Raw genomic sequence first — 203,644 nt, 5'->3', positions numbered from 1 at the left:
CGGTTCGGTGCTGGAAACGGCTGCACAGGCGATGCTGAACGATGTCAGCACTGAGCAGCTGCGTGAGCAGTTTGTGAAACCCACTGTGATGCCAGGCGTCGATGTGATGCCCGCTTCGATCGATGATGGTTTTGTCGCCAGCGACTGGGATGCACTGGTTGCTGAGAATCTACCCGGCATCGCACCATCGGAAGTCCTGCGTCGCAACGTCATTGATCGTCTGGCTGAAGATTACGATTTTATCTTTATCGACACCGGCCCGCATCTTGATGCCTTTATGCTCAATGCCATTGCCGCTAGTGACTTACTGCTTACGCCGACACCGCCAGCACAGGTTGATTTTCACTCAACGATGAAATATCTGACGCGACTGCCGGAAATGCTTGAGCGCATTGAGAACGAGGGGATAGAGCCAAGATTGAAAGCAAATATTGGCTTTATGTCGAAGATGACCACCAAACATGACCACATTACGTCTCATAGCTATGCACGTGAGGTGTTCACAAAATCGATGCTGGATGCGGTATTACCCCGTTTAGATGGTTTTGAGCGCTGCGGTGAGTCATTTGACACGGTGATCAGCGCAAATCCGACTTCGTATCCAGGCAGTGCCGATGCACTCAGAAAGGCGAAACAGGAAGCCGAGAATTTTTCACGCGCTGTATTTGACCGCATTGAATATATCAGGAGTACCAAGTGACCGAACCCAAATCACTCAAAAGAATTGGCCGCACCATGGGCCAATCCCAGATGTCGAGCTTTATCAACAGCGGCAATCAGTCACGCGTGTTCACTCTGAAGTCTGGTAACACAGCGACATTCAGCCGCCAGCTCATTCCCAGCGGTGAAGTGGAAAGCAAAACCTTCGTTGACGCGCAGGTGAATGGGCGAGACCAGTCAGCGCTCACTGAAGAATCAGTAAAAGACATTACGCGCACCATTGAGTTGCAACAGTTCTTCCCGGCAATTGGCCGCCTGGTGGATGGCCGCATTGAAATTATGGATGGTTCTCGTCGTCGTGCCGCTTGTCTTTTTGCCGGAACGGGCCTCGAAGTTCTGGTGACCGAGGATGACATTGATATCAGTGATGCCCGCCAGCTGGCTGCGGATATTCAGACAGCAAAAGAGCACAATCTGCGTGAACTGGGTCAACGTTTCCTGATGATGGAAGCGCAGGGCATGAACAAGACCGAGATTGCGAAAGCAGAAGGGATCTCAAACGCCAAAGTGACGCGTGCATTTCAGGCTGCGTGGGTTCCTGCTGAATTTATCGAGTTAATACCGGTCGTTTCCGACCTCAGCATTCCGGACTACAAATTGCTGCTGGATGTGGCAGAAGAAGCGAAAGCAGAGGGTGTGGCGGTTAAAGAGGTTGTGGCTCAGGTCAAAGAGCGAATGGATGACGATCAGGCGCTGAACAAACTGGCTTCCGATGATCAGAAAACCCGGATCCTGTCGTTTTTCACCACTGCTAAAAAGCAGCTGGTTAAGCCGGTGAAAAACAAGAGTGTCACCACTGAGAAGTTTGGCCATTTCTCAGATCGTACCGCTTACGCTAAGCGCAAAACTAACGCAGAAAAGCGCCATGTACAGTATGAATTCCACCGTTTGCCTGCCAATACGCTGGAAGAGATCGATATTGCTATTAAGGCGATCCTTTCTAAGTCTTGAACCGGCTCCTTCATACAACGCAAATCCAAAAGGACGTGATTTTCACGTCCTTTTTTACTGTTCCCACTTTTCAGTAAGCCACGTTCGTTTGAATCTGTGCTTCTAAGCGCTTCAGCAGCGTTCTAATCCATTTAAGTTCAATTATCGTATCTGGTAAGCCTAATCCTCTCAACGCGCCAAAAGACCCTGTACAGGCTGAATTTACGAACGTCTGATTGATGATCGTGTTTATACCAAAAGCTGGGCTCATCCAGGCCAACAAGTTATACATGTAGATCTTTTCTCGGGATCGACATTCAGAATTGAACGAAATCACCGTATTCCGGTTGAAACTTGCTTAACAGTCTCATTTAACGCTGATTTTTATCCCCTTTATCCACAGGGTAGATCCAATTATTCGATCATAATGAGATCCCATTGAGATCAAAGAAGATCCCGGATCGCTGCAGGCCTTGATATGACTGGTCTGAAAGGGCCTTAATAACCGCTATAAGGAGTAAACTAACCGCTGTGGAGAGGAAAATAACCGATGAAATGAGTGAAATAACCGATGAAGAGAGTGACTGATAACCGCTGTAGTGAGCAGGCAAGGATGCAAGCTGTGTGTAACTGATCCCGCTGTGCATAACTTTGATTTCCAGTGACGCGATTGACTGAATTTCAGCGGCCGTTATCCCGGAAAGGTTATCCCCATTATTCACTGACCCGATCCAAGAACAGATCCTCATAAGATCATAGAAGTTCCTAATAGATCCCCACTACGGTTAAAGCCTTGTGCCACAAGTCCTGAGGAGATATCGGTAACCGCTATAAAGAGTAAACTAACCGCTATGGAGAGTAAATTATCCTCTATAGAGAGTAGTCTAACCGATGAAGTGAGTGCTAGTATCCGCTATAGAGAGTAAACGCGCGATGTCCCTGTGTATAAACCGGATCCTCGAAAATGTCGGAAAATGAGCTAAAAAACAACAAGATAGTTGAAGCCTTTTCAGAAACAGATAAACGAACTGGCGAACTGGTTGTACTTACCCCCAACAGAGATAACACTGTTCAACCGGTTGCTTTAATGCGATTGGGCCTGTTCGTTCCTACGTTAAAATCGACCAATAACCGTAAAAACGACACGACAGCCGTAACTGATGTCACGAACGAACTTAAGTTACTGTCGCTCGTTAAATCAGAAGGTTATGAAAGGATCAGGATCATTGGCCAGCGACTCGATATGGACAATGATTTCAAGACGTGGGTCGGGATCATTCACGCGTTTGCGAAGTATAACGTGACGAATGACAAGGTGGTTTTACCCTTCGTCGAGTTCGTCAAACTGTGTGGCATTCCTTCCTCCCGATCTTCAGCCAAGCTGAGGGAGCGACTGGAAGCTTCGCTGATCCGCATTGCATCCAATACCATCCAGTTCGGTACTGCTGACAAAGATGAACTCTATGTCACGCATCTGGTGCAATCCGCAAAATACAGTGTCAAAAAGGATACGGTGGAGCTTCAGGCCGATCCAAAGCTGTTCGAGCTGTATCAGTTTGATCGCAAGGTATTGCTGCAACTGCGCGCCATAAACGCACTGGCTCGTAAGGAGTCCGCTCAGGCGCTTTATACCTTCATCGAAAGCCTTCCTCCTAATCCGGCGCCCATCTCCATGGCGCGCCTGCGACAACGTCTGAATCTGACTTCTCGTCCCATCACGCAGAATGCGACTGTGCGCAGGGCGATGGAGCAGCTCAAAGACATTGGTTACCTTGATTACACTGAACTAAAACGCGGTAGCTCTGTGGTATTCCACATTCATTATCGTCGGCCAAAGCTCAAACCTGCAGAGTTGCCACTCAAGCTGCCGGATATTCTCGAAGATGAGCTGGAGCTGGATGATCCTATCGAGACCAATGATGTTGCTGCAGCCAGCGAACCGCAGGGTGAAATGGTGATGTTGTCAAAAGCGGAGCTGAAGATCCTTGAGGAAATCCGCAAAGGTAAAGTGAAGTAGTCTTTTAAACTAGCCCTCCGTTTGATAACCGCTATAGAGAGTAAGTGCTCTCTATAGCGGTTATTTGCTGCTGCAGTCCACGTCGTTCACCTCCCACATTCACTGCTATCAAGACATTTGTGACCCAGTAACCACTATAGAGAGTAGGCTTGTACTCTCTACAGTGGTTATCTGGAAGTCGCTCACAATTTGCACCATTACCAGCCCAAAACCCGCAATGTGACAGCTTTCAATGTGATAGAAGAGGGGACTGCTTGTGGTGAGTCGTCATGGAATGATCCAGGCTCGTCCCCAGATTTAACAACCACTATAGAGAGTAGGTATGTGCTCTCTATAGTGGTTATTCGACGGAAGTGACGTTATCACTTCTATCTTATTGAGTTATTTGATGATTATTGAGGGATATTTGTTCAGATAACAGTGTGATTTATGTTCAATATCGCCTAAATTACAATGATTATTGCTTTATTATCATTAGCTTACTCACTTTTACTGCCGAAAACTGCTTTTCTTTCTCTGTATATCCACTATAGAGAGGAGTTACTCACTACAGTGGATAGCGCTGCTGGTGGCATTGATGAGCGGCTTAGCCTGAGATCCTGCTAACAGGAACGCTATTGCGGGATTTTCGCATCCTGCAATAACCGCTATAGAGAGTGACTTTGCTCTCTATAGCGGTTATTTGGTTTCGTTTAATTATCTTAAGGCTATGATTTATAATATTTAATTTTGATGTTTGATTTTATGGCTAACCGCTATAGAGAGTAAACTTTTAAGCAATGCACATATCGGAAGAACTTGAAGATCCCATATCGATCGCAAGATCGTTGATTTGCAGGGCAGAGGATCAAACATCCACTATAGAGAGTAGAAACAACCACTATAGAGAGTAACTACTCACTATAGTGGTTATGTTTAACCTACCCCCCTGGTGATTACTAACCTCGCAAGGCTTGCCAATACTGGTGTTAGTGATTACTAACCTAAAGGTGATGGGCGCGAGTGCACAGGAACGGATAATTGTCATCATTGCAGCGCGTCAGGGTATGAAGGAGTGGTTTACTCTCTATAGTGGTTGTTCCACAGGATCGACTTGCTCCACGCGATCCTGATCAGGTGTAGATCCCCTTCATTTCACGTTTGCTCTTGCTCATCATGACTGGCTGGCAATAGGTAGACTCAGTGAGCGCTTTGGCCTGCGTTCAATATGAGGGGGAGTATCTGCTGGCCGGTGAGCGGCGCTAACGGCAGCGAAGCATTATCGGAGGGATGTAGCCAGGCGATCTCTTCAATCTCAGCCGCTGGCATTATCGTTAAAGTGGGTACAAGAACAGTGAATATTTCAGCGATAAGCGTGTGGCCAGGCTCATTAGCGGCTGTGTCAGTGAACTGACCGACATATTGCGTATCCTGCTCGGTGACATTGATTTGCAGTTCCTCTTTGAGTTCACGAATCAATGCAGCCACAGGCCGTTCAGTCGACTCAATTTTCCCTCCGGGCTGCATGAAATAGCGGGTACCGCGCTTGCGAACCAAAAGTACTCGCCCCTCCGCATTGATCATGATTGCCGCCGCAATGCGGATAACCTTGTCTGCGTTCATCTTCATTCTCCAGTCTTTGTCACTGCACCTTCGTACCGGGTTGGTGGAAGGGAGGGGGGAGTATAGCTCAATTGAGAATGGTTATTAGTTACATGTTTGATAAATCTTTTCGCATTTCCTCGTTATGCGCTTCGAAGTAGATGTGAGCGATTAGTGTAAATGAATTTCATTCTCAACTATCATTGTTTGCAACCCGCGTGACCCATTCCAACTGCAACAAGGGAGGCAGTCAGTGTTATTGGCAATCAGGTACGTTTTTGCATCCAGCCCGCTTCGTATTACTGCACTCATCGCCATCGTCCTTCTTCAGGGCCTGATACCGGCGCTTAATGTCTTCATGACAGGAAAGATAATTAACACACTTCATACGCCTCAAATCAGTGATCATGCACTGATGTTCAGTGTTGCTATCTGGTGTCTGTCTTTGCTGGGTATTCAACTGATGACCCCGCTGGTGAATCTCATTCAGGGTGATGTGACGGAAATTTCGACCAACCATTTCAGCGGCAATATCATGCGGAGAATGAATGAATCTTTCACGCTGAGCCTGTTCGATAACAAGGAGCGTTACGAGCAGCTGGAATTTTTGAAGAAAGAAGCAGCCTATCGACCTCTTAATTTCATCATTTGCATTATTTACGCCTTCAGAGCCGCCGTAATGGCTGGAAGCTTGCTACTGGTGCTAATAGCGTATTCAGGGATTGGGGCGGCCATTTGCGCCTTGTCCGTATTACCGATGATTATCATTAATATCCATATCCAGAAAAATACGTACACGAGTTATTCAAAAACTCTAAGGACGCAATTGCAATGCGTTACGTCTATGGTGTCAGTATGGATAAAAGCTTTTTACAGGAAATTCGGCTTTATGGGCTGGGTAGTTATCTGCTAAAAAAATTCTCAGGGTCAGCATTTAATACCTATCAACGTATGCACCAGCAACGCGTCAGGGCGCTGATAACGCCCATTCCCGCCATGCTGCTTAGCCTGGTGATGCTGTTTGCCGGGGTGTATCTTTTCCTGAGCAATCTGCGCAGCAGTGATATCGCGGTGGGCGCGTTAGTGATGGTGTTTCAGTCCATTGTGATGATGAAATCGCATCTGGATGAAATTGCGAATTACGGTGCCAATCTGACATCAATGGGCAGCTTTTTTCATAGTTACCACTCCTTTATGACCGAGGAGATTGAGCCCGTTACCAACGGCCAAAAATTACTCCCCGATAACACGCCGTTCTCACTCAGTATTAAGCATCTTAGCTTTGGTTATGAAGGCCGGAGCAAGAAGGCCTTAGACGGCATTGATCTTGAGATTAGGGCAGGTGAGAAAGTGGCGATTCTGGGGGATAACGGAAGTGGTAAAACCACGCTGATTAAAATGCTGCTGCGGATGTATGCCTATGAACAGGGTGATATCAGCGTATCCGGTGTTCCACTACAAAGTCTGGAGATTGACGGTTACCGCCAGCAGGTGGCAACTGTGTTTCAGGACTACGGCAAGTATGAATTTACCGTCGGTGAGAATATCGCACTGAGTCAGTATGACACAGTAGCGCACTCCACTCAGGTTGACGATTTACTCAGTAAAGTCGCGTTTCCTCATCCGCAGCAGACCCGACTGGGTAAACAGTTTGGCGGTGATGAACTTTCAATCGGGCAGTGGCAAAGGCTGGCGATCGCGCGTGCGTTATACCGTAAAGCCAATCTGTTCATCTTTGATGAGTTTTCATCCTCGCTCGATCCAGAAACTGAACATCGCCTGTTTAATGAAATCCTTTCACTCGACACGACGGTTATCGCCGTGACTCACCGTCTGGGAAATATCAAAGAGTTCGACAGAATCGTGGTCATGGCGGAGGGAAAAGTGATCGAAAACGGAAGTTTTGCTCTGTTGATGGGTAAACAGGGCAAGTTTTATAATATGTGGCACGCTCAGTTTAAATCGGTCATTGCTGAATCGGCGTAATGCATTCGTTGGGAACTGCCCTTAGAGAGAGGCAGTTCATGCTGTTAATCCGCTGCGTCATTAAAATGCTTTCTTCAGCAGGTTGAATAATAAAGGCGCGCTGGATTAAATATTTAAAAACTGTCATCGATTGAATCTGGCCTGCTAAGCCGGTCAGATTCATGATGGTTCCTTTTTAAGAAACTTAATTATGGCATTCTAAAAATATTCACTGAAATACAAATCTTATTCAAACGCTTTTACCCAATTCCCTTCGTCATCCTTACTGATATCTATTTGCAATCATTTCTGAACGTTATCAACATTGAGCAGCAGGAAATATCCTGGAGTTCAGCCGTTTTGGCGGGTTGTGTCAGCTAAGCTTTCGCATTTCTCTTTATCTGCTTAACTGAATGCTGGAAAAAAATAATGGGGATGAAGGATGAAGCAAAAAAACGCGCGCGAGCAAGCAGGGCTCCTTTATCACTCCCTTATCAGAAGCATCACGTTTGCAGGCATTGTGCTGATCGCTGCGGTATTAGGCATCAGCATATGGACACTGCGGCAGGACTGGAATGACACTGTCAGGCAGAGTGAGGAAACGGCGACGAACCTGGCGCTGTCGCAGGCGCGGCAGGCAGAAGATACCTTCTTGCAAACTGAGCTCGCGATGCGTGAAATGCAGCGTGACGTTGAATCGCAGCTGGTGACCGGTATCAAAAGCCGCACTCTGAGCCAGACCATGCGGGAGCTTCAGGGGCGATTGCCGCAGCTGCACGGTCTTTTCTATTACGACGCCCAGGGCAAGTGGATAGCCACCTCTGCATCGCAGATACCGGCAGACATCAATAACTCCGATCGCGAATACTTTAGGTTTCAACGCGACAATCCGCGCAACAGCATTCATCTTGGTCCGGTGATCCGTAGCCGAAGCACCGGTGATCTGGTGATCCCCGTCTCACTTCGCATCAGCGATGCGCTGCGCGGGTTTCAGGGCGTTTTGCTGGCTACGGTGAAAGTTGACTATTTCCGGCACTTTTACGCTTATTACGAGATGGGGCCTAAGGACGTACTGGTGTTAATGCTGGCTGACAGTTCCGTGTTATACGTACGGCCGATGCCTGATAGTTTTATCGGCAAAGACCTCTCTTCCAGCCATCTGTTTCAGCAGATGCTGCAGGTCACAAATCGTGGAAGCGGGCAGTGGACCTCGGCTCTTGATGGCAAACCGCGTATCTTTGGTTTTGCACGATCGGATCGTTACCCGCTGGTGGTTGCAGCAGGGTATGACACGCATAGCCTATTCATTAAATGGATGAAAGGACGCGTACAGGATGTGTTGCTGAGTCTTGCACTGTTATCCGCCATCGTTGCCATGGGCGTATTCGTGCTGCGTCAGGCCAGACATAGCCTGCATTATCAGCTTTAACTGACCAATCTTCGTGATGAGCTGAGCGCAGCCAACCATGCGCTGAACAGACTGGCGCATGCGGATGCGTTAACGGGGCTGGCGAACAGACGTGCATTTGATCGCTACCTTGAGGAGTGCATCCTGGCCGCTGACACGCACAACGAGCCGGTTTCGCTGGTGATGATCGATATCGATTATTTCAAACGCTATAACGACACTTACGGCCATGTGGCCGGGGACGAATGCCTGAGGCGTGTGGCGCAGGCGATAAACGCCATCTCTCTGCGCGGTACCGATTTGGTGGCCCGATATGGAGGAGAAGAGTTCGCCATCGTACTACCCGGTGCTGATATTGAACATGCAATGTCGGTGGCTGCTGCTGCTGTGCAAGCTGTACGTGAGCAGGGCATCATCCATGATTCATCTCTGTTAGCTTCCCAACGGGTGACGCTGAGCGCGGGATGTGCATCGCTGAACACTGAGAGAGAAAATCGCTCGGCTCAGTTGTTGATCAGGCAGGCCGATATGGCGCTCTATTCCGCTAAGCAGGCGGGCAGAAATCAGGTGAAGAGCGATGAGTCATATCTGAACACTCACAGCTGAAAGAGCAAATGCAGCCAGGTTTTAGTGGGGCAACCTGGCTCAAATTCATCGATGGCATCTTACGCGCCAAATCCGCCATCAATCGTGTGCATAGCGCCTGTCACGAATGAAGCTTCCGGACCGGCAATCCAGGCAACCATTCCGGCCACTTCTTCAGGCTTACCGTGACGCTGAATGGCCATGAAACTGTGCATCAGCTCCTTCATCGGGCCGTCTGCCGGATTCATATCGGTGTCGACGGGACCCGGCTGGACGACATTCACCGTAATACCACGTGGTCCAAAGTCACGGGCCAGACCGCGCGCTAATCCCTGCAGGGCCGATTTGCTGACGGCATAGGCTGCGCCGCCTGGCATTGGCATCCGGTCTCCGTTGACGGAACCAATGACGATAATGCGACCGCCTTCTGGCATCTGACGGGCGGCTTCCACCGCAGCGTGATAAGGTGCGTGAATGTTGATGCGGAATAAGTGATCTATGGCATCGCTTTCCAGCTCTAACGCATCACCAAAAATTGCCACGCCCGCATTCACCACCAGCACATCCAGAGGCCCGGAATCGCGTACCAGTTTAGTCACGGCATCGCGATCGGCGCTATCCGCCTGAACCGCTTTACTGCCCGTGTCTTCCGCCAGTTTTTCTGCCACTTCGCGCGAGCCGGCGTAACTGAACACCACCGCAGCACCCTCGGAGGCAAAACGCCGCACGATGGCCGCACCAATGCCCGACTACCGCCCAACACCAGTACCGATTTGTTTGTAAATACCGCCATTAGTGTGTCCTCAATTGTATTGTAGTGGTCATTACAATATTATTGAGTCAGTCAGGTTGTCAAAGGATTATGTAGTGATGACTACAAAAACTAGCCGTACGCCAGGCCGCCCACGCAAGTTCGATGCGGAACAGGCGGTATGCATTGCACAGAATTTGTTTCACTCGTGTGGGTACGACAGGGTGAGTGTGGGGGATTTGACCAAAGCCTTTGGCATCAATCCGCCCAGCTTTTATGCCGCCTTCGGCAGTAAACTCGGGCTTTATCGGCTGGTGCTTGATCGATATGCCCAAAATGGCGCTATCAGTTTCAAAGCGCTTTTGCGTCACGATCGCCCGGTGGCGGAGTGTCTCTCTGCGGTACTGGATGAAGCTGCAAGTCGCTATTCTGCTGATCCAGAAGCCACCGGGTGTCTGGTTCTTGAGGGTATTCATTGCGACGATCTCTCTGCGCGTGAGGTTGCCTGCGGTTTTCATACGGCGGCCGAGAAGATGTTTCATGCCTATATTGCCGAGCGCTATCCAGAACAGGCCGTGCGAATAACCGATTTTATGGTGACGATCATGTCGGGCTTGTCGGCTCGATCACGACAGGGCGCGAGCGCCGAGCGATTGCGGGAGACAGCGCGCCTGGCGGGTCAGATGCTGGTGCAATTACTTCCGGTTTGAGGCGGTCACTGCTGTTGTTGCTGACGCAGTTAAGAAATTAATTTCCATTTCTGCGTTCAAAGACGACTGGCGTAATAGCAGCAAAGCCCGTCCTCCAGGAACCGTGGTTTCTGGTAGAGATAACTAAGGGCTTATGTCTCAAAAGGGATGATAAAACGAAGGCGGCTGGCCGGTTACGCGGCGGAACATAGTCGCAAAAGACGAACCATTGTCATAACCCAGCGATAAAGCGACCTCATTCACCGACTTGCCCTTAATGAGCAAGGATAGCGCGCTGACCACACAGGCTCGCTGACGCCAGGCGGAGAAAGTCATACCGGTTTGCTGCAAGAAATGGCGGCGAAAGGTGCTGGCACTCATAAACATCATTTTTGCCCAGCGATCTGCAGGATCGTGGATGGAGGGGGCAAGCAGGAATGCCTGGCACAGCGCCAGCAATGCGGGTTGTCGTGGCAGGGGGATATCGAATTCTCGCGCAGGCATCGCTCCCAGCTCGAGTAATAGCAAGTTGATCAGCGCGCATTCACGTTCACTGCCATAAAGCAGCGGCAAGTCCACTGCGTCCAGCAACAGCTGACGTAACAGGGGCGATACGCTGATAACCTCGCAGCGAATGCGGTCACTTATCCGTGCTGCGCACGCAGGTGTGATGTACAGGCTTCGCGTCGTTACGCCGACAAATTTCACCGCATGAAGGGTTTCCGGCGGGATCCACACCGCATGCTGTGGCGGCACGACCCATTCTCCGTCCTGAGTTGATACATGCATCTGACCCGTTGCGCCATAAAGCAATTGGGCCCGGCGGTGCTGGTGGGGGGCCAGTACAAACCCCTGCGCATAGTCATTCCCCATCGCGACCACATCACGTTCTATCCATTCGACATCGTCAATGCTTGTGTTGCGCACGTTCACTCCTTATGACCGATTGGCAAGGGTAATTGAGCGTTGCTCAAATGGGAAGTGGGTCAGGTGAGCGTTAGGCTATGGCTTTATTTATAAGTGGGACGTCCCTTGAACGATATTCTCTTGATTGTGCTGGCTGGTTTTACCACTGGCGTGACTACGGTGCTGTTTGGTTTTGGTGGTGGTTTTGTCGTCGTGCCATTTGTCTATCAGTTGTTGCGTGGGCAGCCTGAAATGGCAGGCAATGCGATGCATATTGCCGTCGCCACCTCGACGGCGGTGATGATATTTAACGCAGGGTGGGTGAGCTATCGAAACTGGCGAGCGGGTGCTATCACAGTACAAGCCTGTTTTCCCCTCATTTGGTTTATCGCTATAGGTGCGGTGGTCGGATCATGGCTGGCAGGACTGTTAAGCGAAGAGTGGGTTCGTTCACTGTTTACCCTTTATATGCTGATCACGATTGCTGATTGCCTGCTACGTAAAGGTTTCTTCAGTGGTAGCACGTCACGCCGGCTATCGAGGGCTACAGTGACAGGCGGCGGCATACTTATCGGTTCAATTGCTGCGATGTTGGGTGTGGGTGGAAGTGTCATGACGGTACCGTTATTGCGACGGCATGGCTATCCGATGCGGGAATGCATCAGCGTTGCCAATCCGCTTTCGCTGCCGGTAGCCCTGTGTGGCGCCATCACTTATGCCATCGGCGGCTGGCAAATAATTCCGGCAAGTGGTTTCCTCGGATTTATTAGTCTCAAAATTGTTATGTTGCTGGTGGTCACAGGGTTCATCGGCATTTTGGTTGCACAAAGATACATTCCCGCCGTGCCGGATGTCTGGTATGCGCGAATTTATGTGCTGTTATTGAGTGTTGTGCTTGTGGCAATGGTGCTTTAACGGGATTCATTTTTGCAATGAAATGAAGTTCGCCACTGTCCATATTACTAATGGCGAGGTTGAATACCTTAACGTTCACGAAGGAGTCAGTCATGTCTGAGCAAAACAAATACGCGGAAGGAAAAGCCATTTGCAATGAGATCGGCGGCGCAGTGCTGGAAGTTCTGGGCAGAAAAGGCGAGTTCGCCGTTCAGTCGCTGATTGATGTCTTGCAGGAAGCGCAAAACGATGGTCATCACTACGATGCCGAGCGTGAGCAGGGCATGGAAATGGCGATAAGAATTCTGCAGAAGTTTGCTTAGCGACTCGCGTGACAACCGCATTCCATCGCATCGCCTGTGCTAAATTAGCGCTTCAACTTCTTGTATTAAGTTCAACATGCTGACCGGTTTGAATCACATCACCCTTGCTGTAAGCAATGTCTCTGCGAGTTTCACCTTTTATGTTGAGACGCTGGGATTCACTCCCCGCGCACAATGGAAGAATGGCGCTTATCTCTCGATAGGTGAGCTTTGGCTGTGCCTCTCACTGGATGCCGTTTCCATCGGTAAAGATTACACGCACTATGCCTTCAGCATTGAAGATGAAGTGTTTGAAGCTTTTGCCGAAAGGCTGAAAGCTTCAGGCGTAAAAGAATGGAAGGTTAACAAAAGTGAGGGCAAATCACTCTATTTCCTCGATCCGGACGGCCACAAGCTGGAACTTCATGCCGGTGATCTGGAAAGCAGATTACGCGCCTGTATGGCACAACCGTATGAGGACATGACGTTTTATTAGTCACTTGCCCATCCCTGACATTAAGGTTGATGAAGGCCTTTGGCCAACGTTCTGAGTCTCTCTATATCCGTCTCAATCGGTATAGCGGCACTGGCAAAGGCAATGGCTCGCTCCGCGTGGCGCCTGGCGTCAGACCCATACCTGGCAGCATTAAATTGTGCCAATGCGATAAACGCTTTCTGCAGGCGAATTTGTACTTCAATCATGCCTGCACCGTCACGTGCAATAGCGGCAAACGCGTCATCGAACATATCCTGAATGGACGGTTTTTGCAGAAAGAGACGAGGAAAGCGGGTATCGCCAATGTCAGGTTGCACGCGCAAGCAAAAGAGCCTGACCAGTCTGCCAATAATATCAATGGCAGTCCCGGGATCGTTGACTGCCGGAGAGAGTGCTCGTGACGCAATCTCAGACAAAACGCACAACCCGAAGCGCGGGTCCTGATCAAAAGAACGCTGCTGATCAACTGTGAACGCATCTTTTACCGTTTCAGCAGCAAGACTTTTTGATGTCTTAAGCCAGGCCAGGGGAGTCGAGCAATGTATGAAGGCGCCTGGTTGAACCGCAACATACAGGTAGATCCCTTGAGCTTCAGCAAAATCAGACAACATACTGAAATCAATATGTTGCAGATAACCCACTGCTTCAGCATAAACCGGTATCAATGAGTCCGGCAGTTCATCGGAGACATGCCAGGGAGAGCAGCCCATATAAGGGTCTTGTAACCGACTAACCAGCGCAGCCTGAGTGACCTCTTCGACACGTTGGGAAGTCTCAGCCATACGACCAAACTGCGCCAGATGCTGGATCCATCGCAACAACGTAATCACAATCATCACAATTACAACCAGCGTGACAAAGAACAGGATGACACGTCCTTGAGATCCGTAAGCCCCCATACTCAGTGCAACAATGCCCACCAGACTATAAAGAAAAGACCCGATGAACGTTGCCAGCACATTCTGCGTGGTCCGATCCTCTACAAGTAAACGCGTGGCGCGCGGCGTGACACTGCTGCTCGCCGTGTTATAGGCTGACACCATAATATTGAGTGAGAAGGTGGTGACCGCAAGCATGCTGGAAGCCAGAATACCCAGGATTTTATCCACGGCATCCGTGCCGATTAACCCGGTAATTCCTGAAGGAATAAAGGGTTTAATCACGATGGCGAGTAGGGCTGTCATCACCGCCAGAACAGCAAAGAGGGAACTTCTGAACCACAGTTTCCGCGTAAGCTGGCTCAGGATCCATTGTGTTTTTGTCATCGTGCTTTCCTTGTTATTGCAGGGTTCATCCACATAAATTCTTCATGGGTTTGTCAGTGTGCTCATCACTGACAGCAATGGCGTTAACGCCTGATAATGGCAAGAATATATTGCCTCTGGATAAACCCTGAATGGCGCATAAATTCTGCGCCAGGTTTAACCCAAATTTCTCATCAGCTACAATAGATCCTGAGGACTCAGCGTAAGCCCGATTCTCAGGAGGTAAAACAATGGACAATTCAGACAAAATTTTAGGCGAGGCTGCTTATCAGATTCTTGTCCGCCGTGAAAAAATCAGTGTTATTCAATTAAATCAGGAACTGCATCGCATGGCCGACGAGGCGAATACGCCAGAGCGTAAACAAGCCGTTTTGGCTGCGATTGACTGGTTGAACGATTATCGGCAACCCTCGTCAGAAGATAAGCGCAGCAGCTCACCGTTACGGCGTCTGAGTGAAAGCTATGACAGCATCACATTATTGCCAGTTGAAAATATTAAAAAGTAGCCAGAGTACTTAACTCAAATATTAAGATCCGCTCAAAATACTTGTCGTTACAGATGATTAAGATTTTTCTGTTTGGCGAATTTCCTCTTAGCCCATAGCACTTTTTGCAAAAAAATGGGCACCTGACTTTAACTATATTTCTGTACAGATTTTGCAATAACTGTACAACTTTATCAGGCCATTTGCCTGACCCAACATGAGAGGGTTAACACATGCGTCAGAATGGATACACTCCGAACTCTTCAGAAGCTATTGCACAATATTTTAATAAAGCCTCTTTGCCTTCTCAGCAAGAAACATTGGGTCAGATCGTGGTAGAAATCCTGCGAGAGGGCAAGAATCTGAACCGTAAATCACTCTGCACCAAGTTACTTCGTCGTCTGGAAATTTCCTCCAACGCTGAAGAGGAACACCACTATCATCAGCTTATCGGACTGCTTTTCGATCGGGATGAGTGATTCAGTATTCAGGCCTAAGTTGTACAACATTACCGTTCTGAATTTGCATGGTATGAGAATGATACCTGGCTCCGTGACAGAAATTGCAATTTGCAGTCTGTTTACAGCAGAATTGCCATGCAGATGCCGTTATCAGAGAAGTATATGAATAGAAGTGAACATCAGCAGTTAGTCGATGAAATTCTCGGTGAAGCCACACTGATTCTGCTCCAGCGAGCGGGGCCTGTTTCTTTCCGTGCACTCATCGAACAACTTCAGGTTATGGAAGACCAGTCAGATGATGCTGACAGGCGGCAATTGATCGCTCAGACCATTGTCGAGGTGAGAAAGAACATTGCCGAGGGAGAGCGGGCCAAACAACAACGAGCTGAGGGAATCAACTCAGTCCAGCACTTGTATACGGACTCGCATCACTCAGGTAATAACAGAAAGCACTGATTTTCACGTTGATTCTAATCGTGTTTAATCCATGACAACTCAAAGCTCGGAATCAAATCATGCATATTTCAGAAGACATTTTTTCTGCGCTTGCCGATCAGGAACTGGCTGAACGTTTCCGCAATGCGGGCCCGGGTTTGAAAGATGAGGCGACAGTTTTAGGTGTCATCATCCGTAATGTGCTGGCATCTGAAGGACAGATAACGAACAAAGCCATTATCATCAGTTTAATTCGAGCACTTGAATCCGCTCAGGATGATTCGGAAGCCCACATCTTGCGCCAGACCCTTGAAATTGTGGTGGGTGTCACTCCGGATGATTGATGCCTGATTTTTATAGCGAGCATGAATCAGTGCATCGTTTTAGAAAGTAAGCGGATAAGCGTTTCGTATTTCTCCTTTAAAACTGAATCCGCTTCATTATCTTTGAGTTTTTGCAGGGCTTGTGAAATCTCGTGCGCCTCTAAAGCTAAACCTTCCCGAATAAACGCTGACACAGTGCTCCCTAACAGCGCCAATATCTCGTGTGTGATCTGGCCATCATGCTTCACCGTAACTCCACGTTCTGTATAAAAATACAGTGTGGCATATCTGAACCCCTACCGATACCCTTAAATAATTGCGTTTCCAGCATTTCTTGTTTTCAAATTGAAATTTGACACCACACGCTATTGTAAATAAAGAGTTTACTGGTTATTTCCGCTGCGCTTATAAAGTTTATTCTCAACGACTCTCATTCATGCATTTCTGGCAAAAATCGTCACTCTCTTAAAGATTATTGGATGCCATCATTTGACCCATCTAAACCTCCTTCCACTATGAACTCACCTTTTACCCGTTGCTTCATTACTCTGTTTTCAACAAACAGATCGGGTGAAGTGTAATAAATTTTATTTGTACGATGAATAATAATGATTATCATTTACAGGGTTAGGGCTTAAAATTGCACGCATCATTAGCAAAGCCAGTTTTACCCCTACAAAGAATGTGATGAATTCACATCCCATTTGATCGTTGGAGTAGTTATGAATGGAGATAAAAGCGCGCATCAGTGCGTAGCGAACTCACAGACGGACAGCCATTTTTCGCCCGCTACTGCTGCCTCATCAAAATATGAAGATTGGCAACGGGCAGGGCATCAGGCTGCGCATCGATTACCGATGCCTGAAATGATTGCTTCACTGGCTGCTTTCCAGACGGAGAGCGAGTCAATGGCGCCGTTAATGATCTGGCAATTCCTGCATGAACTGTCTTTTATCTCCGCTGAAGGTTGGCTGATTGCGGATGCGCGCCAGCGAGCAGGGATTGCCAACTGTTTTCAGTTTATGCTGAAAAAATGGCACGGCATTCTGGAGGAAGCAGGGATTGTGGAGCCGCGCGATCAGCGCTGGTTTGCTGGCGATTGTGCCCCGAGTCTGCCTTCCATCGAACAGCGTATAGACGATGCAAAAATTCGTCTGCGCCGTTGTCTCGATTGGCACGTTGAGGGAGAGGCTTTCCTCAACACATTATTCGCAGACCAGCACTCACTGTGCGAGGTGATGCGCTATCCACAGTTGGCATCCAGCCAATTATCACCGCACGAGAGCTGCCCCATTTATCCAGCGATGCATCAAAAGAGCATGCTGGCGGATTACCTCGGCCAGATTACCGCCTCACTGCTACACACGGCAATGCAGGGGAGTGATTGTCCTAAGGTGCTGGAAATTAACGCAAACACTGACCATGGTGACCTTCAATCATTGCGGGACTGGCCAGGTTGTCCATCGTCACAACTCGATGCCGTACTGGCAACCAACGTGTTGCACACAACTCAAGGCCTCGATGCCATGCTCCAGGGCATCTGGCATGCATTAAAACCTGAAGGTGTACTGATTGTGGTGGAACCCACACAAGATTCCTCGCTGAGGTGGATAACTGCCGCTGCGGTGCTGCAGCAGGCAACAGCAGGGCATAATTTGCAGTTCACGTTATCTCTTTCGCGCGAAGCCTGGCTGCAGACATTTGTGCACCACGGCTTTTGTCTGATGGGTGATTGGCCTCAGCCGGGTACGTCACTTTCGTTTGCTGGTCATCAAGTGTTTATAGTGCAGAAGCCGGTTGAATGAGTGGTGAGTATGTTCGTGCTGCAATCAACCACACTCCTGCCGCGCATTGAGTCACATATCGCCCTTTATAAGTTTATAAGGTTATCTGAGCGAGATATAGGCGCAAAAGCGCATCCCCACCAGGTACCCAGAAAATTTCTGTAAGAATAGGCATGATTGAAATATCGACGTGGCTAAATAGGTGGCGAGGAGCGCGATGTGAGCGCATGCACAAAACAACGCCAGTCACGTCATAATCGGGTATTGAATCAATCTGCCCGCATCGCCATCAGTGTGAGGGTTTTAATAACATCAGTCTCGAATCGGATCAGGAATTTAACCTGATTTTAAGGCGAGCTAAACCTGAGTAAGGCAGAACAATTTCAAGGCGGCGCACTCATTATTGTGCGTTATTAAAGTCAGGGACGGGCGATTTGATCATGACTATGACAATAGTTGATAGTTAACCCCGTCATTATCTTAATAAGGGGATTCCACGAAAGCGGGAGAGAGCGAAGATATCAATCAGTATTTAAGTTCTGGTGGGCGGAACACCCACCAAAAATGTTCGATAACTCAAATTAAACGGGGAAAGCCCGATTAGATAAGAAAATCATCGAGAGATTTGCCGGCATCAACAGCAGCTTTAATCACAGCTGGCGTGCGGCCCTGACCGGTCCAGTGCTTCTCAACGCCTTCTTCCGTATATTTATATTTAGCCGGACGTGGAGCACGTTTAGCGCGAGTCTTACCGGTTGGCGTTAAGGCGCCCAGCAGTTCGTTCGGGTCAATGCCGTCCTGCAGCAGCAGTTCACGATATTTAGCCAGTTTCTCTTCTTTTTCACGCACGGCGGCTTCGCTGGCGTTGTTTTCTTCACGGCGCTCAGACACAACAACAGTGAATTTTTCCAGCATTTCTTCCAGATCGGCAAGCTGCACTTCACGTGCCTGCGCGCGAAGCGTACGGATATTGTTTAACGCTTTAAGTGAATCACTCATGAACTTCTCCTGAATATTTTGTCGCTGAACGAAATAAATTAAGTGGTGCAGTAGATAACAAATTAGGGAAGAGTATATCGATGTTACTCTCTTGGCAGAAGTACAACACATCAGATATCAAGAATAAAGCCCGCAAAGTGTCAATTTTTAGATATTTCTCAAAAATTCGGGGTGTGCCAGGCGTTGAGAAGTCGATAATTGCGCTCTTAACTCTATTTTAACCATCAGTGATTTTAGCGTTTGGTTATATTTTTAAGTATGTGGACTTAGAAAAACTTATGTTACCCGGTCACAACGCTCGTCAGGTCTCACTCTCTAAGAGAAAAAACGTTAATGGTGACTTAATTCATGGCCAGACATAGCAATTCATCTTCAAGGTGATTTCACCATTCGTCACTGCTAATCAGCAAAACTTTATGCAAGGTAGCCATAACGTATAGTGGTTCAATTCTGCGGAGTAAGGGATGTGGCGTGAAATGAGTTGAGACGTTGCCCCAGTTCTGCAATCAAATCAGTTTCACTTAAGAGATTAAGGGACATTTTAAAAGCCCTGAATGTCATTAATGATGATTAGTCGCTCATTATAGAGTTTTTATAGTGTGTGAGGGCATTTAAGACCTCTGAGCGCCAACTTTAGTCGTGCGAGTGATTTTTCGGGCGGCGGCTAACGCTCATACAGGCTAATCATTAGGCGGCTCAATCTTTATATGGTCTACATGCCCCCACTCATCAGCCATCAATCCTCTCTTTCCTCATAAGTAAAAATTTGTGATCAACCACGATGATTTCTATTTTGTAATCGATTACTTTTGTTTTCTCGCACTTTGTAATCGATTACTTTTTGGGGGTTGGAAATGGTTGCTGCAACACAAGGCACCGCGCAAGACCAGGCAATACAGCGCATGCTGGTCCCACGGCTGTCACTGATGATGTTTCTTCAGTTCTTTATCTGGGGCAGTTGGTCGGTCACGCTGGGATTGGTGATGACGCAGCACAACATGTCCTTGCTGATTGGCGATGCTTTCTCGGCGGGCCCGATTGCTTCCATTCTTTCGCCGTTTGTTCTCGGCATGCTGGTGGACAGATTTTTCCCCTCGCAAAAAGTGCTGGCGGTGATGCATCTGACCGGTGCAGTGATTCTGTGGTTTGTGCCTCAGGCGATGATCGCCGAGAACGGCGCGCTGCTGATCGGCTTACTGTTTGGCTACACGCTGTGCTACATGCCCACGCTGGCACTGACCAATAATATTGCCTTCCACAGTCTCGCCAGCAGCGAGAAGAGTTTCCCGGTAGTGCGCGTGTTCGGCACCATTGGCTGGATTGTCGCTGGCCTGTTCATCGGGTTCACGGGGATCGCCTCCAGCGTCAGCGTCTTCACGGTGGCGGCGATTTGTTCCGTGGTGCTGGCGATCTACAGCCTGACGCTGCCGCATACGCCTGCACCCGCTAAAGGCCTGCCATTCAGACCGCGCGATCTGTTCTGTGCTGATGCGTTTGCCCTGCTGAAAATCCGTCACTTCTTCATTTTTTCGCTCTGCGCCACGCTGATTTCCATTCCACTGGGAACCTACTACGCCTACACCGCTTCCTGGCTGGCCGACGCCGGTGTTGAAAACGTCAGCTCACTGATGTCCTTCGGCCAGATGTCTGAAATCTTCTTCATGCTGGTGATTCCGCTGCTGTTTCGCCGACTGGGCGTGAAATACATGCTGCTGGTCGGTATGTGCGCCTGGTTTGTGCGTTATGCCCTGTTTGCCATGGGCATGGGCGAGGAGGGACGCGCGCTGATTTGGCTGGGGATTCTGCTGCACGGCGTCTGTTACGACTTCTTCTTTGTCGTCGGCTTCATCTACACCGATCGCATTGCGGGAGACAAAGTCAAAGGACAAGCGCAGAGCATGATTGTGATGTTCACCTACGGCATTGGCATGCTGTTGGGATCGCAGATTTCAGGTGCGCTGTATAACCATCTGGTCGCGGGTCAGGTATCGGCTGCCAGTTGGGGCATGTTCTGGTGGATTCCGGCGATCGCGGCTGCCGTGATTGCCCTGTTGTTTATGTTCACATTTAAGTATCGCGATTGAGTTTTTGTTGTTACTGGAGGTGGTTTTTTGAAAACGTTAAAAGGTCCGGGCATTTTCCTTTCACAGTTTATCGGCGCTGATGCCCCGTTCAATTCACTGGACGGACTGGCGAAATGGGCATCCGCTTTGGGATTTCAGGCATTGCAGATCCCGTGCAATCACCCGGCGATATTTGATCTGCAACGCGCAGCCACCAGCCAGACTTACTGCGATGAAGTGCTGGGATTGCTGAAGCAGTATGGCCTCAGCATCAGCGAGTTATCGACGCATCTGGAAGGGCAGTTGATTGCCGTGCATCCTGCGCATGACGCTGCCTTTGATAATTTTGCACCGGCACACCTGCGCGGCAAGCGGGAAGCGCGCACGGCCTGGGCGATCGAGCAGGTTAAACATGCCGCTGCCGCCTCCAGCAAGCTGGGGCTGAATGCCCATGCCACTTTCTCTGGCTCGCTCGCCTGGCCCTATGTTTACCCGTGGCCGCCACACAACCCGCAGTTGCTGGATGAGGCCTTTAAGGAACTCGCCCGTCGCTGGCAGCCAGTGCTGGATGTGTATGATCAGCATGGCGTGGATGTGTGTTACGAATTACACCCAGGCGAGGACCTGCACGATGGCGCCACCTTTGAGCGTTTCCTTGAACAGGTGAACCACCATCCTCGTTGCAATATCTTGTTTGATCCCAGCCATCTGCATCTTCAGCACATTGATTACCTGCAGTTCATCGATATCTATCATTCGCGTATCAAAGCCTTCCACGTCAAAGATGCGGAGTATCAGCGCAATGGCCGCAGCGGGGTGTATGGCGGCTATCAAAACTGGATCGATCGCGCCGGGCGTTTCCGTTCGCCAGGCGACGGGCAGATTGATTTCAAAAGCATCTTTAGCAAACTGGCGCAGTACGATTTCAACGGCTGGGCGGTACTGGAGTGGGAATGCTGCCTAAAAGATGCGGAAACCGGTGCACGGGAAGGGGCTGAATTCATTCAACGTCACATCATTCCGGTCGCCAGCCGCGCCTTCGATGATTTTGCCGCGCAGGATGACAGCGGCAGTATCCGTGCGCAGCTTGGACTCAGGGAGGAACCTAAATGATTAATGTCGGGATTATCGGCAGCGGATTTATCGGCCCCGCGCACATTGAGGCTCTAAGGCGCCTTGGCAATATTAATGTTGTGGCACTGTGCGACTCCACGCTGGAGAAAGCACAAGCACAGGCGGCGCAATTGCACGTGCCGCACGCCTATGGTGACATTGTCACCTTTTTACAGCATCCAGAGCTGCATGCTGTGCACAATTGCACGCCCAATCACCTCCATGCCGCTATCAATAAGCAGGTTTTACTCGCCGGCAAACATCTGTTCTCGGAAAAACCACTTTGCATGATGATGGACGAAGCGCGTGAATTAGTGGCACTGGCAGAACAGGCAGGCGTGGTCAACGGGGTCAGCTTCGTGTACCGACAGTTTGCCATGGTCCAGCAAGCCGCGAGCATGGTGCGCAGCGGCGAAACGGGCCGCACCTTTGCCGTTCAGGGCAGCTACTTACAAGACTGGATGCTGGAAGAGACGGATTACAACTGGCGTGTGGAGGCCGACAAGGGCGGTGCATCGCGTGCAGTAGCGGATATCGGTTCTCACTGGTGCGACACCGTCCAGTTTGTCACTGGCCGCAAGATAGTGGCGGTGATGGCTGAGCTCGCCATCGTCTGGCCAACCCGAAAAGCCAATCTAACCGGGCAGGTCACCTTCAGTGCGCAGACGCAGCAGGCCCAGTATCAGGATTGTCCGGTGAATACGGAAGATCTGGGCTTTGTGCTGCTGCGTTTCGATGATGGCAGTAAAGGCTGTTTGAGCGTGTCACAAGTGGCGGCGGGGCGAAAAAATCGCCTTTATCTGGAGGTGAGTGGCAGTCAAGCCTCGCTGGCGTGGGATCAGGAAGTGCCACAACAGTTGTGGGTCGGTCATCGTCATCAGGCCAATCAAACCCTGACGGACGATGCAACATTAATGAACCGCGATGTTGCCGCCCGTGCCCGTTTTCCCGGCGGGCACATCGAAGGCTGGCCAGATGCATTTCGCGCCATGATGCAGCAGTTTTATCAGGCCGTTGAGAAGGGTGAAATGCCGGCGCAAGATGAACGACACTTTGCCGACTTCAGCGACGGCGCGCAGGTGATGGCCATCGTTGAGGCGATTGTAAAAAGCCACCGCGATCAACGCTGGGTCGACGTTCGCATTTGACACACAGGCGCGTTCCGGCGCGCCTGATCTTCCGCATTAGCCACCCTGCCTAACTTATTGTCATGCGTCGATTTATGGTAGCCTGCAATTCAGAAACTGACGCAGGAAGTTGAGTCATCATGTCCATTCAGAAAATCGCGAAGCTGGCCGGTGTTTCCGTGGCCACGGTGTCACGCGTGCTTAATAATAGTGACACCGTAAAGGATAAAAACCGGGATAAGGTGCTGGAAGCCATTAAAGCCAGCAACTACCAGCCAAATCTGTTAGCCCGTCAGCTGCGCACGGCGCGGAGCTCCATGGTGCTGGTGCTGGTTTCTGATATCTCCAACCCGTTTTGCGCTGAAATTGTGAAAGGTATCGAAGAGCAGGCCGAGCAGAATGGTTATCGCATTCTGTTGTGTAACTCCGGATCGGACATCAATCGCTCCCGCTCAAGCCTGCAGCTGCTGGCAGGCAAAATGGTGGATGGGGTGATCACCATGGATGCTTTCACCACGCTGACTGAACTGACACAGCTGATCGGCAACATGCCTTGGGTGCAGTGTGCCGAATACGCCGATGCCGGCGATATCTCCTGTGTGGGCATCGATGATGTCCATGCTTCGCGCCAGCTGGTGGCGCATCTGGTGGCCAGCGGACGTAAACGCATTGCCCTGATCAATCATGATTTGAGCTATAAGTACGCCCAACTGCGTCAGCAGGGCTATCAGCAGGAACTGGAACAGCGCGGTCTGTCCTGGCAGGCGGTGAGCTACGCCAGTGATCTAAGCTACAACGCTGGCAAGCGTGCGATGGAAGCGTTACTCAACGCCGACACGCAACCGGACGCGGTATTTGCCGTATCGGACACGCTGGCGGCCGGGGCGATGGCCGCCATCCAGGCCGCTGGACATCAGGTTCCGCAGGATATCGCCGTTGCAGGCTTTGACGGGTCGGAACTGGCTGAAATGATCTCTCCGCCTTTGACCACCATCGCGCAGCCATCGCGCGATATTGGCCGTACTGCGTTCAGCCTGCTGCTGCAGAAGATAGACGATCCGCAATCGCCAACTGAGCGCGTCATGATGGACTGGCGCCTGATCGTGCGCGCCAGTGCCTGATCGCTTAATGCGGCAGTTTTTCCAGCGCCGCACGCAGATTCTGATGTGAAGTGGTGATGATGCTCCAGGCATCCTTCGGCTTGTCGTGCTCGATGATAAACCACTTCACGCCACTGGCTTTGGCGGCAGGCAGAATGGTTTTCCAGTCCAGCAAGCCTTCGCCCAGCGGCGCAAAATTCATCTCATCGTCGCGGATACCAATCGACGCATTATCCTTGGCGTGAATCGCATAGATCCGTCCCGGATACTCTTTCAAAAGGCGCGCCGGATCCTGACCGCCGCGTGAAACCCACGCCGCGTCCATCTCCAGTTTCAGATTTTCTGCCCGTGAGTGATTGAAGATGATCTCAAGCGCGGTCACGCCATCGTACTTTTTCATCTCGAAATTATGATTGTGGTAAGCGAGCTGCATGCCGTCTTTACGCAGTTTCGCGCCGAGTTTATCCACGCGTTGTGCATAGTCTATCCATGCTTTGGTGCTGTCCGGGCGATCTTCCGGTTTGATCCACGGAACCACGATGGTGTGATTACCCACCGCTTTATTGAACGCCACGGTCTGTGCGTAGTCGCTCTCCAGTGCCGTTAATTGCACGTGGGATGAGGTTACGGTCAGGTGATTTTTATCCAGCAAGGATTTCAGTTCTTTGGCTGCCAGGCCGTGCGTGCCTACCAGTTCAACGTGCTCAAAACCCGCTTTATGAGCCATGGCGAACTGTTCAGCCGGAGTGCCGACATTACGTAAGGTGTACATTTGCAGCCCAATTTCATCTTCAACGACCGCTGCTGACGCCTGCGAGGGCACAGCACTCAACATGGATAATATCCCGGCCAACACCATCAATTTTTTCATCTTAATTCAGCTCCTTATCATATGTAATCGATTACAAATTAACTTAAAGTAATCGATTACAAAATTATGCGTGCCGATTTTGTGATCTGTGTTCAGATTATGGGGGATTCGTTTTATCAGTTAGAGGCAGAGGGAATTGCAAGGTGGGGGGTTGTTTTAGTAAGTATCAGCAATTAACTCTTCGCGAACTTTATGTGGAATACAAAAACAACGTCCGGCAAGGTCCATTTTTGCCATCTCATTTTAATTAACGTACCCGCGCAACGGGAATGTCAGACCAGCGTGTTGTCCACGCAGGACTGAGCATTTCCCGTTTCATTTTCCATTCGGTATTAATGCCCTGGCCCGCAAACCATACATTTCCCATTCCGGACTGGTTGATATCATCCAGTACCTTCATCAGCTGTGCGCTGTTGGCCCGCGGCTGGTTATCTTCAAACAGATTGAGCTGGCTTATACCGTTTGGAGTGAAGTTATCAAGCATGATACCTGCTTTCATGTACCTTCGACCCTCAAGCCAGATACGGTCAAGTGATCGCATCGCAGATTCAATAATGTCACGCGTGTCCTGTGTTGGCAGCGTCAGTTTCTCACCGGCGCTGTTCCCGTAAAAAACCTCACCGTTTGCGTGTGGCGACGTCCGGATAAATACGCCGATGTTGCGACAGTACTGACGTTCCCCGCGCAGTTTTTCCGCTGCGCGCGCAGCGTACTGACACAGCGCCTGCTGCATAGCGACTTTTGAGGTAATTCGCTCGCCGAAGCTGCGGCTACAGACAATCTGCTGTTTTGCCGGTGGCAGCTCTTCGAGCGGAATACATGATTCACCGTTCAGCTCGCGTACGGTGCGCTCCAGCACCACGGAAAAGTTATCTCGAATGAATTTCGGACGCGCCCGTGATAGCTGCAGAGCAGTTTCGATGCCCATAAGGTTGAGTCGTTTACCGATACGCCGTCCCACGCCCCATATTTCCTCAACGGGCTGGTTAGCCAGCAGGGTTTCAGTACGTTTCGGATTACCTGGCGTAAGCGCCAGTACGCCGCGAAACTGCTTCCACTCCTTGCCCGCCCACTGGGCCGATTTTGCCAGTGTTTTGGTCGGCCCCATGCCGATACCGACGGTGAGACCCGTTGTGGTAAACACATGCGCACGCAGGCGACGGCCAAAAGTTTCGAAGTCCTCACAGCCGTCAATACCGGTGAGATCCAGAAACATCTCATCAATGCTGTACTGCTCGACGCGTGGCGTTATCTCCTCAAGCGCGGTAATTACTCTCTGGCTGAGGCTGTGATTTATGTGGAATACAAAAACAACGTCCGGCAAGGTCCATTTTTGCCATCTCATTTTAATTAACGTACCCGCGCAACGGGAATGTCAGACCAGCGTGTTGTCCACGCAGGACTGAGCATTTCCCGTTTCATTTTCCATTCAGTATTTATCCCCTGTCCGGCAAACCAGATATTGCCCAGCCCTGACTGATTAATGCCATCAAGTACCTTCATCAGTTGCGCACTGTTTGCCCTTGGTTTGTTCTCTTCGAAGAGACTGAGTTGTGTAATACCGTTCGGCGTAAAATCATCCAGAGCAATACCCGCTTTCATATAGCGCCGGTTGTCCAGCCAGATACGATCAAGTGAACGCATAGCGACTTCGATAATGTCGCGTGTATCCTGAGTGGGAAGGGCAAGTTTTTCGCCAGCATTGTTCCCGTAGAACACTTCATTAACGGCGTGTGGTGACGTCCGGATAAAAATCCCGACGTGACGGCAAAACTGACGCTCTCCCCTTAATTTTTCAGCTGCGCGCGTTGCGTACTGGCACAGTGCCTGCTGCATGCTTTCCTTAGAGGTAATGCGTTCCCCAAAAGAGCGTGAACAGACAATCTGCTGTTTGGCCGGAGGAAGCTCTTCAAGAGGTATGCATGATTCGCCATTAAGCTCACGTACCGTCCGTTCCAGTACAACGGAAAAGTTATCCCGGATGAACTTCGGACTGGCCTGTGAGAGCTGAAGTGCGGTAGTGATGCCCATCTGGTTCAGGCGCTTACCTATGCGTCGCCCCACGCCCCAGATTTCCTCAACTGGCTGGTTTTCAAGAAGAGTTGCCGTTCTCCTCGGATTGCCTTTTGTCAGCGCCAGCACGCCACGAAATTGCTTCCACTCCTTGCTTGCCCACTGCGCAGATTTTGCCAGCGTCTTGGTTGGCCCCATGCCCACACCTACGGTAAGGCCCGTAGTGCTGAGCACGTGTGTTCTGAGGCGCCGACCAAAATGTTCAAAGTCTTCACAGCCGTCTATGCCCGTCAGGTCCAGGAACATTTCGTCAATGCTGTACTGCTCTACGCGAGGTGTCATCTCTTCCAGAGCAGTCATGACTCGCTGGCTGAGGTTATGGTAAAGCCCGTAGTTCGAGCTGAAAATAAAGACCTTTTCTGGAAAACCTTCCGTTTTTATCTGAAACCAGGGTGCTCCCATTTTTATGCCCAGCGCTTTCGCGCCGGCACTGCGGGCAATGACACAGCCGTCATTATTGCTGAGCACGACAACGGGTTTGCCACGTATATCCGGCCTGAACAGCGCTTCGCAGCTGGCATAAAATGAGTTGACGTCCGCAAGTCCAAACATAGGCATAGCTACTTCCTGCGCGCACGCGTGCTGTTAAAGAACCAGGTGACAACACCAAGCAACTGAAGCTCTTCCGGGTATATCACGGAGTAGGCGGGATTCATGGGCAGCAATGCAAGTCGCGGTTGCAGCTGCAAACGCTTAACGGTGAACTCACCGTTGACTTCAGCAATGACAATATCGCCGTGCGAGGCTTCTTCGGCGCGGTCAACCACCATGACATCACCGTCACAAAGACCCAGCTCCTGCATGCTGCTTCCGCTTGCGCGAACAAAGAACGTAGAAGCGCGGCGTTTTATGCAGAGCTCGTTCAGATCTAACTCTTTCTCCACATAATCCTGGGCAGGGGAGGGGAATCCAGCAGCGCATGGATCTGCGTAAAGCGGCACTCTTAGCGGCGGCGTAAATACGGGAGGCCAGAGTAGCGTCAGACCCTGCGTGTAACTAACGGCCTTCATTTTTTAAATCCCGGGCACTTGGCAATAATTGATTTAGTAAAAAAGATGAAATGCGCATGAAAACCCCCAAACTAATACTGTTCATGCATACAGTATTAATGAGCTTCGAAGCGCTGACAAGTGGGGAGATGTGACTTATTCGAATAAAAAGGGTGCTGCTCAGTACGATCAATCCCTTAGAAGACAATTTTACAAAAGGATTCTCGTGTACCTATGGGCAGCTTTGAGCGAGGAGCTGACGTCAAAACTATGGGATAGGAATGTTATGCCGCATTAGACATAACATCTATTGTCCAACTGGCATGAAAAAGCCCGTTTTGCGGGCTTCAGTCGTAGATTTCGCGTCGATGGCTTACATAGGGGGCAGCATGGGAAAGAGAAATCATCTTACGTTAAGCATTTGCGCTTAAGAGGTGATTTCGTTCCATTGAGCAGAAACCCATGACTGTAAGGGATGTACGGAACTATCTTTCGAATAACAGAGGGCGGAGCAGCGGTAGTTCAGGTGGTTATCTATACCATACTGGTAAAAAAAAGCCTTGGCATAGGATATTTTTCCTTTTCCAAGCGGCCCCCACCTTGATGCCCGAATGGGCATGTGCTTTGCTTATTATCGCTATGACGAAAAGGTAAAGAATTGTATTTCCCTCTAACTCACACTGCCATAGGACGGTGTTGCGAGCCATAACTCAACCAATAAACTGATTGGAGAAATCCTATGAGTACCGATACCCTCTCCCCGAAAAAAAACGAATCCGCACCTCCCATTTACCTCCATCTGGAAGATGAAAATGGACAGTGTGCATGTGGAGATGATGAGGGCGCTGAGTTGAAGCAAGCGAACTTCGAGACAAAGATCGAAGATAACAAACTCCGAATCAACTTGTCCCAATATGGAGCAATGCCAGTGATAGGCCCAGCAGATGAGATAGCCGCTGTGCGCGTGCACGTTCGCGGCAAAGCGGTGTCAGTGTTTGCTATCTACGAAGACCCACAGAAAACCGCAACTATGGGCTGTTGTTCTGGCTCTGGATGCAGTTGCTATGCACGCGGTTGCTATTGCTAGCAAGTAGGGCCCATCAGGTGTCCGGATTTACCATAACACCCCTTCCGGCACCTTTCCCCGGCTCAAATCCCGAAAAATGCCCTTGATGATTTCGGCGCATTTGCATAGCTATGCAGTGAAAACTCTTCTCCAAAGATTAATGCATACAGATGTTGAAAACGTCCGCTCCTGGCACGAAACTGCCAATGCATGGGCGAAAAAGCTGTAGTAAGCGATCAGCGGACATTTTCCTTATTGAGGACATAACAACTCAATCACACTTGTTGACTGGAATTTTATTTCTACTATTCTGGAAATATAGATAAATGGGGATTGCTATGGACCTGAACACTGCAGCCAGCGCCTTAAAGGAACTCGGCCATCCTACGCGGCTGGCCGTTTACAAAACGCTGGTTAAGGCCGGACATGGTGGGTTGCCGGTCGGAGATTTACAGAAGCATCTGGATATCCCTGCATCCACGCTGAGCCATCATCTTTCCGCGCTGATGTCTGTCGGGCTTATCCGCCAGGATCGCCAGGGGCGTACGCTGTTTTGCCTGCCACAGTATGAGCGGCTGGAGCAGCTGCTGGCCTTTCTCGTCGAAGAGTGCTGCAGCGGAGAAGGGGGATGCGGCTTCAGCCTGCCCACACAGTTAACGGAGAAAACACAATGAACCTGACGGACATGACGCTACCCAATATCGATGCTGACCTGTTTGATGCACCGGTGACGACCGCAAAGCTGGCGGCGACAGAGCTCACTCATGCGCCGCGCATACTGATGCTGTACGGTTCTATACGTGAACGTTCGTTTAGTCGTTTTGCCACGGAAGAAGCGGCTCGACTGCTGACGGCGATGGGAGCCGATATCAGAATTTTTAATCCATCCGGCTTGCCTCTTCCCGATGACGCGCCTGAAACGCACCCTAAGGTTGCCGAGCTGCGCGAGCTGGTGCTGTGGTCAGAAGGCATGGTGTGGTGTTCACCGGAGCGTCACGGCGCGATGACCGGCGTGATGAAAGCGCAGATTGACTGGATACCGCTGGCAACCGGCGCGGTGCGCCCGTCACAGGGTAAAACGCTGGCGGTGATGCAGGTCAGCGGCGGCTCTCAGTCGTTTAACGCGGTGAATCAGATGCGTATTCTGGGGCGCTGGATGCGCATGATCACCATCCCTAATCAGTCTTCCGTGGCCAAAGCCTGGGCGGAATTCGATGAAGCGGGTCGGATGAAGCCGTCGGCCTATTACGAGCGCATCGTGGACGTGATGGAAGAACTGATGAAGTTCACCGTGTTGACGCGTGGACGAAGCGACTACCTGACCGACCGCTACAGCGAGAGAAAGGAGAGCGCGGAGCAGCTCTCAGACAGGGTTAACCAGCGCAGCATCTGATAAAACCGGCGAAACGCCGGTTTTTCTTTTCATCCTTTCTGATTACTGGCTGACGCGTTTACCGTCCGCACCAATCACCACTTCGCCATCTTCTTTAGTAAATGGGCCCTGTTGCGGGTCAGGCAGAATGTCCAGCACGACTTCTGAAGGGCGGCAAAGCTTTGTTCCCAGCGGCGTTACCACTATCGGGCGATTAATCAGGATCGGGTGAGCCAGCATGGCATCCAGTAGCTGTTCATCTGAGAAGCTGTCGCTGGCGAGGCCCAGCTGTTCATACGGGTCAGTATTTTTACGCAGCAGCGCCCGTACACCGGTACCCATCGCTTCAATCAGCGCTTCAAGCGTTTCACGCGTCGGCGGGGTTTCAAGGTAATGGATCACTACGGGTTCTGCGCCGCTGTTGCGGATCAGCGCCAGCGTATTACGCGAGGTGCCGCAGGCGGGATTGTGATAAATGGTGATGTCAGACATGGTAAAGCCTCGTGTAAGGGGACTGCATGCGCCGCCCCGGATTATCGTCAAATCGACAGACGCAGCGCGAGCGCGGCGAGCGTTACGGTCAGCACCGGCAGCGTCATAACGATGCCGACCCGGAAGTAGTAACCCCAGCTGATACGGATGTTTTTCTGTGACAGCACGTGCAGCCACAGGAGTGTGGCCGGGCTGCCAATTGGCGTGATTTTTGGCCCAAGATCGCAGCCGATAATGTTGGCGTAAATCATGGCCTCACGCACGATACCCTGTGCCGAACTGGCATCAATGGAAAGCGCGCCAATCAGCACCGTGGGCATGTTGTTCATGACGGATGAGAGGAGGGCGGTGAGATACCCGGTTCCCATCGCCGCCCCCCAGACGCCCGAAGCGGAGAAATCGTTGAGCAGCGTGGTCAGATACTCCGTCAGACCTGCATTACGCAGCCCGTAGACCACCAGGTACATGCCCAGTGAAAACACCACTATCTGCCAGGGCGCATTGCGCAGTACCTTGCGGGTATCAATCACGTGGCCGCGCCGCGCGACCAGCCAGAGGATCAGTGCGCCGACAGCCGCGACCAGGCTCACCGGCACGCCAAGCGGTTCCAGCGCAAAGAATCCAGCCAGCAGCAAAATGAGCACCACCCATCCGGTGCGAAACGTGCTGATATCACGTATGGCGTCGCGTGGCGCTTTGAGCTTCGCCTCGTCATACTTTGCCGGGATTTCCTTTCGGAAAAACAAGTGCAGCATAATGAGCGTCGCCAGCACCGAAGCAATATTGACCGGCACCATAACCGACGCGTAATCACTGAATCCCAGATGGAAAAAGTCCGCCGAAACGATATTGACCAGGTTAGACACGATAAGCGGCAGGCTGGACGTATCTGCGATAAAACCCGCCGCCATGACGAACGCCAGGGTCGCACCCCGGCTGAATCCGAGCGCCAGCAGCATGGCAATCACGATCGGCGTCAGTATCAGCGCTGCGCCATCATTCGCAAACAGCGCTGCCATCCGACCTGTAGTGAATGGTGGAATAAAGCAGATACCGGACTACAGGCCCGCGTAGTCGATCAGGCTGACCCAGGATTGTGGACCCGTCTTTCAGCTGCCATGACAATGATTGGAGGCAATACGGATGACTACAGGGAAGCCATTATTCGCCGTCTTGTCAGCCCGGAGAGCCTGACGGTTTCACAGGGCGGACACGTTTATGCCGGCTACGGTGGTAATGCCGATTTTACGCTTGATAACTCCGTTTCCCGCGTGGCGGCGATAGGTGGAACCGCATTAGGCAGTCTGGCTGCGTTCCCGGCGTTTGATGCCATGCGTCAGGCGCTGCCAATGGTCCAGGCCGTGCTGCTCATGGCAATTGTCGTGATTCTGCCGCTTATTCTGGCGTTCTCTGCCTACGAGATTAAAACGGTCATAACGCTCACATTCGTGCTCTTTGCGCTGAACTTCCTGACGTTTTGGTGGGAGTTGGCCCGCTGGCTCGACAGTTGGCTGCTGACCGCGCTTTACAGCTCAGATACACACAGCAGCTTTAATATGGCCGGCTTCCAGAACAGTTCGGATGACCTAATCATGAACTTCGTGATGGCCACGATGTTTCTGGTGCTACCTGCGGTCTGGATGGGGGCGCTATCATGGGCAGGTATCAGGATTGGAGGAACTTTAGATTCGGCGTTTAAAACTGGCACAAATGATGTACAGAAAGCGGGCGGGGATGCCGTTAATACTGCTAAAAGTGCAGTGAAATTATGATCTCAGACTAGAGGGATAATTTCCCTCTAGTCCTCTTCATCATCAAAATTATCAACTCTCGATGACGTGGCGCCAGGCCTTGAAGAACCAGTATAAATACCCGAACCTTCATTTCCACTTCGCCACTCAGTTCCATAAGACACATTTTCACGGCAATAGTCTTCGTCATTATTCAAAGAAATATTGCATATCATGTATGCAAAAGCAGAGACAAGCAGCAACATGGTTCCGATGATAAGACCGCAAGCAATGGCGACAGTAATAAGAGTGAGGCAGGCAATGGGAACGGGCAAACGGCCTGCGAAACTTGGTAAACCCCGTCTCGCTGCCCAGCTTATGCATCCGGCATGAGTCTTCCGGGCCAGCTGAGTGAAACGCTGCCATAGAGTGGCCGCTTTAACACCGCGATTAAAAGCTGTATTTTTCATCGCATCTCCCGAGCGCTATTCACATAAGCTAAATTTACTAAAGGCGTTTCTACCTTAGCACAGCATATGCTGAGTTTTCACTGCACTGGTTTAAGTGAAGGAGGATAGTAATCGACTTTAACCTCAGCGGTAGCAGCACTCACCTGAGAGCAGTAAACTTTTATTAGTTACAACAAACATTAATCTGTTGTTTTCCACAACTCCGAGCCGACCTCATCCAAAGAGCCCATCCGGACAACAAGTCTGCGCCCGGTCCTGAACAAACTCACCTACATCAGCGCTCCAAAACGCGCCCGTTTCCCCGCACCAGCCCCGATTTACCTCTGAAAAAGCCGCCGCCGCCCGACCCGAAGGGTCGGAACTGCAGTGGCTGTTAGAATGGATGCTGTAACTACTGGATTCTTCGTTGCTGTGAGTGGTGCCGCGGGTTGTTTCTTCCGTCTCCGACCGTCTGGCTTCAGTGCGCCTGAATGGCCGCTGCTTAAACGGCGGCCATTCAGGAAGATGTCCATATCATTAACCAGCCAGCTGGTTATTGAAGTGAGATGCTTTATATACCAATGGGTCTGCAGGCGGTTTCAACTTTAAAGTGGTCGATTAGCATGGCAAAAGGGGCAAATGGTGGCTGAGCATTCTTACATTGACTACAGGGAGTGTGGCAGCACCGTATGACAGTTACTGGAACTGCTTGTTAAGCAATACAATCTTCCAGTTTTGAATTTCTGTACAACCAGCCGCCGTGAAATAAACTCTGTCGGGGAAAAAAAACAGCACTTATCCTAATGATTAAAAAGCCTTAGCACTTTTTGCAAAAAAAATATATCTGTACCAAAACACAATCCTTGTACAACTTTAAGGTAATTGTATAACTTTACGCTCAGTCAGAGCCGATAATTTTAACCATCTGAGAGGATTCCCATGCGTCAGAACGTTAATACACACCCGGATACTGCCAGCGACATTGCTCATTTTCATAACATTTCAGCCCACGCCAATCAGCAGGAGACTATGGGGCAGGTAGTCGTTGAAATTCTTCAGGCCGGTAAAAGCCTCAACCGTAAAGCAATTCGCTCAGTTTCACTGAAACGCCTTGAAAGTGCGGCAAACTTGCATGAAGAGCGACACTATCAGTCTCTGATCGCCATGTTGTTCTGAAACTGAGCACAACTGTTATACCAGATAACACCTGTGCGTAAGACCAGACACCCGCCGTGGTGTCTTATTTTTTTGCCCGGTATGGGTCAGTACCGTAGAGGCGGAAATGAGCAACTACGAAATCATCAAACTTAAAGATATTGTCCTTGGTGAGGCGAGTGTTGAGCTGCTTTGCGCAGGAAGCAGAGTCAGCGCACATTCGCTAAAAGTGCACCTGGAAAAGATGATGGCTGATGAAACGGTTCCGGCAAGGACATCAGCCCTAAAGCTGGCTATCAAAGAAATAGCGCCCGGGATTTCGCCAGATGAAACGATTAATGAGTCCCTGCTCGCAGGCTTCATTTCGGACGCTGCCGGTAATAAAGATTAACTGGCTGCAGAGAAGAGCTTTGCACGTCAGAGGGACTTAAGAGAGTACAGCTATAAACCGTTACCTCGTTTAACTCATTAACTTCCGAAAGGAATATGGAATTAAAATGCAGCAGTTAAGCCACATCCAGACCACTGAAGCAGCGATTATTCACCACTTCCGCGAGGCGGGAGATGACTTGTCTGCCGAAACTAAGGTGCTGGATGCAGCTATCAGGACCATCGTGATTGGAGGCAGGAAGGTGACGACCAAAACCCTTATCCTCTGCCTCGTAGCTGAAATTGAGAATGAAACTGACGTTGTTAATCTGGACGTGCTACGTAACACGCTGGAAATTGTACTGGGCCGCACGCCAGAAAGTGAAAGGGCTTAGCATTACCGTTGGGAGTTAAGATAAAGAACTTTTTCCGATTCGCAGCGACAGCCCCAGCGATTCTCTACAACGAACACTTGGAGGTCGCGCCTCATTTTGGGCTGTTCAAATGTCGAAAATTATCTCAGTGCATCTGGCGGGCAAGCATTTGGATTGCGGCCCGGCAGGCATGACGCACATCCTGACCAGCTTCCGTTTCGCTCATCGCATGAAGTGCCGTGGTAATTTCGTGAAGAGTGAGGTATTCACCCGGCTTTAGAAGGCGTGCTACAACCGTCCCGATGACGGCGTAGATATCTTCGGCGGCGTCGTCATTATTCACATGACCTCCGTCCGTATGTGGATAGACATACAGTCTATCAGATTCACGTTCTTACAGAAACCGGAGCGTTAAGCCACAAGGGTGCATCAGTGCAATTTTGGACGCCATGCTTCACTCTGCAGAGTGCCTGGCTTCGTTTCTTTCTGCCCTGTTTTTGACTGCATCTCCTGTCTGACTTCATCAATGGCGCGCTGCATTGCCCGTATCCGGACCTCGCTGGTTTCATTGTTCATCGCTGACTGCAATTTCTGCAGCAGGGCGTTCCAGGATATAGCAGCCCGGGTTTCGAGCAAATCTGTTACGGCTTCGCCGATGAGGATCTCGGTCATAGCATCGTCAGGCGTATTTTTCATAAACTTTCCGGCAGGTGAATCTTCATAGCATTTTATCACAGGTCAAACCTCCCATGACACCAGCGGATTTCGCGTTTAAGGTCGCTCAGCACCAGCAAAAGGTCAGTTCTTATAATCGGATTTATTCAGCACGTGCCGGTATGCGTAATCGGGCCAGGTAAGTCAGAACCAGCTTAATTTTGAGAATTATCAGACTTTCCAGCGGTTTTACTGCTTACTTTGACACCCGGAAGTGCATCAGTATCCAGCCGGTTAAGAGGAATGTCATGGCGGCCGCTGTAACGTGCAGCCCATACCATGGCGCCTTTCCCGTCTTTAACGTATTTCGAGCCCAGTGGCTCTGTAATGGCCCAGGGCTTTGACAGCGCACGTCTGTAATTCAGAATTTCCCTCGCCATTTCCTGAGCTTCAGAGACATCATCATATGTATTTTTCAGCGATGCGCTGCAGACGTTCATTACTGATCATTCAATTACTCCTGCAAATTATCAGTGGACCTGGAGGACCGTTCAAAACCTGACCGGTCTCATTCCCTCATCTTTACAATTTTAACCGGTCCACAAACTTGCAACGCTGCTGACTGCGTCTAATCTGGGCGGACCAGTGAAAAAAGTAATAGCCTGCAAATAAAAAGAATAGGAATAATTATGATAATGAGCGAGTTTCTGGAGCGGGTTAACCGCTGGCCAGCAATGCATTTCACAGCGATTGAATGCGAAAAAAGAGATGCGGGATATGAAATTTATGTCCTTGATAAGAGCCATCAGACAGTCAGCCGGTTACTGATTTATCGTACTCCCGATAAGCAACATGCCAGCGCGATGACGGCGCATTTTCGGGTCTGGCTTGAGAAGGACAACAGGAAAAGGACACCGGTTCAGCCGAAGAAAACGGGCAAGAGCATACTGGATAAATCATCTGCAGCGCTTGCCAGGGTAAGAGGGAGAACGCTTCAGCAGAATGCTGCTGTGAGAGCCATTTAGCTCTCTGACGTGTGATAAAACACCAGACACGGTCTGAGAGCTGGCAGTAACCGGACGTCCTACGGGTAATTAACCTGAAGACGTCCATGATATCTCAAGATGCTTACATCGCTTCCCTGGACTCGGGCCAGGCAACGGCAGTACCGTCAGGTGAAAACAGACTTCCCTGAAAATCGATGATCCCTGCGGCTTCAAGCCACATCCACTCTTCCGGATGCTCAATGCCGGCGGCAATGATATTGATTTCAAGCGCTGAACAGCATCTGATAACGGCATGGACAACCGCCTGCTTAGGGCCACTGCGGTGAATATGCCGGATAATACCGGCGTCAATGCGAACCCGATCAGGCTGAACGCTAGCCAGCAGAGAAAGTCCCGCAGAACCATCACCAAAGTTATCGATTGAAATGCTTATGCCCGCCTGTCTGAGAAAGCGGATGGCGCTCGCGAATTCGTCCAGTTGCGATATGACCTCTCTTTCACTGACCCCAAGGATAACCTGCTCAGGCACAAGCTCTGCGGACTCAATCGCGCTGACAATCTGGCCAACAGCGCCCGGAATAGCCACCAGCGTCATGGGCAGTATGGTGACATAAAGTGGGATCCCGTCTGGGCAGGCTTTGCCGGCTTTTTCCAGCGCAAGACACACTGCTTCCAGGTCATAGGCATAGCGCTCATCATCTTTAAGGCCGTCCTGTAATCTGTCAGGAATAGCTTCAATGGCCGTTACTTCACGACCCAGCGGATCCACTACCGGTCTGAAGCTGATGCCCGTATCCCCGGAGGTGACGGGGTCGTTGTCCGCCGGCACGAACTCCCAGTAGTCAGAGGGAAGAACCTCGAAGTAGTTTTCTTTCTCACGTGATTCGACAAAAGTTCTCAAAAACTGGAGTCCGCGATCGTCATAAGTCAGCCGGTAGCGGGACGTCCCCCGGTCCAGTACTGCCTGCAGCACGGTTTCCTGATCATGGGTTCTCAAATCAAAGAGCTCCATACCTGCATTACCGAAACGGCGTGAGGGAGAATAATCCCGCATCAGTTCCACGACGTTGTGATGGCGATTGTCTGAGCAGATCCTCGCATAAACTTCCTTCACACCTTCTTCAGGCCCTTCGAGGATCTGAAAGAAGTGCGTGCCATTGAACAACAGGATACCCGTGACGTCCCTGCTGGCGTTAAAACCGCTTGCCTGGCTGACCATATCCGGCAGAACTTTGATGGGTACATCGTCTGAAATATGGCTTCTGTATATTATAGTCGTAAGCATGCTCTGCTCCGCTTAATTAAGATTGTCCACGCACACCATAACAGCCTGTTTCCTTAACTGACAAATTATTATTAGCGGAGCGCAAATTAACAGGTCATTTTAAACAGTGAACTTTTTGTCTTTCTCAAAAATTACTCAGTTAAAATTACATCGATATAAATGAAGAAATTTTTAAAGGGCCACGTTTTCTTTGATACCTGAGACTTAGAAAAAAAACGGCCGTTTGATATTGACCTGACGTCCCCTTCAGCAAAGGATTCATCAGTTCTTCTTTCTTATTACAAGGCTTACTTTTTCGATAAAAAAATAAATTCATCAAGTTATGGCCGCAACTCGCTAATCTTCACCTTCAAAACTGTAGTTTTATAGGGTGATTCTGAAAACTGCCCTGCCAGAAGCCACTTTAAACTTAAAATCGCGATTTTTTTCTGGAATAATCTATAGTTAGTGCCGGGTATAACCCAATCTCTTGGAAACTTGAATATTTTATCCGGCAGCCAATCTGCCGGTTTTTTTTATTTTTTTGAAGCCTTCATTCAGCTTCTCCTGGCTTTCGATGACGGGCATCACGGCTAAGAAGACAACCAGCAAGAATCAAGACCCGATTGTAAGTTCTGTTGAATAACAGACCTTTCCACACCTGCTCATAACAGTGGGTTTTGCTTATGTCTAACAACATTGAATGATTTATCAGCATCCGGAAGCCCCTCAAGTTTCAATCTTTTTTAGATGATTGCGGGATTTTTATTTGCTCCGGCTGGCTTAAGATACTGGTTTCTTACCTGAACTGCTGACATAGGCTTGCCGATGTAATACCCCTGAAGGCTGTCACATTGCAGGCTGGACAGTTGCTCAAGTTGCAATCGCGTTTCCACCCCTTCAGCGGTGACGTTAAGCGAGTAGGCTTTACCAAGACCTATCATATTCTCCACAATCAATCGCGCCTGATGGGATTCCGTCATCGGAAATATAAAGGATTTATCGAGTTTAATACCGTCGAAAGGAAACGATCGAAGATAACTTAGTGACGCGTATCCTGTCCCAAAGTCATCGATAAGAATTTTAACTCCAATTGCTTTGATTTCCTTCATGATCTGCTGGGTTTGCTCAGGATTATGGAGGGCCGCATTTTCAGTCACCTCGATTTCAAGACGTTCGCCTTGCAGGCCAGTCTTTTCGAGCACAGATGTTATACGCTTACAGAAGCCTTTATCCTGAAGTTCAGAAGCGGAGATATTAACCGAAACAGCCATAGCCGGCAGATAATGCAAAGTATCTTCGCAGGCTTTCAGCAATACCCAGTCACTAAGGGCATAAATTAGCCCGGTTTCTTCCGCAAGCGGAATAAACTGATCCGGCATCAATGTACCACGACGCGGATGCTGCCACCTGACCAGCGCTTCAACAGAATTGACCTGTGCCATAGAGACGTTAAATCGGGGCTGGTAGACCAGGAATAGCTGATTAGTGTGAATAGCTTCCCGAAGCTCATGCTCCATTTCACGGCGCTGTACAATCTTTTCCCCCATGTCCCGCTGATAAAATAGCCAGTTATTACGTCCTGAATTCTTCGCACCGTAAAGCGCGATATCAGAAAAGCGAAGCAGATCATTCGCGCTGCTGGCATCCTGTGGAGCAAGCGCAATCCCAAGGCTTACGCCAATAAAAATTTCATTTCCGTGTACAAGGAAGGGGCGGTTAATTTCAGCAATGATACACCGGCATAACTTTTCCACGACCTCGCGATGATTGACATCAGGAAGGAGGATAGTGAATTCATCGCCACCAAGCCGGGCCACCAGCCCCGAGCTATCCACGCACCGGCGCAGGCGATCTGACACTTCATGCAACACTTCATCGCCAGCAGAATGGCCATAAAGATCATTGACAGGCTTGAACATATCCAGGTCGAGCATAATCATTGCCAGCGTGCGCTCTGAAAGGCTTAACTCACTCAACTGACCATGTAAAAACTCTTTCATTTGTAGTCGGTTAGGAAGACCGGTCAGCTCATCAAAGTGAGAGAGGTAGTGAACGCGCGCATTTGCCTCCACCTCATGGGTCACATCCGTTGCCGTTCCACGGAAGCCCTTTTTTCCGTTGGAGAAAATCACACGCCGCACCGTCAGATTGCAATAGCGAATGTATTGCTGTGCAGAAAGATAGCGACACTCCCGCAACCGCAAATTCCCCCCGACACGCAGCAATTCTGCCAGTTGTAAGGTGATCGGCTCTTCAGTGACTAAAAATTCACTGAGTCGCTTCCCCCGCCAGTCATTAATATGGTGGCCGGTCAGGGCAGGGAAGCGATCGGAAATCCAGATCAGTTTTTGATCTTCATCGGCTTCCCAGATCCAGTCTGTGGTGGTTTCCGCAACATCTCTGAATCTTCGCTCGCTGGCTGACAGTGCTAGTCGACTCTGCTCCAGCAGAAACATACTCTCATCGCTGATACGCGCTTTGCGAATCGCATTTTGCATCAACGCATAAGCGAAGAAAAAGGTTCCGAGCATCAGAACCACGATCAAAGGGAGAAGCGTAGTTAGCAATGCTGCCCCCGGTGCGGCACTTTGCCATGCAAACGTCACACTCCCGCCCGTAGCAGGGAGTGTCAGACTATTTCTGCCGCTGAAGCGCCCAGAACTGTTGACGACATGGGCATTCTCAATGCCATACTCCAGCCCGGCATCTGTTAGCTTTTTATCCGTCAGTCTGTCAGCAAAGATCATGATAGAGGGCGGACCGGCAACCGGTTTAACGCTGAGATCTCCTCCACTGGATATCCATGCTGCACTGATTAGCATGGCATCATTTTTAACACTGACCAGTCGGCTGACGGCTTTACCCCCCGTCTGTTCAAGCTGCGCACTCAGGCTTTTCAGCATATCGATACCCAGCCATAGCGGGAAAGGTTCTAAACGGTTTTTACCCTCAAGAACGCTGTAACGGGTTACTCCATGTGGAGCGATGACAAACACGCCCTCATAACCAAATGTCTGGAAAAGCGACTCGCCCAGATTTTGATTATCCCATGCCCATTCAACATTAAGATTGCGGTGCAGATTGCGGTAAGCCTCCCCCCACTCAGCATTGTCAGTCAGGTGAGATCGCATAGTTTCCTGACGATTAGCGAGGAGTTTCTCAAGCATAATGCGCGTCTGCTTGTCAGAGCGGGTGTTTAACTGGTCGGCAATAAAAATGACAGAGGAAAGCGCAATGATAAATGACAGCCCAAGTAAGATGAACATCATTATCATTGGCTGTCTGACAAGAAGCCGTACCTGCCCGGAGGTAAATTGCATTTTATCAATTACGTTCATGTTTACTCCGTTTAACCGCTTTTCTTCACTGTGGCTTTTCACAACTCATGATCCGATTATCGGCGGCAAAGGGCAAAACTGAACACCCGCTGCCCTGAAAATGCATTTATTCTGCATCTTATTGATGTTGAGCTAATTGGCCGTGGTAGGGTTGAAGAAAAACAGGCCAGCAGAAGTAACCGGGATGAATGAATGTGATATCAGCCAGATTTACTCATTGAAAGATGAACCACTCTAAAACACATCTCTTTTTTTGAATATGAATTTGAGCTATGCTCCGTCTTCAACATGACGAAACTTGAAGGATTCGGAACCAGAATGCTATCGATCACCCCATTGCAGCTGTTTAAAAACCTTTCGGATGAAACACGCCTGACGATGGTGTTATTGCTGAAAGAGAAAGGTGAGCTCTGCGTATGCGAACTTACTGGCATTCTTGAACAACCTCAGCCTAAGATTTCCCGCCACCTTGCATTACTGCGATCTACCGGATTGCTGGCAGACAGGCGCGATGGTAAGTGGATCCATTATCGCCTGTCACCACACATGCCAGCATGGGCGGCATCCGTCATCGAACAGGCGTGGCTGAGTCAGCGTAACGACATCCGCGAGCTGGCTGACCATTCAGAGATGGACCATACGACCACTAACGGCAGAGCCGTCTGCCTGTAAAAATTTTGACTTAATACATTTGTTTTTACGAATGTGTCCTGGCGCATTTTTTTCTGGAGGAAGCATGCTGCTGGCCGGCGCAATTTTTATTCTCACCCTGATATTTGTCATCTGGCAGCCTCGCGGGCTCAGCATTGGATGGAGTGCAGCGACTGGAGCCGCACTGGCTTTGTTAACCGGCGTCGTGCATATAGACGATATTCCCGTCGTCTGGCAGATAGTCTGGAACGCAACGGCCACGTTCATTGCCGTGATCATCATCAGCTTGTTGCTGGATGAGTCTGGATTTTTTGAGTGGGCCGCACTGCACGTTGCACGCTGGGGAGGCGGCAACGGGAAACGCCTTTTCACTTTTAATGTACTGTTGGGCTCGGCGGTAGCCGCGCTTTTTGCCAATGATGGTGCGGCGCTAATCCTGACACCCATTGTCATTGCTATGCTGCTGGCGCTCGGATTCAGTCGGGGTGCAACGCTGGCGTTCGTGATGGCTGCGGGCTTTATCGCAGACACATCCAGTCTGCCGCTTATTGTTTCAAACCTGGTCAATATCGTATCCGCTGACTTCTTCCATCTGGGATTCCGCGATTACGCTTCCGTAATGGTGCCGGTCAATATTGCTTCGGTACTGGCGACACTTGCTATGTTGCACCTGTTTTTCCGCAGAGAGATCCCCGCGGAGTATGATGAAGCAAAGCTGAGGGTGCCGCGTGACGTTATCCGTGACATCAACACCTTTCGCGCCGGATGGCTGGTCCTTGTATTGCTGCTGGCAGGCTTCTTTGCGCTGGAACCCCTCGGCGTGCCGGTCAGCCTGGTTGCGGCGGCCGGTGCGCTGATACTCTGGATGGTCGCGCGGCGTGGCCATATCATTGACACCAGAAGGGTATTGCGTCATGCGCCCTGGCAGATTGTGGTGTTTTCACTGGGTATGTATCTTGTGGTTAATGGATTACGTAATGCAGGGCTGACCGGGTACCTCACCACGTTGCTTAATGATTTCTCTTCTTCAGGTGTCTGGGGGGCTGCGTTGGGAACCGGTTATCTTACTGCATTCCTCTCATCAGTGATGAATAACATGCCGACGGTACTGATTGGTGCCCTCTCCCTTGATGCCAGTCACGCGCAGGGGACCATTCGGGAGGCGATGATTTTTGCCAACATTATTGGTTGCGATCTCGGCCCGAAAATCACGCCGATTGGTAGCCTGGCAACGCTGCTGTGGCTGCATGTCCTGTCTCAGAAAAACATCTGCATCAGCTGGGGCTACTACTTCCGGGTCGGCATCGTTATGACGTTGCCGGTGCTGACCATTACGCTGGCCGCACTGGCGCTGCGTCTGACATTCTGACACGCATCCGGGGTGACGCATGTCCCCCTTGTTTAACGAGGATTTCCCATGTCTGACATTACGATTTATCACAATCCCGCTTGCGGTACCTCGCGTAATACGCTGGCGCTGATTCGAAACAGCGGCGCGGAACCTGTCGTGATTTATTACCTTGATACCCCGCCATCGCGTGAAACATTGCAGGGAATAATCGACGCGATGGGAACCGGAGTCCGGGCCCTCTTACGCAAAAATACGGAACCGTATGAGCAACTGGGCCTCGCCAGCGATCGCTTTTCGGATGATCAGTTGCTGAACGCTATGATGGATTACCCGATCCTGATTAATCGTCCGATAGTCGTGACGCCGCTCGGAACAAAACTTTGCCGTCCTTCAGAGGTCGTACTGGACATTCTGCCTGATCCGCAGCAAGGCCCATTCACAAAAGAAGATGGCGAGGTGGTGACTGGTCCGGACGCAAAACGCATCAAACCTCAGCAGAGCTAAAAGAAATAACCGGCGTGAGCCGGTTTATTTATTGCAATGCTGGTTCATGATAGCTGAGCCCGGCAAGCGGCGATTACCTGTGGTTCCATGGCATCCGTTCAAGCAGCACCGCCATTCCACACCAGCCAGTTATACCCGCGAAAATGAGTCCACACCCGACAAACCCAGCCAGAAAATAAAGCCATTCTGTCCACAAAGCACCAGCGAGGAGGCCTGATACTACCAGTGTCCCGGCGACAATCTGTACCTGTCGCATCACGGGTAATACCCTTTTCTTTGCTTTTACTGTTGTATAGCCAGCTGATTTCCAGGCATTCATCCCGCCCTTCAGAAGGTAGACCTTTGCAGGCGCGCCTAATGCAGCACATTGGGCTTTTTTTGCTTCCGTACGCATACCGGTCTGACAGTGAAAAATGACGCAGCCTGAGGGATTCTGACCTGGCAGTGTGAGACCATCCGGCAGGCTCTGGTCCAGGGGAACAGAGAACGAGTCCTGAATATGTTCATACTCCCATTCATCTCGCCCACGAATATCAACAAGCTGCGCGCCACTCTCAAGCTTCTGTTTGACTTCTGTGGGGGTTAGCACTGGGATGTTCATCATCATTCTCCTGGCAATATATTTGATGGAGTACTTCCACCACGGCAATCACAGAAGGATCAGCCAGGCGGTACTGCATGAAACGTGAGACTTTGGTTGCACGGATCAGACCCTCCTTTTTCAATATACGCAGATGCTGTGAAGTCGCCGAAGAGCTAAGTCCGGTCATTCGACTCAGCGCGCCCGCATCTGTAAAAGGGGTTTTGATCAGTGTGCATAGGATCATCAAACGCTGGGTGTGTGCCAGCGTTTTCAGGAGACGTGCTGCTTTAGCCGCCTGAACGGATAATGCAAGACTATCTGCCATAGCCCCTCCGCAGTTAATACTTTAGATTAATCTAAACTATTGGTTACGGAGTTCAACACATTTGTTAAAAGAACCATCATTATTGATTATTATTCTCAATAAAAATCAAATTAAATTTGAGATTACTAAGGTTGATTTAATCTTTCACGGTGAAGATAAACACATTCCTATCGACTCCCGGTGAAATGATGATAAAGAAATTATGGCTCCACCTTCCTCATGACTACGCTCCTTTTTTTCGTGGCCTACATATTTCGGTTGCGTTGCTGATACTTTCGCAGATTATTAATTCAAACTTCACTGAACGTGAGGCGCTGAGTGATAATTCTCTGGAAGGCTATATCACCTGGTTTCATATTATCTCAGGATTTACTCTAATTTTTTTGGGCTTTATGCTCATCACCTGGATGCTGACGCAACGTGGATTCCGATGGTATTTTGCGTGGATCATCTTTGATTTCAGAGGGATAAAACAGGACTTATCCCTCCTCAAAGCGTTCAGTCTGCCCGATGCGACCCGGGGAGGGATTGCTGCCACTATTCAGGGGCTCGGCGTGATCTCACTGCTTCTGGTTGCGCTTTCAGGCGGTCTCTGGTTTTTAGCCCAGCGTATGGCCGGTATACCGGAAGATATGGTGCGCAGTTTCATGCACTGGCATAAATTTCTGACCACTTTTGTTGAGTTCTATTTCTATGCGCATGGCGCCATGGGCATTCTTCATATGTACCTCGCCAGAAATAAGTAGAAATATAGAATTCTCAGTGGCCATATAGGGGACATCGATTGATGACCCAGTCTCCCTGTCGATTGATATTGCGGCGGGGCGGCAGTAAATTTTCCCTCGTCAGAAACTTCATTCGTGAACACTCATTCCGCTGCCAGGGTGCTGAATGCAACTCACTGCTGCCTGATATTCAGACCCTGGGGAATGTCTGCACGCCGCCTGAGGTATGGCCCACGCATCCGCAGGCATGATTTAACTGGAACGTTATCAGGACAGACCAGTCGAAACGAGGGTGAATAACGTTTAAGAGGCAATTTTTCGCAGCAGTATTATTGAAATCGGTAATTTTGCCGCGACAAATGGCCTGGCAGTGCGTGTGCTGTATGCCGACATCTGCAGGTTACTTCAACCATTTCTGACCTGCTCCCCGTTGATTCATACTGAATGCTGTTAGTCATGTCCTCAGATCGCTCATAACTGCTCAAAAACAGGCTTAACTTCGGATGTTTTCAGTCTTCCAGTCGAACTTCTTAACGCCATTCAGGCAGGGATGAAGGGTATATCACATACCCGTTTTTGTGTGGGTGCGCACATTCCTCTTCGGTGAAGCGTACATTCTTTAAACCTTGCAGAAAATAAGCCGATAACGAACTTGAACAATTTGTTAACTAATTATATCCGGGCTAAGCGTTACTGGAAGTCATGCAACTTATCCAGATGCTGCCCCCCGGATAATTCATTTATCCCAGGGATTTATACAGGCGAGATACTGACATGAAAATTAAGAATATGGGCGTGGGGACCCGATTGGGTGGGGGATTTGCACTGGTTATGCTGCTTATGGTGGCCATGGTGGTTATCGGCGTATTCCACCTTCGCGGCATGATGGCGGATACCCACACCACCACAAGCAACTACCTTGTGCGTGAACGTCTCTCGACCGAGTGGCTGTCCATCATTGATTCTAATGCCGCGCTGGGTCTGGTGGTGATGACTTCCGGAGACGAGGGGGTGAAGCAGTACGCTGCGGATGAGATGAAAAAAAATTCAGCACGGGCCAGCGTCGTTCAGAAAGAACTGGTCAGTTTGGTTATCTCCGGTGAAGGGGAGAGACTAATGAAGGCGGTGGCGGATGCGCGCGAAGCATATAACGCAACCCGTAAAGCGGTCCTTCGGATGAGTACTGGCGGAAATGCCGCTGAAACCAGCGAAGCAATACGCACCCGCCTGTTGCCGTCCATGAAGGCTTATTCTGTGGCGGTACGTGCGGTTGTCAACAATCAGCAGAGCTCCATCGATGACAGCGCCTTGCATATCCAGCAGGCAGGCACCACAGCCGTCTGGACGCTCTACGGTGTCGGCCTGGCGGCTTTATTACTGAGTGCGCTTCTGGCGTTATTCATTACCCGCAGCATTGTCATCCCTCTGCGCTCAGCGGTCGCGGTATCCCGCGCGGTGGCCTCCGGCAATCTGACGATTGATGTTGAGGTTCACTCAAGGGACCAGGTGGGCCAGTTGATGGAAGCACTGCGTGAGATGACGGAAAGCCTGCGCAATACCGTGATGAAAGTGCGCAATGGCTCTGACAGTATCTCCTCTGCCGCCGGCGAGATTGCGCTCGGTAACCGGGAGCTGTCATCCCGGACAGAAGAGCAGGCCGCCAGCGTAGAACAGACTGCCGCCACGCTGGAGCAGCTCACCGCCACCCTAAATAACACCGCCGGCCACACGGCCAGCGCGCGCGAGTTTGCGTCTGAAACGACCGCGCTTGTGAAGAGTAACGGCTCGTTAATGAGCGACGTGTCCACCGGAATGAAAGCCATTTCGGAGTCCTCGTCCAGGATGTCGGGCATTATTTCAGTCATTGATGGGATTGCCTTCCAGACTAACATTCTGGCCCTCAACGCCGCGGTAGAGGCGGCCCGTGCCGGGGAATCGGGCAGGGGGTTTGCGGTGGTGGCCGGTGAGGTGCGCACCCTGGCACAGCGAAGTGCCTCTGCAGCACGTGAGATTAAGGTGCTGATTGATGACTCAGTGTCCAGAATTGACGCAGGAAACAGGCTGGTTGATAAAGCCCACAAAGGGATGGAAGGTATCGTCAGTAACGTGAGCAGCATCGAACAGCTCATTAACGGAATCGCTCAGGCCGCCAGCGAACAGAATGACGGCATTGCTCAAATCAATATCGCGATGGAGCAGATTGACACAACGACTCAGCAGAATGCGGCACTTGTGGAGGAGTCTTCCACTGCAGCACAGCTTATGGCGGAGCATGCGGCCATCATGGGTGAGCGCGTCAGTGTTTTCCGGCTCGATGCAACGCATGAAGCCAGTGAACATGGCGGCGTGCAGCAGCTCAGGCCTCTCCCGGTATAGCGTTTACTGACACAAAATAGTCGGGCCACGTGGACAGAGGCGAGTGGCGGGATTGAATTTTTGTGATTACGCTTTCTGCTTCAGGAAAAGGGAACATCTGGAGTGCACTATGGCCCGTCTTAAAGCAGAAAGCTCAATAAGTCATTCAGAAGCGCGCATCGAAATGCTGCAGTGCTACCTGCGCGAGTCAGAAATTATTCTGCGTGCGCTGGAAGAACAGACAACCACGGTAAGAGAAACGTTGCTGCACGAGAAGCGTCTGAGCGCGGCCCGGAGGGAGCACCTTCAGCTGCAGAACGAACTCAGTCTGGCCACTGAAAAACATAACAGACTCATCCGTCCGAAAAAGGTCATGCAAACTGCCTGACCAGGGGCGCCGAGAGCATTTCTAAAAAAAGTACACCCGCTGGCTGCTGGCTGCCCACGATACCAATAGCACCATGGTGCGCAACCTGATGGACATTACCAGGGGCTACACGCGGGGTAACATTCCGCCGGAGAGTAGCCGGGTCTTTCATCGCTGGCACTTGGCGAGCACCATCCGTTACTGCGGGAAGAGTGGCGCCATTCCGATTGCCGGATCACCGAAGCGGGTACGTTATGTCCGATGAAAACAGCGCTGTTATCTCTCGGCCGGAATCTGGATCCTGCTTCCATCACTCAGGTGAGCTAGCAGTAAGTTATTAGCCTGATACGGTCAGACATATATCTGTCTGACCGTATTAAACGGGACGCATGTCCGATCTGAAATTTTCAGTGAAAGCATGCAAAACTCATCTGGTACCTGCTTTTCAGCTACCTTCTTATTAATTGATGGTCTTCAGAAAACAGAGATGCATGATACTGAGGTTAAAAAAGGCGGATCTGGCCACTCTGGTAGGCAGTCGTTTCGCATCAGCTGAAATCAATGCCGCGGCCAGCGTCAGGACAGTCCTGAAAGTCAGGATTCAGAGTGGCAGGCAGCTCATTGTCCATGAGCTGTACGGCAGAAAACACAAGACACCTCTCTCCGTATTTATGCTCAGATTTCCTTATGCGCTGCCCTGAAAACAGCTTCCCTTTGTGCCGGAACACTGCTGCCGTTGAGGCGTGATGGTCTGCGTGTTTCACATCCTGAAAATACCAGCGCGGATACTGAAAAGAACCCGCCAGAGGACGGGTTAAATAAATCAGTACAGAAATTCTCGTTTGCAACAGCGTAGCTGTGTGTGCACCACGATATTACTCTGGTCAGGGTGGAATTTATATTTACCTTTTGTTACTGGTCATAGGAGTTTTCTATAACCCGCGCTTCCATTTATGCGGTCAGCCTCAGGCCACCTGTAGGCAGATAGGCTCCAAGATAAACAGGGATGAAATTGAAGCCCACGCAGGTTAGGAACGGCAATTAAATCAGCTTACCAACGAAAAATTAATCAAAGTATGGATAACACGAACCTCTACGTCGATCACCTTGCCTGTGCGGGCTTATCGCACTGAACACGGCGCGTCAGGCCGGAGCCGTCAGTTCCGCTGCGCAGGAAAATCTCTTTTTATGCAGATGGCTGGCGACGGCAGAGAAGAAGCGTCTGTTCCGGCGTGAACTGGCCAATGACATACGCTGGCTGCTCAGGGAAGGCCGGGAGAAAGGGCTTCGGGCGGACCTGCCGGGCAAGCTGGAATATCTCTGGCGGGCAAGCAGCGGCGATCTGCTGGCACAGAATGATTTATTCCGCCTCCAGCACGTGATGCATGCCATTACGCTGACGGGTATTAATTACGGCGTTCTCACAGAGTCTGAATGGGAAGGACGCCACGCGGTAAAACTGAGTCCGAAGGTGCCGGGGGTCTTTTTAAGGAAAAACAATCTGGAAACCAGATTTGATGACGACGGGCGTCAGATTAACCCTCTTGCATTACGCATCACCGCCGATCTTCCTGCCGTGGATGCGCTGCTGAAGCGAGCAGGATGGCAACGTCAGGCCGTAACAACGGATCCCCTGCTGCATCATTTAATGACCAGTCCTTAGGAAGAATAAGGGGAAAGCGCCGGTTACGCTTTGCCGCTTTTTACGCTCCGCATATAGCCTGACTGAAACTCAGCAGGCTGGCGTTTCAGTCAGAACTTCATCGAACAGTGCCCGCCGTGCCCTGATCATTCAGAACAAGTGTTCCTACCTTGATCCGTGACCGGTCTCTGCATCACCGCTGACACGTATGAAACTCTGCATTCAGCCAGTAGGCGAATGTCGTTATCCTGCCAGCGAATGCCATTATGTCGCCACGCGGGCGATAACTCATGGCCAGCCAGTAGTCCATCTCCTCCGCCAGAGCCGGATACCGTTCATTAAACCACTCGCATTGTTCCTCAAGCGTGGCCGGCCAGTCCCGGTCCTTTTCAGCCCTCAGAATACCCGTTGACCGGATGGCTTTACGGGCCGCAGCTCTTTGCAGCCTCTGCCGTTGAGCGGGTTCTGAAGACGGTTTCATCTGTGAAGCGTAATCATTCAGCACGTTAAAAAAATCACCATTTACGGCAACGGCAATCTCCTTTGAAGGCCTGAAGGCTGCAAAACGTTCGCGTAAATCCTCCCCGTATACACAGACGCAATGGTGTTTGAGCCAGTATCCCCATCGATTGAGCTGCTGAGGATCCATCACAGTGGAGAGGGTGCCGGCGTCCAGGTCAATTTTACTGATTACGGGATGTGCCTCTTCGAGCGACCTGATGACCGCAGTCAGTTCAGGCGATTCAGCCCCCCGATGCGTTCATGACTGAAAATAACCGCGATATCCAGATCCGACACCGTCTCTACGGCGGTACCCAGAGCCACGCTACCGTAGACATAGATGCTGTGTATGTTGTCTGCCTGAGAAATGACGAGAGCTTTAGCAACATCGCTAATCACCTTTCTAAACTGAGGCTGCAAATTTTTTCCGTCAGGGACGGAGATAAAACCAGTTTCATCAACAGCCATTTTTCTCAGCTTCATCAAAGGAACATGTTTACATTATGAAGGATAGGCCTGGACAGTTCACCCGTTCTGTAAACCCATGCAGGTAGAGAGTGCCAGACAGCACAACTTTCCCCGCGCTGCTGGCACATATTCTTCCAGAGAACGCAACCTGCACCGTTGAGCTACACGTCACACTATAGCGGTTGCATAACACGCCATCATTTGCGAAAATTTCGAATAACAGATACAGGAGGTGTTCATGACACAACTTCAGAATAAGCTTCCTTCCCTGCAGGAAGCGGAACTTGCGCGCCTGTGCAGCCGGGAACTCTCCGCCGTGCTCGAAACACGCGCAGAGTCACAACAGGTTTCACTCACTGACAAACGTGGACAGATCCACAATGTCAGCATTCCAGTCAGCGCGCTGCGTATGCTGGTAGATGTGCTCACCGAACTGGGTGAAGGAAATGCCGTGCGCCTTGTTCCGGTCGGGGCAGAGATGACAACGCAGGAAGTGGCCGATCTGCTTAACATTTCGCGTCCAACGCTGATTCGTCTGCTGGACAACGGTGAACTGCCTTACCATCGTACGGGGAACCGTCGTAAAATCCGCTACGTGGACGCGCTTGCATACCGCAACAAACTGGTGAACCAGAGGCATGATGCGCTTGATGAGCTGGGTGCACTCGATCAGGAACTTGGGCTGGGTTACGAATGAGTTCTGGTTATACCGTAGTATTTGACGCCTGCGTTCTCTACCCTGCACCTCTGCGCAGCTTCCTCATGTACCTTGCTGCCGGCGGGCAGTTTCGCGCGCGATGGAGTGAAGACATCCATGAAGAGTGGATCCGTAACGTGTTGCTCAATCGCACCGAGCTTAACAGGGCTCAGCTTGAACGTGTCCGTGCATTGATGGATCGCCATGTACCGGATGCTCTGGTAACCGGATATCAGTCTCTGATTGAATCCATCAGGGGATTGCCTGATGAAGACGACCGTCACGTCGTTGCCGCTGCGATTGTTGCCCAGGCAGAATGCATTGTTACGTTTAACCTCAGAGATTTTCCTGACGAGGTGCTGTCGGTATGGAACCTGCGTGCGATTCACCCTGACAGCTTTATCACTGATCTTACTGAGCTGGATATCACTGTGGTGATCGACGCGGCCCGGCGCCAGCGCGCCAGTCTTTTATCTCCGCCTTTCACGCCCGATGAGTATCTTGACTGCCTGCTGCGGCAGCAGCTTCCGGAAACCGTCTCCCGTTTACGGCCTCTGGCTGCATTAATCTGAAGACACGCACGTCAATGACATTCGGAGCGGGCCTGGGAGTTGATTAACAGGGTGCCACCTTTAATCAGGCCAGTCGTCCGCCTCCATCAGTCCGACCATGGCACCTTTATGTGCTTCAACCATACGTATGTACCGCATCACAGTCTGGGTCTGAGTCCAGGTGCCTTCCTGCATGATTTGAGCGATCGAAATGCCCTTTCTGGCCATATCCTGTGCGGCCCCGACGCGCGCGCTGTGGCCACTCCAGCTGGAATAGCGCCCCTTGTTCGTTTTCAGGGGAGTTTTGGCACCCGCCTGGTGTCTTGCGCGGCGCCAGATATCCTCCAGACACGGGGCACTCATGGGCACGGTTGAGAAGGTGGTCACTTTGTTTGACCGGTGGACTGGGCAGAAAAATACCGCGTCGGGTTCGCCAGCCAGACCGGCTGCGTTAATCCATTCCATCAGCCGTTCAGAAGAGCGCGTGCTGAGCGCCTTAACAATCCCACCCGACTGCAGGATGGTCTTTGTCCAGCCCACATCGAGAATGATGCGACCGTCGGCCGCCCGTGAAATGTCCCGCACCCGCAGGCGGGATAACTCGCTCATACGCAGCAATGTACCGTAAGCCACGTGAATGAAGGCGAGGTCCCGCAGATGCTGAAGCCGGGGCGAATGCTTCCAGGCCGCATCGAGACGATTCAGATCCGGCCGGCAGAAGGGCACCGCCTGCCCGGTACGCTCACCTGATACAATAGCCGTGCGGTTAATTTTCTTCTTTGCGCGAATGACATCAGGTGAAACCGTCGGAGGAACCAGCCCGGCGTTACGGTGTAACATTGACAGGAGAGCGGCGTGCACCGAAATGGTCGAAGTTGAACGACCAATGGCCTGCAGGTGAAACAGGTAGTCCTGCATGTCCTCCGGCGACATCGGCAGGAACGACCGCCGGTTATCCTGGGACCAGCGCCAGCTAATCCGCATCACGCTCAGCAGCTGGCGCCAGGTATTTGGCGAGAAGGCCTCGCGGTGCCGGACAAAGGCGGCCAGCTTCGCGGTGAGATCGTCACCGGTGCCGCCACTGAGGGCCACGCCAGTAAAACCGGAGATATCGTTCATGATTGCTCAGTATTTGCCCGCTTTTATGTCAGCAGCGCTACGTGAATTCTGAAGAAGGAGCAGGGCAGATGCCCTTCAGATTTTACGTAGCGCTGCCTGAGTTTTAACCGTCTTCCCACAGCCCCACCAGCAGGGCAGGTTTCGGAGTTTCGTATAAATGGCCGTAAACATGGTTGCAGCAACGGGTCCGCCCACCACGTAAATCATTATCAGTCCAGTGAATAACGTTGCCAGCAATGGGACGACTAAAATTGGTCTCAAGGCATCCAACTCTGCAGGGAGCCTGATTTTCTCAATCAGGGATTTAGTGGTATAACCTGCAAGAAAACCAGCTACAATGCCACCCAGAAACCCAGCGCCTCCCAAGCTTGCCACCTATTAAACCCGGCGCGAGTCCAGGGCGGTCGGCAATAGAAAAGGCGATGTATCCTGCTAGTACCGGAACCATCAGGGCAAAAGCCGCTTTACCTCCTATGTCCATTAATGCGGCAGCAATCGTGCCTGGTTCTTTAAATGTCTGAATACCAAAAACAAAGGAAAGGGCAATACACAACCCTCCGGCGACAACCAGAGGAAGCATGTGTGATACGCCGGTCATAAGATGTTTATAAATGCCATTATTCATAGAGTACACCTTCTATTTTTATGTCATCGGATAACAAGTATCGATAGGTTTTAATATAAAAGACTGAGGTGTGATGCTGTGCTCTAAGCCCCGGCGCGTGCGTGATGAGCCGCCTTTTGAAATAGTTCATTATCGGGCCTTACGCCGGTATAGAGAACAAATTGCTCAACAGCCTGAATAGCAAATACTTCAGCGCCAGTTATGACAGTCTTGTTCTTGTTTCTGGCATAGGTGACCAGCGGCGTTTCTGCAGGGAGAGCCACGACCTCAAAGATGACCTGTGCCTGTTCAATCTGCAGCTGAGTAAAGGAAAGTTTGTCAGCGTCGTCTCCATTTGCCATACCGATTGGCGTTGCGTTAATGAGAAGCTCAGCATTCAGATCCCCCATCTCTTTGCGCCATTCAAAGCCATAAAGTTTGGCTAATTCAAGGCCGGTTTTTTCATTTTTGGCAACAATAACCCCTTTACTGAAACCAGCATCTTTGAGTGCGCAGGCTACCGCTTTAGCCATACCGCCGCTTCCGCGAAGGACAAAGGTAAATTTGGTGGGAATCTGATACTGCTTCAGCAGAGTGGCTATAGCAATGTAGTCGGTGTTAAAGGCTTTGAGATAGCCGTCGTTATTAACAATGGTATTTACCGAGTTGATGGCTTTTGCGGAGGAATCGAGTTCATCCAGCATCGGAATACACTCTTCTTTGAACGGCATTGAGATTGCACAACCGCGAATGCCCAATGCGCGAACGCCGCCGATGGAGGCTTTCAAATCCCGCGTAGTAAAAGCCTTATACAAGTAATCGAGATCCATCGCATCGTAGAGATAATTATGAAAGCGCGTGCCAAAATTACTCGGTCTTGCGGCCAATGACATGCAGATAGTAGTGTCTTTGTTTAAATTTTTAGTCATAACGAACGCCTTCAGAAAAATATTTCTGTTATCAAGTGGGATGGAACCGCAGGTTTGGCCATCAGCCGTTGCGGTGTTGAAAATAATGGCTTAAAAAGATGAGATTAAAAACTGCTGAAGTTTATACATCGGAGTTCCTCTTTTATGGCTGGTCGACGGCTTGAACAACAGTATCTACGCCTGCTGAATTTCTTCCCGACACAAAGCGGCAGTACCACCCTGCAGGAGTTGGCGGATAAACTTAACTGCAGTAAAAGGCACATGCGTAGCTTGTTAGTTCAGATGCAAACATTGGGTTGGGTTGACTGGTTATCGGTTGCAGGGAGAGGGCATCGATCACAGTTGAACCTGCTGAGAAATTCCCATCAACTACTGGTTGAAAGGGCTGATAAGCTCATCGAAGAAGGCAATTTTGACGAAGCAATAAGCCTGCTTGGCGAAGAAAAACAACTGGTGACTTCGCTGCTTCGAAGTAAGCTGGGTTATAGCATTCGTAATGACTATCAGTCGCTTAGTGTGCCGTATTACCGCACTATGCCTAATCTATACCCCGGAACTCCGCTGCGTCGTTCCGAGCTGCATCTGGTAAGGCAAATTTTTAATGGGCTCACCCGTGTTAACGAGGATACTGGCGCGATTGAGCCTGACCTCGCACATCAATGGCGCCATGTTGACGACCTGCATTGGCGATTCTATTTGCGACCCGGCGTCTTGTTTCACGACGGACGGGAGCTGACCAGCCAGGATGTCGTTGAATCGTTGACTCGCTCTACACACCAGCCTCTTTTCTCTCATATTCAGCGGATCTACCAGAGCGGTACGCTATGTGTGGTGGTTGAGCTAAGTCAGGCAGACCCACAGCTTCCGCTTTTATTGTCTCATCCGACGGCGCTGATTTTGCCCGTCGACCACGCCTTACATGTTGATTTTGCCTCACATCCAATCGGCACCGGACCGTATCAGGTGAGTGAAAATAACGACTGGCGTCTGCTTTTAAAGGCCTATGACCGCTACTTCGGCTTTCGGGCACTGCTTGATGAGGTGGTAGTATTGATGTGGCCAAATCTAGCGACACTGTCATTAGGTGATAAAGCTACCAAATCGACAGCAGTTAATGCCGTGCCTGCGCAGTCTGCCACTTGGTTGAGTTCAAGCATTAGTGACGTGGATTATGTTGCCGGTCATGCGGTAAACTTCACGGGGAAACCATCTGATCTTTCAAGCGAGATGTTTCTTGAGCGCGGTGGATATTTTTTGCTATGTGACAGTCGTTCCAGCCAATGGCAGAGCATTGAAAAGCGGCGCTGGCTGCGTGAAGAACTCAATCCGAACCTGTTAATACAGAAACTGATCGAGCCGATCCGACAATTTTGGGTGCCCACAGGCAGCCTGTTACCTTCATGGTTTCACTGCATGGATGCCGGTAAATCGCAGTCGCCGAAGATACCTTGCCGCTTAAAGTTGGCGTATCACGCACAGCATCCAGAATACCGGATGTTGGCAGGCGTTATGAGAGTTGTGCTTGCCGATTCAGGCGTCGAGCTTGAACTCATCGAATTAGAGTATGAACGTTGGGCCTCGGGAGAGGTAAAAGTGGACCTCTGGTTGGGAACAGTTAACTTTCCTGTTCCCGAAGCCTGGAACGTAGGGGCATGGTTGTTGGGAATGCCGTTGTTAAAAGACCACATTTCTGGTGGTAACGCCGAAATTTTCAACCAATGGTTGCAGGAGTGGCGAGGAGGGACTTTGACCTCTCAGCAATTAATGCAAAATGTGGTCGGTGAAGGCTGGCTGCAGCCGCTGTTTCATCATTGGATGCGCCTGAAAGGGCCTGAGCAGGCAAAGGGGATTCACCTTAACAATCTCGGCTGGTTCGATTTTAAGTCGACATGGATGGAGCCGGAGTAATCTGGCAATTAGTTCTGGAGCTCGGTTATATGCTTTTCAGCCGGCGCGATCTGCTTTTCTATTTTCTACCGGTTTTTCTCGTTGCTGCGGCCAAACAGCATTCTCTGAAATTTAGCAACCTTTTCCGCTGCTGAGTATTGAAGTGCCTGATGAGCAAGTACAGGACGCCGATATGGCAGAATTACCCCTTCATTGGGCTGACGAGGATGCACCACCAAACCTAGCCGCATACGGTGATGTCTGGAATAGTTCAGTTGCGTTACGCGAAGCGAGCGCGCTATCGCAGGTTGATTACAATTTCCTGTTAAATTACGAACATTCGAATTTGTACGCGATTATTCAACAGGCAGAAGTTATCCCGTTTAGGTTTGATAGCCGACTCAATGCCTAACCATCGGTGAGTAGAGCAGCCCAATAATGTAAGACGTAGGTTGTGATGTGCTTTATCAGGAAAAATTATTTTTCATTCTTCGTTGTTCCAATAAAGCATTCTTTAATGAGATCTCAGTTAGCCAAAGGTGGGGAACAACAACCTAGTTTCAATGGAATAAACCATTTAACATAATAAGTATTTCACGAATTTATATAACCTTTTGATAATTATACATAAATAGCATTATCCGCACTTTGGCTGAGGGTCCAATTTGATAATGGGAGATGCGGATGTTTTCCTGGACTGTTATGTTCTGATCCCCAGATGCTGCCGGTACCTGACCGGACTCATTGCACCTAATGAGATTTTGAACCGACTCTCGTTATACCAGCGTATGTACCTGTCTAGGAAGCACATAAAATCTTCCAGCGTTGTGCCCGCCCAGTTTCTGCCATAGTACATTTCATTTTTGACCCGCCCGAAGAAGCCTTCACACGCCGCATTATCCGACGAGCAACCTTTGCGCGACATGGACCTTATAAGATCCGATGCGTTGTTACATGTGCTTTGCTTGGTAAGGTCTTTAGCAGTGATGACGCCCATGGCATCAAGCTTCTTACTCACGCCCCAGACACCATCAACCGTCAGATGAGCCTTAAGCTTCTTTAGGCACTCAATGTTTAACCGACCCAGCACACCGCCTGTTTTTGACCATTTCTTGGCTACGTGGTTTACTAGCTTAGCCAACGTCTTTATTCAAGCAATGCCAAGCCTCTTTGTAAATGCGTTTTTTGTTAATACCCGCCCTTACCCGATATCCAACATCTTCCAATGACTCCGGACGGCGCATCACTTCAAGTCACAATCGAAAAGATTTCGACAACTGGCGCCATCTCTACAATCTTGGCCATTTATCGAATCGCAACCGACAGCCGCTTCGTTGCTTTGATCACCCATCGAGGGACAAGCCAGATGTTGGGTTAACCGTCAGTCCTTGTCGGTGGATTCAGCTATGCCGATCCATTTGGATCACCATCCCCTACAATAGTGATATTCTTTTGAAAGAGAAAATTAACGGGCTTCTAAAGGATGCTTACCAGTAAACAGAACAACGCTCTAAACATCATGATGGCTCTGAGTGAGGAGAAAGTTATCCCTGTCAGAGATTTAATTCCAGAAGTTTCACTTTCTGTTAGTTACCTTGAAAGTCTGATCGCAGTACTCAGGGATGAAGGCCTGATTAAGAGTATGCCCGGCATGTATGGCGGTTACGCCTTATCACGCAATCCCGCCAGCATTACCGTAACTGACATATTGTCTGCCTTCAGTACCTCGGGCACACCGTACCCAGTGGTCAGGGCTCTCATTTCGGTATCGCTTAAAGATTTGCAGGACTCAGCTCAAATTTCTAAGACCTGAACATAATGGAATGACTCGCCATACTGAATCACTTGCGCTGTTATTGATGTACTGCTGCAATCCGGCTATTTGCTTTCCTGCCATAACCATTCGCTCAAATAAAGTGAATTAATTCTGTTCATTTGCGGCTCAGGCATGGGAAGCCATACGGGCTGCATGGGATGCCATTGCATTCTGCTTGAACGACTTAACTCGCGAAATCGCATAGCGAATCGCTTCTATCCAGCGAGGTTCGGCTGAAATTATCAGGGAATTTCTTAGCGAAGCATGTAAATCACTCCATACCATGATGCGTACAGACACATCTCTGCCCAGTCCATGATTGAAGTCCGTTAGGATTGAGTTGATAGCTTCTTTTGTTTGCTGGTAGCCGTCCCCCATCTGATACATACCCGCCAAACGTTTTATCTGAATTTCACACTCAGCTGCAATGTCATCTTGCATCGTACGCTCCGTTTTCGTCTTTTAAATTTGACTTAACGAATAAAATTCTAGTAGCTGCCTCACAAATTTTCGACCAATTATACTTCAATTAGTGCAGATATTTAATCAACCGTAAGATCGGATAATTCTTTATTGATAATGGGTTATGTATTAATTGTGCGCTATTTAATCAAGAAATTTCTGGTATTTGTTAATGTTCCCAAAATTTTCCGTCAAATCCCGGCAGCATATTTAGAAAGGTATACAATTCACCCCGCACTGGTAATGTGCCTCTGGGCATATTCCATGACTAACAAGCAGCACTGATAGCTGACAACCCTGTGTGTGACTGAATCGCCACAGGTTTAACAGACACCTCAGAGTCATTTAAGATGACTTAAAGAGAGGTGCCCATGAGCGGTAAGCGTTATCCCGAAGAGTTTAAAATTGAAGCAGTCAAACAGGTTGTTGATCGCGGTCATTCTGTTTCCAGCGTTGCAATACGTCTCGATATCACCACCCACAGCCTTTACGCTTGGATAAAGAAGTATGGCCCGGACTCATCCACTCATAAAGAACAGTCAGATGCTCAGGCCGAGATCCGCCGTCTCCAGAAAGAGCTGAAGCGGGTTACCGACGAACGGGACATATTAAAAAAAGCCGCGGCGTACTTCGCAAAGCTGTCCGACTGAGGTACGCCTTTATCCGTGACAACGCCCGTTGCTGGCCTGTTCGCCTGGTCTGTCAGGTGCTGGATGCTCATCCCAGTGGCTTTTACGCCTGGCTTCAGCAGCCGCATTCACAGCGCCATCAGACAGACCAGATGCTGACCGGGCAGATTAAACAGTTCTGGCTGGAATCGGGATGCGTCTATGGTTATCGCAAGATCCATCTGGATCTGCGAGACAGCGGGCAACAGTGCGGAGTCAACAGAGTCTGGCGGCTGATGAAACGTGTCGGGATAAAGGCTCAGGTCGGATACCGGAGCCCGCGGGCACGTAAAGGCGAGGCAGCGCCCGTGTGTTAGATAATGATCAACAGCAGCCTGTTTTTGCACGGTGGAGTAGCGTGGTTTGCGCTTAACGCTCTTTACAGTGCCGTCACCTGCCTTCCATGCTTCTATCCAGCGCCTGAGATGACGTTCTGTCGGATAACCCAGCTCACGAACAACGGCTGCGATTTTTTTGCCATATTTAAAGTACAGCTCGATTGCGCGAAGGCGGTCCGCTTCGGAATACATAACTTATCTCCTGAGAGTCCAGGAAATCGTCCGCACCCCCTTTCGCCATTTTCATTGTCCGCTGTGGTCATTAACGCTGTCCGCTTTCCACCATTTCATCATCACTGATTGGCGTTGCGCTTTTTGCCAGCACCCCGGCCTTGCGTTTCTCTTTCAACCGGTAGCTTTCTCCTTTTATGTTCAGCGTCGTTGAGTGGTGCAGCAGACGGTCCAGGATCGCCGTTGCCAGCGGCGGATATTTGGGAGACTGGCACCGGTAAGCGCGCAGACTGATTCAGTCGTGTGAGATTGCATAGATACCCCTGAGCCGGGGGAATGGGAGGAATAATAAGCATGAACCTTTGCTGACAGCTTTGATACCTTTAAAATCATCTGTATCAGAAGGGCCTCTGACAGTAGCCGAGCAGACGACTAAGCACTGACGACGGCAGGCTTGCCACGCCGGCTGATTTTTCCACCTTTTCTGCCTGCCTCGACGGCCCGTTCCGGATCGTTCCGGAAGTTGCCACTGCTTGCCAAACCGCCTTTACGACCCGCCTCACGCGCACGTTCGGGATTAGATGCGAAATTACCTGTACCGCCACGACGCTCGCTCATAGTAAATTCCTTAAAGTTGCAGCAGAAATGAAATTTTCTGTCTGTGCTTAAGCCTGGTCATAAATTCACATTACGCCATATTTACTCTGAGCCGCGATCTTCCGTAAGCATCAGAAAAAAAATGTGTTCATGAAATTTATAAATTTAAAATCTATACAAAGCAACAAGTCCGACACGATATCTGTACAGGTATTAGACGGAGGTATAACTTTAAAAATTTTCGTTTAAGAATATTCTTATTGTGAAGGGCGGGGGGGGGTCACACCTGATTAGGATTTTCCGGGGAGAAATTTATTGCTTCTCTGGCGGTCAATTCTGTTGTTCTTTCACTGCCATCAGACCCCACGCTGACTCCCGGAAGTGATTTAAACAGCCCCGCATCTGGCAAAGTGTCAAACAGCGTTTCGATTCGTTCGTTATAGGTTTTGATGATTTCATTTACGACTTTAATTTGTGCCGCCAGCGCTGTTGCCAACAAAGCATTAGCCTCTATAACACCCGGGGCTGTCGTCAACGGCATAGCGTTCTCAATACTCACAACACGCTGCTCGGTAAGGGCCATTGCGCGATGTGCATTCCATTAGCTTCAGCGCAGGTTTTCACACTTTACAACCCAATAACCATTGGGGATTTCAATAAACGATGAGCGGAAATCTGCAGGACTGTGTTGACCGCTCCCTGTCAGGTTTAAAGCCGGTTCAGTTAATACCTTCGGTGGAACTGACCAGCACCAGGTGAATGGCTGTCGCGTAAACCTGCCTGTTTCCATCAACGGCTTCTTTTTCAAATTGGATCAGTTGCTCAAGGATGCTGTTTTTTTCAACACGTTTACCTGCAGCAATCAAATGAGAGACCGCGCGCCCTATAGCCATGTTGATTTCATCTGTGACTTGCGACGTATTGATATCCATACCGGTTCCTCTCTGTTTGTATATCTATACCTGTTAACGAGAATGAATAATCCACTGATTTTGAAGAACTGCGAGTTGATTAAGACTTTATCACTGCCGATATGAGGCGATGACCAGTCATTTCTGAAAGGGTGTGGGCAAAACGGAGACCGCTCACGCCACAGGTCGCTTTCTTAGCGAAACGAGGCTTTAACCTTAAAGGTGAGTACCTTACTACTGAAGAGGAGCAAAAGCGGCAGGTCATTCAGGTGTCGTTTAATAGAAGAGGGGGGACAGAATATACCGCTGAGATTATGCATGGCATGACATCAGTCTGAGCATGCAGGGCGGGTTCAGTAATGTACGGCGTGTTCAAGGCAATGAAAAAATAAAACCCGGCGATGACGCCGGGTGGTATAAGCTGCACCATCAATCCGGAACCAGCATTGTTCCTGCGCGAAAAATACACTACCGCTCATTTTGCGTCCAGTTTCATTAGTTAAAAAAGCCTAATACTATGCAGTCAGTCAGAGCTGTCCGGTCTGCCTTGTTTTGCCTGGCAGTTTTGACTGAAACCCACATTTACTTTCCGCTCACCCTTCAAATACCGGAGGTCATCCAGCCTGGTCTCCTGTTTCGCTGATTTCGTTCATGCGACAGCCTTTATTTCGCGGATGGTCACGCTGAATCTGTGCTTAACTCAGTATCAGTCTTCGAACAGGTACCGCTATGTCGCTGAGCAGTAAAACCTTCCCCCTGAACAAACCTTATTCTTCGCTGGTGCGAAGTGTCTTACTTTTCTGTGTTCTTCTGGTGGTGGCCATGGCGGGGTCGACCGCCTGGACGTTGCATGAGGACTGGCACAGAACCGTTCAGCAGACGGAGGATATGGCCGTCAATCTGTCGCTTTCGCAGGCGCGCCAGGCACAGGACACAATGCTGCAGACCGAGCTGGCCTTAAGAGAAATGCAGCGGGATCTGCAGAATAGTCCCCTTGATGGGACTAACGCCACCGCACTGAGCCAGACGATGCGGACGCTGCAAACCCGGCTGCCTCAGTTACACGGCTTATTTTATTATGATGCACAGGGGAAATGGATAGCGACGTCGGCCAGGCACGTCCCGGCAGGAATTAATAATTCTGACCGGGAATACTTTCGCTACCATCGCGACAGCATACGTGACAGCGTGCATATCGGACCGGTTATCCGCAGTCGCAGCACGGGCGATCTGGTTATTCCTGTTTCTCTTCGTGTCAGTGATGCCGCACATGGCTTCAGCGGCATACTGCTGGCCACCGTCAGCGTCGACTATTTCCGGCGCTTTTACAGCTATTATGAGCTGGGGAAGAATGACGTGCTCGTACTGATGCTCGCGGACAGCACCGTTTTGTATGCCCGGCCAAAGCCAGACAGCTATATCGGAAAAAGTCTTTCAGGCAGCCATCTTTTCCGGCAGATGCTGCTGAATGCCGAACGCGGCAGCGGCGAGTGGGCGGCGGCGCTGGACGGACGCCGGAGAATTTTTGGATTTGCCAGCGCCGAACGTTATCCGCTGGTCGTGGCCGCCGGCTATGATGAACACACGCTGTTCCGGCACTGGCTGAGAAGCCATCTGCAGGATGTGGCGCTCAGCTCTGCGCTGCTGATATCCGTGCTGGTACTTGGCCTCTTCATCGTAAGGCAGGCCCGCCTCAGCCAGCGTTATCAGGAGCGGCTGATTGGCTTACAGGGCGAACTGGCGGCAGCAAATCACTCCCTGGACCGTCTTGCCCACACCGACAGTTTGACGGGACTGGCCAACCGGCGGTTGTTTGACCTGTCTCTGCATGATGCCCTGCATGATGCCCTGCATGCCGGGGAAAAAGACACCTTTCCGGTTTCGCTTATTCTCATCGATGTCGACTACTTTAAGCGCTACAACGATAAGTACGGGCATGTTATGGGTGATGAGTGTCTGAAAAAGATTGCCACCACCCTCAGCAGCATGACGCAACGCCGGACTGACAGGGTTGCCCGCTATGGAGGGGAAGAGTTTGCCATTATCCTGGCGGGGGCGGATGAAGCTCAGGCAGTCAGCATGGCCCGCCGTGCTACTGAAGCCGTCGCCCGGCTGAATATCCCGCACGTTTTAACAGGCGTACCCGGCCTGAAGGTGACCCTGAGCGCAGGCTGCGCCACCGCGCAGACTCGTATCGGTTCTGAACAGCTGATAATGCAGGCTGACGCCGCGCTGTATCGCGCCAAAGCTGGCGGGCGAAATCAGGTATGTACGTAACCGGTGAGTACGGCCACCTACCGCATTGGCAGGCTCAGAAGTCATCATCTCTGGAAAACGCTTCGCTTTTAAATAAGTTGCATCCGATATGCAGTTTAAATATAAAGAGGTTCTGAAACCCCGTCCGGCAGTTTCGCTATTACCCCGGTCCGGGTACTGACTGGCGCAGGTATGGCACATCTTTACCGGGGGTACCATCCGATTTAATCCCATTGAAGCTTGGCTGCTGGCAGCCGCCCTGTGCTTTTTGCTGATGGCGCTGCTGGCGGATCGCTATTTCTGAAGGATGCAGTCCGGGACGACACCGGACAACTTATGACACTCAGGGCTGAGACCGGCCCTTTACTCACAGCAGGATGAGACAATGTATACTGCCCCCACTGAAGACCTTTTCAGCTTTCTGCTGGGAGAGGCTGCACTGACGCTGATTAATGAAAAAATTGCCGTGTCGCTGCCAAACCTGCTCACGCAGTTGCGCCGCATGGCGGAGAATGAACAAAACGAAGCGCGGTTAACCGCCTGTGAGCGGGCTATTACGGAAGCGGGCCGGTACCTGCCTCAGCTTTCACCTTCAAGTCAGGCACTCCATGACGGACCAGCTCTTCCTGTTATCCGCGTCACGCTGCACTGATTGTTGCGCTGCCGGTCATGAACCGGATGAGCGCTTCACCTGCCGCCAGGTCTGCAGAGGTGTGAGGGCCCGCGTCGTCAGGCCCTGACGTTCAGAAATATATTATTTCCCGGGCAGCGCCCAGGCCATCAGGGCGTCACCGGAACACGTGCCCAGGCCGCCGTGTCCGCCTGCGACAATCACCACATACTGCCTGCCGTCTTTACCCAGGTAGGTTACCGGCGTCGCCTGGCCCCCGGCGGGGAGACGCGCGCGCCACAGCTCTTTGCCGCTTTTCTCATCGAAGGCCCGCAGGTAATCATCCGCCGTGGCTCCCATGAAAATCAGTCCGCTTCGGGTGATAATATTGCCCCCCATCATGAAAATGCCGGTGGGCAGGGGCGCATTGGTGTGCGTCCCGAAGACGTTCATATCACCTGTGGTTCCTGCCGGACGTTCCCAGATAACCTTCCGGGTTGCCAGGTCAATGGCATACACTTTGCCCCACGGCGGCGCGCTGCAGGGGGCACCCAGCGCCGTCAGCCAGGGTTTCACCACCGCCGCCAAGCCGGTGCCATACTGAGGACCCACCGCAAATGCCTTCGGTTTGGGATAGGGCTGGCCGCTCTGCCAGCCTTTCCAGGGTTTCATCAGTCCTTTTGCCACGGAGTCCCGGAGGGTCATCATCTCCATGGTGAACGGGATATAGCTGGTATTGGCGATAAGCACGTTGTGCAGCGGATCAACAGAGGCACCGTACCAGTCCATCACCCCGTAAAAGGCCGGATAGGCGATAGAGGTGCCTTCAGCCGGTGGCGTAAATTTTCCCTGGTATCGATAGCGGTGAAACTGGATACGGCACCACAGCTGATCAAAGGGCGTGGTCCCCCACATATCGGTCTCTTTCAGGTCCGGAGGTGAGGGATCGGGCATACCGGAGGAATCCGGCTGCGTGGCGGAAAGATGCTCCCCGGGCAGCGAAGGCGAGGTGGGTACCGTGCGCTCACGGACGTCCGCCAGCGGTTTACCCGTCCGGCGATCCAGCAGAAACAGCTGGCCCATTTTGGTTGTCTGTACCAGCGCGGGGATAACGCCTCCCTGATGGTCCAGTAAATCCACCAGTGACGGCCCGATCGGCAGCTCAAAGTCCCAGACGTCATGATGAACGGTCTGGAAGTGCCAGCGCTCCCCGCCGGTCTGTATGTCCAGCGCCACCACAGAGCTGGAATATTTTTCATCAGACGGCCGCCGGTTGCCGCCGAAATAATCCGGAGTGGCATTGCCCAGCGGGATATAGATGAGGCCCAGTTTCGCGTCGCCGTATAGGCGCCCCACCCGTTAGGGGTGCCGCGGGTGTAGGTCTACCCGAGCCTGAGCGGGACATTGGCGGGCGTCCGGGAGGTCGTAAGGGAATGTCTCTGCCCGGGATGATGCCGAAAGGGAATGCACTTCTGTGGGAATAAAATATTTATCACGTCGTAAAAACGACTTCACCGGAATATCCAGGAACCTGAAAAAAACGGACTCATTTTTATCTTTCCTATAGTTAACACTGACAGGACGGATGAGCCGTTCGCTTAACGAGACAATAACCGTCCCTTACCGGGGCAGGGAGCAGACTTTGGCGCACACAACCCGAAAAGCAACGATATATCGCATGGTGATGAAAGAGCATGTCTGTCCGTATGGGATGAAATCCCTCTGGCTGCTGCGGCACTATGGTTATGAAGTTGACGATCACTGGCTGACCACCCGCGAGGAGACCGATGCTTTCAGGGATAAGCATAACGTCAAAACAACGCCCCAGACGTTTATCGGCGGAAAGCGCATCGGCGGCTATGACCAGCTTCGGGCCTTCTTCAATCATCCGCTGCCGGATAAGAATAAAACCTCCTACAAGCCGGTGGCGGTTGTCTTCATCATGGCTGCTCTGCTGGCTATGGCCGCGCAGTTTGCTTCTGTTGGGCAGATAATGACACTGCGCGCCGCAGAGTGGTTTGTTGCCTTCAGTATGGGCATGCTGGCGCTGCTGAAACTGCGTGACGTGGAGAGTTTTTCTACCATGTTCCTGGGCTATGACCTGCTGGCGCGCCAATGGGTGCCCTATGCCTGGCTGTATCCTTTTGGTGAGGCGCTGGCGGCCTTGCTGATGACGGCGGGCGCACTTCCTCTGGTGTCCGCGCCGGTTGCGCTGTTTATCGGCACCGTTGGGGCAGTATCCGTTATCAAAGCCGTGTATATCGATAAGCGCGAATTGCGCTGTGCCTGCATGGGCGGTGACAGTAACGTGCCGCTGGGGTTCATCTCGCTGACTGAGAACCTGATGATGATGGCGATGGGCGTCTGGACACTGGTGAAGCTGTTTATATGATCCGGCATCCACTTTCTGACAATGGCTGACTTTCGCGGCGACAGAAGGTTGGGTATCTTCGCCAACATCACTGCGTTTCCTTTGTACCTGCTGGCAGGTTCAGGACTTTAACGGTACCGTCGGAAGTGTTTCATCCTGTCAGCTTCAGTGAATAGTCATGTGTAACCGCTGTCTCACAGATCTCAGTTGCTACGCTTATTCTCTTAACTGCCAACAGGAGAATGGAATGAGCAAAGTTGCTGTGATAACCGGAGCCGGGGCCGGCATTGGACGCACCGTGGCGGAAAAGTTTGCCCGTCAAGGATATAGTGTTGCGCTGCTGTCACGTAACGAAGCGCGGCTGCAACATACCGCCAGAGAATTCAGGGAGCAGTATTCCGTTCAGACCCTTGCTATTGCCGTGGATGTTGCAAATGCACAGCAGGTAGCGGATGCGGCCAGCCAGACTGAACGCGAGCTCGGTCCAGTAGACGTCTGGGTTAATGTGGCAATGGCTACGGTTTTTTCACCCGTTTCGGGACTCGAACCGGCAGAAGTCGAGCGGGCCACGCAGGTCACCTATCTGGGGCAGGTATACGGCATGATGGCCGCCCTGCGTCATATGCGCATACGTAACCGGGGCACGATTATCAACGTTGGGTCTGCGCTGGCGCACCGTTCCGTGCCGCTGCAGGCTGCCTACTGCGGTGCAAAATCCGCCATCAGAGGGTTTACTGACTCACTGCGTTCGGAGCTTATTCATGACGGGCTCAGTATTCAGCTGACCATGGTGGACCTGCCCGCCGTGAACACGCCGCAGTTTGACTGGGCGAGAAACAAAATGCACCGGAAGGCCCGTCCCGTGGCGCCGGTATTCCAGCCGGAAGTGGCCGCGCGCGCCGTCTGGTTTGCGGCCACGCATAAAAGACGGGAGGTCTGGGTAGGCTTTTCAACCGTAAAAGCCATACTGGCCAATCGCATTGCGCCCGGTCTGGCCGATCGTTACCTTGCACGTGCGGGATACAACGGACAGATAACGAACCAGCGCCTGTCTCCGGACGCGCCTGACAATCTTTTTCAATCTCCTGACGGTCACTGGGAGGCAGAAGGCCGGTTTGATAATGAAGCGAAAAGCAGCAGCTGGCAGATGTTTACTGAGCGACACCGTAATACCCTGTGGGCCTTCACAGCGCTTGGCGTAGCGGGGCTGCTGTGGCGCAGGAGAAAATAATCACAACTGGCAGGCCAGAGTACCTGCAGCAGAGCCTGCCAGGACGCATCGCATCAGATTTCCCTTCGCTTTACCCGGTCCGACATCAGCGGCGAAATCACGTTGATGACGAACAGGTGTCTGATTCGTCTGATGACCGAGGCATATTGTCCACCAGAAGTCGGGCATTTTTTGCCGTTCCGTTCTAACCTTATTTCATTGTTTATCGATTATCTTGAAAAGGCATGACTGAGAAAACATCCGGCAGAGCAGGCATGATTGGCTGCGCCATTGGTGCGGCCGTGATACAGCTGACCTCAAAGGGCTAAGCTATCACCAGGGACAATATTTTATATGAACTCGAGTTGATGGGAACAGCCTCAGACGATTTCAGGACAAGGACTGTTGTGCATGATGCCGCGAAGTTACTGCGAAGTGGTCACTATAACCTTAAGCACTAATACCAGCTCATACCCTCCGGCCACAGCATGGCAGTGGTACAAAGGGAAACATTAAACACTACACTTTACTGATTCAGGTCGTTCAGGCTCATACTTCGCAGAGGCGGACAACACATGAAATATTCAGGGGAAAGGCTATAGCACCAATGCTGTCAGTGCCCTCATCAGTTTTGCACTACGAAGCGGCGTGTAAAGGACGCAGTTTTTTCCATGATCAACTGACCTGCCAGGGGTACCGGAGGAGGAGGAGCGTCAGCGGCGTCCGTATAAGTTTCCCCTTGTATTCATGTACCACATGTACGCGCCCCTCGCGATAACGGATTAAGACAAAGGCCGTTACTGATGTATCCAACGCAAAGCTTATCGAAGTCTTTATTGAAACACATGGTGACTAACTGGAGGCATTTCCCCGACAAGGACGAAAAATCCTCTTACAATCTAACAGATACACAATATTTCACTGAATTGCCTGGTAAATATCTCTCCTGCTGTTATTTCAGAACTTTGTTAGTCACGTTGCGGGCAAATTAGCCTCTCCTATACTTACCCCCGCCTGACTAATGGTTTCAGCACCTGCCGGCATTGCTCAGCTTTTTGGCTCTCATCTGTATTTGTCCGGGAAATAGTAGCACGTAACTGGCTAGGCATGCCGTGCTGGCAACCGCCGTTTGGTGAGCTGGTCGCGCTGGATATGCACACCGGTGACATGAAGTGGCGACGCCCCATTGGCGCTTCTCAGCAGTATGGCTTCTTTATGCCGGAAAGCTGGGGGTCCCCCACCATTGGCGGCCCGGCAGTTACCGCAGGCGGCGTGATCTTTATTGGTGCCTCAATGGATGAAAAAGTACGGGCTTACTCACTGGCGAGCGGCAAAGAGCTCTGGTCCGATCAGGCTGAAGCCCCAGCCGTAGCGAACCCCTCCGTTTATGAGTATAAGGGGCGTGAGTATGTCGCGTTTGTAGCCGGCGGGAATACCATCCTGAAAGATCAGGTCGGCGATCAGGTTGTTGTTTATGCGCTGCCAGAAAATAACCAGTGACGTTAAGAGTAACGCAGGATCCGACCTGATGTTGTTCAGCTGACAATCAGTTGCCGCCCCGTCGATTGGATAAAAAGGGTTCATGTTTATCATGAACCCTTTTTTCATGGTAACGACGACACAACACAAGCTTCAAAAAACAGAACATAAGGTTCAGTTTTCAGTGAGGGCAATGGCAGAGAGTCAGAAAGGAGTAATAGATGAGAAACAACACGCGACAGTTGATGAGGCAGAACTGCCGGATAACAGATCTATCTTCAAAATAGAGAAACCATGCCTCTTCCCGGCAGGCACGAACAGTTCAGTGTAGCGCTTGATATCGCGATAAAAGTGGCCAGAAAAGTAATCCTTGTACCAAATGCGTCCTGAGAAGAAGTCTCTATCACTTTGCGCCATTGAAACGTTTTCCAAATCCACCCTCCTTCACATAAAAAGTACAGCAACACATTGGAGCTCTGCAATTCCTGAACGACAGGGTGAATGTGGTGATGAGTGCCTGTTCTTACAAAACAGCCCCAGGCAGGCACTCTTACATAATGTATGGATTCAGCTGGCCTCAGCGCTTTTCTCGCGCGAACTATCATCTTCTGAAAGTAATGACGAAAAACCTTCCCCGCGTAACTCAATATGCCGTACGGGGAACGCAAAGCGGATTTCTCTTTCCTCAAGCGCAGCCATCAGGTTCAGGTTAATCTCCTGCTGGATGTCCATGTATTTGTTGTAATCAGCGTCCAGTACGAAGTAGACCACCTCAAAAGTCAGCTTCGAATCTTCGAACGCCAGAAAATGCGCGCGATCGAATCGGGTAGCGTCGACAGAGGAGATGATCTCTCCCACAAGCCCTGAAACCTGACGTACTTTTTCAGACGGCGTTTCATAGCTGATACCGAACTTAAAGACGATACGCCTCTGCTGCATTCTTTTATAGTTGTGGATCGTCTGCTGCAGGAGGATGGTGTTAGAACAGATGACCTGCTCGCCGCTGAGGCTGCGTAGTCGGGTGGTTTTCAGGCCGATATGCTCGATAGTTCCGGCAATGTTGCCGAAGACGATAAAATCACCGTGTTCGAAATGCTTATCAAAACCAATGGCCAGCGAGGCAAAGACGTCGCTGAGCACCGTCTGTATGGCCAGCGCAATGGCAATCCCCCCGACGCCCAGGCTTGCGACCAGAGCGGTAATATTAATGCCCATGTTGGACAATATGGCGAGAAAAGTGACGACCCACAGCATGATCCTGAGAAGTACGCCGAGTATAACGGTCGTAACGGGATTGCGAATGTGAATCGGATCGCGCAGCAGGCTCTGCAACCAGAGTCGAATACCGCTGTCAATCCACAATGCAAGCTGGAACAACAGTGCGAGGAACCATCCGTGACCGACGGCATTTTCCCAAGTATCGGGTAAATCGATAAATTTTAGGGAGATTAAAAATGAAAATATGAGCAGTAACAGCTGACTGGTATGATTGAGCAACTCCACAATGACGCCAGCCAGCCTGATATTCCGGCCTTCCGAATAGCGCGAAATACGACGTGAACAAAACTGGATAATACTTCTGAGCATCCCATAAATAACAATGGTGCCAATCAGAATGGTAGCAACCATCAGCCAGACATCAGGATTTAACAACTTATCCTGAAGATATTGATAAGATATTATTTTCTCAATCATGTATTCCTCATAAAATTCCAGCACTTTTCAAATCATAATAAGGCTAGCAAGAAATCATGATTTTTCAATAAAATAGTAAGCACCAGCAGCCATCCCCCAGTGAGAAGGTTTAAAAGTTAATGTTATAAGGGAGTGCCAATCAGACTTTACATAACCTGTTTAGGGCTCGTTATTTTTCCTCAGGATAGGAGTTTAATGTTCAATACTGAATGACAGGAGCGGTAAGCGTTATCCGGATTTATTTCTCTGAGAGTCAATCTGATGATGGATATGGGGATCCGAACCGAAACAGAACTTATTCAAAAGACGAATACCGGGCATTGAATCTCAACTCTAGCAGTGATGGCAGGGCCTCGGGAGAGATGGTAAGGTGCGCTTTTTATTTTTCGGACGATGACATTTTATGAAAAAACTGCTCCATTCTCCGCTGGCGCCTGGTTTATTGCTCATTCTGCTTTCGGTTACTGCAATCGTCATGGAGAACACTGCCGCCGCAGGTGTCTATCATCAACTGGTCCACGCTTCGGTGGGAGGATGGCCGGCTGAAAAGCTGGTCAATGACGTGCTGATGAGCGTTTTCTTTTTACTTGTCGGCCTTGAAATTAAGCGTGAACTGCTGTCGGGCAAGCTTTCGCAGTGGGATCAACGCGTCCTTCCGGGTGCAGCTGCACTGGGAGGAATGCTGGTTCCCGCGGCCTGCTTTATGTTTTTTAATCATAGTAGTCCTCAGGCTCTGAACGGGTGGGCCATCCCTTCTGCCACTGACATCGCCTTTTCTCTGGGCGTGCTCGCCATGCTGGGAGACAGAGTCCCCCCCTCTCTCAAAGTGTTTCTGACAGCCCTGGCTATCATTGATGACTTAGGTGCGGTGATCATTATCGCGGCCTTTTACACGCACAGCCTCAGTATGATGATGCTCGGAGGCGCTGCAATGGTCACGCTATGCCTGATCATCATGAATAAATCAGGCGTGAAGTCGCTGTATGCTTATTTGTTCACCGGCATTTTATTATGGTATTTCGTTTATAATTCCGGCATTCACGCCACCGTAGCAGGTGTCATTCTGGCGCTTTGTATTCCGCACTCCGCCAGTGCTCGTGCGCAATTTTCCCCACTCACCCGCCTTGAGGTCAGGCTGTCGCCCTGGGTTGCTTTCATCATCGTACCGGTGTTTGGCTTTGTTAACGCCGGTGTGAATCTGAAGGGCATCACTGCTGAACAACTGCTATCTCCCGTTCCTGTGGGAATCGCGCTGGGGCTGTTTGTAGGTAAACAATTGGGCGTGGCCACAGTCTCATGGTTACTTATCAGGTTACGAATAGCTCGTTTGCCTGAAGGGGCGACAGCCGTCCAGTTTTATGGTGTAGCCATTCTATGCGGGATAGGGTTTACCATGAGTCTTTTTATCGGAGGTCTGGCTTTCCCGGGCGATAGCGTCCTGCAAAGTGAGCTTAAAATCGGTGTACTGGCAGGGTCATTATTGTCAGCGATTGCAGGGCTGATTTTTCTGAAGCTGGCGACAGTACGTCGCGTTAATGAGCAGGTAGCATAATTGTTCTGTCGCCTCTGTCTGGCAGGTAATGCGCTTGCATTCCTGCGTTTCGGGAGTTCCCTTGAATAACCTTTTTCAGCACACGCCATCCAGACTGAGGGTCATTATCCACCTTTGTGGTTTTCTGGTGATGCTTTATAGCCTCACGATGTTACTGCCGGCTCTGATTGCTCTGTTCAATCGTGATCGAAGCTACCTGTATTTTTTATCAACGTTTGCACTTTTCTTCACCGGGGGTGGGGGGCTGTGGGCCATGACCCGCTCTCCGGGATTGCAGTTGCGCACGCAGGATGGTTTCATCATTATTGTGCTTTTCTGGTTGCTGTTTTCGATCATCAGTGCCATGCCCTTCTGGCTGAATGATTCGCTGGGTTTCAGCTTCGCCGATGCGATGTTTGAGGGCGTTTCAGGCATTACGACGACGGGAGCCACTGTTGTTGACAGTGTCAGTTCGCTCCCGAAAGCTTATCTCCTGTACCGTGCACAGCTGAATTTTGTTGGCGGTCTGGGGGTTATCGTGCTTGCTGTCGCGGTACTTCCCTTGCTGGGGATTGGTGGAATGAAACTTTATCAGTCCGAAATGCCCGGTCCGTTCAGGGAAGAACGTCTCACCCCCCGCCTTGCAGACACAGCTAAAAGCCTCTGGCTGGTTTATACCGCCCTGGGTGTCAGCTGCTCTATGGCTTACTGGATCGCCGGGCTACCGATTTTTGATGCTGTATGTCATGGGTTATCAACGGTTTCACTGGGAGGATTTTCCACCCACAGTGAAAGTCTCGGCTTCTATAAGAGTCATGCTGCCGAGTTGGTTGGCGGAGTGTTTTCACTGCTGTCCGCGCTGAATTTCACGCTCTGGTATATGGCGCTGATAAAACGGACGCTAAATCCCTTCAGAAACAATGCAGAGCTTCGTTTTTTCATGACGGTTGTGTTGGTTATCGTGCTAATCACCGCCTGGCAAATCTGGCATGCGGGCATGTATAGCGTTACGGACAGCCTGACCCATGCCTTCTTCCTGACCAGCTCAATGATAACGGATAACGGGCTGGCCACGGCCGACTATGCCAACTGGCCCTCACATACCATCATCTTTCTGTTAATCGCCAGTTTTTTTGGCGGATGCGTGGGTTCAACCTGCGGTGGTATTAAAGCACTTCGGTTCCTGGTACTTTTTCTTCAGAGTCGAAATGAAGTACATCAGCTGGCGCATCCACGCGCAATCCTCAGTGTCCGGGTAGGCAATAGCGTGGTCAGTGACCGGGTGCTCCGGTCAGTATGGAGCTTCTTCTTTCTGTATATTTCGGTGACGGTCATTCTTGTCTGGTTACTGAACATGATGGTCTATGATCTTCTGACCTCGTTTGCCACCGTCGCTGCATGCATCAACAATATGGGGCTTGGCTTCGGCGAAACGGCATCAACATTCGGTACGCTGAACGACACCGCCAAATACCTGATGTGTGCCGCGATGCTGATGGGGCGACTGGAAATCTATCCGGTGCTGATCCTGTGCTCGCGTTTTTTCTGGCGATCCTGAAATGCCTCGTCAATCATCAGGGGGATATACGCAAAAAAGAGGCGCTCTGCGCCTCTTATAGTCAACATTCTCGATTAGCGAACAATATGCAGGAAGTGCAAATGCTTCTCATATTGGTCGAGAATGTCGTGAATGATCTGCTCCTGCGTCCAGCCCATGACGTCGTAATCCTGCCCGCCCTCCTTGAGATAGACTTCGGCGCGGAAGTACCTGTGCTCTTCATCCCGATCCGCGTCGGACATGCCCGCCAGCGCGAAGGCCGGCTGCATATACGAGCGCAGCCGGACCTGATAGACAAAGTTCAGCTCATTGCCAAGGTCAACTTCAAAGTGCAGCCCATCATCGGCATCTGTCAGCGTGTGCGAAACGGTATTTTGTTTTGCCAGCTCCTGCTTAACCATTTCCATTGCCGGATGGATAACCTCAGCCATAAAACGCTTCACATGTGAACGCTTCGGGAAGTAGGCGATGTTACGCAGCCGGCGCTGCCAGGGGATAGGGTTGCGGGCAGCCGTGGGTGCTATCGTCGCGATTTGCTTACTGTCACGCTTCCAGGCATCCACCCGAAGTGCTTTCATGAGGCCATATATAGACATCAACAGGATAACGGCGAAGGGAAGGGCGCTGGCGATAGTCACCGTCTGAAGCGCCTTCATGCCACCGGCAAGTAACAGCGTTACAGCCACCACGCCCATAAGCCCGGCCCAGAATATACGCTGCCATACCGGTGTCTGATCCGTTCCGCCAGAGGCCAGCGTGTCCACGACCATAGCGCCAGAATCTGCAGAAGTGACAAAGAACACCACAACCATGGCCATGGCGATAAACGACAGGACGGAGCTGAACGGGAAATGCTCCAGAAAATTAAACAACGCCAGCGTCTGATCAGACTGGACGGTCTCCGCCAGGTCTCTTGCTCCTTCCTGCATAATCAGCCATATGGCGCTGTTGCCAAAAAACGTCATCCACAGCAGCGTAAAACCCGCTGGCACAAACAATACACCGGTGACAAATTCCCGTATGGTTCGGCCACGTGATACTCGCGCGATAAACATCCCGACAAACGGAGACCATGCAAGCCACCAGCCCCAGTAAAACAGCGTCCAGCCGCCCAGCCATTTGCTGGATTTAGGCTCATAGGCATACAGGTTAAAGGTCTTCGTCACGAGTTCTGAAAGATAACCCCCGGTGTTTTCCACAAACGATTTCAGCAACAGCACCGTTGGACCGAGCGCACCGACGAGGATGAGCAGTAGCACCGCGAGGCTGAGGTTAATCTCGGAGAGGATGCGAATGCCTTTATCAAGCCCAGACACCACAGAGAGCGTGGCTAGCGCCGTGATGACGACAATCAGGATCACCTGCATGGTTTCATTCACCGGCAGGCCAAACAGGTGATTCAGTCCCGCGTTCACCTGCAACACTCCATAGCCCAGCGACGTCGCCACGCCGAGCACGGTTCCGATCACAGCAAAGATGTCGACTGCATGCCCCATCCAGCCGTAAATCCGATCACCGATAAGTGGGTAAAGAGCGGAACGAAGCGTCAGTGGCAGTCCGTGGCGGTAGCTGAAAAAGGCCAGTATCAGCGCCACAATGGCGTAAATAGCCCAGGCATGAAGCCCCCAGTGAAAGAAAGTGATGCGCAGCGCTTCTTTTGCTGCCTGCACCGTTTCAGGCGTCCCGGAAGGCGGCGCCATGTAGTGCATAACGGGTTCCGCCACGCCAAAAAACATGAGCCCGATGCCCATACCGGCTGAAAAGAGCATGGCAAACCAGGAGTGATAGCTGAAATCGGGTTCGGCGTGATCGGGGCCGAGCTTTATATCTCCGTACCGGGAGAGCCCAAGATACGCCACCGTCAGCAGAATCAGCGCAACAGCAAGAATGTAAAACCAGCTGGCGTTAGCAAAGAGCGCGTTTTGCAGTGCGTTTAGCTGAATATCTGCCTTTTCCGGGAAAAGGGCGGCAAAAGCCACCAGGACAAAAATGAGCGCAGCGGATGTGAAGAATACCGGCGGATTGATATGGCTCCGTTTAGCCTTCAGGTCGGATTCTGGAGAGGTCATAACGTTCCTGTACAAAGTGATTGAAGTCTAAATGTAACAATCAGTATGGAACAGTAAAACCCTCACGCCAGTTAACGAACAATAATCAAACAATGCTTTTCTTTCTTCCGGCCTGCTGCAGGGGCTAACCGCTGGTGCTATCGGTGGCCGATTCAGCAAAGTCGCCCGCCAGACTCTCCAGGATTTGTTTATCACCACTGTAAGTCAGAACCTGATTTGCGCGTTCAAGTGCCTGTCTGGAATGTCTCCTGGCATCCTTTCCGTAACGCTCGGGTCTGACATTCGCCAGCGCCATCAGTGCCTTCTGTAACCGGATGTGTACCTCAACCAGGGCCGCTCCATCACGGGCGATGGGCGTAAAAATATCATCAAACAGATCGCTGACCTCAGCCTGTCGCAGGAAAAGGCGGAAGTAGGGCGTATCAGCGTTTTTTGCCTCTTCTGGCTGGCTGAAGAGCCTGACGGCCCGGCCAATAATGTCGATGGCCGTTCCCGGATCGTTTACGGCGGGTGAAAGCGCGCGCGAGGCGATTTCCGACAGAACGCTCAGTCCAAATCGCGGATCCTGATCGAACGATCGCTGCTCTCCCACCGTGAAAGCCTTTCTCAGTTCACATGACTGCTCCGGTGACAATGCCTGCCGGCTCCACAGTAATGGCGACGTTAGATGGACAAAGGCGCCGGGCTGAACATTAAGGTACAACCAGGTGCTGTGCTTTTCAGCAAAGTCAGAAAGTTGTTGCAGATCGACATGCTGCAGGTATCCCACGCAGTCTGGATACACGGGGATATCGGTGCTGCGAACATCTTCGCCATGCCAGGGGGAGCAACCCATGAAAGGATCCCTTATCCAGGCTGTAAGCACCACCACCGTCGCGTCTTCTACACGCTGGGACGTTTCCGCCATGCGTCCGAACTGCGCAAGATGCTGTATCCAGCGTAGCAGCGTGATGACAATCATGACGATAACCATCAGCGTGACAAAGAAAAGCACAACCCGCCCCTGGGTACCGTATGCGCCCATACCCAGCGCCACGATTCCCACAAGGCTGTAAAGAAAGGAGCCTATAAAGGTGGCGAGAACGTTCTGAGTCGTGCGGTCTTCCAGAAGCAGTCGGGTCGCCCTCGGCGTTACGCTGCTGCTGGCTGTGTTATACGCAGACACCATGATGTTAAGAGAGAAAGTGGTAACAGCCAGCATACTGGACGCAAGAATGCCGAGGATCTTGTCCACGGCATCGGTACCAATGATGCCGGATACCGATTCAGGAATAAAAGATTTTATGGCGATGGCGACCAGCGCGGTTATCACGGCAAGCACAGCAAAAAGCGTGCTTCGGAACCACAACTGTCGGGTCAGCTGACTCAAAATCCACTGCGTTTTTGACATCCCTGTATCCTGAGTGTTGGGAGAACTTTAAAATTTCCGAAGATAAAGACTGTGCTTTCTCACATGTGGAAACGTTATCTTCGTTCCTAAATCTCTGTTGTAGATGGCAAGCGAGGCAGCATATTGCCTGTTGTATACCGGAACATACTGCGCACGTCAGTTTTGCGTTTCAGCCACAGCGTGTTTCACGCAGCAACTTAGCGGCGTCCTGCGTAATCGCCTTAGCCGGCAAGTCTCCTGTTGACGCCTTCATGTGCTCAAGCTCATAAAGAATATGTTCTCTGCTGATGGGGAGCCCTTTTGCAGCAAGGGCAATTACAGCGGTTCCGATGGCACATCCAATCAGGCCTGTTCGGTCATATTTTCGATGAGTCATAGTGTGATTATGATTCTGTTCTGAGTGAACTTATAATATAGAACGAAACGGGTGGCTTTTCTGCTTCAGACGGGGCCTTTTCAGGGGGATATGTGCACAACCTTTCAGCACGATTAAATTTCAAGCACAGGCCCATCAACAGGCTTCTGCGTACCGCAGTAACAGTCAGGGGCTTAAGAATCTGAAGGGTAAGACACCCAGTACGCCAGGCAGCGTCAGGTGCTCGGCATAAGCATGGTGGGAAAACTGACGTGGCCACATACGTTTCCCTGAAATCGCGGGCAAGGCTGATATGCTAACAATAATCAGAAGGGGGAACCGCAGCGTGGGAAGCACATCACAGGTCGGGGCATCTTCCCACCAGCCACTGATAACCGGCGGTATGTTAAGCCAGCTCATCACGATAAACTCCAGCAACAGTTATAACGCGTTCTCCGCCGCGCCCGAAAGGTATCTTCCCGGCAGGCATAAAAGACAGAAAGCCAGACCGGGAATTACGTAACTTGCAGGAGTCAGGGGCCATGTCATCACCAGCAATAACATTATGCCTGCCATTGCACCATTTATCCCCCACCGCATGGCTCAGCTGACAAGCTGCGTACAACCAGCGTACGCAAACAATATATTCAGCGCGAGCCGGGGCTGTCCCTGCAGCACGTATACCTTTGTTGGCGTGCCCGTATTTGGGCAGGGTGATTAAGCTGGATGGCCACCTGAAATCAGGGAGAGCGAGCCTCCTAATAGGATTTTTTGCTGTTTAAGTTCAGAGCCTTAGATAATTACTCAATATCAGTTAAAAAACAGAGCTCGCGACTATAAGCTTCTTTTTATTGATGAGTTTCAGGATGATTCACATCAGGATTGCGGCCCTGAAAGTACTCAGTCACACTTTTTTCATTCGGCCCCGGCCAGATAACTAAACATGAAGCCTGACCCGCTGCTTTAATGCTCAAAAAACTGGAATCCTCCAGTGAAAAGGTTTAAATTTGTATTGTGATCAACTACAGGTAATCCGGTTGCTGAAAATGTCTCCGTCTGATATCAAAAATGCGCAACACAAACGTTACGACGAGAAAGCGGCTGCGGTGGCGCGAGGTGAGCTCGGCTATAAACCAGCTGAGAAATCGCGCTACAGCAAATCCTGTAAACTGTCATCTAAACATGTCGTCAGCTTTGCCTGATCTGTTCTCATGATGCAAAATGAACCATCTTTCTAAAGATGGTTTTTTTATGTCTGAATCTACTGTAATTCCGCCTTTTGAACAGGCATATCTCCTCAACAAGCAGTTGATAGATAAAGCTGATACCTTAACCTGCCCCGTTATAACTATCGGTGGGCAGGCGGTTCAGTACTGGGTGTCGTATTACAGAGAACTGTACCGGGATAATCTGCCTGATGCCCGTCTGGTTACCTCAGTCGATCTGGATTATTCCGCCCGGCGCCATGATGTTGCCGCGATCGCTGCAGCCCTCGGTGTGGATCCGAATATGAATGAGATGGGACACCCGCCGTCTCTGGCGCGATTTGCCCTGGTGGATGGCAAAACAGAACAGATTAAAGAAGTGGATGGGCGTTACTTTGCCGACCCGGACGCTCCCGATCAGCCTAACACCGTTGATGTCATCGATTTCCCATCCGGGTTCAGCTATGAAGACTTCACTGGTGATAATCTGTTGCTCAATACCGAGCGGTTTATGGTTGATCAGGAAACTGCGGACTCAGCAGAGTCTCATGAGCTCATCAGAGTCATTAACCCTATCGCCTGCATACGCGCCAGATTAAGCAATCTGAAAGATTTAAGGCGTAACCCCGAAGTTGAGGTTGCGCGTATCAAAGCGATGATGCTTCCCGCAGTATATTTTTTGCTGGAAAAGTTTGATTCCGTGACAGATCCGGAAGACAAAAGTGAAGAGACCCCTGTCAGCTTCCGTGACATGAAAGCGTACATGGACGAGTTATTCCGGATATCGATGCAAGAGGGTGTTGTCCGCGTTCAGGTCGAGCATAACATCAATTTATACCTCATTCTGGAGCAGCTGGCCGCCGTCTTTGCGGAAGAACCAGACAGTTACTGTGTGCCTGAGGCTTTCTGGACGAAAGAGTTGCCTGTCAAGGCCGCCGCTATCAAAGATTATGTAGACAGGATCCGGCGGGATAAACAGCGGCGAAAAGAAGAACAGATGCGAAAGGGATCCCGGAAGCAAATGAGTTGACGCCATTGATCCAATACTTCCCCGTGCCGGCTGACCGGTAACTGCTGACTGGTTGACCCCTCCGGCACCGGATTAGTTGAGTTACGGGGGAATAACATGGTTCAGGGCCGATGCTGGCTCATAAGGTCATCCATCGTGCCTGCGTGCGCGTCCACGTGCCGTATATAGCGCATGACCGACCGTTTCTGCCTTTTTCCACGTTCCTTCCTGCATGACCTGCGCGTTGCTGTGTTTCTTTGTGGCCATGTTAATCGCGACGCAGATGCTGTGACCGGACCATCGGCAATAGCGGTTTTTACTGGCTTTCATGTTCTCCCAGCGCCAGGTTTCTTACCGCCCCACATTAATGTCTTGTATCACTGGCGCTGACACTGCGGGTCTGAACGGCATAGTTTCTCTGGCACAGCGATCCAGCAGGCAAATGGATGGCTATCACGCAGGAACGGAGCCGTTTCAACGCTTTATCGTTAAGCGCATCACAACTGAGCATCATGGTAAAGCCAGTAACTGTAGTGAACACTGAATGTTCGCTATTTTCATAATTAAGGGCAATAAGCTCCTGGAGTATTGAGTGCCGCTTAACAGTAAAGTTACAATCACATCATATGGATACTTCTAATCTCTTTGTTGATCATCTTGCATGGTGCGGGCTTATTGCTCTCAATATGGCTCGTCAGTCAGGCATGGTGAATTCCCCCGCACAGGAAAACCTGTTTTTATGCAGGTGGCTGGCTACTGCTGAAAAAAAACGTCTCTTCCGGAGAGAGCTGGCCAATGATATTCGCTGGCTGCTGAAAGAGGGCCGGGAGAAAGGACTTCGGGCCGACCTTCCGGGAAAGCTCGAATACCTCTGGCGAGCCAGCAGCGGGGATTTACTCGCTCAGAACGATCTGTTCAGGCTGCAGCACATCATGCACGCCATTACGCTGACCGGGATTAACTATGGTGTCCTGAGCGAGTCTGAGTGGGAAGGGCGTCACTCGGTAAAACTGAGTCCGAAAGTGCCAGGACTGTTTATAAGAAAAAGCGATCTTGAAACCGGCTTTGGTGAAGATGGGTCTCAGGTTAAACCACTCACCGTCCGGATAACCGCAGACCTTTCTGCAGTTGATGCGTTGCTTTCGCGGGCGGGATGGGAACGTCGGTCAGACACTGACTCTTCCATGCAGCATACCCTGACAGCCGTTTCTCATACAATGTGAGAAGAAGCACTCAGCGCCTTAACCTCCACTGGTGCTGGTTGTCCAGCGCTGGCGCGAATGAAATTCTGCATTGAGCCAGTAGGTAAACGTCCTGATCCTGCTGGCGAAAACCATAACATCGCCGCGCGGGCGATTGCTTATGCTCAGAAAATAGTCCATTTCCTCAACCAGTGCAGGGTAACGCTCACTAAACTTTTCACCATGCTCCTTAAGTGTCACAGGCCAGTCCTGATCGTTATCTTCTCTCAGTATGTCTGTCGAACGAATAGCCTTGCGTGCAGCAGCTCTCTGCAGGGCATGGCGCTGCGCGGGTTCCAGCGTCGGTTTCATCAAGGCAATGTAGCCGTTAAGAACCGCGAGAAAATCACCGTTAACAGCAACAGCGATGTCCCGGGAAGGCCTGAAGGGGCCAAAGCGTTCGCGCAGGTCTTCTCCATGAACACAGATACAGTGATGCTTTAGCCAGTATCCCCAGCGTTTCTCATTAGCCGGAAGGAGAACGTCTTCCAGCACGCCCGGATCGATGTCAATTTTACTGACCACCGGATAATCCTGTTCAAGCGAGGACTTAATGGCGTCTATCTTCGCGGCCTCTTCTGCATCGGGTTCACGACGGTAGACTAGGGTGATGTCGAGATCTGAAAGCGTTTCTTTCACCGTACCGTCAACAAGGCTTCCATAGACATAAATGCTATGGATCAGCTCTGGCAGAGACGCTGTCAGTTTCTGAACCACATCGGTGACCAGCGGAGCAAAGGCCGGCTGAAAGCCGCGAAAATCCGGAAGCAGAATGAATCCGTTTTTATCAACAGCCATAAGTCCCTCCGTCATGTCATGCGTGGTATTCTCAATCAGCTGCCCCAGCAGCATCAGGAAACTATTCTATCAGCGGAACACGCAATAATCAGTCCAGATGCTGAGCGGTCAGAGCCTGGTTCTGTGGTTTCTTAACCATCATCGCTTTCCATGAGCCCTACCATAGCACCCCGGTGTGCTTCTACCATGCGGATGTAACGCATCACCGTCTGGGTCTGCGTCCAGGTCCCCTCCTGCATGATTTGCGTTATCGAGATGCCCTTTCTGGCCATATCCTGTGCGGCGCCGACGCGGGCGCTGTGACCACTCCAGCTGGAATAGCGCCCTTTATTGGTTTTAAGACGTGGCGTATCTCCCACCTGACGCCTGGCGCGGCGCCAGATATCTTCCAGACAGGGCGCACTCATAGGTGCGGTCGTGACAGTGGAAATTTTGTTAGAGCGGTGAACAGGGCAAAACAGGACGGCATCGGGCTCGTCTGCCAGTCCGGCAGCGTGTATCCACTCCATCAGCCGCTCAGAGGAGCGCGCGCTCAGCGCCTTCACGATGCCGCCCGATTGCAGGATGGTTTTGGTCCAGCCCACGTCGAGGATTATGCGCCCGTCTGCCGTGCGCGTGATGTCGCGTACGCGAAGTCGCGACAGCTCGCTCATACGCAGCAGTGTGCTGTACGCCACGTGCACGAAAGCCAGATCCCGCAGGTGCTGGAGCCGGGGAGAGTGCTGCCAGAGTTTATCGAGGCGGTTCAGATCCGGCCGGCAGAATGGTACCGCCTGCCCGGTACGCTCGCCGGAGACGACGGCCGTACGGTTGATTTTCTTTTTAGCACGCACAACGTCGGGAGAAACGGTTGGTGGGACCAGTCCGGCGTTACGGTGTAACATTGACATCAGGGCAGCGTGCACCGAAATGGTCGAGGTTGAGCGGCCAGTGGCCTGCAGGTGAAACAGGTAGTCCTGCATGTCCTCCGGTGACATGGGCAGGAACGATCGCCGGTTTTCCTGGGACCAGCGCCAGCAGATCCGCATCACGCTCAGCAGCTGGCGCCACGTGTTGGGTGAAAAAGCCTCGCGGTGCCGGACGAAAGCGGCCAGCTTCGCGGTGAGATCGTCACCGGCGTGCCGCTGAGGGCCACGCCGGTAAAACCGGAGAATTCGTTCATGTTTGCTCAGTTTCTGCCCGTTCATCAGACCGCAGCGCTACGTGAATTCTGAGGAAAGAGCAGGGCAGATGCCCGTCAGATTTCACGTAGCGCTGCCGGAGTTTTAACCGCTAGCGCTCAGCCCGGTCGGCATAGGGTGCCTTCAGGTCCGGCCATTCCGTATAAATGACCGTAAAGGTCAGGATCCGGCCCGGATCCGCATGATACAGGGGTTTTAGCCCTTTGTCTGGCCTTATATAAGGGTAATTATATAAGGTTAGATTTATAGGATGAGCTTACGATATGTAGTTGAGTAGGAGCCAATCCCAGTTCATAAAACGCCTATTTTATTAAGTTAAGATCATTACTTGAACACAAAACTGGCAGAAGTAAGGAGCGGGAGGAAAAATAAAAATTTTACTATATAAGGTTGGTACTCTTTGGGATGAATGCAACATGAAGTATGGAAAAAGGGGACTAGTGCCATCAACACAGTTTGTGTGAAATTTAAAATATCCAAAAAATCATATAACACACTGTTATAAAAAGCTTAAATCAATATCACAAAACCAAATCAATTTTATGATACAACTGTAACTATTTTTAAGTGTGATTATTGCAATTCACAGGATCGGTGCCAGAATTGATAATGATGCCAAAGCTAAGACACCTATCAATCAATAATCCTGTAAGGAGATAAGATGATTCATATACGTAAGATATTATTTAATATGATGGTTTTTTCACAGATACTGATGTCTATTCATGTACAAGCAAATGATAATACTTATGAGAAAAAATTAAATACAATTAAAGAAATGGCAATCACAATTTGCGGTGATATCAACCCAGCAATCAAAGAGGTGAAAACTAATCTTTCAGTTGAAGCTACAGCTCAAACCAATACTCTTTTTTCTAGCCTGGTAAAGGGTTCGGGGAAAGTATCGACGGGGTTTGAGGCAGGGGAATATTTTGGAGTGTTGAGAAAAGACCTGGGAGAAGATATTAAAAATAATCGTGATTGTAGAATTAAAGTAGTAAGTGACCTAAGTGAAAAAATACTTGGTAAATCTCCTGACACCCCCTCAACTGAACAGGGTAAAAATGATTATGTCAATATAATAAATAAAGGAAAGTGTAGTATTACAGTTATCGGCAGTCAAGCTTCTCAACTATCATCATCTTGCGACGAGATTAAAAACCCATGAGATGGATAATTCTAATTCTCTGTATTTTAATAACAAAACCGATACAAGCCAGTAAAACACCTTCAACTATAGGAAAAGACATAGTAGTAAATAGTGGCATTTGCAGTATGATATTAATTAATAGTAGCGGGGCTAATTTCAATATGAAGTGCAATCCTGACCAGAAGAAAGAGTTCCCTGAGGATTCCATATTCCAAGTAATTTTAGGGTATTCACAGGCCGTTCCTGCTATCGCTGGGGTGATAAATTGGAGATTTGTTGACTTAGCTAACAGTGATATCAAGATAAAGGTAGATGGAAAGCAAGTAGTCAATGAGGATCTTACCAAACCGTTTGATGATGCAGTTCTAAGATTAAAAAGCGGCGTGCACACGTTGCAGATCGAAACAAACCTATCATATTTTGCTTACAATGGACAACAAGCTGATCCAGCAAGTGCCAGGTGTCAAGCTGTACTAAATGTACAGGCGCCAGGAAAAATTTATCCACAATTCATCTTAAACCAATCTCAAGACGGAAGTCTTTACCCAATAAAATGCGGCTTCAATATACTTTAAAAGCAACATGTTTAAAAATCTTTTCCTATTCTCTACCTCAGCCACATAAATTACATTAATCACCATAGCTTATAGAGAAGGAGTGTGTGCATACCCCCAACCTTAAATTGGTGAAATTTAAACAATTCAGTACCAATAATGACTATTTTAAACGAACAAATTTAAAAGCGTGGTTACTTAAGGGCTTTTAACAATAAATTATGCGGTTGCAATGTGTTTTACTTTGACAGGCCTCTTTATGCTCTATTTTTCAATACCATCGACTTCAGTATCTGTTGATAAATTATGAGGTGTTTATGAAAAAAATAATAATTTGTTTGGATGGCACTTGGAATAAACCAAGTGAATTGGAAAGCGATACCTCAGAGAGTAATGGGGACACGAATATATATCGCCTGTATAAGCTTATTAAGAAAAATGACATAAATCAGATAACATACTACGATGAAGGCGTTGGAACAAAATGGTACGATAGCATTATAGGAGGTGTTACGGGAGTAGGTCTCTCTGAAAATATAATTCAAGCTTATGATTTTCTAAGTCACTCATGGCAACCAGGCGATCAAGTTTTTCTTTTTGGCTTCAGTCGCGGAGCTTACACAGCACGTTCTCTAGCAGGAATGATTTACAGTTGCGGTTTATGCAAGCCTGTGACTGGAAGTAATGAGTCCTTATCGAGTAATGCATTTAATGTTTATAAATACGGAGACAAAGAAGAGCGAAATTCTTTCAAATCCCAACATCAAGTTTGCCCTATAGACACTATCGGAGTATGGGATACTGTTGGAGCCCTAGGAATACCATTAACATTACTTAAAGGAATAAATAGTAAGCTATTCCAATTTCATGACACAAAGATAAATAAAGAAGTTAAGTATGCCTTTCATGCACTTGCATTAGATGAACAGAGAGAAACTTTTACGCCAACGTTGTGGAACGAATCAGAGTTGAATGATGGGCAAACAATAGAGCAAGTTTGGTTTTCGGGTGTTCATTCCGATATTGGAGGTGGCTATAAAGAAAGTTATTATTCCGACATCACACTTAAATGGATGATTAATAAAATAATGGATAGAGTTATTTTTAGTGACGAAAATTATGTTTACTCAAAAGATTCATCGCAAGAAATACACGACTCGTATAAAGTATACTTTGGTGGTCGCATATCAAGAAGTTTACCAGTTTATGATGGGCGCTTACCCTTCTTACATCGAAGCGTCGTAAATTGCTTTAAAAAACCCAGCTATAATTGTTTGGCTTTATCTCATCTAATTAATAAAAAAACTCTCTCACCATATAGAGTAGTTGACTAATAAACACTTTATAGCCTTCACCTTTTAATCAAGGCTAGTCGGAAACGGCAGATGAAGGCCAGCAGTACGTTATCGTAATAACTGGCGACTAGCGAGTGGAAATAAAATTCTGCCATGCGCTAAGCACAGCGCTCATTTTTATCTGCAGTTTCGTGATCATAGTGAGGGATCAATTGATGCAGTTACTACAATCCTATTGCATCCATATGCTCAATGGCGCTGACTGTAACCAAAGACTATAGGGTCTTACGCAGGGCATGGATGTTGCCAAAAGACAGGTCACGGGTGAACAAAAATTCGTCATCAAACTTATGGTGCGCGATTCACTCATCGGTTTGAGTGCGAATTACAAAAAGAAAATGAAGCGGCTAAGCACCTTGGTGGGCACGTGTAAAACAATGCCTTCCGTGTGGGCCTATCAAAGGACAATAGTCATTTTTGGCTCCCATTAATGCCAGATATTTGGCATCATCCTGTTGATGAGCATTAGATGAAACTGCAGACATAGGTAAAGCAGGTCAGAACTGCTATCAGACATGATATTGGCCAGATCTGTGCCCGTCACGTTCATTGCGGACGGCCCGCCTGTTATCGGTGGAACTTACATAAACACATAGTAGTTTATTTTGCTACGGAAGAGGGCCAAAGGATTGGCGTTTTAACCCATGAAGGTGATAACTAGGTACAGCCACTGGTTCGCATCTGGATACCTTATTTAACATAATTAGCATTATGCGCACTTTGATTATAGAGGCAAAGCTAACCTGGCCGTTCTGGAGATGCGGATGTTTTCCTGGACTGTTATGTTGTGATCCCTAGATGCTGCCGGTAACTTACCGGACTCATTGCACCTAATGATATTTTGATCCGGCTCTCGTTATACCAGCGTATGTACCTGTCCAGGAAGCACATAAAATCTTCCAGCGTTATGCCCGCCCAGCTTCTGCCGTAGTACATTTCATTTTTGACCCGCCCGAAGAAGCCTTCACACGCTGCATTATCCGACGAGCAACCTTTGCGCGACATGGACCTTATAAGACCCGATGTGTTGATACGATCCAGCCATCCCGGCCACCGGTAATGGCTGCCTCTGTCGCTATGTATCACCGGTCTTTCATGTTCTCTGAGCGTATCGATCGCATCATCCAGCATGGCATTCACCAGTTTTGCATCCGGCCGTGTTCCTATGGTCCAGCTCACCACCTTGCCATCAAAACAGTCAATGACTGGCGACAGGTAGACCTTGCCGGCCGGAAGCTGGAACTCAGTAATATCGGTCAGCCACTTCTCATTTGGCCTGCAGGAGCGAAAGTTTCTGGCGAGAAGATTTTCAGGTGCCTGGCCGATTTCTCCGCAGTAAGCGCTGTATCGCCGCCGCCCTGCACGCTTAACTATCAGCTGCTCTTCAGCCATCAGCCTGCGGACAACCTTTTCTGAGATGTGCGTGTTGTTTTGACGGAGCATCGCGTGGAGACGCCGGTAACCATAGCAGCGGTAATTTCCCTCAAAGATCTTAGCTATGGTTATGCGTATTTCCGCGTACTTGTCATGCAGACGAAGGCTCGCTTTGTGATAAAAATAGCAACTTCGTGCAAGCTGCAGAGCACTTAGCAGTTCAGCAACGGGATAACTTTCCTTAAGGGCATCAACGAGTTGGGTTTTCTCCCTGTTCTTCAGGGTCAGGACGCTGATGCCCATGTCTTTTTTTATCAGTTCATTCGCTTTTGTCAGGATGTCACGTTCAAGCTGTAGCTGATGAACCTGCTGTTTAAGCTGCTTTACTTCATCGAGCAGTGCATCCTGCTGCTTATCCGGTGGAGCTGATTTACGTTTACGCATGGATTGATAAGCCTCATCGTCGATCAGGTCTTTCTTCCATTTGTACAGGAGCGGAACGCTGACACCTACCTTTTGTGCAACTTTAAGTGCCGTTCCGCGTCGGGTGCAGAGCTCGCGGACAGCCTGAATTCTTTCTTCCTGACTGAAGCATTTATTGGTGTTTGAGCGAATAATCAGGGGCCGCCGTCCCGGATAAATCTCTTCGATCCAGCTCTTGAGTACTTCGTTGCTGGGAAAGCCAATGGCGCGGCGCGTATAGGCCAGGCAACCGCCGTGCGTGAGGTAATGCTCAACCGCAGCGACTTTCTGCGCGTGTGAATAGCGTTTTCTGGGCTTTAATTCCCTGGGTAAGTCTCCGTATTCCTCAAAAATCCGAACCCACCGGCCAAGCTGTTTAACGGACGGATAGCCCAACTCCCTGACAACAACGGTCAGCCTTTTGCCATACCTGAAGTAAAGCTCGACAGCACGGATACGATCCTCATATGAGTGCATGAATTATCTCCTGAAGATCCAGGAAATCGTCCGCACCCCCTTTTAGCTAGTTCATAATGTCACCCAGATGCGGCGCGTATGCCACCTTTCTGGGAGATTTCTGCTGATGCTGGTGACCATGTCGAACAAAGAACTTCACCGTCTTCCCGTCATTCAGGCTGTTATAGAAAACGTCTGCGTCGCCGTGATGCGGCCTCTCAGCTGGATCTTACCGAGCGTCAGGTTCAGCGGCTGATGAACCGCTACCGCGAGTCTGCTGCAGTCGGTCTTACCGATGCACAGCGTGGAAAGCCCGGCACACATCGCATCGATGAGAGTCTTCGTCACCGCATACTGACGCTGCTACGTGAAATTTCTTGGATTTCGGCCCCAGACTTGCCGCAGGAAAATCACAGGAGCGCTATCTCCACTGAGACGCTGAGATGCTGGATGACCGCCGACGGACTATGGCCTCAAGAAAGCAAAAATATTCCACGGTAGTTGGACGGATACGCTGTAATTACTGCTTTAAGAAGCCAAGGTGGCAGGACTATCATCATTAGCTGCTCAATAATTATATGTCAAAAAAATTCATCAAATGCTTTCCTCGCAATATCCCACTCTGTGGGATCGGCTAAATGCTTTAAACCAGTGCGTAACTGACATATGAAAATAAACCTGCACTTTTGCAGAGCATTTCAGGGATCGACTATAATTAACACATATGAATGTTATTCGAACTTCTAAATTAACTCGCAAGGAACATCAAATTTTCTTATATCTACCCCCCCCATAGTAGTGCAGGGCAACCATCATTCGTGTCGCATCTTGATTAAGAAAAAACTGTGACGACAAGGTGGTAGTTTTTTGTTCCGAAAATCACATTATTTACAAAACTTACAGCATCAATATATTCGACCTAATAAAAAAAGTTTCCACAAAGGGAAAGTTAACTTTCCAATTTTTATATTTCCCCTCACCCTAATACTCCGTAAATGTAAATCAGCAGCATCTTCCGCACTGCCATTGAAATAAATAGTCATTAAGGAGAACGTACTATGTTGTTCGATGAAAAGTCTCTAGCCACTATCCCAATGCGTCCGGCTAATCTGGCTGCTCCCTCACCCGTGAACTCTTGGCCAGGTCAATACAAAGCCGCGATGTTCCTTTCCTTCGATGTTGATGCTGAAACCGCCTGGACCAGTAAAGATCCCGCTCATGCTGATCGTCTTGTTACGATGTCATATGGGGGTTATGAGAACCGCGTTGGCGTGCAAAAACTACTGGAGATGCTTCGTGACTTGAAACTCACCGCGACTTTCTTCATTCCCGGCTGGGTCGCAGATGTTTATCCAGGTATGGTAGAGAACATCGCCGCGGATGGTCACGAAATTGGTCACCATGGATATCACCACTTATTACCCGATCCGGGTGCTGATTATTTCAGTGATGAGATCTTCAAAGGTTTTAATAGTTTAGAAAAGCTCGGTATTAAGCCTATCGGCTACCGGGCGCCATTTGGTGAAAATTGCTACGAATTATTGAGAGTGTTGCAGCAATCAGGGATCAAGTATTCAAGCTCATGGCGTGATGATGTACTACCCTATCGCCATGTTTATCCTGACCAGAATCCCGGCATAGTTGAATTGCCCGTCACCGCCAGCTATGACGACTGGATGCACGGTTTGTGCGCTCGTTTTAGTCCTCGCACCATTCTTCCTCGCGAGCAAGTGTTATCAATGTGGCAGGACGAGTTGGATGAAGTGCGTGATTGGGGCGCAATGGTGACGACCGTTATTCATCCACAGGTAAGTGGTCGACCGATGCGTCTAAGGCTACTACGTGAATTCCTACAGTATGCAATATCAAAGCGAGATGTATGGATTACCAGTGGTGAAAAAATATATGAGCACTATTTGAGCTGCGAAGAGAAAAAATAATTTCAACTGGACTCTTATTTATCGGGATTAACGCCATGCGACTTTCAGTGAAAAAAATAGCTCTAGTTATTGGCTGTGCTCTGGCCACGATTTCAACCGTCTCTCAGGCGAAAGAACTGACTGTTGGAGGCTATCCGAGTTATCCTCCGATTGATATGCGCGATCCAACAAGTGGCAAAGCTATGGGATTTGATATTGATTTTGCCAACGAGTTGGAAAAAGAGTTGGGCACTAAGGTTAATTTTTCAGAGACCGCTTTTGCGCAATTGATTCCTTCGTTACAGACTGGGCGCCTGGACTTCTTCCTGAGCGCCATGAGTGATACTCCGGAGCGACAGAAGAATATTACTTTTGTTGATTACTTGCAGTCAGGTACGCAGTTAATGGCATTGACTGCAGATAAAAATAAAGGAAATACACTGACAGATTATTGTGGTAAGCGCATCGCTGCTAGCCGATCGACTAATATTATTGAACAACTCAATAACTGGAGTGAGGCACACTGTGTTTCAGCAGGAAAACCTAAAATGGTTATACTGGGCGCAGAGAATAATATTGATGCCAGAATGCAATTGAAGCAGAAACGCGTTGATGCCATGGCACAAGACAGCCTGACAATCCCTTATATTCAGCAAACTGAACAAGACACTTTCACGACTATCGACCAACCGATTAACTTCAGTTACATGGGTATTGGTGTGGCTAAGGAGAATGTCACGTTGCAGAAGATGTTGCAAAAAGCATTGCAGAATATGATTGATGATGGCCGTTATGCCGCGTTGATAAAAAAATGGAATCTGCCACCCGTGAGTGCGGTGCCTAAAGCGATGATTAACAGCAATCCCGCTCAGTGACCTTCGCCTCCGTGTAATGCGGAGGTTTTTGTGTCTCGTCGAGATGGCTGCTTTTCTTTATCGTACAAAAAGCGTGTAAAGCATGGAGAGTAATGATGAGTCAGGTATTGGAGAAGGCTTTTTGCTTAGTTGATTTAGTCGCTACAGGCAAAGTCACATTGACCGAAATTGCTGAAGCTGCACAAATGTCACGTAGTACCACTCACCGATTGCTGGCTTCACTGGTAGAGGCTAAATACCTAGGATTTGAGAATAAGCGATACAGCTTGGGATACAGATTGCTCGAATTAGGCAGAAAGCAGATGTGAAGCGCACAAGGCGTGGAAATTTTAAGTATTTATCAATATAATCAATGGAATGCCGCTATTCACAAGGATGAGAGATGAAATTATTTTCTACTGACCGGACCGATGTATATCTGCTGACCTTAGACCATTCAATCAGTTTTCAGCGTTACTTGCTTGATAACAGAGCCAATTTCGCACCCTATGAACCGCTGCGAAATGACGAATATTTCACAATCAATAGCGTAGCTGAAAGGATCAGTAATGCGCTACTTGATTATGAAGAAAGAAAGTGCCTCCTTATGGTTTTCACCTTAAAGGGCTATAACAAAATTATAGGGAGTATAAATTTCACCAACTTTATATTCGGTGTTTTTCAGGCATGCTATCTGGGATTTTCAATCGACCAGGATTATCAGGGTAAGGGCTTGATGCATGAAGCGCTGAAAGATTCAATTACTTATGTGCATGATAAGTTTAAAATTCATAGAGTAATGGCTAATCATCTTCCTGATAACTTACGAAGCAATAAGACTCTACGCAGTCTTGGATTTTTAAAGGAAGGTTATGCACAATCTTATCTGAAAATAAATGGGCTTTGGCAGGACCACATACTTAACTCGCTTATCCTTCCAGAATAGTTAAGCACTTAATTAAAGCTATTTATTAATTTTCATCAACTCTCAAAGCAGAGTTAGTTCTTTTATTAAAAACCTACTCTGATAACAATCGGGCATCTCAGATTTGCCTGAACGGAGATGCGGATGTTTTCCTGGACTGTTATGTTGTGATCCCTAGATGCTGCCGGTAACTTACCGGACTCATTGCACCTAATGATATTTTGATCCGGCTCTCGTTATACCAGCGTATGTACCTGTCCAGGAAGCACATAAAATCTTCCAGCGTTATGCCCGCCCAGCTTCTGCCGTAGTACATTTCATTTTTGACCCGCCCGAAGAAGCCTTCACACGCTGCATTATCCGACGAGCAACCTTTGCGCGACATGGACCTTATAAGACCCGATGTGTTGATACGATCCAGCCATCCCGGCCACCGGTAATGGCTGCCTCTGTCGCTATGTATCACCGGTCTTTCATGTTCTCTGAGCGTATCGATCGCATCATCCAGCATGGCATTCACCAGTTTTGCATCCGGCCGTGTTCCTATGGTCCAGCTCACCACCTTGCCATCAAAACAGTCAATGACTGGCGACAGGTAGACCTTGCCGGCCGGAAGCTGGAACTCAGTAATATCGGTCAGCCACTTCTCATTTGGCCTGCAGGAGCGAAAGTTTCTGGCGAGAAGATTTTCAGGTGCCTGGCCGATTTCTCCGCAGTAAGCGCTGTATCGCCGCCGCCCTGCACGCTTAACTATCAGCTGCTCTTCAGCCATCAGCCTGCGGACAACCTTTTCTGAGATGTGCGTGTTGTTTTGACGGAGCATCGCGTGGAGACGCCGGTAACCATAGCAGCGGTAATTTCCCTCAAAGATCTTAGCTATGGTTATGCGTATTTCCGCGTACTTGTCATGCAGACGAAGGCTCGCTTTGTGATAAAAATAGCAACTTCGTGCAAGCTGCAGAGCACTTAGCAGTTCAGCAACGGGATAACTTTCCTTAAGGGCATCAACGAGTTGGGTTTTCTCCCTGTTCTTCAGGGTCAGGACGCTGATGCCCATGTCTTTTTTTATCAGTTCATTCGCTTTTGTCAGGATGTCACGTTCAAGCTGTAGCTGATGAACCTGCTGTTTAAGCTGCTTTACTTCATCGAGCAGTGCATCCTGCTGCTTATCCGGTGGAGCTGATTTACGTTTACGCATGGATTGATAAGCCTCATCGTCGATCAGGTCTTTCTTCCATTTGTACAGGAGCGGAACGCTGACACCTACCTTTTGTGCAACTTTAAGTGCCGTTCCGCGTCGGGTGCAGAGCTCGCGGACAGCCTGAATTCTTTCTTCCTGACTGAAGCATTTATTGGTGTTTGAGCGAATAATCAGGGGCCGCCGTCCCGGATAAATCTCTTCGATCCAGCTCTTGAGTACTTCGTTGCTGGGAAAGCCAATGGCGCGGCGCGTATAGGCCAGGCAACCGCCGTGCGTGAGGTAATGCTCAACCGCAGCGACTTTCTGCGCGTGTGAATAGCGTTTTCTGGGCTTTAATTCCCTGGGTAAGTCTCCGTATTCCTCAAAAATCCGAACCCACCGGCCAAGCTGTTTAACGGACGGATAGCCCAACTCCCTGACAACAACGGTCAGCCTTTTGCCATACCTGAAGTAAAGCTCGACAGCACGGATACGATCCTCATATGAGTGCATGAATTATCTCCTGAAGATCCAGGAAATCGTCCGCACCCCCAACCCGGTCATCTGTGCTTAGCTTCAACACTCCAGTCTCAGGTGATGCGGTCGGTGCACGCGCATTCAATCGCAGATGTCGTTGATTGCCGTAAAGACGCCTTGAATCCCTCCCTGGAGGTTCTGCAGACTCATCACTGCGGCATTCCTCGCCATCCTCACCTTCATGTCAGAGGCGTGCAGACCTTCGTCCGTGAGGCTACTGGCTGCAAGTCTTTCATACACCATCGAACTAGATCTCTCCCTAATGGGAGAGGGGATTTACAGCACAATTAGTTGAATGGGAGATGAAATGCAAAACTCATCAGCATTCATCAATACACATCCCGCAGATAGCGCTTCTCCTGCGCCAGGTGAGTCACCCATTCGGCAGCGGCGGCGGTGCTCATGCCGCCATGCTGCTGGGCAATCTGACGCAGGGCCGCGTCCACATCTTTGGCCATACGGCTGGCGTCGCCACAGACACAAAAATAGGCTCCGTCCTGTAACCAACGCCACAATTCAGCCCCCTGCTCCTTCATGCGTTGCTGGACATAGACTTTCTCTTTCTGGTCACGGGAGAAGGCAGTATCCAACCGCTGCAAATATCCCTCGCGCTGGAACGTCTCCAGCTCTTCATGATAATAAAAATCAGTGGCGGCGCACTGTTCACCGAAAATTAACCAGTTGCGCCCGCTGGCACCGCTGGCCTGGCGCTGCTGGAGGAAAGCGCGGAACGGCGCAATGCCGGTGCCAGGACCCACCATAATCAATGGGGCAGCCGGGTTGGCTGGAGGGTGGAAGTGCGCTGACTTCTGCACGAATATCGCCACCGCCTCCTCACCCGCCCGATCCGCAAGATAGGTTGAACATAGCCCACCGCGCTGCGGCTGATCGTAACGCACGGTTGAGAGGGTGACATGCACCTGATGCGGAGTCACCAATGGGCTGGAAGAGATCGAATAAAGCCGGGGTTGCATACGGCGCAGCACATTGACTAAATCTTGTGCGGCAATCTGCAAAGAGAACTGCAGCAAAACATCGCAGACATTACGTCCCCACAGCCATTGCTGGAGCGCATCGCGCGATTCCGGACGAAGTCGTTGTGCCAGCGCCGCATCACCGCTGCGTTCAGCGACCATTTGCAGGAGTTCCGGCGTAATACGACCAATCTCAACGTGGCGTTCCAGCACCACGCTGAGCGGCAGTTCATCGCCCTCCTTCAACCTGACAGGGTGATCGGCGGATTCAGGCAGCCGTTGTAATAGCGCGGCAACCTGCTGCGGGCAGTTTCGTGGCCATACGCCGAGCGCATCTCCCGCCTGATAGGGAAAATCATGCCCCTGTAAATCAAAGGCGATTTGCCGGGTCTCTTTGGCCGAACCGGCCTGATTCAGCACACGGTTAATCACGATGTGCGTTGCCAGTGGGTTGTTGCGACTGAACCCTACCTCGGCAACACGCTTTTCCACCACCTTCTCCTCTACAGATGCTCCCACGCCCTCAAGACGGGCAGCGATCATCTGTAGCCAGGCCGCTGCGCTGGCTTGATAGTCAGCATCGCAATCTACCCGCGCCGCTAATGCCTGCGCACCCAGTGCGGCAAAGCGAGCATCTAGCTGTTTGCCGAAACCGCAGAAGCGATCGTAGTTCGCATCGCCCAGCGCCAGCACCGCATAGGAAACCCCTTCCATACGTGGCGCATTATCCTGCTGTAGTGCCTGCCAGAACGGCGCTGCGGCATCGGGTGCATCACCATCGCCAAAGGTACTGGCAATGAGCAGAAGGCGTTTGGTCGCCGTGAGATCGGCAGGTGTCACGTCCGCCATTGCCGCCAGTTTTACTGTTTGTCCCGCTTGCTTAAGCTGCTGCGCACACTGTGCCGCCAGCCCTTCGGCATTACCGGTTGAAGAAGCCCAAAGGATCAGCACCGGATCGGCAACCGGTGCGCTCACTACCGGCAACGTGACAGTATCGGACAGCGGAGTGCGTGCAAATAGCCCGGCTAGCATCCCGTCCACCTGCAGGCGTTTATCATGCGAAAGCGGCGCGCTGGCAGGCAACACCGGCACCCCCAGCGCCTGCTGCACATGATCACTGCCTAATCCGGCGAGAAACCCCTGCATATAGTACTTCTCATCCGCTTCCAACTGCATCACTGGCATGGTCTCAAGGCCCAGTAAAGCCGCAAATGCATCAACCGGTTTCATTAAAGGCTCCTGAGCGCGCTGCTCGGTGGGGTTGACTGGCGAAGGGGTCATGCGGGTCACGGACACCGCAGAAAACTTGAATTCTGGCTGCTGAGAAATGGGATCAACCGCATCACTGGTGACGGCATTCACCGCAAGCTGCTCACCAAACACATCATTCCAGTGAAACGGTGCAAAACAGTTGCCCGGCAATACCCGGTCGGTGATCACCGCGGGCAGTCTTGCAGTGCCGCGTCGTGAGCGAATCTCTAGTTGATCCTGAGGTTGGATATTCAGCCGCTGTGCATCCTGCGGGTTGATCTCCACAAACGGGCCGGAATTGAGCTTGTTCAGGGTCGCCACTTTGCCGGTCTTGGTCAGGGTATGCCACTGATGCTGTACCCGGCCAGTATTGAGCACCAGCGGGAACGTATCGTCCGGCAGTTCGGCGGGGGGCATATCGGGTCGGGCAAAAAACTGTGCTTTACCGCTGGCTGTCGCAAAGCGAATGCCGTTATCTGCCTGGCGGTAACGAAAGGGATGCCGGTCATCCCTGTCCTCAGGCGGACTGGGCCACTGGACGGGCGTGGTACGCAGGCGTGCATAACTCACGCCGCGTATATCGTAGCCGGTGTGGGGATTGTCGAACGCGCGGATCTCGTCGAACACCGCTTCCGCCGATGCATAATTAAAGTCAGCACTGTAGCCAAGTGCACAGGCCACGCGGGCAATGATTTGCCAGTCCGCCAGCGCTTCTCCGGGTGGAGTAATCGCCTGCGACATCAGGGTGATATTGCGCTCGGAGTTAATCATCACCCCTTCCGCTTCTGCCCACAGCGCGGCGGGTAACAGAATATCGGCATAGCGATTGGTTTCGGTATCGAGGAAGGCATCCTGGGTGATCACCAACTCGGCCTGCTGTAAAGCATCCATCACCGTCTGACGATTAGGGGCGCTGGCAACCGGATTAGTACAGATCACCCAGCACGCTTTGATGCTGCCTGCCGCCATCTGACGAAACATCTCTACCGTTCCGCCCACCAGATCGGTGCGCAGCGTACCCGCAGGAATTCCCCACTGCTGTTCAACAAACTGACGGTCTTCTGCCACCAGAACCGAGCGTTGGCCGGGAAGCCCCATTCCCATATACCCCATCTCGCGGCCGCCCATGGCATTCGGCTGCCCCGTCAGTGAAAAGGGCCCGCTGCCACGGCGACAAATTGCGCCCGTCGCGAGGTGCAAGTTACATAGCGCGTTGGTATTCCAGGTGCCGTGGGTGCTCTGGTTCAGGCCCATTGTCCAGCAGCTCATCCATTCTGCTGCTTCACCGATCCAGGTTGCCGCCTGCTGGATGTCCGCCACCGCCAGGCCAGTACGCTCGGCAACTTGCTCAGGGGTGTAATCCGCCAGAAATTCGGGCATCGCCTGCCAGCCTTCGGTGAAACGCCTGATGAAGTCATGATCCACCGCGTTGTTTTTTACCAGCAGCGCCAGCAGCCCATTGAGCAAGGCCAGATCGCTGCCAGGGCGGAGCTGCAAAAAAAGCGACGCTTTTTCTGCCGTTGCGGTTCGGCGTGGATCAACCACAATCAGCTTCGCGCCAGCTTTCACCCGATCCATCATGCGTAAGAACAGAATCGGGTGGCAGTCCGCCATATTGGAACCAATGACGAAAAACAGCGAGGCGCGATCAAAGTCCTGATACGAGCCAGGGGGACCATCAGAACCCAATGACTGCTTATAGCCACTGCCAGCACTGGCCATGCAGAGACGCGAGTTGGACTCAATATTGTTGGTCCCGATAAAGCCTTTGGCGAGTTTAGTGGCGAGGTATTGCGCCTCCAGCGACATCTGTCCAGATACATATAACGCCACAGCGTCCGGGCCATGTTCATCAATAATGGCGCGCAACCGCATTGCACTGGTGTTGATGGCTTCCTCAATGCCGACCTGTACTGGCTCCTGGCTGCGATCGCTGCGCATAAACGCCTGCTCCAGCCGCCCAGAGTCCGCCAACGGCTGGTGGCAACTGTTGCCTTTGGTACACAAACGACCAAAATTACTCGGATGCTGCTTATCACCGCTGATTTTAATCACGCGGTTAGCTTCTACCTGCATCACAATGCCACAGCCCACACCGCAGTAAGGGCAAACACTTTTCACCTGCTTCATCAGTACTCCCGTCAGGCTGCGGCAGAGTCCGCAAGTTGCGTGGCGACAGTGGGATTTTCGATACGCAGTGCCGGATGGCGGCAAAAACGCACTACTTCTCCCACAATCAATAAGCTGGGAGATTGCGGCTGGTAGTGCGCCAGCAGCGCAGGCAAACTCGCCAGCGTCGCCGTGAGCAAGCGCTGATCGGGCTGTGTACCACGTTCGATAATCGCCACAGGTGTGGTGGCTGCCATACCGTGTTCCATTAAGCGCTGACACAGCCCGCTGCTGTGGCTCAGCCCCATATAGAACACCAGGGTTTGCTGGCTATCCACCAGCGTTGGCCAGTCGAGCTGCGGTTCTCCCTCACGGCCATGGCCGGTGATAAAACGCACCGACTGCGCACAGGCGCGATGAGTCAGCGGCAAACCGACCGCAGCGGCACACCCGATGGCCGCCGTAATGCCTGGCACTACATGGCAGATGATGCCCGCCTGCTGGGCAAAATCCTGTTCTTCACCCCCGCGTCCGAAGATAAACGGATCGCCGCCTTTTAACCGCACCACCCGCTGCCCGGCCTGCGCCAGCTCAACCAGCAGCTGATTGATCTGTGGCTGTGCCAGACGATGACAACCGCGCGTCTTACCCACGTCAATGCATAGCGCGGCTGCCGGGACTAATGCCATGATCTCACTGGAAACCAGCCGGTCATACACCACCACATCCGCCTGCTGGATAGCGCGCAGTGCTTTTAGCGTCAGTAGCTCCACGTCACCAGGGCCTGCGCCAACCAGCCAGATCTCACCGGCCCGCAGTGGCTCCCCCTGTTTGAGAGTCGTCTCAAGCGTCATCGTCTGATCCTCCCCTTAGAAAGCCTCTGCCAACTGCACCGCTAACGGGTGTGACAGCGCCAGGGTGTTAACCCAAATTTCACCCTGTTCGATCTTCACCGGCCAGGCACGGACACGTAGGGTGCTGTCATCCGGGCTAATCCCGTCACTCAGGCGGAAACGCTTTTTATACAGTGGCGAGAACACCACCGGTTCACCGGCAATATCACCGAGCAAACCGCGTGATAACACATTGGCCCCGGTGCCAGGCTCGAGATTATCCAGCGCGTAGATCCGGGCCTCGCTGTCGGGGAGATGGAACAGCGCAATCTGCTGCTGTCCGAGGCGTGCCGCCATGCCGACGTTGGCAGGAATATCTGTCAGTGCCGCAATCCGCACCCACTCGCCCTCTGCCACCACTTGCGCCGTAGAGACGGCTTTTTCCTCCGGCAGTGCCGGGCGGATCTGGCCGCGCTGTGGTACCATCACCACCGCTTCGTCTGGCGTTGCGTCATTGAGAAAGGGGCGGAACAGCGCCAGTCGCTCGGGGCTGGCCAGCGTGGTCTGCCACTCACACTGGTAGCGGCTGACCACATGGGCCATTTCACTTTCCAGCTCCGCGCCGATGTTAAGGCTGTCTTGCAGGATCACCTCACGCAGGTAGTCGATGCCGCCTTCCAGATTATCCAGCCAGGTGCTGGTACGTTGCAGGCGATCGGCGGTGCGAATGTAGAACATCAGCAGCCGATCGATAGTGGCAATTAAGGTCTCGCGATCGAGATCGCTGGCAAAAAGATCGGCATGGCGCGGTTTCATGCCCCCGTTGCCACATACATAGAGATTCCAGCCTTTATCCGTGGCGATCACGCCAATGTCTTTACTCTGCGCTTCGGCACATTCGCGGGTACAACCCGACACCGCCATTTTGATTTTGTGCGGTGAACGCAGCCCCTTGTAGCGCTGCTCCAGCGCCAGCGCCAGGCCGGTGGAGTCCTGCACGCCGTAGCGGCACCAGGTAGAACCGACGCAGGATTTCACCGTGCGTAACGACTTGCCATAGGCATGCCCGGTTTCAAAACCGGCATCCACCAACTCACGCCAGATCGCCGGGAGTTGTTCCTGTCGTGCGCCAAACAGATCGACCCGCTGTCCGCCGGTGATTTTGGTGTAAAGCTGGTAGCGTTGAGCCACCTGTCCAATGGCAATCAACCCTTCAGGGGTGATTTCACCCGCGGGAATGCGCGGCACCACCGAGTAAGTCCCGTCTTTTTGCATGTTAGCGAAGAAGCGATCGTTGGTGTCCTGCAACGGCAAGTGCTGTGGCTCCAACAGGTAATCGTTCCAGCAGGATGCCAGCAGCGATCCCACCAGCGGCTTACACACTTCACAACCGGAACCCTGACCAAAACGGGCGATCAGCGCGCTAAAGCTGCGGATCTGATGCACGCGGATCAGATGGTAGATCTCCTGGCGCGAGAAGGCGAAGTGCTCGCACACATCCTTTTTCACCTCCACCCCGAGCTGGGTCAGCTCATGCTCCAGCACCTGTTTGAGTAACGGAACACAGCCACCGCAGCCGGTACCGGCTTTGGTGCAGGCTTTCAGGCTACCCATTTCACTACAACCCGCCACCACCGCCGTGGAGATATCGGCTTTACTGACGTTATGGCACGAGCAGATCTGTGCGCTGTCCGGCAGTGCTGCGACCCCCAACCCTTTGGGTTCACTGCCCGAAGGTTGGGGCAAAATCAGCATTTCAGGCTGGGCGGGCAGCGGCATGCCGTTGAGCATCATCTGTAACAGCGTGCTGTAGTCGCTGCTGTCACCAATCAACACCGCGCCCAGCAGCAGTTTGCCATCGGCGGAGACCACGATTTTTTTATAGATCTCATTGGGTCCATCACGCCATTGATAGCTCTGACTGCCCGGTGTGCGACCATGTGCATCGCCAATAGAGGCCACTTCAACGCCCAGCAGCTTGAGTTTGGTACTCATATCGGCACCGGTAAACAGGTTCTCTTCGTCGAGCAGGTGATCGGCCACGCAACGCGCCATTTGATAACCCGGTGCGACCAGGCCAAAAATTTTCCCGTCCCACAGCGCACATTCGCCAATGGCAAAAATGGTGGCGTCGGACGTCTGGCAGCGATCGTTAATCTCGATGCCACCACGCGGGCCACGGCTCAGACCGGCGCTCTCCGCGAGGTTATCGCGTGGGCGAATCCCCGCTGAGAACAGCAGCAAATCGGTTTCCAGATGGGAGCCATCCGCAAAGCACAGACGATGCTGTGCCTGTTCTCCATTAACAATTTCTCGTGTCTCTTTGCTGGTGTGCACCTGAACGCCCAGCGCTTCGATTTTGTGGCGCAGCATCGCCGCCCCGCCCTCATCCAACTGTACCGCCATCAGACCCGGGGCAAATTCCACCACGTGGGTTTCCAGCCCCAGTTGGCGCAGTGCATTCGCCGCTTCTAATCCCAGCAAGCCTCCGCCAATCACAACGCCGCTGCGCGCGGTTTTGGCCTGCGCCGCAATCGCATCCAGATCGTCAAGGGTACGATAAACCAGACAACCGGGACGATCGTGACCGGGCATCGGGGGAACAAACGGATAAGACCCGGTCGCCAGCACTAACTGCTGATAGTGTGTCTCTTCACCGTGCTCATCAATCACGCACTGACGTTCCGCATCCACAGCGCAGATGCGGCTAGAGGTCCGCAGCGTGATACCACTGTTGGCGAAGAAATCGGGCTGCACCAGCGACAGCGACTCCGCGCTACGGCCAGCAAAGTACTCTGACAGGTGTACGCGGTCATAAGCTGGCAGGCGTTCTTCACCAAACACCACCACCTGGTAGTGCAGATGAAGCTGGCGCTCCACCAACTGTTCAAGAAAATAGTGGCCGACCATGCCGTGTCCGACCATCACTAATACGGGCTTTTGCATCTCGGCTCTCCTTATGCGGCTTTCGGCTGTTTTTCATACAGGAACTGCAACACCTGCTGACGACACTGCTGATAGTGGCTGTCATCCGCCAGCGCAACGCGCGATCGTGGGCGCGGTAAGTCAACCCGCATGATTTCGCCTACGGTGGCCGCCGGGCCATTGGTCATCATCAAGACCCGGTCAGAAAGCAGCACGGCCTCATCCACATCGTGGGTGATCAACACAATGGTGGTGTTGAGGCGCTGCTGAATAGCCATCACCGCATCCTGTAAATGGGCACGGGTTAAGGCATCCAGCGCCCCGAATGGCTCATCCATTAGCAGGACTTCCGGTTTCATGGCCAGCGCCCGGGCAATGCCGACACGCTGTTTCATGCCGCCAGAGATCTCGCCAGGACGTTTGTTGTGGGCGTGCGCCATCTGTACCAGTTCCAGGTTATGCATGATCCACTCGTGCATTTCGCTTTTGTTCATCTCGCCACGAAACACCTGCCGCACCGCAAGCGCCACGTTTTCATAGGTTGAAAGCCACGGCAGTAGAGAATGGTTCTGAAACACCACCGCACGTTCTGGACCGGGTCCGGCAATTTCACGGTTATTGCACAGCAGCCCACCGCTGCTCGGCAGGGTCAGACCGGCGATCAGGTTGAGCAGCGTCGATTTGCCACAACCGGAGTGGCCAATCAGACTCAGGGTTTCCCCCTGGTGAATATCAAAACTGACGTTGTCGAGGGCCAGGAACTCACCGCTGGCGGTGTTAAAACGCTGGCTCACCTGCTGCACACGAATAACGGGTTGATTACGCATCATCCTCTCCTTAACGGTTGTCATAGCTGAAACGACGGGCGATCCACATCAGCCCCTGTTCCAGTAACAGGCCAACGGCACCAATCACCAGGATGGCAACGAGAATGTGTTCCACATTGAGGTTGTTCCACTCATTCCAGATCCAGAAGCCAATGCCCATGCCGCCGGTCAGCATTTCGGCCGCCACAATCACCAACCAGGCGATGCCAATCGACAGACGCATGCCGGTCAAAATGTTGGGCAGTACCGCAGGTAACAGGATTTTGCGCATCACGGTGAATTCCGACAGGCGTAACACACGAGCCACGTTCAGGTAGTCCTGTGGGATATGGCGCACCCCTTCAGCGGTGTTAAGGATCATCGGCCAGATCGAACAGATAAATATGGTCCAGCTGGAAGCCGGTTCTGCACGTTGAAACAGCAGTAAACCAATCGGTAACCACGCCAGCGGGCTGACCGGGCGCAGCAGCGAGATGATCGGGTTAAGCATGTGAGCCACAAAGGTAAAACGGCCAATCAGGAAACCGGTTGGGATCCCCACCAGCGCAGCCAGCCCAAAGCCCATCGCCACACGCTGTAACGAGGCCAGCACGTTCCAGCCAATCCCCTGATCGTTTGGCCCGGCAATATAGAACGGATCGGCGAACAGGCCGATGGCGGCCTGCGCGGTTGACCAGGGAGTGGGAAAGCCCTTGCTGGTGATGGCCGCAATCTGCCAGACAACCAGCAGCAGTGCGATACCCAGCACGGCGGGAAAAGCCCGTTGTAGCAGCGGACGTAGCCAAGGGCGGCGCACGCGCGGTGCAGGGGTGGGTTTCGGCAGCGCGACAATCTCGGCGCTGGTGTGACTTTCCACCGTCAGCGGAATGATCTGAGCCTGATTTTTCATTGCTACCTCGCTTATTGCTTAACACTGAAACTGTTGGCGTAGGCAGCGGGGTTGCTGCCGTCCCAGCGCTTGCCATCGATAAGCACGCTGCTGCGCATTTCGCTATCTGGAATCGCGACGTTGCCTACCTGCGTCGCAGCCTGTTTGTAGATATCAATCCGGTTCACCTGACGCGCCACGGCAAGGTAATCTGGCTCCTGCTTTAACAAGCCCCAGCGCTTATGCTGCGTCATAAACCACATGCCATCGGAGAGCCATGGGAAGCTCACTTCGCCATCATGGAAGAAGCGCATGGCGTGATCGTCCTGCCAGCTTTGGCCGATACCGTTTTGGTACTGACCGAGCATCCGCCCGACAATGGTCTCTTCTTTGGTGTTGATCCAGGCGCGTCCGGCAATCACCTGCGCGGTTTCCCGGCGGTTAGCCTCTGAGGCATCGATCCAGCGGGCAGCTTCCAGCACGGCTGCGGTCAGTGCCCGCGCGGTATTCGGATTGCTGTTGACCCAGGCTTCACGCGTACCCAGCACTTTTTCCGGGTGATCGGGCCAGATCTGCTGACTGGTGGCAGCGGTAAAGCCGATGTTGTCGCTAATGGCGCGCTGGTTCCACGGCTCACCCACGCAGTAACCCACCATGTTGCCGATTTTCATGTTCATCACCATTTGCGGCGGCGGCACCACCACGCTGCGGATATCGGTGAGCGGATTAATGCCTGCGCTGGCCAGCCAGTAGTTGAGCCACATGGCATGGGTGCCCGTGGGGAAGGTTTGCGCAAAGGTGTAGGTGCCAGCCGGGTTGGCGGCGACTTTTTTCTGTAAGCCCGCAAGGTCGCTGACACCGGCATCGTGCAGCGCATTTGCCAGAGTGATCGCCTGGCCGTTCTGGTTCAGCGTCATCAGGCAAGCCATGTTGCTCTGCGGACCGGCGAGGCCCATTTGCAGGCCATAGAGCTGTCCATAAAGAATGTGTGAAGCGTCCAGTTCACCGGAGAGGAGTTTGTCGCGCACCGCTGCCCAGCTGGCTTCTTTGCTTGGCACCAGGGAGATGCCATACTTTTTATCGAAGCCTTTTACTGCGGCCATCACCACCGAGGCGCAGTCGGTCAGCGGGATAAACCCCACCCGCACCTCTTTTTTTCGGGGGCATCGGAGCCTGCCGCCCACACGCTGTTCATCAGCCCTGGCAGTAAGTAACTGCCCCCCAGCGCGGCACTGCCCAGCAGAAACTGACGGCGGTTTATCTGGTTTTTTATTGTGCTGTTATCACTCATCCACGACACCTTCACGCTAATTCTGACGAAAAAAAACGGCGTCCATAAGCCCGTGCAAAGTGCACGCTTATGGACGCCGTTATCCGGTTACTCTGCACTGACCGCCGTTGGCCAGGCTGAGTAAGTTATGTGGGGTTTAATAAAGCAACTGCTGTGCCAGGTTTACCTCCCCTTGTGAAATGCGTGATTCTGGCGTTTTTCCGCCTGAGAGGTTCTTCGCCAGCACGTCTTTGCACCGCCAGTGCACATACACGCACCTTTGGTGTGCATACCTTGCTTAGGGACTTTCCTGCAAAATGTCCGCCACCGCCAGCATCGCCGTGGCAATCTCTACCAGCTTTTTGTTCTGATTCATGGCCATCCGCCGCAGGGTTTTATAGGCTTCTTCTTCTGACAGCGCACGGTGCTGCATCAGCAGGCTTTTCGCCCGGTCTATCGCTTTGCGTTCGTTGAGCGTGGCACGCAAGGTGGTGAGCTCATGGTCGAGCGCCTGTAAACGCCGCGCCTGCTGTTGTACCAGGCTGAGCAACGAGCGGCTGAGCTGCGGTGTGACCCCCTCATCATTGGCCAGCCATTCACCTTGTTCATTGCCTGCATGCGGCATAAATACCGCATAGCCGCCCTCGTCCTGGGTGTGCTGCTCCATCAGGCTGGTGATATCAGCCCGTTGTTCATTGTTAGCCTGTTCCTGTACCGCAATGCGTGCGCGGCACAGATCCATCAGGCTGGCCTGGAGCCCATCTTCCAGTTGTTTCATGCCATCAATGCGTTGGGTGGCGACACTGAACCAGCGCAGGCTCTCCGCTTCATCTGCGCCCTGGCGGGTGCGCCGGGTGCAGGCAATACGCCGCAGCCGTTCAAATTCACTGTCCGGCGTGAGATCCAGCCAGCGCTGACGATAGGCCACATCACAGAACTCAGCAAAGGTCGCGAAGCAGCGATCCTGGCGTTCAATCAAATCCAGCAGCGTGTGCTGTGAATGTTCATCGAGTTGTCCGGCGGCCAGTGCGGCCACGCCAGCGGCACGCTCCTGCCCCGCCAGCTCTTTGCCCTGCATAAAGCTGAACTGGGCAATCAGCGCACGCGAGATGGCGGGCTCTGCGGCGGCATCCGAAAGTTCAAAGACCAGCGCCAGCAGATGGCGAATGGTGTCATTGAAAAAGGCGATGGCATCCTGCGCCGTGAGCTGGCACACCTGCTGGCGCAGCGCGGGCAACAGGCTCAGGGCATAGACCACACTCGCGACCCGACTGAGTAACCGACTGGCCTGAGGCAGGGCCGCAGTGAGTGTTTCAAGTTGGTCGAGGTGGTGTAACAACGCAACCTGCGCCGCGTGCACATCCTGTGCGCGTTGCGCCAGTTGCTCGCCACACAGGCGGCCCTGAGTACAGAGATAGAGGTTACTGGTGCCGCGTTCGCGCTGCAACATATGCACCATCTGGCTGATTTTCCCCACCAGTTCGCCGGTTTGCAGCAGGTAACGCAGGCTGTTGAGTTCACACTGGCGTGATGCCAGCAGAAATCGCACTGTGGTAGCAGAATCAGCGTTCATCGCGATCGTTCCTGAAGAGATGATGACGTAATCCCATGCAAACGCTGCGCCAGGATATAAACGGAACAAAATAGGGCGACAGGTTCTGCTTTTCCCGATTAACAAATAATTTACACCTGAGGTTGTGCTCCCCCGACGCCAACTTGCTTATTTAGTGCATAAGGATGTTTTTGAAGTACTCCATTAGCTTCCGTCTGTTGCCCTCCTGCTCTACAACTTAAGGCGTGATGCGTAACGGAAAATGCAGTAAGTGCATTTTTCAAGGACCAGTTTACAAAACTTTTCAGGTAGTTTAGCTGCCTGAAAGAATTGTTACTTTCTCTAGGTCAGAAGCCTTGCTAGCAGCCCGCGCAGCGTGTAGGCAAGGTTACCGTCTTTGTCGATATTTTCAGTCTGGATAAGTCCACGGGACTGAGCAGAACTGGTGGAGACTAAAAAAGGTTTTAAAGAAATGTCCGCTGTGTGGCAGTTATAGTCATTCGAATCCTCAGTTCCCGCATCAGACTAAGCCGGCTCAGCAATGTCAGCATTGCAGATCCTGACAGACTTTATGCCGTTTTAAAGCGACGTTTCCGGTGTATCATCACGAGAGCTACAATTACCGCCACTGCAATTATCGCGGCCCCCCGGAAGACGACTGTTGAATCTCCTGGGATGAATTCCATGAATGATGATAAAAACTGGCCAGAGAATATAGCCATGGAAAGCCAGGCAAGGTTGCGTCCCCGGACGCGAGCGTGACTCTGCTCGACTGTCATATGATTCACAAGCGGCACCGACAGACCAAATCCACAACCCATTAAAATCCCGCCAGCGATGTAGAACACTACATTATCCGCGAATGAAAATATGAAATGTCCGGCAGCGTAGCAGCTAAACGCCGTGTATAGGGTTCCGTACTCACGTAAACGCGCAATGAGGCGCGGCATCATCGCAGCAGCCCCGACGGCGACCAGTGAGATAAACGACAGAAAGTATCCGGTTTCTGCCGCCCCAATAGTCATGCGGTTAAACACCTGAGGAATGATGATAATGCCGGTGAAGAAACAGATCATGGACAGCAGGGCTGCAAAGAGCACAGGTGCTAATCGGGTCGCACTAATCGGTTCACTTTCACCGGCGCTATCATTAGTCTTTTCTGTACAGGAGGGTAATGGTTCTGGCACAAATGCCAGCTGCATAGCCAAAAGAACCCAGGCAAAAAGATAAAGCAGAAACGGCCACTGCCAGCCAAGGGTCGCAAGTAATCCGCCTATAAACAGGAAAATGACACCGCCCAGCTCTATCGACATTCCCTGGGAAGCGATCATTTTCAGGCGAGCCTGACCGTTATAAAACGAGGAAATCAGTCCTGTTCCTGCTGACATGACGATGGCGGTCGCCCCGCCAAGCAATAGCCGGTCGAGCATGACCGGCACAAGCCCGTAAAGAAACATGCCGGCACTTCCCAGTAGCCCATACAGGAACAGGCCCCAGCAGAGCGCACGATATGTGCCAGCACGGTCAATAAACCAGCCGGCAAATGGACCAAAAATGACCACCCCGAGTGACGGGACAGTGACAAGCCAGCTTGCTGCTTCGGGTGTACCAAGATGTTCAGCAACCTCTGTCAGCCCGGGCACAATCACACACCCTACCATGATGGTGAGGCAGGCAACGGCCAGGAGCGTGAATGCTCCCGTTTTTTTAATCTCAGCCATAGTTACTATTTATCCACCTATCGGTTATCAATCCCATTATTCGGTCACATTGTCGACATGTGTTTCTGTTCAGTCAATGCTAAAACTGTCAACCGAATGTCAGCGAACGGGCTGGCAATCCTTAAGTATATGAATTAGTTAAGCCCGCTTTGTCAGGCTTGCTATTCCTAAGGAGCAATTTGGGTTTGTCAGCCGACAAGAACACTTCTGACGAACCTGCGTGTAAGTTCACGCAGGCTGTCCGGATAATGGACATATGGTCCGTTGCGGATTCACGGTCAAAACAGGAAAGCGGATAAATGTTCGCCGCACCAGCCCCGGCGATCGCAGTCAGTGAAAACTGTACAACAGTTGAAATGCCCACAGCACCATCGTTGCGGGAATGCATTAAAGACATAGTGAATCTCCATAATATTGGAGACGCTATGGTATAAATTACCCCCAATGACGAGATAACGTTTAATTGACTTATCTTATTGAAATCGCGCCATCATCAGACCACATTTCTGCATTCAACCATCAGACCCCATCCGCAGGCCTGGAACGTTGCTTCTGGCGATTCGGTGAAGCTTACCGGCTTGCCGGATAGCGCAGTCGGACTGAGAACCCGGGCAATGCTGGGGAACTGGAGAAGAATAGCAGAATCAGCTTGTTGGGAAAATGTTCAAAAGAAACAGCACAGAAACACACTGCTCTTGCGAGACTGAGACAGGCGTGACGGTAAAGAAACTAAGCATGAGCATCAAATATCGACTGGAATAAAGATTAGAATGGCGCGGGTGATTTTTGTATTCTGAAAACTCAACGTCTTTCATATAGATGCATACAGAAAATGCTCCTTCTTCTGAAATTCCTTCATCCTTATTTGATGTTTTCCAATCTGGCGGCCTGGGGCCTGGCTCAGAACCTTGAGGGCCTCGGGATCTTCCACTCTATAAATGACCTGCCCTTACAGGTCGGCAGGGACGTTATCTATCCCTGGAATATCAGCCCGACGCACGGCGTTAATGGATTATCGGGTTTAATGACTCTCTTGCTCCTCCCGATCGCATTCCTGAATATCCGAGCCGGATTTTACCTGAATCGGTGCATGGGCTGGATAAGCCTGGTTTTATGGATCTCGCCAGGGGCGCTCAGCCTGATGGGTTATGTGCCTGACTTAAATAGTTTCGGCCCTGAGGTGTTTCGGTTTGGGAGTGGTTTTACGGGCAGTGTTCCCTCTGCGGCAGCCCTTTTATTTATCTCTATGGTTACCGGCTGGTCAGTCATTATGCTGTTCAGCGCGCTCTGGAAAAAAAACACCTTCAAAAACGCTTATGACCATATCTGGTACGTCTTAGGCCTGATAGCGGCTCTCTATTTTGTAACGGACAGCGGTCTGCCTTCATACAAAGAAGACCTTTCAGAAGCAGGCGAACGCACCACCCTTATCATGCAGCACTATCGCAACGGCGAGCAAAACCTGGACGTGCTGTGTAAAGAACCGGGTGTGAAAGATCAGGTTCCAGATTTATGTAGTCTGGCGCCAGAAATTCGATGGTCGCTACAGGACAGTTTTTCTTCAAAAGACATTTTGCGGGCCAGAATAGATTTACCCGACTGGGTGACAAGAGTTGCGTACGATCGGGACATCGGTAAACAAATTGAGGCGTTTAATGCTCTGGCATGTTCTCCGCATTCGCTCAGGGGTGACTGTGATGTTGTTCCCATTGAGATGGATCTTAGCGGTGAGGATTATAAAACGCCCAGGGCTTTTTTAACTCCAGCCTATGCCCATAGACTTCTGCGACTACATCAATCCATGCAGAAAGCCGACGCACGCATACAGGATATCGAGCAGGGACATAACACGCGCTATTTTGTGTTTCTTACACTGGCCTTTGTGGCGGGCGGTAAGCTTGCAAATACGTCCAGGTCGATGGTCAGGCATGATACGGTTCGCCCTCGCTCATGGCTGTTCACCGGCATAAGGTTCATCGTTCACAACACGCTGCTGGTGATAAAGTTCCTTACAGCAGAGCTGGTCTTTCCGCTTCTGCGACGTCTGGTAAAACGGGTTAAAGGGCTTACCGCCCGGGTTAAAACCAGACCGGCCAAAAGCGCGGCAGAACATGATGTTTCCTCCGGAAAAGAGTAACCCGTTAACGATCATGCTGTAACCTGGAGCGGGTGCAATGAGAGCAGCCTTATAACGCATCCCAGGAGACTTGCCTGACAGAGGCCGGTCTGATTCCCAATAGGTTAAGCTTGCGAGACTTTTCTAACCACTCCTCCTCGCTGCGGCACGCTATGGACCATTGTGCCGCAGCAACGGATTTCTGAAGAAAAAGAGCCTGGAAATAAGCCTCATCAACCTCAGACAGAGAATGTGACCTGCCCCCAGTATTAGATACAACCTTCAGTTAGTAATGTCGGTTGGTTGACCCTGACCCCGAATATGATCCAGGCATAATCAGGAATAACCGGCTTCAGGTTGGTTGCTAATTCTGGCAACCGGCAGATTTTTCGGCGAATTCGGATGGAGTCATCCAGCCCAGCGCAGAATGAGGGCGACTCTGGTTATAGTGTATGCGCCAGGCCTCGATTTTGCATCGCGCATCCTCCAGAGACATGAACCAGTTCTCGTTCAGGCACTCCTGCCGCAGCCTGCCGTTGAACGACTCTACTGTGGCATTATCCGTGGGCGTGCCTGGCCGTGAGAAGTCGATCCGGATATGCCGTTCGTACACCCACTTATCCAGCATTTTTCCTGCAAATTCTGAGCCATTGTCTGTTTTCAGTAGTTGCGGTAACGGACGTCTCAACGCGATGCTGTCCAGCATTTCAGCCACTTCTGAAGAGCGCAGGTTCTGGCCTACGCAGATCCCCAGACACTCGCGCGTATAAAGATCGATTACCGTCAGCAGGCGGAGCCGGCGACCGTTAAACAACGCATCGGAGACAAAATCCATCCCCCATACGTGACCCCTGCGGCTGTGGCTGACGTTTCAGCGCAGATTTATTACGGCGGGGGCGTTTCAGCCGGAGCGATAACCCCTGCTCGCGGTAAAGCCGGTAAATGCGCTTGTGATTATCGCGCCAGCCTTCCCGTTTCAGCATGACGTGGACCCTGCGGTAGCCATAGTGGATGCGGGTTTCGGTTATCTCCCTGATGCGCAGTCGCAGCGCGCTGTCATCTGCCGCAACGGAGCGGTACCGGAACGAACTGCGGCTGACCTGCAGCGCAAAGCAGACCTGTCTTTCACTGGCACCGTAGCGGGTCTGTAAGTCCCTGACCCATTCGCGCAGGCGTGCCAGCGTCAGCTCTTTTTTGCCAGCACGTCCTGCAGCATGGCCTTGTCGAGGCTCAGATCGGCAACCAGCTTCTTCAGGCGATGGTTTTCCTCTTCGAGCTGCCGCATGTGCTTCAGTTCTGAAGGAGAAATCCCGCCGTACTTTTTGCGCCAGGTATAAAACGTGGCGTCGGAGATACCCAGCTTGCGGCAGACTTCCGGCACGGACGTACCCAGCTCAGCCTGCTTCAGGGCAAAGACAATCTGCTCTTCGGTGAATCGTGACTTTTTCATCGGCACAACCTCCGCTCAGGGGAGTCATTATCATGCCGGAATTCTGTTTCTGAATGGAGCAGGATTTTGGGTCAGGGTCACATCTTTTTGCTATAAATAATAGGAACCAGAGTTGAACTGGTATAGCCACTGTAGATAAGATCATTATTATGATGAAATAACTTCACTAAACCCTCACGTCCATATACTGTTAAGGGAGCGCCGAGATTACTTCCACAACCTAAAAAACCATTCTTACAAAGCATTATTTCTTTGCCAAGGCGTCTTGTATGAGGACAAGTTGAATAAATACTCTTTGCTAAGTTAGCCTCAGGATAAACTGATAAAACCTCCACTCGTTCAATGTCATACAAATCAATTAAAAGCTTTGTCAGCAAAGGCCATACTTCATAACTTTTAATGTCCTGACGCTCAATGATGCTAAGAAATCTCCTTATCTTAAGGCATTTCACAAATCTCTCCCCGATTAACCAACAGTACTATATTAGATCGTATGGGGGTATAATATTCACCCCCATTGATTATTTGAGTAATTTCGGTCCTGCTTTGCTAATCTCCAACCCAAACAAATTGTGTTTAAATTTGTCAAAATTTTTAATAAAAAGTTTTGCTAAATCAGATGCTTTTTCATTCCATTCTGTATCACTCCCCCAGGATGATTCTGGATCAAGGACAGAAAAATCAAGCCCATTTATAAAAACTGGCATAGACAAATCGAATATTGGCAATGAAATCATATTGGACTGGCTAATCTCGTCATTCAGAATAGAGTTAATAATTCGACGAGTATCCGCTAGAGAAATCCGTTGATTCCTTCCATTCCATCCCGTATTAACCATCCACACTTCGCTGTGAGCATTTTTCATCCTTTTCAAAAGTGTTTCTGCATAGACTGTAGGATGGAGCGTTAAGAAAGCTGCACCAAAACACGCAGAGAAGGTGGGTTGCGGTGTCGTAACACCACGCTCAGTACCAGCGAGTTTGGCAGTAAATCCAGAAAGAAAATAGTATTGCATCTGTTCCTCAGTCAAACGGCTGACAGGAGGAAGAATTCCGTAGGCATCTGCCGTCAGGAAAATTATCTTGCTAGCATGTCCGGCACGAGATGGTAAAGGAACGATATTATTAATATGTGTAATGGGGTATGATACGCGAGTATTTTCCGTTTTACTGCTGTCAGAAAAATCAACACTTCCATTATTTTTTATAACTACATTCTCAAGTAAAGCTCCAGCTCGTATTGCATTGTAAATCTCAGGTTCATTATCTTCGTCAAGGTTGATTGTCTTAGCATAGCATCCCCCTTCGAAGTTGAAGACCCCATCAGCATCCCAACCATGTTCATCATCACCAATAAGAAAACGTTCAGGATCTGTTGATAATGTTGTTTTACCTGTCCCAGAAAGCCCGAAGAAAAGTGCAACATCACCTTTTTTACCAACGTTAGCAGAGCAATGCATTGATGCTATACCTTGGCGCGGCAACAGGTAGTTCATAATACTAAACATACCCTTTTTCATTTCTCCGCCGTACCAAGTTCCACCTATCAATTGGATATTTTCGGTCAAATTGAAGGCTATAAAATTTTCTGAGTTAAGCCCCTGTTTTTTCCATTCATTGTTTTTAGCTTTAGACCCATTTAGTACTAAAAAGTTCGGTTCAAAATCTTCGAGTTCATCTTCTGAAGGCCGAATGAACATGTTTGTAACGAAATGAGCCTGCCAAGCTACCTCTGTTACGAACCGAACTGCCAGTCTGCTTGCAGGATTAGCACCACACCATGCATCAACGATGAAGAGCTTTTTTCCACTTAATTGTACGACAACACATTTTTTGAGAGAATTCCATACATCAATATCAATAGGTTTATTATCATTTTTATTTTCTAACCCATCATTCCACCAAAGTGAGAGATTGGTGTTTTCATCTTTAACGAAATATTTATCCTTGGGAGATCGACCAGTAAACATACCAGTGTCGACACTTACAGCCCCTGTAGACGTTAAACGTGCCTTCTCATAACCAATTAAATCATCTTCAGTCTCGTAATGGAACAAATCAGCGTAAGTTGGGTTATAGATAATTTCTGCGGGTGCTTCTATACCCTTCTCTTGCAAATACCTTTTTACATCCAAAATTGAAGTCATGCCTCACCTCATTAAACTTTAAACATATATTGTCAAGCCTTTGAACGTCAGATCTCTTTGCTTCTCTCGCGCAATTCAACATTAAGAATTCGATCATTTTCTGAGTAATCAACATGGCAATCAATAATATGCACTCCATGATTAGCTATGCAGTATTCTAATAGAGGCTGGAATTGGCTCGCACTATTCACTCTGTGACCATGTGCTCCATATGATTCCGCATATTTTACAAAGTCTGGATTCCCATAATCCAGGCCAAAATCAGTGAACCCCATATTTGCCTGCTTCCAGCGAATCATGCCATAACCGTCATCACGCAAAATTACCACAGTTAAATGCATGTTCAGTCTGACCGCAGTCTCTAACTCCTGACTGTTCATCATGAACCCACCATCACCGCATACTGCTATGACAGGGCGACCTGGGTACACTAAGCTTGCAGCCATTGCAGATGGTAAACCTGCACCCATAGTTGCAAGAGCATTATCTAGCAGAACTGTATTTGGTCTATGAGCTTTATAATTACGTGCAAACCAGATTTTATAAATACCATTATCTAGCGCAACTATTCCCTCTGAAGGAAGTGTTTTCCGTATGTCTGCTACCACACGCTGAGGATACATTGGGAAACGTTCATCTTCATTTCCCTCAACAATCTGTTTTTCATTTGCATCCCTGATTTGTAATAAACGGGTAAAGTCCCAATGATCGTAATTTTTCAGCGCCTCGCCTATCTGCCACACTGAATTCCCGATATCACCAACTACTTCAATTTGAGGAAAATATACTGCATCTACTTCTGCTGATCTAAAGCTGATATGAACAACTTCAGTACCCCCTCTAACCATGAAGAAAGGGGGTTTCTCAATAACATCATGGCCAATATTCACGATTAAATCAGCAGCTTCTATTGCCCTATGTACGAAATCACCTGTTGACAAAGCAGCGTTGCCCAGGAATCGAGGATGTCGCTCGTCAATGACTCCTTTACCCATTTGAGTCGTAATGAAAGGAATGCCAGTTTTATCTACTAGCTTTCGCAATACACTCGCTGTCATTTTTCGATTCGCACCAGCACCTATTACTAAAATAGGACTTCGTGCACTTTGAAGCTTATCTACGGCAGCACTTATAGACTTGTGTTCTGCAAGTGGCCGACGATGCAAACTTCTCGTAATAGGTGTGCTGTCAGTTTGTTCTGCTGCGACATCCTCAGGGAGTTCAAGATGAACAGCTCCTGGCTTCTCTTCCTCAGCCAGTCTAAAAGCCTCTCTGACCCGAGCAGGAATATTGTCCGCTGAAGCAAATTGGTGCGTATACTTTGTTATAGGGTGCATCATTCCACATACATCGATTATCTGAAAACGCCCTTGTTTTGATTTCTTTATAGGTTTTTGTCCAGTTATCATTAACATTGGCATACCGCCAAGATATGCATATGCACCGGCTGTGACTAAATTCGTCGCACCTGGACCTAACGTAGACAAACTCACACCAGTTTTACCGGTTAAACGACCGTAAGTTGCCGCCATAAAACCCGCGGACTGTTCATGCCGTGTCAATACGAGGTTTATATTGGATTTGCGTATCGCCTCTAGCAAATCCAGATTTTCCTCTCCAGGAATACCAAATATATATTCTACACCCTCATTTTCCAGACATTGCACTACCACATCAGCAGCCTTAGACATGTACATTACCTCTGCGTAAAGATTAAAAATATAACTGAATCATGCCTCCATATTAAAATAGAGGCATGTTGGTATTTAATTATCTAAAATTTGATTTATTTATCTCAACCAATTTGGTGAGCTGTATTATTTACTTTGGAGGAACTAGTTGTTTTAAAAGGTTCAATTTTACCGACGATTACCAGATAACTAAATGCAGCAGTGATGCATGCGCCGCCGGCCAGCATTAATGGTATGGCAAAAGAGCCTTTGGTCAATTCAACCATGAATCCTGTAAATGTTGTAATCACAATACCGGCCAGGTTTGAAGCAAAGTTTTGTATGCCTGCAATTGATGCAACATGTCTATCAGTCGGCGCAACATCTCCTGGTAACGACCACACGCTGGCCCCCGTGAAAGCAAGACTCCCATAAGAAACAGAAAGTAAGCACATGATTAAATGTATATTAGTTGTGAAAGCCGATAAGGTAATTACTGATGACATTAATAACCCCCCAACCAGGCAAGTTTTTCGCGCCGCGGTAAGACTCCAACCTCTTTTGTAGAGAGAATCTGAAACAAAACCGCCTAACCAGCCTGCCGGAATTGCAACTAAGGCTGGGATCATACCTAACGTCCCTAATTCCTTAAGTGAGAACCCCTGCGACTGAATTAGGAATGCTGGGAACCAAGTAATAAAGAAATAATTAGCAAGGTTGAAACAGAAAAAGCCTAACATCATTCCCCATAGTGTACGGTGCCTGAAAAGAGATCCCCAAGTAATTTTTGAATCAGTTTTCTGCGCCGGATCTTTATAAGCATCTTTTTCAGAATTTTCTAACTTTTTTGGGTTACGGTAAATAGCATACCATCCTATTACCCAAATGAAACCTAATCCGGCTGCTATTAAAAATGCAGCCTTCCATCCCAAAGTGCTTACAATAAGTGCGACCAGTGGAATTGACAATGCAGATCCAACTCTTGATCCACTGTCATAAATACTGGTTGCAAACGCTCGCTGTGAGGGTGAAAACCACTGACTCACAATTTTAGAGCATGCCGGATAAGCACCAGATTCACCTATTCCCAGTAGCAGCCGACATCCAAACATAGTAGCTATGCTATTTGCACCTGCAGTTAAGACAGTTGCAACTGACCACCAACCCACGGCGATTGGTAATGCTGAACGTGATCCTATTTTGTCAACCAGCCAGCCAGCTGGCATTTGCATGAATGCATATGTCCAGAAAAAACCGCTTAGTAAAAGTCCCATTTCGGCGGGGCCAATACCTAAATCTTTCTGTATTTCAGGTGCTGCAATTGCCAGATTAGCACGATCAATGTAACTGATCGCGATGGCTAAAAAGCAGAGGGACACCATTGTCCAACGCATGTTCTTCATCGCACGCCTCCTCTTTAATTGTAATGGCGCAGCTGCAGGGTATAACTTTTATGCAGGCGTAGCGTGACCGCCGCATTCTCGGATAGATTGTAAGAGTTACTGCATTCAGACATCATGATTCAGAATAAAAGCGATTTATTCTGAATCTGATTTTATAATCCAAAAGTAAATTTAAGCCTTATAGATTATTAAGGCATATTAGACATATGCACCAATTTGCCAGGGTACAAATTCCTGCTGGCCGTATCCATGAATTTCACTTCTTGAGGGTTCGCCAGACGCTAATTTTAATAACTGCTCGAAGAGTTCTTGTCCCATTTCCTGGATATTACTTTCACCATCAAGAATTTTTCCGCAGTTCATATCCATGTCATCCGACTGCCGTTCCCACAATGCTGTATTAGTTGCAAGTTTGAGTGAGGGTGCCGGGGCACAGCCAAATGCGGAGCCACGTCCGGTCGTGAAGCAGATTAAGTTAGCTCCACCAGCAACTTGACCAGTGGCTGATATCGGGTCAAAGCCGGGCGTATCCATAAAAACAAGACCGCGGGTTTTTACAGGCTGAGCATACTCATATACATCCATCAGGGGGCTCGAGCCAGCCTTAGCAATTCCACCCAATGATTTTTCCAATACCGTTGTTAACCCACCAGCTTTGTTACCTGCTGAAGGGTTATTGTTTACTTCTGCGCCATGGCGCGCGCAGTATTCTTCCCACCAGTGAATTCGATCAACCAGTTTCTGACCAACAGCGGGTGATATTGCCCGACGAGTGAGCAAGTGCTCAGCACCGTATACCTCAGGAGTTTCCGATAGTATTGCGGTACCGCCATGTTTGACAAGAATATCTACTGCAGCACCCAGAACAGGGTTTGCTGTTATACCAGAATAACCGTCAGAACCACCACACTGCAGGCCAATAACAAGCTCACTGGCTGGCACTGGTACGCGCTTAACGTCATTCACAATCGGTAGCATTTCTTTGATAAGACTTATTCCATACGCAACAGTTTTGGTTGTCCCGCCGGTATTTTGGATAGTAAAGGCTTTCAGTCGATCCCCTAGCTCCAATCCCTGCGTCTCCAGAAGTTTAGGGATTTGATTAGTCTCACATCCCAGCCCAACCACCATTAGGCCGCCGAAGTTTGCGTGGTGCGCATAGCCACCCAGCGTACGCTGCAACAGTGCCAGCGCTTCTCCTTCTGAATCCAGCGCACAACCACTTCCATGGGTTAGCGCAATTACACCGTCAATATTGGGGAAGTCCGATAATGCGGCAGGATTAATATCGCGTCTGAAAAAATCTGCGATCGCTCGAGCAACGGTTGCTGAGCAGTTTACGGAAGTCAAAACCCCAATGTAGTTTCGCGTTGCAACACGACCATCGTCCCGCACTATTCCCTGAAAAGTAGCTTGGTCTTTTTCATGAATCGTTGGTATGGCATCTTTGCTGAAAGCGTAATCACGGGAAAACTCACCCATTACAAGATTATGAGTGTGGATATGCTCTCCTATTTTGATGAACTGGCTTGCAAATCCAATGATTTGCCCATATCGCTTAACCGCACAGCCTTCCTCAATATTATGAGTTGCAATTTTGTGGCCTGGCTGAACACTGTCTACAGAAGTGATATTTTCTGAAGGAATGAAGGTGCCGGGATTAATTTGTTCAAGTGCTATTACGACATCATCAGCAGGATTGAGCCGGATCACCCTAACACTCATCGTACTTTCATCGGGTTTATTTAAAATTTGCATAGCAGTTAACCTGTACATTCTCAAAAGCACTAACCGAATAAATCGGTAGTGCTTGGTTTTATTTAGACTTCAGTACCTGTGTTTCATTTTCATGACATTGTTTAATATGTAGCACGCCCACCGGAAAGATCGAATACTGCCCCTGTACTAAAACTACAGGAAGCAGAACAAAGCCACGCAACGAGTTCTGCCACCTCCTCCGATTCTCCCAGACGCTTCATCGGGCTTTTATCGATCATTGTCTGAACATGCGAGGGCGACATCTGTTCAAGAAGCGAAGTGCGTACGGCTGCTGGCGCAATCGCATTGACCCGGATTTCAGTCTCTGCCAATTCCTTTCCCATCGACTTCGTCATAGCTATTACTCCAGCCTTAGCCGCACTATAAGCAGAAGCATTAGGTGTCCCTTCTTTACCTGCAAGGGATGAGATATTGACAATGCGGCCCTTTCCAGATTTACGCATTTCTGGAATGACTGAACGACACACATTGAAGGTACCAACAAGATTAATATCTACAATGCGCTTCCAGATTTCAGGGTCATAACTATCAAGGGGAAGAGTCGGTCCCGCAAACCCTGCGTTATTAACCAAAAAATCAATCTTCCCATATGCAGCTATAGTTTCTTGAGTTGCCTTTTCAACGCTTGCGGGGTCAGCAATATCTACACGCCACTGATGAGCAGTTTCCTGTGGAGCAAGATCCCACACAACAACCTTCGCACCTTTTTCCGCAAAATAATTTGCAATTGCAGCGCCTATACCGAGGCATCCACCGGTCACCACTGCGACCTTATCGGCAAAATTATAGTCGGCCAGACTCTCAGCATTAACGGATGAATTGTTTGACATAATCTTCACCTAAACCGACTTCCTTAAAGTGTTTTTTACACATTTCAATTTTGGTGAACACATCTTCATAGCCATTCCCTTTGCCCCATGGATCGGTGTAATACATGATCCCATTAACCTGGAAATAAGTAATCATTTCCTCAACATCTTCAGGGACATACAAGGTATGAGTTTCACCAGGTGGCTCAAAAACGTAACTGCCTTCGGTTGCTTCCCAATCATGCTCAAGATATTTCCAGCGGCCCTTAAGTACGAATCCATGAACGGTTTGCGGGTGTCTGTGGCGGCTTAGAACCCCAGACTTGCGAACCTTGAGCAAGTTCATCCAATAGCCCTGACTAGCATTTAAACACAACGGCCGAAACCAAACGTTTTCTGCCTGTGGAACCCACAAACGGTCGTCTTCTGGGATCGCATTAGCAATAACAATCTCAGGAAGAGCTTCCGCAGGATTAGGGTATTGGTAAGGCATCATTGGTTGTTCTTCAATTTTTTCTACTGGCATGGGTAATTCCTTAATGTGGACAACTTGTTTACATTGTGGACTAACATTAGCAACAGCGTTTTCAAAAAACAATAACAGTGGGGGATTAGTAATGTGAAAACGTCTGTTAGCTCACAAAATATTGAAAATGGTGTGTAATGAACGACACCTGACCAACATGGCATGAAAGGGTGGTATATGGCCGAAAGTGATTATCGAATGAGGTGTGATAAATGAGGATTTACAATGAAGTAGTAAAGACTATGCCCCGTACATTTCATGGGGCATAGATTCTTAGAGAGGTGAGGCACCCAATGGTAATGGTGTCGCCACAATGCGGTCCGAGATTGCTGTACAAATCTCTTTTAATGGAAGTATAAAAGCCTCTTCCACGTTCTCTGGCTGACGAAAGCGCAACGTACTTACGCTGACAGCAGCAATAGGTTTACCATTCCTGCCAAGGATAGGGGCGCCAAAACAACAGATCCCAGGCTCCTGTTCTTCATCATCAATTGACCATCCCCTTGCACGAGTAAGCGCTAATTGGCATCTGAGGTCATCTTTTGTAACGAGAGAATTCGGAGTAAGCATAGGAAAATGGTCGGGCAATTCTTTCAGAATTAACTCACTCTCGGATTCACTGAGCGCAGCAAGAAAAGCTTTACCGACTGCGGTAGAATGAAGAGCAACGCGAGTTCCAATGCGCGAACTCATTTGAACAGCACTCGGGCTTTCAATTTTTTCGATGTAAACCATATTCTGGCCATTTAACACTGCCAGATGCACCGTTTCACCTGTCAGGTCACGCAGACGCTTAAGATCTTCGGTGCAAAGTTGTCGAAGTTCAGAGCGGCTCCAGCTTCGACTCGCAAGTGCAATGAGCCGGGGTCCAAGGGTCAATTTCGCCGTAATTGCCCCCTCTTCAAGCAATCCTTCTGCTATAAGTGCAGCAACAGTGCGATAGACAGTGGGGCGCGGATATCCACTAAGTTTACTGAGTTCGGGTATGGTTAATGGTGCCGGACTATCAGCAACAAGTTGCAATAAATGCATAAACTTGCTGAAAGCGGCTGTGCCCGCGATTTGAGATGGGCTTGTTGACTCTGAAACAGGTATTTGGGTCATTGCGTCGAAACCCTAAAATGTTTGATAATCTGAATGATTATCCTGATGAAGAGCCATGTGTCAACGGCTGCCAATTTATTGGACACTCAGTGGTCATGCTTGTGGAAAATCGTGCCAGCACATTATTAAGTAATGGAATAAGCACTTTAAAATGGGCTTAGATCCTATAGAGCCAAATATTTCATGAGAGTGAGGAAAACTATGACATGGATTTATTAACTTCATTCTTTATTAAACACTTATCTATCATCAATATTGTAATCAAGTGAGAATGAACAAAAACCATCGCAAATAACTTTATTTTCCTCCTTCTCTTTCTGCTTTTTTAAATTCATATGGTGTGACCCCATACATAAATTTAAATGCGCGAGTCAATGACTGCTGGGAAGAGAATCCATAATCGATAGCCGCATCTATTATCTTTACATCATTGCTCAAGAGTTCCAGTGAGATGAAATAAAGTTTCCGCCTTCTGATATAAACACCAAGTGTTACCCCCATTTCCGATTTAAACATTCGGGGAAGATGTCCTACACTATATCCACAATATTTTGCAAGATAGGATAACGTGAGTGGCGACTTTATTTCCACCTCAATTTTTTTTAACAGTTCATCTATCACCTTCTTATGAAAATCATCAGCCATCGTTGTTATCCAAATCAATAAGCTAGTAATTAAAATAACCTCAACATAAACCGCATTACGTGAGCTGCGTTATTTTTCTTAATTATATTATTGAACATCACACCGGAAAACAATCTACCTACCTTCCTTAAAAACCTCAAAAAGACCCCAAATTGGTTAAGAACAAGCCTTTTAAGGAGGAGATGCTTCTCATAACACCACTTCCATGACATTTTTTAATAGATTAAAAGTCAAATATTAAATGGAGTAACCACATTTACTTTAGAAAAAATATCAGCATTATCTGTAGCAGGTAAAAAGCCATGAAAAGTAAGCAATGTCCTAAATACGAGGCGCGCATCACTTTGTAAATCATGCTGTATAACAGCGTTAATTTTACGGTCATTGAGAAGAAATCTATTCTCCTCATCTATATCATGACCAATATAGCAAAAAACCTGGCGATCAGCATGATTAAAAGCTCTGAGGATAGCTGCATTACCCCCGCCAACACAATATACTGCTTTAAGGTTTGGATGTTTATTTAATGCTTTCAACATAACGTCAAAAGTCATTCCATCTACGCCATAACCCTCGCTGATCCAAACAGGACTGATTGATGGTAATAGGGTTTTCATCCCCTGACAAAAACCCTGAACACGCTCTTCCTCGCCAAGAAATTTCTGGCTACTCAATACAACAGCAATATCCAATTGAGTATCCTTCAGCCACTGAGACATTAAGTACGCTGCGGTCATGCCTGCTGAATTATTATCCATACCCACATAGCGTAAACGTTTACTATCAGGAACGTCTGTCACCATGGTGACTACCGGAACACGGTGTTTCTGCAATTCCTCAATGGTTTTGATGATAGTTTTATTATTCTCCGCCTTGAGAATGATGCCATAACTATCATTGGCGCATTTGAGCATGAGTTTTCGCATTTCATCCGTGCTTATCGTCTCCACACAGTGGAAACGTAGTTGCAACTGGAACGAAGAAAAATGACTCATTTCTTCTATGAGTGCGTCACAAACTAGTCGGCTGAATCTTTCAGGCGTATGAAGTATAACATCGAGCGGGATACTTCGGCCGGAGGCCAGGCTGGTTCGCTCCTGCAATTCCAGGTCTCTAATAGCCTGTTTTATACGGCGATCAGTTCGGGCATGCACGGCCCCTCTGCTATGGAGTGCACGGTCAACTGTCGCCTTGCTCACGCCAGCCTGAGCTGCAATTTGTTTAATCGTAAACTTCATTTTGAGGTCTTTTTGAGGTCTTTAAGTTCTTTTGTTATGTAAATGTACATGATAATGTTTTGCCGCGTAACTGAAGTTATCAAAAAATTTAAAAAACATTTAACTCTACTAAAGGATTTTAATTTATAAGTACACAAATTTATAAGGTTAATGCATGGTTAACTTCATGCCATAAGTCTATTTAGCATTTCTGACGGAAGTGCAACAGATTCAATGGTCATAATATTAATTATAACTCCTTTATAATTTTAAAGGAGCGGCTTCCTATGGCTTTTTTCAAGAAAAGGTAATTTCACACAGGGAGCAATTAAAGCAATAGCCGCTTAGAACACTATTTCTTATGAAATAGTATTAATTAATGCAAGGGTTAATAAAAATGAAGAGTAGTATGTCTATTTTTACAAAGATAGTGGGGATATTTTTACTAATCCTCGGGCTAGCTTTGGCAGGGGGTGGGGTTTACTTAATCAGCCTCGGTGGTTCATGGTTTTATTTGCCGGCCGGCTTGGCAATGGCAGGTTGCGGTGCCGGTTTCTTCCGCGCTAAATCCTGGACGGTTCATTTAGCTTTTGTCTTATTAGCATGCAGTTTAATTTGGGCATTCTCAGAAGTCGGTACTGATTTCTGGCAACTTGTTCCGAGAACAATTGCCTTCCTCATTATCTTCCTGCTGGCGGCTTTGTTTGCACCTGTGCTGACAAACACTAAGGGCCGACCGGCTCTGCCTAAGCTTGCTTCCTTATTGGTTTCCCTCGTAACTTTTGCATCACTGGTAATGATCTTCGCTAATATGTTCCGCGCTCATCCCGAAGTGGAAGTGAGTGCGGATGCACCACCTGCAAAAGTTATTGACCAGGCTGCAGAAGACAATAGCGGTGATGACTGGACAGCCTGGGGGCGTAACACCCTTGGGCAACGTTTCGCGCAATTTAAACAGATCAATACCACCAACGTTAAAGACCTGAAAGTCGCATGGACATACCGCACTGGTGACCTTGCGATTGATGGCGCTGAATACCAAACGACACCATTGAAAGTGGGCGACACGATGTATATGTGTACGCCGCTTAGCAAGGTAATTGCAATTGACGCTACAACGGGCAAAGAGAAGTGGCGCTTCGATCCACAACCGAAAATCTTTGAAAGCGACAAGGGCTGGAAGCGATGCCGTGGGGTAGGCTATGCCGATCTCGACCAGTTGTCGACTAATAACTCACCCCCTGGCGGGATTGCCGCGACGTCTGTTTCCTCTGTTGCAACCTGTCGAAAACGCATCATTGAAACCACTATTGACGCCCGCATCGTGGCGCTGGATGCTGAAACCGGCAAACTGTGTGAGGACTTTGGCAACGGAGGTTACGTCGATCTGACGCTGAACATGCCGGCTGACGCCAAAGGAGGCCAGCAGGGTAGCTATAACGTGACCTCTGCCCCACTGGTGGCCGATGGCGTGATAATGGTGGGAGGCCGTCTCAACGATAACCTAACCACTGGCGAACCCGGCGGCGTAGTGCGTGGATATGATGTAGTCAGTGGCAAAATCCTTTGGGCCTGGGATGCGAAACGCGGCGCCAGCGACAGTAGCCCACTGCCAGTCGGCGAGACTTACCCAATTGAAACGCCAAACTTCTGGGGTACGGCCGCTTACGATCCTAAACTGGGCCTGGCTTATTTCCCAACAGGAAACCAGACGCCAGACTTCTGGACCGGCGACCGCCACCCCTACTCGAACGAGTATAACGATGCCATCGTCGCCGTCGATCTAAAAACCGGTAAGGAGCGTTGGCACTTCCGCACTGCCAACATTGATCAGTATGACTATGACGTTTCCTCCCAACCTATTTTGTATGACCTGCCTGGCAAAGACGGTCAGAAAACCCCCGTACTCATTCAGTTGACCAAGCGCGGTGAAGTCTTCGTACTTGATCGCCGTACTGGTAAACCAGTTATCCCGGTTGAATATCGTAAAGTTCCAACCGATGTCATGCCGGGTATGCAGGTGGCCGATACCCAGCCATTCTCTGCTATCTCAGTGGGTACCACGCCGCTGAAAGAGAGTGATATGTGGGGCGCGTCAATCTTTGATCAGCTCTACTGCCGTATTCAGTTTAAAGAAATGCGCACAGAGGGTCCTTTCACTCCGCTTTCGGATAAACAACGTACCCTGATTTACCCGGGATACTATGGTGGCTTTAACTGGGGCGGCGGTGCGTTGGATATGTCGACAGGCACTTTGATTGTCAACGACATCCGTATGGCGCAATGGGGTCAATTCATCAAGCGTGAAGACGCTGACCGCAGAGGACTTAAAGCCACGACAGAAGGTGAATACTCAGAACAGTTGGGTACCCCTTGGGGCGTAGAACGCGGAATGTTTATGTCGCCATTAGGCGTGCCTTGTTTCAAACCACCGTTTGGGTCGATGACAGCGATTGACCTGACGACCGGTAAAACTCGCTGGCAGGTCCCGGTAGGCGGTATCAAGGATGCACCGATTCATGGTGTGGCGCCAGGTATCGATATTCCGCTGGGTATGCCAACGATGGGCGGTCCATTAGTCACCAAAGGTGGACTCACTTTCTTCCATGGCTCACTCGACTACTACGTGCGAGCCTTTGACAACAATACCGGTAAAGAGCTGTGGCGTGGACGTCTGCCAGTAGGCGGACAAGGTGCGCCAATGACCTATATAGGCAAAGACGGTAAACAGTATATCGTCGTGGTGGCTGGCGGTGCGACACGCACCGGTACCAATGACAACCGCGGTGACTACGTGATTGCTTATGCACTCCCTTAATTGCCAGGCGAATGCTTAGCAGAAAATAACAAACGGGCGCTGTTAACAGCGCCCGTTTTTCTTACTCAAGCTTTTCGTTTTAACGTCTGTGCATCCAGTTCGGAATGAAATCTTTCAACACTCCACTGCGCATCTAATGCTTCCACAACCAGCTGCTGCTGCGTTTTAGGCACCATTCCTCCCACAGGCGGGTCGGTATCAAGGTTGGTCGGGAATGAATAGCCGCGGGCTGCCACCTCGATCAACGCCTTGGTTTGATCGGCTGGTTTACGGCTTTTCAACAAAATCGGGTACACCAGCTTTAGCAAATGTTCATGATTCACTTCTTCCATTGGAACGCCAAACGCCGATGAGATCTGCAACAGGTTGGCCGTCCTGACGTGGCTTTCGGTTGTGTTATTACCGGCAGCATGGAAAAGCGCAGGATTAAAGAATAATCCATCGCCTTTCTTCAGGGGTAACTGCACAAAATTCTCTGCGAAGTATTGGACAAATTCGGGCCGTCTGTAAGCGATATAGCCCAACTCATATTGATGTGACCAAGGCAGCAGCTGCGTCGGCCCAGAGGCCAACGGCATGTCAGAGTGGGCAACTGCACCCTGCAATGTCAGATACTGCGTCAGGATTTGCACCGGTATAGGAAATTCAGCAGCGAATGCACTTTGCTGAAAACCAAGGTGATAATCACGGTGAGGTTGCTGTGCTTCACCGCCAGGACGAACCTGATTAACCTGTGAAGTCATGAGCCAGGCGGGACCCAGCCACGCAGTACAAATCAGGTTGAGCATCGGGTTGGCATAGTACTCGGCAAAGACTTCAGGGCTGGTTTCGCCAAGCTTTTGCAGCGCGTTCCAGATCCTTCCATTGTTGCCTGCCTTGGAGAAATGGTCCGCCTGAACTTTCGACTCGGCCTCTTCACGCATGATTTTCTCAAATGCTGCTGAAGCTCTGTCGATAACGGATACATCAGAGAACAGATTTTTGACAACAAAAACGCCAGGCCCATAGGAAAGCGCTTTATGGAGTTCACTCAGTACTGACCGTTTGTCCGTGGCGGCTGCATCTTCCAAAGTTGAACGATCATAGATAATCACCTCAGATTGCACTTCAGCGGATAGAGGGTAATCAGCAGCATTCACGCGCTGATTGCAGAAGGTTTTGAAATCATCTACAGAAACCTGACCCTCAGTTGCGAAATATTCTGGAGACATATCGACCTCATTTTATTTTAATCATTCCAGGGTTTGCTTAACGCATCTTCAGCCCAATTGCTGGCTTGCTACACCACAAGCTAGCAGTTACATTGAGTTAACAAAACATCAAAAAACCCTCAAAAAAACCTCATAATATGAAGCAGTTTACGCTCAAGCAGATATCTGCACAGTCAGGCCTCAGTCTGGCAACGGTTGATCGGGCTCTCCATCAGCGGGGCAACGTTCACCCACAGACCGAGCACCGGATACGTCAGGCAATCGCCGATCTCGAATTACAGCAGAAAGCCAGCCTTGCAAAAGGGCGGACCATTTATATTGACGTCATCCTCCATACTCCCGAACGATTTAGTGAGTTAGTGCGCGAAGCCTTCGTCAGCCAGATATCAAGCTTCGTTTCATTCCGCATTCAACTCCGTTTTCACTGCTATGAAGACCTGAGCTTCACCGAGATTAAAACGCTGATAAAGAAGTGTGCCGTGGACAGTCATGGCATTGTGCTCAAGCTCCAGCATTCGCCAGAAATGGTCCCGGTCATCGAGGGGCTGATACGTCAACGTATACCTGTTGTGACGATCGTGACCGATATTCCCGGCAGTACCCGACTGCGCTATATCGGTATGGACAATTACAGCGCCGGAAAAGCGGCCGCGTTGATCATGTCGAAATGGCTATCGCCTGAGAATGGCACTATCGCAACGATTGTGGGGAGTGAGGATTTCACCGGAGAGATGGAAAGGTGTGAAGGGTTTGTCAAAGCCATTACTCAGTTCAAGCCAGATTGTAGAATCGTACAATTAGCCGGCGGTTATGGCATTGACCACCAGATGTACGATTACGTCAACAAGGCATTGGAAAAGGAAAAAGAGATCATAGCGATCTACACCGTCGGGGGCGGAAATGCCGGGATCCTCAGAGCATTAGATGAACATGGCATCACTATCCGTGCCTTTATTGGACACGATCTCGATCGTGAAAACAGAGCCTTGATGCAAGCCGGTAAAATTGACGTATTAATTGAACATAATTTACAGCTAGATGCCCAGAATGCGCTTAAAACGCTTTTGGAATTTCATCATTTTTTACCGGTGAACGATGTTCAACCGCTTTATTCAAAAATTAACATTATCACCCGATATAATATGCACACTTAAAATTGCGAAACGGGTCATCAACTTTGCAGCCCATCGCGCCCAGCAGGTCACCGTCATATACCGGCCTAAACTTAGGCCTCCGCATGATGAGCAAAAAATCCCCTGATACACCGCCGCCCGCCGGAATCGTTTTTCAATTCTCTTGAGCGCATCAACGTCGATAGGGTTCACGGCAGTTCTCTGCACAGGGGATGATTCTTTTTTAACGTTATCGGTATTTAGGTGTAATCCAAACGTTACCCTGCTCATGGCTGTCCACCACGGCATCGACAAAAGCCACTCCTTTCAAACCATCATAAACCTGCGGAACGGCAGCGCCGATACCGTTGATTTCACGCTGCCGATCACGCGCACGCAGAGCCGAGGCAAAACCGCTATAGAGGTTCGTGAAGGCTTCGATATACCCTTCCGGGTGACCAGGAGGGGTGCGGGTACGCGCTTTAGTCAGATCGCAGAGATCATCCCGGCCGCGCTTGATAGTTTGGGTGTAGCCCTCAAGTGGGGTATAGACCAGTTCATTAGGCTGTTCCTGGAACCAGGATAGACTCCCGTTTTCACCAAACACCCGCAGGCGCAGAGAATTTGAGCAGCCGATGGCCACCTGAGATGACCACAGCATGCCGCGCGCGCCCCCTTCATAGCGGATCATGACGTGTGCGTTATCATCAAGCGCACGACCTTCTACAAAAGTCGCCAGATCGGCAATCACACTTTCCGCCTTTAGCCCGGTGACGTATCCCGCCAGATGATAGGCATGCGTCCCTATATCGCCAATCGAACCGCCGCGACCGTTTTTCTTCGGATCCACGCGCCAGGCTGCCTGCTGATTGTTTAATTCAACCCCCGTCGCCATCCATTCCAGTGGATATTCCACCTGCAGCGTACGCACTTTTCCTATCACCCCCTCCGCGATTCGATGACGCGCCTCCATGATCATGGGATAACCGGAATAGGTGTACGTCACACCCAGGAATCGCCCTGTACTGCGTACCACTTCATTCAGCGCTTCGGCGTCATCCAGTGTCGTGGTGAGCGGCTTTTCACAGATGACATCAATACCCGCTTCAAGAAAAGCCCGGGCAATAGGGAAGTGAGTGAAATTTGGGGTACAGATTGCCACCACGTCGACGCCATCTTCGCGTGCCGTTTCTGCAGCAAGCATTGCGGTGTAATCGTTATACGATCGGTCTGCTGCAATGTAGTTCTTTGCGGCAAACGCGTGGCCCCTCTCGGCGTTGACATCGAACGCGCCCGCCACCAGTTCATATTCATTATCAAGACGCGCAGCAAAGCGGTGAATGCCCCCAATGTAAGCACCTTCTCCACCGCCGATCATACCTAAACGAATACGACGCCCCTGCAGGGATGACTTGCTCATCATGCTCTCCTTAAATGCCCAGAATTTTCTTGTTCAGTGACTGATCGGCCCAGGATTTACAGAAATCATCAAATGATTTCCCGGTGACACGGATGATGTGATCATCGATAAACCGCGCCCCTTCACGTGCTCCATCTTCAGCGTTTTTAAAGCAGCACTCCCACTCCAGTACGGCCCAGCCGTCAAAGTCATAACCGGTAAGTTTGGAGAAAATGGCGCCGAAATCTGTCTGACCATCGCCTGGCGAACGGAAACGGCCCGCGCGGCTGTTCCAGGGCTGATAACCCCCATAGGCGCCGGTTTTACCGTTTGGGCGAAACTCTGCATCTTTAACGTGGAAGGCCTTGATGCGCTCGTGGTAGTGATCGATATAGGTGAGATAATCGATACCCTGCAGAACCAGATGGCTCGGGTCATACATGATATTGCAGCGCGCGTGGTTCCCTGTTTTCTCAAGGAAACGTTCGAAGGTCAGTCCGTCGTGCAAATCTTCCGTGGGGTGAATCTCATAGCAGAGATCAACACCCTGTTCATCATAGGCGTTCAGGATAGGCGTCCAGCGGCGTGCTAATTCGCTGAATCCCTCTTCAATCAAGCCTTCTGGCCATTGCGGATAGGGATAGAGATAAGGCCACAGCAGGGTTCCTGAGAAAGTCACGTGTTTAGTCAGCCCGAAACGTCGCGATGCTTTTGCTGCCAGATAAAGTTGCTCTGTCGCCCACTCCTGACGTGCGTGAGGATTATTCCGCACTTCCGCAGGGGCAAAACTATCTGCTGGCAAATCGAAAGAGGGATGTAAGGCAACTAACTGCCCCTGAAGATGACTGGCCAGATCGGTTAACGTCAGATCATGCTCGTTCAGAATGCCCAGAATCTCATCCACGTAGGTTTGGCTTTCCGCCGCTTTACGAAGGTCAATCAAACGCGTGTCCCAACTCGGGATCTCCACCCCTTTAAATCCTTTTTCTGCTGCCCAGCTCGCCATACCTGCCAGCGTGTTAAAAGGCGCACTGTCTCCGGCAAACTGCGCCAGAAAAACGCCAGGACCTTTAATTGTCTTCATAGCTACTCCCGATTTAAAAAAGTGCACCTGCAACTTCACAGGTGCGAAGGACACAGATAGGAATCGTAATTAGTTGGTGATGAATTTCTGATAGTTCTGTGGCGTGACGAGCTGGAAAGGAATGAAGTTAATATCCTGCAGCTTTTCACCTTTCGCGGCTTTATCTGCCATATCAACGGCACCAAATGCCTGGGATTTCGCATCCTGGAACACGGTCACTGTCAGCATGCCAGTTTTAATCGCCTGCAGACCGTTTGGCCCCCCATCGGTCCCCCCGACCAGAATGTCTTTGCCGATGTTGAGTCCGTTACTCTTAATGGCCATCGCGGCGCCAATCGCCATCTCATCAGCGTTTGCAGACAGGATGTCAATTTTCTGCCCGGTCAGGATCCAGTTATTCATTAGGTTCATCCCATCCTCACGCATCCATTTCGCGGTATCTTCCAGCACCACGTGCATATTGGGATGTTGGGCAATCACTTCCTTCGCACCCTGGGTTCTGAAGCGTGTCGCATCATTACTCAGCAGCCCTTTCATAATGGCGACGTTGACACTCTTACGGTCTTTCACCATTTCGGCGAGATAGCTCATTTGCAGTCGGCCTGCTTCAACTTCATCGCTGCCGATATAACTCACGCCGTCACCCATTTTTGAATCAGCGGGCATACGGTTAAGATAAATAATGGGAATGTGTGCTTTACGCGCTGCTTCAGACATATTTTTAGTGCCCTGCGTATCTACAGGGTTAACAATAATGACGTCGACTTTCGCGCTGATAAAACTTTGCACCTGACTTAATTGCTTATCAACCGCACCCTGTCCATCCTCAAACTGTATTTTCATATCAGGATACTGCTTAGCATGTTCGATAATATATCCTCTCAGTCGTGAGAGAAATACATCATCCATTTGTGCGATACTGACACCCACCTGCAAAGCAAACACTGACGGGCTGATTGAGAGTAAAGCAAGACAGAGTAAGATGAACTTTTTCATATAATCCTTCCACAATAGTCGTTAACGTCAGCGGGAAGCTGATACGATGATGTTATTATTTACTGCTATTACGTAGGGTTGACTTCAACTGCTGATTATCAGCGTTTCTTTCTGTTGCGATATATCTCAACAGAGACAGCACTAACAATAATGATTTCTATAATAATATCTTGGGCGTAGGCATCCATACCTACAAAAGTAAATCCGCGTTTAATCATTCCCAATATTCAGGCACCAATAAATATGCCTGCTTTTTAATAAGTGAGGCTTCCAGCCTCGCCTGAGCATCCTGCCTTCTCACCTCTACGTGATTAAATCGAGACCCAGCTACGTTCGCGTGAAGACACCAGAGAGGCGTCCACCAGCTTCTGAATCTCATAAGCTTCTTTGAAATCAGGACCGATTGCGTTACCGCTGGCGATAGACTGGATGAACTCCAGCATCTCAATGGTTTTCAGATCGTTGAAGCCAATCTGATGCCCTGCCGCAGGGCAGAACAGGTTGTAAGGTGCATGCTCAGGGCCGGCTACGAGGGTGCGAAAACCGTTGCGTCCGTCGTCCTGCCCAAACTGATAAAACTGCAGTTCGTTAAAGCGCTCCTGATTAAAAATCAGCGAACCGCGCGTGCCCGTGATTTCAAAACCCAGTTGCATCTTATGACCGGAGGCGACCCAGTTAGCTTCAATGTGCCCGGCACAGCCGCGCGCGAACTTCACGGTAAGGCGGGCGATATCATCAACTTCAACCGCCTTAAGTACCGTTGACCCGACGCTTTCGGGACGAGATTTCACCACCGTATCCAAATCGGCAAAAAGGGCGTTGATAGGCCCAAGCAGAAAACGCGCCATACCGAGAATATGACTTCCCAAATCGGCGACCGCACCCGCTCCGCCAGTGGGATCTAACCGCCACGACCAGGGAACTTGAGGGCTGGTCATAAAGTCTTCAGCATGAATCCCGCGAAAGCCGGTGATCTCACCGAGCTCTCCTTCTGCAATCATCTGCTTCGCCAGCTTAAGCATCGGGTTTTTGATGTAGTTAAAGCCCACCTGGGTCATCACCCCTGCTTTTTCCGCCGCCCGATACATCTGCTCGGCAATCAGGCTGTCTGGCGCCAGTGGCTTTTCGCAGTGCACATGTTTGCCTGCTGCGATAGCCGCCAGGGATTGCTCAGCATGAAATCGGTTGGGCGATGTAATTGAAATCACATCAATCTCAGGGTCATCAATCAGATCCTGCCAGGTTGTAGTCCATCGCTTGAATCCAAATTGGTTCGCCGCATTTTCGGCAGCTTCTCCGTTGATATCTGCCACATTGACTAAGATCGGCTGGATGTCACCCGAAAATGATCCCGCAGCGCGCCATGCCATCGCGTGGGATTTGCCCATAAAACCTGTGCCAATAAGTCCAATTCCAAGCTTACGCATCCTGCCCTCCTTAATTGAGTTTCACGACAGCATGAGTGTCTGCTGAAAGTTGTGCCGCATCCGCCAGACGTAAGGCCTGACAGCCATCAAATACCGTGGTCGGCAGTGCCACACCTTCTTTAATGGCAGCGATAAAGGATTCCATTTCCAGGCGATAGGCGTCGGTATAGCGTTGCATAAAGAAGTTCAGCAGCGGGCCGCGGGTTTCCGTTTCCTGCGCGCTGTAGTGACGCACCGTGGTTTCACGCAGGTTGTCGTTCAGCAACATTCCTGCCGATCCGAAGACTTCCATACGTTGGTCATACCCATACACGGCTTGCCGGCTGCAGTTGATCTGGCACTGTTTTCCTGATGCCGTGCGCATCTGCACCATGACCGTGTCGTAGTCACCGAGCTTTTCCAGTGCAGGTTCAAACAGGCGACTGCCCACGGCAAACACCTCCGTTGGCTCTTCACCGAGGATCCAGCGCGCAAGGTCAAAATCGTGGATCACCATGTCGCGGAAGATGCCGCCGGAGGTTTCCAGATAGCCCATCGGGGCCAGTCCTGGATCGCGACTGGTGATGATCACCTGATGCAGATCACCGATATCACCACGCTGAATGCGCTGTTTAATCTCTGCAAAGCCCGGATCGAAACGACGATTAAAGCCGAGCATCACCTTTCTGCGCTGTTCACCGAGCGCCTTATCGGCTTCGATAGCTTTACGAATATCCAGATCTACCGGCTTTTCGCACAGCACTGCTTTACCCGCCTTAGCGGCTGCCAGCATCAGTTCGACGTGGGTATGAGTCGGTGTACCAATCACCACTGCATCCACATCCGGATTGTTAATCGCCTCCAGCGGGTCGGCGATGGCCTCGCCGCCCCAGGTGGCTGCCAACGCTTGCGCGTTGCTGATAAAGGGATCCGCGATGGCAACAAGCGTGGCATCTTTGTGGCGCGCAACGTTTGCGGCATGCACGTGACCGATACGACCGGCACCAAGAATGGCGACTCTGATCATGACTCTCTCCAGGTAGCAGGGGTTTTAATTGTTTTTAGGGCAGTTGGCTCATCAGGTTCTGGAGTGCCAGCACCTGCTTATTCACCACCAGCTTGTCGTCGAGCTGGCCATTGAAGTAGTCGACGATGTTTGTCGCCGCCGAGACGGACATGCGCATCGCCGCCTCTTCAGTTAATCCCGCCGTGTGCGGACTGAGAATTAACCGGTCACTCTGCTGCAACAGCGCATCACTGAGGCTGGCGGGCTCGGCCTTGAGCACGTCAAGGCCTGCACCGCCGAGATGGTTTTCGGCCAGGGCTTGCGCTAACGCATCTTCATCAACAATACCGCCACGCGCCGTGTTGATAAGGAACGCGCCCGGTTTCATCAGCGCTAATTCTGCTTGTCCAATCAGAGGTTTATCACCACTCAGCGGCAGATGAACGGAGACCGCATCAGCGTGCTTTAGCCCTTCATGGATGTCGGTAATACGTTCGACTTTCTGCTGTTGAAATACTTCATCCGGCAAGTAAGGGTCATAGGCCGCAACCTGCATACGAAAACTTTGCGCCAGTCGCGCCACTTCGCGTCCGATCCGGCCAAAGCCGAGAATAAACAGCTGACGATGAGCGATCTCAACGGCGGAAAAGGTGTTGCGACGGTTCCATTCATTGGCCCGGATGCCACGGTCAAACCAGGTAATGCGTTTTGCCAGCGCAAGCAGTAGGGTCAGCGTGTGTTCTGCCACTGAAAGTGAATTGACATCACCCACAATGGTCAGGGGAATATGGCGTTCACTCAGCGCCTCGACGTCCACGGAGTCGTAGCCCACACCATGTCGTGACACCATTTTGAGCTGGGTGGCGCTGGCAATCTCTTTTGCCGTCATTGGCTGTGTACGGATGAGTAAGGCATCCGCCTGCGGCAAGTGAGGTGCATAGCTTTCAACACTCACTTCCGGCACCAGCGTGACAGTGAAGCCCGGTGCGTTACGGAGGATTTCCATCCCCGCCTCATGAATCTTTCCGGCAACCAGTACGTTTGGCATCTCAGTATCCTCCCGCCTGTGCAGAACCTTTATTCTGGGATTTCCCCTCATTCAACTCGCGGAATTGCTGCACGCTGGCCGCCGCTGAGGAGCGCAGCAATTGAACGTCATTGGATACGGTGACCAAATCGAACCCCCACTCCGCCGCCTTAGCCGCATAGGTTGCCGTGCCGTTATGTAGCCCGGCTTTTTTACCGGCGCGGTGTGCTACCTTCACGATGTGTTGAATGGCATCGACAATCTCGGGTTCGTCACGATCAAAGCCCGTGCGGTATTTGCGCCCCGTCAGGCCCAGCGTCAGATCGGCTGGACCGATATAGACACCGTCCAGGCCCGGCGTGGCGACAATCGCCTCCAGATTGTCAAAGGCTTCGGCGGTTTCAATCATGGCGAAGCACACCACATGGTCATCGGCGTGCTGGCCATAATCAGCGCCCTCCGCAATCGACACCCGCGTTGGGCCAAAACTGCGGCTGCCATGGGGTGGATAGCGCACAAAGGAAACCAGCTGCTGTGCCTGTTCGGCCGTGTTGACCATCGGGCAGATGATGCCCCACGCGCCGGCATCAAGCGCTTTCATAATGATGCCGGGTTCCAGCCAGGGAACGCGCACCATTGGCGCTACACCGCTGGCACGCATCGCCTGCAACATGACTTTTGCTTCGTCATAGCCAACAAATCCGTGTTGTAAATCGATGGTCAGCGAGTCGTAACCCTGTTGTGCCATGATTTCAGCGCTGAAAGAGTTCGCAATACTGAGCCAGCCATTCAGGACCGTTTTGCCGTCATTCCAGCGTGATTTAATGTTATTAGGTTTCATCCCTGCTCCTTACACCACAACTTGGGCCAGTTTGACGTTCATATAATCGTGAATGCCTTCGCTACCACCTTCACGCCCCATACCACTGGCTTTTATGCCACCGAAGGGCACTTCCGCCGCCGCCAGCGCGTAGCTGTTGATGCCGACCATACCGGCCTCGAGTTTCTTCACGGTTTCACGGATACGTGCCGGATCGCGCGTAAAGGCATAGGCCGACAGAGCAAACGCGGAGTTATTGACGCGTGACCAGAGATCTTCACTGTCGGAAAATGAGGTGATCGCCGCAATCGGGCCAAAGTTCTCTTCGGCAATGGCCAGCGCGTTGTCCGGCACATCAGCTAATACGGTCGGTGCATAGAAATACCCGCCGTTGAGGTCGATACGGTGACCACCGCTCACCACTTTCGCACCCTTCTCGCGTGCGTCGGCGACGATGGTTTCGATGGCTTTCAGTCGACGAGGATTAATCAGTGGCCCCATCGCCGTACCCTCGTCCTGGCCGTAACCCACTTTCAGCTGGCTGGCGCGACGTGCAAATCCTTCCACAAACGCGTCATATAAAGACTCATGAACATAGAAGCGATCGCAGGTCACACAGACCTGACCACAGTTGGCAAATTTGGTGGCAACCGAGAGATCGAGCGCTTTTTCCAGATCCGCGTCATCAAACACGATCACCGGTGCGTTCCCCCCCAGCTCCATACTGAGACGCTTAATGGTGTCAGCAGAATCGCGGATCATCTGCTGACCCAGTTGGGTGGAGCCTGTCAGGGAGACCTTCTTCACCACTGGTGATGCCATCAGCGGCTCGTAGGTCTCTGCGGTAGGGCCAACGACAAGATTAGCCACGCCTGCCGGGATGCCGGCTTTGCGCAGGCATTCAAACACCATCATTGCTGAGCCGGGCACTTCGCTGGAAGGACGCAGTACAACGGTGCAGCCCGCTGCCAGTGCCGGTGCCAGCTTACGCGCCACCAGCACTACCGGGAAATTCCAGGCGGTAAAAGCGGCAACCACACCCACCGCCTCATGCGATACCTCACAACGCCCGCCCGGAACGCGGCTTTCAACCACGCGGCCATAAATGCGTCGGGCTTCTTCGGCATACCAGATGAACTGATCAACAGAGAGTTCCCATTCACGTTTGGCCTGAGCCAGCGGCTTACCGCTCTCTTTTGAAATAATCAATGCAGCGTCAGCGGTTGTGGCTGCCATCTCACGCGCCACGGCCTGTAATAAATCAGCGCGTGTCCAGGCTTGCGTATTCTTCCAGCCGTCAAATGCCTTATCCGCTGCAGACAGTGCAGCAAGCGTGTCTTCAGCTGAAGCTGATGGGATAGATCCCAGCAATTTGCCATTGCCCGGATCGCTGACGCTAATTGGCTCCTTACCCTTACCGCGGCACCACTTGCCATCAATAAACTGCCCAAAATTGTCGTACATGAGTCATCACTCCTTCGCTATCAGGTCTGGCTGTTATGCCCTGAGACCTGAATGACATGGCAACTGCCCAGGAACCCCCTCAACGTGAGTAAAGAGTCCTCGCACAGCACTGATATTTGCAATAGTAGGATCACAGCAATTAAAATTGCAATACGAGTGGCAATCTCTCAAATCCAACAAAGACGAGAATTTAATTGATTACTTATCAACTAATTAAATCGAAATCTTGATTTCTGGCTTCGACGGGGAGGAAAAATTAAAATGATTTTTTCCGAGTGAAATCACAAAATTCATGAAGAAATTTTCCACTGCTGTACTGAATGCGATAGAACTAATTGCATTACAGTGTTAACTGCAATTTTTATTGCGAAAGAAAATGAAATTTGATGAAGGCGATGCTTTAGAGGTAAGTCAAGAATGACGAAAGTGAGCAAAATTAAGACAACCGAGAAACCATTGCCGCATGAGACGTATGAGCAGGTTGTTAACGACATCACTAAGCACTACCCAAAATTGTCTGAGCGTCACAAACAAGCTGCAAGGTACATGACCCAAAACCCCAACACTGTGGCGCTGGAGTCAATTAACGCCGTGGCTGCGAAATGTGGTTTGCATCCCTCTGTGCTGGTGCGCTTTGCACAAGTGTTTGGGTACAGCGGCTTTAAGCAGATGCAGAGCGTGTTCCAGTCTCGCCTGGCAACTGCCGCGCCGGGCTATAACGAACGCATCAATGCGCTTGAAGCGGACTTGCAGAAAAACGAAGAGAAAGGCAGCGCGGGCTTCTTACAAAGTTTGGTGATTCGCGATATCGCCACGCTGCAGGAGTTACTGCAAAACGTCAGCGGAGCCGAACTGGACGCTGCAGCCAGCATTCTGAAAGAGGCTGATACCATCTATATCATTGGTCAGCTGCGTTCAGAGCCGATTGCAATGCTGCTGCGTTACCTCTTTACCATGCTGAATCGCCGGGTTGTGCTGCTTGACTCCGCGGGTGGTCTGGCACCGCAGATGGCTAAAAATATGCGCGATAACGATGTGCTGTTCGCCATCGCGTTCCGCCATTACGCCAAAGAAGTGATTGCCATTTCCGATGAGGTTCATGCCAGAGGACTGCCGATCGTTGCCATCACCGACAGCAACTTGTCGCCGTTAGCCAAAAATGCGCGCGTGCTGTTTACCGTGCCAGAAGAAGAGTACAGCTTTTCACGTTCGCTTGCGGCACCGGTGTGTCTGGCACAAAGCATTGCGATGGCCTTAGCCGCTGCGCTGCAGCCGGAAAAAGAGCAACCGCGTATTGAAACGATTACGGAGCGGGAACAGCGCGCGGATACCACGCGCAAACGTACTCGCGCCTGATTGAAGGTGGTTATTTTTCCCCTAACGGGGAGGGATAACTACACGCAAAATTTGCAACTTTTATTGCCATTGTATTCAACAGGCAAATAACGTTGTTGAGTGAAACCCAGATGCTGTTTAAGCGTCCCATAACAGTGAGTGACATTATGGCTACGATTCGTTGCACGACAGCTCAGGCAATTGTTCGCTACCTGAGCAATCAGTTTACGGAAATTGACGGGAAGCGTGTTCCGCTGTTTCCCGGGGTCTATGGAATTTTTGGCCACGGCAACGTGACCTGTCTGGGTGAGGCGCTGGAAGCAGCACAGGATACCTTACCCACCTGGCGCGGTCAGAATGAGCAATCGATGGCGTTTGCTGCGGTGGGTTTCGCTAAAGCCATGGTCAGGCGTCAAATCATGGTGGTTACAGCCTCGATTGGGCCGGGCACTACCAATCTTCTGACCGCGGCGGGTGTCGCACACACCAGCCGCCTGCCGGTACTCATGATTTGTGGCGATAGCTTTGCCCGTCGCGTGCCAGACCCGGTTATGCAGCAGGTGGAACACTTCAACGACCCCACGCAAACCGTGAATGACGCCTTTAAATCGGTGACCCGCTACTGGGACCGCATCACCTGGCCTGAACAGATCCTTTCTTCGTTGCCGCAGGCGGTGGCGACCATGCTGGATCCGGGCGACTGCGGCCCCGCCTTTATAGGCGTCTGTCAGGACGTGCAGGAGATGGCCTACGACTACCCGGAAGCCTTTTTCCAGCCGCGTGTCCATTCCATGCCTCGCCCTCGCCCTGATACGCAACTTCTAGATCGTGCAAAAGAGTGCCTGCTTCGCGCGAAACGTCCACTGATTATTTCAGGTGGTGGCGTCCGCTATTCCCAGGCAGAAGCCGCGCTTGAACAATTCGCCCAGGCGCACGGAATACCGGTGGTGGAAACCATTGCCGGGAAAGGTGCTTTAACGCATGACCACCCTCTGCACATGGGGCCGATTGGTATTTTGGGATCCACCTCCGCGAATGAACTGGCGGGCAACGCCGACGTCATTATCGCAGTGGGTACCCGCCTGATGGATTTCGTCACGGGTTCCTGGACTGTCTTCAGTGATAAAGCTCAGTTTATTGCGCTGAATGCTGCGCGCTTCGATGCGCACAAACACCGCGCTATTCCACTGGTGTGCGATGCGCGAGAAGGCCTGAGCGAACTGGGTACTGCCCTTGGCAGTTGGAAGGCAGACAATGCCTGGCTGGAGCGTAGCCGAAAAGCGTTTGCGGGTTGGAACGAACTGATTGCCGCGCGTCAGGAAAGAACCCAGACCAACGATGACCCGACTTACGCACAAGTGATTGGCGTAGTGAATGCGCAAGCTGCACCAGAAGACTACATCATCAGCGCAGCCGGTGGTTTACCGGGTGAATTGGTCAAAGGCTGGAAGGTTAAAAATCCTGGCACTTTTGACTGCGAATTTGGCTTCTCCTGCATGGGTTACGAGCTGTCGGCGGGCTGGGGTGTGGCGATGGCGGAACAGGATCGTGATGTGTTCGTGATGATCGGTGACGGCACCTACATGATGATGAACTCTGACATCTACTCCAGCGTCCTTTCCGGACATAAGTTTATCCTGCTGGTGTGCGATAACGGCGGCTATGCGGTCATCAACCGACTGCAGAATGCCAAAGGCGGTGCATCCTTTAACAACCTGCTAAAAGACTGTCGCGTTAAGGAACCCTTCCACGTCGATTTCGTGGCAAATGCGCAATCAATGGGTGCTCTGGCACGCAAAGTCGCCTCACTCGATGAACTTCAGGAAGCGATTGTCTGGGCTAAGGGTAACGATCGTACCACGGTGATTTGCATTGATACCCATCCTTTTGACTGGACGCCGGGTGATGCCTGGTGGGATGTTGGCGTACCTGAAATCAGTGCCCGAGATAGCGTTAATCAGGCCCGCGCGGAACATGTCGCCGGACGTAAAAACCAGCGCGTGGGTATTTAACAGGAGTAGTAACGATGCTTAAAGCAAAACTGGGTATTGCACCTATCGCCTGGTCTAACGACGACCTGCCTCAACTGGGTGGAGAAACACCACTGGCGACCTGCCTGGCTGAAAGCCGTCTGGCAGGATTTCAGGGCGTAGAGACCGGCGGGAAATTTCCCAGGACCAGCGATGCGCTAAAACCGCTGTTGCGGGAGTTCCAACTGGATTTGGTTTCCGGCTGGTATTCGGGCACCTTGCTTGATAATTCAGTCGAGGAGGAGATCAAGAAATCGTTGCCGCAAATGCAGTTATTCCGTGAGTGTGGTGCCGCCTGCCTTGTTTATGGCGAGACCGCTGGCACGATCCAGAACAGACAAGACGTCCCCCTGGCTCAACGCCGCCGTTTAACCGATGAACAAATCAGCGCATACGGTGAAAAGCTGTCGCGCTTTGCTGAATTCTGCACCGACTATGGCGTCCCTCTCGCCTTCCATCATCATATGGGCACGGCGATTGAAGATGAACATGATATTGACCGTTTAATGGCCGCAACCACTAAGGATGTTGGCTTACTCTTTGATTCCGGTCATTTAGTGTTTGCGGGCGTAGATCCATTACAGGTCCTGAAAAAACACGGTGCACGAATCAATCACGTGCACACTAAAGATGTGCGGGAAGAGGTGCTCTCCTCACTTGACCGGAATAAAGACAGCTTCCTGGATGCGGTACTCAAGGGGGTTTATACCGTACCCGGTGACGGAATGATCGATTTCGATGAACTGACCCGAACACTGGCTAACTTAGGTTATCAGGGCTGGTTTGTGGTGGAGGCTGAGCAGGACCCGGCTAAAGCCCCTCCGCTTGAATATGCACGTATTGGTCATGGCACGCTGCGCAATGCGCTTGACGCAGCAGGATATACACTTGTCGAAGGAAAAATGTAATGAACCCGTTAGCAGGTAAAGTTGCTGTTGTCACCGGAGGTACACAAGGACTGGGCGCCGCTATTGCGCACCATTTTGCGCAGAATGGCGCAGCGGGCGTTGTCATCTGCGGCCGTAACGATACCAAAGGTAAAGAGGTTGCCGCGAAACTTAACGCCTTAGGAGAAACACGTGTTGAATTTGTTCAGGCCGATCTTTCCTCTGTTGACGACTGCCGTAAAGTCATTGCCACGACGGATGCGATCTTCCATCGCGTCGATATCCTGGTGAATGCCGGTGGGATGACCGATCGTGGCTCCATTCTCGATACCGATCCCGAGCTGTTCGACAAAATGTTCGCCACTAATGTGCGCGGCCCCTTCTTCCTGATGCAGGAAACCATCAAGGTGATGCGTCGCGAGAATATTGAGGGCAGTATTGTTAATATCTGCTCAATGTCAGCTCTGGCAGGTCAGCCATTTATTGCCGCTTATTGCTCATCGAAAGGTGCACTCGCCACACTGACGCGCAACACCGCCTATGCCTTATTACGCAACCGCATCCGTGTAAATGGCCTGAATATTGGCTGGATGGCATCAGAGGGTGAAGACCGCATCATGCGTACCTATCACGGCGCGGAAGAAAACTGGCTTGAAAAAGCCGCTGCGGAGCAGCCATTTGGCCGGTTGATCTCGCCGGAAGAAGTCGCGCGCGCCGTGGCGTTTCTTGCCAGCGAAGAGTCAGGTTTGATGACCGGCTCCATGGTTAATTATGACCAGACCATTTGGGGCGCGTACGACCAGGCGGACACGCCAGATGCACCACTTTAATTTAATCTAAAAATCATCAGCCTGCCGCAGCGGGCTGATAGTCGTATTTTTAATAAATTGAATGGATGAGGCTGCTATGAATATCAAACAACTGAGTGACATTCATAATTTCTATACGCACTTTCTGGCTAAAATCACTTTTATACAGACCAGCAGGCGTGCCCTGAGCGATAACGAACATGACAAAAAGTCAGAGTTGGCAGAATGGTTAAATCAACACAAAGCCGATAAAACATTTGGCGAAAATGTACGCCATGAAATCTTTCATATGCTGGAGCTCATTGAAGAGACACCAGTAAGTTTACTGGAAAGCAAAGTCGCCACATTAGAGCGAAACTGCGAAATCATTTGCAATAAAATGAAAGAAGAAAACTTTATCAACAGAGTATCTATCAGATCGCAAACAAGGCCTAATGTGACGCTGCAACTTTGAAGCATTCAACGCTTGATTGAAACTTCTCAAAAAAGGAAAACTCTGGCGTATTGCGAGAACTCCTTCGCGCAGGTATCCATGATCTGGTGCGATACCTCAGTCACTTTGGCATAATTGTTGGCTTGCCATTCCGGTAATGTATATTCCATTTTATTGAATGTCATTGAATCACAGTTAAAATCCTGCCTTCTTTCTTTATTCACACGCGAGAAAGATACATTTAATATTAACTGATAATTATCATCGCCACCCGCCAGATTTTTATAAACGAGACGCCACTTATCTGGCATCACATTTAGGGTGCCCTCATAGGACTGCTTGTCGCGCTTATCCATTTCGGCTTTGATGATTTCAATGATCTGCGGGGTTAAAAAATCCTTAAACGGGTTAGATTGTGTAGCAACAAAATGCCCTTTGAGATCATTTTTATCAAAGTTTCTGACACCGATTCCCAGGAACATCCCCGCAATGGCCTGTACTGTTTTAGCGGCGACCATGTTTGCCGTGTCCTGTCGAGTGATCAATCTTAATTGGGTGTCATTGTAATCCTCTAAAATCACAAGGTCTTGAACAGTGATAACTGAACCATTCCCGGATGTGACGACGGTATTTTTGATTTCTGTTTTTAATGGCTCATGGGTTTTAGATGCACAACCGCTCAGAAGTATCAAAGAAATGGATAAAACCGATAATGCCAACCCGCTTTTCATTAACTTCCCTTTGGAATGAATTTAATGATATTCAGATTTCCTTATCGGTTCTGTACTGGATAACTTTACACGTTTTAGATGGAGGATAGCTGTTTTACTTACGTGCTTTCGCTGCTGCCACTCATTTACCTGACACATTTGTCATGTATTGCGGTCCCGCACCAAATTCGGCAAAGGTAATGACCAGACTCATCAGAAAGGCCATGATGGTCGCCATATAAAGCGTGAAGTGTCTGGGAAAGCGGACTCCAGCGAATTTCCTGGTGGTTGCATCCGTCATAGCATTATCCTGTTCAATATGGGTTAGCGCGGCAGCCGTTAAGCAACCAGGCTGACTCATGCAGCGGTAAAACGGTTCTGCTTGAATCATTATTAAGCAGACATGACGAATTGAGCGCTGATGCCTTGTGGATTTGCCAGGGTTGATCGGTATCTTTTTAGAGCAAGCGATGCCTTCAACGTGAATCACTCCAGCGGCAGCGCTGTCTCCTGAAGATGGCGCCAAAGCACGTTCCCCTGTGGGTCTAACGTGAAAACGACCGTCGAGAAACGCAACGTCGTATTTTGTCCGGGAACGTGCTGCTGTTCTTTGTAGCATACCGTTGCCCCCTTCTCGCTTTCAGCCACCATCTGCATGTCCATGATGTCCAGGGTGAGTCCTTTACGCACGCCACGCTGTGTGCGGAAGAAGCGATTTAAGGCATCAAAATCCAATAGGATACCTGCAGTGCTCACCATCGTGAATTCTGGACTGAAACGGGCTAGCAAGTTATCGCAGACACCCTCTTGAGCTTCTGCCTCACCCAGCCAGCAACGAATGAATTCGTGTGCATCTAAAACTTCCTGAAAATAGCGGTTCATGGCTTCTCCTGATTAAGGATAAATAGTACGTTTCGGTTCGCGATGCGCAGGCAACATAAAATCGGCACGACACTGCTACAGGCCGCGATGACAAAGCAAAGTTGATAGGCACGATCATCAGATATGCCGCTGTTAGCCAAGAGGTTAAACAGCAGGCTAACAAGCGTGACCCCCAGACAGAAACTGAGCTGACGATTGATATTCCAAATCGCACTGGCATCGGCCAGTTGCCCATCAGGTATGTACAGGAAGGCCGAACTCTGGGCCGTACTGCTGCACAAACTGCCACCAAATCCCATCAGGCAGAATGCAATCACACAGATCATCGCTGACGCGTAATGACCGGTTGTGGCAAGCAGCCCAATCCCCAACGCCTGAACGATGCACCCGAGAATAAACAGCGGACGCGGTCCCAGCGAATTGAATCTTTTACCCGTAAAGCTAATCGCGATAAATGAAGCGATCGACCAGGGCAGCATCAAAGCACCGACAAAGGCGGCGTGCATGCCAAGTTCATTCTGCAGATACAGCATGGTGATCATACTGACTCCGGTAAAAACACCCGGTACAAACTGGTAAATCAGCATCGCCGTCTTGAACAGAGGATCTTTTATCAGATGCAGATTAATCAGAGGCTGACTTTTACCCAATGCATTCCATACGTAACCGCTAAATACAATGATCCCACTGATGAGCATCAACACGCCCTGGTGAAAAGACTGGGATTCGCCCAGTGACGTCAGTCCCAGCAGGATCAAGGTCAAGGCACAACAACCACTGATTAATCCCACCAAATCTAAACGGCCTGCTGCCTCAGTGGGTTTATCCGCGTACAGCCAGAACCCCGCCAATACCAGTGTCACGACAGCCAGCGGTAGGCTTGCCAGAAACACCCAACGCCAGCTTAGGTTTTCAATCAATAGCCCCCCGGCAGCTGGCGACAGCGCCGGAGCCAGCAAAGCCACCAGCATCACGACAGAGGAGAGCTTTGCGCGTTCATGACTGCGATATAGCGCGTAAGTCAGGGTTTGCCCGATGGGGATGAGCAATCCACCGCCTGCGCCCTGCAAAAAACGCCAGCCGATAAGCTGTAAAATTGAAAGGGAGGCGGCTACGCCAACGCTACCTAGCATGAAAATCATCAGGGAAAGGATAAAAAGACGTTTCGCACCAATGCGTTTCGCCAACCAGCCACTCAGCGGTATCACCAGAGTCAGACCTAAAATATACGCATTGCTCACCCACGCCAGTTGACTGACAGGCGCCTGAAAATGCCGTCCTATCTCCGGATAGGCAACATTGGCGATAAACATGTTCACCAGATCGATGAAGAATCCCAGCAAATACACAGTGGCAACGCGCACGCGATAACTCATGATTTTCTCAGTCAAAACACTATTCTTGCGCGCAGTATAAGGGCCGGGATAAGTGCGATAAATCCACGCTCAATGGTTATACTGTCAAAATAACTTTGACAATAATCCTTCATCAGCGGGGTCGATGATGATCAATATGCAGCGCCTGGAAATGTTTGTTGCGGTGGTTGAGGCAGGAAGTTTTACCGGGGCCGCTCAGACGCTGGGGCTCACAAAAGCGGTGGTGAGTTTTAATATAAAACAGCTGGAACAGGAACTTGGCGTCGCTTTGCTGACAAGAAGCACACGTCGCGTTGCCGCAACGGACACCGGTGAGACGTTTTATCATCGCTGTCAGCATCTTTTGCAGGATGCAGAACGCGTATTAGACGATGTTCGCAGCGACCACCTCGGACTCAGCGGTTTGCTGCGTATCACCACCACGCCCGAATATGGAGCACGCGTCATCGTTCCTGCGCTGGCGGCATTTGCGGGTAAGCACCCGCAGTTACGCATTCAGCATGTATCCTCGTCAAAAAATGATGATCTGATTGCCGGCCGTTTTGATGTGGCAATCCGCCTCGGTCAGTTGGCGGATTCTAATCACCACGCTCGCCTCATCGATCGGTTCGCGATTCTCCCCGTCGCGGCTCCTGCGTATCTCATCACTCAATCGATTGAGAGTCTGGAACAACTCGCCGAAGCGAAATGGATTGGACACAGCCGCTTATCCACCCCCTTGAGCTGGCAGGTGACCACACCCGCGGGAGAATCGGTGCTTTTTAGCGCGCGTCACCCCGCGATGATCATGGCAGACAGTGCAGCGTCGTTGCTGGCATTTACACTAGCGGGAGCAGGCGTCGCGATATTACCCGCCTGGCTGGTGCAGGATGAATTGGCTCGGGGAGCGTTAATACCACTGCTGCCAGATCATCATTTTCCCGAACAGGGGATCTACGCGCTATATCCGCATACCCGCCATTTGCCGGAGAAAGTGCGCGCATTTATTGATTTCCTGCACGCGTTTTCGAATTACTGAGCCTCTGAAATTGCTGGGACGGGCCGCGAGAGCGGCGCCTTAGCGCCGATTTCATACATCGGGAAATAAGGCAGGTAGCGCTGAAAAATCTTCAGTTTTGCGCTGTGTCTACCCTGAAGGTTTCTATTCGCTCTTCACGCAACAACTGTTCGAAAGCCTCAGGCGGTGCAGCATCGGTGAAGAAGGCGTTTACAGAGCGGGCATGGTTTACTGCAACGGCAGCCGACGCGGCAAACTTCGTGTGGTCGGCAATCAATAAGGTCTGGCGGGCGTGTGACATCATCGTGCGCGCCACCGTCGCTTCATTGACATCAAACTCCAGTAGCGTGCCATCGCTATCAATGGCACCAATACTCGTGATCAGGTAATCGGCGCGAAAACCCTCGATAAAACTCACAGTATTAGGGCCGACAATGCCGCCGTTGTGCGGCCGCAGCGTCCCCCCCGGCACCATCACCTCGAGATCGGGATTCTTATACAGGATGTCGGCAACACGCAGGCTGTTAGTAATAATTCGCAGATCGCTGCGATAAACTAACGCTCTCGCCACCGCCTCAACGGTGGTACCAATGGTGATAAACACCGTACAGCGCTCGGGCAGGAAATCGGCGACGGCCTCAGCCATCAGCTGTTTTTCTCGAGTGAACGACTGCTCGCGCTGCTCAAACGCCACATTCATTACGCTGGAAACGCGACCAGCACCGCCGTGATGGCGTGTAATTAAGCCTTGCTCGCTCAGTTTACGAATATCCCGGCGTACCGTTTGAGTGGAGACATCCAGCAACTGCGCCAGCTCTTCAATATTCATATAGCCGCGTTCAGCAATCAGGCCGATTAGCTGGTCGTGGCGAGGATTACCCGTCATCTCTACTGCGCTCATTGTCCCTCCGGTCGCCTTAATGGACAGCACTACTCATAGCGTGACAAAAACGCTGCGGTTTGCGCGCGGTCTGGAATGCCGTCGCGTCCACCGGGTTGTGTGCACTTCAGTGCGGCTACGGCGCTGGCAAAACGGATGGCTTCTCGCGTAGCCTGCCCCTCCGCTAAAGCTAAAGCCAGCGCACCGTGAAACACGTCACCAGCACCTGTTGTGTCAACTACGTCAGTCTTAAAGGCAGAAATATGACATAAATGATCATCCTCACGCCACTTTATCCCATCACTACCCTGTGTCACATAAACCTGACCATCAGTGATGCGGGCAGCCATCGCTAACCCGGCATCAGCGTCTTGTGTTGCGGAGAAACGCGCCAGACCGGGCGAAGAAAATACTGCATGATCGCTCAACGCCACCAGCGCGGTAATATCCTGCGGCGTCACATCGCCATCCAGCAGTGTCGTTACACCTGCGCGCTTCGCCTGCTCAAAGGCATAACGTGCCCCCTGCTGCCAACGCACATCTGCCAGCACCAAATCGTACTGTGAGAAGTCCACGGCTGTGAGCCAATCTGCATCGACGGGCAGGTCTTTGCTGGGATAATTGACGATCAGCCGCTCGCCATGAGCGTCGACCAGGATGGTGGAGTGGGTTGACTGTGCATGTTCAACTTTGCGACATAGTGCGGTGTTCACTCCCCAATGCGCGAGTTCCGCCAGCAGTGTTTCTCCAGCAGCATCATCACCAACACGCCCGATGAAGTCTACCTGTGCACCCAGTCGCGCAATGGTTACTGCTGCCGTTGCCGCGGGTCCACCCCCACATTCCTGATAGCGTTGCGCTTCATATTTACCGCCTTCTTTTGGCAGCCCCGGCAAGAAATAAAGACGATCAAGAACTGCAATGCCAACACAGGCTATTTTGAGCATTTATGTCACCCCATGGTTGATGTTGTCGCTTTATGGACATTCTAATCTCATAAATGATCAAAAAAGTGATCGCGGTCCCGTTTTGTCGCCTAAATTACAAATATGATCAAAAACAGACAGAAAATGTCATTTTATCATTCATGCCACACCAGGAGAATGTTATGTCCACCATCGGTTTCATTGGTCTGGGTCAGATGGGATATCCCATGGCCAGCAATCTGGTTAAGCACGGTCATACAGTGCGCGTTTTTGATCACTCAGAGAAGTCTATCCAGCAGTTGGCTGCGCTGGGTGCTGTAGCAGCAAGTAGCCCTGCTGATGCCGCCCGGGATGCAGAATTCGTGATTACCATGTTGCCCAATGGGGATGTGGTTCGCGAGGTCCTGCTGGGACAAAACGGCGTATGTGAACAACTATCCCGTGATGCACTGGCGATCGATATGTCCACGATTCATCCGCTGCAATGTGATGCACTGATTGCCGAACTGGCACAACGCGGTTTCAGCATGATGGATGCGCCGGTTGGCCGCACCTCCGACAACGCAAAAGATGGCACCTTGCTGATTCTGGCCGGAGGCAGTAGCGACCAGGTGGCAAAAGCACGGGCAGTGCTGATGTGTATGGGTAATGAGCTGATTGAAGCAGGCGGTCCAGGCATGGGCATTCGCGTAAAACTGATCAACAACTATATGAGCATTGCACTCAATGCACTTTCTGCAGAAGCGGCAGTCCTGTGTGAGTCGCTCGATCTGAATCTTGATGTCGCCATAAAAGTGATGAGCGGAACCGCTGCCGGCAAAGGCCATTTCACCACGACCTGGCCTAACAAGGTACTGAATGGCGATCTCTCGCCTGCCTTCATGGTGGATTTGGCGCTCAAAGATTTGCGCATTGCATTAGATGTCGCCCAGCAAACTCAGGTGCCACTTGAAATGGGTGCCAAAGCTGAAACCTATTACCGTGCTGCCAGTGAACAAGGCCGTGGTCGTCAGGACTGGAGTGCCCTGCTTTCACAACTTCGTCAGCTCGCTCATCGTCCCGATTCCCTTTAATCATTGACTATTTTGACAGGAGAGATCTATGTCCATCCCCTCTGCGTTTACTTTAAACGATATTGCTCGTCCTGGCGGCGGTTTCGCCATGCTGGCTGTTGATCAGCGTGAAGCCATGCGCCTGATGTTTGCTGCTGCTGGTCAGCCTGCACCCATCGCCGATAGTGTGCTGACTGAATTCAAAGTCGCGGCGGCGCGTACCCTTACGCCCTATGCGTCTGCGGTATTAGTCGATAAGCAATTTTGCCTTGATGAAATCGTTAAACAACAGGCAGTGGCCAGCAATTGTGGCCTGATTGTCGCTGCGGATAACTTCCTGCCGGGTAATGGCATTCCGGTAGACAGCGTGGAGATTGACCGCAACATCGATCCACACCAGGTCCGTGCTTTGGGCGGACGTGCGCTGAAACTGCTGGTGCTATGGCGAGAAGATGAACCCGCAGAACAGCGGCTGGAAATGGTTACAGAATTCAATCAGATCTGCCGAAGCGCCGGATTAGTCAGCATCATCGAACCCGTGGTTCGTCCACCACGCCGTGGCTGGCACTTTGATCGTGAAGCCGCCATTGTTCAGGCTGCTGCTGAGCTGGGCGACAGTGGCTCAGACCTGTACAAAGTCGAAATGCCGCTCGGCGGAAAAGGTGACAAGCAAGCGCTGCTGAGCGCCTGTCAGCGCCTTAACGATCAGATGAACATGCCTTGGGTCATCCTCTCCTCGGGCGTAGACGCCAACATCTTTGGACGCGCAGTGAGCGTGGCAATGCAAGCGGGTGCCTCCGGTTTTCTTGCCGGGCGCGCAGTGTGGGCTTCAGTGATCGGAGCGCAGGACGCCAACACCATGTTGCGTGATGTCTCCGTCCCGCGCCTGCAGCGCCTGGCTGAAATTGTTGATGAAGGTATCGCCCAACGCTGAAACACGCCCAGAAAAATGGAGAACAAGATGCAGATTACTCAGGTTCTTTTTTCCGACATCAACCAGGTGAAAACCGAAACGGTTGATCAAGCCTGGCGTGCGTTAGACCCAACCGAAGTGCGCATCGCCCCCGCATTCTTTGGTATTTGTGGTTCTGACCTGCACGTTTTACACGGCCATCATCCGTTTGCCAGACCACCGTTAGTGCCGGGCCATGAAATTGCCGCACGCGTGCTGGAAGTGGGCAGCGCGGTCACCGGTATCCGTGCTGGTGACCATGTGGTAGTGGATCCCATTATGGCCTGCATGGCATGCCGCGCCTGCAAAGCGGGTCAGTTTAACCATTGCGAGCCGCCGCAGGTTGCTGGTTTTCGTGCGCCGGGATTTGCTCGTTCTCAGCATATTGTTCCCGCTCGTAACTGCCACGTAGCCCCTGCGTCAATACCACTGAAAGTGCTGGCCTTCGCTGAACCTGCTGCCTGCGCACGGCACTGTGTCAGCCGCATGCCCGCACGTTCACTTGAAGACGTGCTGGTTATTGGGGCAGGTACCATCGGGCTCTCAATCGTGCAGGCTTTACGCATCATGGGTGCGGGTGACGTCACGGTCGTCGAGCCCGATGCGGCCAAGCGAGCGCTATCGGTAAGGCTGGGTGCAGCACGCGCTTTTGCGCCCGGCGAATTGCCGGAAAGCCTGCGTTTTAGTGGCGTCATTGATGTGGTTGCCGCTCAGCCCACGCTGAACGAAGCCTTCCAGCGCGTCTATGCCGGTGGCACCGTGATGTGCATGGGTGTCCCCGGCGGAGCACGTGAGATCCCGCTGCCCATGATGCAACGGTTCGAACGCGATCTGATCAGCTCAGGCATGTATGTTCCGGATGATTTTGACGAGGTTATCGCCTGGTTGGCGGATGGTCGCTTCGATACTCGTGAGTTGATTAGCGACCTTTTCCCGGTGAGCGAAGCAGATAAAGCTTTTGTCAGGGCGCAACAAAACGACTCCATCAAAGTCCTGCTGCAGTTTGCAGATGCCTGAATAAGTGAATATCCACGGGGCACATGTGCCCCTTATTGATAACAAAGAAAAAAGGATAGCGTGATGGCGCAGATAATTTCTCCTACCCCCTACACAATTAGTCGGCCTCAGGATGTCATCGACATCGTCAATGAAAATTCGGCTGTTCATGCCAGCACCGGGATCATCTTTATTGCTCTGGGCGGTATCCTGATTGATGCCTATCAGGCTGCAATGGTGGGCTTTGGCAACAAATACATTGCGATGCAGTTTGGTATCTCCCCTGGACTGGCCGCGACCGTCAACGCTTCGGTGCTGCTTGCTGCGCTCATTGGCGGATTACTGGCAAATCGAGTCATTAACCGCTTTGGTCAGCGTAAAGCCTTTCTTATCGGCATGGCACTCTGCACCCTGGGCGCCGCCTGCGTGGCCATTGCTCCCAACATCTGGTGGGTTCTGGTGTGCCGTATTGTCATGGGCTTTGGCCTTGGCATTGATTTTCCCCTCGCCACCAATGCGGTGGCAGAACTTCGCGGGTCGAAATCGAAGAAAACGGGCTCATCGGTAAACCTGTGGCAAATGGCATGGTACGTCTCGACGACGGTGGTCTATCTGGTGTTGCTGCCACTCCTGTTCTCGGGCGTGGATGAGGCGCAGCTTTGGCGGTATGGCATCTTCATTGGCGCGCTATTTGCTGTGCTGATCATGGTACTGCGTTATGTTTACATCGGTGAGTCAGCGATGTGGGCAGCTCGCGCCGGACGATACGACCAGGCCTGCAACATTCTCCTCAGTCGCTACAATGTGCACGCATGCGTAGCGCCAACAACGCCTGTCCGCTCGGGCGACGCACCTGACGTGAAAGTACAGGCTGGATATGGCGTGTTGTTCAATGCCCGCTATCGTCGCCGCACCCTTTTGGGTTGCATCGTTGCCACGATGCAGGCGTGGCAATATAACGCAGTAGGCGTTTACCTGCCGCTGACGCTGGCGGGGATTCTCAGCGGTGGCCTGAGTGGGGCATTAACCGGATCCGCGATTGTGAACGCAGCCTGCGGTATAACCGGTGGACTCATTGGATCGCTGCTGCTGCAACGCTTTGGTACACGTCGACAGTCGATGTATGGCTTTGCCGCCGTTGCGCTGGCATTGCTGGCCCTCGGCGCACTGGCGACCAGCAATCCATGGCTGTCACTCGGCCTGCTCGGCACTATTATTTTCTTCCACTCCGCCGGTCCTGGTGGGCTCGGGATGACTATCGCCACCCTCTCTTATCCTCCCAGCATTCGTCCGTCCGGTGTTGGCTTCGCCCGCGCCATTATGCGCACCGGCGCGATTGCTGGCCTGATTTTCTGGCCAATGCTGTGGGGTGCATTGAAAACAGATGCGTTTTACTGGATGGCGCTGGTGCCCTTTATCGGCTTCCTCACCTGCCTGCTGATTAAATGGGAACCTCTGGGCGCCAACGTTGATGCCGAAGATGCTGATGTGTTGAACAGCGTCAAAAAATAATAATGACAGTGAGCGCCGGCTATACCGGTGCCTCGTTCTTGTACCCTGCTGTGGGTTTATCCCGCAGCTTGCTCACCATCTGGAGAGGAAGCGAAATGTCTTACTCTGCATCTCAAATCCAGCAAGGCCTGCACGGCAAGTCCATGCGCCGCGTGGTACTTGGCAGTTTCGCTGGCGCACTGCTTGAATGGTATGACTTCTTTATTTTTGGTACGGCTGCCGGGCTTATCTTTGCCCCCTTATTCTTCCCGGAAAGCTCACCCAGCGCAGGCATCATTGCGGCGTTCGCGACATTCGGTGTGGGATTTTTCGCCCGCCCCTTAGGAGGACTGGTGTTTGGTCATTTCGGTGACAAAATTGGCCGTAAGGTGACGTTGATTTGGACGTTGGCGATTGTCGGTACCTCAACGTTCCTGATTGGATGTGTACCCGACTGGCACAGTATCGGCATTTGGGCCCCTATCCTGTTAATGGCACTGCGTCTGATTCAGGGATTTGGCCTGGGCGGCGAATATGGCGGCGCGGCATTGATGACGATTGAGTCTGCCCCCAAGGCCAGACGGGGATTCTTTGGCTCACTGCCGCAGGCAGCCGCCTCAGTCGGTCTGATGCTGGCGACCGGGGTGTTTGCGCTTTGCACCCATTCGCTGACTCAGGAACAGTTCATGGCCTGGGGCTGGCGTATCCCTTTCTGGCTGTCGGCAGTGATGTTAATCGTGGGTCTGTTTATACGCTTGCATACCGATGAGACCCTCGACTTCCAACGCCAGCAGTCAACTTCCCGCACAGAAAAAACACCCCTGCCGATCGTGACGCTGTTTCGGGAACATCCGCGAACCATTTGGCTGGCGTTCGGCGCTCGTCTGGCGGAAAGTGTCTCATCCAATGTCATAAACGCGTTCGGCATCGTGTATGTCTCAACACAGTTGTTACTGTCGCGGGATGTGCCACTCACTGGCATGCTGTTTGCTTCCGCGCTCGGCATCCTGTTTTGCCCTCTTATGGGCTGGTTATCGGATCGTATTGGGCAGCGGCGGGTGTACTTATTGGGTGCAGGCTTTTGCGTGCTTTACGCTTTCCCCTTCTTCATGCTTTTAAATACTCAGCACGCACTTATCATCACCATCAGTATGGTTCTGGGTTACAACCTCGGGCCAACGACGATGTTTGCCGTTCAGCCAACGTTGTTTGCCAGCCTGTTCGGCACCCGCGTGCGCTACACTGGCTTATCCTTCGCCTATCAGTTCTCATCAATTTTGGGGGGTATGAGCCCGTTTATAGCCGCAACCCTACTTTTAATGGGTGAGGGAAAACCCTGGTTGGTAGGGATCTTTATGATGGCGATTTCACTGATTTCGTTCATCTGTGTCTGGATGATTAAAGAAGCGGCGGCTTGTCAGGTTAGGCAGACAATCTGCGATCAAACCACATCCGCATTAAGGTAGCTGCCACTGTCGATTGCGGCTGTGCATGCTTCGCGCAGCCGCAGCCGCCGTCAGGGGATCAACAAAATCTTCGCCGCCGAAACCTGCTGTGACTCAAGGTCGGCGAAAGCCTGGGCGCCTTCACTGAGCGGTCGGACATCCACCCAATCCAGCTCCCCCAACGCCCCCTGCTCCAGCATTGTCAGAGTGAGACAAAAATCATCCATGGTGTAGGTATAGGTGCCCAGCAGCGTGATTTCACCCAGCGTAATTTTGCGCATATCGATCTCGCTGTCCCACGCTTGCAGGCCAATGTGCATGACCACGCCGCCAGGTTTCACCGCCTGAATTGCCATCTGGCGTGTTGTCGCCGCCCCTACAGCATCCACCACCAGCTGATAGCTCGATTCAACGATGCGGGTTTCCTTCGGATTGATACTGACGCAGCCGGTGTAGCGCTCAGCCGCCTCGGCGCGCAGCGCATTGGTTTCAGCCAATGTGATGTGACGACAACCCCATGCTCGCAGCACTAATGCCGTCAACATACCTATCGCACCACCACCTATCACCAGCGCTCGCGTTTCTGCCAGCGGTTGCGTTAATGCCCGCTGGGTTAGACGCATGGCATGAACCACCGTGGCCGCCGGCTCAGTCAGCGCTGCATGCTGGATTGAAATACTGGCCGGTAACGTCACCACTGAACGGGCCGGGATCACCATATACTCAGCAAACGCGCCGGGCCAATCCATGCCGACCATATGACGGTCGCTGCACAAGTTGTCACGTCCCTGGCGGCAGTATTCACATTCACCACAGGTAATCAACGGATTGGCCGTCACGCGATCGCCCGGCTGAAAGCGCGGTGACTGGCTCTCAACAATTTCACCCGCCAGCTCATGACCGAGCACCAATCCCGGTTGGCGGCGCGGGTCCTGGCCGTGGAAGGCATGCATATCGGAACCACAAATGCCCGCCGCGCCAATGCGGATCACCACCTGCTCTTGCCCTGCTGCCAGTTGCGGATAGGGGCGTTCTTCAATGGCCATCAGATAAGGACGGCTGTAAATCAACGTTTTCATAAGCCCTCACTTAATCAATACAGAATTTGTCACCGTCACCCGACCGGCACCGTGGGTTTGTCGCCACAGATAGAGCGCACATGCCGCACTGGTCAGGCCGATAACCAAAACATACGCACAGATGAGCCACGGACGACCACCGAGCATGTTAGAGAAGATCGTAGCCAGCACAGGTGTCAGACCACCGGCAAACACCCCGGAAATTTGATAGGCAAATGAGATACCGGTATAGCGCACCGAAGCATCAAAGCACTCTGAATAAACCGATGACAGTGTGCCAAACACGGCGGCATGGAAAATACCAAACGGGATTACGATGGCGGCCCATACCAGCCAGATGTTATCGGGATGGTTATGCATCAACGCGAACGAAGGAAACGCTGACAGCGCAGAAAGCGTTGCCCCCATCGCAAAGATGCGCGCTCGCCCCCAGCGATCGGCCATGTAGCCCCAGAACGGAATAAAGAAGCTCATGACAAAGGCGCTGGCAAGTATCGCGACAATGGCCTGATCGCGCGGGATATTCAGGTTTTGTGTCAGATACGTCAGGGAAAACACGCCAAAAATGTTAAAGAACACCCCATCAATCAGCCGCATCCCCATGCAGGTAAACACCAGTTTGGTGTTGTTGCGAAACAGCTCCACCAGCGGAAATCGTTTCGGTGCATGCTGACGTGCTTCCTGGGCTTTAAGGAAATCCTGGGTTTCTGCAACGTTTTTACGGATGTAGGTGCCGATAATGACAAAGACGCCGCTCAGTAAAAACGGCACGCGCCAGCCCCAGGACATGAAAGCCTCATCGGGCAGCAAAAACGACGCCAGACCAATCGCACCGGACGCCAGCAGCAATCCCAGTGACATCCCAATCTGGGGAATGCTGGCAAAGAAAGCGCGATGTTTTTCCGGTGCAGATTCAAATGTCATCAGCACCGCACCACCCCACTCGCCGCCTAATCCAATACCCTGAATTAATCGACAGAGAATGAGTAAGCACGGCGCCCACAGACCAATCTGGTGATAGCTGGGAATCAGCCCAATCACCACCGTCGCGCCCCCCATGATCACTAACGTCAGGATCAGCATCTTTTTTCGTCCCAGCGTATCGCCGAAATGTCCAAAAATGATGGCGCCCAATGGCCGGGTCAAAAAGCCAATGGCAAAGACACCATAAGAGAGCAGCGTGGTAATAAAGGGATCGCCTTCGGGGAAATAGAGTTTATTGAACACCATTCCCGCGACGGTGCCGTAAAGGAAAAAGTCATACCATTCAATCGTCGAACCAAACAGGCTCGACAGCGTGACGCGTCGGAGATTACCAGCAGCAGGTGTTTGCATGATGTATTCCTCTGCACATAAGTGTTGATTCAGATAGCGCTGTAACCGCCATCCACCATCAATGTTTGCCCGGTGATATAGGCACTGGCGTCACTGGCAAGCAGCAGCGTCGCACCCTGTAAATCGTTCAAGTCGCCGTTACGTCCCAGACAGGTTCGTGCGGCATGCCGTTCACGAAGAGCGGGATCGGCAAAAACGGGGCCCGTCAGTGCGGTGGGAAAGAAACCCGGACCGATGGCGTTACACGTGATGCCGTCACGGCCCCACCGCTGTGCGATCGCGCGGGTAAGCTGAACAATGCCCCCTTTGCCCGCGCCGTAGGGTGCGCTGTTATCGAAAGCGCGATGTGATTGCAGTGACGCAATATTAATGATGCGTCCCCAACCGCGCTGCGCCATATGGGGTGCCAGTGCCTGAGTCAGAAAAAACGGGGCTTTAAGATGGAGCGACAGTTGCTGATCCCAATCCGCTTCTGTGACCTCTTCGAATGGCTGGCGCAGATTAACGCCTGCAGCATTCACCAGAATATCGGCATCCGCACTTTCACGCGCCAGAGCCTGCAACGCCGCCATCTGCGTCACATCGGTACAGCAATAACGCGCCTGCGCACCCTGCTGAATCAATTGCTGTGTGGCTTCAGCCAACTGCCCCTCGCGCCGTGCCGCAAGAATGACCCGTGCGCCTGCTGCAGCCAGCGTTTGCGCAATAGCAAAACCGATGCCGCTGCCACCGCCGGTTATCAGCGCGGTTTTGCCCGTTAAGTTGAATAGTGTTGTCGCTTGCATCGCAACCTCCTTAGCGCGTCACCGGTGAACCGAGCTGGAATGATTGACCCGCAAAATATTTCGCGAGGCGCACCTCGGCCGTGCGCGCATGTGCTTCCATGCCCTCCATGCGCGAAATACGCGCGGTGGTTTCGGCAATTTGCGGTATGGCTTCGCGAGACATCTGCTGCCATGTCAGGGTCTTGAGGAATTTGTGTACGGAGAGTCCCCCGGAGTAGCGTGCTGCGCCTTTAGTCGGCAGGACATGATTCGGTCCGCTGCACTTGTCACCAAATGCCACCGTGGTTTCTTCTCCGAGGAATAGCGAGCCGTAGCAGCTGAGCGCATCACGCCACCAGGTCAAATCACGGGTATGTACCTCCAGATGTTCAGAAGCGTAACGATCGGAAATCTCCACGACCTCTTCGCGGCTGTCGCAAACAATCACTTCGCCATAATCACGCCAGGCGCAACTTGCGGCATCGCGGGCCACCGGCGGCAGTTCGGCAATCAGCTGTGGGACTTTGATCATCACCGCGTCAGCCAGCTCGCGTGATGTGGTAAACAGCCACGCAGGGGATTCGTGCCCATGCTCCGCCTGACCAACGAGATCGCTGGCAACGATGTCAGCATCTGCGCTTTCATCGGCAATCACCGCGACTTCTGAAGGTCCGGCAAAGACATCAATGCCCACCTGACCAAACAGCGTGCGTTTCGCCTCAGCAACGAATTTATTGCCCGGCCCCACCACAACATCCGCTGCCTTACCGCTAAACAATCCCCACGCCATACTGGCAATGGCCTGGACTCCGCCCAGCGTCATGATGGTATCTGCGCCAGCACGGTGAAACGCATAGAGCACGCAAGGATGGATGCTTTGGCTCAGATACGGGCCTGAACAGGCGATAATGTTCTTTACACCCGCCGCTTTCGCGGTGGCCACGCCCATGTAAGCAGAAGCGATGTGTGCGTAACGGCCTGCCGGTGCGTAACAACCGACGGTGGTGACTGGCAGCACCTTTTGTCCGGCCACAAGGCCTGATGGCAATGTCACCTCAAAATCCTGGATGGATTCACGCTGTGCGCAGGCAAAGGTGTAAACCTGTTCAATGGCGTAATCGATATCCTTTCTGACTTCTGCCGGCACTTCGCGGATCTGCACGGCTATCTGCTCCGGTGTCAGGATGATGTCGCCTGTCCAGTTATCCAGTTTCTGAGCATATTTCCGCACGGCGTCTTCGCCCTGATCCTTAATGGTGGCGAGCATCTCCTCTACCACCTGTCGCGCTTCAGCCGTGTTCGATTCCGGCGATTTAGTGGCTTTCTTTAACCAGGTCACTGACATATGCATCTCCAGAGATAAATGATGAGGTGAATTCCTCTGTCATATATATGACTACGCTTATCTATAGTGAGCAGGTAAAAATAGTGCAAAAACGAAATGAACAAAAAGTGATCGCGATCGGCATCAATACACAGAACTCATAAGGCGATCACATTTTAACCACCTTGTTTTAAGCCTTATAAATTAAATCATTATCAATCATCGCTTTAACTGATTAGGCTCTGAATACCTTCCTACTCATCTGCATCCATCCCTACATTCGTGAAGCCGCTCGCAAAAAATGTGTCAAAACAGAAATAAATTTTGCCATCTCAATTCATCTATCATATGTCATATACATGAGTTCATTTGTTGTGCAATAACCGGAGGCTGTGATGAGTATTGATTTCGTGGTTCACGATGATGGCGACTCGGTAGGAGTCGTAGTGGTGGAAGGGGTCGAAGCCGGTCAAACCTTGACTGGCTGGATAATGGACCAAAACAAAACCATTGAGTTTGCAGTAAAAGATGCCATTCCAATCGGCCATAAGCTGGCGATTCGCGATCTGGCGGTGAATGACACGGTGATCAAATACGGTGAAGACATTGGCCGTGTCGTGGCGGCAATCCAGCAGGGTGAACATCTGCACGTACACAACGTTAAAACCAAAAGGTGGTAATGATGGAAATCAAAGGGCGTCAGTTTGCAGGCTATCGTCGTGAAAATGGCCGAGTGGGTATTCGTAATCACGTGATTGTGCTGCCGGTAGATGATATCTCCAATGCAGCAGCAGAAGCGGTAGCAAACAACATTAAAGGGACTATAGCGCTGCCCCATCCTTACGGTCGCTTACAGTTTGGTGAAGATCTTGAACTGCACTTCCGCACCCTGATTGGTACTGGCTGTAACCCGAATGTGGCAGCGGTGGTTGTGATTGGCATTGAGCCAGGCTGGACACAACGCGTGGTTGACGGTATCAAAGCCACGGGTAAACCGGTCGCCGGTTTCTGGATTGAGCAGAATGGCGATCACAACACCATTTGCGCCGCTTCACGCAAAGCGCGTGAGTTTTCGCAATATGCGTCTGAACTGCAGCGAGAAACCTGCGATATCAGCGAGCTTTGGGTATCGACCAAATGCGGCGAATCGGACACCACATCAGGGTGTGGTGCTAATCCTTCGGTGGGCAACCTGTTTGACCGTCTGTACGAGAACGGCAATACCCTGGTATTTGGCGAAACGTCAGAGCTGACCGGCGGTGAACATCTTGTGGCTGCACGCTGCGCGAATGATGATGTGCGCCAGAAGTTCCAGTTCATGTTTGATCGCTATAGCGCAATGATTGACCGCTGGAAAACCAGCGATCTTTCGGAATCGCAGCCCACCAAAGGAAATATTGAGGGCGGGCTGACGACCATCGAAGAGAAAGCGCTGGGCAATATTCAGAAGATTGGTAAGAAGTGTCGGGTTGATGGCGTGCTTGATAAAGCTGAAACCCCAACGGGTCCCGGCTTGTGGTTCATGGACTCCTCGTCTGCCGCGGCTGAAATGGTTACGCTGTGCGCAGCGGCCGGTTATGTCGCCCACTTCTTCCCGACCGGTCAGGGCAACGTCATTGGTAACCCGATTCTGCCGGTCATCAAAGTGTGTGCGAATCCACGCACGGTGCGCACTATGTCAGAGCATATTGATGTGGATGTCTCTGCTGTGCTGCGCCGCGAGATGAATATGGAAGGGGCCGGGGATGCGCTGCTCGAGTCGCTGTTGCGTACCGCGAATGGACGACTCACCGCCGCCGAGGCATTGGGCCATCGTGAATTTGTCCTGACCCGTATCTTTGAGAGTGCGTAACATACCTGCCCGCCGTTTCGGGCGGGCGTCATCTCTTTACTCGCCTGCGGCGGCTTCCCGAGCGCCGGTTCGCAGCCGTCAGGCTTCGCGAGGATAACCCAATGCGAATGCTCAAGCACCTTTACGTCCAGGTTCTTATCGGCCTGGTCGCCGGAGTTGCTGTGGGGTACGCTTTCCCTGATTTTGCCGTTCAGATGAAACCCCTCGGCGATACCTTTATCCGTCTGATAAAGATGATCGTGACCTTAGTGATTTTCTGTACCGTGGCGATTGGTATTGCAAGGATGGAGAGCCTGAAGCAAGTTGGCAAAGTCGGCGGCAAAACGCTGATCTACTTTGAAGTGGTCACCACCCTGGCGCTGATTATTGGCATGGTGGTGGCGGATATGATGAAACCTGGCGCGGGCATGAACGTTGATGCCAGCAAACTGGACGGCAGCGCCGTCAATCATTACGTCAACGTCAGTGAGCACAGCAAAGGCTTCCTTGAGCAGATCATTCCGGACTCGGTGATTGGCGCCTTTGCCCAGGGCAACTTATTACAGGTGCTGTTATTTTCCGTGCTGTTCGGGGTAGCACTCTCGCTGGTTTCGCAGCGCAGTGCCTTTATCACCAAAACCATTGAGCAGTGTGGCGAAGTCCTGATGCGGATTGTCGAGCTCATCATGCGCCTGGCACCGCTGGGGGCCTTTGGTGCCATCGCCTTTACCGTGGGGAAATATGGACTCACCTCCCTGCAACACCTTGGCATGCTAATTGTTTGTCTTTATATCACCAGTTTCCTGTTTATTGGCGGCGTATTGGGTCTGATTTGCAAGCTGGTCGGCGTCAACCTGTGGCGGCTCATCCTCTATTTCCGTGAAGAGTTGTTAATTGTGTTAGGAACATCGACAACTGAATCGGTGCTGCCGCGTCTGATGGTGAAAATGGAAAAGCTGGGTTGCGATCGCGCGATTGTCGGGCTGGTGTTACCGACGGGTTACTCATTTAACCTTGACGGTGCGGCGATTTACCTCACTATGACTTCTCTGTTTATTGCTCAGGCCACCAATACCGACCTGACGCTATGGCAACAAATTGGCTTACTGTTGATTCTGTTACTCACCTCAAAAGGTGGTGCAGGCGTCGCAGGCGCGGCGCTGATTGCCTTAACCGCCACACTGGCAACGCATAACATTATTCCACTGGCAGGTATCACGCTGGTGCTGGGCATTGATCGCATTCTCAATGAGATGCGCGCCGTCACCAATATGATCGGTAACGTGGTGGCGACACTGGTCATTGCCCGTTGGGAAAAGAAACTCGATCTGGCACAGTTACACGAACAGCTCCGTCAGGGGCCCGGTGTGATCACCCTGCCAGAGCAGCAAAACCCTGACACGCCGCTGACAGCCACACAGGAAGAGAGGAGTACGTCACAATGAGCCACATGACGCTGGCGGTAGAAGAACTCAACATTATTGCTCAACAGGCATTGCGTCAATCCGGTGTTAGTGCCGCAACAGCCGCAGATACCTGCGCCGCCTTGATGGCCGCAGAACAAGCAGGTATTGCCTCGCACGGTTTCGCCAGGCTGCCGTTTTATCTCGACCAGCTGGATAGCGGCAAACTCAAGCCAGAGGCACAACCTGCGGTGGCTGCGCATGGCAATGTCGTGAACGTAGATGCCGATTCCGGTCTGGCGTTTCCTGCGGTACAGCAAGGTCTGGATCGCGGGATCGCCTTAGCGCAGCAAAGCGGCATTGTGGCGGTGGCGATCCGCCGCTCACACCACTTCGGCATGGCAGGTTACTACGCTGAACAGGCTGCTTGTCAGGGCTTAGTATGTCTCGCGCTCAGCAACGGACCCGCTGCGATGGCACCCTGGGGCGGCAATATCCCCCTGTTTGGCACCAACCCTATTGCTTTTGCTTCACCCCGTGAGAACCAGCCTCCGTTGGTGATTGACCTATCACTCTCTGAAGTCGCACGCGGTAAGATTATGCTGGCAAGCCAGAAGCAAGAGGCGATCCCGCTGGGCTGGGCACTGGACAGGGATGGGAACTCGACGCAGGATGCCGACGCCGCGCTAGCAGGTAGCATGGCACCCGCGGGCGGAGCAAAAGGCGCGGCGCTGGCATTAATGGTGGAGCTGCTGACGGCTGGACTGACGGGCAGCAATTATGGTTTTCAGGCCAGTTCGTTTTTCAATACCGAAGGAGGGCCGCCACATATTGCACAGTTGCTGCTATTGCTGAATCCAGCGTTTTTCTCTCCCGGCTATGTTCAGCACAGCGAGCAGTTATTCACGACTATGCTGCAGCAACCCGGAGTGCGCTTGCCTGGAGAACGCCGTCAGGCGGTGACGCAGCAAAACAGCAAGCAGATTTCATTGCCTGCGGCCTTGCTGGAACAGTTACGGATCAGAGCTGGTTAAAATAGGCGTGGTGGCGCGTCATCACCGTGGATACCCGATATTCTACTGCTTTATCCTGGAAATCCCGTGCAATGCGGTAAATGCGCAGCAGCGCTTCCCCCTCTTCCGCCTCCAGATGCAGGACTTCATCTGGTCCTGCATTTACCGCTTTGATTTGCTCATGCGCATTGGCAACGGTACAGGCGTATTTCTGCTGGTACAGCTGATAAAGCGTATTCGGCAGGATGTCAGGCTCACGATCCATCCCGGAAAAACGTGCTGCATCAATATAGACGTGTTCGAGTATGGCGGGAGCACCATCCAGATCACGCACGCGCCAGATGTGGATGACCTTACTGCCAGACACAATATCCAGCGCCAGCGCTTCTTCTTCTGATGCGGTGCGCAGATGGCGTGCCAGAACGCGTGACAGCGGTAATGAGCGCTCACCGTTGTCGCGCAGAATATTGAAGAAACGGAACAGCGCGCTATCAGAATCGTGAGCGGCCACGACCGTTCCTTTGCCTTGATAACGAATAACCACGTTACTGCTGACCAGCTCATTCAACGCTTTGCGTAAAGTGCCAATACTGACGTTATAGGTTTCTGCCAGGCTCGCTTCACTGGGGATATACGTGCCTGCGGGCCACTCACCGGAAGCGATCCGCTCTAGTAGTAGCTGGCTGATTTGCAAATAGAGCGGCTGAAAAATCGCAGACTTCACATCCGGTGACGCCGGTAATTCAGAATTCATGATTCACTCCTACAACATACATACGCGAAAATCATATTTATTTCACTATGACATATAGAGGAGTTTAGAACAGAAAAATCCCCATCAATACTCGATTTTGATGAGTTTTGTGAGGGATATCCAGTTTGCAACAAGGCTTAAAGTCGGTAGAGGTATACTGAAGGGAATAATCTAAATGTGACATGGCATTGATTAATCATTTATTTTTTCATCTTCCTCGCTTGCCGTCGCGAACACAAAGAAAGATTAACCGCCACTCCCCATACTTCGCTCACCTATAGTGGGAAAATCATGGCACTCTTATTCATCACACTGGAATACCCTAGTCCTATAGAGGATGAGAGTGAGAACGCCTCAATTCACTGTGAAGGCATGGCATCAATACCCTGTTCTGCCGCACTGAGGTAGGCAAACAGGTTATTGTCGGGATTCTCGTAAACATCAGCACCATAGGGATTGCCGCGCATGCTGATCATTGAGGGACTTAAATGGTAGGTTTTCTCGCCACCAATGATCTCTCGCGTTGAGCGTTGGGTCGCATCCACCGAGTAGGGCCACGGCTTCTCCAACGGCCGGGAGTAGACTTTATAGGAACAGTCGACATAACAACACCGGATTGGGTCCGTTTTGGCTGAGGTCAATAATATTTATCAGGTGAGTCGTCAGCGGCGGGATGTTGAATCGGCTCTTCCTTCCCAAAGTGGGATAATGATTAACGTAAATTTATAATCGATCAACCCAACACCCCTGCTAAGTCATATCCACTTCAGGAAAGGGATACAGGCGACGGTTTTAAATGATTAATATGCTGCCAGACATCCCACTCTTCATAGGGGTCTGTTTTTCCTCTCCCCGCATAGAGAAATCTCTGGGGATTCCGTGTCATTCTTCCCTTTAAAACAGCATGAAACCTGAACGTATCGAAATTTCCTGTCACAGGATTATAAACTTCAATATGAGTGCTGCTGCGGGATACTTTTTTAATAAAGGGTTGCTGCCCCTCGCTAAAAATGATGCAATCGTCCATAAATCCTCCCGTTGATTATCCCTATTAAGTCTAATCTCTGTTTTATTTATGGCGATAGGGAATCATCCTATAAGTACATTGTCATAATGTATGCACAGGACATTATTGAGACACATCCACTTCGCATCACCCGCTTCAAATTCAATGATTAAAATTTATGGCAAAGTAATTTATTAATGCCTTTCTTAACACATTTCTAAAATGTTATTTACTCACAAAAATTTACTATCGGCATTGACCTCAATATAAATATCTCTCCCCAAGCAGCTCATTCTTTCGATCATACTTCACAGAAGGTATCCCTTAACTCCCCTCTTCAAACGCCGACTTCACTGCCACCACAATCCTTTCCGCCCTTGCAGCATCCTCCAGTTGCGGGTACTCCTTTCTCAACTTTCCTGACACCTGCCAGCCATTCTCTTTCAATGATCGGATTATCCGATTCGCATCCTGATCCGGCATCTCCAGCACTTCCTTCAGCCGCTCCTGTGCTTTCTGGAATATCGTCAGCACTCTGGCTTCATCGGCCATTTCCACGCGCACGGTGTGCTCAATCACTTTAGCGGTATACAGCACGTGAGAAGTTAAATCCGGATAGCGCCAGGCATAGCGCGCGTCTTCGTAGTCGGAGAAGGTGAAGTTGCTGGGTGTACCGTCGTCATACGTCACGATCTCACCGAAATGGCAGGAGGTCGCATAGCGGCGCATCAGGCGTTTCGAGAACACTTCCAGCGTGCGGTCATAGCCAACACGGAAATCCAGTGAGCTGGTGATGCTGGCGGAGACCGGCAGAATAACGCCTTCAGGAATGGCACCGTCGCGGATTAATGAGTCATTAATCAGGAAGCGGTGAATACGGCCATTGCCGTCGCGCATCGGATGAATATACACAAAGCCGAAGGCAATCACGCCCGCTCTTGCCAGAGGCTCTGCACCACGCGTGGCGAGCTCAAACTCCTGCAATCCGCGCATAAACTGCGGCAAATCTTCAAACTGCGGTGCGACGTAGTGAACGATATCTTCGCGCATCGTGGCCTGTCCGACAAACACCGGCGAGCGACGCAGCCCCAGTCCCAACGCATCGTGACCGAGAATGCCTCTTTGAAGAATATGCAGGCTTTCATCACTGAGCGGGTCATCGATCTGGCCGCAATATTGCGCAATGACATGCGCAAATCGCTGAATACGATCGGCCTGCTCCGCCTCTTTCTCAATCAAAAAGCTGGCACGGGACTCCTTGAAAGTCAGCCAACTGGCGGTTCGCAGTAGAACATCTGCGCCGAAGGTATCATCCAGTTCGTGTAGTGCGGCGGTCACATCGAAAGAAATGGCATTCTCAATCTCTGGCGTGCGGCGAACCACAGGGCAGAAGTCAGGCGAGCCGGGTAAGTTATCATTGATACGCCAGCGTTTATTCTTGATCGCTGAAGTCCGCGTCAGATAGTCCTTTGCGGAGATCGCCGTAATATAGCCGCCATTAGCGACATCGGGCACGTTGGTGAGCGTGTTACCTGTTAGCCATTCATAGAGAAAACCGGTACGGCGTGCGTATTGGCCAAAGGGCTCGCGCAGGCACCAGCTTTCGATCGGTTCAGGGCCGATGGCAGCGAAGAGCCGGGCAAAAAACTCCAGATGGATCTCTTCATATTTGAGGCCAAACGCAAAATGGCCTGAGAAGCTATCGTCAGGTTGATAGCTCGGAGGATAACGCTTTTCGATGCGTCCCTGGTTCTCATGGGTGGCGCGAACCGTGCCAATAGCCGATTCCACGCGAAGTGGCTGAACCAGTTCAATGTGATAGCGCTTGCAGAGCGCCTTAAATCCCACCAGCATCGGCTGAATCCTTTAACATCCAGGTGAAAACGATAATTTATCCGCACTATAGCGCGAAAACACTAACAGGGCGAGGCAACTCGACTAATACGCACGCTAAAATGCTAACAAAAACGCCCTGGACGCTGAAAATAATAATTTACGCCGTGTGTGAAAAGCCACCCGACGAACTGCCGAGAAGTCAGTTGTAGGCGGCAAAATTCTTTCACCTGAGTGAAGGTTGCCCTTAAACGGTGCAGTTATCCGGCATTTTAGTCATGGAAAATAGCCCTTCTAAAGATAGATATAGCTAAATAATTATAATTCAATGCACCATTATTGTGATGCATCCGTCATATTTAACGATCGGCGCGCTATTTTTGTGCGTGACGTCAAAATAAATCCATAAGAAAATAATATAGAAATGAATTTATAAATTCAGGCTGTTTTTTATCCATTAAAACCAACAGAAAATAGTCATTAACTTCATAGCAATACGCTAGAAACCCTTCATGGAAAGCTTCCAAAACTCAGCTAAAAAACCACATTTTCATCCTGATGAGCGTATTGCTAACGCAAATTTAAAAGTGATAAAACATTCTCACTTGATAAATACTTTTCACTTAAAAGGTGGTTGGCATGGCACTTGAAACAGCTTACGTCCGTATTCCAGAAGCATGGAACCGTCCCGATAAAAAATGGCTTGCCGCATTCGCTGATTTTCCCGTTGCCAATATTGGTGATGCAATGGAAAGACTGAACATGTGCGATGCCGGGATCGTTCCGGTCACCACCTACACCGCGTTCGTCGGCTTTGCTTTTCCTGTGCTGGTCACGCCCGGCGATAACGCTGCCGTTATTCGTTCACTGGATTATATCCAGCCAGGCGATGTGATGATGATCAATGGCCAGGGCCACATTGACCGCGCCCTGGTAGGTGAACAGCTCACTCAGCGATTTCAGCATGCGGGTGCCGTCGCACAGGTGATTGATGGTGCAGTGCGTGACCGCAAAGTCATTGAATCGACGGGCTTACCGACCTTCTGTCGCGGCGTTTCTCCTGCTGGCCCGTTCAAAAATGGTCCGGGCGTGATCGGTGAGCCGGTGGCGATTGGCGGCGTGGTATGTGCCGCAGGCGATATTGTGGTGGGTGATGACGACGGCATCATTGTCATTCCTTTCTGGCGCGCAGAGGCGGTATTGGCGGAAGTGCGCGAAGTTGCCCGACGTGAAGCAGAAATGACGGCGGAAGTGACCCGTCAATATAAATAAAGTCAGGCCAATACCGTTTAAGGCCTTCCGGGGATTAATCACGCTTAACTCAGGGCAAAACAGATGACGAAATCACATGCCGCAACAATGGATTACGCACTGCCGAAGGATGGAAAGACGAAGAACAACGTTGTACGCCGCGCGTCAATCGCAGGCGGAGTCGGTTCGTTTGTAGAGTGGTATGACTACGGAATTTACGGCTTGCTGGTAAGTTCACTGGTGCTGGTGTTTGCCGCCAGTGACATGAACACCAGCGATGCCGGATTGATGCTCACCTATGTTGGATTCACCGTCAGCTTTGTGGTGCGTCCGTTTGGCGGCGTGATTTGTGGTTACCTCGGTGACAAAATTGGACGCCAAAAACTGCTGGCGATCCTGTTACTGATGATTTCACTGGCAACCGCCGCAATAGGCCTGTTGCCGAGCTATGAAAGCATCGGCTGGGCCGCCCCCACGTTGCTGATCCTGCTGCGCATCGTGCAGGGGTTCTCCGCAGGTGGTGAAGTGTCCGGGGCCGGTTCTTTTGTGGCGGAGTATGCGGAAGACCATCGTCGTGCGGTGGTGATGTCGCCGCTGGTGATGGGTTCCTTTATCGCGCTGCTGTTCGGCAGTTTGTTAATCAGCGGCTTAATTAACGTGTTTGGTGTCGATGCTATGAACAGTTGGATGTGGCGTATCCCGTTCCTGCTGGCCATTCCGATGGCGCTGATTGGCGTCTACATCCGTACCCGCATCGAAGATACGCCGCATTTCCAGATGGTGAAGGCCAGCAAGCGCGTAGTGCGTAACCCGATCCGCGAAGTGCTCTCCTCAAAACGCCATCTGAAAGCGATTGGTCTGGCCATCACCCTGCCAGCCGTGAACGGCCCAGGTTATTACATTCTGTTTGTCTACATGCCGACCTACCTCAATAAGGTGATGCACTTCCAGCAGATTCAGAGCCTGATGGTGACGGCCTGCGGTCTGTTAACCATCGTCGGTGCCATCCCGCTGATGGCGTGGCTCTCGGATCGCCTCGGTCGAAAACCGCTGTTGATTGCCTCCGCGATTGCCATGGCCGTACTGGCATGGCCGTGCTTCTGGTTACTGACGCTCGGTATGTTCCCGCTGGCCTGCATGGCATCCATTCTGCTGGCCTTCGCCTTCGCCGGACACGCGGGCGTGATTCAGGCCACGCTGGCAGAGATGTTCCCGACCAACGTGCGTTACAGCGCCTACAGCATTGGCTTCAATCTCTCGACGGTAATCTTCGGCGGTTCCGCCCCCCTGCTGATGACCTGGCTGATCGGCATGACCGGTATCGCCAGCATCCCCAGCTACATGGTGATTTTCACCGCGGCGCTGACGCTGATCAGCGCGCTGTATCTGAAAGAGAGCGCCGGCAAGCCGCTGGCTGATGAATAAGCACTGAACACAAGTATTCACTCAGGATTTCGAGGTCACTATGAAAAACGCGTCACCCTGGCGGATAGGGTTTGATATTGGTGGCACCTTTACCGATCTGGTGCTGTTAAACGACGTCACCGGCGAAGCGATTCGTCATAAAACGCTGACCACGCCGGAAGACCCTTCCGAGGGCGCTTATACCGGGCTGACTCAACTGGTGGAGATGGCGGGACTGAAGGCCGGTGATATTCACACCATCACCCACGGCACCACGCTGGCGATTAATGCTCTGCTGGAACGTCACGGTGCCAAAACCGCACTGGTGGTAACGCGTGGCTTCCGCGACGTGCTGGTGCTGGGGCGTGAGTATCGCTATGACATCTATGACCTGAACGGTGCGCCGGCAAAACCGCTGCTGACCCGCTCGCAGGCTTATGAGATCACTGAGCGCGTCACGGCACGCGGTGAAGTGGTCACTCCGCTTGATGAGCAAGAAGTGGTGCACCTGGCGGCAGAACTGCGCGCACAAGGTTATGAAGCGGTGGCGGTTTTGTGCATGCACGCTTACGCCTGGCCCGATCATGAAAATCAGATCGAGGAGATTCTCAGCCGGGAACTACCGGGCGTGTCGATCTCTGTCTCTCATAAGGTGTCACGTGAGATCCGTGAATACGATCGCGGCGTGCTAACGGCGATGAATGCCTTCGTGCAACCTAAGGCGCGTCGTTATATGGCGCGGCTTGAGCAAAAATTGCGCGAAGGCGGTTTCACCTGCGACTGGCTGGTGATGGGCTCCAACGGAGGTTTGATGGCGCCGCAGGTGGCGGCCGATTATCCCACGCGCATCATCGAATCCGGCCCGGCAGGCGGAATTGTGGCGACAGCCGCGTTTGCCCGTAAGAACGATGAACATCAGGTGCTGGCTTTTGATATGGGCGGCACCACTGCGAAAGCCTGTGTAGTGCGCAACGGTGAACCTTCCATCACCACCGATTATGAAGTGGGTCGCGCCGACCGTTTGCTAAAAGGCAGCGGTTTGCCGGTCAAGTTGCCGGTAGTCGACATGATTGAAATCGGCGCAGGCGGCGGCAGCATCGCGCGCGTGGATTCACTTGGCCTGCTGGAGATTGGTCCTGAGAGCGCCAGCGCCTGGCCGGGACCGGCTTGCTATGGCCGTGGCGGAGAGCTGCCAACGGTCACTGACGCCAACCTGGTTCTGGGCCTGCTGGATCCCGATGCCTTTCTCGGCGGCCGGATGCGACTCGATGTGGAGGCTGCCCGCACCGCGATCCAACGCATCGCTGAACCGTTGGGGCTGAGTATTGAAGAGGCCGCATGGGGCATCCACGAAGTCGCCAACAGCAAAATGTCCGAAGCGCTTCGCACCCACTCGGTTGAGAAAAATGTCAGCCCGTCACAGATGACGATGCTGGCATTTGGCGGCGCGGGTCCGAGTCACGCCTGGTCGCTGGCCAAACAGCTCAGTGTCAAACGGGTCTATTTCCCGAACGGCGCGGGCGTCTATTCGGCTTTCGGTTTGTTAACCGCACCGCCGAGTGCTGATTTTGTGCGTGCCGATCGTTGCCGCTTGCAACCCGGCATTGACGTCGCTGCCATCAGCGCGATTTTCGCTGAGGGATTCGATGAAGCGATGACCACACTGGCCGCGGCAAACGCCGATCCTGCCACCGCCATACAGCAAAAGCTTGCCGGCGTGCGCTATGTCGGGCAGGGATCGGAACTGACCGTGACGTTGCCTGAAACCTTCCTGAGCCACGGCGATGTCCAGGCGCTGATCGATATCTTCGAAGCCGCCCATCTGGCGCGCTTTGGCCGCACGCTGCCGGGGCAAGGTGTAGAAGTGGTGAACTGGCGGGGGCGCGTACAAACCACGCCTCCGACACTCCACACCAGCGATCAGCTGCGTCATCCCGAACCGGACGCGCGTGAAAAAAGCCTGCAGGTTTATCTCGGCCGTGAACAGGGCTACCGCCCATGCCGCGTGATCCCGCGCAGTTTGCTGGTCACGCGAGTGGCAGTGCAGGGTCCGGCACTGCTGCAGGAGAAAGAGTGTGCAATCTATGTCGGTCCGGGTGCTTCTGCGCAGCTGGATGAACAAGGCAATATTTTGATGGAGCTGAACTGATGGCGACAACCACCCCTGACAATCTGCGATTTCTCGACGATCCCATCAGCCTGCGAATTACCTGGGATCGCCTGGTGAGTATTTCTGAAGAAGCGGCAGCCACGCTGGTCAACATGGCGTTCTCCAGCATTATCCGTGAAGTGGGCGATTACTCCTGCCTGCTGATGGATGCCAGCGGCAGTTCTCTGGCACAACCGAAAGCCAGCGTGCCGGTGTTTATCGGCACCCTGCCCGCCACCGTGCGCCATTTACTGGCGAAATTCCCGGCTGACACCCTGAAACCGGGTGACAGCCTGATCACTAACGATCCCTGGCTGGGCACCGGTCATCTCAACGACGTTACGGTGGTCACGCCGGTGTTCCGCGGCGGCAAACTGGTGGCCTTTACCGGCGCAGCGGCACATATGTCGGATATCGGCGGCTCGCTGAATATGGGCTCATCGCGCGACATGTATGAGGAAGGGTTCCTCATTCCGCCCAGCAAGCTGATGATGGAAGGTCAGGTCAATCAGCAACTGCTGGATCTGTTCCTCGCCAACGTTCGCGCACCGGACCAGGTGGAAGGCGATCTGCACGCAATGCTGGCCGCCAACCAGATTGGTGCTAACGGTTTGCTGGGGCTGATGGATGACCTGAAACTGGAATCCGTCACCCCGCTGGCAGAGAAAATCCATTCGCTGACCGAAGCCGCGATGCGCAAAGCGATTGAAGCGGTACCGGATGGTCGTTACGAAGCGGCGGTCGATATTGGCGACTATGAAGGCGATATTCACCTTAATGTGGCGGTGATTGTCGAGGGCAGCAATATCACCATCGATTACGCCGGTTCTTCGGCCGAATCGATGTTTGGCAGCAACTGCCCGATGTCCTTCACTTACGCCTACAGCGTCTACCCGCTTAAGTGCCTGCTGGAACCGCATCTGCCTAATAATGAGGGCTGCTTTAAATCCATTACCGTGACTGCACCGGAAGGGTCGATTGCCAACGCGCGCCCGCCTTGTGCGGTTGAAATGCGCAACCGCGTTGGTCATATGGCGCACGCCGCGATCTTCACCGCGCTGTCAGAGATCATGCCAGAGCGCGTGATGGGCCATTCGGGCAGTGCACCGGTGACCTGTGACGTGTTTGCAGGCCAGTTCGATGACGGTCGCCGCTTTGTCGAGAGTCTGTGTGTCAACGGCGGCACCGGCGCACGACCGGCAGCGGACGGGATTGTCACTGGCTTCCCGGGCAATATGTCTTCCACCCCGGTCGAACTGATTGAATCCGCCACGCCGCTGCTGTTCCTCGAAAAAGCCATCGTGCCGGATTCCGGCGGTGCGGGACGTTATCGCGGCGGTGTGGCGCAGCGCATGGTGATTCGCAATACCAGCCAATATCCACTCTCGCACAGCATGTTCTATTCGCGCCAGAAACACGCGGCAGAGGGCGTGCTGGGCGGATCGGCAGGGGCACCTAACTTTATCGCCATCAACGGTGAATCCCTCGCCAAACCGGTTGGCCGTCATGATGTTTTGCCGGGTGATGAAGTCACCATTCAAATGCCAGGCGGCGGCGGCAAGATGCCGGTCGCTGAACGTGACCCCCAAGCTATTTTGTGGGATTTACAGGAAGGCTACATCACCGAGGCGGGAGCGCTGCGTGATTACGGCGTGGACGTCGCTGCACTGAACAGGAGCTAAGCATGGAACAGTTAACGGGAAAAGTAGTGATCATCACCGGCGCCGGCAGCGGCATTGGTAAAGCGGCTGCCGCAGGTTTTGTGCAGCGCGGCGCGCGCGTGGTGCTGGTGGGTCGTCGTAAAGCGGTGCTAGATGAAGTCGTGGCGGAACTGCGTGAGAAAGGGGGTGAAGCCTGGGCTTATGCTGCTGATATCGCCAGCAAGCAAGAGGTGAATGCGTTGGTTGCCTGGACGCTAAATAAACTGGGCGAGGTGGATATTCTGGTCAACAATGCCGGCAGCGCCAGCAAAACCCTGAACGCGCGCTGGATCGAGGAAGAAGAGTGGGATCAGGTGCAGGACGTCAACATGAAAGCCGTGTTCCTGCTGACGCAGGCGCTGCTGCCTTCCATGCTGGCACGTAAAAACGGCACCATCATCACCGTGTCATCTCTGGCGGCGCTGCGTCCAAATCTGCTGGGTGGCGCAGCCTATGGTGCCGCGAAAGCCGCCGTGCGCAATTTCATGACTTATCTGCATAACACCTTCCGCAATGACGGCATCCGCTCGACCTGCATTCTGCCAGGGGAAACGAACACGCCGATTATGGATAACCGCGCCAACCCGCCGCTGCAAAGCATTCGTGACCATATGGTGCAGCCTGAGGATGTCGCCGACGCCATCCTGCTATGCGCCAGCCTGCCGATGCGCACGGTGATCGAAGAACTGATTGTCGCGCCGACCTTCCTGCGTGACGTTTCCGGCGATCTGGAGATCAGCCGCTGGAAAAATGCGCCCGCAGAGTGCAAAGCCGAGCGTTTCAACCACAACTGATCCCCCAGGAAGGTCAATAATGTCTGCTAAACTGTTTAAAGCATCCGAAGCGGTACTGCGTGTCGAACGCACGTCACTGCGCGTACAGCAGCCTGCCTCCAGCAGTGACATGGTCTCGCTGGCGATGGGCGAACCCGATTTTGATACCCCACCGCGTATTGTCCAGGCGGCGGTTGAAGCACTGCAGCAGGGCTATACCCATTACGCCCCTCTGCTGGGCGATAAAACTCTGTGTCAGGCGCTGGCCGACGACGTCTCTGCGCGGAGCGGCATGTCGGTTAAAAACGGTGAAGTGCTGGTGACTCACGGCGGTACCGCCGGCCTGGCTGCCGCGATCCTCTCTATCGTCAATCCGGGCGATCGCGTCGTCATCCCGGATCCTACTTATTCGCTGTATGCCGATCTGGTCAACATGGCGGGCGGTATCTGCATTCCCATGCCGTGCCGCAGCGATTTACACTGGGATTTAGATCGTCTGGATAAAGCGCTGGAGGGCGCCAAACTGTTTGTGTTCTGTAATCCAGGCAACCCCACCGGCATCGTGCACAGCCGTGAAGAGATGGAAACCCTGGGTAAGCTGGTCAGTAAACACAACAATCTGGTGATTGCCGATGAAGCTTACAGCGATCTGGTGTTCACCGATCGCCCTTTCACTTCAGTATTGCAGGTGCCCGCCTTCGCTGGCCGCACGCTGTACTGCCAGACCTTCTCAAAAAGCTACGCCATGACCGGCTGGCGCGTGGGCTATCTGGCGGGACCCGCTGAGATGATCGCTGCCGCCGCGCGCGTCCACAATAGTGTTAACGGCTCGGTGAACAGTGCAGTGCAGCGCGCGGCACTGGTGGCGCTCACGCAGTGTCAAAACGACGTCAAAGGTATGTATGATGTCTACCGTGAACGTCGCCAGTTAATGATGGAAGGGCTGTACGCCATCCCGGAGCTGTCGCTCAATGAACCCGAGGGTGCATTTTACTGCTTCCCTTCCTATTCATTGCCGATCCCGGCAATCGATATGGTCGCGCTGCTGCGTGAACAAGGCATTGCCGTCCGTCCAGGCAGTGAGTTTGGTGCGGCAGGTGAGCGCCACCTGCGTCTGTCCTACGCGGCCAGCAATGAGGCGATTGTCGAAGGCGTGCGCCGCCTTAAGCGTGCGCTAGCTGGTTTGAACTGAGACGTAAAACACAGGAAGAAAACCCACCATGGCGGGAAGACCGATGCGCAGTGATACCGAAAGAAACCGCAAAAACTTAATTCAGGCGGGAGCCCGCTTGTTTGAGCATGCAGAAAACCCGATAAGCCTGGCGGAGATTGCCGCCGAAGCCGGCGTATCCGTTGCCACGGCCTATCGCCAGTTTACGTCGGTAGAAGAGGTGCTGAACGCCTATCGTCAGGAAGTGGGACAGCTTTTGCTCGATTTCAGTCTGAGCCAGAGTTGCGCGGGCCTGCAGAAACTGGAGAACATCAGCCGGCACTGGATCAAACTGGTGCGTGAGAACGGCGCCGCAATGGTGCCGATGCGTAACCGCCGTGGCTACCTGGAACGTTTATGGGAAGGCGCGGATTACCTGAAAGTACAAGCGGATGCGCTGCGTCCGGCGTTACGTGAGGCGATGGGTGAAATGGATCTGCCGGACATCGGTGATAAAGCGATTTTCCTGTGGAACATCCTGTTCGATCCCCGTGAAATCTTTGACCTGCTGGATACCGTTGGCTTGACGGAAAAACAGGTGGGTACGCAGTTGATGTCAGTGCTCATTGGCGGCCTGCGCGGTTTCGCCACCGCCAATGAATTCAGCGTGGAAGCTTGCCGCACTAAGTAAATATCGAGGCCGCCACTCAGCGGCCTTTTCCCTCTTCTTTTGATGATCACAGCCACTGTGAGGGCTTCCTGCATCCTGAATTTAGGTGGCAGCGCCTGCGCGGTGCAAAAAGGTGAAATGATGACAGCGCTTTCCTATGTATCAGAAGATAAACACTCTCCCTGGGCGACCTATCTGGCGCAGGTCGATCGCGTCCTTCCCTATCTGGGCGAACTTTCGCGCTGGGCGGATACGCTGCGCCATCCCAAGCGTGCGCTGATCGTCGATATCCCGCTGGAGATGGATGATGGCAGCGTCAGGCATTTCGAAGGCTACCGCGTGCAGCACAATCTTTCACGCGGGCCGGGTAAAGGCGGCGTGCGTTTTCACCCGGACGTCACGCTGGAAGAAGTGATGGCGCTGTCAGCCTGGATGACGGTGAAATGTGCGGCGATTAATCTGCCGTTTGGTGGGGCGAAAGGCGGTATCCGCGTCGACCCGCGTGAGCTATCCAAAAAGGAGCTGGAGCGACTGACGCGCCGCTACACCAGCGAGATTGGCAGCATTATCGGGCCACAACAGGATATTCCGGCACCGGACGTCGGCACCAATCCGCAGGTGATGGCATGGATGATGGACACCTGGTCGATGAATGTCGGCATGACCAGTACCGGTGTGGTGACCGGCAAACCCATCCATCTCGGTGGTTCACTGGGCCGCGTGAAGGCAACGGGGCGCGGTGTGTTTGTCACCGGAAAAGTCACCGCGCAACGGATCGGCCTGGAACTGGAAAACGCACGCGTGGCGGTGCAGGGCTTCGGTAATGTCGGCAGCGTGGCCGCCGAACTGTTTTCGCAGTCTGGTGCTAAGGTCGTCACGGTGCAGGATCACAGCGCCACGCTGCATCATTCAGCCGGCATTGATGTGGCGGCACTGATTCGCTGGCAACAGCAGCACGGCAGCATCGCCGGGTTTCATGGCGCAACGGCGATCAGCCACGAGGCCTTTTGGGAACAGGGATGCGATATCCTGATCCCCGCCGCGCTGGAAGGGCAAATTACCGCAGAGCGCGCGCGAAAACTGGTGTGCCGTATGGTGCTGGAAGGTGCCAACGGCCCGACATTGCCCGAAGCGGACGACATCCTGACCCAGCGCAACATCACGGTGGTGCCCGATGTGATTTGCAACGCAGGTGGCGTCACCGTCAGTTACTTCGAGTGGGTGCAGGATTTTTCCAGCTTCTTCTGGAGCGAAGATGAAATTAACGCCCGGCTAGACAAAATCATGGAACAGGCGCTGCTCGCGATCTGGCAAAAATCGGAACAGCTGGCAGTGAGTTTACGAACGGCGGCTTATGCCGTGGCTTGCGAGCGGATTTTGACGGCAAGGAAGGAGCGTGGATTGTATCCGTGAGGGCAGTCTCAGCTTTTAAATAGCGTGGGGGGAAGTGTTTTTCATCTGCTTTGTAGGGCTTCAACGCAGAATTTTGGACGAATTGTGACAATGGATGACATCCGGATTCACTATCCGGGTGTTTTCTACTGCCTGGATATTAGTGGTTAACTAGTCCTGAACGAGATGACCAAAATTCTGGAAAGACTCTTCCACTAAAATATTGACGTGACAGAACACTTCATACTCTGACTGTCGGTCATAACGGAAAAAGCGTGAGATCACAACTCCCCGGAAAGAACTGAGCGCCTCGTTCTCTTCTGGATTTCCACCAATTTCTACGTAATCACCTACTGAAGGAATAAACATCACCGGAGTTTCTTCACCAGAGGTCTGAATGACACTGCCTGCCGGGGTCGGGGTTTCTTCACCACGTCGCTTGTACTGAAAATCGATGCTGTACGTTATTTCCAATTTTACCTCTGGATGCCATCCGTTCGAATCGTCCACGCGGACTATACAAGCTTTGGGAGAAGACAATATCAGAGATAATATTCAGGAAGAAATAGTGAGAAGTGCGATTTTAGTCCAATGAGTTTTTAAAAGATTTTGTGAAGCAATATTTATCATCAGATAAGCCAAGCGCTATTTAGCATCATTAGTTCTCAAAATAACAAGCTGCACGAATCAAAGCCGAACGATAACAGCGGCCAAACAAACCTTTTCTATCCACTTAATTCGAGCTATAAACAGTCATAACGTCATCATCTTAATTTAATTTTGCGCGGATTCAGCGCTTATCTACCAGGGAAGAGAGTGATGTTTCATCTGATTTTCAGCATACCAAGCTGGTATGTTATCGCACGATTCGTTATCCCATTAGCCATGCCGTTAGTGTTGAAGATCATCCTATCTTTGGTGGTTTTATTGGCTTCTCAATATCTATTAATTAGCCGATTTACCCCGGGCGGCATTTTCTCACCTGAAATGCCACGTGCCGTCACCATCCTGTTCAGCTGGGCCTTTGGCACAGTGCTACTGCTCGCGTTCACTCAAATATTGATTGATGTGGTGACACTCATTTCCCTGCTGGTGCGGCACCCGCTGCAGATGACACCAGGCATACAATATGGCGCTGCGCTTTTAACCATGGTAGTGGCGGCTGTGGGCGTCCATCAGGCCATACGCGTCCCCGCCGTAAAAGAGGTGACGATAAAAATCGATAATCTGCCGCGCGAGTTTGAAGGCTACCGGCTGCTTCAGCTCACCGATCTGCATATCACCAAAGTGTTCAACGCCGCATGGACCGCAGCCATGGTGAAAAAGGCCATGACCCTGGATGCTGACCTGATCCTGGTGACCGGCGATGTCATAGATGGCACCCTAGAAAATCGCAGAAATGACGTGGAGCCGCTGAGGGGCTTACATGCGCCGGACGGCGTTTATGCCATCACTGGCAACCATGAGTATTTCTTTGAACAGCAACGCTGGACCGATCATCTTGCGACGTTAGGACTGCAACCTTTGCTCAACAGCCATACCCTCATTAAACGCGGCGACGCGGAGCTAGCGATCGCCGGTCTGCCCGATGTTTCAGCCTCCCGCAGAGAAGCCACTGGCCCTAACCTTGAGCTGGCGCTGGAGGGTGTTCCTGCTGATGCTCCGGTAATCTTGATGGATCATCAACCACGCAATGCGCGCCAGAACGCAACGCACAAAGTCGATTTGCAGCTATCTGGTCACACCCACGGCGGACTGATCGTCGGTTTTGACCGCTTGTTTGCAAAACCCAACGCGGGCTTTGTCTCAGGACTTTATGATGTGGATGGCATGCAACTCTATGTGAATAACGGCACTGCGCTCTGGCCAGGCATGGCAATACGACTGGGACGCCCTTCTGAACTGACGCGGATTACGTTGCAGCGGAAAGAGTGAAGTTTTGAGTCATATCTTCTAAAAAAACGTTGAGAAGAATGTGCATAGCCATGAGCCTGTTATGCGAGGCTCATGGCTTGTATTGAGCCAACAAGGACTAAAAACGATTAATCATATGGAAATCAAAAATTACGTTGGAGCCATAACCATCGTCAAAATATGCTCAGTTAACGCCGCACAAAGGTTCTGGCTTACAAGGATATTTATCCCCAAAAATTTCCTGCCTCGTTCTTTTGACGATCCTATGTACGCCTGACTAACCCAAAGCGGCTTTGCAGCACAGCATCAATTTCATCTTCCGCCAGCTGCTGCTTTTCCACGCCATTCGCCGTCACCGTTTTCAACATATCTCCTAGCAGGATCATCCGTCCCTCCGGACAATGCTGCACAATGAGTCGTTTCTGCACAAAAATCGCATCAGGATGCGTCGAGTTGAGGTAATTCGCCGGGGCAAAATCAATCCACTCTTGCGGTGACAGGTCAAAGCTGTATTGGTTACACCACTCCCCTTCTACCTTCGCCTGAAGCAGATACTCGCCATGCGCGTCACAGCTGAGTTTGAACGTATCGAAATCCTGTTTAATATCGTTATTGAGCTGATCTAAGGCTACGGGTGCGCGGATGCCGTAGCTACCAAACCCGAGATCGCACAGCCACTGGCGGCCATCAACTTCAGCAATGATTGCCATGTGGGTTTTGGGACGGCGCACCGGGTAGAACATCGGCCTTGCTGCCACAAAACGGTAGGGAATGCCTAACGCTTCCAGCGCCATGGCGAACAGCCCGTTGACCTCATAACAGTAGCCCCCTCGCCCCTGATGCAGAATCTTGTCACTGATCTCTTCAGGCACCAGCGAGACAACTTTTCCTGCCTGAACGTCGAGATTCTCAAACGGCACGGAGAAAAGTTGATGACGCATAATGGCGTGCAGCGTGGCAGAATCGGCGGCTGCAGGGCCGGTGTAATTGATGCGGCGGAAATAGCGGGAAAGGTCGAAGTTATTGCTTTGCATAGTGCCTCCTTGTCTGGTTCATGCCCGACACTATAGATGGCACTCATCATCGTCTGTATAGTCAGATTTATCGAAAATCAGACTGTACAGATCGACATGTCCGTCCTGCCATTATCGTCCCCACATTACCGCCGCATTGCTGAGAGTCTGCGACACACCCTCGCCTCCGGTGCGCTGCGACCCGGCGATCGGATGATCTCCGCACGCAAACTGGCCGAACGCGAACAGGTAAGTCTGCCAACCGCTCTGGAAGCCCTGCGTTGTCTGGAAGCGGAAGGATTGATTATTGCACGTCCGCGCTCGGGCTATTTCGTCACTGCGCGAAACACCGAACGGCAAATACCGCCTGCGCTGTCGGGCCCTGTGCCCGTGACCTTGTCAGCTGTTGCGCGTTCACTGTTCAGTAGCGCAGAAAGCCGTTTGATAGCGCTCGGCGCTGCGCTGCCCGATCCCCACTGGTTGCCGACGGAGACACTCCAGCGGGCGCTGCAATCGGCAGGTCGCCGTCTGGATGCGCATGGCCAAAGCTATAGCCTGCCACCGGGCCGGGCCGACCTGCGCAATAAGATAGCCACACGTGCCGCGCAATGGGGCGCACGCTTTAGCGCAGACGACCTTGTTATTACCGCTGGGGCGACCCAGGCGCTGCGTCTGGCACTGCGCGCCGTGTGTCAGCCTGGCGATGCCGTCGCGATTGAGCAGCCCGCCTACTTCGGCACGCTCCTGCTGCTGGAGGATTTGGGCCTGAAGGCACTACAAATCCCCACCGATCCCATTGAAGGATTGCTGCTGGCACCGCTCGCTGACGCCATTAAACGGCATCGACCCGCTGCCGTACTGGCCTCGCCTACCGTGCAAAACCCGCTTGGCGCCAGTATGCCGGTTGCGCGCAAGCAGGAGCTTGTGGCATTGCTTGAACGTGCAGGCATCCCGTTAATTGAGGACGATGTGTATGGCGATCTGGCTGGCGATGGGCAGCGACCTCCCGCCTGCAAGGCCTTTGATCAGCGTGGCAATGTGATTTACTGCAGTTCATTATCCAAGACTCTCGCACCGGGCTGGCGCATTGGCTGGATTGCCGCCGGCCGCTATCACACCCAGGTTTTGCAGGCGCGCATGGCGGGCGACTGGGCGGGCGCGCCGTTACTTGAAGCCGCCGCCAGCGACGTACTGGCCAGTGGGGACTACGATCGGCACCTGCGGCGTTTGAAGGTTCGCGTTGAGAAAGGTGTGCGAGCCGTCATCGCACGGGTTGAAGCGAGTTTCCCGCCTGGCACACGCGTTACTGCACCGGAAGCCGGTTTTTTGCTGTGGGTTGAACTTCCGCATCCGATCAATGCGCTTGAAGTGCATCGTCGCGCGCTGGCGCTGGGCATTGGGGTTAGCCCTGGACCGCTGTTTTCACCGGGAGCGGAGTTACAGAACTTCCTGCGGTTAAATTGTGCCAACGAACCAACGGAACAGCTGCTCAATGCCGTGGACCAGATTGGTGCGATTTGTTACGAATTGATGGCCTGAGTTTATATGGCGCATCAGAAATAAATGCCGGGCCTTCTGGCTCGGTTCATATCAGAACTCGACGCGTGCCCCAAAGTTAAAACATAGCCCTTCCAGCATCGCCGGCTAGTTGTAGAACGTTTTATAAATCGGGTCACTCCAGCAGAGCCGCCAGACTAATTAAAATTAAACCAGCGTCCCCTTCACACCGTGCGGTTCAGAACGCAAATACTGTGACGGAACTTTAACCTGCGCATTCAGCACGGCAGCAGCCTGCCATGGCCAGTGCGGGTTGTAGAGCACGGCACGACCCAGCGCGACCAGATCGGCGTCCCCCTGCTCCACCACCGCTTCTGCCTGATGCGGCTCGGTGATCAAGCCCACACCGATAACCGGAATCTTCACCTGCTGACGGATATCGCGTGCGAACGGCAACTGATATCCCGGCCCCACAGTGATGGATTGCTGTGGAGATAGCCCACCGCTCGACACATGCACATAATCACAGCCCTGTGCTTCCAGCTGCTGGCTAAACACAATAGATTGCTCAATATCCCAGCCACCCTCAACCCAATCGCTGGCAGAGAGACGCACGCCAACCGGGATCGAAGCAGGTACGGCGGCACGTACCGCCGCAAACACCTCGAGTGGGAATCGTAAACGATTATCCAGCGAACCACCGTATTGGTCCTGACGTTGGTTGCTCAGTGGCGACAAGAACTGATGCAGCAGATAACCGTGTGCCGCGTGGATTTCAATCAGCTCAATACCCAGACGCACCGCACGCTGCGCGCTATCCACAAATGCCTGTTTGATGCGCGCCAGCCCCGCCGAATCCAGTGCTGCTGGAGCGGCATCCTGTTCAGCAAAGCTCAATGCTGAAGGTGCGACGGTTTGCCAGCCACCTTCACTCTCCGGCAGTTGATGCCCTCCCTGCCATGGCGCACGGCATGAGGCTTTACGCCCGGCGTGGCCCAGCTGGATACCCAGGCGGATGGGTGACCAGGCGCGAATGTCAGACAGCACGCTGTGTAACGCGGCTTCCGTCTTGTCATCCCACAGCCCGAGGTCTCCCGGCGAGATGCGGCCTGCCGCTTCAACGGCGGTGGCTTCCAAAATCAGCAATCCTGCGCCAGAAAGCGCCAGTGAACCTAAATGGATGCGGTGCCAGCTGCTGGCGCATCCCGCATCGGCGGAGTATTGGCACATCGGGGCGATCACGATGCGGTTCTCCAGCTCAAGCTCTCCAATCTTTGCGGCACTAAATAGTTGACTCATCTTTATCCCTTAACGTTGTTAGCAGCAGCGCTGCACAGGTTTGACTCAAGGTTAAACCGTTTTATTCATTCTGTTATTAATGATTAATGCCAGTAGCGCGAACCATCAGCGCGTCATACCTGAATAGCAACCCTGGCAACATGAAACGACCATTCTCACCAAATGATCTACTATTGTTTGACTCCTGATCTGCTCGTAGCACTCCTTACCGTCCCGCTCAAATGGCGTGCGATAGGCAATGTCATTGCCCCGGTGTCCAGCTCTATGTCAGCAGTCCAATTATTGGAAAAAACCCAATTCAAACGATATGAAAGACTTCAAAGGAAACAAAAAATCCCTGCCCGTCCGCTATTGCAAGCAGTGCCATAAGCCGATGACCTGGCGTAAAAAGTGGGAAAATTGCTGGGATGAAGTGCAATACTGCTCGGAACGCTGCCGCCGTGCAGCCAAAAGCCACAGGGTCGGCAGCGGGTCATAATACGATTTCAACCACTACGCTGAAGCCACCGTTTCATTCGTGCTCTCGCCAAAATGTTCACGCATGTGTGATTCGATCTCTTCCAGCGATTTGCCGCGGGTTTCCGGCAACATCACCGCGACAAACACCAGGGAAGCCACGTTGATCGCAGCGAAGATAAAGAATGCATTATTTCCCACCAGCGACAGCAGTGGCGGGAAAGCCAACGCAATGATGGCGTTACATATCCACTGAAAAGCCACCGCTGAACCGGTCAATACGCCACGTACTTTCATCGGGAACAGCTCAGACATCAGCAGCCAATACACGGGCGAAATACACATCTGCATAAAGAAGAGAAACACCAGGATGCAGGCCAGCGCTAGCAGGCTTTGCACTAAACTGTGTGGCATCAGTACCAGCACCGCTCCCAGCGCCAGCTGCATCGCGATCACCACCGATAACCCGGTGATCAGCATTGGGCGGCGACCAAAATGGCTGATCGCTTTGATGCCTACAAAAGTCGCGATCACAGATACCACACCGTTGCCAATCGTGGCTGCGATCGACGCGCTGGTGCCAAGTCCGGTACTTTTAAGAATGATAGGCGTGTAATACATAAAAGCATTCACACCGGTGAATTGTGCCACGATCCCCATACCGCAGCCCAACAGCAGCAATCGTACTATCCATTTTTCTTTCAGCAGTTCACGCGCGGGCGGCCCCTGACGGGCTTCGCGCGCGTTCTGGCGCATCTCCGCCATCTCTTTTTTAATTTCGCGCGGATTCTCACGCAATTTACGCAGAATACGTAACGCCTCGTTTATGCGCCCTTCGGCCACCATCCAGTGCGGTGAGGCCGGGACAAAAAAGGTGCCAATAAACAGCAGCACACCCGGGATCATCGCCAGCGACAACATATAACGCCACATGCTCGGATCGTGCAGTAACAGACTCATCGCCGCACTGACGATGTAAGCCAGCAACTGGCCTGACACAATCATCAGCTCATTACGGCTGACCAGCGGCGCACGATGTTTCGGACCCGCAATCTCAGCGATAAACACCGGAACCGTGGAGGATCCGCCCCCCACGGCGAATCCGAGGATAAATCGCATCACCACCATGATCTCAAGATTCGGCGCGATGGTGGTGCCTAATGCACCAGCAACGAATAGCACGGCCAGACTGCGCAGCGTGATTCGGCGGCCAAAGCGATCAGAGACAAACCCGCTAACAAAGGCCCCAAACGCTGAACCGAATGTGAGCGCAGAAGTGACCAGCCCTTCGGTAAAGGGGGTGAGGTCAAGTCCGCCCTGCGAGGTCGGTAAAGTCATATAGGGCAGCGCCCCGGAAATGATGCCCGTGTCATACCCGAACGCCAGCGCGCCCATGGTGGCGACTAACACCACAAAGAACAGACGTTGCTGCACGGTTAAATTGAGCGAGCCGCCATCATCCGATGGGGGCGGAGAAGAGTTTTGCATTTAAGCTTCCATGGGTTGCTAAAAACACAGCTAACACTGTGTAAAGAAAGGTATGAGTATAGTCAGGATTTGAAAAATGAGATCTGAGTCACGGTATTGCGTTGGGTCTGAGAGCTATGTGCAGCAGACTTTTTTGATTTTCGAATTCAGATCGTGGGTTAACCCCCTCGCCGGCACCCACATCGCCCACAACCTGTTATTTGCGGTGCACAGATAATAAAGCGAGGCTGTTATTACGAGGGAATGGAAGGATGCAGAATCTTCAAGGGTTAATCCAGGTGAATGAAGTCAGACTTCCCGTTGCGGAATAAGTCAGTCGCGCCCTGCGATTATTGTCGCGCTCAATGCGAAACCAGTCGAGCGACTCAGCCTGAAAAACCAACACACCAAAAAGGTGCTGACCGCCTTCCCCGCTCTCCTCACTTTCAGCATGCTGGGTTTGATCGTGCGGAAACAACAATTCTTCTCCCGGCGGCCCGCCTGAATAACTCCTGCGCGTCCAGACTGACAGCCCTTGCCACGTTTGCCCGGCGAGAGCGCTTGCTGGTTCATATCGTTTGAAAATCCCCTGCAAACGTAACTGCAGGCGTGATTGCGAGCAAAATCCCAATACCGTTGCAGCGGGGTTGATGGCTAACTCCTGCCATTTTGCACTGCGGATATCGGTGTGAAATTCCAGAAGCCGCTGGGCACTGTCCGTTCGTCTTAACACCATCATGCGAGCCTGTGGTTTGAACGCAGTATCGATGGTGCAGACGTTCAGATAACGAAACCCGGCGTGAGGATCGTTTGCTGCGTTATTCAGTTCCTGCCAGGCCATGGCATCAATATGTTCAGATTCTGGTGTCAAAACTTACGCCCTCAAAGTAACGAATGACGTTAAGTATAGAGACTTGTGATTATTCATTGAGGTGTTGCGGGATTAACTTTACCTGAAGGGTGTGACGCTGGAACCTCCGCACACAAGGCGTGAAGGTTCCAGCAATCAGATTATGACAGGGCCTTTCTCCGTGGAGAATTCAGCCAAATCAGAATCGGTAGTTCGCGGAGATAGAAACGTTACGCGGTTCGCCGTACACGGTGTTTCTGCCGACATCGATGTTATACGTCTTGTCGAACAGGTTGTTCAGGTTGGCCTGCACGGAGAGCTGTTTGGTAACCTGATAGCGTCCGAACAGATCCACCAGCGCGTAGCTGCCCTGCTCTGCATACAGCGTTGAGGTTCCGCCCGGGCCCGCTACGTTATCCCAGGTGTGCGTCTGCCAGTTCACACCGCCGCCCACAGTCAGATCCTGCAGCATCGGCAGGCGATAGCTGGTGAACAGCTTCAGTGAAGTACGCGGCTGCGTTGGGTTCAGCGCGGCATCTTCACCATCTTTCGCCACATAGCGCGTTGCACCGAAGGTCATCTGCAGGTTATCGGTCACCGCACCGTTGATTTCGAATTCAACACCTTTACTCACCGTGCCGTTCTGCTCGTAGTAAGCGTAATCGGTGCTGCCTGGTACTAGCGCATAATCCGTCGCACCCAGGTGATCCTGTTCGATACGGAACACCGCCAGCGACGCGGTGATGCGGCTGTTCATCCAGTCGCCCTTGATCCCGGTTTCATAGCTTTTACCGGTGACAGGAGAGAGATAAGCACCCTGCGCATTACGATAGGTCTGCGGTTTGAAAATAGAGGTATAGCTGGCGTAGGCGGAATAGGTATCGTTGATGTCATACACCAGGCCTGCATACGGCGTGATGTTGTTCTTCTCCATATTCTGCGTCAGCGTGTTGGCGTTGTATTGCGTGTATCGGGCGCCAAGGATCAGATGCAGCGGATCGGCCAGTGAAATGCGCGTGGCTAAGTAAGCGGATTTCTGACGAATCACATTATCCTGCGACAGCGCCTGATCGTCCCAATCCGGTTCTGGATAATTACCCCAGTCATTGAAATCACCCACGTCTGCCGAGGTGAAGCTGGTGGAGGCACTGACGTAGCGATCGTGCTGGCGGATATAAGTGACACCCGCCATTAACTCATGCTGGCGACCAAACAGCTCATACGGACCGGTGACATAGGCGTCTGCGGTATCTTCTTTGCGTTTTGCGGTGTTATAACCGGTACCGCCTAACAAATCATAGCCCTCATAAGGGCCGATACCGATACCGGTCGATTTATCAAAGTAACCGTCGATATACAGCAACTTACTGTCCATGGTGGCTTCAGTATGCGAGCCGCTCAGGTTCAGCTCCCAGCCGTTATTAAACGTCTGCTTCAGGCTGGCGAACACCTTTTTGGAATCGCTGTTGTTGTAGGCCCAATCTGGTGCGAGGTTGGTACTGCGAGAGTAGTTGGTTTTGCTGCCGTCGAGATAGAAAGTCGGCAAGCCGCCCCAGGTCGCACCTTGTATGTTGGTTTCCTGATAATCGTAACCCAGTGTCAGCGTGGTGGAATCGGTGAGATCGGCCGCGACGGTGCCATACAGGAATTTCTTCTGCGTATGGTAATGATCCAGCCAGCTGTCGCCATCCTGATAGCCCGCCACCACGCGTCCGCGCACATTGCCGGACTCGGTCAACGGACCGGAAAGATCGGCCACATAGCGTTGGGTATCCCAGCTGCCGTAGCTGGCTGACAGATTACCCTGAAACGTTTTGCTGTCTGCCTGCTTGTGCACCATATTTACGGATGCCGCCGGGCTGCCCGCGCCGGTCATCAGACCCGTCGCACCGCGCACCACTTCAACGCGATCATACACCGCGGTATCTGACAGGGTATCACCCAGATTCCAGGCGCTATCAATCAGTGCTGGCACGCCATCGATCTGGTAGTTATCGATCATGAAGCCGCGTGAGTAGAAATTGCTGCGGTTGGCGCCAGAGTTGAACTGACTGATGCCGGTGGTATTGGTTAAGACGTCAGTTAACGTCTCCAGCTTCTGATCCTTCATACGCTGTTTGGTGATAACAGAAACAGACTGCGGCGTGTCACGCGCGGTCAACGCTAATTTAGTGGCGGCGCGCGTAACCGGGACGTTGTAATCCGTGTCCTGACTGCTATTGGTGCTACCGGCTGCCGCCGTGACTTCCAGCGTTTGCTCTTTAGTGGTGCGGAGACTTTCGGGCTGTGTAACGCAGTCGCGATAACCAAGGCCAGTAAAGAGATCACCGGCAGCGCTTGGCTCATACCGATATTATTATTCGCCTTTATTACCCTGGCTTGACGTGAAGAACGAGACATTATCATCCTTTGAAATTTGTTATTAATGAGATGACTGGTGGGTGTGCAGATGCGCAAACGCCCAACTCCGTCAGAATGAGAGACAGAATTCCCTGTAAAACATATTTTCGAAACTGATTTAGTAGGAAGCGCTTTAGCGTGAAAGAGGTACGCAGCAACAGATTCCCCACCCGTCCAAGAAGGCGAATGAGAATTATAATTATTACAATTCACTGATCAAGTTATTTACGGTAATGACGAAAAATAAACAGAGCTAACGCTAAATTTATAACTTAAGGTGATAATCCCTTACGGACATAGTAAAAATAAATCGGTCTTAGCGTTGAAACTTATTCAATTTCTTTGCTGTCTCAAATGTTGAAATATCGTAGCAACCAATCAACAGACAGTTATTGAGGGTGGCTAAATGAAATAATTATTAACGAATTTATTTTCGCTTTCGCAATAATCTATTTTCACGAATGATACATGGATAATGCAGGCTGGAAGGCGTTCATTTGACTTATTCACTCTTATTAGTTATTGCCCGATTCAATCCAGGCTCCTACCGACAGTCCCATGATTGTTAAACAACCGCAAAACTGACCACTTAAACCCTCTCGAAGTGAAATCATAACGATATGATATGTAACAACATAAAACATGACGTGATAGCCTCGGGATTTAGAGGCAGGAACCTACACTGACCAGTAATAGTTTTTCAGTTTCTGCGCACGATGCTTATTGCTGGGAAAGCAGCGCTGGCCATCCTCAGCACTAGGTTGGGAAATGAAGATATAACGAAGGTGACGCCCCCTACTTCCAGCTCGCAACACCATAGGCAATCACGTTCAGTGGCTCTCCACGCTGCGGATAAGGCTGGCGGAGAACGATACGGCTGGCGAATTTTTCAATGCCGATATCGTCCTCCCACAGGCGCTCCATCAGATCCTGAAACATCGATATAGTGGGTGCGATAATCTTGAGCAGGTAATCGTAACCGCCACTGACGTTATAGCAATCCACAATCTCTTGGTGACTGCTCCTCGCCCTTTGGCCGGGGAGCAGTCAACCACTGTGAAATTAAATAACCCCGAACTGGCAGCGGCGGATATCGGAACGCGTCTGATTGGTGTTGAATATGATGTTGTTAGCGACTGTGAAGGCGGGTTCATCTCGCTATGATTGTGCGGGCGGGATAACTTAACGATGAAGTTAAGGTTAGTGAACAGGCTGATAACCTACATTAAGATGATTGGCTAAATTGACGAGACGTTTATCGAGCGTCCAGAGCGTTGCTCCGGGGGTAATGAGAGCAGATGCAAGCAAGGTGATATCCACCAGGCCACACCCGTGTCCGTACAGCATTTTATTTTCAATAAATGCCATCACCTCACTCATGCTGGCTTGGTGGCATTGCGGTAACAGATTCAGGTCACGAAGTGTGCGCACGCGTGGCGCTGGCGGAGTGCCGCAGGCAAGTTCTCCAATCACCATTGGATGAATTAATACCAGGTCCCCGCTCAGTATCCGCACTAACTCTTCATTTCTGTTTTTGAAATGATCTACCCACACAGATGTATCAACCAGAATGGACATTATGCAGACGGTTCCTCGCGACGGCGGGGAATGCTTTCCATTTCAGGCGCGGCGCCACCCAATGAAGCAAGGCGCTTTGCCGCTTGTACCCGTACAAACGTTTTCATTGCTTCGCGGAAAATATCAGCTTTGTCCATATCGGGATCGGCCATATCCAGAGCCTGAGCATACAGCACATCATCAATTGTCACTGTAGTACGCATCTCGCCACCTCATATGATTCACAAACTGATGCCATCATGCATCAAAATATGAATCAGGTCAATTTCTCACCTTGTTGATGACTCTGGTATGGAGCCTTGCAACTTCGAAGGCAATCATGACCGTAGCTATACGTGCATTCTTGCCACCAAATTTCACTCTTAATGCCTAGGGTAAGAACACGCGAAAAGTTTCAGGACATTAAACGCGCCGCGCACGGAGGGGGTGAGATTCCGACGCGGCATGATTAATTCCATGCACTAAAATCTGGCCAGAGACATTTTTATCCGCTGGCACACTTGTGCCAGCAAATTAACTCCTGGCCGGATAGCTTGAGCGCTACCAACCGGTTAACTCCGTTGATAAAACGCACCAGCTTCCGCTTCACTCAGCGCGAGTTTCTGCACCGTACCGGTCTCCGATGAGCGCACTGCCGCTTCAATCACCGCCATGACGGCAATCGCCTGAGCGGGAGAAACTGGATTAGCCTGCTTGCCCGCCAGCGCATCACGCACCTGAATGTAGTACTGACGCTGGTCGCCTTTTGGCGTTTTGAGTGACGTGACCTGCAGATTACTGTCAAACACCATCAAATCATCCTGATCTTCGCCCCAGGTCGCGGAACCCGGCACGATGCCAGCAATCAGTTGCGCTTCCTGCTGGTCGGCTTTGGGTTTAACCACGCTGCCCTTATCCCCGTGAACGGTAAAGCGTGACACGCCACCCGCAGCGAGCATGCTGGCATGCTGGCATGCAGGATCACTTTATGCTCCGGGTAGCTGAGCGTGACGTGTGCCCAGTCATTGCTTTTCCCGCCATGACGCAGAACGGCGATGTCACCCGACACGGCTTCAGGGAGTCCGAACAGTTGCAGAGCCTGATCGATGATATGAGGCCCAATATCGAACCATAAACCGCTACCAGGAATATCGTGTTCTCTCCAGCGATCGCGAACTTCCGGACGGAATCGGTCTATATGAGACTCGAAATGTTTGACCTGACCAATCACGCCAGAATCGATGACCTTTTTCACCCCCAGGTAATCGCTATCCCAGCGGCGGTTCTGAAATACTGAGAGCAGTAACTTCTTCTCGCTGGCCAGTGCCGCCAGTTCTCTGGCCTCTGCCAGATCCAGCGTAAAGGGTTTATCCACCACCACATGCTTGCCGGCATTCAGCGCGAGCTTAGCCAATGGCGCGTGTGTCGCGTTGGGAGAGGCGATCACCACCAAATCAATATCTGCATGCTGGATGGCCGCTTCCGGGGAGTCGAGAACGATGACGTCAGGCAGGTCATTTTTGACCTTCTCCTCACTGCCAGACGAAACAACATGCAGCTTCAAACCGGGAACGGATTGAATTAAGGGCGCATGAAATGTTTTACCGACAAATCCGTAGCCGATGAGGGCGACGCGAATCTCTTTCTGAATACTCATTTCTGACTCCTCTTGCCATTAAGAATGTGTGATGTTGACCTGTGTAGCGTCGGTGACGTCAAACTCGCTCCAGGGCGCATCAAGGAAAAGTTGATGGATATCGGTGAGCGGTGCGACCAGATAGGGTTCACAACGGTTAAGTTTCATATGATCGGCCACCACCCAGTGTTCGCTGCTTGCCGCCAGCATGGCGCGCTTCACTTCCGCATCACCCTCCTGGCTGGCACTCAGTCCAAACCGGGCATGCAGCGCACAAGCCCCCAGAATGGCGATGTCGGCACGATACTTTTCAAGCAGAGATAGCGTGGCGCTGCCGGAAAACAGCCGTTGTTGCTTGTCCCATTTACCGCCCAAAAGAATGAGTTCGACATCCGGCTTATCACTGAGGTGATGGGCAATATCCAGTGACGTGGTAATGACCGTTATAGGGCCTTTTAGCAGAGTAGCAACCGCCAGCACTGTGCTGCCCGCATCCAGAAACAGCGTGGCACCTGCCGGTATTTTTTCCGCTACTTGCCTGCCAAGTTCAATTTTGACATCGGGAATCAGTGCGCTGCGCTGGTGACGATTCATCACTGACAGATCCAGCGCCACGGCTCCACCATGGTTTTTCTGCGCCAGACCCTGCTTTTCCAGATCGGCCAGGTCGCGACGCACGGTATCCGCAGAAACCTGCAACTTTTCAACAAGCTGCCCAATTCCCACCTGCCCTTGTTCAAGCAGCAATTCCATCAATAATTTTTGTCTGGCTGTTTTATGCATGTCGGTATCAAAGCCGCAAAATATTGCAATATGCAGCAGAATACAGCATGACGGGTGCGGTGAATACCGCTTTCTGAGGGTGGATACAATCGAACTAACGAACGGTGCCGGGATAGCATCCGAGAGAGGGGATTTTATAATTCTGTGAAGGATTCCACTGCCGTGAGAACTGAATAAACCATTAGCCGAGTTACGAGTGACATAATCCGGCTATCGATATTGTGCAGACAAGCGAGTGTGCTTTCGCTTTTCTCAACTAAAGCAGAATGACCTGCTTACCACTGAAATTGCGGTGCTGCAGAGCCAGCAGCTGCGCCGGAAGCTGTTCCCAGCTGAAGTGCAGCAACATTTCGCTTTGCAGTGTGCCCTGCGCAATCTGCCTCAGCATCTGTTCTCCCTGCTGCGTGAGTCTTTGCCATTGCTGTGCATTACCATGCTGGTGCAGCGCGCCGAGCGCCACTTCATGCAACGACAACGCACGACCAAACGCCGGATTCGGCCACTCTTTCACCCGCCCCTGAATGCATACCAGATGCCCATTCGCTATCAGGTTATTCGCCAGAAGCGCTGCTTTTTCCGGGCTGACAGCATCGATAACAGCAAAATAGCGCTCCTTCACGGCAGAAGCACCATGCTGCTCATCGCTGAAACAGCGCTTCGCACCCAGTGCGTGCAGACGTGACCAGTGACGTTCGCCGCTTAACGTTGTGACCTCAAAGCCACGTGCGTAGGCCAGCTGCACAAGAAAATGCCCGACCGATCCACCCGCTCCCGAAATCAAAAGTGGCGCGCAAGGCTCAAGCGGGATCTTTTCAATTGCCTGCCAGGCGGTAAGTGCCGGGCAAGGGAAAGCGGCGGCGGTCGCGAAGTCGAGTCCATCCGGGATAGGTAGCAAAACCTGCGCGGCCAGCACGGTATACTCAGCGAAACTGCCATTGCGTTGTAAATTCTGATGGTAGGCAACGCGCCTGCCCAACCAGTGCTGGTCTACATCGGAGCCAACCGCGACCACCGTGCCCGCACCATCGACGCCAGGCACCCGATCCCTCTGGGTGTCGAGCACTTTCCAGTCAACCGGATTCAAACCTATCGCGGCATTCCTGACCAGCACTTCGCCCGGTTGCAGCGGTGGCAAACTCAGGTAGCGTTCCTGCAGCGCCAGCGGGTTATCGCCACCCTGCCACACCCACCCTCGCCAGTCGCCGGGGAGGGTCATTTCCTGCTCAGACATACGCACCTGCAGAATAGGTCAGCTCGTAACTGTGGCTGTAAATCTCGATGATGTTGCCGAACGGATCTTCCATATAGACCATGCGATACGGTTTCTCACCAGGGAAATACTCACGTACCGGCATACGTTGTTTGCCACCCGCAGCGACAATTTTCTCCGCCAGGCCTTCTACATCAGGGTCCTGCACGCAGAAATGGAATACGCCGGTTTTCCAGTATTCAAAGTTATTGTCGGGTTTTGCTGCCGCCTTAAATTCAAAGATTTCAACACCGACGCGGTCGCCTGTGGAAAGGTGGGCGATGCGAAACTTCTCCCATCCCTTGCCGAAAACATCACTGCACATCACACCGATGGCGGATTCATCTTCTGCAATCTGCGTAGGCGGCATGATCAGATACCAGCCCATCACTTCGGTGTAAAACTTCACGGCGGCATCAAGGTCTGTCACCGAGAGGCCAATATGGGAAAAGGTGCGCGGATAGGGAGTTGTCATGATCAATCTCATAAGATGAAAAGATCTACAGGCTACGTAACTGTCGTTATAATGAAAACAGACGATCAATTATGAGAAGTATAAAATTTCATTATGATGAACCCGCAATGGCTCAAATCTTTTGCCACGCTGGCCGAACTCGGGAGCTTTACCGACAGCGCTGAGCGATTAGGCATCACCCAGGCGGCGGTGAGTCAGCACATTCGCCATCTGGAACTGCAGTTAGGTCCGGTGATACTGAGGAGCAAGCGCCCCCTGGAACTGACGCCCGCTGGCAGCGCCCTGCTGGATTATTGTCAGCAAATTGATCGTGCTCACCATCACTTAATGCTGAGACTGAGTGATGCCGAAGCCACCTGCGGTGAAGTGAGCGTGATTTCGCCCGGCAGCATCGGACTCCGGCTCTATCCCTTGCTGTTGTCATTACAGGAACAGCATCGCGACCTCACTGTTCGTCACCGCTTTGCGCCGGATAGTGAAGTGATCGACGCGGTTTTACATAACCGCTACGAAATGGGCCTGGTCACACACAAACCTGACGATAAACGACTCGAGGCCCATCCTTTTGCTGAAGAACCGCTGGAACTGATCGTACCGGCTAATACGCGAGTGACAGGTTGGAACGATTTGGAAAAGCTGGGGTATATCGACCATCCCGATGGGCAGGCGATGGCGACACGATTATTAAGTCGATTATTTCCGGGCAACCCAGGCATTCGTAACCTCCCCCAACGCGGATTCAGTAATCAGATCGGCCTGATTCTGGAACCGGTCGCGCGCGGGCTCGGTTTTGCGGTTCTGCCACGATATGCGCGACTGGCGTTTACCCGCCCTGAAACCATTGAGGTTGCCGCTGAGGGTGATGCGCTGGTTGACACCATCTGGTTAGTGCACCGGGCTGAATGGCCACTCTCTGCCCGCGCCCAATTAGCCTTAGCCTGGCTACAACGTCACCTCTAATCTTGTGGCGGATGCTACAAAGCGTCCGCCACACGCCTTCACAATCTTTCCATGATTGCTCACTTTGCAACCTATTTTGCAATGCCTGAGGCAAGACATGTAAACAGGCACCATCAGACATGTCTAAATGTGTCAAAAATATCAATATTGAGAATGATTATGATGATTATTCTCCTCCTCATTTGATATGTAACTAATAATAAACTGGTGTAACAATATGTCTTTTGTCTTTGGTGTAAGGAAAACAACGCTTTCAATTCTGATTGGAATTATCGTTCACAGTGGAAATGTGCTGGCGGCTGATAATAGTGACGTCTTATCGCTGGATAATAATGATAGCGGTAAAGAGAAAGTTATTTCAGCAAAAAAGGCAGAGAAGCCCGCAACGAATGAAACGGATATGATCGTCAGTGCAAAAGCTGAGAACGTATTAAAGCAACAACCTGGTGCATCCTTGATTACTCAACAGGATCTTGAGCGCAATCCACCGGTCAATGATCTCTCCGATATTATTCGCAAAATGCCTGGCGTTAATCTCACTGGAAACAGTGCCACAGGAAGCCGCGGTAATAATCGCCAGATTGATATTCGTGGTATGGGCCCCGAAAACACCTTGATCCTGATTGATGGTGTCCCCGTTTCTTCGCGCAGCGCTGTACGCTACAGCCGCACCGGAGAACGTGATACCCGAGGCGATACCAACTGGGTTCCCGCTGAGATGGTGGATCACATCGATGTACTGCGCGGCCCGGCGGCGGCTCACTACGGTTCCGGCGCGATGGGCGGTGTAGTGAACATCGTCACCAAACGCCCGACCAATGACTGGCACGGCTCATTATCCCTGTTCACCAATCAGCCCGAAGACAAAGATGAGGGCGCGACCAAGCGCATGAACTTTAGTTTGAGCGGCCCACTGATCGATGACGTGCTGACGATGCGCATGTACGGCAATATCAATAAAACCGACGCCGATGCCTACGATATCAATACCAGCGAGAACGGCTCCTACGCAGCCGGTCACGAAGGTGTGCGCAATCGTGATATCAACACGTCGTTACAGTGGAAGATTAACGAGCAACAATACCTCGACTTCAATTACGCCTACAGCCGTCAGGGCAATATTTATGCCGGGGATACGCAATATAGCCTGAGTAATCTCAGCACGCTGGTGCCGACCTTATATGGCAGCGAAACCAACCGCATGTACCGTCAGGCTTATAGCCTCATCCACAATGGCATCTGGGATTGGGGGCAATCCAAACTCACGCTGAGCTATGAGGATACGCATAATACGCGTCTGGCCGAAGGTTCAACCGGCAAAGTAGAAGGGATGATCAACAGCGATACCTTCAACACCAGCCGCTATAAAACCTGGCGTATCAACAACGAATACACCGTTCCTTTCAACTTGCTGGTGGACCATACCTTAACCATCGGGGGCGAGTGGAACAAAGAGCAGCTCAACGACCCAGCGGCGATGCAGGAAACGGATGCGACAGGCATTGATATCAACGGTGTTTCTGGCGACCCATCGCAGCGCAGCAGCAAAAACAGCCAGGAGTTGAGTGCACTCTATCTGGAAGACACGATTGATGCCTTCGACGGTACCACGTTGATTCCCGGCCTCCGCTTCGATTACAGCGATGAATTCGGCCATAACTGGAGCCCGAGTCTGAATATTCAGCAGGATTTAACCGACACGCTGAAGTTAAAGGCCGGTATTGCTCGCGTGTTTAAAGCCCCGAATCTCTATCAATCAACCGAAGGTTATTTGCTCGCCAGCAGTGGTAACGGATGTTCCGTAAGCGGCAGCAATGGCTGCTACTTGATGGGTAATGGCGATCTCAAACCTGAAGTCAGTGTAAACAAAGAGATTGGTTTGCAATGGAATGATGCGGGTTACAGCGCAGGCCTGACCTACTTCCGTAATGACTATCAAAATAAAATAGTCGCGGGCTCGGATTCTCTTGGAACCGTTGCGGTAGCCGGTTCATGGTATTCCTCGAACTATGATATCTATCAGTGGCAAAACGGTGGTAAAGCGTTAACCCAGGGTCTGGAAGGAAACTTAACCCTACCGCTGATTGAAGACAGGCTGAACTGGCGCACCAATGCCACCTACATGTTCACGTCGAAATATAAATCGACTGGCAATCCTTTGTCGTTGATTCCGAAATATACCGTGAACAGTTGGCTGGAATGGCAGGTGACAGATGCCCTATCCACCACCCTGAGCTGGACCATGTATGGGCGTCAACATCCACGTACCACGGCTGAGATACGTAAAGAAGCGAGCGGCTTATCAGATAAGGAAGTCGGTGCCTATGCAATTTATGGTGTGGGCGTAAATTATGAGATGAATAAAAACCTTCGCTTCAGTGCTGGCATCAGCAATCTGCTGAATAAACAGATCTACCGCGAGAACGAAGGCGCTTCAACGTATAACGAACCGGGCCGCGCTTATTATGCGGGTGTGACCACTTCCTTCTAAGACATTTATGAGCCTCTGCGGAGGCTCTTTTTCATTTCGAGGTGTCTGATATTCCGGGAAGTGTTTAAACATTATATTTCGGCGATAAAACATTACATACCTCACTGTTATAAAGAATTCTTATTGCCGCTATAAGCAAATCACCGTTTCACAATCTTACACCGCAAATTATTCTGGGCAGGGCGATGTTTGGCACATTTCCCGGCACAGTGCATCCGCTACGCAAAAAAAATGAATAAGACTTTGAGGATCCTTTATGAATGGCGTCCAGCCGCACTCAGTTAAACCGGTATTGCTGGTACTGAGTAGTTTTCGCGATATCGTCGCCGGGCATGAAATCTCCGGCTTTTACCTGCCAGAATTGATTAACCCTTTACATGTGCTTGAATCAGTCGGTATTCGAACGACCTTTGCCTCTGTCAAAGGAGGAAAACCACCGGTTTATGGTATCGAAGATGATGCGATCAATCAGCACTACTGGCAGGACGTGGGCTTTCAGCAGCGGCTGAATAACACCTTACCGCTGGCGGCGGCCAAAAGTGAGGATTATAGCGCGGTCCTGTTTGTCGGCGGACACGGCACGATGTGGGATTTCCCCGATGATGCCGTGCTGAAATACCTGACGCGCCAGATGTATGAGAGCGGCAAACCCGTTGCGGCGGTTTGCCACGGCCCGGCAGCGCTGATCAATGTAAAACTGCGTAACGGCCAGTATCTGGTAAAAGGCAAACGCGTGGCGGCCTTCACTGATACCGAGGAAATGGAAGTCGGTATGGCAAATGTAGTGCCTTTTATGCTGGAAGCGGCGCTCAAAGCGCGAGGTGCACGCCACCAGCCTGCGGATAACTGGCAGTGCAATGTGGTGATCGACGGCCTGCTGATTACCGGTCAAAACCCGCAATCTGCTAGCGCGGTTGGCGAGGCTTTGTGTCACGCGTTGCTGGCAGCGACTCATCTTGCGTTTTAAAACACTGTTGCCGAAACTGGCTGACGCAGTCTTGAATCCGTGCCAACGCCATAGGCTGATTTTTCCCACAAATCGAAGTTGCACCCTCATGTTGATGCAACTTGCTACGCCACTCAATGAACTGATGAATGTGCCAGTAACACGAGCGAGCTGACTTTCAATGCCTCAACAACAAAGCTTGCTGTATTCCAAGACGACTGACATAAGCGGAAAGATGCTCCGCATGTCTTTCAGTGACCACCAGGCCGATATAGCCATCCGGTCGAATCAGGTAAGCGGTGTCCTGTTTGAATCCTTTTTTCTCAAATACATCCTGCCAGGGGAAGACATGCCATTCCACACCATGGCGATCGCACCAGTTCCTGACTTCTTCAGTGGCTGTACCGTAGATGTGTAATTGCCAGACTATCTTTCTCAGTAATGCATAATTGTCTGTCTCACCCATAGCGATATACGGTAAGCGATCGCCCGCACTTATCTCTCCCGCTTTTCCCTCACTTAAAGGACTGTCCGGATAGCTCATCGTCGTTTGTGAGATGACGCGGAAAAGGTATTCGCGTACACGTTCATATCGATAGGTCTGACTGGCGATCGATGGTGCAATGTGTGTACGCACGAAATCTGCAAACCCGCCAGCGGCAGTGATGAAAGTGAAGACCCGGTCTGTGGTTTTTACCAGTTGGTGAGCGAAGCCTTTTCGCTCCGCCTCATAACTATCTAGCAAGGGTTCAGGGGCCTGCGCTTTAATTACCGCAGACAATTTCCACGCAAGGTTTATCGCATCGGCAATGCCGGTATTCATCCCCTGCCCTCCCGCCGGGCTATGGACGTGTGCTGCATCCCCCAGCAGAAATGCACGACCATGTCGAAAATGATTGGTTACCCTGTGATGGACACGGTAGGTAGAAAACCAGTTTACCTGTTTGATACTGAGCCCTAATCCGCTGATGGCCCTTTGGCTGACATCGTCAAAAGAGTGTTGCTGCTTATCCCCTTCCTCACTTTCAACAGTGCCGATCAAACGATATTGATGCTCCGGCCCATAGGGCATCACCAGGACAAAATCAGACTTGTCGAAGGCAATGTGTCCCTCATTCGCGGGTGTCACTCCACTGGCCAGTACATCTGCAACGTAAAAGAGATGGTTGTAAGTACCGCCTTCGAAGTCACTACCAATCTGATGACGCACCGGGGAATGCGCACCATCACAGCCTGCAAGATAGGTGGCAGTGCAGGTTTCTGTTTGCCCTGTAGGTGTTTTGATCGTGGCAACAATCTGTTCGCCTTCTTCCCTGAACGACATGAATTCTGTTTGTCGTTCGACGACAACACCTGCAGTTTCCAGACGGGTGACCAGCAGTTTTTCATGTCTGTCCTGGGGTAAGACAAGCACGAACGGATACGGAGAAATGTCCTTTCCGGCATTCTCCAGGGGAATGCGCGCCCTCGGTTTTCCCTTCGCCCACATATTCATTGCTGGCATTTTGTAGCCTGCTTCGATGGTCTCTTCAGCCATATCCAACTGTCGATAAAGTTCCAGCGTGCGTGCCTGAACGGCCATTGCTCGTGATGTCTCACCCGGTCCCTGACTCTTATCGATGATTCGAACTGACACGCCTTGCCGGGTGAGCCAGAGTGCCAGCACCAAACCAGTGGGCCCTGCTCCAACGATGAGTACGTCGATATTGTTCATAGGACTATCCGACTGTGGGGTGAGTTAAAAAGGAACGCCATGGTGAACGCGTAAGGTTAGTGTGATTTACACAGCTCAATGCAAAGTATAATTGTGCTTGATTGAACTGGGCCTGCTTTTGCTCACTGTCTTCCGCACGCACTGAGTAAAGCATTCTTACCGGCAGTAGAGGGGCGCCCTGCCCTTCCGGGCTCGCTGTCATGAGTGTTGATGCTTTAAGCTTGAAATGACATTGTCACCTTTCATGTGAATTTTTTCACCTTCCTGAAAACGCTATAAGGTAGTGTATTAAAAGAAATTTTCTGAAATTTTCAGGCTGAAAATCACCATGGATTATTGATTGGTGGTGAAGGCAGTGATAGTGATGGCGCTTAGGATGGTCTGGACGCTATTTTATATGCCCGAGTGAGTTATGACGATGGTATTTCTGCATAACGCATTTCGTGTCGTTCATCTCATTGAAGCTGATCCTGATAGAACTCCAGGATAACGAATACACCTAAGCGACAGCAGGTAATTCGTTATCCTCCACTTTCCGCGCAATGCGACTTTTATGCTAAAACCAGCATTTAAGCCTTCTCCAGATTTCTCATCGTGTGTATCACCAGTAGGTGTGATTAAAGACATCTGATAACTACATGTAAGGGTCAGTTGCACATTGGTTCGATGACCGGCACGTAAGGCTGCAATGCGAATTTTTATATAGGTAAATTTTGACGAATTGCCTGGGTTATTGAGTACGGATGACTTTGTCAGAAGTATGACGCTGGATGCTGGATGCTGGATGCTGGATGCTGGATGCTGGATGCTGGATGCTGGATGCTGGATGCTGGATGCTGGACGATGCAGTATTACCATTAATAACCTAAAGTGAAGTAAAAACCCTTAAATTTAATGATTTTCACACCACCGAAAAATCAACTTAAGATATTGAATAACAACAAATAATTCCACTTTTTCAGGCTGAAAATCACCATGCAGTTAGCCAAATTTAAACATTTTCCTGCACAGTGTGTTACTACCTTGGCTTCAACCTAATCTAAGGTTGATATCTTTTACGTGCTCAATGCTACATGCAGCGCAGAAGTTTTGAGAGCTAATTGTTAACACCTAAATATCTAAAATTATCTACATTCTTAGATAAATTTTCACTATTACAGTTCTTCTCTCAATTAGATTACGTGCATTATACTTCTCAGATTCAGGTTCAGGTTCAGGTTCAGGTTCAGGGTTGATAAAAGTCTTCAATCAAATCCTATTCAAGTTAACCGTAAGGCAATCCCAGTTTGAACCACCAGAACATTTCTAATTCTGAAAATCGAGCGCTAGATGTACTTATGTAATGTTGTGCGCAAATTATTTTGTACACCGCAAAAATCAACGCGAACTCGAATAATAAAAGCCTCGAGCCTTATCGACAGATTTTAATTTATACAAGGTGTGGTGTGGTGTGGTGTGGTGTGGTGTGGTGTGGTGTGGTGTGGTGTACATTGAAACACACGTCACCACAATGGTGGTAATAATAACACCACAACCCAATAAATTTTTATTGTTACTTGGATTAATCAGATCATGAGTTAGAACGTTCATACACTGAATTATTCTGAGGAGCGTGTTTGAAAAAATGATGCAGAGAATAAGTTTACATCATTGATGTGAGCTAAATGTGTAGTAGATGTACTTTGAAATTAAAATGTTTTTAAAATTCATTCAGTGTTTGGCGAGTGAATAAATTAGTGAAAATGACTGCGTACCAACATTAGCTACTTTTTTTAAAAGTGCGGTCACAGCTTGTAGCGCATAATTTTAATGAACAGCGTTAACTGTCATTATTTAAATGAATTATAGGAAGGGAAGGGAAGGGAAGGGAAGGGAAGGCGTATTTTGTATGACAATCGCATGTGGGTGATAATACGCAAAATCACTGCAGCCTCTACAACCATTTTTATACCAAAGCTCGTGCAGCCTCATATTGTCAACTTCATCTTGCCGATGAAAACGCCGGCCAACCATTTCATCAATTAGCTTGACCATCAACCCTGTTTTTTTCAATAACTCGGCTGAACACCTTTTTGTTTAAATATCGTGCTAAGTACGATAGGGTAGGGGAATTGATTGAAACATGACTTTCATGAATTGATTGGTTGGGTGAAAGTTTTAACTACATAAGCCATTGATTTAATTAAAATATATTTATAAAGGCGAAAATCACTCAATCATTAAAAAATCCACTTTTATTGATTTTTACCTAAAAACTGGCATGCGGAAGCTTTTTTAGTACAATACAAGAAATCATTATTATTGAGGTGCTTATGAAGCGTGATTACGGTGACGTGTTTGACATCGCTAACCGTGCGAATGGCATGCTGCACGGACTCAGCAGCCATATCGAGCAGCAGCGTCAGGAATTTAACCAGCAAGGCTACTACCATACCTTTACTCGTAATGCCGTCGCCAACTTACCGCTGTTGAGTAAACACGCGGTTGCCGCCGCCATCAGTGAGATGGAAGAGGCGGGTTATGAATTCGGCAGAAAGCAGACGGGCAGCACTTCTCAATATGCAATGAGCATTCAAAACGTCGTCGATATCTATAAGCATCGCAAGGTGCCCAAATATCGCGACAAACATAAAGATCCCTTCGTCGTTTTTGTGGTGAATCTCAAAGGTGGCGTGTCCAAAACCGTCACGACCGTTACCCTGGCACACGGTTTACGTGCTCACCCAGGCTTGCTGCATAATGATCTGCGAATTCTGGTGATTGATTTGGATCCGCAGGCCTCCAGCACCATGTTCCTCAGCCATACCAACAGTGT

General features: G+C 51.1%; 177 protein-coding genes and 15 pseudogenes. 91 read left to right on the top strand and 101 right to left on the bottom strand.

Annotation, left to right across the window (positions count from 1 at the left end; all coding sequences use genetic code 11):
* The 3 genes from ACXI0A_RS21450 to ACXI0A_RS21440 form a co-directional block, all read left to right on the top strand.
* The coding region (locus ACXI0A_RS21450) for a ParA family protein (RefSeq protein ID WP_479485293.1) at positions 1–700 on the top strand (700 nt) is incomplete at its 5' end.
* Between the two features lie 35 nt (positions 701–735).
* A complete protein-coding gene (locus ACXI0A_RS21445) occupies positions 736–1,671 on the top strand; it encodes a ParB/RepB/Spo0J family partition protein (RefSeq protein ID WP_476147344.1) in 936 nt (311 codons plus the stop codon).
* Between the two features lie 943 nt (positions 1,672–2,614).
* Complete coding sequence (locus tag ACXI0A_RS21440; protein WP_045816857.1) at positions 2,615–3,667, top strand: RepB family plasmid replication initiator protein; 1,053 nt, start codon at positions 2,615–2,617, stop codon at positions 3,665–3,667.
* Positions 3,668–4,846: 1,179 nt separating this feature from the next.
* Here ACXI0A_RS21440 and ACXI0A_RS21435 read toward each other — a convergent pair.
* The gene (locus ACXI0A_RS21435) at positions 4,847–5,269 is read right to left on the bottom strand and encodes an NUDIX domain-containing protein (protein WP_476147345.1); all 423 of its coding nucleotides are present in this window, start codon (positions 5,267–5,269) and stop codon (positions 4,847–4,849) included.
* Between the two features lie 232 nt (positions 5,270–5,501).
* Here ACXI0A_RS21435 and ACXI0A_RS21430 point away from each other — a divergent pair, with 232 nt between their 5' ends.
* Both ACXI0A_RS21430 and ACXI0A_RS21425 read left to right on the top strand, forming a co-directional pair.
* Positions 5,502–6,161: a hypothetical protein gene (locus tag ACXI0A_RS21430; RefSeq protein ID WP_476147277.1), complete on the top strand. Its 660-nt coding sequence runs from the start codon at positions 5,502–5,504 to the stop codon at positions 6,159–6,161.
* On the top strand, positions 6,080–7,234 hold the full coding sequence (locus ACXI0A_RS21425) for an ATP-binding cassette domain-containing protein (protein ID WP_479485292.1): 1,155 nt from the start codon (positions 6,080–6,082) through the stop codon (positions 7,232–7,234). Before ACXI0A_RS21430 ends, ACXI0A_RS21425 begins: the two co-directional genes overlap by 82 nt.
* Here ACXI0A_RS21425 and ACXI0A_RS21420 read toward each other — a convergent pair.
* Positions 7,215–7,397 carry a hypothetical protein gene (locus ACXI0A_RS21420; protein ID WP_476147279.1) on the bottom strand — a complete coding sequence of 61 codons (183 nt, stop codon included), beginning with the start codon at positions 7,395–7,397 and terminating at the stop codon, positions 7,215–7,217. The two genes, ACXI0A_RS21425 and ACXI0A_RS21420, sit on opposite strands and share 20 nt — an antisense overlap.
* A 258-nt stretch (positions 7,398–7,655) precedes the next feature.
* Here ACXI0A_RS21420 and ACXI0A_RS21415 point away from each other — a divergent pair, with 258 nt between their 5' ends.
* Entirely contained in the window at positions 7,656–8,642 is a 987-nt protein-coding gene (locus ACXI0A_RS21415) for a hypothetical protein (RefSeq protein ID WP_476147280.1), read from the top strand.
* The gene (locus ACXI0A_RS21410) at positions 8,643–9,227 is read left to right on the top strand and encodes a GGDEF domain-containing protein (protein WP_479410262.1); all 585 of its coding nucleotides are present in this window, start codon (positions 8,643–8,645) and stop codon (positions 9,225–9,227) included.
* A 59-nt stretch (positions 9,228–9,286) separates the two neighbouring features.
* Here the strand turns inward: ACXI0A_RS21410 and bdcA are convergent.
* Positions 9,287–9,999, bottom strand: a pseudogene (gene bdcA / locus ACXI0A_RS21405) (SDR family oxidoreductase).
* 77 nt (positions 10,000–10,076) lie between these two features.
* Here bdcA and ACXI0A_RS21400 point away from each other — a divergent pair.
* On the top strand, positions 10,077–10,667 hold the full coding sequence (locus ACXI0A_RS21400) for a TetR family transcriptional regulator (RefSeq protein ID WP_476147281.1): 591 nt from the start codon (positions 10,077–10,079) through the stop codon (positions 10,665–10,667).
* Between the two features lie 138 nt (positions 10,668–10,805).
* Here ACXI0A_RS21400 and ACXI0A_RS21395 read toward each other — a convergent pair whose 3' ends face one another.
* Positions 10,806–11,573, bottom strand: a complete 768-nt coding sequence (locus ACXI0A_RS21395; RefSeq protein ID WP_476147282.1) for a helix-turn-helix domain-containing protein — start codon at positions 11,571–11,573, stop codon at positions 10,806–10,808.
* Positions 11,574–11,678: 105 nt separating this feature from the next.
* Here ACXI0A_RS21395 and ACXI0A_RS21390 point away from each other — a divergent pair, with 105 nt between their 5' ends.
* From ACXI0A_RS21390 to fos, 3 genes are all read left to right on the top strand, one after another.
* A complete protein-coding gene (locus ACXI0A_RS21390; RefSeq protein WP_476147283.1) occupies positions 11,679–12,467 on the top strand; it encodes a TSUP family transporter in 789 nt (262 codons plus the stop codon).
* Between the two features lie 92 nt (positions 12,468–12,559).
* Positions 12,560–12,769, top strand: a complete 210-nt coding sequence (locus ACXI0A_RS21385) for a hypothetical protein (RefSeq protein WP_476147284.1) — start codon at positions 12,560–12,562, stop codon at positions 12,767–12,769.
* 76 nt (positions 12,770–12,845) lie between these two features.
* Complete coding sequence (gene fos, locus ACXI0A_RS21380) at positions 12,846–13,244, top strand: fosfomycin resistance glutathione transferase (RefSeq protein WP_476147285.1); 399 nt, start codon at positions 12,846–12,848, stop codon at positions 13,242–13,244.
* Positions 13,245–13,264: 20 nt separating this feature from the next.
* On the opposite strand, the gene ACXI0A_RS21375 is transcribed toward fos, so the two are convergent.
* A complete protein-coding gene (locus tag ACXI0A_RS21375) occupies positions 13,265–14,509 on the bottom strand; it encodes a DUF2254 family protein (protein WP_476147286.1) in 1,245 nt (414 codons plus the stop codon).
* Between the two features lie 230 nt (positions 14,510–14,739).
* Between ACXI0A_RS21375 and ACXI0A_RS21370 the strand changes: the two genes are divergently transcribed.
* The 4 genes from ACXI0A_RS21370 (at position 14,740) to ACXI0A_RS21355 (ending at position 16,234) form a co-directional block, all read left to right on the top strand.
* Positions 14,740–15,015, top strand: coding sequence for a hypothetical protein (locus ACXI0A_RS21370; RefSeq protein ID WP_476147287.1), 276 nt, complete (start codon positions 14,740–14,742; stop codon positions 15,013–15,015).
* A gap of 212 nt (positions 15,016–15,227) precedes the next feature.
* Positions 15,228–15,473, top strand: coding sequence for a regulatory protein YcgZ (gene ycgZ, locus ACXI0A_RS21365; RefSeq protein ID WP_058962457.1), 246 nt, complete (start codon positions 15,228–15,230; stop codon positions 15,471–15,473).
* 117 nt (positions 15,474–15,590) lie between these two features.
* Positions 15,591–15,911: a hypothetical protein gene (locus ACXI0A_RS21360; RefSeq protein ID WP_237449445.1), complete on the top strand. Its 321-nt coding sequence runs from the start codon at positions 15,591–15,593 to the stop codon at positions 15,909–15,911.
* A 59-nt stretch (positions 15,912–15,970) separates the two neighbouring features.
* Positions 15,971–16,234 (top strand): biofilm development regulator YmgB/AriR family protein, encoded by a 264-nt coding sequence (locus tag ACXI0A_RS21355; RefSeq protein WP_034827656.1) that lies wholly within the window; start codon positions 15,971–15,973, stop codon positions 16,232–16,234.
* A 26-nt stretch (positions 16,235–16,260) separates the two neighbouring features.
* Here the strand turns inward: ACXI0A_RS21355 and ACXI0A_RS21350 are convergent, their stop codons facing one another.
* The gene (locus tag ACXI0A_RS21350; RefSeq protein ID WP_160869535.1) at positions 16,261–16,461 is read right to left on the bottom strand and encodes a hypothetical protein; all 201 of its coding nucleotides are present in this window, start codon (positions 16,459–16,461) and stop codon (positions 16,261–16,263) included.
* Between the two features lie 474 nt (positions 16,462–16,935).
* On the opposite strand from ACXI0A_RS21350, the gene ACXI0A_RS21345 reads away from it, so the two are divergent.
* Positions 16,936–18,018 carry a class I SAM-dependent methyltransferase gene (locus ACXI0A_RS21345; protein ID WP_476147288.1) on the top strand — a complete coding sequence of 361 codons (1,083 nt, stop codon included), beginning with the start codon at positions 16,936–16,938 and terminating at the stop codon, positions 18,016–18,018.
* A 579-nt stretch (positions 18,019–18,597) separates the two neighbouring features.
* Here ACXI0A_RS21345 and ACXI0A_RS21340 read toward each other — a convergent pair.
* Positions 18,598–18,996: an H-NS family histone-like protein gene (locus ACXI0A_RS21340; RefSeq protein WP_045816870.1), complete on the bottom strand. Its 399-nt coding sequence runs from the start codon at positions 18,994–18,996 to the stop codon at positions 18,598–18,600.
* An 854-nt stretch (positions 18,997–19,850) separates the two neighbouring features.
* Between ACXI0A_RS21340 and ACXI0A_RS21335 the strand changes: the two genes are divergently transcribed.
* The 4 genes from ACXI0A_RS21335 to ACXI0A_RS21320 all read left to right on the top strand — a co-directional run bounded on the left by ACXI0A_RS21335 (position 19,851) and on the right by ACXI0A_RS21320 (position 24,420).
* A complete protein-coding gene (locus ACXI0A_RS21335) occupies positions 19,851–21,080 on the top strand; it encodes an MFS transporter (protein ID WP_476147289.1) in 1,230 nt (409 codons plus the stop codon).
* Between the two features lie 27 nt (positions 21,081–21,107).
* A complete protein-coding gene (locus tag ACXI0A_RS21330) occupies positions 21,108–22,172 on the top strand; it encodes a TIM barrel protein (protein ID WP_476147290.1) in 1,065 nt (354 codons plus the stop codon).
* Positions 22,169–23,320 (top strand): Gfo/Idh/MocA family oxidoreductase, encoded by a 1,152-nt coding sequence (locus ACXI0A_RS21325; protein WP_476147291.1) that lies wholly within the window; start codon positions 22,169–22,171, stop codon positions 23,318–23,320. The genes ACXI0A_RS21330 and ACXI0A_RS21325 overlap by 4 nt, the downstream gene beginning before the upstream one ends.
* Before the next feature lie 119 nt (positions 23,321–23,439).
* The gene (locus ACXI0A_RS21320) at positions 23,440–24,420 is read left to right on the top strand and encodes a LacI family DNA-binding transcriptional regulator (RefSeq protein ID WP_200575227.1); all 981 of its coding nucleotides are present in this window, start codon (positions 23,440–23,442) and stop codon (positions 24,418–24,420) included.
* Positions 24,421–24,424: 4 nt separating this feature from the next.
* Here ACXI0A_RS21320 and ACXI0A_RS21315 read toward each other — a convergent pair whose 3' ends face one another.
* From ACXI0A_RS21315 to umuD, 4 genes and pseudogenes are all read right to left on the bottom strand, one after another.
* Positions 24,425–25,270 carry a TIM barrel protein gene (locus ACXI0A_RS21315; RefSeq protein WP_476147292.1) on the bottom strand — a complete coding sequence of 282 codons (846 nt, stop codon included), beginning with the start codon at positions 25,268–25,270 and terminating at the stop codon, positions 24,425–24,427.
* Between the two features lie 247 nt (positions 25,271–25,517).
* Positions 25,518–26,561 (bottom strand): annotated as a pseudogene (gene umuC, locus ACXI0A_RS21310) (translesion error-prone DNA polymerase V subunit UmuC); the annotation flags it as partial.
* A gap of 59 nt (positions 26,562–26,620) precedes the next feature.
* Positions 26,621–27,895: a translesion error-prone DNA polymerase V subunit UmuC gene (gene umuC, locus ACXI0A_RS21305; RefSeq protein ID WP_137387561.1), complete on the bottom strand. Its 1,275-nt coding sequence runs from the start codon at positions 27,893–27,895 to the stop codon at positions 26,621–26,623.
* A gap of 8 nt (positions 27,896–27,903) precedes the next feature.
* Entirely contained in the window at positions 27,904–28,353 is a 450-nt protein-coding gene (gene umuD / locus ACXI0A_RS21300) for a translesion error-prone DNA polymerase V autoproteolytic subunit (RefSeq protein WP_137387517.1), read from the bottom strand.
* A gap of 1,383 nt (positions 28,354–29,736) precedes the next feature.
* Here umuD and ACXI0A_RS21295 point away from each other — a divergent pair.
* Positions 29,737–30,072, top strand: coding sequence for a metalloregulator ArsR/SmtB family transcription factor (locus tag ACXI0A_RS21295; RefSeq protein WP_476147293.1), 336 nt, complete (start codon positions 29,737–29,739; stop codon positions 30,070–30,072).
* Positions 30,069–30,791, top strand: a complete 723-nt coding sequence (gene arsH / locus ACXI0A_RS21290; RefSeq protein ID WP_476147294.1) for an arsenical resistance protein ArsH — start codon at positions 30,069–30,071, stop codon at positions 30,789–30,791. Before ACXI0A_RS21295 ends, arsH begins: the two co-directional genes overlap by 4 nt.
* Positions 30,792–30,833: 42 nt before the next feature.
* Here arsH and arsC (ACXI0A_RS21285) read toward each other — a convergent pair whose 3' ends face one another.
* On the bottom strand, positions 30,834–31,262 hold the full coding sequence (gene arsC, locus ACXI0A_RS21285; RefSeq protein WP_137387514.1) for a glutaredoxin-dependent arsenate reductase: 429 nt from the start codon (positions 31,260–31,262) through the stop codon (positions 30,834–30,836).
* Between the two features lie 47 nt (positions 31,263–31,309).
* Positions 31,310–32,281: pseudogene (locus tag ACXI0A_RS21280) on the bottom strand (arsenic transporter); the annotation flags it as partial.
* Here ACXI0A_RS21280 and ACXI0A_RS21275 point away from each other — a divergent pair.
* Positions 32,243–33,034: pseudogene (locus ACXI0A_RS21275) on the top strand (conjugal transfer protein TraG N-terminal domain-containing protein); the annotation flags it as partial. The pseudogenes ACXI0A_RS21280 and ACXI0A_RS21275 sit on opposite strands and share 39 nt — an antisense overlap.
* 26 nt (positions 33,035–33,060) lie before the next feature.
* Here the strand turns inward: ACXI0A_RS21275 and ACXI0A_RS21270 are convergent.
* Positions 33,061–33,462 (bottom strand): hypothetical protein, encoded by a 402-nt coding sequence (locus tag ACXI0A_RS21270; RefSeq protein WP_476147295.1) that lies wholly within the window; start codon positions 33,460–33,462, stop codon positions 33,061–33,063.
* A 918-nt stretch (positions 33,463–34,380) separates the two neighbouring features.
* Between ACXI0A_RS21270 and ycgZ (ACXI0A_RS21265) the strand changes: the two genes are divergently transcribed.
* The 3 genes from ycgZ (ACXI0A_RS21265) to ACXI0A_RS21255 all read left to right on the top strand — a co-directional run bounded on the left by ycgZ (ACXI0A_RS21265) (position 34,381) and on the right by ACXI0A_RS21255 (position 35,360).
* Positions 34,381–34,617 carry a regulatory protein YcgZ gene (gene ycgZ / locus ACXI0A_RS21265; RefSeq protein ID WP_476147296.1) on the top strand — a complete coding sequence of 79 codons (237 nt, stop codon included), beginning with the start codon at positions 34,381–34,383 and terminating at the stop codon, positions 34,615–34,617.
* A gap of 106 nt (positions 34,618–34,723) precedes the next feature.
* A complete protein-coding gene (locus tag ACXI0A_RS21260; RefSeq protein WP_476147297.1) occupies positions 34,724–34,987 on the top strand; it encodes a hypothetical protein in 264 nt (87 codons plus the stop codon).
* Positions 34,988–35,093: 106 nt separating this feature from the next.
* Positions 35,094–35,360 carry a biofilm development regulator YmgB/AriR family protein gene (locus ACXI0A_RS21255; protein ID WP_476147298.1) on the top strand — a complete coding sequence of 89 codons (267 nt, stop codon included), beginning with the start codon at positions 35,094–35,096 and terminating at the stop codon, positions 35,358–35,360.
* A 124-nt stretch (positions 35,361–35,484) separates the two neighbouring features.
* Here ACXI0A_RS21255 and ACXI0A_RS21250 read toward each other — a convergent pair whose 3' ends face one another.
* From ACXI0A_RS21250 to ACXI0A_RS21240, 3 genes are all read right to left on the bottom strand, one after another.
* Positions 35,485–35,682: a hypothetical protein gene (locus ACXI0A_RS21250; RefSeq protein ID WP_476147299.1), complete on the bottom strand. Its 198-nt coding sequence runs from the start codon at positions 35,680–35,682 to the stop codon at positions 35,485–35,487.
* Positions 35,683–35,768: 86 nt separating this feature from the next.
* Entirely contained in the window at positions 35,769–36,035 is a 267-nt protein-coding gene (locus ACXI0A_RS21245) for a hypothetical protein (RefSeq protein ID WP_476147300.1), read from the bottom strand.
* A 173-nt stretch (positions 36,036–36,208) separates the two neighbouring features.
* The gene (locus ACXI0A_RS21240) at positions 36,209–36,493 is read right to left on the bottom strand and encodes a hypothetical protein (RefSeq protein WP_476147301.1); all 285 of its coding nucleotides are present in this window, start codon (positions 36,491–36,493) and stop codon (positions 36,209–36,211) included.
* A gap of 195 nt (positions 36,494–36,688) precedes the next feature.
* Here ACXI0A_RS21240 and ACXI0A_RS21235 point away from each other — a divergent pair, with 195 nt between their 5' ends.
* Positions 36,689–37,018 (top strand): hypothetical protein, encoded by a 330-nt coding sequence (locus tag ACXI0A_RS21235; protein ID WP_476147302.1) that lies wholly within the window; start codon positions 36,689–36,691, stop codon positions 37,016–37,018.
* A 103-nt stretch (positions 37,019–37,121) separates the two neighbouring features.
* On the opposite strand, the gene ACXI0A_RS21230 is transcribed toward ACXI0A_RS21235, so the two are convergent.
* Both ACXI0A_RS21230 and ACXI0A_RS21225 read right to left on the bottom strand, forming a co-directional pair.
* Complete coding sequence (locus ACXI0A_RS21230; RefSeq protein WP_476147303.1) at positions 37,122–38,285, bottom strand: EAL domain-containing protein; 1,164 nt, start codon at positions 38,283–38,285, stop codon at positions 37,122–37,124.
* Between the two features lie 725 nt (positions 38,286–39,010).
* Positions 39,011–41,605: an EAL domain-containing protein gene (locus ACXI0A_RS21225; RefSeq protein WP_476147304.1), complete on the bottom strand. Its 2,595-nt coding sequence runs from the start codon at positions 41,603–41,605 to the stop codon at positions 39,011–39,013.
* Between the two features lie 318 nt (positions 41,606–41,923).
* Here ACXI0A_RS21225 and ACXI0A_RS21220 point away from each other — a divergent pair, with 318 nt between their 5' ends.
* The 3 genes from ACXI0A_RS21220 to arsC (ACXI0A_RS21210) all read left to right on the top strand — a co-directional run bounded on the left by ACXI0A_RS21220 (position 41,924) and on the right by arsC (ACXI0A_RS21210) (position 44,111).
* Complete coding sequence (locus tag ACXI0A_RS21220; RefSeq protein WP_476147305.1) at positions 41,924–42,277, top strand: metalloregulator ArsR/SmtB family transcription factor; 354 nt, start codon at positions 41,924–41,926, stop codon at positions 42,275–42,277.
* A 64-nt stretch (positions 42,278–42,341) separates the two neighbouring features.
* Positions 42,342–43,625 carry an arsenical efflux pump membrane protein ArsB gene (locus ACXI0A_RS21215; RefSeq protein WP_476147306.1) on the top strand — a complete coding sequence of 428 codons (1,284 nt, stop codon included), beginning with the start codon at positions 42,342–42,344 and terminating at the stop codon, positions 43,623–43,625.
* Between the two features lie 48 nt (positions 43,626–43,673).
* Complete coding sequence (arsC, locus tag ACXI0A_RS21210) at positions 43,674–44,111, top strand: arsenate reductase (glutaredoxin) (protein WP_476147307.1); 438 nt, start codon at positions 43,674–43,676, stop codon at positions 44,109–44,111.
* Positions 44,112–44,184: 73 nt separating this feature from the next.
* On the opposite strand, the gene ACXI0A_RS21205 is transcribed toward arsC (ACXI0A_RS21210), so the two are convergent.
* Together ACXI0A_RS21205 and ACXI0A_RS21200 are read right to left on the bottom strand one after the other, a co-directional pair.
* Positions 44,185–44,718, bottom strand: a complete 534-nt coding sequence (locus ACXI0A_RS21205) for a rhodanese-like domain-containing protein (protein ID WP_476147308.1) — start codon at positions 44,716–44,718, stop codon at positions 44,185–44,187.
* Positions 44,666–45,019 carry a metalloregulator ArsR/SmtB family transcription factor gene (locus ACXI0A_RS21200; RefSeq protein WP_476147309.1) on the bottom strand — a complete coding sequence of 118 codons (354 nt, stop codon included), beginning with the start codon at positions 45,017–45,019 and terminating at the stop codon, positions 44,666–44,668. Before ACXI0A_RS21200 ends, ACXI0A_RS21205 begins: the two co-directional genes overlap by 53 nt.
* A 188-nt stretch (positions 45,020–45,207) precedes the next feature.
* Here ACXI0A_RS21200 and ACXI0A_RS21195 point away from each other — a divergent pair, with 188 nt between their 5' ends.
* The 4 genes from ACXI0A_RS21195 to ACXI0A_RS21180 all read left to right on the top strand — a co-directional run bounded on the left by ACXI0A_RS21195 (position 45,208) and on the right by ACXI0A_RS21180 (position 50,129).
* Positions 45,208–45,765, top strand: coding sequence for a cytochrome b/b6 domain-containing protein (locus tag ACXI0A_RS21195; RefSeq protein WP_476147347.1), 558 nt, complete (start codon positions 45,208–45,210; stop codon positions 45,763–45,765).
* A 753-nt stretch (positions 45,766–46,518) separates the two neighbouring features.
* Positions 46,519–48,120, top strand: a complete 1,602-nt coding sequence (locus ACXI0A_RS21190) for a methyl-accepting chemotaxis protein (protein WP_476147310.1) — start codon at positions 46,519–46,521, stop codon at positions 48,118–48,120.
* 109 nt (positions 48,121–48,229) lie between these two features.
* Positions 48,230–48,487: a hypothetical protein gene (locus tag ACXI0A_RS21185; RefSeq protein ID WP_476147311.1), complete on the top strand. Its 258-nt coding sequence runs from the start codon at positions 48,230–48,232 to the stop codon at positions 48,485–48,487.
* A gap of 1,090 nt (positions 48,488–49,577) precedes the next feature.
* Entirely contained in the window at positions 49,578–50,129 is a 552-nt protein-coding gene (locus ACXI0A_RS21180) for a DUF2913 family protein (RefSeq protein WP_479410255.1), read from the top strand.
* 172 nt (positions 50,130–50,301) lie between these two features.
* Here the strand turns inward: ACXI0A_RS21180 and ACXI0A_RS21175 are convergent, their stop codons facing one another.
* Both ACXI0A_RS21175 and ACXI0A_RS21170 read right to left on the bottom strand, forming a co-directional pair.
* Positions 50,302–50,760, bottom strand: coding sequence for a hypothetical protein (locus ACXI0A_RS21175; RefSeq protein ID WP_476147312.1), 459 nt, complete (start codon positions 50,758–50,760; stop codon positions 50,302–50,304).
* Positions 50,761–50,837: 77 nt separating this feature from the next.
* Entirely contained in the window at positions 50,838–51,092 is a 255-nt protein-coding gene (locus ACXI0A_RS21170) for a nucleotidyltransferase domain-containing protein (protein ID WP_476147313.1), read from the bottom strand.
* Between the two features lie 223 nt (positions 51,093–51,315).
* Here ACXI0A_RS21170 and ACXI0A_RS21165 point away from each other — a divergent pair, with 223 nt between their 5' ends.
* Together ACXI0A_RS21165 and ACXI0A_RS21160 are read left to right on the top strand one after the other, a co-directional pair.
* Positions 51,316–51,774: a helix-turn-helix domain-containing protein gene (locus ACXI0A_RS21165; protein WP_128602179.1), complete on the top strand. Its 459-nt coding sequence runs from the start codon at positions 51,316–51,318 to the stop codon at positions 51,772–51,774.
* Positions 51,771–52,346, top strand: a complete 576-nt coding sequence (locus ACXI0A_RS21160; protein WP_476147314.1) for a VapC50 family PIN domain-containing toxin — start codon at positions 51,771–51,773, stop codon at positions 52,344–52,346. Before ACXI0A_RS21165 ends, ACXI0A_RS21160 begins: the two co-directional genes overlap by 4 nt.
* A gap of 60 nt (positions 52,347–52,406) precedes the next feature.
* Here ACXI0A_RS21160 and ACXI0A_RS21155 read toward each other — a convergent pair whose 3' ends face one another.
* The 3 genes and pseudogenes from ACXI0A_RS21155 to ACXI0A_RS21145 all read right to left on the bottom strand — a co-directional run bounded on the left by ACXI0A_RS21155 (position 52,407) and on the right by ACXI0A_RS21145 (position 54,977).
* Positions 52,407–53,444 carry a tyrosine-type recombinase/integrase gene (locus tag ACXI0A_RS21155; RefSeq protein WP_476147315.1) on the bottom strand — a complete coding sequence of 346 codons (1,038 nt, stop codon included), beginning with the start codon at positions 53,442–53,444 and terminating at the stop codon, positions 52,407–52,409.
* A gap of 168 nt (positions 53,445–53,612) precedes the next feature.
* Positions 53,613–54,060: pseudogene (locus ACXI0A_RS21150) on the bottom strand (fructose-specific PTS transporter subunit EIIC); the annotation flags it as partial.
* 92 nt (positions 54,061–54,152) lie between these two features.
* Positions 54,153–54,977: a shikimate 5-dehydrogenase gene (locus tag ACXI0A_RS21145; protein ID WP_476147316.1), complete on the bottom strand. Its 825-nt coding sequence runs from the start codon at positions 54,975–54,977 to the stop codon at positions 54,153–54,155.
* A 144-nt stretch (positions 54,978–55,121) separates the two neighbouring features.
* Here ACXI0A_RS21145 and ACXI0A_RS21140 point away from each other — a divergent pair, with 144 nt between their 5' ends.
* Both ACXI0A_RS21140 and ACXI0A_RS21135 read left to right on the top strand, forming a co-directional pair.
* The gene (locus ACXI0A_RS21140; RefSeq protein WP_476147317.1) at positions 55,122–56,885 is read left to right on the top strand and encodes an SgrR family transcriptional regulator; all 1,764 of its coding nucleotides are present in this window, start codon (positions 55,122–55,124) and stop codon (positions 56,883–56,885) included.
* Between the two features lie 127 nt (positions 56,886–57,012).
* Positions 57,013–57,276, top strand: coding sequence for an RES family NAD+ phosphorylase (locus ACXI0A_RS21135; RefSeq protein ID WP_479410254.1), 264 nt, complete (start codon positions 57,013–57,015; stop codon positions 57,274–57,276).
* Positions 57,277–57,564: 288 nt separating this feature from the next.
* Here ACXI0A_RS21135 and ACXI0A_RS21130 read toward each other — a convergent pair.
* Positions 57,565–57,801 (bottom strand): annotated as a pseudogene (locus tag ACXI0A_RS21130) (IS3 family transposase); the annotation flags it as partial.
* 546 nt (positions 57,802–58,347) lie between these two features.
* On the opposite strand from ACXI0A_RS21130, the gene ACXI0A_RS21125 reads away from it, so the two are divergent.
* Positions 58,348–58,677, top strand: coding sequence for an Rrf2 family transcriptional regulator (locus ACXI0A_RS21125; RefSeq protein WP_476147318.1), 330 nt, complete (start codon positions 58,348–58,350; stop codon positions 58,675–58,677).
* A 129-nt stretch (positions 58,678–58,806) separates the two neighbouring features.
* Here ACXI0A_RS21125 and ACXI0A_RS21120 read toward each other — a convergent pair whose 3' ends face one another.
* Entirely contained in the window at positions 58,807–59,121 is a 315-nt protein-coding gene (locus tag ACXI0A_RS21120) for a hypothetical protein (RefSeq protein ID WP_476147319.1), read from the bottom strand.
* Positions 59,122–59,513: 392 nt separating this feature from the next.
* Here ACXI0A_RS21120 and ACXI0A_RS21115 point away from each other — a divergent pair.
* Positions 59,514–60,109, top strand: a pseudogene (locus ACXI0A_RS21115) (transposase); the annotation flags it as partial.
* On the opposite strand, the pseudogene ACXI0A_RS21110 reads toward ACXI0A_RS21115, so the two are convergent.
* The 5 genes and pseudogenes from ACXI0A_RS21110 to ACXI0A_RS21090 form a co-directional block, all read right to left on the bottom strand.
* Positions 60,095–60,340: pseudogene (locus tag ACXI0A_RS21110) on the bottom strand (helix-turn-helix domain-containing protein); the annotation flags it as partial. The pseudogenes ACXI0A_RS21115 and ACXI0A_RS21110 sit on opposite strands and share 15 nt — an antisense overlap.
* 70 nt (positions 60,341–60,410) lie before the next feature.
* Positions 60,411–60,569, bottom strand: a pseudogene (locus ACXI0A_RS21105) (ATP-binding protein); the annotation flags it as partial.
* 182 nt (positions 60,570–60,751) lie between these two features.
* Positions 60,752–60,937, bottom strand: coding sequence for a KGG domain-containing protein (locus tag ACXI0A_RS21100; protein WP_476147320.1), 186 nt, complete (start codon positions 60,935–60,937; stop codon positions 60,752–60,754).
* Between the two features lie 349 nt (positions 60,938–61,286).
* Positions 61,287–61,505: pseudogene (locus tag ACXI0A_RS21095) on the bottom strand (IS110 family transposase); the annotation flags it as partial.
* Positions 61,506–61,635: 130 nt separating this feature from the next.
* Positions 61,636–61,848, bottom strand: coding sequence for a hypothetical protein (locus tag ACXI0A_RS21090; RefSeq protein WP_476147321.1), 213 nt, complete (start codon positions 61,846–61,848; stop codon positions 61,636–61,638).
* A 708-nt stretch (positions 61,849–62,556) separates the two neighbouring features.
* Here ACXI0A_RS21090 and ACXI0A_RS21085 point away from each other — a divergent pair.
* Positions 62,557–64,104 carry a diguanylate cyclase domain-containing protein gene (locus ACXI0A_RS21085; protein ID WP_476147322.1) on the top strand — a complete coding sequence of 516 codons (1,548 nt, stop codon included), beginning with the start codon at positions 62,557–62,559 and terminating at the stop codon, positions 64,102–64,104.
* 364 nt (positions 64,105–64,468) lie between these two features.
* Positions 64,469–64,735, top strand: coding sequence for a hypothetical protein (locus tag ACXI0A_RS21080; RefSeq protein ID WP_476147323.1), 267 nt, complete (start codon positions 64,469–64,471; stop codon positions 64,733–64,735).
* Positions 64,736–64,837: 102 nt separating this feature from the next.
* On the opposite strand, the gene ACXI0A_RS21075 is transcribed toward ACXI0A_RS21080, so the two are convergent.
* On the bottom strand, positions 64,838–66,049 hold the full coding sequence (locus ACXI0A_RS21075; RefSeq protein WP_476147324.1) for an outer membrane protein assembly factor BamB family protein: 1,212 nt from the start codon (positions 66,047–66,049) through the stop codon (positions 64,838–64,840).
* Positions 66,050–66,335: 286 nt separating this feature from the next.
* On the opposite strand from ACXI0A_RS21075, the gene ACXI0A_RS21070 reads away from it, so the two are divergent.
* The 3 genes and pseudogenes from ACXI0A_RS21070 to ACXI0A_RS21060 all read left to right on the top strand — a co-directional run.
* Positions 66,336–67,085, top strand: a complete 750-nt coding sequence (locus ACXI0A_RS21070) for a MauE/DoxX family redox-associated membrane protein (RefSeq protein ID WP_476147325.1) — start codon at positions 66,336–66,338, stop codon at positions 67,083–67,085.
* A 226-nt stretch (positions 67,086–67,311) separates the two neighbouring features.
* The gene (locus ACXI0A_RS21065) at positions 67,312–68,295 is read left to right on the top strand and encodes an SDR family oxidoreductase (RefSeq protein ID WP_476147326.1); all 984 of its coding nucleotides are present in this window, start codon (positions 67,312–67,314) and stop codon (positions 68,293–68,295) included.
* 1,053 nt (positions 68,296–69,348) lie between these two features.
* A pseudogene (locus ACXI0A_RS21060) lies at positions 69,349–69,774 on the top strand (outer membrane protein assembly factor BamB family protein); the annotation flags it as partial.
* A gap of 546 nt (positions 69,775–70,320) precedes the next feature.
* Here the strand turns inward: ACXI0A_RS21060 and ACXI0A_RS21055 are convergent.
* A complete protein-coding gene (locus ACXI0A_RS21055; RefSeq protein WP_476147350.1) occupies positions 70,321–71,382 on the bottom strand; it encodes a mechanosensitive ion channel domain-containing protein in 1,062 nt (353 codons plus the stop codon).
* A gap of 469 nt (positions 71,383–71,851) precedes the next feature.
* Between ACXI0A_RS21055 and nhaA the strand changes: the two genes are divergently transcribed.
* Both nhaA and ACXI0A_RS21045 read left to right on the top strand, forming a co-directional pair.
* The gene (gene nhaA, locus ACXI0A_RS21050; RefSeq protein ID WP_476147327.1) at positions 71,852–73,000 is read left to right on the top strand and encodes a Na+/H+ antiporter NhaA; all 1,149 of its coding nucleotides are present in this window, start codon (positions 71,852–71,854) and stop codon (positions 72,998–73,000) included.
* 130 nt (positions 73,001–73,130) lie between these two features.
* Complete coding sequence (locus tag ACXI0A_RS21045; protein ID WP_479410253.1) at positions 73,131–74,537, top strand: TrkH family potassium uptake protein; 1,407 nt, start codon at positions 73,131–73,133, stop codon at positions 74,535–74,537.
* 74 nt (positions 74,538–74,611) lie between these two features.
* Here ACXI0A_RS21045 and ACXI0A_RS21040 read toward each other — a convergent pair whose 3' ends face one another.
* Together ACXI0A_RS21040 and ACXI0A_RS21035 are read right to left on the bottom strand one after the other, a co-directional pair.
* The gene (locus ACXI0A_RS21040; protein WP_476147329.1) at positions 74,612–76,606 is read right to left on the bottom strand and encodes a choline BCCT transporter BetT; all 1,995 of its coding nucleotides are present in this window, start codon (positions 76,604–76,606) and stop codon (positions 74,612–74,614) included.
* Between the two features lie 124 nt (positions 76,607–76,730).
* On the bottom strand, positions 76,731–77,996 hold the full coding sequence (locus tag ACXI0A_RS21035) for a DUF2254 family protein (protein WP_476147330.1): 1,266 nt from the start codon (positions 77,994–77,996) through the stop codon (positions 76,731–76,733).
* A 1,401-nt stretch (positions 77,997–79,397) separates the two neighbouring features.
* Here ACXI0A_RS21035 and ACXI0A_RS21030 point away from each other — a divergent pair.
* The 3 genes from ACXI0A_RS21030 to ACXI0A_RS21020 all read left to right on the top strand — a co-directional run bounded on the left by ACXI0A_RS21030 (position 79,398) and on the right by ACXI0A_RS21020 (position 81,788).
* Positions 79,398–79,553: a hypothetical protein gene (locus ACXI0A_RS21030; protein WP_476147331.1), complete on the top strand. Its 156-nt coding sequence runs from the start codon at positions 79,398–79,400 to the stop codon at positions 79,551–79,553.
* Between the two features lie 19 nt (positions 79,554–79,572).
* Positions 79,573–80,586, top strand: coding sequence for a hypothetical protein (locus ACXI0A_RS21025; RefSeq protein WP_476147332.1), 1,014 nt, complete (start codon positions 79,573–79,575; stop codon positions 80,584–80,586).
* Positions 80,587–81,191: 605 nt separating this feature from the next.
* On the top strand, positions 81,192–81,788 hold the full coding sequence (locus ACXI0A_RS21020; RefSeq protein ID WP_476147333.1) for a DUF2913 family protein: 597 nt from the start codon (positions 81,192–81,194) through the stop codon (positions 81,786–81,788).
* An 18-nt stretch (positions 81,789–81,806) separates the two neighbouring features.
* Here ACXI0A_RS21020 and ACXI0A_RS21015 read toward each other — a convergent pair whose 3' ends face one another.
* Positions 81,807–82,604 (bottom strand): nucleotidyltransferase domain-containing protein, encoded by a 798-nt coding sequence (locus ACXI0A_RS21015; RefSeq protein ID WP_476147334.1) that lies wholly within the window; start codon positions 82,602–82,604, stop codon positions 81,807–81,809.
* A gap of 131 nt (positions 82,605–82,735) precedes the next feature.
* Positions 82,736–83,791, bottom strand: coding sequence for a tyrosine-type recombinase/integrase (locus ACXI0A_RS21010; protein WP_476147335.1), 1,056 nt, complete (start codon positions 83,789–83,791; stop codon positions 82,736–82,738).
* Between the two features lie 655 nt (positions 83,792–84,446).
* Between ACXI0A_RS21010 and ACXI0A_RS21005 the strand changes: the two genes are divergently transcribed.
* The 3 genes from ACXI0A_RS21005 (at position 84,447) to ACXI0A_RS20995 (ending at position 86,823) form a co-directional block, all read left to right on the top strand.
* A complete protein-coding gene (locus ACXI0A_RS21005; RefSeq protein ID WP_476147336.1) occupies positions 84,447–84,953 on the top strand; it encodes a hypothetical protein in 507 nt (168 codons plus the stop codon).
* Positions 84,950–85,510 carry a hypothetical protein gene (locus tag ACXI0A_RS21000; protein ID WP_476147337.1) on the top strand — a complete coding sequence of 187 codons (561 nt, stop codon included), beginning with the start codon at positions 84,950–84,952 and terminating at the stop codon, positions 85,508–85,510. The genes ACXI0A_RS21005 and ACXI0A_RS21000 overlap by 4 nt, the downstream gene beginning before the upstream one ends.
* 296 nt (positions 85,511–85,806) lie before the next feature.
* Complete coding sequence (locus ACXI0A_RS20995) at positions 85,807–86,823, top strand: phospholipase effector Tle1 domain-containing protein (protein WP_476147338.1); 1,017 nt, start codon at positions 85,807–85,809, stop codon at positions 86,821–86,823.
* Between the two features lie 801 nt (positions 86,824–87,624).
* On the opposite strand, the gene ACXI0A_RS20990 is transcribed toward ACXI0A_RS20995, so the two are convergent.
* The gene (locus ACXI0A_RS20990; RefSeq protein WP_346303632.1) at positions 87,625–89,157 is read right to left on the bottom strand and encodes an IS3 family transposase; all 1,533 of its coding nucleotides are present in this window, start codon (positions 89,155–89,157) and stop codon (positions 87,625–87,627) included.
* A 1,037-nt stretch (positions 89,158–90,194) separates the two neighbouring features.
* On the opposite strand from ACXI0A_RS20990, the gene ACXI0A_RS20985 reads away from it, so the two are divergent.
* The 4 genes from ACXI0A_RS20985 to ACXI0A_RS20970 all read left to right on the top strand — a co-directional run bounded on the left by ACXI0A_RS20985 (position 90,195) and on the right by ACXI0A_RS20970 (position 92,855).
* Positions 90,195–91,076 (top strand): polysaccharide deacetylase family protein, encoded by an 882-nt coding sequence (locus ACXI0A_RS20985; RefSeq protein WP_476147196.1) that lies wholly within the window; start codon positions 90,195–90,197, stop codon positions 91,074–91,076.
* 35 nt (positions 91,077–91,111) lie between these two features.
* Positions 91,112–91,930 carry a transporter substrate-binding domain-containing protein gene (locus ACXI0A_RS20980; protein WP_476147197.1) on the top strand — a complete coding sequence of 273 codons (819 nt, stop codon included), beginning with the start codon at positions 91,112–91,114 and terminating at the stop codon, positions 91,928–91,930.
* A 92-nt stretch (positions 91,931–92,022) separates the two neighbouring features.
* The gene (locus tag ACXI0A_RS20975) at positions 92,023–92,238 is read left to right on the top strand and encodes a helix-turn-helix domain-containing protein (RefSeq protein WP_476147198.1); all 216 of its coding nucleotides are present in this window, start codon (positions 92,023–92,025) and stop codon (positions 92,236–92,238) included.
* A 74-nt stretch (positions 92,239–92,312) separates the two neighbouring features.
* Positions 92,313–92,855 carry a GNAT family N-acetyltransferase gene (locus tag ACXI0A_RS20970; protein WP_476147199.1) on the top strand — a complete coding sequence of 181 codons (543 nt, stop codon included), beginning with the start codon at positions 92,313–92,315 and terminating at the stop codon, positions 92,853–92,855.
* Positions 92,856–92,994: 139 nt separating this feature from the next.
* Here the strand turns inward: ACXI0A_RS20970 and ACXI0A_RS20965 are convergent, their stop codons facing one another.
* The 10 genes and pseudogenes from ACXI0A_RS20965 to ACXI0A_RS20920 all read right to left on the bottom strand — a co-directional run bounded on the left by ACXI0A_RS20965 (position 92,995) and on the right by ACXI0A_RS20920 (position 109,278).
* The gene (locus ACXI0A_RS20965; protein WP_346303632.1) at positions 92,995–94,527 is read right to left on the bottom strand and encodes an IS3 family transposase; all 1,533 of its coding nucleotides are present in this window, start codon (positions 94,525–94,527) and stop codon (positions 92,995–92,997) included.
* Positions 94,528–94,880: 353 nt separating this feature from the next.
* The gene (locus ACXI0A_RS20960; RefSeq protein WP_476147200.1) at positions 94,881–98,906 is read right to left on the bottom strand and encodes a molybdopterin-dependent oxidoreductase; all 4,026 of its coding nucleotides are present in this window, start codon (positions 98,904–98,906) and stop codon (positions 94,881–94,883) included.
* A gap of 11 nt (positions 98,907–98,917) precedes the next feature.
* Entirely contained in the window at positions 98,918–99,739 is an 822-nt protein-coding gene (cobA, locus tag ACXI0A_RS20955) for a uroporphyrinogen-III C-methyltransferase (protein WP_476147201.1), read from the bottom strand.
* Between the two features lie 15 nt (positions 99,740–99,754).
* Positions 99,755–102,664, bottom strand: coding sequence for a nitrite reductase large subunit NirB (gene nirB / locus ACXI0A_RS20950; protein ID WP_476147202.1), 2,910 nt, complete (start codon positions 102,662–102,664; stop codon positions 99,755–99,757).
* Between the two features lie 11 nt (positions 102,665–102,675).
* Positions 102,676–103,470, bottom strand: a complete 795-nt coding sequence (locus ACXI0A_RS20945; RefSeq protein ID WP_476147339.1) for a nitrate ABC transporter ATP-binding protein — start codon at positions 103,468–103,470, stop codon at positions 102,676–102,678.
* A 10-nt stretch (positions 103,471–103,480) separates the two neighbouring features.
* Positions 103,481–104,359, bottom strand: coding sequence for a nitrate ABC transporter permease (ntrB, locus tag ACXI0A_RS20940; protein WP_476147203.1), 879 nt, complete (start codon positions 104,357–104,359; stop codon positions 103,481–103,483).
* Between the two features lie 11 nt (positions 104,360–104,370).
* A pseudogene (locus ACXI0A_RS20935) lies at positions 104,371–105,629 on the bottom strand (CmpA/NrtA family ABC transporter substrate-binding protein).
* A gap of 277 nt (positions 105,630–105,906) precedes the next feature.
* Entirely contained in the window at positions 105,907–107,181 is a 1,275-nt protein-coding gene (locus ACXI0A_RS20930; protein WP_476147205.1) for a nitrate- and nitrite sensing domain-containing protein, read from the bottom strand.
* A gap of 548 nt (positions 107,182–107,729) precedes the next feature.
* The gene (locus ACXI0A_RS20925; RefSeq protein ID WP_476147206.1) at positions 107,730–108,881 is read right to left on the bottom strand and encodes an MFS transporter; all 1,152 of its coding nucleotides are present in this window, start codon (positions 108,879–108,881) and stop codon (positions 107,730–107,732) included.
* A gap of 121 nt (positions 108,882–109,002) precedes the next feature.
* A complete protein-coding gene (locus ACXI0A_RS20920) occupies positions 109,003–109,278 on the bottom strand; it encodes a hypothetical protein (RefSeq protein WP_476147207.1) in 276 nt (91 codons plus the stop codon).
* Between the two features lie 435 nt (positions 109,279–109,713).
* Here ACXI0A_RS20920 and ACXI0A_RS20915 point away from each other — a divergent pair, with 435 nt between their 5' ends.
* A complete protein-coding gene (locus ACXI0A_RS20915) occupies positions 109,714–111,018 on the top strand; it encodes a hypothetical protein (RefSeq protein ID WP_476147208.1) in 1,305 nt (434 codons plus the stop codon).
* A 343-nt stretch (positions 111,019–111,361) separates the two neighbouring features.
* On the opposite strand, the pseudogene ACXI0A_RS20910 reads toward ACXI0A_RS20915, so the two are convergent.
* Both ACXI0A_RS20910 and ACXI0A_RS20905 read right to left on the bottom strand, forming a co-directional pair.
* A pseudogene (locus ACXI0A_RS20910) lies at positions 111,362–111,850 on the bottom strand (IS3 family transposase); the annotation flags it as partial.
* A complete protein-coding gene (locus ACXI0A_RS20905; RefSeq protein ID WP_479410265.1) occupies positions 111,804–112,010 on the bottom strand; it encodes an IS3 family transposase in 207 nt (68 codons plus the stop codon). The gene ACXI0A_RS20905 and the pseudogene ACXI0A_RS20910, both read right to left, overlap by 47 nt.
* On the opposite strand from ACXI0A_RS20905, the gene ACXI0A_RS20900 reads away from it, so the two are divergent.
* On the top strand, positions 111,948–112,148 hold the full coding sequence (locus ACXI0A_RS20900) for a hypothetical protein (protein ID WP_476147209.1): 201 nt from the start codon (positions 111,948–111,950) through the stop codon (positions 112,146–112,148). The two genes, ACXI0A_RS20905 and ACXI0A_RS20900, sit on opposite strands and share 63 nt — an antisense overlap.
* Before the next feature lie 32 nt (positions 112,149–112,180).
* Here ACXI0A_RS20900 and ACXI0A_RS20895 read toward each other — a convergent pair whose 3' ends face one another.
* From ACXI0A_RS20895 to ACXI0A_RS20845, 11 genes are all read right to left on the bottom strand, one after another.
* Entirely contained in the window at positions 112,181–112,447 is a 267-nt protein-coding gene (locus ACXI0A_RS20895; RefSeq protein WP_476147210.1) for a transposase, read from the bottom strand.
* Positions 112,448–112,524: 77 nt separating this feature from the next.
* The gene (locus tag ACXI0A_RS20890; protein ID WP_476147211.1) at positions 112,525–112,899 is read right to left on the bottom strand and encodes a hypothetical protein; all 375 of its coding nucleotides are present in this window, start codon (positions 112,897–112,899) and stop codon (positions 112,525–112,527) included.
* Positions 112,900–112,968: 69 nt separating this feature from the next.
* Complete coding sequence (pckA, locus tag ACXI0A_RS20885; RefSeq protein WP_479485291.1) at positions 112,969–114,594, bottom strand: phosphoenolpyruvate carboxykinase (ATP); 1,626 nt, start codon at positions 114,592–114,594, stop codon at positions 112,969–112,971.
* 47 nt (positions 114,595–114,641) lie between these two features.
* A complete protein-coding gene (locus tag ACXI0A_RS20880) occupies positions 114,642–116,285 on the bottom strand; it encodes an acetolactate synthase large subunit (RefSeq protein WP_476147213.1) in 1,644 nt (547 codons plus the stop codon).
* Between the two features lie 104 nt (positions 116,286–116,389).
* Positions 116,390–117,667, bottom strand: coding sequence for an MFS transporter (locus tag ACXI0A_RS20875; protein ID WP_476147214.1), 1,278 nt, complete (start codon positions 117,665–117,667; stop codon positions 116,390–116,392).
* Between the two features lie 198 nt (positions 117,668–117,865).
* Positions 117,866–119,425, bottom strand: a complete 1,560-nt coding sequence (locus tag ACXI0A_RS20870; protein WP_476147215.1) for a UxaA family hydrolase — start codon at positions 119,423–119,425, stop codon at positions 117,866–117,868.
* Between the two features lie 101 nt (positions 119,426–119,526).
* The gene (locus ACXI0A_RS20865) at positions 119,527–120,276 is read right to left on the bottom strand and encodes an SDR family oxidoreductase (protein WP_476147216.1); all 750 of its coding nucleotides are present in this window, start codon (positions 120,274–120,276) and stop codon (positions 119,527–119,529) included.
* The gene (locus ACXI0A_RS20860; protein ID WP_476147217.1) at positions 120,254–120,781 is read right to left on the bottom strand and encodes a cupin domain-containing protein; all 528 of its coding nucleotides are present in this window, start codon (positions 120,779–120,781) and stop codon (positions 120,254–120,256) included. Before ACXI0A_RS20860 ends, ACXI0A_RS20865 begins: the two co-directional genes overlap by 23 nt.
* Positions 120,782–121,054: 273 nt before the next feature.
* Positions 121,055–121,885, bottom strand: coding sequence for an IclR family transcriptional regulator domain-containing protein (locus ACXI0A_RS20855; RefSeq protein ID WP_476147218.1), 831 nt, complete (start codon positions 121,883–121,885; stop codon positions 121,055–121,057).
* Positions 121,886–122,182: 297 nt separating this feature from the next.
* Complete coding sequence (locus ACXI0A_RS20850; RefSeq protein ID WP_476147219.1) at positions 122,183–122,530, bottom strand: helix-turn-helix domain-containing protein; 348 nt, start codon at positions 122,528–122,530, stop codon at positions 122,183–122,185.
* A gap of 230 nt (positions 122,531–122,760) precedes the next feature.
* On the bottom strand, positions 122,761–123,768 hold the full coding sequence (locus tag ACXI0A_RS20845; RefSeq protein WP_476147220.1) for a substrate-binding domain-containing protein: 1,008 nt from the start codon (positions 123,766–123,768) through the stop codon (positions 122,761–122,763).
* A gap of 358 nt (positions 123,769–124,126) precedes the next feature.
* Between ACXI0A_RS20845 and ACXI0A_RS20840 the strand changes: the two genes are divergently transcribed.
* A complete protein-coding gene (locus tag ACXI0A_RS20840; protein WP_479410247.1) occupies positions 124,127–126,565 on the top strand; it encodes a membrane-bound PQQ-dependent dehydrogenase, glucose/quinate/shikimate family in 2,439 nt (812 codons plus the stop codon).
* 65 nt (positions 126,566–126,630) lie between these two features.
* Here ACXI0A_RS20840 and ACXI0A_RS20835 read toward each other — a convergent pair whose 3' ends face one another.
* Entirely contained in the window at positions 126,631–127,776 is a 1,146-nt protein-coding gene (locus tag ACXI0A_RS20835) for a phytanoyl-CoA dioxygenase family protein (RefSeq protein ID WP_476147222.1), read from the bottom strand.
* Between the two features lie 137 nt (positions 127,777–127,913).
* On the opposite strand from ACXI0A_RS20835, the gene ACXI0A_RS20830 reads away from it, so the two are divergent.
* On the top strand, positions 127,914–128,930 hold the full coding sequence (locus ACXI0A_RS20830; protein ID WP_476147223.1) for a substrate-binding domain-containing protein: 1,017 nt from the start codon (positions 127,914–127,916) through the stop codon (positions 128,928–128,930).
* A 208-nt stretch (positions 128,931–129,138) separates the two neighbouring features.
* Here ACXI0A_RS20830 and ACXI0A_RS20825 read toward each other — a convergent pair whose 3' ends face one another.
* From ACXI0A_RS20825 to ACXI0A_RS20785, 9 genes and pseudogenes are all read right to left on the bottom strand, one after another.
* Complete coding sequence (locus ACXI0A_RS20825; protein WP_476147224.1) at positions 129,139–130,311, bottom strand: Gfo/Idh/MocA family protein; 1,173 nt, start codon at positions 130,309–130,311, stop codon at positions 129,139–129,141.
* A 7-nt stretch (positions 130,312–130,318) separates the two neighbouring features.
* Positions 130,319–131,371 carry a TIM barrel protein gene (locus tag ACXI0A_RS20820; RefSeq protein WP_476147225.1) on the bottom strand — a complete coding sequence of 351 codons (1,053 nt, stop codon included), beginning with the start codon at positions 131,369–131,371 and terminating at the stop codon, positions 130,319–130,321.
* A 69-nt stretch (positions 131,372–131,440) separates the two neighbouring features.
* A complete protein-coding gene (locus ACXI0A_RS20815) occupies positions 131,441–132,367 on the bottom strand; it encodes a substrate-binding domain-containing protein (protein ID WP_476147226.1) in 927 nt (308 codons plus the stop codon).
* A 98-nt stretch (positions 132,368–132,465) separates the two neighbouring features.
* A pseudogene (locus ACXI0A_RS20810) lies at positions 132,466–132,594 on the bottom strand (ABC transporter permease); the annotation flags it as partial.
* Between the two features lie 84 nt (positions 132,595–132,678).
* Positions 132,679–133,794, bottom strand: a complete 1,116-nt coding sequence (locus ACXI0A_RS20805) for a Gfo/Idh/MocA family protein (RefSeq protein ID WP_476147227.1) — start codon at positions 133,792–133,794, stop codon at positions 132,679–132,681.
* Positions 133,795–133,804: 10 nt separating this feature from the next.
* Positions 133,805–134,800 carry an inositol 2-dehydrogenase gene (gene iolG, locus ACXI0A_RS20800; protein ID WP_476147228.1) on the bottom strand — a complete coding sequence of 332 codons (996 nt, stop codon included), beginning with the start codon at positions 134,798–134,800 and terminating at the stop codon, positions 133,805–133,807.
* A 34-nt stretch (positions 134,801–134,834) separates the two neighbouring features.
* Positions 134,835–135,827, bottom strand: a complete 993-nt coding sequence (locus ACXI0A_RS20795; RefSeq protein WP_476147229.1) for an NAD(P)-dependent oxidoreductase — start codon at positions 135,825–135,827, stop codon at positions 134,835–134,837.
* Between the two features lies 1 nt (position 135,828).
* Entirely contained in the window at positions 135,829–136,647 is an 819-nt protein-coding gene (locus tag ACXI0A_RS20790; protein ID WP_476147230.1) for an aldolase/citrate lyase family protein, read from the bottom strand.
* A 9-nt stretch (positions 136,648–136,656) separates the two neighbouring features.
* Positions 136,657–138,090 carry an aldehyde dehydrogenase family protein gene (locus ACXI0A_RS20785; protein WP_476147231.1) on the bottom strand — a complete coding sequence of 478 codons (1,434 nt, stop codon included), beginning with the start codon at positions 138,088–138,090 and terminating at the stop codon, positions 136,657–136,659.
* A 417-nt stretch (positions 138,091–138,507) separates the two neighbouring features.
* Between ACXI0A_RS20785 and ACXI0A_RS20780 the strand changes: the two genes are divergently transcribed.
* The 5 genes from ACXI0A_RS20780 (at position 138,508) to ACXI0A_RS20760 (ending at position 143,605) form a co-directional block, all read left to right on the top strand.
* Positions 138,508–139,446, top strand: a complete 939-nt coding sequence (locus ACXI0A_RS20780) for a MurR/RpiR family transcriptional regulator (RefSeq protein WP_436339216.1) — start codon at positions 138,508–138,510, stop codon at positions 139,444–139,446.
* Positions 139,447–139,592: 146 nt separating this feature from the next.
* Positions 139,593–141,437, top strand: coding sequence for a 3D-(3,5/4)-trihydroxycyclohexane-1,2-dione acylhydrolase (decyclizing) (gene iolD, locus ACXI0A_RS20775; protein ID WP_476147232.1), 1,845 nt, complete (start codon positions 139,593–139,595; stop codon positions 141,435–141,437).
* Positions 141,438–141,451: 14 nt separating this feature from the next.
* Positions 141,452–142,363, top strand: a complete 912-nt coding sequence (gene iolE, locus ACXI0A_RS20770) for a myo-inosose-2 dehydratase (RefSeq protein ID WP_476147233.1) — start codon at positions 141,452–141,454, stop codon at positions 142,361–142,363.
* On the top strand, positions 142,363–143,172 hold the full coding sequence (locus tag ACXI0A_RS20765; RefSeq protein WP_476147234.1) for an oxidoreductase: 810 nt from the start codon (positions 142,363–142,365) through the stop codon (positions 143,170–143,172). Before iolE ends, ACXI0A_RS20765 begins: the two co-directional genes overlap by 1 nt.
* A gap of 76 nt (positions 143,173–143,248) precedes the next feature.
* Positions 143,249–143,605: a hypothetical protein gene (locus ACXI0A_RS20760; RefSeq protein WP_476147235.1), complete on the top strand. Its 357-nt coding sequence runs from the start codon at positions 143,249–143,251 to the stop codon at positions 143,603–143,605.
* A 26-nt stretch (positions 143,606–143,631) separates the two neighbouring features.
* Here the strand turns inward: ACXI0A_RS20760 and ACXI0A_RS20755 are convergent, their stop codons facing one another.
* The 4 genes from ACXI0A_RS20755 to ACXI0A_RS20740 all read right to left on the bottom strand — a co-directional run bounded on the left by ACXI0A_RS20755 (position 143,632) and on the right by ACXI0A_RS20740 (position 146,552).
* Positions 143,632–144,315, bottom strand: a complete 684-nt coding sequence (locus ACXI0A_RS20755; protein ID WP_476147236.1) for a hypothetical protein — start codon at positions 144,313–144,315, stop codon at positions 143,632–143,634.
* A 121-nt stretch (positions 144,316–144,436) separates the two neighbouring features.
* Entirely contained in the window at positions 144,437–144,595 is a 159-nt protein-coding gene (locus ACXI0A_RS20750; protein ID WP_479410245.1) for a DUF2798 domain-containing protein, read from the bottom strand.
* 185 nt (positions 144,596–144,780) lie between these two features.
* Positions 144,781–145,176, bottom strand: coding sequence for a DUF4440 domain-containing protein (locus tag ACXI0A_RS20745; protein ID WP_476147237.1), 396 nt, complete (start codon positions 145,174–145,176; stop codon positions 144,781–144,783).
* Positions 145,173–146,552 carry an MFS transporter gene (locus ACXI0A_RS20740; protein WP_476147238.1) on the bottom strand — a complete coding sequence of 460 codons (1,380 nt, stop codon included), beginning with the start codon at positions 146,550–146,552 and terminating at the stop codon, positions 145,173–145,175. Before ACXI0A_RS20740 ends, ACXI0A_RS20745 begins: the two co-directional genes overlap by 4 nt.
* A 127-nt stretch (positions 146,553–146,679) precedes the next feature.
* Between ACXI0A_RS20740 and ACXI0A_RS20735 the strand changes: the two genes are divergently transcribed.
* Positions 146,680–147,570: a LysR substrate-binding domain-containing protein gene (locus tag ACXI0A_RS20735; protein ID WP_476147341.1), complete on the top strand. Its 891-nt coding sequence runs from the start codon at positions 146,680–146,682 to the stop codon at positions 147,568–147,570.
* Between the two features lie 91 nt (positions 147,571–147,661).
* Here the strand turns inward: ACXI0A_RS20735 and ACXI0A_RS20730 are convergent, their stop codons facing one another.
* Together ACXI0A_RS20730 and ACXI0A_RS20725 are read right to left on the bottom strand one after the other, a co-directional pair.
* A complete protein-coding gene (locus ACXI0A_RS20730; protein WP_479410244.1) occupies positions 147,662–148,450 on the bottom strand; it encodes a DeoR/GlpR family DNA-binding transcription regulator in 789 nt (262 codons plus the stop codon).
* A gap of 29 nt (positions 148,451–148,479) precedes the next feature.
* The gene (locus tag ACXI0A_RS20725) at positions 148,480–149,376 is read right to left on the bottom strand and encodes a PfkB family carbohydrate kinase (protein WP_476147240.1); all 897 of its coding nucleotides are present in this window, start codon (positions 149,374–149,376) and stop codon (positions 148,480–148,482) included.
* A 53-nt stretch (positions 149,377–149,429) separates the two neighbouring features.
* Between ACXI0A_RS20725 and yihU the strand changes: the two genes are divergently transcribed.
* From yihU to ACXI0A_RS20700, 5 genes are all read left to right on the top strand, one after another.
* Entirely contained in the window at positions 149,430–150,428 is a 999-nt protein-coding gene (yihU, locus tag ACXI0A_RS20720; RefSeq protein WP_476147241.1) for a sulfolactaldehyde 3-reductase, read from the top strand.
* A gap of 28 nt (positions 150,429–150,456) precedes the next feature.
* Positions 150,457–151,341 carry an aldolase gene (locus tag ACXI0A_RS20715; RefSeq protein WP_476147242.1) on the top strand — a complete coding sequence of 295 codons (885 nt, stop codon included), beginning with the start codon at positions 150,457–150,459 and terminating at the stop codon, positions 151,339–151,341.
* Positions 151,342–151,368: 27 nt separating this feature from the next.
* Positions 151,369–152,376 (top strand): alcohol dehydrogenase catalytic domain-containing protein, encoded by a 1,008-nt coding sequence (locus ACXI0A_RS20710; RefSeq protein ID WP_476147243.1) that lies wholly within the window; start codon positions 151,369–151,371, stop codon positions 152,374–152,376.
* Between the two features lie 63 nt (positions 152,377–152,439).
* Positions 152,440–153,867, top strand: a complete 1,428-nt coding sequence (locus ACXI0A_RS20705) for an MFS transporter (RefSeq protein WP_476147244.1) — start codon at positions 152,440–152,442, stop codon at positions 153,865–153,867.
* A gap of 95 nt (positions 153,868–153,962) precedes the next feature.
* Positions 153,963–155,312: an MFS transporter gene (locus tag ACXI0A_RS20700; protein ID WP_476147245.1), complete on the top strand. Its 1,350-nt coding sequence runs from the start codon at positions 153,963–153,965 to the stop codon at positions 155,310–155,312.
* Positions 155,313–155,362: 50 nt separating this feature from the next.
* On the opposite strand, the gene ACXI0A_RS20695 is transcribed toward ACXI0A_RS20700, so the two are convergent.
* The 4 genes from ACXI0A_RS20695 to hpsN are packed head-to-tail and all read right to left on the bottom strand — an operon-like array spanning position 155,363 to position 159,814.
* Positions 155,363–156,370 (bottom strand): alcohol dehydrogenase catalytic domain-containing protein, encoded by a 1,008-nt coding sequence (locus ACXI0A_RS20695; RefSeq protein WP_476147246.1) that lies wholly within the window; start codon positions 156,368–156,370, stop codon positions 155,363–155,365.
* A gap of 6 nt (positions 156,371–156,376) precedes the next feature.
* Positions 156,377–157,705, bottom strand: a complete 1,329-nt coding sequence (locus ACXI0A_RS20690; RefSeq protein WP_476147247.1) for an MFS transporter — start codon at positions 157,703–157,705, stop codon at positions 156,377–156,379.
* Positions 157,706–157,734: 29 nt separating this feature from the next.
* Positions 157,735–158,490 (bottom strand): SDR family oxidoreductase, encoded by a 756-nt coding sequence (locus tag ACXI0A_RS20685; RefSeq protein ID WP_476147248.1) that lies wholly within the window; start codon positions 158,488–158,490, stop codon positions 157,735–157,737.
* 10 nt (positions 158,491–158,500) lie between these two features.
* Complete coding sequence (gene hpsN / locus ACXI0A_RS20680) at positions 158,501–159,814, bottom strand: sulfopropanediol 3-dehydrogenase (protein ID WP_476147249.1); 1,314 nt, start codon at positions 159,812–159,814, stop codon at positions 158,501–158,503.
* Between the two features lie 374 nt (positions 159,815–160,188).
* Between hpsN and ACXI0A_RS20675 the strand changes: the two genes are divergently transcribed.
* From ACXI0A_RS20675 to ACXI0A_RS20660, 4 genes are all read left to right on the top strand, one after another.
* On the top strand, positions 160,189–160,473 hold the full coding sequence (locus ACXI0A_RS20675; RefSeq protein WP_436339263.1) for a UxaA family hydrolase: 285 nt from the start codon (positions 160,189–160,191) through the stop codon (positions 160,471–160,473).
* A gap of 2 nt (positions 160,474–160,475) precedes the next feature.
* The gene (locus tag ACXI0A_RS20670; RefSeq protein WP_479410264.1) at positions 160,476–161,645 is read left to right on the top strand and encodes a UxaA family hydrolase; all 1,170 of its coding nucleotides are present in this window, start codon (positions 160,476–160,478) and stop codon (positions 161,643–161,645) included.
* A gap of 101 nt (positions 161,646–161,746) precedes the next feature.
* On the top strand, positions 161,747–163,069 hold the full coding sequence (dctA, locus tag ACXI0A_RS20665; protein ID WP_476147250.1) for a C4-dicarboxylate transporter DctA: 1,323 nt from the start codon (positions 161,747–161,749) through the stop codon (positions 163,067–163,069).
* Positions 163,066–164,061 (top strand): Ldh family oxidoreductase, encoded by a 996-nt coding sequence (locus ACXI0A_RS20660; RefSeq protein ID WP_476147251.1) that lies wholly within the window; start codon positions 163,066–163,068, stop codon positions 164,059–164,061. Before dctA ends, ACXI0A_RS20660 begins: the two co-directional genes overlap by 4 nt.
* On the opposite strand, the gene ACXI0A_RS20655 is transcribed toward ACXI0A_RS20660, so the two are convergent.
* The 4 genes from ACXI0A_RS20655 to ACXI0A_RS20640 all read right to left on the bottom strand — a co-directional run bounded on the left by ACXI0A_RS20655 (position 164,048) and on the right by ACXI0A_RS20640 (position 167,654).
* Positions 164,048–164,794, bottom strand: coding sequence for a UTRA domain-containing protein (locus tag ACXI0A_RS20655; RefSeq protein ID WP_476147252.1), 747 nt, complete (start codon positions 164,792–164,794; stop codon positions 164,048–164,050). The genes ACXI0A_RS20660 and ACXI0A_RS20655 overlap by 14 nt on opposite strands.
* A 359-nt stretch (positions 164,795–165,153) precedes the next feature.
* Positions 165,154–165,435, bottom strand: a complete 282-nt coding sequence (locus ACXI0A_RS20650; RefSeq protein ID WP_476147253.1) for a D-apionate lactonase family protein — start codon at positions 165,433–165,435, stop codon at positions 165,154–165,156.
* Between the two features lie 125 nt (positions 165,436–165,560).
* Positions 165,561–165,821 carry a hypothetical protein gene (locus ACXI0A_RS20645; RefSeq protein ID WP_476147254.1) on the bottom strand — a complete coding sequence of 87 codons (261 nt, stop codon included), beginning with the start codon at positions 165,819–165,821 and terminating at the stop codon, positions 165,561–165,563.
* A gap of 303 nt (positions 165,822–166,124) precedes the next feature.
* A complete protein-coding gene (locus ACXI0A_RS20640) occupies positions 166,125–167,654 on the bottom strand; it encodes a Fic family protein (protein WP_476147255.1) in 1,530 nt (509 codons plus the stop codon).
* A gap of 618 nt (positions 167,655–168,272) precedes the next feature.
* Here ACXI0A_RS20640 and ACXI0A_RS20635 point away from each other — a divergent pair.
* The 8 genes from ACXI0A_RS20635 (at position 168,273) to ACXI0A_RS20600 (ending at position 178,143) form a co-directional block, all read left to right on the top strand.
* Positions 168,273–168,905: an RraA family protein gene (locus ACXI0A_RS20635; RefSeq protein WP_476147257.1), complete on the top strand. Its 633-nt coding sequence runs from the start codon at positions 168,273–168,275 to the stop codon at positions 168,903–168,905.
* Positions 168,906–168,968: 63 nt separating this feature from the next.
* On the top strand, positions 168,969–170,309 hold the full coding sequence (locus ACXI0A_RS20630) for an MFS transporter (RefSeq protein ID WP_476147258.1): 1,341 nt from the start codon (positions 168,969–168,971) through the stop codon (positions 170,307–170,309).
* Between the two features lie 40 nt (positions 170,310–170,349).
* Positions 170,350–172,437, top strand: coding sequence for a hydantoinase/oxoprolinase family protein (locus ACXI0A_RS20625; protein WP_476147259.1), 2,088 nt, complete (start codon positions 170,350–170,352; stop codon positions 172,435–172,437).
* Complete coding sequence (locus ACXI0A_RS20620; protein WP_476147260.1) at positions 172,437–174,119, top strand: hydantoinase B/oxoprolinase family protein; 1,683 nt, start codon at positions 172,437–172,439, stop codon at positions 174,117–174,119. Before ACXI0A_RS20625 ends, ACXI0A_RS20620 begins: the two co-directional genes overlap by 1 nt.
* Positions 174,120–174,121: 2 nt before the next feature.
* Positions 174,122–174,931 carry an SDR family NAD(P)-dependent oxidoreductase gene (locus ACXI0A_RS20615; protein ID WP_476147261.1) on the top strand — a complete coding sequence of 270 codons (810 nt, stop codon included), beginning with the start codon at positions 174,122–174,124 and terminating at the stop codon, positions 174,929–174,931.
* A 19-nt stretch (positions 174,932–174,950) separates the two neighbouring features.
* Positions 174,951–176,102, top strand: coding sequence for an aminotransferase class I/II-fold pyridoxal phosphate-dependent enzyme (locus ACXI0A_RS20610; RefSeq protein WP_476147262.1), 1,152 nt, complete (start codon positions 174,951–174,953; stop codon positions 176,100–176,102).
* A 28-nt stretch (positions 176,103–176,130) separates the two neighbouring features.
* Complete coding sequence (locus tag ACXI0A_RS20605; protein WP_080748146.1) at positions 176,131–176,751, top strand: TetR/AcrR family transcriptional regulator; 621 nt, start codon at positions 176,131–176,133, stop codon at positions 176,749–176,751.
* 120 nt (positions 176,752–176,871) lie between these two features.
* Entirely contained in the window at positions 176,872–178,143 is a 1,272-nt protein-coding gene (locus tag ACXI0A_RS20600) for a Glu/Leu/Phe/Val family dehydrogenase (protein ID WP_160869066.1), read from the top strand.
* A 150-nt stretch (positions 178,144–178,293) separates the two neighbouring features.
* Here ACXI0A_RS20600 and ACXI0A_RS20595 read toward each other — a convergent pair whose 3' ends face one another.
* Positions 178,294–178,632 (bottom strand): hypothetical protein, encoded by a 339-nt coding sequence (locus tag ACXI0A_RS20595; RefSeq protein WP_476147263.1) that lies wholly within the window; start codon positions 178,630–178,632, stop codon positions 178,294–178,296.
* Positions 178,633–178,941: 309 nt separating this feature from the next.
* On the opposite strand from ACXI0A_RS20595, the gene ACXI0A_RS20590 reads away from it, so the two are divergent.
* Positions 178,942–180,057, top strand: coding sequence for a metallophosphoesterase (locus ACXI0A_RS20590; RefSeq protein WP_476147264.1), 1,116 nt, complete (start codon positions 178,942–178,944; stop codon positions 180,055–180,057).
* A 242-nt stretch (positions 180,058–180,299) separates the two neighbouring features.
* Here the strand turns inward: ACXI0A_RS20590 and ACXI0A_RS20585 are convergent, their stop codons facing one another.
* Positions 180,300–181,070 (bottom strand): arylamine N-acetyltransferase, encoded by a 771-nt coding sequence (locus ACXI0A_RS20585; protein WP_476147265.1) that lies wholly within the window; start codon positions 181,068–181,070, stop codon positions 180,300–180,302.
* A 96-nt stretch (positions 181,071–181,166) separates the two neighbouring features.
* Here ACXI0A_RS20585 and ACXI0A_RS20580 point away from each other — a divergent pair, with 96 nt between their 5' ends.
* Positions 181,167–182,588 (top strand): aminotransferase class I/II-fold pyridoxal phosphate-dependent enzyme, encoded by a 1,422-nt coding sequence (locus ACXI0A_RS20580; RefSeq protein ID WP_476147266.1) that lies wholly within the window; start codon positions 181,167–181,169, stop codon positions 182,586–182,588.
* A 165-nt stretch (positions 182,589–182,753) separates the two neighbouring features.
* Here the strand turns inward: ACXI0A_RS20580 and ACXI0A_RS20575 are convergent, their stop codons facing one another.
* Positions 182,754–183,845, bottom strand: coding sequence for an oxidoreductase (locus ACXI0A_RS20575; protein WP_476147267.1), 1,092 nt, complete (start codon positions 183,843–183,845; stop codon positions 182,754–182,756).
* A 307-nt stretch (positions 183,846–184,152) separates the two neighbouring features.
* Here ACXI0A_RS20575 and ACXI0A_RS20570 point away from each other — a divergent pair, with 307 nt between their 5' ends.
* Positions 184,153–184,323, top strand: a complete 171-nt coding sequence (locus ACXI0A_RS20570; RefSeq protein WP_097119721.1) for a DUF2256 domain-containing protein — start codon at positions 184,153–184,155, stop codon at positions 184,321–184,323.
* A gap of 14 nt (positions 184,324–184,337) precedes the next feature.
* On the opposite strand, the gene ACXI0A_RS20565 is transcribed toward ACXI0A_RS20570, so the two are convergent.
* The 10 genes and pseudogenes from ACXI0A_RS20565 to ACXI0A_RS20520 all read right to left on the bottom strand — a co-directional run bounded on the left by ACXI0A_RS20565 (position 184,338) and on the right by ACXI0A_RS20520 (position 194,718).
* On the bottom strand, positions 184,338–185,789 hold the full coding sequence (locus tag ACXI0A_RS20565) for a sugar porter family MFS transporter (protein WP_476147268.1): 1,452 nt from the start codon (positions 185,787–185,789) through the stop codon (positions 184,338–184,340).
* Positions 185,790–186,051: 262 nt separating this feature from the next.
* Complete coding sequence (locus ACXI0A_RS20560) at positions 186,052–186,639, bottom strand: pyridoxamine 5'-phosphate oxidase family protein (protein ID WP_476147269.1); 588 nt, start codon at positions 186,637–186,639, stop codon at positions 186,052–186,054.
* A gap of 178 nt (positions 186,640–186,817) precedes the next feature.
* Positions 186,818–188,869 (bottom strand): ferric-rhodotorulic acid/ferric-coprogen receptor FhuE, encoded by a 2,052-nt coding sequence (gene fhuE, locus ACXI0A_RS20555; RefSeq protein WP_479485294.1) that lies wholly within the window; start codon positions 188,867–188,869, stop codon positions 186,818–186,820.
* 944 nt (positions 188,870–189,813) lie between these two features.
* A complete protein-coding gene (locus tag ACXI0A_RS20550) occupies positions 189,814–190,026 on the bottom strand; it encodes an Lrp/AsnC ligand binding domain-containing protein (RefSeq protein ID WP_479410263.1) in 213 nt (70 codons plus the stop codon).
* Between the two features lie 192 nt (positions 190,027–190,218).
* On the bottom strand, positions 190,219–190,596 hold the full coding sequence (locus ACXI0A_RS20545) for a PIN domain-containing protein (RefSeq protein WP_476147271.1): 378 nt from the start codon (positions 190,594–190,596) through the stop codon (positions 190,219–190,221).
* Entirely contained in the window at positions 190,596–190,799 is a 204-nt protein-coding gene (locus ACXI0A_RS20540; protein ID WP_034830833.1) for a type II toxin-antitoxin system VapB family antitoxin, read from the bottom strand. The genes ACXI0A_RS20545 and ACXI0A_RS20540 overlap by 1 nt, the downstream gene beginning before the upstream one ends.
* Positions 190,800–191,147: 348 nt before the next feature.
* Positions 191,148–192,232 (bottom strand): annotated as a pseudogene (locus ACXI0A_RS20535) (oxidoreductase).
* 18 nt (positions 192,233–192,250) lie between these two features.
* Positions 192,251–192,994: a DeoR family transcriptional regulator gene (locus ACXI0A_RS20530; protein ID WP_476147272.1), complete on the bottom strand. Its 744-nt coding sequence runs from the start codon at positions 192,992–192,994 to the stop codon at positions 192,251–192,253.
* Between the two features lie 256 nt (positions 192,995–193,250).
* Positions 193,251–194,225, bottom strand: a complete 975-nt coding sequence (locus ACXI0A_RS20525) for an alcohol dehydrogenase catalytic domain-containing protein (RefSeq protein ID WP_476147273.1) — start codon at positions 194,223–194,225, stop codon at positions 193,251–193,253.
* Complete coding sequence (locus ACXI0A_RS20520) at positions 194,218–194,718, bottom strand: lactoylglutathione lyase family protein (RefSeq protein WP_058962437.1); 501 nt, start codon at positions 194,716–194,718, stop codon at positions 194,218–194,220. The genes ACXI0A_RS20525 and ACXI0A_RS20520 overlap by 8 nt, the downstream gene beginning before the upstream one ends.
* A gap of 93 nt (positions 194,719–194,811) precedes the next feature.
* Here ACXI0A_RS20520 and ACXI0A_RS20515 point away from each other — a divergent pair, with 93 nt between their 5' ends.
* The 3 genes from ACXI0A_RS20515 to ACXI0A_RS20505 all read left to right on the top strand — a co-directional run bounded on the left by ACXI0A_RS20515 (position 194,812) and on the right by ACXI0A_RS20505 (position 199,136).
* Positions 194,812–195,678, top strand: coding sequence for a LysR family transcriptional regulator (locus ACXI0A_RS20515; protein WP_160869055.1), 867 nt, complete (start codon positions 194,812–194,814; stop codon positions 195,676–195,678).
* Between the two features lie 217 nt (positions 195,679–195,895).
* On the top strand, positions 195,896–198,169 hold the full coding sequence (locus tag ACXI0A_RS20510; RefSeq protein WP_476147274.1) for a FepA family TonB-dependent siderophore receptor: 2,274 nt from the start codon (positions 195,896–195,898) through the stop codon (positions 198,167–198,169).
* Between the two features lie 256 nt (positions 198,170–198,425).
* Complete coding sequence (locus tag ACXI0A_RS20505) at positions 198,426–199,136, top strand: DJ-1/PfpI family protein (RefSeq protein ID WP_476147275.1); 711 nt, start codon at positions 198,426–198,428, stop codon at positions 199,134–199,136.
* Between the two features lie 157 nt (positions 199,137–199,293).
* Here the strand turns inward: ACXI0A_RS20505 and ACXI0A_RS20500 are convergent, their stop codons facing one another.
* Entirely contained in the window at positions 199,294–200,829 is a 1,536-nt protein-coding gene (locus ACXI0A_RS20500) for an FAD-dependent oxidoreductase (protein WP_476147276.1), read from the bottom strand.
* Positions 200,830–203,141: 2,312 nt separating this feature from the next.
* Between ACXI0A_RS20500 and ACXI0A_RS20495 the strand changes: the two genes are divergently transcribed.
* The coding region (locus ACXI0A_RS20495; RefSeq protein WP_479485290.1) for an AAA family ATPase at positions 203,142–203,644 on the top strand (503 nt) is incomplete at its 3' end.

The organism is Pantoea sp. C1E2 (assembly GCF_056491465.1).
This window is presented reverse-complemented; position numbering and strand designations above follow the sequence as displayed.

Coding starts and splice junctions, on each gene's coding strand:
- ACXI0A_RS20605 (WP_080748146.1), top strand. CDS start 176,131: ATGGCGGGAAGACCGATGCGCAGTGATACCGAAAGAAACCGCAAAAAC.
- ACXI0A_RS21360 (WP_237449445.1), top strand. CDS start 15,591: ATGCAGATGCCGTTATCAGAGAAGTATATGAATAGAAGTGAACATCAG.
- ACXI0A_RS20790 (WP_476147230.1), bottom strand. CDS start 136,647: ATGAAACCTAATAACATTAAATCACGCTGGAATGACGGCAAAACGGTC.
- ACXI0A_RS21270 (WP_476147295.1), bottom strand. CDS start 33,462: ATGAAAAATACAGCTTTTAATCGCGGTGTTAAAGCGGCCACTCTATGG.
- ACXI0A_RS21035 (WP_476147330.1), bottom strand. CDS start 77,996: ATGTCAAAAACGCAGTGGATTTTGAGTCAGCTGACCCGACAGTTGTGG.
- ACXI0A_RS20600 (WP_160869066.1), top strand. CDS start 176,872: ATGACAGCGCTTTCCTATGTATCAGAAGATAAACACTCTCCCTGGGCG.
- ACXI0A_RS21225 (WP_476147304.1), bottom strand. CDS start 41,605: ATGAACGTAATTGATAAAATGCAATTTACCTCCGGGCAGGTACGGCTT.
- ACXI0A_RS21160 (WP_476147314.1), top strand. CDS start 51,771: ATGAGTTCTGGTTATACCGTAGTATTTGACGCCTGCGTTCTCTACCCT.
- iolG (WP_476147228.1), bottom strand. CDS start 134,800: ATGATCAGAGTCGCCATTCTTGGTGCCGGTCGTATCGGTCACGTGCAT.
- ACXI0A_RS21140 (WP_476147317.1), top strand. CDS start 55,122: ATGGCTGGTCGACGGCTTGAACAACAGTATCTACGCCTGCTGAATTTC.
- ACXI0A_RS21125 (WP_476147318.1), top strand. CDS start 58,348: ATGCTTACCAGTAAACAGAACAACGCTCTAAACATCATGATGGCTCTG.
- ycgZ (WP_476147296.1), top strand. CDS start 34,381: ATGCGTCAGAACGTTAATACACACCCGGATACTGCCAGCGACATTGCT.
- ACXI0A_RS21080 (WP_476147323.1), top strand. CDS start 64,469: ATGTATACTGCCCCCACTGAAGACCTTTTCAGCTTTCTGCTGGGAGAG.
- ACXI0A_RS20960 (WP_476147200.1), bottom strand. CDS start 98,906: ATGAAGCAGGTGAAAAGTGTTTGCCCTTACTGCGGTGTGGGCTGTGGC.
- ACXI0A_RS20915 (WP_476147208.1), top strand. CDS start 109,714: ATGCTCCTTCTTCTGAAATTCCTTCATCCTTATTTGATGTTTTCCAAT.
- ACXI0A_RS20520 (WP_058962437.1), bottom strand. CDS start 194,718: ATGACAACTCCCTATCCGCGCACCTTTTCCCATATTGGCCTCTCGGTG.
- ACXI0A_RS20630 (WP_476147258.1), top strand. CDS start 168,969: ATGACGAAATCACATGCCGCAACAATGGATTACGCACTGCCGAAGGAT.
- pckA (WP_479485291.1), bottom strand. CDS start 114,594: ATGACTTCAATTTTGGATGTAAAAAGGTATTTGCAAGAGAAGGGTATA.
- ACXI0A_RS20755 (WP_476147236.1), bottom strand. CDS start 144,315: ATGAAAAGCGGGTTGGCATTATCGGTTTTATCCATTTCTTTGATACTT.
- ACXI0A_RS20875 (WP_476147214.1), bottom strand. CDS start 117,667: ATGAAGAACATGCGTTGGACAATGGTGTCCCTCTGCTTTTTAGCCATC.
- ACXI0A_RS21255 (WP_476147298.1), top strand. CDS start 35,094: ATGCAGCAGTTAAGCCACATCCAGACCACTGAAGCAGCGATTATTCAC.
- nirB (WP_476147202.1), bottom strand. CDS start 102,664: ATGCAAAAGCCCGTATTAGTGATGGTCGGACACGGCATGGTCGGCCAC.
- ACXI0A_RS21090 (WP_476147321.1), bottom strand. CDS start 61,848: ATGGATATCAATACGTCGCAAGTCACAGATGAAATCAACATGGCTATA.
- ACXI0A_RS20685 (WP_476147248.1), bottom strand. CDS start 158,490: ATGCAAGCGACAACACTATTCAACTTAACGGGCAAAACCGCGCTGATA.
- ACXI0A_RS20965 (WP_346303632.1), bottom strand. CDS start 94,527: ATGCACTCATATGAGGATCGTATCCGTGCTGTCGAGCTTTACTTCAGG.
- ACXI0A_RS20575 (WP_476147267.1), bottom strand. CDS start 183,845: ATGAGTCAACTATTTAGTGCCGCAAAGATTGGAGAGCTTGAGCTGGAG.
- ACXI0A_RS21065 (WP_476147326.1), top strand. CDS start 67,312: ATGAGCAAAGTTGCTGTGATAACCGGAGCCGGGGCCGGCATTGGACGC.
- ACXI0A_RS20670 (WP_479410264.1), top strand. CDS start 160,476: ATGGAAATCAAAGGGCGTCAGTTTGCAGGCTATCGTCGTGAAAATGGC.
- ACXI0A_RS20585 (WP_476147265.1), bottom strand. CDS start 181,070: ATGCAAAGCAATAACTTCGACCTTTCCCGCTATTTCCGCCGCATCAAT.
- ACXI0A_RS20860 (WP_476147217.1), bottom strand. CDS start 120,781: ATGCCAGTAGAAAAAATTGAAGAACAACCAATGATGCCTTACCAATAC.
- ACXI0A_RS21375 (WP_476147286.1), bottom strand. CDS start 14,509: ATGACAAAAACACAATGGATCCTGAGCCAGCTTACGCGGAAACTGTGG.
- ACXI0A_RS20925 (WP_476147206.1), bottom strand. CDS start 108,881: ATGGCTGAGATTAAAAAAACGGGAGCATTCACGCTCCTGGCCGTTGCC.
- ACXI0A_RS21170 (WP_476147313.1), bottom strand. CDS start 51,092: ATGAAGCTGAGAAAAATGGCTGTTGATGAAACTGGTTTTATCTCCGTC.
- ACXI0A_RS21030 (WP_476147331.1), top strand. CDS start 79,398: ATGTCTCCGTCTGATATCAAAAATGCGCAACACAAACGTTACGACGAG.
- ACXI0A_RS21295 (WP_476147293.1), top strand. CDS start 29,737: ATGGACCTGAACACTGCAGCCAGCGCCTTAAAGGAACTCGGCCATCCT.
- iolD (WP_476147232.1), top strand. CDS start 139,593: ATGGCTACGATTCGTTGCACGACAGCTCAGGCAATTGTTCGCTACCTG.
- ACXI0A_RS21445 (WP_476147344.1), top strand. CDS start 736: ATGGGCCAATCCCAGATGTCGAGCTTTATCAACAGCGGCAATCAGTCA.
- nhaA (WP_476147327.1), top strand. CDS start 71,852: ATGAAAAAACTGCTCCATTCTCCGCTGGCGCCTGGTTTATTGCTCATT.
- ACXI0A_RS20745 (WP_476147237.1), bottom strand. CDS start 145,176: ATGAACCGCTATTTTCAGGAAGTTTTAGATGCACACGAATTCATTCGT.
- ACXI0A_RS20840 (WP_479410247.1), top strand. CDS start 124,127: ATGCAAGGGTTAATAAAAATGAAGAGTAGTATGTCTATTTTTACAAAG.
- ACXI0A_RS21370 (WP_476147287.1), top strand. CDS start 14,740: ATGGACAATTCAGACAAAATTTTAGGCGAGGCTGCTTATCAGATTCTT.
- dctA (WP_476147250.1), top strand. CDS start 161,747: ATGCGAATGCTCAAGCACCTTTACGTCCAGGTTCTTATCGGCCTGGTC.
- ACXI0A_RS21020 (WP_476147333.1), top strand. CDS start 81,192: ATGGATACTTCTAATCTCTTTGTTGATCATCTTGCATGGTGCGGGCTT.
- ACXI0A_RS21440 (WP_045816857.1), top strand. CDS start 2,615: ATGTCGGAAAATGAGCTAAAAAACAACAAGATAGTTGAAGCCTTTTCA.
- ACXI0A_RS21335 (WP_476147289.1), top strand. CDS start 19,851: ATGGTTGCTGCAACACAAGGCACCGCGCAAGACCAGGCAATACAGCGC.
- ACXI0A_RS20505 (WP_476147275.1), top strand. CDS start 198,426: ATGAATGGCGTCCAGCCGCACTCAGTTAAACCGGTATTGCTGGTACTG.
- ACXI0A_RS20725 (WP_476147240.1), bottom strand. CDS start 149,376: ATGCTCAAAATAGCCTGTGTTGGCATTGCAGTTCTTGATCGTCTTTAT.
- ACXI0A_RS20710 (WP_476147243.1), top strand. CDS start 151,369: ATGCAGATTACTCAGGTTCTTTTTTCCGACATCAACCAGGTGAAAACC.
- ACXI0A_RS21320 (WP_200575227.1), top strand. CDS start 23,440: ATGTCCATTCAGAAAATCGCGAAGCTGGCCGGTGTTTCCGTGGCCACG.
- ACXI0A_RS20695 (WP_476147246.1), bottom strand. CDS start 156,370: ATGAAAACGTTGATTTACAGCCGTCCTTATCTGATGGCCATTGAAGAA.
- ACXI0A_RS20820 (WP_476147225.1), bottom strand. CDS start 131,371: ATGAAGACAATTAAAGGTCCTGGCGTTTTTCTGGCGCAGTTTGCCGGA.
- hpsN (WP_476147249.1), bottom strand. CDS start 159,814: ATGTCAGTGACCTGGTTAAAGAAAGCCACTAAATCGCCGGAATCGAAC.
- umuC (WP_137387561.1), bottom strand. CDS start 27,895: ATGTTTGGACTTGCGGACGTCAACTCATTTTATGCCAGCTGCGAAGCG.
- ACXI0A_RS21385 (WP_476147284.1), top strand. CDS start 12,560: ATGTCTGAGCAAAACAAATACGCGGAAGGAAAAGCCATTTGCAATGAG.
- ACXI0A_RS21005 (WP_476147336.1), top strand. CDS start 84,447: ATGATTCATATACGTAAGATATTATTTAATATGATGGTTTTTTCACAG.
- ACXI0A_RS20855 (WP_476147218.1), bottom strand. CDS start 121,885: ATGACCCAAATACCTGTTTCAGAGTCAACAAGCCCATCTCAAATCGCG.
- ACXI0A_RS20760 (WP_476147235.1), top strand. CDS start 143,249: ATGAATATCAAACAACTGAGTGACATTCATAATTTCTATACGCACTTT.
- ACXI0A_RS20990 (WP_346303632.1), bottom strand. CDS start 89,157: ATGCACTCATATGAGGATCGTATCCGTGCTGTCGAGCTTTACTTCAGG.
- ACXI0A_RS21215 (WP_476147306.1), top strand. CDS start 42,342: ATGCTGCTGGCCGGCGCAATTTTTATTCTCACCCTGATATTTGTCATC.
- cobA (WP_476147201.1), bottom strand. CDS start 99,739: ATGACGCTTGAGACGACTCTCAAACAGGGGGAGCCACTGCGGGCCGGT.
- ACXI0A_RS20610 (WP_476147262.1), top strand. CDS start 174,951: ATGTCTGCTAAACTGTTTAAAGCATCCGAAGCGGTACTGCGTGTCGAA.
- ACXI0A_RS21355 (WP_034827656.1), top strand. CDS start 15,971: ATGCATATTTCAGAAGACATTTTTTCTGCGCTTGCCGATCAGGAACTG.
- ACXI0A_RS21100 (WP_476147320.1), bottom strand. CDS start 60,937: ATGAGCGAGCGTCGTGGCGGTACAGGTAATTTCGCATCTAATCCCGAA.
- ACXI0A_RS21085 (WP_476147322.1), top strand. CDS start 62,557: ATGTCGCTGAGCAGTAAAACCTTCCCCCTGAACAAACCTTATTCTTCG.
- ACXI0A_RS20870 (WP_476147215.1), bottom strand. CDS start 119,425: ATGCAAATTTTAAATAAACCCGATGAAAGTACGATGAGTGTTAGGGTG.
- ACXI0A_RS21190 (WP_476147310.1), top strand. CDS start 46,519: ATGAAAATTAAGAATATGGGCGTGGGGACCCGATTGGGTGGGGGATTT.
- ACXI0A_RS21435 (WP_476147345.1), bottom strand. CDS start 5,269: ATGAACGCAGACAAGGTTATCCGCATTGCGGCGGCAATCATGATCAAT.
- ACXI0A_RS20985 (WP_476147196.1), top strand. CDS start 90,195: ATGTTGTTCGATGAAAAGTCTCTAGCCACTATCCCAATGCGTCCGGCT.
- ACXI0A_RS21415 (WP_476147280.1), top strand. CDS start 7,656: ATGAAGCAAAAAAACGCGCGCGAGCAAGCAGGGCTCCTTTATCACTCC.
- ntrB (WP_476147203.1), bottom strand. CDS start 104,359: ATGAAAAATCAGGCTCAGATCATTCCGCTGACGGTGGAAAGTCACACC.
- ACXI0A_RS20845 (WP_476147220.1), bottom strand. CDS start 123,768: ATGAAGTTTACGATTAAACAAATTGCAGCTCAGGCTGGCGTGAGCAAG.
- ACXI0A_RS20515 (WP_160869055.1), top strand. CDS start 194,812: ATGATGAACCCGCAATGGCTCAAATCTTTTGCCACGCTGGCCGAACTC.
- ycgZ (WP_058962457.1), top strand. CDS start 15,228: ATGCGTCAGAATGGATACACTCCGAACTCTTCAGAAGCTATTGCACAA.
- ACXI0A_RS20785 (WP_476147231.1), bottom strand. CDS start 138,090: ATGTACGACAATTTTGGGCAGTTTATTGATGGCAAGTGGTGCCGCGGT.
- ACXI0A_RS20750 (WP_479410245.1), bottom strand. CDS start 144,595: ATGACGGATGCAACCACCAGGAAATTCGCTGGAGTCCGCTTTCCCAGA.
- ACXI0A_RS20525 (WP_476147273.1), bottom strand. CDS start 194,225: ATGTCTGAGCAGGAAATGACCCTCCCCGGCGACTGGCGAGGGTGGGTG.
- ACXI0A_RS20735 (WP_476147341.1), top strand. CDS start 146,680: ATGATCAATATGCAGCGCCTGGAAATGTTTGTTGCGGTGGTTGAGGCA.
- ACXI0A_RS20865 (WP_476147216.1), bottom strand. CDS start 120,276: ATGTCAAACAATTCATCCGTTAATGCTGAGAGTCTGGCCGACTATAAT.
- ACXI0A_RS21185 (WP_476147311.1), top strand. CDS start 48,230: ATGGCCCGTCTTAAAGCAGAAAGCTCAATAAGTCATTCAGAAGCGCGC.
- ACXI0A_RS21425 (WP_479485292.1), top strand. CDS start 6,080: ATGCGTTACGTCTATGGTGTCAGTATGGATAAAAGCTTTTTACAGGAA.
- ACXI0A_RS20705 (WP_476147244.1), top strand. CDS start 152,440: ATGGCGCAGATAATTTCTCCTACCCCCTACACAATTAGTCGGCCTCAG.
- ACXI0A_RS20590 (WP_476147264.1), top strand. CDS start 178,942: ATGTTTCATCTGATTTTCAGCATACCAAGCTGGTATGTTATCGCACGA.
- ACXI0A_RS20500 (WP_476147276.1), bottom strand. CDS start 200,829: ATGAACAATATCGACGTACTCATCGTTGGAGCAGGGCCCACTGGTTTG.
- ACXI0A_RS20805 (WP_476147227.1), bottom strand. CDS start 133,794: ATGCGTAAGCTTGGAATTGGACTTATTGGCACAGGTTTTATGGGCAAA.
- fos (WP_476147285.1), top strand. CDS start 12,846: ATGCTGACCGGTTTGAATCACATCACCCTTGCTGTAAGCAATGTCTCT.
- ACXI0A_RS21260 (WP_476147297.1), top strand. CDS start 34,724: ATGAGCAACTACGAAATCATCAAACTTAAAGATATTGTCCTTGGTGAG.
- ACXI0A_RS21340 (WP_045816870.1), bottom strand. CDS start 18,996: ATGAGTGATTCACTTAAAGCGTTAAACAATATCCGTACGCTTCGCGCG.
- ACXI0A_RS21010 (WP_476147335.1), bottom strand. CDS start 83,791: ATGAACGGGCAGAAACTGAGCAAACATGAACGAATTCTCCGGTTTTAC.
- ACXI0A_RS20825 (WP_476147224.1), bottom strand. CDS start 130,311: ATGATGAGCAAGTCATCCCTGCAGGGGCGTCGTATTCGTTTAGGTATG.
- ACXI0A_RS20570 (WP_097119721.1), top strand. CDS start 184,153: ATGAAAGACTTCAAAGGAAACAAAAAATCCCTGCCCGTCCGCTATTGC.
- ACXI0A_RS20730 (WP_479410244.1), bottom strand. CDS start 148,450: ATGAGCGCAGTAGAGATGACGGGTAATCCTCGCCACGACCAGCTAATC.
- ACXI0A_RS21195 (WP_476147347.1), top strand. CDS start 45,208: ATGATAAAGAAATTATGGCTCCACCTTCCTCATGACTACGCTCCTTTT.
- ACXI0A_RS20880 (WP_476147213.1), bottom strand. CDS start 116,285: ATGTCTAAGGCTGCTGATGTGGTAGTGCAATGTCTGGAAAATGAGGGT.
- ACXI0A_RS20540 (WP_034830833.1), bottom strand. CDS start 190,799: ATGCGTACTACAGTGACAATTGATGATGTGCTGTATGCTCAGGCTCTG.
- ACXI0A_RS21145 (WP_476147316.1), bottom strand. CDS start 54,977: ATGACTAAAAATTTAAACAAAGACACTACTATCTGCATGTCATTGGCC.
- ACXI0A_RS20715 (WP_476147242.1), top strand. CDS start 150,457: ATGTCCATCCCCTCTGCGTTTACTTTAAACGATATTGCTCGTCCTGGC.
- ACXI0A_RS21240 (WP_476147301.1), bottom strand. CDS start 36,493: ATGAACGTCTGCAGCGCATCGCTGAAAAATACATATGATGATGTCTCT.
- ACXI0A_RS21120 (WP_476147319.1), bottom strand. CDS start 59,121: ATGCAAGATGACATTGCAGCTGAGTGTGAAATTCAGATAAAACGTTTG.
- ACXI0A_RS20620 (WP_476147260.1), top strand. CDS start 172,437: ATGGCGACAACCACCCCTGACAATCTGCGATTTCTCGACGATCCCATC.
- ACXI0A_RS20690 (WP_476147247.1), bottom strand. CDS start 157,705: ATGCAAACACCTGCTGCTGGTAATCTCCGACGCGTCACGCTGTCGAGC.
- ACXI0A_RS20930 (WP_476147205.1), bottom strand. CDS start 107,181: ATGAACGCTGATTCTGCTACCACAGTGCGATTTCTGCTGGCATCACGC.
- ACXI0A_RS20920 (WP_476147207.1), bottom strand. CDS start 109,278: ATGTCTTTAATGCATTCCCGCAACGATGGTGCTGTGGGCATTTCAACT.
- ACXI0A_RS21055 (WP_476147350.1), bottom strand. CDS start 71,382: ATGGTTGCTACCATTCTGATTGGCACCATTGTTATTTATGGGATGCTC.
- yihU (WP_476147241.1), top strand. CDS start 149,430: ATGATCAAAAAAGTGATCGCGGTCCCGTTTTGTCGCCTAAATTACAAA.
- arsH (WP_476147294.1), top strand. CDS start 30,069: ATGAACCTGACGGACATGACGCTACCCAATATCGATGCTGACCTGTTT.
- ACXI0A_RS20635 (WP_476147257.1), top strand. CDS start 168,273: ATGGCACTTGAAACAGCTTACGTCCGTATTCCAGAAGCATGGAACCGT.
- ACXI0A_RS20970 (WP_476147199.1), top strand. CDS start 92,313: ATGAAATTATTTTCTACTGACCGGACCGATGTATATCTGCTGACCTTA.
- ACXI0A_RS21420 (WP_476147279.1), bottom strand. CDS start 7,397: ATGAATCTGACCGGCTTAGCAGGCCAGATTCAATCGATGACAGTTTTT.
- ACXI0A_RS21315 (WP_476147292.1), bottom strand. CDS start 25,270: ATGAAAAAATTGATGGTGTTGGCCGGGATATTATCCATGTTGAGTGCT.
- ACXI0A_RS20980 (WP_476147197.1), top strand. CDS start 91,112: ATGCGACTTTCAGTGAAAAAAATAGCTCTAGTTATTGGCTGTGCTCTG.
- ACXI0A_RS21245 (WP_476147300.1), bottom strand. CDS start 36,035: ATGAAAAATACGCCTGACGATGCTATGACCGAGATCCTCATCGGCGAA.
- ACXI0A_RS20815 (WP_476147226.1), bottom strand. CDS start 132,367: ATGAAAAAGTTCATCTTACTCTGTCTTGCTTTACTCTCAATCAGCCCG.
- ACXI0A_RS20740 (WP_476147238.1), bottom strand. CDS start 146,552: ATGAGTTATCGCGTGCGCGTTGCCACTGTGTATTTGCTGGGATTCTTC.
- ACXI0A_RS21205 (WP_476147308.1), bottom strand. CDS start 44,718: ATGATGATGAACATCCCAGTGCTAACCCCCACAGAAGTCAAACAGAAG.
- arsC (WP_476147307.1), top strand. CDS start 43,674: ATGTCTGACATTACGATTTATCACAATCCCGCTTGCGGTACCTCGCGT.
- ACXI0A_RS20995 (WP_476147338.1), top strand. CDS start 85,807: ATGAAAAAAATAATAATTTGTTTGGATGGCACTTGGAATAAACCAAGT.
- ACXI0A_RS20945 (WP_476147339.1), bottom strand. CDS start 103,470: ATGCGTAATCAACCCGTTATTCGTGTGCAGCAGGTGAGCCAGCGTTTT.
- ACXI0A_RS20830 (WP_476147223.1), top strand. CDS start 127,914: ATGAAGCAGTTTACGCTCAAGCAGATATCTGCACAGTCAGGCCTCAGT.
- ACXI0A_RS20655 (WP_476147252.1), bottom strand. CDS start 164,794: ATGAATTCTGAATTACCGGCGTCACCGGATGTGAAGTCTGCGATTTTT.
- ACXI0A_RS21040 (WP_476147329.1), bottom strand. CDS start 76,606: ATGACCTCTCCAGAATCCGACCTGAAGGCTAAACGGAGCCATATCAAT.
- ACXI0A_RS21165 (WP_128602179.1), top strand. CDS start 51,316: ATGACACAACTTCAGAATAAGCTTCCTTCCCTGCAGGAAGCGGAACTT.
- ACXI0A_RS20615 (WP_476147261.1), top strand. CDS start 174,122: ATGGAACAGTTAACGGGAAAAGTAGTGATCATCACCGGCGCCGGCAGC.
- ACXI0A_RS20660 (WP_476147251.1), top strand. CDS start 163,066: ATGAGCCACATGACGCTGGCGGTAGAAGAACTCAACATTATTGCTCAA.
- ACXI0A_RS20625 (WP_476147259.1), top strand. CDS start 170,350: ATGAAAAACGCGTCACCCTGGCGGATAGGGTTTGATATTGGTGGCACC.
- ACXI0A_RS20700 (WP_476147245.1), top strand. CDS start 153,963: ATGTCTTACTCTGCATCTCAAATCCAGCAAGGCCTGCACGGCAAGTCC.
- arsC (WP_137387514.1), bottom strand. CDS start 31,262: ATGTCTGACATCACCATTTATCACAATCCCGCCTGCGGCACCTCGCGT.
- ACXI0A_RS20530 (WP_476147272.1), bottom strand. CDS start 192,994: ATGCATAAAACAGCCAGACAAAAATTATTGATGGAATTGCTGCTTGAA.
- ACXI0A_RS20780 (WP_436339216.1), top strand. CDS start 138,508: ATGACGAAAGTGAGCAAAATTAAGACAACCGAGAAACCATTGCCGCAT.
- ACXI0A_RS21325 (WP_476147291.1), top strand. CDS start 22,169: ATGATTAATGTCGGGATTATCGGCAGCGGATTTATCGGCCCCGCGCAC.
- ACXI0A_RS21025 (WP_476147332.1), top strand. CDS start 79,573: ATGAACCATCTTTCTAAAGATGGTTTTTTTATGTCTGAATCTACTGTA.
- ACXI0A_RS21200 (WP_476147309.1), bottom strand. CDS start 45,019: ATGGCAGATAGTCTTGCATTATCCGTTCAGGCGGCTAAAGCAGCACGT.
- ACXI0A_RS20895 (WP_476147210.1), bottom strand. CDS start 112,447: ATGAAAAAGTCACGATTCACCGAAGAGCAGATTGTCTTTGCCCTGAAG.
- ACXI0A_RS20795 (WP_476147229.1), bottom strand. CDS start 135,827: ATGCCAAACGTACTGGTTGCCGGAAAGATTCATGAGGCGGGGATGGAA.
- ACXI0A_RS21400 (WP_476147281.1), top strand. CDS start 10,077: ATGACTACAAAAACTAGCCGTACGCCAGGCCGCCCACGCAAGTTCGAT.
- ACXI0A_RS20565 (WP_476147268.1), bottom strand. CDS start 185,789: ATGCAAAACTCTTCTCCGCCCCCATCGGATGATGGCGGCTCGCTCAAT.
- ACXI0A_RS20545 (WP_476147271.1), bottom strand. CDS start 190,596: ATGTCCATTCTGGTTGATACATCTGTGTGGGTAGATCATTTCAAAAAC.
- ACXI0A_RS20580 (WP_476147266.1), top strand. CDS start 181,167: ATGTCCGTCCTGCCATTATCGTCCCCACATTACCGCCGCATTGCTGAG.
- ACXI0A_RS21345 (WP_476147288.1), top strand. CDS start 16,936: ATGAATGGAGATAAAAGCGCGCATCAGTGCGTAGCGAACTCACAGACG.
- ACXI0A_RS21045 (WP_479410253.1), top strand. CDS start 73,131: ATGCTTTATAGCCTCACGATGTTACTGCCGGCTCTGATTGCTCTGTTC.
- ACXI0A_RS21230 (WP_476147303.1), bottom strand. CDS start 38,285: ATGCTTACGACTATAATATACAGAAGCCATATTTCAGACGATGTACCC.
- ACXI0A_RS20640 (WP_476147255.1), bottom strand. CDS start 167,654: ATGCTGGTGGGATTTAAGGCGCTCTGCAAGCGCTATCACATTGAACTG.
- umuD (WP_137387517.1), bottom strand. CDS start 28,353: ATGAAGGCCGTTAGTTACACGCAGGGTCTGACGCTACTCTGGCCTCCC.
- ACXI0A_RS20835 (WP_476147222.1), bottom strand. CDS start 127,776: ATGTCTCCAGAATATTTCGCAACTGAGGGTCAGGTTTCTGTAGATGAT.
- ACXI0A_RS21000 (WP_476147337.1), top strand. CDS start 84,950: ATGAGATGGATAATTCTAATTCTCTGTATTTTAATAACAAAACCGATA.
- ACXI0A_RS20765 (WP_476147234.1), top strand. CDS start 142,363: ATGAACCCGTTAGCAGGTAAAGTTGCTGTTGTCACCGGAGGTACACAA.
- ACXI0A_RS21155 (WP_476147315.1), bottom strand. CDS start 53,444: ATGAACGATATCTCCGGTTTTACTGGCGTGGCCCTCAGTGGCGGCACC.
- ACXI0A_RS20850 (WP_476147219.1), bottom strand. CDS start 122,530: ATGGCTGATGATTTTCATAAGAAGGTGATAGATGAACTGTTAAAAAAA.
- ACXI0A_RS20510 (WP_476147274.1), top strand. CDS start 195,896: ATGTCTTTTGTCTTTGGTGTAAGGAAAACAACGCTTTCAATTCTGATT.
- ACXI0A_RS21220 (WP_476147305.1), top strand. CDS start 41,924: ATGCTATCGATCACCCCATTGCAGCTGTTTAAAAACCTTTCGGATGAA.
- iolE (WP_476147233.1), top strand. CDS start 141,452: ATGCTTAAAGCAAAACTGGGTATTGCACCTATCGCCTGGTCTAACGAC.
- ACXI0A_RS20975 (WP_476147198.1), top strand. CDS start 92,023: ATGATGAGTCAGGTATTGGAGAAGGCTTTTTGCTTAGTTGATTTAGTC.
- ACXI0A_RS20645 (WP_476147254.1), bottom strand. CDS start 165,821: ATGGACGATTGCATCATTTTTAGCGAGGGGCAGCAACCCTTTATTAAA.
- ACXI0A_RS20675 (WP_436339263.1), top strand. CDS start 160,189: ATGAGTATTGATTTCGTGGTTCACGATGATGGCGACTCGGTAGGAGTC.
- ACXI0A_RS21015 (WP_476147334.1), bottom strand. CDS start 82,604: ATGGCTGTTGATAAAAACGGATTCATTCTGCTTCCGGATTTTCGCGGC.
- ACXI0A_RS21235 (WP_476147302.1), top strand. CDS start 36,689: ATGAGCGAGTTTCTGGAGCGGGTTAACCGCTGGCCAGCAATGCATTTC.